The organism is Pseudomonas mangrovi (assembly GCF_003052585.1).
In the GTDB taxonomy this organism is placed as follows: Bacteria; Pseudomonadota; Gammaproteobacteria; order Pseudomonadales; family Pseudomonadaceae; genus Aquipseudomonas; species Aquipseudomonas mangrovi.
In genome coordinates this window covers 1-222,706 of record NZ_QASN01000002.1, presented here as the reverse complement: position 1 = coordinate 222,706, position 222,706 = coordinate 1, and the positions used below count along the sequence as shown (strand labels likewise).

General features: G+C 64.7%; 215 protein-coding genes, 1 tRNA gene, 1 other RNA gene, 1 pseudogene and 1 riboswitch (1 of these 219 cut by a window edge). Of the genes and pseudogenes, 107 read left to right on the top strand and 111 right to left on the bottom strand.

The annotated features are described in order from the left end of the window. Positions 1-864: the 5' portion of a Do family serine endopeptidase AlgW gene (gene algW / locus DBO85_RS01120; RefSeq protein WP_108104452.1), read on the bottom strand. 273 nt of this gene lie to the left of the window's left edge; only the first 864 of its 1,137 coding nucleotides appear in the window; its start codon is at positions 862-864; its stop codon lies beyond the left edge, outside the window. A 111-nt stretch (positions 865-975) separates the two neighbouring features. Here algW and DBO85_RS01115 point away from each other — a divergent pair, with 111 nt between their 5' ends. From DBO85_RS01115 to cysN, 3 genes are all read left to right on the top strand, one after another. After that, complete coding sequence (locus tag DBO85_RS01115) at positions 976-1,734, top strand: Nif3-like dinuclear metal center hexameric protein (RefSeq protein ID WP_108104450.1); 759 nt, start codon at positions 976-978, stop codon at positions 1,732-1,734. Positions 1,735-1,853: 119 nt separating this feature from the next. Further along, positions 1,854-2,771 carry a sulfate adenylyltransferase subunit CysD gene (gene cysD, locus DBO85_RS01110; protein WP_108104448.1) on the top strand — a complete coding sequence of 306 codons (918 nt, stop codon included), beginning with the start codon at positions 1,854-1,856 and terminating at the stop codon, positions 2,769-2,771. 12 nt (positions 2,772-2,783) lie between these two features. Further along, complete coding sequence (gene cysN, locus DBO85_RS01105; RefSeq protein WP_108104446.1) at positions 2,784-4,682, top strand: sulfate adenylyltransferase subunit CysN; 1,899 nt, start codon at positions 2,784-2,786, stop codon at positions 4,680-4,682. Positions 4,683-4,787: 105 nt separating this feature from the next. On the opposite strand, the gene DBO85_RS01100 is transcribed toward cysN, so the two are convergent. Then, positions 4,788-5,219 (bottom strand): YhcB family protein, encoded by a 432-nt coding sequence (locus tag DBO85_RS01100; RefSeq protein WP_108104444.1) that lies wholly within the window; start codon positions 5,217-5,219, stop codon positions 4,788-4,790. Positions 5,220-5,347: 128 nt separating this feature from the next. Here DBO85_RS01100 and DBO85_RS01095 point away from each other — a divergent pair, with 128 nt between their 5' ends. The 3 genes from DBO85_RS01095 to zapE all read left to right on the top strand — a co-directional run bounded on the left by DBO85_RS01095 (position 5,348) and on the right by zapE (position 8,659). Beyond that, a complete protein-coding gene (locus DBO85_RS01095; RefSeq protein WP_108104442.1) occupies positions 5,348-5,977 on the top strand; it encodes an alpha/beta hydrolase in 630 nt (209 codons plus the stop codon). Between the two features lie 128 nt (positions 5,978-6,105). After that, positions 6,106-7,464: a tryptophan--tRNA ligase gene (locus DBO85_RS01090; protein ID WP_108104440.1), complete on the top strand. Its 1,359-nt coding sequence runs from the start codon at positions 6,106-6,108 to the stop codon at positions 7,462-7,464. A 100-nt stretch (positions 7,465-7,564) separates the two neighbouring features. After that, complete coding sequence (gene zapE / locus DBO85_RS01085; RefSeq protein ID WP_108104438.1) at positions 7,565-8,659, top strand: cell division protein ZapE; 1,095 nt, start codon at positions 7,565-7,567, stop codon at positions 8,657-8,659. A gap of 78 nt (positions 8,660-8,737) precedes the next feature. On the opposite strand, the gene DBO85_RS01080 is transcribed toward zapE, so the two are convergent. Both DBO85_RS01080 and DBO85_RS01075 read right to left on the bottom strand, forming a co-directional pair. Continuing rightward, positions 8,738-9,640: a GlxA family transcriptional regulator gene (locus tag DBO85_RS01080; RefSeq protein ID WP_177429722.1), complete on the bottom strand. Its 903-nt coding sequence runs from the start codon at positions 9,638-9,640 to the stop codon at positions 8,738-8,740. Between the two features lie 170 nt (positions 9,641-9,810). Continuing rightward, the gene (locus DBO85_RS01075) at positions 9,811-10,848 is read right to left on the bottom strand and encodes an NADP(H)-dependent aldo-keto reductase (protein WP_108104433.1); all 1,038 of its coding nucleotides are present in this window, start codon (positions 10,846-10,848) and stop codon (positions 9,811-9,813) included. Between the two features lie 306 nt (positions 10,849-11,154). On the opposite strand from DBO85_RS01075, the gene rplM reads away from it, so the two are divergent. The 7 genes from rplM (at position 11,155) to DBO85_RS01040 (ending at position 15,950) form a co-directional block, all read left to right on the top strand. Next, positions 11,155-11,583 carry a 50S ribosomal protein L13 gene (gene rplM / locus DBO85_RS01070; protein ID WP_108104431.1) on the top strand — a complete coding sequence of 143 codons (429 nt, stop codon included), beginning with the start codon at positions 11,155-11,157 and terminating at the stop codon, positions 11,581-11,583. A 14-nt stretch (positions 11,584-11,597) separates the two neighbouring features. Continuing rightward, entirely contained in the window at positions 11,598-11,990 is a 393-nt protein-coding gene (gene rpsI / locus DBO85_RS01065; RefSeq protein WP_108104429.1) for a 30S ribosomal protein S9, read from the top strand. A 249-nt stretch (positions 11,991-12,239) separates the two neighbouring features. After that, complete coding sequence (gene petA, locus DBO85_RS01060; RefSeq protein WP_108104427.1) at positions 12,240-12,833, top strand: ubiquinol-cytochrome c reductase iron-sulfur subunit; 594 nt, start codon at positions 12,240-12,242, stop codon at positions 12,831-12,833. After that, positions 12,833-14,044, top strand: a complete 1,212-nt coding sequence (locus DBO85_RS01055; RefSeq protein WP_108104425.1) for a cytochrome b — start codon at positions 12,833-12,835, stop codon at positions 14,042-14,044. Before petA ends, DBO85_RS01055 begins: the two co-directional genes overlap by 1 nt. After that, positions 14,044-14,823: a cytochrome c1 gene (locus tag DBO85_RS01050; protein ID WP_108104423.1), complete on the top strand. Its 780-nt coding sequence runs from the start codon at positions 14,044-14,046 to the stop codon at positions 14,821-14,823. The genes DBO85_RS01055 and DBO85_RS01050 overlap by 1 nt, the downstream gene beginning before the upstream one ends. Positions 14,824-14,907: 84 nt before the next feature. Continuing rightward, the gene (locus DBO85_RS01045; protein ID WP_108104421.1) at positions 14,908-15,543 is read left to right on the top strand and encodes a glutathione S-transferase N-terminal domain-containing protein; all 636 of its coding nucleotides are present in this window, start codon (positions 14,908-14,910) and stop codon (positions 15,541-15,543) included. Continuing rightward, a complete protein-coding gene (locus DBO85_RS01040; protein WP_108104419.1) occupies positions 15,540-15,950 on the top strand; it encodes a ClpXP protease specificity-enhancing factor in 411 nt (136 codons plus the stop codon). Before DBO85_RS01045 ends, DBO85_RS01040 begins: the two co-directional genes overlap by 4 nt. 53 nt (positions 15,951-16,003) lie before the next feature. Here the strand turns inward: DBO85_RS01040 and DBO85_RS01035 are convergent, their stop codons facing one another. Genes DBO85_RS01035 through DBO85_RS01020 form a run of 4 tightly spaced genes read right to left on the bottom strand, consistent with a single transcriptional unit; the run spans position 16,004 to position 19,340 of the window. Then, the gene (locus tag DBO85_RS01035) at positions 16,004-16,534 is read right to left on the bottom strand and encodes a BON domain-containing protein (RefSeq protein ID WP_108104417.1); all 531 of its coding nucleotides are present in this window, start codon (positions 16,532-16,534) and stop codon (positions 16,004-16,006) included. Continuing rightward, positions 16,531-17,124, bottom strand: a complete 594-nt coding sequence (locus DBO85_RS01030; protein WP_108104415.1) for a phosphoheptose isomerase — start codon at positions 17,122-17,124, stop codon at positions 16,531-16,533. The genes DBO85_RS01035 and DBO85_RS01030 overlap by 4 nt, the downstream gene beginning before the upstream one ends. A 37-nt stretch (positions 17,125-17,161) precedes the next feature. Further along, on the bottom strand, positions 17,162-17,569 hold the full coding sequence (locus DBO85_RS01025; protein WP_108104413.1) for a YraN family protein: 408 nt from the start codon (positions 17,567-17,569) through the stop codon (positions 17,162-17,164). Further along, a complete protein-coding gene (locus DBO85_RS01020; protein WP_108104937.1) occupies positions 17,535-19,340 on the bottom strand; it encodes a penicillin-binding protein activator in 1,806 nt (601 codons plus the stop codon). Before DBO85_RS01020 ends, DBO85_RS01025 begins: the two co-directional genes overlap by 35 nt. 135 nt (positions 19,341-19,475) lie before the next feature. Here DBO85_RS01020 and rsmI point away from each other — a divergent pair, with 135 nt between their 5' ends. The 18 genes from rsmI (at position 19,476) to lpxC (ending at position 38,839) form a co-directional block, all read left to right on the top strand. Continuing rightward, positions 19,476-20,327, top strand: coding sequence for a 16S rRNA (cytidine(1402)-2'-O)-methyltransferase (gene rsmI, locus DBO85_RS01015; protein WP_177429721.1), 852 nt, complete (start codon positions 19,476-19,478; stop codon positions 20,325-20,327). A gap of 109 nt (positions 20,328-20,436) precedes the next feature. Next, positions 20,437-20,784: RNase P RNA component class A (rnpB, locus tag DBO85_RS01010), an RNA gene on the top strand. Between the two features lie 302 nt (positions 20,785-21,086). Beyond that, on the top strand, positions 21,087-21,542 hold the full coding sequence (mraZ, locus tag DBO85_RS01005; protein WP_108104409.1) for a division/cell wall cluster transcriptional repressor MraZ: 456 nt from the start codon (positions 21,087-21,089) through the stop codon (positions 21,540-21,542). Next, positions 21,539-22,486 carry a 16S rRNA (cytosine(1402)-N(4))-methyltransferase RsmH gene (gene rsmH / locus DBO85_RS01000; RefSeq protein WP_108104407.1) on the top strand — a complete coding sequence of 316 codons (948 nt, stop codon included), beginning with the start codon at positions 21,539-21,541 and terminating at the stop codon, positions 22,484-22,486. Before mraZ ends, rsmH begins: the two co-directional genes overlap by 4 nt. Beyond that, positions 22,483-22,776 (top strand): cell division protein FtsL, encoded by a 294-nt coding sequence (gene ftsL, locus DBO85_RS00995; protein WP_108104405.1) that lies wholly within the window; start codon positions 22,483-22,485, stop codon positions 22,774-22,776. Before rsmH ends, ftsL begins: the two co-directional genes overlap by 4 nt. Then, positions 22,776-24,494, top strand: coding sequence for a peptidoglycan D,D-transpeptidase FtsI family protein (locus DBO85_RS00990; protein ID WP_108104403.1), 1,719 nt, complete (start codon positions 22,776-22,778; stop codon positions 24,492-24,494). The genes ftsL and DBO85_RS00990 overlap by 1 nt, the downstream gene beginning before the upstream one ends. Continuing rightward, positions 24,494-25,957, top strand: a complete 1,464-nt coding sequence (locus DBO85_RS00985) for a UDP-N-acetylmuramoyl-L-alanyl-D-glutamate--2,6-diaminopimelate ligase (protein WP_108104401.1) — start codon at positions 24,494-24,496, stop codon at positions 25,955-25,957. Before DBO85_RS00990 ends, DBO85_RS00985 begins: the two co-directional genes overlap by 1 nt. Then, positions 25,950-27,317, top strand: a complete 1,368-nt coding sequence (locus DBO85_RS00980) for a UDP-N-acetylmuramoyl-tripeptide--D-alanyl-D-alanine ligase (protein WP_108104399.1) — start codon at positions 25,950-25,952, stop codon at positions 27,315-27,317. Before DBO85_RS00985 ends, DBO85_RS00980 begins: the two co-directional genes overlap by 8 nt. A gap of 1 nt (position 27,318) precedes the next feature. Beyond that, complete coding sequence (gene mraY, locus DBO85_RS00975) at positions 27,319-28,401, top strand: phospho-N-acetylmuramoyl-pentapeptide-transferase (protein WP_108104397.1); 1,083 nt, start codon at positions 27,319-27,321, stop codon at positions 28,399-28,401. A gap of 6 nt (positions 28,402-28,407) precedes the next feature. Further along, positions 28,408-29,754 (top strand): UDP-N-acetylmuramoyl-L-alanine--D-glutamate ligase, encoded by a 1,347-nt coding sequence (gene murD, locus DBO85_RS00970; protein ID WP_108104395.1) that lies wholly within the window; start codon positions 28,408-28,410, stop codon positions 29,752-29,754. Next, complete coding sequence (gene ftsW, locus DBO85_RS00965) at positions 29,754-30,980, top strand: putative lipid II flippase FtsW (protein WP_108104392.1); 1,227 nt, start codon at positions 29,754-29,756, stop codon at positions 30,978-30,980. Before murD ends, ftsW begins: the two co-directional genes overlap by 1 nt. After that, positions 30,970-32,040, top strand: a complete 1,071-nt coding sequence (gene murG, locus DBO85_RS00960; protein ID WP_108104390.1) for an undecaprenyldiphospho-muramoylpentapeptide beta-N-acetylglucosaminyltransferase — start codon at positions 30,970-30,972, stop codon at positions 32,038-32,040. The genes ftsW and murG overlap by 11 nt, the downstream gene beginning before the upstream one ends. Next, positions 32,012-33,481 (top strand): UDP-N-acetylmuramate--L-alanine ligase, encoded by a 1,470-nt coding sequence (murC, locus tag DBO85_RS00955; protein WP_108104388.1) that lies wholly within the window; start codon positions 32,012-32,014, stop codon positions 33,479-33,481. The genes murG and murC overlap by 29 nt, the downstream gene beginning before the upstream one ends. After that, a complete protein-coding gene (locus DBO85_RS00950; protein ID WP_108104386.1) occupies positions 33,478-34,419 on the top strand; it encodes a D-alanine--D-alanine ligase in 942 nt (313 codons plus the stop codon). Before murC ends, DBO85_RS00950 begins: the two co-directional genes overlap by 4 nt. 1 nt (position 34,420) lies before the next feature. After that, positions 34,421-35,299: a cell division protein FtsQ/DivIB gene (locus DBO85_RS00945; protein WP_108104384.1), complete on the top strand. Its 879-nt coding sequence runs from the start codon at positions 34,421-34,423 to the stop codon at positions 35,297-35,299. A gap of 16 nt (positions 35,300-35,315) precedes the next feature. Next, positions 35,316-36,563, top strand: coding sequence for a cell division protein FtsA (ftsA, locus tag DBO85_RS00940; protein WP_108104382.1), 1,248 nt, complete (start codon positions 35,316-35,318; stop codon positions 36,561-36,563). A gap of 64 nt (positions 36,564-36,627) precedes the next feature. Then, positions 36,628-37,818: a cell division protein FtsZ gene (gene ftsZ / locus DBO85_RS00935; protein ID WP_108104380.1), complete on the top strand. Its 1,191-nt coding sequence runs from the start codon at positions 36,628-36,630 to the stop codon at positions 37,816-37,818. A 109-nt stretch (positions 37,819-37,927) separates the two neighbouring features. After that, entirely contained in the window at positions 37,928-38,839 is a 912-nt protein-coding gene (gene lpxC / locus DBO85_RS00930; protein ID WP_108104378.1) for a UDP-3-O-acyl-N-acetylglucosamine deacetylase, read from the top strand. Between the two features lie 199 nt (positions 38,840-39,038). On the opposite strand, the gene DBO85_RS00925 is transcribed toward lpxC, so the two are convergent. After that, entirely contained in the window at positions 39,039-39,506 is a 468-nt protein-coding gene (locus DBO85_RS00925) for a DUF721 domain-containing protein (protein ID WP_108104376.1), read from the bottom strand. A gap of 78 nt (positions 39,507-39,584) precedes the next feature. On the opposite strand from DBO85_RS00925, the gene DBO85_RS00920 reads away from it, so the two are divergent. The 6 genes from DBO85_RS00920 to ahpF all read left to right on the top strand — a co-directional run bounded on the left by DBO85_RS00920 (position 39,585) and on the right by ahpF (position 48,215). Then, positions 39,585-40,508, top strand: a complete 924-nt coding sequence (locus DBO85_RS00920; protein ID WP_108104374.1) for a M23 family metallopeptidase — start codon at positions 39,585-39,587, stop codon at positions 40,506-40,508. Positions 40,509-40,620: 112 nt separating this feature from the next. Continuing rightward, positions 40,621-43,356, top strand: coding sequence for a preprotein translocase subunit SecA (secA, locus tag DBO85_RS00915; protein WP_108104372.1), 2,736 nt, complete (start codon positions 40,621-40,623; stop codon positions 43,354-43,356). Positions 43,357-43,485: 129 nt separating this feature from the next. Beyond that, positions 43,486-44,703, top strand: a complete 1,218-nt coding sequence (gene argJ, locus DBO85_RS00910; RefSeq protein WP_108104371.1) for a bifunctional glutamate N-acetyltransferase/amino-acid acetyltransferase ArgJ — start codon at positions 43,486-43,488, stop codon at positions 44,701-44,703. An 83-nt stretch (positions 44,704-44,786) separates the two neighbouring features. Continuing rightward, a complete protein-coding gene (locus DBO85_RS00905) occupies positions 44,787-45,734 on the top strand; it encodes a Nudix family hydrolase (protein ID WP_108104369.1) in 948 nt (315 codons plus the stop codon). A 97-nt stretch (positions 45,735-45,831) separates the two neighbouring features. Next, entirely contained in the window at positions 45,832-46,395 is a 564-nt protein-coding gene (ahpC, locus tag DBO85_RS00900) for an alkyl hydroperoxide reductase subunit C (RefSeq protein WP_108104367.1), read from the top strand. 254 nt (positions 46,396-46,649) lie between these two features. Next, positions 46,650-48,215, top strand: a complete 1,566-nt coding sequence (ahpF, locus tag DBO85_RS00895; RefSeq protein WP_108104365.1) for an alkyl hydroperoxide reductase subunit F — start codon at positions 46,650-46,652, stop codon at positions 48,213-48,215. A 343-nt stretch (positions 48,216-48,558) separates the two neighbouring features. Here the strand turns inward: ahpF and DBO85_RS00890 are convergent, their stop codons facing one another. The 4 genes from DBO85_RS00890 to DBO85_RS00875 are packed head-to-tail and all read right to left on the bottom strand — an operon-like array spanning position 48,559 to position 53,094. Continuing rightward, positions 48,559-49,140 (bottom strand): cob(I)yrinic acid a,c-diamide adenosyltransferase, encoded by a 582-nt coding sequence (locus tag DBO85_RS00890; protein ID WP_108104363.1) that lies wholly within the window; start codon positions 49,138-49,140, stop codon positions 48,559-48,561. A 4-nt stretch (positions 49,141-49,144) separates the two neighbouring features. Continuing rightward, a complete protein-coding gene (locus DBO85_RS00885; RefSeq protein ID WP_108104361.1) occupies positions 49,145-51,169 on the bottom strand; it encodes an ATP-binding protein in 2,025 nt (674 codons plus the stop codon). 45 nt (positions 51,170-51,214) lie between these two features. Next, complete coding sequence (locus DBO85_RS00880; protein ID WP_108104359.1) at positions 51,215-52,120, bottom strand: putative 2-dehydropantoate 2-reductase; 906 nt, start codon at positions 52,118-52,120, stop codon at positions 51,215-51,217. Then, positions 52,117-53,094 carry a response regulator gene (locus DBO85_RS00875; RefSeq protein ID WP_108104357.1) on the bottom strand — a complete coding sequence of 326 codons (978 nt, stop codon included), beginning with the start codon at positions 53,092-53,094 and terminating at the stop codon, positions 52,117-52,119. Before DBO85_RS00875 ends, DBO85_RS00880 begins: the two co-directional genes overlap by 4 nt. 146 nt (positions 53,095-53,240) lie before the next feature. On the opposite strand from DBO85_RS00875, the gene DBO85_RS00870 reads away from it, so the two are divergent. After that, a complete protein-coding gene (locus DBO85_RS00870; RefSeq protein WP_108104355.1) occupies positions 53,241-53,720 on the top strand; it encodes a YajQ family cyclic di-GMP-binding protein in 480 nt (159 codons plus the stop codon). Positions 53,721-53,764: 44 nt separating this feature from the next. Here the strand turns inward: DBO85_RS00870 and DBO85_RS00865 are convergent, their stop codons facing one another. After that, on the bottom strand, positions 53,765-55,537 hold the full coding sequence (locus DBO85_RS00865) for an AmpG family muropeptide MFS transporter (protein WP_108104353.1): 1,773 nt from the start codon (positions 55,535-55,537) through the stop codon (positions 53,765-53,767). A gap of 31 nt (positions 55,538-55,568) precedes the next feature. Beyond that, positions 55,569-55,928, bottom strand: a complete 360-nt coding sequence (locus DBO85_RS00860) for an MGMT family protein (RefSeq protein ID WP_108104351.1) — start codon at positions 55,926-55,928, stop codon at positions 55,569-55,571. Between the two features lie 110 nt (positions 55,929-56,038). Between DBO85_RS00860 and DBO85_RS00855 the strand changes: the two genes are divergently transcribed. Continuing rightward, positions 56,039-57,046, top strand: a complete 1,008-nt coding sequence (locus DBO85_RS00855) for a DUF481 domain-containing protein (protein ID WP_108104349.1) — start codon at positions 56,039-56,041, stop codon at positions 57,044-57,046. 177 nt (positions 57,047-57,223) lie between these two features. Here the strand turns inward: DBO85_RS00855 and DBO85_RS00850 are convergent, their stop codons facing one another. Continuing rightward, positions 57,224-57,982 carry an SDR family oxidoreductase gene (locus tag DBO85_RS00850; protein WP_108104347.1) on the bottom strand — a complete coding sequence of 253 codons (759 nt, stop codon included), beginning with the start codon at positions 57,980-57,982 and terminating at the stop codon, positions 57,224-57,226. A 103-nt stretch (positions 57,983-58,085) separates the two neighbouring features. On the opposite strand from DBO85_RS00850, the gene DBO85_RS00845 reads away from it, so the two are divergent. The 6 genes from DBO85_RS00845 to DBO85_RS00815 all read left to right on the top strand — a co-directional run bounded on the left by DBO85_RS00845 (position 58,086) and on the right by DBO85_RS00815 (position 63,061). Further along, positions 58,086-58,817 (top strand): HugZ family pyridoxamine 5'-phosphate oxidase, encoded by a 732-nt coding sequence (locus DBO85_RS00845; RefSeq protein ID WP_108104345.1) that lies wholly within the window; start codon positions 58,086-58,088, stop codon positions 58,815-58,817. A gap of 147 nt (positions 58,818-58,964) precedes the next feature. After that, positions 58,965-59,441 carry an FxsA family protein gene (locus DBO85_RS00840; protein WP_108104343.1) on the top strand — a complete coding sequence of 159 codons (477 nt, stop codon included), beginning with the start codon at positions 58,965-58,967 and terminating at the stop codon, positions 59,439-59,441. Positions 59,442-59,642: 201 nt separating this feature from the next. Next, entirely contained in the window at positions 59,643-59,936 is a 294-nt protein-coding gene (locus tag DBO85_RS00835) for a co-chaperone GroES (protein WP_108104341.1), read from the top strand. 49 nt (positions 59,937-59,985) lie between these two features. Then, positions 59,986-61,626, top strand: a complete 1,641-nt coding sequence (gene groL, locus DBO85_RS00830) for a chaperonin GroEL (RefSeq protein ID WP_108104339.1) — start codon at positions 59,986-59,988, stop codon at positions 61,624-61,626. A 515-nt stretch (positions 61,627-62,141) separates the two neighbouring features. Then, positions 62,142-62,837 (top strand): lipopolysaccharide kinase InaA family protein, encoded by a 696-nt coding sequence (locus tag DBO85_RS00820; protein ID WP_108104935.1) that lies wholly within the window; start codon positions 62,142-62,144, stop codon positions 62,835-62,837. Then, entirely contained in the window at positions 62,834-63,061 is a 228-nt protein-coding gene (locus DBO85_RS00815) for a hypothetical protein (RefSeq protein WP_108104335.1), read from the top strand. The genes DBO85_RS00820 and DBO85_RS00815 overlap by 4 nt, the downstream gene beginning before the upstream one ends. Positions 63,062-63,122: 61 nt before the next feature. Here DBO85_RS00815 and DBO85_RS00810 read toward each other — a convergent pair whose 3' ends face one another. The 11 genes and pseudogenes from DBO85_RS00810 to DBO85_RS00765 all read right to left on the bottom strand — a co-directional run bounded on the left by DBO85_RS00810 (position 63,123) and on the right by DBO85_RS00765 (position 78,467). Next, on the bottom strand, positions 63,123-66,191 hold the full coding sequence (locus tag DBO85_RS00810) for a multidrug efflux RND transporter permease subunit (RefSeq protein WP_108104333.1): 3,069 nt from the start codon (positions 66,189-66,191) through the stop codon (positions 63,123-63,125). A 28-nt stretch (positions 66,192-66,219) separates the two neighbouring features. Then, positions 66,220-67,383 (bottom strand): efflux RND transporter periplasmic adaptor subunit, encoded by a 1,164-nt coding sequence (locus DBO85_RS00805; RefSeq protein WP_108104331.1) that lies wholly within the window; start codon positions 67,381-67,383, stop codon positions 66,220-66,222. 196 nt (positions 67,384-67,579) lie between these two features. Then, entirely contained in the window at positions 67,580-68,284 is a 705-nt protein-coding gene (locus tag DBO85_RS19615; protein WP_407681435.1) for a methyl-accepting chemotaxis protein, read from the bottom strand. Between the two features lie 228 nt (positions 68,285-68,512). Continuing rightward, positions 68,513-68,623 (bottom strand): annotated as a pseudogene (locus tag DBO85_RS19610) (hypothetical protein); the annotation flags it as partial. 859 nt (positions 68,624-69,482) lie between these two features. Continuing rightward, entirely contained in the window at positions 69,483-70,577 is a 1,095-nt protein-coding gene (locus DBO85_RS00795; protein WP_108104327.1) for a DUF1513 domain-containing protein, read from the bottom strand. Between the two features lie 23 nt (positions 70,578-70,600). Beyond that, positions 70,601-71,668 carry an imelysin family protein gene (locus tag DBO85_RS00790; RefSeq protein WP_108104325.1) on the bottom strand — a complete coding sequence of 356 codons (1,068 nt, stop codon included), beginning with the start codon at positions 71,666-71,668 and terminating at the stop codon, positions 70,601-70,603. An 8-nt stretch (positions 71,669-71,676) separates the two neighbouring features. Next, the gene (locus DBO85_RS00785; protein WP_108104323.1) at positions 71,677-73,092 is read right to left on the bottom strand and encodes a di-heme oxidoreductase family protein; all 1,416 of its coding nucleotides are present in this window, start codon (positions 73,090-73,092) and stop codon (positions 71,677-71,679) included. A 142-nt stretch (positions 73,093-73,234) separates the two neighbouring features. After that, positions 73,235-74,566: an imelysin family protein gene (locus DBO85_RS00780; RefSeq protein ID WP_108104933.1), complete on the bottom strand. Its 1,332-nt coding sequence runs from the start codon at positions 74,564-74,566 to the stop codon at positions 73,235-73,237. A gap of 136 nt (positions 74,567-74,702) precedes the next feature. Continuing rightward, positions 74,703-76,763 (bottom strand): putative bifunctional diguanylate cyclase/phosphodiesterase, encoded by a 2,061-nt coding sequence (locus DBO85_RS00775; protein WP_108104321.1) that lies wholly within the window; start codon positions 76,761-76,763, stop codon positions 74,703-74,705. A 224-nt stretch (positions 76,764-76,987) separates the two neighbouring features. Beyond that, positions 76,988-77,569, bottom strand: coding sequence for a superoxide dismutase [Fe] (gene sodB / locus DBO85_RS00770; RefSeq protein ID WP_108104319.1), 582 nt, complete (start codon positions 77,567-77,569; stop codon positions 76,988-76,990). A 283-nt stretch (positions 77,570-77,852) separates the two neighbouring features. After that, positions 77,853-78,467: a LysE/ArgO family amino acid transporter gene (locus DBO85_RS00765; protein ID WP_108104317.1), complete on the bottom strand. Its 615-nt coding sequence runs from the start codon at positions 78,465-78,467 to the stop codon at positions 77,853-77,855. Positions 78,468-78,578: 111 nt separating this feature from the next. Here DBO85_RS00765 and DBO85_RS00760 point away from each other — a divergent pair, with 111 nt between their 5' ends. Then, on the top strand, positions 78,579-79,466 hold the full coding sequence (locus tag DBO85_RS00760; RefSeq protein ID WP_108104315.1) for a LysR family transcriptional regulator ArgP: 888 nt from the start codon (positions 78,579-78,581) through the stop codon (positions 79,464-79,466). On the opposite strand, the gene DBO85_RS00755 is transcribed toward DBO85_RS00760, so the two are convergent. Next, positions 79,457-79,750: a hypothetical protein gene (locus DBO85_RS00755; protein ID WP_108104313.1), complete on the bottom strand. Its 294-nt coding sequence runs from the start codon at positions 79,748-79,750 to the stop codon at positions 79,457-79,459. The genes DBO85_RS00760 and DBO85_RS00755 overlap by 10 nt on opposite strands. Before the next feature lie 478 nt (positions 79,751-80,228). Between DBO85_RS00755 and DBO85_RS00750 the strand changes: the two genes are divergently transcribed. Both DBO85_RS00750 and DBO85_RS00745 read left to right on the top strand, forming a co-directional pair. Next, positions 80,229-81,080: an ATPase gene (locus tag DBO85_RS00750; protein ID WP_108104311.1), complete on the top strand. Its 852-nt coding sequence runs from the start codon at positions 80,229-80,231 to the stop codon at positions 81,078-81,080. Between the two features lie 4 nt (positions 81,081-81,084). Further along, entirely contained in the window at positions 81,085-81,663 is a 579-nt protein-coding gene (locus DBO85_RS00745; RefSeq protein ID WP_108104309.1) for an acyl carrier protein phosphodiesterase, read from the top strand. Positions 81,664-81,960: 297 nt separating this feature from the next. Here DBO85_RS00745 and DBO85_RS00740 read toward each other — a convergent pair whose 3' ends face one another. Beyond that, positions 81,961-82,731, bottom strand: a complete 771-nt coding sequence (locus DBO85_RS00740) for a lysophospholipid acyltransferase family protein (RefSeq protein WP_108104307.1) — start codon at positions 82,729-82,731, stop codon at positions 81,961-81,963. Then, on the bottom strand, positions 82,731-83,474 hold the full coding sequence (olsB, locus tag DBO85_RS00735; RefSeq protein ID WP_108104305.1) for an L-ornithine N(alpha)-acyltransferase: 744 nt from the start codon (positions 83,472-83,474) through the stop codon (positions 82,731-82,733). The genes DBO85_RS00740 and olsB overlap by 1 nt, the downstream gene beginning before the upstream one ends. 127 nt (positions 83,475-83,601) lie before the next feature. On the opposite strand from olsB, the gene DBO85_RS00730 reads away from it, so the two are divergent. Continuing rightward, positions 83,602-84,489: an acyl-CoA dehydrogenase middle domain-containing protein gene (locus DBO85_RS00730; protein ID WP_108104303.1), complete on the top strand. Its 888-nt coding sequence runs from the start codon at positions 83,602-83,604 to the stop codon at positions 84,487-84,489. A gap of 6 nt (positions 84,490-84,495) precedes the next feature. On the opposite strand, the gene DBO85_RS00725 is transcribed toward DBO85_RS00730, so the two are convergent. Further along, positions 84,496-85,251, bottom strand: a complete 756-nt coding sequence (locus DBO85_RS00725; protein WP_108104301.1) for an anti-sigma factor family protein — start codon at positions 85,249-85,251, stop codon at positions 84,496-84,498. Further along, positions 85,248-85,754 carry a sigma-70 family RNA polymerase sigma factor gene (locus DBO85_RS00720; protein ID WP_108104299.1) on the bottom strand — a complete coding sequence of 169 codons (507 nt, stop codon included), beginning with the start codon at positions 85,752-85,754 and terminating at the stop codon, positions 85,248-85,250. The genes DBO85_RS00725 and DBO85_RS00720 overlap by 4 nt, the downstream gene beginning before the upstream one ends. Positions 85,755-85,884: 130 nt before the next feature. Here DBO85_RS00720 and DBO85_RS00715 point away from each other — a divergent pair, with 130 nt between their 5' ends. The 6 genes from DBO85_RS00715 to DBO85_RS00690 all read left to right on the top strand — a co-directional run bounded on the left by DBO85_RS00715 (position 85,885) and on the right by DBO85_RS00690 (position 91,062). Then, complete coding sequence (locus DBO85_RS00715; RefSeq protein WP_108104297.1) at positions 85,885-86,952, top strand: catalase family peroxidase; 1,068 nt, start codon at positions 85,885-85,887, stop codon at positions 86,950-86,952. Beyond that, positions 86,949-87,491, top strand: coding sequence for a cytochrome b (locus tag DBO85_RS00710; RefSeq protein WP_108104295.1), 543 nt, complete (start codon positions 86,949-86,951; stop codon positions 87,489-87,491). The genes DBO85_RS00715 and DBO85_RS00710 overlap by 4 nt, the downstream gene beginning before the upstream one ends. A gap of 88 nt (positions 87,492-87,579) precedes the next feature. Next, positions 87,580-88,365, top strand: a complete 786-nt coding sequence (locus tag DBO85_RS00705; RefSeq protein WP_108104293.1) for an oxygen-binding di-iron domain-containing protein — start codon at positions 87,580-87,582, stop codon at positions 88,363-88,365. Positions 88,366-88,426: 61 nt separating this feature from the next. Next, positions 88,427-89,515, top strand: coding sequence for a serine hydrolase domain-containing protein (locus DBO85_RS00700; RefSeq protein WP_108104291.1), 1,089 nt, complete (start codon positions 88,427-88,429; stop codon positions 89,513-89,515). Further along, positions 89,512-89,844, top strand: coding sequence for an amidase (locus tag DBO85_RS00695; protein ID WP_108104289.1), 333 nt, complete (start codon positions 89,512-89,514; stop codon positions 89,842-89,844). Before DBO85_RS00700 ends, DBO85_RS00695 begins: the two co-directional genes overlap by 4 nt. 57 nt (positions 89,845-89,901) lie before the next feature. Then, positions 89,902-91,062, top strand: a complete 1,161-nt coding sequence (locus DBO85_RS00690) for a phospholipase D-like domain-containing protein (RefSeq protein WP_108104287.1) — start codon at positions 89,902-89,904, stop codon at positions 91,060-91,062. Between the two features lie 30 nt (positions 91,063-91,092). On the opposite strand, the gene DBO85_RS00685 is transcribed toward DBO85_RS00690, so the two are convergent. Beyond that, positions 91,093-91,317, bottom strand: coding sequence for a DUF3203 family protein (locus DBO85_RS00685; protein ID WP_108104285.1), 225 nt, complete (start codon positions 91,315-91,317; stop codon positions 91,093-91,095). 139 nt (positions 91,318-91,456) lie between these two features. On the opposite strand from DBO85_RS00685, the gene DBO85_RS00680 reads away from it, so the two are divergent. Both DBO85_RS00680 and DBO85_RS00675 read left to right on the top strand, forming a co-directional pair. Further along, entirely contained in the window at positions 91,457-92,038 is a 582-nt protein-coding gene (locus tag DBO85_RS00680; RefSeq protein ID WP_108104283.1) for a DJ-1/PfpI family protein, read from the top strand. Between the two features lie 71 nt (positions 92,039-92,109). Further along, positions 92,110-92,412: a ribbon-helix-helix domain-containing protein gene (locus DBO85_RS00675; protein ID WP_108104281.1), complete on the top strand. Its 303-nt coding sequence runs from the start codon at positions 92,110-92,112 to the stop codon at positions 92,410-92,412. Here DBO85_RS00675 and DBO85_RS00670 read toward each other — a convergent pair. Genes DBO85_RS00670 through DBO85_RS00640 form a run of 7 tightly spaced genes read right to left on the bottom strand, consistent with a single transcriptional unit; the run spans position 92,387 to position 98,730 of the window. Then, positions 92,387-93,784 (bottom strand): ATP-binding protein, encoded by a 1,398-nt coding sequence (locus DBO85_RS00670; RefSeq protein WP_108104279.1) that lies wholly within the window; start codon positions 93,782-93,784, stop codon positions 92,387-92,389. The genes DBO85_RS00675 and DBO85_RS00670 overlap by 26 nt on opposite strands. After that, on the bottom strand, positions 93,784-94,443 hold the full coding sequence (locus DBO85_RS00665) for a response regulator (RefSeq protein WP_108104277.1): 660 nt from the start codon (positions 94,441-94,443) through the stop codon (positions 93,784-93,786). The genes DBO85_RS00670 and DBO85_RS00665 overlap by 1 nt, the downstream gene beginning before the upstream one ends. Positions 94,444-94,484: 41 nt before the next feature. Continuing rightward, a complete protein-coding gene (locus DBO85_RS00660; protein WP_108104275.1) occupies positions 94,485-95,126 on the bottom strand; it encodes a tetratricopeptide repeat protein in 642 nt (213 codons plus the stop codon). Positions 95,127-95,140: 14 nt separating this feature from the next. After that, complete coding sequence (locus DBO85_RS00655) at positions 95,141-95,929, bottom strand: SDR family oxidoreductase (RefSeq protein ID WP_108104273.1); 789 nt, start codon at positions 95,927-95,929, stop codon at positions 95,141-95,143. Further along, positions 95,920-96,588 carry a TenA family transcriptional regulator gene (locus DBO85_RS00650; protein ID WP_108104271.1) on the bottom strand — a complete coding sequence of 223 codons (669 nt, stop codon included), beginning with the start codon at positions 96,586-96,588 and terminating at the stop codon, positions 95,920-95,922. The genes DBO85_RS00655 and DBO85_RS00650 overlap by 10 nt, the downstream gene beginning before the upstream one ends. After that, on the bottom strand, positions 96,585-98,072 hold the full coding sequence (locus DBO85_RS00645; RefSeq protein ID WP_108104269.1) for an AMP-binding protein: 1,488 nt from the start codon (positions 98,070-98,072) through the stop codon (positions 96,585-96,587). The genes DBO85_RS00650 and DBO85_RS00645 overlap by 4 nt, the downstream gene beginning before the upstream one ends. Further along, positions 98,056-98,730, bottom strand: a complete 675-nt coding sequence (locus DBO85_RS00640; protein ID WP_108104267.1) for a thermostable hemolysin — start codon at positions 98,728-98,730, stop codon at positions 98,056-98,058. The genes DBO85_RS00645 and DBO85_RS00640 overlap by 17 nt, the downstream gene beginning before the upstream one ends. Positions 98,731-98,865: 135 nt before the next feature. Between DBO85_RS00640 and DBO85_RS00635 the strand changes: the two genes are divergently transcribed. The 3 genes from DBO85_RS00635 to DBO85_RS00625 all read left to right on the top strand — a co-directional run bounded on the left by DBO85_RS00635 (position 98,866) and on the right by DBO85_RS00625 (position 100,256). Beyond that, positions 98,866-99,315 (top strand): DUF305 domain-containing protein, encoded by a 450-nt coding sequence (locus DBO85_RS00635; RefSeq protein ID WP_108104265.1) that lies wholly within the window; start codon positions 98,866-98,868, stop codon positions 99,313-99,315. 82 nt (positions 99,316-99,397) lie between these two features. After that, positions 99,398-99,610 carry a VF530 family protein gene (locus tag DBO85_RS00630; protein WP_108104263.1) on the top strand — a complete coding sequence of 71 codons (213 nt, stop codon included), beginning with the start codon at positions 99,398-99,400 and terminating at the stop codon, positions 99,608-99,610. A 142-nt stretch (positions 99,611-99,752) separates the two neighbouring features. Beyond that, positions 99,753-100,256 (top strand): hypothetical protein, encoded by a 504-nt coding sequence (locus tag DBO85_RS00625; protein ID WP_108104261.1) that lies wholly within the window; start codon positions 99,753-99,755, stop codon positions 100,254-100,256. 490 nt (positions 100,257-100,746) lie between these two features. Here DBO85_RS00625 and DBO85_RS00620 read toward each other — a convergent pair whose 3' ends face one another. After that, positions 100,747-102,270, bottom strand: a complete 1,524-nt coding sequence (locus tag DBO85_RS00620) for a fumarate hydratase (RefSeq protein WP_108104259.1) — start codon at positions 102,268-102,270, stop codon at positions 100,747-100,749. 222 nt (positions 102,271-102,492) lie between these two features. Between DBO85_RS00620 and DBO85_RS00615 the strand changes: the two genes are divergently transcribed. The 3 genes from DBO85_RS00615 to DBO85_RS00605 are packed head-to-tail and all read left to right on the top strand — an operon-like array spanning position 102,493 to position 105,351. Beyond that, positions 102,493-103,617 (top strand): GGDEF domain-containing protein, encoded by a 1,125-nt coding sequence (locus DBO85_RS00615; protein ID WP_233356526.1) that lies wholly within the window; start codon positions 102,493-102,495, stop codon positions 103,615-103,617. Then, complete coding sequence (locus DBO85_RS00610) at positions 103,610-104,545, top strand: iron-sulfur-binding ferredoxin reductase (RefSeq protein WP_108104257.1); 936 nt, start codon at positions 103,610-103,612, stop codon at positions 104,543-104,545. The genes DBO85_RS00615 and DBO85_RS00610 overlap by 8 nt, the downstream gene beginning before the upstream one ends. 32 nt (positions 104,546-104,577) lie before the next feature. Then, entirely contained in the window at positions 104,578-105,351 is a 774-nt protein-coding gene (locus DBO85_RS00605; protein ID WP_108104255.1) for an enoyl-CoA hydratase, read from the top strand. Positions 105,352-105,845: 494 nt separating this feature from the next. Here DBO85_RS00605 and pyk read toward each other — a convergent pair whose 3' ends face one another. Continuing rightward, positions 105,846-107,297, bottom strand: coding sequence for a pyruvate kinase (pyk, locus tag DBO85_RS00600; protein WP_108104253.1), 1,452 nt, complete (start codon positions 107,295-107,297; stop codon positions 105,846-105,848). Positions 107,298-107,313: 16 nt separating this feature from the next. Beyond that, positions 107,314-108,225 carry a universal stress protein gene (locus tag DBO85_RS00595; protein WP_108104251.1) on the bottom strand — a complete coding sequence of 304 codons (912 nt, stop codon included), beginning with the start codon at positions 108,223-108,225 and terminating at the stop codon, positions 107,314-107,316. A gap of 180 nt (positions 108,226-108,405) precedes the next feature. On the opposite strand from DBO85_RS00595, the gene DBO85_RS00590 reads away from it, so the two are divergent. The 3 genes from DBO85_RS00590 (at position 108,406) to DBO85_RS00580 (ending at position 109,673) form a co-directional block, all read left to right on the top strand. Further along, positions 108,406-108,762 (top strand): tetratricopeptide repeat protein, encoded by a 357-nt coding sequence (locus DBO85_RS00590; RefSeq protein WP_108104249.1) that lies wholly within the window; start codon positions 108,406-108,408, stop codon positions 108,760-108,762. A gap of 68 nt (positions 108,763-108,830) precedes the next feature. Beyond that, on the top strand, positions 108,831-109,253 hold the full coding sequence (locus DBO85_RS00585; protein WP_108104247.1) for a DUF4124 domain-containing protein: 423 nt from the start codon (positions 108,831-108,833) through the stop codon (positions 109,251-109,253). A 60-nt stretch (positions 109,254-109,313) separates the two neighbouring features. Further along, positions 109,314-109,673 (top strand): PilZ domain-containing protein, encoded by a 360-nt coding sequence (locus tag DBO85_RS00580; RefSeq protein WP_108104245.1) that lies wholly within the window; start codon positions 109,314-109,316, stop codon positions 109,671-109,673. A 269-nt stretch (positions 109,674-109,942) separates the two neighbouring features. Here DBO85_RS00580 and DBO85_RS00575 read toward each other — a convergent pair whose 3' ends face one another. The 7 genes from DBO85_RS00575 to DBO85_RS00545 all read right to left on the bottom strand — a co-directional run bounded on the left by DBO85_RS00575 (position 109,943) and on the right by DBO85_RS00545 (position 117,644). Then, on the bottom strand, positions 109,943-111,271 hold the full coding sequence (locus DBO85_RS00575; protein WP_108104243.1) for a DUF58 domain-containing protein: 1,329 nt from the start codon (positions 111,269-111,271) through the stop codon (positions 109,943-109,945). Further along, positions 111,268-112,290 carry an AAA family ATPase gene (locus DBO85_RS00570; protein ID WP_108104241.1) on the bottom strand — a complete coding sequence of 341 codons (1,023 nt, stop codon included), beginning with the start codon at positions 112,288-112,290 and terminating at the stop codon, positions 111,268-111,270. Before DBO85_RS00570 ends, DBO85_RS00575 begins: the two co-directional genes overlap by 4 nt. Then, positions 112,287-113,531: a DUF4350 domain-containing protein gene (locus DBO85_RS00565; protein WP_108104238.1), complete on the bottom strand. Its 1,245-nt coding sequence runs from the start codon at positions 113,529-113,531 to the stop codon at positions 112,287-112,289. Before DBO85_RS00565 ends, DBO85_RS00570 begins: the two co-directional genes overlap by 4 nt. Further along, positions 113,528-115,120, bottom strand: a complete 1,593-nt coding sequence (locus tag DBO85_RS00560) for a DUF4129 domain-containing protein (RefSeq protein ID WP_108104236.1) — start codon at positions 115,118-115,120, stop codon at positions 113,528-113,530. Before DBO85_RS00560 ends, DBO85_RS00565 begins: the two co-directional genes overlap by 4 nt. Next, a complete protein-coding gene (locus tag DBO85_RS00555) occupies positions 115,107-116,084 on the bottom strand; it encodes a stage II sporulation protein M (protein ID WP_108104234.1) in 978 nt (325 codons plus the stop codon). The genes DBO85_RS00560 and DBO85_RS00555 overlap by 14 nt, the downstream gene beginning before the upstream one ends. After that, complete coding sequence (locus DBO85_RS00550) at positions 116,081-116,809, bottom strand: RDD family protein (RefSeq protein ID WP_108104232.1); 729 nt, start codon at positions 116,807-116,809, stop codon at positions 116,081-116,083. Before DBO85_RS00550 ends, DBO85_RS00555 begins: the two co-directional genes overlap by 4 nt. 70 nt (positions 116,810-116,879) lie before the next feature. Continuing rightward, on the bottom strand, positions 116,880-117,644 hold the full coding sequence (locus tag DBO85_RS00545; protein WP_108104230.1) for a DUF975 family protein: 765 nt from the start codon (positions 117,642-117,644) through the stop codon (positions 116,880-116,882). Between the two features lie 370 nt (positions 117,645-118,014). Here DBO85_RS00545 and sbcB point away from each other — a divergent pair, with 370 nt between their 5' ends. Next, positions 118,015-119,451 carry an exodeoxyribonuclease I gene (sbcB, locus tag DBO85_RS00540; protein WP_108104228.1) on the top strand — a complete coding sequence of 479 codons (1,437 nt, stop codon included), beginning with the start codon at positions 118,015-118,017 and terminating at the stop codon, positions 119,449-119,451. 44 nt (positions 119,452-119,495) lie between these two features. Here the strand turns inward: sbcB and mvaT are convergent, their stop codons facing one another. Continuing rightward, positions 119,496-119,870, bottom strand: coding sequence for a histone-like nucleoid-structuring protein MvaT (gene mvaT, locus DBO85_RS00535; RefSeq protein WP_108104226.1), 375 nt, complete (start codon positions 119,868-119,870; stop codon positions 119,496-119,498). Positions 119,871-120,322: 452 nt separating this feature from the next. Here mvaT and purU point away from each other — a divergent pair, with 452 nt between their 5' ends. The 4 genes from purU (at position 120,323) to DBO85_RS00515 (ending at position 123,421) form a co-directional block, all read left to right on the top strand. Then, complete coding sequence (gene purU / locus DBO85_RS00530; RefSeq protein WP_108104224.1) at positions 120,323-121,174, top strand: formyltetrahydrofolate deformylase; 852 nt, start codon at positions 120,323-120,325, stop codon at positions 121,172-121,174. Between the two features lie 62 nt (positions 121,175-121,236). Next, on the top strand, positions 121,237-121,662 hold the full coding sequence (locus DBO85_RS00525) for a CBS domain-containing protein (protein WP_108104222.1): 426 nt from the start codon (positions 121,237-121,239) through the stop codon (positions 121,660-121,662). Next, positions 121,659-121,847 (top strand): hypothetical protein, encoded by a 189-nt coding sequence (locus tag DBO85_RS00520; RefSeq protein ID WP_108104220.1) that lies wholly within the window; start codon positions 121,659-121,661, stop codon positions 121,845-121,847. The genes DBO85_RS00525 and DBO85_RS00520 overlap by 4 nt, the downstream gene beginning before the upstream one ends. A 59-nt stretch (positions 121,848-121,906) precedes the next feature. After that, on the top strand, positions 121,907-123,421 hold the full coding sequence (locus tag DBO85_RS00515; protein ID WP_108104218.1) for a helicase HerA-like domain-containing protein: 1,515 nt from the start codon (positions 121,907-121,909) through the stop codon (positions 123,419-123,421). 75 nt (positions 123,422-123,496) lie between these two features. Here the strand turns inward: DBO85_RS00515 and DBO85_RS00510 are convergent, their stop codons facing one another. The 19 genes from DBO85_RS00510 to DBO85_RS00420 form a co-directional block, all read right to left on the bottom strand. Then, on the bottom strand, positions 123,497-123,709 hold the full coding sequence (locus DBO85_RS00510; protein ID WP_108104216.1) for a hypothetical protein: 213 nt from the start codon (positions 123,707-123,709) through the stop codon (positions 123,497-123,499). A 225-nt stretch (positions 123,710-123,934) separates the two neighbouring features. Continuing rightward, positions 123,935-125,521 carry a PepSY-associated TM helix domain-containing protein gene (locus tag DBO85_RS00505; RefSeq protein ID WP_108104214.1) on the bottom strand — a complete coding sequence of 529 codons (1,587 nt, stop codon included), beginning with the start codon at positions 125,519-125,521 and terminating at the stop codon, positions 123,935-123,937. Next, on the bottom strand, positions 125,518-125,850 hold the full coding sequence (locus tag DBO85_RS00500) for a DUF3649 domain-containing protein (RefSeq protein WP_108104212.1): 333 nt from the start codon (positions 125,848-125,850) through the stop codon (positions 125,518-125,520). The genes DBO85_RS00505 and DBO85_RS00500 overlap by 4 nt, the downstream gene beginning before the upstream one ends. Positions 125,851-125,899: 49 nt before the next feature. After that, positions 125,900-128,383: a TonB-dependent siderophore receptor gene (locus DBO85_RS00495; protein ID WP_108104210.1), complete on the bottom strand. Its 2,484-nt coding sequence runs from the start codon at positions 128,381-128,383 to the stop codon at positions 125,900-125,902. 196 nt (positions 128,384-128,579) lie between these two features. Beyond that, positions 128,580-129,557, bottom strand: a complete 978-nt coding sequence (locus tag DBO85_RS00490; protein ID WP_108104208.1) for a FecR family protein — start codon at positions 129,555-129,557, stop codon at positions 128,580-128,582. Next, positions 129,554-130,138 carry a sigma-70 family RNA polymerase sigma factor gene (locus DBO85_RS00485; RefSeq protein ID WP_108104206.1) on the bottom strand — a complete coding sequence of 195 codons (585 nt, stop codon included), beginning with the start codon at positions 130,136-130,138 and terminating at the stop codon, positions 129,554-129,556. The genes DBO85_RS00490 and DBO85_RS00485 overlap by 4 nt, the downstream gene beginning before the upstream one ends. Positions 130,139-130,441: 303 nt before the next feature. Beyond that, positions 130,442-130,515: transfer RNA gene (locus DBO85_RS00480), tRNA-Gly, on the bottom strand. Positions 130,516-130,578: 63 nt separating this feature from the next. Next, positions 130,579-131,271 (bottom strand): pseudouridine synthase, encoded by a 693-nt coding sequence (locus DBO85_RS00475; RefSeq protein WP_108104205.1) that lies wholly within the window; start codon positions 131,269-131,271, stop codon positions 130,579-130,581. Next, entirely contained in the window at positions 131,250-131,456 is a 207-nt protein-coding gene (locus DBO85_RS00470; protein WP_108104203.1) for a cysteine-rich CWC family protein, read from the bottom strand. Before DBO85_RS00470 ends, DBO85_RS00475 begins: the two co-directional genes overlap by 22 nt. Next, complete coding sequence (locus DBO85_RS00465) at positions 131,453-132,952, bottom strand: sensor domain-containing diguanylate cyclase (RefSeq protein WP_108104201.1); 1,500 nt, start codon at positions 132,950-132,952, stop codon at positions 131,453-131,455. The genes DBO85_RS00470 and DBO85_RS00465 overlap by 4 nt, the downstream gene beginning before the upstream one ends. A gap of 30 nt (positions 132,953-132,982) precedes the next feature. Next, on the bottom strand, positions 132,983-133,831 hold the full coding sequence (locus DBO85_RS00460; protein WP_108104200.1) for a DUF4824 family protein: 849 nt from the start codon (positions 133,829-133,831) through the stop codon (positions 132,983-132,985). After that, positions 133,828-134,886 carry a DUF2157 domain-containing protein gene (locus tag DBO85_RS00455; RefSeq protein WP_108104198.1) on the bottom strand — a complete coding sequence of 353 codons (1,059 nt, stop codon included), beginning with the start codon at positions 134,884-134,886 and terminating at the stop codon, positions 133,828-133,830. Before DBO85_RS00455 ends, DBO85_RS00460 begins: the two co-directional genes overlap by 4 nt. A gap of 184 nt (positions 134,887-135,070) precedes the next feature. Further along, positions 135,071-138,715 carry an urea carboxylase gene (gene uca / locus DBO85_RS00450; RefSeq protein WP_108104196.1) on the bottom strand — a complete coding sequence of 1,215 codons (3,645 nt, stop codon included), beginning with the start codon at positions 138,713-138,715 and terminating at the stop codon, positions 135,071-135,073. Positions 138,716-138,921: 206 nt separating this feature from the next. Beyond that, positions 138,922-139,557 (bottom strand): urea amidolyase associated protein UAAP2, encoded by a 636-nt coding sequence (locus DBO85_RS00445; RefSeq protein WP_108104194.1) that lies wholly within the window; start codon positions 139,555-139,557, stop codon positions 138,922-138,924. A 10-nt stretch (positions 139,558-139,567) separates the two neighbouring features. After that, complete coding sequence (locus tag DBO85_RS00440) at positions 139,568-140,296, bottom strand: urea amidolyase associated protein UAAP1 (RefSeq protein ID WP_108104192.1); 729 nt, start codon at positions 140,294-140,296, stop codon at positions 139,568-139,570. Positions 140,297-140,308: 12 nt separating this feature from the next. After that, the gene (locus tag DBO85_RS00435) at positions 140,309-141,181 is read right to left on the bottom strand and encodes an ABC transporter ATP-binding protein (RefSeq protein ID WP_108104190.1); all 873 of its coding nucleotides are present in this window, start codon (positions 141,179-141,181) and stop codon (positions 140,309-140,311) included. Beyond that, positions 141,178-141,993 carry an ABC transporter permease gene (locus DBO85_RS00430; RefSeq protein ID WP_108104188.1) on the bottom strand — a complete coding sequence of 272 codons (816 nt, stop codon included), beginning with the start codon at positions 141,991-141,993 and terminating at the stop codon, positions 141,178-141,180. The genes DBO85_RS00435 and DBO85_RS00430 overlap by 4 nt, the downstream gene beginning before the upstream one ends. A gap of 99 nt (positions 141,994-142,092) precedes the next feature. Beyond that, positions 142,093-143,160, bottom strand: coding sequence for a putative urea ABC transporter substrate-binding protein (locus tag DBO85_RS00425; protein WP_108104186.1), 1,068 nt, complete (start codon positions 143,158-143,160; stop codon positions 142,093-142,095). Positions 143,161-143,217: 57 nt separating this feature from the next. Further along, positions 143,218-143,323: riboswitch (guanidine-I (ykkC/yxkD leader) on the bottom strand. Positions 143,324-143,519: 196 nt separating this feature from the next. Further along, the gene (locus DBO85_RS00420; protein WP_108104184.1) at positions 143,520-144,587 is read right to left on the bottom strand and encodes a putative urea ABC transporter substrate-binding protein; all 1,068 of its coding nucleotides are present in this window, start codon (positions 144,585-144,587) and stop codon (positions 143,520-143,522) included. Positions 144,588-144,865: 278 nt separating this feature from the next. Between DBO85_RS00420 and DBO85_RS19355 the strand changes: the two genes are divergently transcribed. Together DBO85_RS19355 and DBO85_RS00415 are read left to right on the top strand one after the other, a co-directional pair. Then, positions 144,866-145,027: a hypothetical protein gene (locus DBO85_RS19355; protein WP_233356525.1), complete on the top strand. Its 162-nt coding sequence runs from the start codon at positions 144,866-144,868 to the stop codon at positions 145,025-145,027. 450 nt (positions 145,028-145,477) lie between these two features. Further along, a complete protein-coding gene (locus DBO85_RS00415) occupies positions 145,478-146,920 on the top strand; it encodes an alpha/beta hydrolase (protein ID WP_108104182.1) in 1,443 nt (480 codons plus the stop codon). An 18-nt stretch (positions 146,921-146,938) separates the two neighbouring features. Here DBO85_RS00415 and DBO85_RS00410 read toward each other — a convergent pair whose 3' ends face one another. Continuing rightward, complete coding sequence (locus DBO85_RS00410; protein WP_108104180.1) at positions 146,939-147,850, bottom strand: LysR family transcriptional regulator; 912 nt, start codon at positions 147,848-147,850, stop codon at positions 146,939-146,941. Between the two features lie 115 nt (positions 147,851-147,965). Here DBO85_RS00410 and DBO85_RS00405 point away from each other — a divergent pair, with 115 nt between their 5' ends. From DBO85_RS00405 to DBO85_RS00395, 3 genes are all read left to right on the top strand, one after another. Beyond that, on the top strand, positions 147,966-149,930 hold the full coding sequence (locus DBO85_RS00405) for an alkyl/aryl-sulfatase (RefSeq protein ID WP_108104178.1): 1,965 nt from the start codon (positions 147,966-147,968) through the stop codon (positions 149,928-149,930). Positions 149,931-149,932: 2 nt separating this feature from the next. Beyond that, positions 149,933-151,651, top strand: coding sequence for a sulfatase-like hydrolase/transferase (locus DBO85_RS00400; RefSeq protein ID WP_108104176.1), 1,719 nt, complete (start codon positions 149,933-149,935; stop codon positions 151,649-151,651). Between the two features lie 80 nt (positions 151,652-151,731). Continuing rightward, positions 151,732-151,974, top strand: a complete 243-nt coding sequence (locus DBO85_RS00395) for a DUF1145 domain-containing protein (protein ID WP_108104174.1) — start codon at positions 151,732-151,734, stop codon at positions 151,972-151,974. Positions 151,975-152,188: 214 nt separating this feature from the next. Here DBO85_RS00395 and DBO85_RS00390 read toward each other — a convergent pair whose 3' ends face one another. The 3 genes from DBO85_RS00390 to DBO85_RS00380 all read right to left on the bottom strand — a co-directional run bounded on the left by DBO85_RS00390 (position 152,189) and on the right by DBO85_RS00380 (position 155,479). Continuing rightward, positions 152,189-153,295 (bottom strand): enoyl-CoA hydratase/isomerase family protein, encoded by a 1,107-nt coding sequence (locus DBO85_RS00390; protein WP_108104172.1) that lies wholly within the window; start codon positions 153,293-153,295, stop codon positions 152,189-152,191. Between the two features lie 28 nt (positions 153,296-153,323). Further along, complete coding sequence (locus DBO85_RS00385) at positions 153,324-154,142, bottom strand: enoyl-CoA hydratase (RefSeq protein WP_108104929.1); 819 nt, start codon at positions 154,140-154,142, stop codon at positions 153,324-153,326. Positions 154,143-154,231: 89 nt separating this feature from the next. Continuing rightward, positions 154,232-155,479 (bottom strand): ABC transporter substrate-binding protein, encoded by a 1,248-nt coding sequence (locus tag DBO85_RS00380; protein ID WP_108104170.1) that lies wholly within the window; start codon positions 155,477-155,479, stop codon positions 154,232-154,234. A gap of 274 nt (positions 155,480-155,753) precedes the next feature. Here DBO85_RS00380 and DBO85_RS00375 point away from each other — a divergent pair, with 274 nt between their 5' ends. Together DBO85_RS00375 and ung are read left to right on the top strand one after the other, a co-directional pair. Further along, a complete protein-coding gene (locus DBO85_RS00375; protein ID WP_108104168.1) occupies positions 155,754-156,968 on the top strand; it encodes a serine hydrolase domain-containing protein in 1,215 nt (404 codons plus the stop codon). 73 nt (positions 156,969-157,041) lie between these two features. Further along, the gene (ung, locus tag DBO85_RS00370) at positions 157,042-157,758 is read left to right on the top strand and encodes a uracil-DNA glycosylase (RefSeq protein ID WP_108104166.1); all 717 of its coding nucleotides are present in this window, start codon (positions 157,042-157,044) and stop codon (positions 157,756-157,758) included. Here ung and DBO85_RS00365 read toward each other — a convergent pair. Genes DBO85_RS00365 through ygfZ form a run of 3 tightly spaced genes read right to left on the bottom strand, consistent with a single transcriptional unit; the run spans position 157,744 to position 160,382 of the window. Further along, positions 157,744-158,502, bottom strand: a complete 759-nt coding sequence (locus DBO85_RS00365; RefSeq protein ID WP_108104164.1) for a substrate-binding periplasmic protein — start codon at positions 158,500-158,502, stop codon at positions 157,744-157,746. The two genes, ung and DBO85_RS00365, sit on opposite strands and share 15 nt — an antisense overlap. A 58-nt stretch (positions 158,503-158,560) precedes the next feature. After that, positions 158,561-159,400 (bottom strand): HDOD domain-containing protein, encoded by an 840-nt coding sequence (locus DBO85_RS00360; protein WP_108104162.1) that lies wholly within the window; start codon positions 159,398-159,400, stop codon positions 158,561-158,563. Positions 159,401-159,443: 43 nt separating this feature from the next. Next, positions 159,444-160,382 carry a CAF17-like 4Fe-4S cluster assembly/insertion protein YgfZ gene (ygfZ, locus tag DBO85_RS00355; RefSeq protein WP_108104160.1) on the bottom strand — a complete coding sequence of 313 codons (939 nt, stop codon included), beginning with the start codon at positions 160,380-160,382 and terminating at the stop codon, positions 159,444-159,446. 130 nt (positions 160,383-160,512) lie between these two features. Between ygfZ and DBO85_RS00350 the strand changes: the two genes are divergently transcribed. Together DBO85_RS00350 and DBO85_RS00345 are read left to right on the top strand one after the other, a co-directional pair. Beyond that, on the top strand, positions 160,513-160,767 hold the full coding sequence (locus tag DBO85_RS00350) for an FAD assembly factor SdhE (protein WP_108104158.1): 255 nt from the start codon (positions 160,513-160,515) through the stop codon (positions 160,765-160,767). Beyond that, entirely contained in the window at positions 160,751-161,203 is a 453-nt protein-coding gene (locus DBO85_RS00345) for a protein YgfX (RefSeq protein ID WP_108104156.1), read from the top strand. Before DBO85_RS00350 ends, DBO85_RS00345 begins: the two co-directional genes overlap by 17 nt. On the opposite strand, the gene nadB is transcribed toward DBO85_RS00345, so the two are convergent. Next, positions 161,172-162,788, bottom strand: a complete 1,617-nt coding sequence (gene nadB, locus DBO85_RS00340) for an L-aspartate oxidase (RefSeq protein WP_108104154.1) — start codon at positions 162,786-162,788, stop codon at positions 161,172-161,174. The genes DBO85_RS00345 and nadB overlap by 32 nt on opposite strands. A gap of 381 nt (positions 162,789-163,169) precedes the next feature. Between nadB and rpoE the strand changes: the two genes are divergently transcribed. From rpoE to pdxJ, 12 genes are all read left to right on the top strand, one after another. Beyond that, the gene (rpoE, locus tag DBO85_RS00335; protein ID WP_108104152.1) at positions 163,170-163,751 is read left to right on the top strand and encodes an RNA polymerase sigma factor RpoE; all 582 of its coding nucleotides are present in this window, start codon (positions 163,170-163,172) and stop codon (positions 163,749-163,751) included. 30 nt (positions 163,752-163,781) lie between these two features. After that, positions 163,782-164,357, top strand: a complete 576-nt coding sequence (locus tag DBO85_RS00330) for a sigma-E factor negative regulatory protein (RefSeq protein ID WP_108104150.1) — start codon at positions 163,782-163,784, stop codon at positions 164,355-164,357. Between the two features lie 8 nt (positions 164,358-164,365). Continuing rightward, positions 164,366-165,316 (top strand): MucB/RseB C-terminal domain-containing protein, encoded by a 951-nt coding sequence (locus DBO85_RS00325; protein WP_108104148.1) that lies wholly within the window; start codon positions 164,366-164,368, stop codon positions 165,314-165,316. Beyond that, positions 165,313-165,759, top strand: a complete 447-nt coding sequence (locus tag DBO85_RS00320; RefSeq protein ID WP_108104146.1) for a SoxR reducing system RseC family protein — start codon at positions 165,313-165,315, stop codon at positions 165,757-165,759. Before DBO85_RS00325 ends, DBO85_RS00320 begins: the two co-directional genes overlap by 4 nt. 37 nt (positions 165,760-165,796) lie before the next feature. Next, positions 165,797-167,215 carry a DegQ family serine endoprotease gene (locus DBO85_RS00315; protein WP_108104144.1) on the top strand — a complete coding sequence of 473 codons (1,419 nt, stop codon included), beginning with the start codon at positions 165,797-165,799 and terminating at the stop codon, positions 167,213-167,215. 175 nt (positions 167,216-167,390) lie between these two features. Next, positions 167,391-169,190 (top strand): translation elongation factor 4, encoded by a 1,800-nt coding sequence (gene lepA, locus DBO85_RS00310; protein ID WP_108104142.1) that lies wholly within the window; start codon positions 167,391-167,393, stop codon positions 169,188-169,190. A 3-nt stretch (positions 169,191-169,193) separates the two neighbouring features. Then, positions 169,194-170,048 (top strand): signal peptidase I, encoded by an 855-nt coding sequence (lepB, locus tag DBO85_RS00305; protein WP_108104140.1) that lies wholly within the window; start codon positions 169,194-169,196, stop codon positions 170,046-170,048. Between the two features lie 112 nt (positions 170,049-170,160). After that, positions 170,161-170,535: a DUF4845 domain-containing protein gene (locus DBO85_RS00300; protein ID WP_108104138.1), complete on the top strand. Its 375-nt coding sequence runs from the start codon at positions 170,161-170,163 to the stop codon at positions 170,533-170,535. Next, positions 170,532-171,221, top strand: coding sequence for a ribonuclease III (gene rnc, locus DBO85_RS00295; RefSeq protein WP_108104136.1), 690 nt, complete (start codon positions 170,532-170,534; stop codon positions 171,219-171,221). Before DBO85_RS00300 ends, rnc begins: the two co-directional genes overlap by 4 nt. After that, positions 171,214-172,116 carry a GTPase Era gene (gene era, locus DBO85_RS00290; protein WP_108104134.1) on the top strand — a complete coding sequence of 301 codons (903 nt, stop codon included), beginning with the start codon at positions 171,214-171,216 and terminating at the stop codon, positions 172,114-172,116. The genes rnc and era overlap by 8 nt, the downstream gene beginning before the upstream one ends. Positions 172,117-172,159: 43 nt before the next feature. Then, the gene (gene recO / locus DBO85_RS00285; RefSeq protein ID WP_108104132.1) at positions 172,160-172,843 is read left to right on the top strand and encodes a DNA repair protein RecO; all 684 of its coding nucleotides are present in this window, start codon (positions 172,160-172,162) and stop codon (positions 172,841-172,843) included. After that, positions 172,836-173,582, top strand: a complete 747-nt coding sequence (gene pdxJ, locus DBO85_RS00280; protein ID WP_108104130.1) for a pyridoxine 5'-phosphate synthase — start codon at positions 172,836-172,838, stop codon at positions 173,580-173,582. Before recO ends, pdxJ begins: the two co-directional genes overlap by 8 nt. 7 nt (positions 173,583-173,589) lie before the next feature. On the opposite strand, the gene DBO85_RS00275 is transcribed toward pdxJ, so the two are convergent. The 6 genes from DBO85_RS00275 to lon form a co-directional block, all read right to left on the bottom strand. Continuing rightward, a complete protein-coding gene (locus tag DBO85_RS00275) occupies positions 173,590-174,363 on the bottom strand; it encodes a substrate-binding periplasmic protein (RefSeq protein WP_158268856.1) in 774 nt (257 codons plus the stop codon). Positions 174,364-174,455: 92 nt separating this feature from the next. After that, the gene (cmoB, locus tag DBO85_RS00270; RefSeq protein ID WP_108104126.1) at positions 174,456-175,415 is read right to left on the bottom strand and encodes a tRNA 5-methoxyuridine(34)/uridine 5-oxyacetic acid(34) synthase CmoB; all 960 of its coding nucleotides are present in this window, start codon (positions 175,413-175,415) and stop codon (positions 174,456-174,458) included. Continuing rightward, on the bottom strand, positions 175,412-176,155 hold the full coding sequence (gene cmoA, locus DBO85_RS00265) for a carboxy-S-adenosyl-L-methionine synthase CmoA (RefSeq protein WP_108104124.1): 744 nt from the start codon (positions 176,153-176,155) through the stop codon (positions 175,412-175,414). The genes cmoB and cmoA overlap by 4 nt, the downstream gene beginning before the upstream one ends. A 50-nt stretch (positions 176,156-176,205) precedes the next feature. After that, on the bottom strand, positions 176,206-176,865 hold the full coding sequence (locus tag DBO85_RS00260; protein ID WP_108104122.1) for a lysoplasmalogenase: 660 nt from the start codon (positions 176,863-176,865) through the stop codon (positions 176,206-176,208). Continuing rightward, on the bottom strand, positions 176,862-177,248 hold the full coding sequence (locus DBO85_RS00255) for a protease inhibitor I42 family protein (RefSeq protein WP_108104120.1): 387 nt from the start codon (positions 177,246-177,248) through the stop codon (positions 176,862-176,864). The genes DBO85_RS00260 and DBO85_RS00255 overlap by 4 nt, the downstream gene beginning before the upstream one ends. Positions 177,249-177,492: 244 nt before the next feature. Further along, positions 177,493-179,874, bottom strand: coding sequence for an endopeptidase La (gene lon, locus DBO85_RS00250; protein ID WP_108104117.1), 2,382 nt, complete (start codon positions 179,872-179,874; stop codon positions 177,493-177,495). Between the two features lie 219 nt (positions 179,875-180,093). Between lon and DBO85_RS00245 the strand changes: the two genes are divergently transcribed. Both DBO85_RS00245 and putA read left to right on the top strand, forming a co-directional pair. After that, on the top strand, positions 180,094-182,097 hold the full coding sequence (locus DBO85_RS00245; RefSeq protein ID WP_108104115.1) for a TonB-dependent receptor: 2,004 nt from the start codon (positions 180,094-180,096) through the stop codon (positions 182,095-182,097). 103 nt (positions 182,098-182,200) lie between these two features. Beyond that, on the top strand, positions 182,201-185,317 hold the full coding sequence (gene putA, locus DBO85_RS00240; protein ID WP_108104113.1) for a bifunctional proline dehydrogenase/L-glutamate gamma-semialdehyde dehydrogenase PutA: 3,117 nt from the start codon (positions 182,201-182,203) through the stop codon (positions 185,315-185,317). A gap of 5 nt (positions 185,318-185,322) precedes the next feature. On the opposite strand, the gene metR is transcribed toward putA, so the two are convergent. Both metR and DBO85_RS00230 read right to left on the bottom strand, forming a co-directional pair. Further along, on the bottom strand, positions 185,323-186,240 hold the full coding sequence (metR, locus tag DBO85_RS00235) for a transcriptional regulator MetR (RefSeq protein WP_108104111.1): 918 nt from the start codon (positions 186,238-186,240) through the stop codon (positions 185,323-185,325). Between the two features lie 76 nt (positions 186,241-186,316). Further along, positions 186,317-186,904, bottom strand: a complete 588-nt coding sequence (locus tag DBO85_RS00230) for an exopolysaccharide biosynthesis protein (protein WP_108104109.1) — start codon at positions 186,902-186,904, stop codon at positions 186,317-186,319. 309 nt (positions 186,905-187,213) lie between these two features. Between DBO85_RS00230 and DBO85_RS00225 the strand changes: the two genes are divergently transcribed. After that, positions 187,214-188,203: an alpha/beta fold hydrolase gene (locus tag DBO85_RS00225; protein WP_108104107.1), complete on the top strand. Its 990-nt coding sequence runs from the start codon at positions 187,214-187,216 to the stop codon at positions 188,201-188,203. A 56-nt stretch (positions 188,204-188,259) separates the two neighbouring features. Here the strand turns inward: DBO85_RS00225 and DBO85_RS00220 are convergent, their stop codons facing one another. The 3 genes from DBO85_RS00220 to DBO85_RS00210 form a co-directional block, all read right to left on the bottom strand. Then, complete coding sequence (locus DBO85_RS00220) at positions 188,260-190,548, bottom strand: ATP-dependent DNA helicase (protein ID WP_108104105.1); 2,289 nt, start codon at positions 190,546-190,548, stop codon at positions 188,260-188,262. After that, positions 190,545-192,209, bottom strand: a complete 1,665-nt coding sequence (locus DBO85_RS00215; protein ID WP_108104103.1) for a VRR-NUC domain-containing protein — start codon at positions 192,207-192,209, stop codon at positions 190,545-190,547. The genes DBO85_RS00220 and DBO85_RS00215 overlap by 4 nt, the downstream gene beginning before the upstream one ends. A 255-nt stretch (positions 192,210-192,464) precedes the next feature. Next, entirely contained in the window at positions 192,465-192,917 is a 453-nt protein-coding gene (locus DBO85_RS00210) for a PA2169 family four-helix-bundle protein (RefSeq protein WP_108104101.1), read from the bottom strand. Positions 192,918-193,217: 300 nt separating this feature from the next. Between DBO85_RS00210 and DBO85_RS00205 the strand changes: the two genes are divergently transcribed. Continuing rightward, positions 193,218-194,093, top strand: a complete 876-nt coding sequence (locus DBO85_RS00205) for a pseudouridine synthase (RefSeq protein WP_108104099.1) — start codon at positions 193,218-193,220, stop codon at positions 194,091-194,093. On the opposite strand, the gene DBO85_RS00200 is transcribed toward DBO85_RS00205, so the two are convergent. After that, on the bottom strand, positions 194,068-196,014 hold the full coding sequence (locus DBO85_RS00200) for a putative bifunctional diguanylate cyclase/phosphodiesterase (protein WP_158268855.1): 1,947 nt from the start codon (positions 196,012-196,014) through the stop codon (positions 194,068-194,070). The two genes, DBO85_RS00205 and DBO85_RS00200, sit on opposite strands and share 26 nt — an antisense overlap. Positions 196,015-196,199: 185 nt before the next feature. Continuing rightward, positions 196,200-196,544 (bottom strand): pilin assembly protein, encoded by a 345-nt coding sequence (locus DBO85_RS00195; protein ID WP_108104095.1) that lies wholly within the window; start codon positions 196,542-196,544, stop codon positions 196,200-196,202. Positions 196,545-196,769: 225 nt separating this feature from the next. On the opposite strand from DBO85_RS00195, the gene ppc reads away from it, so the two are divergent. The 6 genes from ppc to DBO85_RS00165 all read left to right on the top strand — a co-directional run bounded on the left by ppc (position 196,770) and on the right by DBO85_RS00165 (position 203,139). Then, the gene (ppc, locus tag DBO85_RS00190) at positions 196,770-199,406 is read left to right on the top strand and encodes a phosphoenolpyruvate carboxylase (RefSeq protein WP_108104092.1); all 2,637 of its coding nucleotides are present in this window, start codon (positions 196,770-196,772) and stop codon (positions 199,404-199,406) included. 217 nt (positions 199,407-199,623) lie between these two features. Beyond that, entirely contained in the window at positions 199,624-200,271 is a 648-nt protein-coding gene (adk, locus tag DBO85_RS00185; RefSeq protein WP_108104090.1) for an adenylate kinase, read from the top strand. A 79-nt stretch (positions 200,272-200,350) separates the two neighbouring features. Next, positions 200,351-201,031 (top strand): tRNA (adenosine(37)-N6)-threonylcarbamoyltransferase complex dimerization subunit type 1 TsaB, encoded by a 681-nt coding sequence (gene tsaB, locus DBO85_RS00180; protein WP_108104088.1) that lies wholly within the window; start codon positions 200,351-200,353, stop codon positions 201,029-201,031. Between the two features lie 94 nt (positions 201,032-201,125). Then, positions 201,126-201,485, top strand: a complete 360-nt coding sequence (locus DBO85_RS00175; RefSeq protein ID WP_108104927.1) for a hypothetical protein — start codon at positions 201,126-201,128, stop codon at positions 201,483-201,485. After that, positions 201,485-202,369, top strand: coding sequence for a DUF72 domain-containing protein (locus DBO85_RS00170; RefSeq protein WP_108104086.1), 885 nt, complete (start codon positions 201,485-201,487; stop codon positions 202,367-202,369). The genes DBO85_RS00175 and DBO85_RS00170 overlap by 1 nt, the downstream gene beginning before the upstream one ends. Before the next feature lie 59 nt (positions 202,370-202,428). Next, complete coding sequence (locus DBO85_RS00165; RefSeq protein ID WP_108104084.1) at positions 202,429-203,139, top strand: extensin-like domain-containing protein; 711 nt, start codon at positions 202,429-202,431, stop codon at positions 203,137-203,139. Positions 203,140-203,198: 59 nt separating this feature from the next. On the opposite strand, the gene DBO85_RS00160 is transcribed toward DBO85_RS00165, so the two are convergent. Then, positions 203,199-203,966 carry a hypothetical protein gene (locus DBO85_RS00160; RefSeq protein ID WP_108104082.1) on the bottom strand — a complete coding sequence of 256 codons (768 nt, stop codon included), beginning with the start codon at positions 203,964-203,966 and terminating at the stop codon, positions 203,199-203,201. A 157-nt stretch (positions 203,967-204,123) separates the two neighbouring features. Between DBO85_RS00160 and DBO85_RS00155 the strand changes: the two genes are divergently transcribed. Then, entirely contained in the window at positions 204,124-204,855 is a 732-nt protein-coding gene (locus tag DBO85_RS00155; protein ID WP_407681434.1) for a class I SAM-dependent methyltransferase, read from the top strand. Positions 204,856-204,858: 3 nt separating this feature from the next. Here the strand turns inward: DBO85_RS00155 and DBO85_RS00150 are convergent, their stop codons facing one another. Beyond that, positions 204,859-205,500, bottom strand: coding sequence for a TetR/AcrR family transcriptional regulator (locus tag DBO85_RS00150; protein WP_108104078.1), 642 nt, complete (start codon positions 205,498-205,500; stop codon positions 204,859-204,861). Positions 205,501-205,592: 92 nt separating this feature from the next. Between DBO85_RS00150 and DBO85_RS00145 the strand changes: the two genes are divergently transcribed. From DBO85_RS00145 to DBO85_RS00135, 3 genes are all read left to right on the top strand, one after another. After that, positions 205,593-206,696 (top strand): efflux RND transporter periplasmic adaptor subunit, encoded by a 1,104-nt coding sequence (locus DBO85_RS00145; protein ID WP_108104076.1) that lies wholly within the window; start codon positions 205,593-205,595, stop codon positions 206,694-206,696. 3 nt (positions 206,697-206,699) lie between these two features. After that, entirely contained in the window at positions 206,700-209,780 is a 3,081-nt protein-coding gene (locus DBO85_RS00140) for an efflux RND transporter permease subunit (RefSeq protein WP_108104074.1), read from the top strand. A gap of 159 nt (positions 209,781-209,939) precedes the next feature. Continuing rightward, positions 209,940-210,749, top strand: a complete 810-nt coding sequence (locus DBO85_RS00135) for a TlpA family protein disulfide reductase (protein ID WP_108104072.1) — start codon at positions 209,940-209,942, stop codon at positions 210,747-210,749. Between the two features lie 28 nt (positions 210,750-210,777). Here the strand turns inward: DBO85_RS00135 and DBO85_RS00130 are convergent, their stop codons facing one another. The 4 genes from DBO85_RS00130 to DBO85_RS00115 all read right to left on the bottom strand — a co-directional run bounded on the left by DBO85_RS00130 (position 210,778) and on the right by DBO85_RS00115 (position 212,858). After that, positions 210,778-211,455, bottom strand: coding sequence for a DUF4197 domain-containing protein (locus DBO85_RS00130; RefSeq protein ID WP_108104070.1), 678 nt, complete (start codon positions 211,453-211,455; stop codon positions 210,778-210,780). An 81-nt stretch (positions 211,456-211,536) separates the two neighbouring features. Beyond that, on the bottom strand, positions 211,537-211,932 hold the full coding sequence (locus tag DBO85_RS00125) for a hypothetical protein (protein WP_108104068.1): 396 nt from the start codon (positions 211,930-211,932) through the stop codon (positions 211,537-211,539). 45 nt (positions 211,933-211,977) lie between these two features. Further along, positions 211,978-212,352: a hypothetical protein gene (locus DBO85_RS00120; protein ID WP_146168153.1), complete on the bottom strand. Its 375-nt coding sequence runs from the start codon at positions 212,350-212,352 to the stop codon at positions 211,978-211,980. 77 nt (positions 212,353-212,429) lie between these two features. Next, positions 212,430-212,858 carry a hypothetical protein gene (locus DBO85_RS00115; RefSeq protein WP_146168152.1) on the bottom strand — a complete coding sequence of 143 codons (429 nt, stop codon included), beginning with the start codon at positions 212,856-212,858 and terminating at the stop codon, positions 212,430-212,432. Positions 212,859-213,108: 250 nt separating this feature from the next. Here DBO85_RS00115 and DBO85_RS00110 point away from each other — a divergent pair, with 250 nt between their 5' ends. Then, positions 213,109-213,969: a PA4780 family RIO1-like protein kinase gene (locus DBO85_RS00110; RefSeq protein ID WP_108104062.1), complete on the top strand. Its 861-nt coding sequence runs from the start codon at positions 213,109-213,111 to the stop codon at positions 213,967-213,969. 116 nt (positions 213,970-214,085) lie between these two features. Here the strand turns inward: DBO85_RS00110 and DBO85_RS00105 are convergent, their stop codons facing one another. From DBO85_RS00105 to DBO85_RS00055, 14 genes are all read right to left on the bottom strand, one after another. Further along, complete coding sequence (locus tag DBO85_RS00105) at positions 214,086-214,835, bottom strand: hypothetical protein (RefSeq protein WP_108104060.1); 750 nt, start codon at positions 214,833-214,835, stop codon at positions 214,086-214,088. 205 nt (positions 214,836-215,040) lie between these two features. After that, on the bottom strand, positions 215,041-215,592 hold the full coding sequence (locus DBO85_RS00100) for a DUF4256 domain-containing protein (protein WP_108104058.1): 552 nt from the start codon (positions 215,590-215,592) through the stop codon (positions 215,041-215,043). A 47-nt stretch (positions 215,593-215,639) separates the two neighbouring features. Beyond that, the gene (locus DBO85_RS00095; RefSeq protein ID WP_108104056.1) at positions 215,640-216,077 is read right to left on the bottom strand and encodes a hypothetical protein; all 438 of its coding nucleotides are present in this window, start codon (positions 216,075-216,077) and stop codon (positions 215,640-215,642) included. Between the two features lie 287 nt (positions 216,078-216,364). Then, positions 216,365-216,883 (bottom strand): hypothetical protein, encoded by a 519-nt coding sequence (locus DBO85_RS00090; protein WP_108104054.1) that lies wholly within the window; start codon positions 216,881-216,883, stop codon positions 216,365-216,367. Positions 216,884-217,170: 287 nt separating this feature from the next. Further along, positions 217,171-217,632 carry a hypothetical protein gene (locus DBO85_RS18995; protein WP_146168151.1) on the bottom strand — a complete coding sequence of 154 codons (462 nt, stop codon included), beginning with the start codon at positions 217,630-217,632 and terminating at the stop codon, positions 217,171-217,173. 106 nt (positions 217,633-217,738) lie between these two features. Continuing rightward, positions 217,739-218,143: a DUF4279 domain-containing protein gene (locus DBO85_RS00080; protein ID WP_108104049.1), complete on the bottom strand. Its 405-nt coding sequence runs from the start codon at positions 218,141-218,143 to the stop codon at positions 217,739-217,741. 86 nt (positions 218,144-218,229) lie between these two features. Then, positions 218,230-218,676 carry a hypothetical protein gene (locus tag DBO85_RS18990; RefSeq protein WP_146168150.1) on the bottom strand — a complete coding sequence of 149 codons (447 nt, stop codon included), beginning with the start codon at positions 218,674-218,676 and terminating at the stop codon, positions 218,230-218,232. A gap of 99 nt (positions 218,677-218,775) precedes the next feature. Next, entirely contained in the window at positions 218,776-219,114 is a 339-nt protein-coding gene (locus DBO85_RS00075) for a hypothetical protein (RefSeq protein WP_108104047.1), read from the bottom strand. Between the two features lie 494 nt (positions 219,115-219,608). Continuing rightward, positions 219,609-219,923: a hypothetical protein gene (locus tag DBO85_RS00070; RefSeq protein WP_158268854.1), complete on the bottom strand. Its 315-nt coding sequence runs from the start codon at positions 219,921-219,923 to the stop codon at positions 219,609-219,611. Positions 219,924-220,329: 406 nt separating this feature from the next. Continuing rightward, on the bottom strand, positions 220,330-220,755 hold the full coding sequence (locus tag DBO85_RS18985) for a hypothetical protein (RefSeq protein ID WP_146168149.1): 426 nt from the start codon (positions 220,753-220,755) through the stop codon (positions 220,330-220,332). A 102-nt stretch (positions 220,756-220,857) separates the two neighbouring features. Continuing rightward, complete coding sequence (locus DBO85_RS18980) at positions 220,858-221,214, bottom strand: hypothetical protein (protein WP_146168148.1); 357 nt, start codon at positions 221,212-221,214, stop codon at positions 220,858-220,860. A gap of 85 nt (positions 221,215-221,299) precedes the next feature. Next, the gene (locus DBO85_RS00065; RefSeq protein ID WP_108104043.1) at positions 221,300-221,620 is read right to left on the bottom strand and encodes a DUF7677 family protein; all 321 of its coding nucleotides are present in this window, start codon (positions 221,618-221,620) and stop codon (positions 221,300-221,302) included. Between the two features lie 125 nt (positions 221,621-221,745). Continuing rightward, complete coding sequence (locus tag DBO85_RS00060; RefSeq protein WP_199286977.1) at positions 221,746-222,009, bottom strand: DUF7660 family protein; 264 nt, start codon at positions 222,007-222,009, stop codon at positions 221,746-221,748. 88 nt (positions 222,010-222,097) lie between these two features. Further along, entirely contained in the window at positions 222,098-222,640 is a 543-nt protein-coding gene (locus tag DBO85_RS00055; RefSeq protein ID WP_108104041.1) for a hypothetical protein, read from the bottom strand. Positions 222,641-222,706: the final 66 nt, after the last annotated feature.

The following is a 222,706-nucleotide window of genomic DNA, read 5'->3' as shown; positions in this document are numbered from 1 at the left end:
CGTCAGCGCCTGGACCTCGATGCCCAGCCAGCCGCGGATTACCCGGCCATGCTCGATGATCGCCTGCATGACCTCCATCGCCAGCTTCGAGGGTATGGAGAAGCCGATGCCCTGGCTGCCACCGGAAAGAATCGCGGTATTGATGCCGATCAGGTTGCCATGGGCGTCGACCAGCGCGCCGCCGGAGTTGCCCATGTTGATCGCCGCGTCGGTCTGGATGAAGTCTTCGTAGGTGTTGAGTCCGAGCTGGTTGCGCCCGGTGGCACTGACGATGCCCATGGTCACCGTCTGGCCGACGCCAAGCGGATTGCCGATTGCCAGGGTCACGTCGCCGATACGCATGGCATCGGAGTCGCCGAGGGTGATGAAGGGCAGGTCGGTGAGGTCGACCTTGAGCACCGCAAGATCCGTTTCCGGATCGCTGCCGACTACGCTGGCGCGGGTCTCGCGGCCGTCCTTGAGGGCGACGGTGATCTGCTCGGCGCCGGCGATGACGTGGTTGTTGGTCAGCAGGTAGCCGTCCGAGGTGATGATCACGGCCGAGCCGAGGCTCGACTCCATGCGCTTCTGCTGGGGTAGATCGCTGCCGAAATAGCGACGGAAGACGGGGTCCTTGACCAGTGGGTTGCCCGGTTTGCTGACCAGTCGGGTGGAATAGAGGTTGGCGACCGCAGGCGCCGCACGATTGACCGCATCGGCGTAGGAGACCGGGCCGCGCTGGGCCTGAGCGTTGCGTGGCGAGTGGCGTACCTGGATGTCATTGGCGGGTAGCCCGACCCACTGCGGAAATGACTGGATCACCAGCAAGGCCAATAGTACGCCGGCCAGCAGAGGCCAGCCCAGGTAGCGGAGGGCAGGGTGCATCCGAGTTTCCTTGGGGTTGCTAGGACGAAGAGGTGCAACTTAAGGTGCGCCATTATACGGAGGCGCTCGTCAGAAACGAGTCGCCCGTCACGGGTTTCCGAGGAGCGTCACATGGCTGTTGCATTGTCCACGCTGGTCGCCGAGGCAGATCGCTTTCTCGATGCTGCACGGATCGCCGATTACTGTCCCAATGGCCTGCAGGTGGAGGGGCGGCCGCAGGTGCGACGAATCGTATCCGGGGTTACCGCCAGCCAGGCGCTGCTGGACGCGGCAGTGGAGGCCGAGGCGGATGTGGTGCTCGTCCACCATGGCTACTTCTGGAAGGGCGAGGATGCGTGCGTGGTCGGCATGAAGCAGCGGCGCCTGAAGACACTGCTGGCCAACGACATCAGCCTGCTCGCCTACCATCTGCCGCTGGATCTGCATCCGGAGGTGGGCAACAACGTGCAGCTTGCCCGCCAGCTGGATATTCAGGTGGAAGGTCCGCTGGTTCCCGGCGATCCCAAGGTTGTGGGGCTGCTCGGTAGCCTGAGCGAACCCATGAAGGCTGGCGATTTCGCCCGCAGAGTGCACGAGGTGCTGGGTCGCGAGCCATTGCTGGTGGATTCGGATGCGCTGATCCGGCGTATCGGCTGGTGCACGGGCGGCGGTCAGGGCTATATCGACCAGGCGGTTGAGGCGGGTGTCGACCTCTATCTCACGGGCGAGGCGTCCGAGCAGACCTTTCACAGCGCGCGGGAAAACGGCGTGTCGTTCATCGCTGCCGGCCACCACGCCACGGAGCGTTACGGTGTGCAGGCGCTGGGCGATTATCTGGCCCGACGTTTCGCCCTCGAGCACCTGTTCATCGATTGCCCCAACCCGATTTGATCCGGAATATCGGCAGATCTTTTTGATCTAAGTAGCGCCCTGATTAGAAGCGAGTGCTGTGCTAGAGTGCGCACCTCGTTCACGGCCCGCCGGCCGTTTCCTGCATTTCGTGAGAAGCCATGCTCGACAAACTGACGCACCTCAAACAGCTTGAGGCGGAAAGCATCCACATCATCCGTGAGGTGGCCGCCGAGTTCGATAATCCGGTGATGCTGTATTCCATCGGCAAGGATTCCGCCGTGATGCTGCACCTGGCGCGCAAGGCGTTCTTCCCCGGCAAGCTTCCTTTCCCCGTGCTGCACGTCGATACGCGCTGGAAGTTTCAGGAGATGTACAGCTTCCGCGAGAAGATGGTCAACGAGTACGGCCTCGACCTGCTCACGCACATCAACCCCGATGGCGTGGCCCAGGACATGAACCCTTTCACCTACGGCAGTGCCAAGCACACCGACGTGATGAAGACCGAAGGCCTCAAGCAGGCGCTGGACAAGTACGGCTTCGACGCCGCCTTTGGCGGCGCGCGCCGCGATGAAGAGAAATCCCGCGCCAAGGAGCGTGTGTACTCCTTCCGCGACAGCAAGCACCGCTGGGACCCGAAGAACCAGCGTCCCGAGCTGTGGAACGTCTACAACGGCAAGGTCAAGAAGGGCGAGTCGATCCGCGTGTTCCCGTTGTCCAACTGGACCGAGCTGGACATCTGGCAGTACATCTACCTGGAACAGATCCCGATCGTGCCGCTGTACTTCGCCGCCGAGCGTGAGGTCATCGAGAAGAACGGCACGCTGATCATGATCGACGACGAGCGCATCCTCGAGCACCTGTCCGACGAAGAAAAAGCCCGCATTACCAAGAAGATGGTGCGTTTCCGTACCCTCGGCTGCTACCCGCTGACCGGTGCGGTGGAATCCACCGCCACCACCTTGCCGGAAATCATCCAGGAAATGCTCCTGACCCGTACTTCCGAGCGCCAGGGCCGGGTGATCGACCACGATCAGGCCGGTTCGATGGAAGAAAAGAAACGTCAGGGCTACTTCTAAGGATTACGCATCATGTCTCACCAGTCTGATCTGATCAGCGAGGACATCCTCGCGTACCTGGCCCAGCACGAGCGCAAGGAACTGCTGCGCTTCCTGACCTGCGGCAATGTCGATGACGGCAAGAGCACCCTGATCGGGCGCCTGCTGCATGATTCCAAGATGATCTACGAAGATCACTTGGAAGCCATCACCAAGGATTCCAAGAAGGTCGGCACCACCGGCGAAGATGTTGATCTTGCGCTACTGGTCGACGGCCTGCAGGCCGAGCGTGAGCAGGGCATCACCATCGATGTCGCCTACCGCTACTTCAGCACCGCCAAGCGCAAGTTCATCATCGCCGACACCCCCGGCCATGAGCAGTACACCCGCAACATGGCCACCGGCGCCTCCACCTGCGATCTGGCGATCATCCTGATCGATGCCCGCTACGGCGTGCAGACCCAGACCAAGCGCCACAGCTTCATCGCATCCTTGCTGGGCATCAAGCACATCGTCGTCGCGGTCAACAAGATGGATCTCAAGGGCTTCGATCAGGCGGTATTCGAGCAGATCAAGGCCGACTATCTGAAGTTCGCCGAAGGTATCGCGCTCAAGCCCACGTCACTGTACTTCGTGCCGATGTCCGCGCTGAAGGGTGACAACGTGGTCAACCGTTCCGAACGCTCGCCTTGGTACGACGGCCAGTCGCTGATGGAGATCCTCGAGACCGTCGAGGTCGCGGGTGATCGTAACTTCAATGACATGCGCTTCCCGGTGCAGTACGTCAATCGTCCGAACCTGAACTTCCGCGGTTTCGCCGGCACCCTGGCCAGCGGCATCGTGCGCAAGGGCGATGAGGTTGTCGCATTGCCGTCGGGCAAGGGCAGCAGGATCAAGTCGATCGTCACCTACGAAGGTGAGCTGGAACAGGCCGGGCCAGGGCAGGCGATCACCCTGACCCTGGAAGATGAGATCGACGTTTCCCGCGGCGACATGCTGGTGCACGTCGACAACCGCCCGCAGGTCACCGACAGCTTCGACGCCATGCTGGTATGGATGGCCGAGGAGCCGATGCTGCCGGGCAAGAAGTACGACATCAAGCGCGCCACCAGCTACGTGCCCGGCTCGATTCCCAGCATCGTTCACCGCATCGACGTGAACACCCTGGAAGAAGGGCCGGCCAGCAGCCTGCAGCTCAACGAGATCGGTCGGGTGAAGGTCGCTCTGGATGCGCCCATCGCCCTGGACGGTTATGAGCACAACCGCACCACCGGCTCCTTTATCGTGGTCGACCGCCTGACCAACGGCACCGTCGGTGCCGGCATGATCATCGCCGAGCCCGTCGGCGGGCAGGGCGGCGGCCACCACGGCAAGCTGGCGCATGTCTCCACCGAGGAGCGTGCCGCACGTTTCGGCCAGCAGCCAGCCACTGTGCTGTTCAGCGGTCTGTCTGGCGCTGGCAAGAGCACGCTGGCCTATGCGGTCGAGCGCAAGCTGTTCGACATGGGCCGTGCGGTCTACGTGCTCGATGGCCAGAACCTGCGTCATGATCTGAACAAGGGTCTGGCACAGGATCGCGCCGGCCGTACGGAGAACTGGCGTCGTGCTGCCCAAGTGGCGAAGCAGTTCAACGAGGCAGGTCTGTTGAGCCTGGCGGCGTTCGTCGCACCGGACGCCGAGGGGCGCGAGCAGGCGCGTGCGATCATCGGTGCCGAGCGGCTGCTGACGGTCTATGTGCAGGCATCGCCGCAGGTCTGCCGTCAGCGTGATCCGCAGGGGCTGTACGCCGCGGCGGGCGACAACATACCAGGCGAATCCTTCCCCTACGACATCCCGCTGGATGCCGATCTGGTGATCGATACCCAGGCGCTGCCGGTCGAGGAATGCGTCAAGCAGGTGCTCGCGCTGCTGCGCGAACGCGGCGCCATCTGATTCGAATGGCTGAGCTTCGCCCGCGCGAAGCTCAGCCGCCGATCAGTAACCGCAGAAACGAAAAGGCCCCGCATGCGGGGCCTTTTTCTTGGCGCCTGGCTGCGATTACTTGCGCAGGCCGAAGGTCGCGTCCAGGGTGCCGGGTGTATCCGTGGTCTTGGGTGCGTAGTCCTTGGGTGCCTCGTTACTTGCCGGTGGAGTGATCTTTTCGCGTTGGCTCGGAGCGCTGTCTTCCAGCGCCGCAAGCAGACGCTGCCGACTGTTTTCGTCGAGGGCCAGGCGGTTGGCACCGTCTGAAAGATGTTCCTGAACGTCCTGATAGCTCTGGGTGAGCTTGCGTACCAGGCTGGCGGTGGTGTTGAAGTGGCTGACCACCTCGCTCTGATAGCTGTCGAAGCGCTCCTGGATTTCATCCAGTTGGCGCTGAGTGCGATTAGGTGCTGCACCTGGCACCAGGCGCGCCACCAGGAAGCCGATGGCGACGCCAGCGAGCAGGGTGACTGCGGGTATCAGCCAGGCGGTGAGTGTCTGTTCCACGAGTCCTTCCTCTATAAACGGCTTTGCATTACGTTAGCGGCTCGAGCCCGAGCTGTATACCGCCGTGAGGCCTGCTGCGGGCAGTGTGCTAGACGAGTCGACCCCCGGCCGGGTCACGGAGTGCGGTCTTGAGTCAACGCGAAAATCCCCTTCTGATCGACGGGCCGGCAGGCCCGCTGGAGGCGCTGCATCTGATACAGCCCGACGCGTGTGGTGCGGCGCTGATCTGTCATCCGCATCCGTTGTACGGGGGCAGCATGCAGAACAAGGTGGTTGCCACGCTGCAGCGGGTCGCACGCGATCACGGGCTGTCGACCCTGCGCTTCAATTTTCGTGGTGTCGGCCACAGCGCAGGTAGCCATGATCAGGGTCGTGGCGAGATCGACGATGCCGAAGCGGCGGCGCGCTGGCTGATGGACAAGCATCCGGGCGTGCCATTGACCATCATGGGGTTTTCCTTCGGCTCCTGCGTGGCGGCCTGTCTGGCCGGCAGGCTGGAGAGCGAAGGCCTGGAGCTGGGTGCACTGTTCATGGTGGCACCGCCGGTCGAACGTTTCCCGCTGGATGGGCGCCTGCCGGAGAACTGCCGGATGACGGTGATCCAGCCGGAGGATGACGAAGTCATCACGCCGGCGCGGGTATATCAGTGGTCGCAGGCCCTGCAACGTCCCCACGAGCTGTTGAAAGTGGCAGAATGCGGCCACTTTTTTCATGGTCGGCTTACCGAGCTCAAGGACCTGGTCCAGTCCCGTCTGTGACGCCTGGGTCCTTGGCGTCTCGGCAGGCTCGTCCACCCCCATAGAACTCGACCTTCTTGCCCATCGTGCCGCTTGAGCGGCGCATGGGCCTAGCCGCGATGGTCGCTCAGCAAGGCGATAGCAGAACAATGACCACCCGAATCCTCACCGGCATCACCACCACCGGCACCCCCCACCTGGGCAACTATGCCGGTGCCATTCGCCCTGCAATCGTTGCCAGTCGTGACAGCGACGCGGACTCCTTCTACTTTCTCGCCGACTACCATGCGCTTATCAAGTGTGATGATCCGCTGCGCATCCAGCGTTCGCGCCTGGAGATCGCCGCCACCTGGCTCGCCTGCGGCCTGGATATCGAGCGGGTCACCTTCTATCGGCAGTCCGACATTCCCGAGATTCCGGAGCTGACCTGGCTGCTCACCTGCGTCGCCGGCAAGGGCCTGCTCAATCGTGCGCATGCCTACAAGGCCTCGGTGGACAAGAATCTGGCCGAGGGCGAGGACGCCGATGCTGGTGTGACCATGGGGCTGTTCAGCTATCCGGTGCTGATGGCAGCGGACATCCTGATGTTCAATGCGAACAAGGTGCCGGTTGGTCGCGACCAGATCCAGCACGTGGAAATGGCCCGCGACATCGGTCAGCGTTTCAATCATCTGTTTGGTGCCGGGCGCGAGTACTTCGTTGCCCCCGAGGCGCTGATCGAAGAAAGCGTCGCTACTCTGCCGGGCCTGGATGGTCGCAAGATGTCGAAGAGCTACGACAACACCATCCCGCTGTTCGGCAGCGCCAAGCAGTTGCGCGATGCGGTCAATCGCATCGTCACCGACTCACGGGCGCCGGGTGAGCCCAAGGATGCCGACTCGGCGCATCTGTTCACGCTCTTCCAGGCCTTTGCCAGCGCCGAGCAGGCCGCTGCTTTTCGGGCCGATCTGGCTGGCGGCCTGGCCTGGGGCGAAGCCAAACAGCGACTGTTCGAGCTGCTCGATGGCGAACTGGCGCAGGCGCGTGAGCACTACAACGCGCTGATGCAGAAGCCCGGCGAGATCGAGGACATGCTGCAGGCAGGTGCCTTGAAGGCACGGCGCATCGCCACGCCGTTCCTCGGCGAGCTGCGTGAGGCGGTCGGCCTGCGCTCGTTTCGCGAGCAGGTGCAGGTTGCCGGGGCTGGCAAGAAAAAAGCAGTCAAGGCGGCGCGTTTCGTCAGCTTTCGCGAGCAGGACGGCAGCTTCCGCTTTCGTTTTCTCAGTGCAGAAGGCGAGGAGCTGCTGTTGTCGCGACCCTTTGCCGATCCCAAGGCGGTCGGTGTGGTGACCGCGCGCCTGCTCGCCCAGGGGGCTGATGCGTTGGAGTTGCGTGCCGACGAGGGCGCGCAGTTCACGCTCTGGCTGGATGGCGAATGCGTCGCCGACAGCCCGGCCCACGCCACCCCGGAAGCGCTGGAGGCCGCGATGCTGCGCCTGCGTGCGGCGGTTGCTGCCCTGGCCGAGTGATCCTCCATCGGCTGGCGGGCGCCGGACCGGCGGCCAATTGCCAAGCTGCAGGGGCGTCGCTAAAGTGTCGCCCCGCTTTTCATTACCCGGCTAACGAACCATGACTCCCCTCGAGCGCTATCAGGCCGATCTCAAACGTGCCGATTTCTTTCATGACGCCGCCCAGGAAACTGCGGTGCGTCATCTGCAGCGTCTGTACGACGACCTGATTGCCGCCGATCCCGAGTCGCGTGGGCTGTTCGGCAAGTTCTTCGCGCGCAAGGAGCGCGCGCCGGTCAAGGGCTTGTATTTCTGGGGTGGCGTGGGGCGCGGCAAGACCTACCTGGTCGACACCTTCTTCGAAGCGCTGCCGTTCAAGCAGAAGATGCGCACTCACTTCCATCGCTTCATGAAGCGGGTCCACGAAGAGATGAGGACGCTCAAGGGCGAGAAGAACCCCCTGACCATCATCGGCAAGCGCTTCGCCGAGGAGGCGCGGGTGATCTGCTTCGATGAGTTCTTCGTCTCCGACATCACCGATGCAATGATCCTTGCGACCCTGCTTGAAGAGTTGTTCAAGAACGGCGTCTCACTGGTAGCGACCTCGAACATCGTGCCGGATGGCCTGTACAAGGACGGCCTGCAGCGTGCGCGCTTCCTGCCGGCGATCGCGTTGCTCAAGGAGCACACCGAGATCGTCAACGTCGACAGTGGCGTGGACTACCGTCTGCGTGCACTGGAGCAGGCCGAACTGTTCCACTGGCCGCTGGATGCCGAGGCCGAAATCAGTCTGGAGAAGAGCTTCCGCAGCCTGCTGCCGGAGCATTGCCAGGTCGAGGAGAACAAGGCGCTGATGATCGAGAACCGCGCGATCATCGCGCGCAAGGAGGGTGACGACGTCGCCTGGTTCGATTTTCGCGAGCTCTGCGATGGACCGCGCAGCCAGAACGACTACATCGAGCTGGGCAAGATCTACCACGCGGTGATCCTCGCCAACGTCGAGCAGATGAGCGTGGCCAAGGACGACATGGCGCGCCGCTTCATCAATCTGGTGGACGAGTTCTACGACCGTAACGTCAAGCTGATCATCTCGGCCGAGGTCGAGCTCAAGGATCTCTACACCGGCGGCCGACTGAACTTCGAGTTCCAGCGCACCCTGAGCCGCCTGCTGGAAATGCAGTCTCACGAGTTTCTCGCGCGCCCGCACAAGCCCTAGCGTCTTTCGCGCAAGCGCTCGCCTTTGCGCGATGTATGCGTCTGCGGACTGCGTGATCGCGCTCTGGTAGCAGGTGTCTCAGGCGCCTTCCTTGCGATGGAACTGGCGGCGGTACTGGTTCGGTGAGAGTTCGGTGTGCTGGCGGAACAGCCGGGCGAAGAAGCTCGCATCGTCGTAACCGACTTCATAACTGATGGTCTTGATGCTCTTGCGGGTCGCGCTGAGCAGCCCCTTGGCGGTTTCTATCCGCAGACGCTGCAGGTAGTGCAGTGGCTTGTCGCCGGTAGCGGCGTGGAAGCGGCGCATGAAGTTGCGAATGCTCATGCCGTGCTCGCGGGCAACGTCCTCGAAGCGGAATTTCTCCGCAAAGTGATCCTCCAGCCACTGCTGGATCTGCAGGATGTTCAGGTCCTGGTGCAGCTTCTGGCCGCCGAAGCCGAGACGGCCTGGCGTGTAGCTGCGCTGGATCTCGTAGAACACGTCGCGCGAGACGCCCTGCGCTACGGCAGTGCCGCAGATGCGCTCGATCAGGTGGATGTAGAGGTCGCTGGCTGAGGTAACGCCGCTGGCGCAGTACAGCTTGTCGGCATCGGACTGATGCTTGTCGCGATTGAGCAGTACCCGCGGGAAGCGCTCGGCGAATTCCTGATGAAAGCGCCAATAGGTCGTTGCCTCCTTTCCATCCAGAAGACCTGCAGCAGCCATCCAGAACACGCCGGTGGCTTCGCCGCACAGGGTAGCGCCGCCGGCATGCCGCTCGCGCAGCCAGTCGAGGATATGGGGATGGCGGCTGCGCAGGCGATCGAAGTCGCCCCAGAAGGCGGGCAGCACCACCAGCTCGGCATCATCCAGACCGCCATCGACCGGAATTCGAACGCCGCTGAAGCTCAGTGCTGGCTGTCCGTCTGGGCTGACCAGGCGCACGTCCAGGGCTGGGTTCAGCCCCAACCCCAGCTGTTTGCCGTGGCGCAGGCTGGCCATGTGGAAGAAGTCCTTGGCCTGCATCAGGGTCGAGGCGAACACGCCTTCAACGGCGAGGATGCTGATGCGTTTGGGTGAGGCAGACTGCATGGGCTTTCCAGGGTAGAGCGGCCAGATGATGGCCGGATCGTCTTATTGTTCTACAAGGCTGTCCAGCACTATCTTCGTGCTCATGGCGCTGGATTGGGTTGCTGGCGGTGGATCTCGTCGATTGCCTTGAGCAGCTCGCTGTCCGCCTGCAGTGCGAGGCTGTCCAGGTTGCACTGCAACTGTTCCAGGTTGGTGGCGCCGATGATGTTGCTGGTGACGAAGGGCTGGGCGTTGACGAACGCCAGCGCCATCTGTGCCGGGTCGAGTCCGCGCTCGCGTGCCAAGCCGACATAGGCGGAGCAGGCCGCCTGGGCTTGGGGGTTGGTGTAGCGGGTGAAGCGGCTGAACTCGGTGATGCGCGCGCCGGCGGGACGAGCGCCGTCTTCATATTTGCCGCTGAGCATGCCGAAGGCCAGGGGCGAGTAGGCAAGCAGGCCACACTGCTCGCGCGCGGCAATTTCGGCCAGGCCGACCTCGAAGGTGCGGTTGAGCAGATTGTAGGGATTCTGGATCGATACCATGCGTGGCCAGCTGCGGCTTTCAGCCAGATGGAGGAAACGCATGGTGCCCCAGGGTGTTTCATTGGACAGGCCGACCTGGCGGATCTTGCCGGCGCGTACCAGCTCATCCAGAGACTCCAGTACCTCTTCCAGTGGGGTGAATTCCTGCTCCTGATGGCGGTAGCCCAGTTGACCGAAGTAGTTGGTGCGTCGCTCCGGCCAGTGCAGCTGGTAGAGGTCCAGATAGTCGGTCTGCAGGCGCTTGAGGCTGGCGTCGACTGCTGCGTTCAGGTGCGCACGATTGTGCTTGAGCTGGCCGTCGCGGATGTAGTCGATGCCGTTGCCTGGGCCGGCGATCTTGCTGGCCAGTATCCACTCGGCGCGGTTGCCGCGCGCCCTGAAGTAGCGGCCGATGATGCTCTCGGTGCTGCCATAGGTTTGCGCGCGGGGCGGGACGGGGTACATCTCTGCGGTATCGAGGAAGTTGACGCCCTTTGCCTTGGCCAGGTCGAGCTGGGCGAAGGCTTCCGCCTCGGTGTTCTGCTGGCCCCAGGTCATGCTGCCAAGGCAGATCTGGCTGACGTGGATGTCGCTGGTGCCGAGTCGTCGCAATTGCATCGGTATCGCCTGTACTGGTATGGGTGGGCCATGCAGCTTAGCCAATAACCCGGTCTGCAGGCTGTTTGCGGACTTTCGGTTGCTATTTCTCGCTCGATCTGCATAATGCCGCAACTTTCCTGGCGGGGATGCCTAGCTCGTCCGGGAAAAGGCAGGGGATGCCTAGCCTGCCGAAACCCGCCGTAGCGGATGCGATGACCCGAGCCCCCGATAGCGTCTGTTTCCGGCTGCCTTCTTGTAAAGGCGAGCACTATTCTAGTAAGATCCGCCGTCTTATTTTCAGGGCGGCCCCTGAGGCTATATAGAATGAAAACGTTTACTGCTAAACCGGAAACCGTCAAGCGCGACTGGTACGTTGTCGACGCTGCTGGTCAGACTCTGGGTCGTCTGGCTACCGAGATTGCTACTCGTCTGCGTGGCAAGCACAAGCCCGAATACACTCCGCACGTCGATACCGGCGACTACATCGTCGTGATCAATGCCGAGCAGATTCGTGTTACCGGTGCCAAGACCACCGATAAAATGTACTACTCCCACTCCGGTTTCCCCGGTGGCATCAAGGAGATCAACTTCGAGAAGCTGATCGCCAAAGCCCCCGAGCGTGTCATCGAGACTGCGGTCAAGGGCATGCTGCCGAAGAATCCGCTGGGTCGCGACATGTACCGCAAGCTGAAGGTGTACAAGGGTGCAGCTCACCCGCACACTGCCCAGCAGCCCCAAGAACTGAAGATTTGACGGAATAGTTCACTATGTCGGCGACTCAAAATTACGGCACTGGCCGTCGCAAGACCGCAACCGCACGCGTTTTCCTGCGTCCGGGTACTGGCAATATCTCCATCAACAACCGCAGCCTCGAGCAGTTCTTCGGTCGTGAGACCGCTCGCATGGTCGTGCGTCAGCCGCTTGAGCTGACCGAGACCGTCGAGAAGTTCGACATCTACGTCACCGTTCTCGGTGGTGGTGTCAGCGGCCAGGCTGGTGCAATCCGTCATGGCATTACCCGTGCCCTGATGGATTATGACGAGACCCTGCGTCCTGCTCTGCGCAAGGCCGGTTACGTGACTCGCGATGCTCGCGAAGTTGAGCGTAAGAAGGTCGGTCTGCGTAAAGCACGTAAGCGTCCGCAGTACTCCAAGCGCTGATTTCGATCAGACTCGAAAACGCCCAGTCTCCTTTTGGAGCTGGGCGTTTTTTATGCGCGCAATTAACTGCGCGACATCATGCCGCAGTGCCATACCCCGCGTGTTGCAAGGCTTGCAGGCATGCTGCAGATGTCTATTCCCTTGTCAGTAAAGGGGGTTTTCTTTAACATCTGGCAAATTTTGTGCGGCCCGAATTTTATTTAGTACAGGCCTGGTTCACAGGCCGTAAAGCTGATGGGAGACGACTGAATGAGCAATGACGGCGTGAATGCAGGCCGGCGTCGCTTCCTCGTGGCGGCCACCTCTGTGGTGGGCGCTGCAGGGGCGGTGGGTGCTGCGGTCCCGTTCGTGGGGGCATGGTTCCCCAGTGCGAGGGCCAAGGCTGCGGGTGCACCTGTAAAGGTGAACATAAGCAAGATCCAGCCGGGCGAACAGATGGTCGCCGAGTGGCGGGGCAAGCCAGTGTTCATTCTGCGGCGTACCGAGGAGACTCTCGCCGCGCTCGAGAAGCTCGATGGCGTCGTCGCTGACCCGGAATCCCAGAGTTCGGTACAGCCCGCCTACGTCGACAAGAAGACCCGGGCGATCAAGCCAGAGCTTCTTATCGTCGAAGGCCTCTGCACCCACCTGGGCTGCTCGCCAACCTTCCGCCCCGAAGTGGCTCCAGCCGATCTCGGTCCCGAGTGGATGGGCGGCTATTTCTGTGCCTGCCACGGCTCCAAGTACGATCTTGCCGGGCGTGTCCTCAAGGCCCAGCCCGCGCCCTTGAACCTGCCGGTTCCACCGCATTTCTATGAATCCGATGACGTGGTAATCGTCGGTGTGGACCAGGAGAACGCCTGATGAGCAAATTGATGGCATGGATCGATGCGCGCTTTCCCGCGACCAAGATGTGGGAAGACCATCTGAGCAAGTACTACGCGCCGAAGAACTTCAATTTCTTCTACTTCTTCGGCTCCCTGGCGCTGCTGGTGCTGGTCAACCAGATCCTCACCGGTGTCTGGCTGACCATGAGCTATGAGCCCTCTGCCGACGGTGCGTTTGCTTCGGTCGAGTACATCATGCGCGACGTCGAGTACGGCGCGATCATCCGCTACCTGCACTCCACCGGCGCTTCGGCGTTCTTCGTGGTGGTCTACCTGCACATGTTCCGCGGTCTGCTCTACGGCTCGTACCAGAAGCCGCGGGAGCTGGTGTGGATCTTCGGCATGCTGATCTACCTCGCCCTGATGGCGGAAGCCTTCATGGGTTATCTGCTGCCCTGGGGACAGATGTCGTACTGGGGGGCCCAGGTGATCATCTCGCTGTTCGGTGCCATTCCGGTGATCGGCGATGGTCTGACCGAGTGGATCCGTGGTGACTATCTGATCTCCGGTATTACCCTGAACCGCTTCTTCGCCTTGCATGTCGTCGCCCTGCCGATCGTCATTCTGGGGCTGGTGGTGATGCATATCCTGGCTTTGCACGAAGTCGGTTCGAACAACCCGGACGGCGTCGAGATCAAGAAGCTCAAGGACGAGAACGGCGTACCGCTGGACGGCATCCCCTTCCATCCGTACTACACCGTGAAGGACATCGTCGGTGTCGTGGTCTTCCTGTTCGTGTTCTGCACAGTGGTGTTCTTCTTCCCGGAAATGGGTGGCTACTTCCTCGAGAAGCCCAACTTCGAAGAGGCCAATGCGCTGAAGACGCCGGCGCACATCGCTCCGGTGTGGTACTTCACCCCCTTCTACGCAATCCTGCGTGCGGTACCGGACAAGCTGCTTGGCGTCATTGCCATGGGTGCCGCTATTGCCGTGCTCTTCGTATTGCCCTGGCTGGATCGTAGTCCGGTCAAGTCGATGCGCTACAAGGGCTGGCTGAGCAAGGTATGGCTGCTGGTGTTCTGCATTTCCTTCGTGATTCTCGGTGTCCTGGGCGTTCTTCAGCCGACCGAAGGTCGCACGCTGCTTGCGCGGATCTGCACTGTTCTGTACTTCGCCTACTTCCTCCTGATGCCGTTCTACACCAGGATGGAGAAGACCAAACCGGTTCCGGAAAGGGTGACTGGCTGATGAAAAAGCATTTCGCTGCACTGATTCTCGCGCTTGTGCCGAGCCTGGCCTTTGCCGCCGCAACTGACTACCCGCTGGAAAAGGTCGAGATCGATCTGCGTGACGAGGCTGCACTGCAGGATGGCGCGCGTACTTTCGCCAACTACTGCATGGGCTGCCATAGCGCCAAGTTCCAGCGCTACGAACGGGTCGCCGACGACATCGGCATTCCCCACGAGCTGATGCTGGACAACCTGGTGTTCACCGGCGCCAAGATCGGCGAGCACATGCAGATTGGCATGCGCCCGGCCGACGCCAAGGTCTGGTTCGGCGCTGCGCCGCCGGATCTGACGCTGGTGGCCCGCGTGCGTGGCAACGACTGGCTGTACAACTACCTGAAGACGTTCTATGAGGACGACAGCCGTCCGCTGGGCGCCAACAACAAGGTCTTCGCGAACGTCGGCATGCCCAACGTGCTGGCGGATCTGCAGGGTCGCCAGGTGCTCGGTTGCAAGCAGGTTCAGGTGGTGAAGGACGGCAAGAAGGCGTTCGATCCGCTGACCGGCTCGCCGATCACCCACGAGGCCTGCGATCAGTTGGTGATAGTGCCGGATACCGGTACTCAGAGCCCTGAAGAGTTCGATCGCACGGTCAAGAACCTGGTGACCTTCCTCGCCTATTCGGCGAACCCGAGCAAGCTGGAGATGCAGCGCATCGGCACCTACGTACTGCTGTTCCTGGCGTTCTTCTTCGTCTTCGCCTATCTGCTCAAGCGCGAATACTGGAAAGACGTTCACTGATAGTGCTGGCTTAGCTGTACCCGCGCGCGCCCTCAGGGGCGCGCGTTTCATTCTGCTGTCGAAAATATTAGCGAGGAGGGCACCATGGGCGTGACCAACCGGTTGGCCTGTTACTCCGACCCCGCAGATCATTACTGCCATCGTGTGCGGCTGGTAATGGCGCTGAAAAGCGTGCAGGCCGAGATTCAGGACATCGATCCGGCGCGCTGTCCTGCGCGGCTGGCCGAGATCAATCCCTATTGCAGCGTGCCCACCCTGGTCGAGCGTGATCTGGTCCTCTATGAGGCTTCGGTGATCATGGAGTACCTGGAGGAACGCTACCCGCATCCGCCGCTGCTGCCGGTTTATCCTGTAGCGCGAGCCAACAGCCGCCTGCTGATGCACCGCATCCAGCGCGACTGGTGCCGCCTGGTCGACCTGATTCTGGCGCGCGGTACCGCTGAAAGTGCCCGTGTTCAGGCGCGCAAGGAGCTGCGGGAAAGTCTGACCGGGATATCGCCGCTGTTCGCCGAGAAAGCGTTTTTTCTCAGTGACGAGATGAGCCTGGTCGACTGCTGCCTGCTGCCGATTCTCTGGCGATTGCCGCTGCTGGGGATCGAGCTGCCGAAGCCTGCGAAGCCGTTGCTGGATTACATGGAGCGGGAGTTTTCCCGTCCGGCTTTCCAGGCCAGTCTTTCCACCGTCGAGCGCGATATGCGCAATGCGAGGGCCAGCGCATGAAATCCAGTCGTCCCTATCTGATCCGTGCGCTCTACGAGTGGATTCTCGACAATGACTGCACGCCGCATCTGCTGGTCAGTGTCGATTATCCGGAAGTGCGCGTGCCGGAAGGTTTTGCCAGCGATGGCCAGATCGTTCTCAACGTATCACCCAGCGCCGTGCGCAACATGCATATGGACAACGACTCGGTCGACTTCGAGGGGCGCTTCGGTGGTGTTGCCCACAGCCTGCATGTTCCCTGTCAGGCGGTGATGGCGATTTATGCCAGGGAGAATGGTCAGGGCATGGTGTTCGAGATCGAGCTGCCCGAGGGTGATCCGGACGGCACGCCGGCGCCTGAGCCGTCGGGAGAGGGCAGCGATGCGCCCAAGCCGAGCGGTCGTCCGAGTCTCAAGGTGGTCAAGTAGCGCAAACCAAAAGGGAGCCCGGAGGGCTCCCTTTTTTTCGCCTCGACGGGCGTTCAATCAGTGTACTGGAACAATTTGACGATCTTCTGCACGCCATTGACTCCCTGGGTCAGATTGGTTGCGCGGATGCCTTCCTGGCGGGTGATCAGCCCCATCAGGTAAACCACGCCATTCTCCGTCACTACCTTGATGCGGGTGCCCGGTACCGTGGTGTCGGCGAGCATCTGGGTCTTGATCTTGGTCGTCATCAGGGTGTCGTTGCTGCGTGCCAGAGCCGAGTTCGGCAGGGCGATCTGCAGCTCGTTGTGTACCCGCTTGACGCCTTGCACCGAGCTTGCGGCCTTGCCTGCACGTTCCTTGAGGTCTTCGCGAGGGGTCTGTCCGGCCAGCAGGATCACGCCGTTGTAGGCGGTGACCACAATGTGCGAGGTGGTCGAGTTTAGGTCGGGGTGGGCCAGCCGTACCTTCTCGGCCACGGCTGGCTCGAGGAACTGGTCATCGATCTTGTTGCCGATGCTGCGGCTGCCGCAGCCGGCGAGCACGGCCATCAGCAGCGCGGCGATGAGGAGTGGATGGCGTTTCATTCTTCGCTCCCGAACAGTTGGCTATCGATCAGATCGCACAGGCAGTGGATAGCCAGCAGGTGGACCTCCTGGATGCGTGCGGTGACCTTGGATGGAACACGGATCTCGACGTCTTCCGGCAGGAGCAGCGAGGCCATGCCGCCGCCGTCGCGCCCGGTCAGGGCGACCACGATCATCTCGCGGTCGTGGGCCGCCTGGATGGCCTGAATCACGTTGGCCGAGTTGCCGCTGGTCGAGATCGCCAGCAGCACGTCGCCAGGCTGGCCCAGGGCGCGAATCTGCTTGGAGAAGACCTCGTTGTAGCTGTAGTCGTTGGCGATCGAGGTGATGGTCGAGCTGTCCGTGGTCAGGGCGATCGCCGGCAGGCTGGGGCGCTCTCGTTCGAAGCGGTTGAGCAGCTCGGAGGAGAAGTGCTGTGCATCACCGGCTGAGCCGCCGTTGCCGCAGGTGAGGATCTTGCCCTCGTTGAGCAGTGCATTGACCATCACCAGGCTGGCCTGCTCGATGTGCTCCGGTAGCACCGCTTCAGCCTGCTGCTTGGTTTCGATGCTTGCCTGGAACAGCTGGCGAATTCTGGATTGCATGTCCATCAGGGGGTGTGACCTTCAATGGGGGCCGTTGGGCGGGTCAGGTGTCGAAAGCGTTCTTGATCCAGTTGAATGCTGCGGTCGTTTCTCCCGGGCTCATCGCCACCACATCGAAGCGGCAGGGATGGCGGCTCCAGCGTGAATGTTCCTGGAGAAACTGCTCGGCAGCGGCGGCGAGTCGGCTGCGTTTGCGTGCGTCAACGCTTTCCAAAGCGCCGCCCCAGGCCGCATGGCGCCTGAAACGAACTTCGACGAATACTACTGTATCGCCGTCGAGCATGACCAGATCGAGCTCCCCGCGCCGGCAGCTCCAGTTCCTTGCAAGAAGCTTCAAGCCGCTGCGTTGCAGCTCGCCCAATGCCTTGCCTTCGGCATCCTGGCCGGCGCTCCGGGTGCTCGGGCGCTCGCTCAAATCAAAAGGTTTCCGGCAGGCGCACGACCTGGCCATTGCGGAATTCAGCCCAAGGCAGCCGCCGTTCGATGCGCTGCGCAGGGGTCAGAGCCAGCTCGCCGCTGAGTCCGTCAATGCGGGTGCTGGGCACGGCTTGCAGCTGCTGCAGGCGAGTAGCCAGACTGTAGGCATCGGCGCCCATCGCATACAGGCGGCCCAGACTGCCGTTGGCCTGCGGCCAGGCCTGTCCCGCTTGCTGGCGCAGGGCGGACTGTTCGCCAAGCAGCCAGGGCGTCTCGCAGAAGCGGATGCCGTCGAGGTCGAGCATCTGCGCCTGGTTGGCATTGCCGGCATACAGATGCGAGGTCGCATAGACCGGGACGTCGCCGGCGTACTGGAATGCCAGGGTCGGCTTGATCTGCTGCGCCTGCTGCGGGGTGGCGGCGAGGAAGATGAAGTCCACGTCCTGGCGCCGAGTCGGCTGGCTTGCCACGGCAGTGCCGAGGGTGGAGCGCAGACGGCTGGCGCGCGCCTCGCTCTGGCGCAACTGGAACAGGTCGCCGATCTGCTGTGCCAGCTTGACTGGCTGGTCGACATGTTCGGCGGCGATCAGGGTGCCGCCCTGGGCTTGCCAGCTCTGGCGGAACGCATCCAGGACGCGGTCGCCCCATTCGCCGCGCGGCACCAGCGCGACGGCGCTGCGCATGCCGTCATCCCAGGCGCGGCGTGCGGCTTCGCGGGCTTCATCCTCGGCGGCCAGGCCGAACTGGAACAGTTGGCCTGGCGCTTCCTGGCCGGGGTCACTGTAGTTCAGCGCCAGGGTGACGATGGGCAGTTGCTCGCGGTCGCTGAGCTGCTTGACCAGCGGCTTCTCCAGCGGGCCGACCACCAGCTGGATGCCGTCCGCTTCCGCCTGACGGTAGAAGTCGTCCATCGAGCGCAGTTGCGAGCTGTCGTAGAAGGAAATACTCGGCTGATCCAGTCCGGCTGCCTGCGCTTCGTAGTGGGCAGCAAGGAAACCGTCGCGCAGCGCGCGGGCAACCGAACTCAGTTGGCCTTGCTGCGGTAGCAGCAGGGCAATGCGCTCGAACGGCTGGCTGGCCAGTTCATTGAGGCGGGTGAGGGCTTCAGGCAGGCGCAGGGCCGCGGGATGCTGTGGATTATTCTGGCGCCAGGCCGCAAGGCTCGCCTGCTGCTGCTGGATTCCGCCGCTCCTGATGATCTGCGCCAGCTCCAGCCAGCCATCGAGATCGGCATCGCCGGTGGCGTGCAATTGCTCGCCCGGCAGGCGCGTGACCATTGCCCAGATGGCTTCGTTGTTACCAGGCTGCGCCTGTTCGCTCAACAGCGGTGCCACGTAGAGGCGTTCGCGGGTGGCCGCCAATAGCTGCTCATCGCCTTGCAGGGCATTGGCTCTGGCGAGGTGAGTGCGCACCTGCTGTGAGGTGGGTAACTCGCCGAGGAACTCCAGGCTGGGATGTTCGAGCGCACGCAATGCAGCTTTCGGGTTGTCGCGCTGCAGCGCCAGTTCTGCCTGCAGGGTGCTGGCGAAGATCTGCTGCGCCGGTTTCAGCGAGTCGACCTGGATCAGTTGCAGGATACGTCGCGCACGCACCGGGTCGTTCTGTTTCAGAGCCTGGTCCGCCGCGGACAGGCGCAGTAGATTGGCTTCCTCGGGCTCGGCCTGGTCGGCCTGCTGCAGCTGTTGTTCGATACTGGCCTTTGGCGTACGAGGCAGCTCGCCGAGCGTCGATGTGGCGGTATGGGTACAGGCGACCATCAGGCCGGCGAGGCAGAGTGCGAAAAGCGTTCGCAGGCAGGCATTCATCTCGTTGCATCCCATGCTCATCAGTGAGCCGCGGATTGTACCCAAGCCTCCCGGTCGGCGCGAACCTCCCGGCCGGAATGTGGCTACAATGCGCGTTTTCGAGCATCCGGGAGCGCGTTCGTGACGGAAAATGCAGTGACGCCCAAGGCTTTCGGCACTCTCTATGTGGTGGCCACGCCGATCGGCAATCTGGAAGACATCAGTCAGCGCGCTCGTCGCGTGCTGGGGGAGGTCGCGTTGATTGCGGCAGAGGACACCCGTCACTCCGCGCGGCTGATGCAGCACCTGGGCATCGATACGCCGCTGCAGGCCTGCCATGAGCATAACGAACGGGATCAGGGGGATCGTTTCGTCGCGCGGCTGCTCGCCGGCGACGATGTCGCGCTGATTTCCGATGCCGGCACGCCGCTGATCTCGGACCCGGGTTTTCATCTCGTGCGCCGCGCCCGTTCGGCCGGGGTCAGGGTGGTGCCCGTACCAGGCTCCTGTGCGCTGGTCGCCGGACTCTCCGCGGCGGGACTGCCTTCCGACCGTTTCATCTTCGAGGGATTTCTGCCGGCCAAGGCGGCGGCACGCCGGGCGCGGCTGAGCGCGTTGCGCGAGGAGCCGCGGACGCTGATCTTCTATGAGGCGCCGCATCGAGTGCTCGAGTGTGTGGCTGACATGGCCGAGGTGTTCGGGGCGGAGCGCCCTGCAGTACTGGCGCGGGAGCTGACCAAGACTTTCGAAACCATCCGCGATCTGCCGCTGGCCGAGTTGCGTGACTGGATCGCTGCCGATCCGAATCAGCAGCGCGGCGAGTGCGTACTCTTGGTCGGCGGCTGGCCGGAGCCGGTCGGGGAAGATGCGCTGAGTGCCGAGGCGTTGCGTGTGCTTGATCTGCTGCTCGCGGAGCTGCCATTGAAGCGCGCTGCGGCCCTGGCCGCGGAAATCACCGGTGTGCGCAAGAACCTGCTCTACCAGGTCGCGCTGGAGAAGAAGAGCTAGCCGTCGCGCGGGACTGGGCGCCGGAGGCCTGATGCAGTGGTGCCCCTGCTGAATGCTGTTTGGCTTGCAGCTTGCAGCTTGTGGCTTCGACCGATACCCTTGCCGGCGGAGAGTCGATCGGGCAGTCGCTGCCTTCGCAAGAAGGGGGAGGAAAGTCCGGGCTCCATAGGGCGGAGTGCCAGGTAACCCCTGGGAGGCGCGAGCCTACGGAAAGTGCCACAGAAAATAACCGCCTAAGCGCGCAAGCGCCGGTAAGGGTGAAAAGGTGCGGTAAGAGCGCACCGCACGGCTGGCAACAGTCCGTGGCTAGGTAAACCCCACTCGGAGCAAGACCAAATAGGGTTCCATTGGCGTGGCCCGCGCTGGAACCGGGTAGGTTGCTAGAGGCGTCCAGTGATGGCCGTCGTAGAGGAATGACTGTCCTCGACAAAACCCGGCTTACAGATCGACTCTCCACCTCCTTTCTTTTTGCTTTTTCCCGCCCGTTTCAAATACCCAAAAATTCTTACTCTTAACAAACCACTTTAAGTTTGGTTTTCAAGCTTCGGGTTGCGTTTGCTTTCCCGCTTTTCTCTTCTCTCAATCTCTCCGCCAGTTCCTCCCTTAGCGCGCTAAATCGCCGTCCTGTAAGGATTTTTCCCTGTTTTCGTTGCTTGACGGTGGGGTGGGCGCGTTCCTATAGTGTGCGCGAGTGGTAGAAAGTGGCATGAAGTGGGTAGTAATGGGATCAAATAACTAATTCGGTGGGGAAACAAAGCCTTGTTTCGCGGAGCTAACGCCATATCACTGGACGCCAAGGGGCGGCTCGCGATGCCTAGTCGGTATCGGGATGAGCTCGTTTCGCGTTCGGCTGGCCAGCTCATCATCACCATCGACGCAGTTGATCCCTGCCTGTGCGTCTACCCGCTGCCCGAGTGGGAGCTGATCGAAGCGAAACTGCGCGAGCTGCCGTCGTTGCGTGAAGAGAACCGTCGCCTGCAGCGCCTGCTGATCGGCAACGCGGTGGATCTGGAGCTCGATGGCAGCGGCCGTTTTCTGGTGCCGCCGCGTCTGCGTGAATACGCCGGGCTCGACAAACGGGCGATGCTGGTCGGCCAGCTGAACAAGTTTCAACTGTGGGACGAAGACGCCTGGAACGCGCTTGCGGATGCGGATCTGGCGGCCATCAAACAACCCGGCGCGCTGCCGGACCAACTGCAAGACCTCATCCTTTGAGCCAGTCCAGCCCGTTCCGTCATGTCACCGTCCTGCTCGACGAAGCCGTCGAGGGGCTGGCTGTGCGCGCCGATGGCTGCTACCTGGACGGCACCTTCGGCAGGGGTGGGCATAGCCGGCTGATCCTCTCGCGACTCGGCTCAGGAGGCAGGCTGCTGGGGTTCGACAAAGATCCCCTGGCGATTGCCACGGGGAACGAGCTGGCGGCCGAAGACGGCCGCTTTGTCGTTGTGCAGCGCAGCTTTGCGGAACTTCATGACGAGCTGGCGGTCCGCGGCCTAGTTGGCCAGGTGGCGGGCATCCTGCTCGATTTGGGCGTGTCCTCGCCGCAACTTGATGACGCCGAGCGTGGTTTCAGCTTCCTCAACGACGGTCCGCTGGACATGCGCATGGACCCCTCCCGTGGCGTCAGTGCGGCGCAGTGGATCGCCAGCGCCAGCGCCGAGGAAATCGCCCGGGTATTCAAGGAATATGGCGAAGAACGCTTTGCCAAGCGCATGGCCAATGCCGTGGTACAGCGTCGCGCCGTCAAGCCTTTCGAACGCACCGCCGACCTGGCGGCCGTGCTGACCGAGGCCAACCCGGCCTGGGAGAAGGGCAAGAATCCGGCCACCCGCGCCTTCCAGGGGCTGAGAATTCATATCAACAACGAGCTGGGCGATCTCGAGCGCGGCCTGGATGCCGCCCTTGAGGCGCTGGAAGTCGGTGGGCGCCTGGTCGTGATCAGCTTCCACTCGCTGGAAGATCGCATCGTCAAGCAGTTCATGCGCCGTCACGCCAAGGGCGAGATGGACAAGCTGCCGCGCGATCTGCCGATCATTCCCAAGGCTTTCGAGCCGCGCCTGAAGCTGATCGGCAAGCCGCAGTACGCCTCCGAGATGGAGCTCAAGGCCAATCCGCGCTCGCGCAGCGCGGTCATGCGTATCGCGGAGAAGCTGCGATGAGCCGCCCCGGTGCCTCGCGTATGCCCGCCGGCAGCCTGATGCTGCTGATGCTGTTCGTCGCCGTGCTGGCCTCGGCCCTTGCCGTGTCCTACAGCGCGCACTGGAGCCGGCAACTGCTCAATGGCTTGTATTCCGAGCTGCATGAGCGCGACCGCGCACAGGCGGAGTGGGGCCGGCTGATTCTCGAGCAGAGCACTTGGACGGCGCACAATCGCATCGAGCTGATCGCCAGCGAGCGGCTGAAAATGCGCATTCCCGACGCGGCTGAAGTCCGCCTGGTGGCGCCATGATGCGGCTTGAAGGGGCGCTTTTCCCCTGGCGCTTTCGCCTGGTACTGGTTCTGCTCGTCGGCATGGCCGGCGCGCTGGCGTGGCGCATCGTCGATCTGCACGTATTCGACCACGACTTCCTCAAGGAGCAGGGCGACGCGCGCAGCGTTCGGCATATTCCGATTCCGGCCCATCGTGGCCTGATCACCGATCGCAACGGTGAGCCGCTGGCGGTCAGTACGCCGGTCACCACTTTGTGGGGCAACGGCAAGGAGCTGCAGGCTGCACGTGATCGCTGGAGCGAACTGGCGGCTGCGCTGGGTCAAGAGCCGAAGGGTTTTGCTGCGCGGCTGGAGCAGAACGCCGGTCGCGAGTTCATGTATCTGGTCCGTGGCCTGACGCCGGAGCAGGGCCAGGTCGTCCTTGATCTGAAGGTGCCCGGTGTCTACGCCATCGAGGAGTTCCGCCGCTTTTATCCTGCCGGCGAAGTGGCTGCCCATTTGGTTGGCTTCACCGATGTCGATGATCGCGGCCGCGAGGGCATCGAACTGGCGTTCGACGAGTGGCTGGCCGGCGTTCCGGGCAAGCGCCAGGTACTCAAGGATCGCCGTGGCCAGCTGATCAAGGATGTCCAGGTCAGCCAGAACGCCAAGGCCGGCAAGACCCTGGCGCTGTCGATCGATCTGCGCATGCAGTACCTGGCGCATCGCGAGCTGCGCAACGCGCTGGTCGAATTCGGTGCCAAGGCCGGCAGCCTGGTGATGGTCGACGTGCACACCGGCGAGATTCTCGCCATGGTCAACCAGCCCACCTACAACCCCAACAATCGGCGCAACCTGCAGCCGGCGGCGATGCGTAACCGGGCGATGATCGACGTGTTCGAGCCCGGCTCGCCGGTCAAGCCGTTCGTCGTGGCCATGGGCCTGAACTCCGGCAAGTATCGGCCCGATACCGTGATGGACACCCGGCCCGGCTACATGCAGGTAGGTCGCAAGACCGTGCGCGACGTGCACAACTACGGCGTGCTCGACGTGACCGGGGTGATCAAGAAGTCCAGCAACATCGGTGTGGTGCGTATCGCCCTGGACCTGGGCGGCGAGAATCTCTATTCGATGCTGCAGCAGGTCGGTCTGGGCCAGGATACCGGCCTGGGCTTCCCCGGGGAGCGGATCGGCAACCTGCCCAACTTCCGCGTCTGGAAGCCGATTGAAACGGCGGTCATGTCTTACGGCTACGGGCTGTCGGTGACCGCCGTGCAACTCACTCATGCCTACGCCGTGCTGGGCAACGACGGCGCCAGCGTGCCGCTGTCGCTGATGCGTCTGGATCAGGTGCCGCAGTCGGTCCAGGTGCTCGATCCGCAGGTCTCCGCGCAGGTGCTGCAGATGCTCCGCGCGGTGGTCGACGAGCAGGGTGGCACGGGTTCACGGGCACGGGTGCCCGGTTATCAGGTCGGCGGCAAGACCGGCACCGTGCACAAGGTTCAGGAGGGTGGCGGCTACGCCACCGATCGCTATCGCTCGGTGTTCGCCGGCGTCGCGCCCATTTCCAATCCGCGGATCGCTGCGGTGGTGGTCATCGACGAGCCCAGCAAGGGCCAGTACTACGGTGGCCTGGTCGCTGCACCGGTGTTCGGCAAGGTGATGGCGGGCGCATTGCGGCTGATGAACGTCGCGCCGGATGACCTGCCGCCGGTACAGACCGTCGCCACCCCCGCCATACAGGGAGGACGTGGCTGATGCCCATGCCGCTCAACCAACTGCTGCCGCAGGCTGCCAGCTCGGTGCTGGTGCGCGAACTCACCCTGGACAGCCGCAAGGTTCGTCCCGGTGATCTGTTTCTTGCCGTACCGGGTCGGGCCCAGGACGGTCGCGCGCATATCGCCGACGCCATCGCCCGTGGCGCCGCCGCCGTTGCCTACGAGGCGGACGGCGCAGCCGTTCCCGTGGTGCAGGGTACCGAACTGGTGCCGCTGAAGGGTCTGGCCGCGCAGCTGTCGGCGATCGCCGGGCGCTTCTACGGCGAGCCCAGTCGTGGTGTGCACCTGGTTGGCGTCACCGGCACCAACGGCAAGACCAGCGTGACCCAGCTGCTGGCCCAGGCGCTGGATCGTCTCGGCAAGCCATGCGGTCTGATCGGCACGCTCGGAACCGGCTTCCACGGCAATCTGGCGATGGGCATGCACACCACGCCGGACCCGGTCGGCGTGCAGGCCACGCTGGCTCTGCTGAAGAAGGAGGGCGCGCAGGCGGTGGCAATGGAGGTGTCGTCGCACGGCCTGGATCAGGGGCGCGTCGCCGCACTGGATTTCGACGTGGCGGTGTTCACCAACCTGTCGCGTGACCACCTCGACTACCACGGCAACATGCAGGCCTATGGCTCGGCCAAGGCGCGCCTGTTCAGCCATCCCGGCCTGCGCTGCCGGGTGATCAACCTCGACGATGCCTTTGGTCGCGAGCTGGCGGCGCTGCCGAGCGAGGCGCGACTGATCGGCTACAGCCTGGACGACCGCTCTGCCTGGCTGCATTGCCGCGAAGTGCAGTTTGACGATCAGGGCGTGCGTGCGCGCCTGGTCACCCCGGGCGGCGAAGCCAGCCTGCGCAGCAGCCTGCTCGGCCGCTTCAATCTGAGCAACCTGCTGGCGGTGGTCGGTGCGCTGCTCGGCATGGATTATCCGCTGGACGAAATCCTCAAGGTGGTTCCGGAGCTGCGTGCGCCGGCTGGCCGCATGCAGCGTCTCGGCGGCGGCGGGCTGCCGCTGGTGGTGGTCGATTACGCACATACCCCGGATGCGCTGGAGCAAGCCCTGGCGGCACTGCGTCCGCACGTACAGGGTCGTCTGCTGTGCCTGTTCGGCTGCGGCGGAGAGCGTGACGCCGGCAAGCGACCGCTGATGGGCGAGGTCGCCGAGCGCCTGGCTGACCAGTTGCTGATCACCGATGACAACCCGCGCGGGGAAAACCCCGCGAGCATTCGCGAGGCGATCCTGGCTGGCCTCAAGGCGCCGCAGCAGGCGCTGTGCATGGCTGGCCGCGGTGAGGCCATCGCTGCACTGGTGGCGCAGGCGTCGGCCGATGACGTCATCCTGCTGGCCGGCAAGGGTCACGAGGACTACCAGGAAATCTGCGGCGAGCGACTGCCATTCTCCGATCTGCACGAGGCCGAGTCGGCGCTCAAGGCGTGGGAGGTGGCGCATGCTTGAAGCCATGTCCCTGTCCGCACTGGCGCCGCGCCTGGGCGGGCGTCTGATCGGGGCTGATGCAGGCTTTGCCGCCGTCTCCACCGACAGCCGGGCAATCGCTGCTGGTCAGCTGTTCATCGCCCTGGTCGGCCCGCGCTTCGACGGTCACGGCTATCTTGCCGAGGTCGCGGCCAAGGGTGCGGTGGCCGCACTGGTACAGCGCGAGGTGCCTGACGCGCCGCTGCCGCAGCTGCTGGTGGCCGATACCCGCCTGGCGCTCGGCCAGCTAGGCGCGCTGAATCGCGCTGCCTTCGCCAAACCGCTGGCCGCGGTCACCGGTTCCAGCGGCAAGACCACGGTCAAGGAAATGCTCGCGGCGATTCTCGCGAAGGGCCTCGAAGGTCCGGTGCTGGCGACCCGTGGCAATCTGAACAACGATCTCGGCGCGCCGCTGACCCTGCTCGAACTCGCACCGCAGCACGTGGGCGCGGTGATCGAACTGGGTGCCAACCATGTCGGCGAGATCGCCTACACCGTCGGCCTGACCCGGCCGCAGGTGGCGATCATCACCAATGCCGGCAATGCCCATGTCGGCGAATTCGGTGGTCCGGAGAAGATCGTCGAGGCCAAGGGCGAGATTCTTATTGGACTTCCGGAGCACGGTATAGCGATATTGAATCGTGACGACGCTGCATTCGACACCTGGCGCGCGCGTGCTGCCGGCCGCCGGGTGCTGAGCTTCGCGCTACGCAGCGCTGAAGCCGATGTGCGTGCGAGCAATATCCAGCGTGACGCCCGCGGCTGTGACGGTTTCGACCTGCAGGGCGTGGCGGGCGACGCGCACATCCAGCTCAACCTGCTCGGCGAGCACAACGTTGCCAACGCGCTGGCCGCTGCGGCCGCTGCGCACGCACTGGGTGTCGATTGCGCAGCCATCGTCGCCGGCCTGCAGCAGCTGCAGCCGATCAAGGGGCGCTGCGTGGCCCAGCTGGCGCCCAACGGCGTGCGCGTGATCGATGACAGCTATAACGCCAATCCGGTGTCGATGAAGGCCGCGGTGGACATCCTCGCCGGCTTTTCCGGTCGTCGTCTGCTGGTACTGGGCGACATGGGCGAGCTGGGCGAATGGGCCGAAGAAGGCCACCGCGAAGTAGGCGCCTACGCCCGCGACAAGGTCGACGCGCTCTATGCCGTCGGCCCGCTGATGCAGCACGCGGTGCGGGCCTTCGGCGCCGGCGCCCGGCATTTTTCCGATCAAGCCAGCCTGCTCGAGGCGCTGTGCGCCGAGACGGGTGACATAACGATACTAATCAAAGGCTCGCGCAGCGCGGCGATGGACAAGGTCGCCGCGGCATTCTGCGCAATTGGGGAGGTTCACTGACATGCTGCTGCTGCTCGCCGAGTATCTGCAACAGTTCCACAAGGGCTTCGCGGTCTTCCAGTACCTGACCCTGCGCGGCATTCTCGGCGTGCTCACCGCGCTGTCGCTGTCGCTGTGGCTGGGGCCGTGGATGATCCGCACCCTGCAGATCCGTCAGATCGGCCAGGCCGTGCGCAACGACGGCCCGCAGTCGCACCTGTCGAAGAAGGGCACGCCGACCATGGGCGGCGCGCTGATCCTCACCGCCATCGCCATCAGCACGCTGCTCTGGGCCGACCTCTCCAATCGGTACGTCTGGGTAGTGCTGGCGGTGACCCTGGCGTTCGGCGCCATCGGCTGGGTCGATGACTATCGCAAGGTGATCGAAAAGAACTCGCGTGGCCTGCCGAGCCGCTGGAAGTATTTCTGGCAGTCGGTGTTCGGCATAGGCGCGGCGGTCTTCCTTTATATGACTGCGGAAAACCCGGTCGAGACCACCCTGATCCTGCCGCTGCTCAAGGATGTCAGCATCCCGCTGGGCCTGGGTTTCATCGTGCTGACCTACTTCGTCATCGTCGGCTCGAGCAATGCGGTCAACCTCACCGATGGCCTCGACGGTCTGGCGATCATGCCCACCGTGCTGGTCGGCGGTGCGCTGGGGATCTTCTGCTACCTGTCCGGCAACGCCAACTTCGCCAGCTACCTGCTGATTCCATTCGTACCCGGCTCGGGTGAGCTGATCGTGTTCTGCGCCGCCATCGTCGGCGCCGGGCTGGGTTTCCTGTGGTTCAACACCTACCCGGCGCAGGTCTTCATGGGCGACGTCGGCGCGCTGGCGCTGGGGGCCGCGCTGGGCACCATTGCGGTGATCGTGCGCCAGGAAGTCGTGCTGTTCATCATGGGCGGCGTCTTCGTCATGGAGACCCTCTCGGTGATCATCCAGGTCGCCAGCTTCAAGCTGACCGGCAAGCGCGTGTTCCGCATGGCGCCGATCCATCACCACTTCGAACTCAAAGGCTGGCCCGAGCCCCGGGTGATCGTGCGCTTCTGGATCATCACGGTGATTCTGGTGCTGATCGGCCTCGCCACCCTGAAGCTGAGGTAAGCAGACGTGTCCCTGATCGCTTCCGACCAGTTCCGCATCGTTGTCGGCCTCGGCAAGAGCGGCATGTCCGTGGTGCGCTTTCTTGCGCGCCAGGGCGTGCGCTTCGCCGTGGTCGATACCCGTGCGAACCCGCCGGAGCTGGAAAGCCTGCGTCGCGACCACCCCGAGGTGGAGGTGCGCTGTGGCGATCTGGATGTCGACTTTCTCTGCCGCGCCAGTGAGCTCTACGTGAGCCCCGGTCTGGCCGTGGCGACGCCGGCCTTGCAGGAAGCGGCCGCCCGCGGCGTCAAGCTGTCCGGCGACATCGATCTGTTCGTCCGCCATGCCCGTGCCCCCATCGTTGCGATCACCGGCTCCAACGCCAAGAGCACGGTGACCACCCTGCTCGGCGAAATGGCTGCCGAAGCCGGGCGCAATGTCGCCGTCGGCGGCAACCTGGGCACGCCGGCGCTCGAGCTGCTCGCCGATGATGTCGAGCTATACGTACTGGAGCTGTCCAGCTTCCAGCTGGAAACCACCGAGCGCCTGGGCGCGGAAGTGGCGGTCTGTCTGAACCTCAGCGAAGACCACATGGATCGCTACAGCGGCATGCCGGCCTACCACCTGGCCAAGCACCGGATCTTCCGCGGCGCGCGTCAGGTGGTGGTCAACCGTGACGACCCGCTGTCGCGGCCGATGATCGCCGATCAGGTGCCGTGCTGGACCTTCGGTCTGGGCCGGCCGGACTTCCGCCGCTTCGGCCTGATCGAGGAAGACGGCGAGAAGTATCTGGGGCTGGCCTTCGACAAGCTGCTGAACGTGCGCGAGCTGAAGATCCGTGGTGCCCACAACCAGTCCAACGCCTTGGCCGCGCTGGCCCTTGGGCAGGCGCTGGATCTGCCGCTGGAGGCGATGCTTGCGGTTCTGCGTCGCTTCACCGGCCTGGCCCATCGTTGTCAGTGGGTGCGCGAGCTCAGGGGTGTCGGCTACTACGACGACTCCAAGGCAACCAATGTCGGCGCGGCGCTGGCGGCTATCGACGGGCTGGGCGCGGACATCGCCGGCAAGCTGGTGCTGATCGCCGGTGGGGACGGCAAGGGCGCGGATTTCGCTCCCCTGCGTGCGCCCATCCTGCGCTTCTGTCGCGCGGTCGTGCTGCTCGGTCGCGACGCCGATGCGATAGCCGCGGTGCTGGCCGATGGCGTGCCGCAGGTACGGGTCGCCAGCATCGAGGAGGCCGTGGCCTGCGCTGCCGAGCTGTCGCAGCCGGGTGATGCGGTGCTGCTGTCGCCGGCCTGCGCCAGCCTCGACATGTTCAGGAACTTCGAAGAGCGCGGTCGTCTCTTCGCCCGGGCTGCGGAGGGTCTGAGCTGATGCTGACCTTCCTCAAGCTCAGTCCCTCGCCGCTGGTGAGCCAGCGTGGCATCGACCTCGATTTCCCGCTGTTGGCCGGTTGCCTGGCGCTGCTCGGCCTGGGCCTGGTGATGATCACCTCGGCTTCCTCCGAAGTGGCCGCTGCGCAGTCCGGCAGCCCGCTCTTTCACATGCTGCGGCACCTGGTTTACCTGGTGATCGGTATCAGCGCCGCGCTGGTGACCCTGCTGGTGCCCATGGCTACCTGGCAGCGACTGGGCGGCCTGTTGCTGCTGGTCGCCTTCGCCATCCTGGTGCTGGTGCTGATTCCCGGCATCGGCCGCGAGGTCAACGGCTCCAGCCGCTGGATCGGTTTCGGCATGTTCAACGTGCAGCCTTCGGAGATCGCCAAGGTCTTCGTGGTGATCTACCTCGCCGGCTACCTGGTGCGTCGTCAGGAAGAGGTGCGGGAAAGCTGGATGGGCTTCCTCAAGCCGATTTTCGTGCTGATCCCGATGGCCGGCCTGCTGTTGGCCGAGCCCGACTTCGGCGCCACCGTGGTGATGCTCGGTGCCGCGGCGGCGATGCTGTTCCTCGGCGGCGTAGGCCTGCTGCGCTTCAGCATGCTCGCCGCTGCTGCCATCGCGGCGGTGGTGGTGCTGGTGCAGACCCAGGAGTACCGCCTGCAGCGACTGATCACCTTTACCGATCCCTGGGCCGACCAGTTCGGTTCCGGCTACCAGCTGACCCAGGCGCTGATCGCCTTCGGCCGTGGCGAATGGCTGGGCGTCGGCCTGGGCAACAGCATCCAGAAACAGTTCTATCTGCCCGAAGCGCACACCGACTTCGTCTTTGCCGTGCTGGCCGAAGAGCTGGGCATGGTCGGCGCACTGGCGACCCTGGGGCTGTTCCTGTTCGTCGGCCTTCGCGCGCTCTACATCGGCCTGTGGGCCGAGAAGGCGCGGCAGTTCTTCTCCGCCTACGTGGCTTTCGGCCTGGCATTCCTGTGGATCGGCCAGTTCCTGATCAACATCGGCGTGAACGTCGGCCTGCTGCCCACCAAGGGGCTGACCCTGCCGTTCCTCAGCTACGGTGGCAGCTCGCTGGTGATCTGCTGCGTCAGCCTGGCCTTGCTGCTGCGCATCGAGTGGGAGCGGCGCGCCGAACTGGGCAGCGAGGAAGCCACTTTCGAGGAGGCGGACTTCCCCGAGGAAGGCACCGCCGCGGAGGTGCAGCATGCGCGGTAAGGTGTTGATCATGGCCGGCGGCACTGGCGGTCACGTGTTCCCTGCGCTGGCCTGCGCCGAGGAGTTCAAGGCGCGTGGCTACGACGTCGAGTGGCTGGGTACGCCGCGTGGCATCGAGAACGAGCTGGTGCCCCAGGCGGCCCTGCCGCTGAACCTGATCCAGGTCAGCGGGCTGCGTGGCAAGGGCGTCCTTGGTCTGCTCAAGGCGCCGTTCCAGCTGCTGCGCGCGCTGTTCCAGGCGCGCCGCATCGTGCGCCGGCTGCAGCCGGTCTGCGTGCTCGGCATGGGCGGCTACGTCACAGGTCCCGGCGGGCTGGCCGCGCGTCTGTGCCGAGTGCCGCTGGTGATCCACGAGCAGAATGCGGTGGCCGGTACCGCCAACCGCAGTCTTGCGCCCTTCGCCGCGCGCATCTGCGAAGCCTTTCCGGATACTTTCCGCGCCTCGGCCAAGCGCCGCACCACCGGCAATCCGGTGCGTGGCGAGCTGTTCCTGGAAACCCCGCGCGATGCGCTGATCAATCGTCCGGCGCGCCTGCTGGTGCTTGGCGGCAGCCTCGGCGCCGAGCCACTCAACAAGCTGCTGCCCCAGGCCTTGGCGCTGCTGCCAGAGGCGCTGCGCCCGCAGGTGTTCCACCAGGCTGGCAAGCAGCATGCCGAGGTGACCGAACAGCGTTACCTGGAGCTGGGTCTGGAGGCGACCGTGTCGCCCTTCGTCAAGGACATGGCCCGTGCCTACGGCTGGGCCGATCTGGTGCTCTGCCGCGCCGGTGCGCTGACCGTCAGCGAGCTGGCCGCGGCCGGATTGCCTGCGCTGCTGATTCCGCTGCCGCATGCGATCGACGATCACCAGACGCGCAATGCGCACTATCTGAGCAGCGAGGGCGCCGCCTTCCTGCTGCCCCAAGCGACCACCGACGCCGCCGCACTGGCTGCGCGTCTGCAAGAGGTTCTGATGCACCCCGATCAGTTGAAGACGATGGCGGCCACTGCGCGCCGTCTGGCCAAGCCCGACGCCACCCGCAGCGTGGTCGATGTCTGCCAGGAGGTGGCCCTTGGTTAAGTCCCGTGGCGCGGTTCAGGCCGAAGTCCGGCGCATGCGCAGCATCCGCCGCATCCATTTCGTCGGCATCGGCGGCGCCGGCATGTCCGGTATCGCCGAAGTGCTGTTGAACCTGGGTTACGAAGTGACCGGCTCCGATCTCAAGGCCTCGGCGGTGACCGAGCGGCTGGAAAGCTTCGGGGCAACCGTGTTCATCGGGCACCAGGCCGAGAACATCGAACAGGCCGACGTGCTGGTGGTTTCCAGCGCGGTGAACACCTCCAATCCGGAAGTCGCCAGTGCGCTGGAACGGCGTATCCCGGTGGTGCCGCGTGCCGAGATGCTCGCCGAGCTGATGCGCTACCGCCACGGCATCGCGGTGGCCGGCACCCATGGCAAGACCACCACCACCAGCCTGCTGGCGTCGGTATTCGCCGCCGGCGGACTCGACCCGACCTTCGTCATCGGTGGCCGGCTGAATGCGGCCGGCACCAATGCCCAGCTCGGCAGCAGCCGCTATCTGATCGCCGAGGCCGACGAGAGCGACGCCAGTTTCCTGCATCTGCAGCCGATGGTCTCGGTGGTCACCAACATCGACGCCGACCATATGAGCACCTATGGCGGCGACTTCAACGTACTGAAGAAGACCTTCGTCGAATTCCTCCACAACCTGCCGTTCTACGGCCTGGCGGTGGTCTGCATCGACGACCCGGTGGTGCGCGAGCTGCTGCCGCAGATCGGTCGCCCGACAGTCACCTACGGGCTCAGCGAAGACGCCGACGTGCGCGCCATCGATGTGCTCCAGCAGGGCATGCAGACCCACTTCACCGTCCTGCGCGCCGGCCGCGAGCCGCTGCGGGTGTCGGTCAACATGCCCGGCCTGCACAACGTGCTCAATGCCCTGGCGACCATTGCCATTGCCTGTGACGAAGGCATCGAGGATGAGGCCATCGTCCGCGGCCTGTCCGGGTTCCAGGGCGTCGGCCGGCGCTTCCAGGTGTACGGCGAGCTGCCGGTCGAAGGCGGCAGCGTGATGCTGGTCGACGACTACGGCCACCATCCGCGCGAAGTCGCCGCGGTGATCAAGGCGGTGCGCGGCGGCTGGCCGGAGCGGCGTCTGGTGATGGTCTATCAGCCGCACCGCTACAGCCGCACCCGCGACCTCTACGAGGATTTCGTCCAGGTGCTCGGCGAATCCAGCGTGCTGCTGCTGATGGAAGTCTACCCGGCCGGCGAGGAGCCGATTCCGGGGGCGGACAGCCGCAACCTGTGCCACAGCATTCGTCAGCGCGGTCAGCTGGACCCGATCTACATCGAGCGCGGTGTCGAGCTGGCACCGCTGGTCAAGCCGCTGCTGCGTGCCGGCGACATCCTGCTCTGCCAGGGGGCCGGCGATATCGGCGGGCTGGCCCCGCAACTGGTCAAGCATCCGCTGTTCGCCGCCCAGGGGGAGTCGAAATGAGTCTGGCATCCACTGTCGATCCCCGCGCATTCGGTCGCGTTGCCGTGCTCTTCGGCGGCCGCAGTGCCGAGCGCGAGGTTTCGCTGAAATCCGGCGCGGCGGTGCTTGACGCGTTGCTGGCGGCCGGCGTGGACGCATTCGGCATCGACGTCGGCGACGATTTTCTGCAGCGCCTGAACGCCGAGCGTATCGATCGCGCCTTCATCGTCCTGCATGGCCGCGGCGGCGAGGACGGCTCCATGCAGGGCCTACTCGAGTGCGCCGGCATTCCCTACACCGGCAGCGGCATCCTGGCTTCGGCCCTGGCGATGGACAAGCTGCGCACCAAGCAGGTCTGGCAGAGCCTCGGTCTGCCGACGCCGCGGCATGCCGCGCTGGCCAGTCAGGACGACTGCCGGGCTGCCGCTGCGGAACTGGGCTTCCCTTTGATCGTCAAACCGGCCCATGAAGGTTCCAGCATCGGTATGGCCAAGGTGAACGACCTCGACGCACTGGTCGCCGCCTGGCAGGACGCCAGCCGTTACGACGCCCAGGTACTGGTCGAGCAGTGGGTGCAGGGGCCGGAGTACACCATCGCGGTGCTGCGCGGCGAAGTGCTGCCGCCGATCGGGCTGGGCACCCCGCACAGCTTCTACGACTACGACGCCAAATATCTCGCCTCCGATACCCAGTACCGGATTCCCTGCGGCCTGGATGCGCGCAAGGAAGAGGAACTCAAGAGTCTTACTGCGCGGGCCTGCGAGGCGGTGGGTACCCAGGGTTGGGCGCGAGTGGACGTGATGCAGGACCAGCAGGGTGCGTTCTGGCTGCTGGAAGTGAATACCGTGCCCGGCATGACCGACCACAGTCTGGTGCCGATGGCAGCACGCGCAGCGGGGCTGGATTTCCAGCAACTGGTTCTGGCGATTCTCGCCGACAGCGTCGAGGCGAGGGGCTGAGATGAGCATCGCCGTTCGGCATCCGCAACCGGGCCTCGGCCGCGCGACCTCGCGCAAGCCGACGCCGCGCGGCGCCAGCCGCATGGTTGCGCGCGAGCCGATCAGCGTCCGTCTGCCACGGCCGAGTCTGGCCGGGGTCAAGCGCATGCTCTGGCCGCTGATGCTGCTCGGCCTGGGATTCGCCAGCTACGAGCTGGGTCAGCGTCTGTTGCCGCATGTCGATCGGCCGATTTCGCAGATCGGCGTGCGGGGCGATCTGAGCTATGTCAGCCGCGAGTCGGTGCAGCGCCGGATCGAGCCCTTCGTCGCGGCGAGCTTCTTCAATGTCGATCTCGACGGCATGCGTCGCGAGCTGGAAAGCATGCCCTGGATCGCCCGCGCGGAAGTCCGCCGGGTGTGGCCGGATCAGGTGTTGATTCGCCTCGACGAACAACTGCCCATCGCCCGCTGGGGCGACGAGGCGCTGCTGAACAATCAGGGCCTGGCGTTTGCTCCGACCGAGCTGATGCATTACCAGCACCTGCCCAAGCTTTACGGACCTGCGCGTTCGCGCCAGCAGGTCATGCAGCAGTACCAAATGCTCAGCCAGATGCTGCGTCCGCTGGGCTTTTCCATCGCCAGCCTGGAGCTGCGCGAGCGTGGCAGCTGGTTCGTCCGCACTGCGCCGGACGCTGAAGGGAACAGCGTGGAGCTGCTGCTCGGCCGCGATCACCAGATGGAAAAGATCCGGCGCTTCACCACGGTCTACGAGAAGTCGCTCAAGGACCAGATTGCAAATATTGCGCGCATCGATCTGCGCTATGCCAACGGCCTTGCCGTGGCCTGGCGTGATCCGGTCGCAGCGGCAGCCACGGCGAATGACGCCGTGCGCCAGAATTGAGGAGTAGGCAAGGCTCATGGCAAACGTGCAGAGCAGCAAGATGATCGTCGGTCTGGACATCGGCACCTCCAAGGTCGTGGCCCTGGTGGGGGAGCTGTCCGCGGACGGCCGTCTGGAAATCGTCGGTATCGGCACCCATCCCTCGCGCGGCCTGAAGAAGGGCGTGGTGGTGAACATCGAGTCCACGGTGCAGTCGATCCAGCGTGCCGTGGAAGAAGCCCAGATGATGGCCGGCTGTCACATCCATTCGGCCTTCGTCGGCCTGGCCGGCAACCATATCCGCAGCCTGAACTCTCATGGCATCGTCGCCATTCGCGATCGTGAAGTCAGCCTGGCCGACCTCGAACGCGTGCTGGACGCCGCCCAGGCCGTGGCGATTCCGGCCGACCAGCGTGTGCTGCACACCCTGCCGCAGGACTACGTGATCGACAATCAGGAAGGTGTGCGCGAGCCGCTGGGCATGTCCGGGGTGCGTCTGGAGGCCAAGGTCCACGTGGTGACCTGCGCGGTGAACGCGGCGCAGAACATCGAGAAGTGCGTGCGCCGCTGCGGCCTGGAAGTCGACGACATCATCCTCGAGCAACTGGCCTCGGCCTATGCGGTGCTCACCGATGACGAGAAGGAGCTGGGTGTGTGCATGGTCGACATCGGTGGCGGCACCACCGACATCGCGATCTTCACCGAAGGCGCCATCCGTCACACCGCGGTTATCCCGATCGCCGGTGATCAGGTGACCAACGACATTGCGATGGCCCTGCGCACGCCCACACAATATGCCGAGGAGATCAAGATTCGTTACGCCTGTGCGCTGGCCAAGCTGGCCGGTGCGGGTGAAACCATCAAGGTCCCCAGCGTCGGTGATCGTCCGCCGCGCGAGCTTTCCCGCCAGGCGCTGGCGGAAGTCGTCGAGCCGCGTTACGACGAGCTGTTCACGCTGATCCAGGCCGAGCTGCGTCGCAGCGGCTACGAGGATCTGATCCCCGCAGGCATCGTTCTCACCGGCGGCACCTCCAAGATGGAAGGCGCGGTGGAACTTGCGGAGGAAATCTTCCACATGCCGGTGCGCCTGGGCGTACCGCATACGGTCAAGGGACTGGCGGATGTGGTGCGCAACCCCATCTATTCGACTGGTGTCGGACTGCTCATGTACGGGCTGCAGAAGCAGACCGAAGGCGTGTCCGTATCCTTTGCAGGCAGTCACCAGGAAGAAAACCAGATACCGGTACTGGAGCGGCTGAAACGCTGGATCCAGGGCAATTTCTGATGTTTCACGGCGTTATTGCAGTAGGCGTTACAACTAGATAATGAGAAATAAAGGAGAGGGGACCATGTTTGAACTCGTAGACAACATCCCGCAAAGCGCAGTCATCAAGGTGATCGGCGTCGGCGGAGGCGGTGGCAACGCCGTCAATCACATGGCGAAGAACAACATCGAGGGCGTCGAGTTCATCTGCGCCAACACCGATGCCCAGGCACTGAAGAACATCGCCGCGCGCACCGTTCTGCAGCTGGGTACCGGCGTGACCAAGGGTCTCGGCGCTGGCGCCAATCCGGAGGTCGGTCGTCAGGCCGCACTGGAAGATCGCGAGCGTATCGCTGAAGTGCTGCAAGGCACCGACATGGTGTTCATAACCACCGGCATGGGTGGCGGCACCGGCACCGGTGCGGCGCCGATCATTGCCGAGGTTGCCCGCGAGATGGGCATCCTGACCGTCGCGGTGGTCACTCGTCCGTTCCCGTTCGAAGGCCGCAAGCGCATGCTGATCGCTGATGAGGGCATCCGCGCGCTGTCGGAAAGCGTCGACTCGCTGATCACCATTCCCAACGAGAAGCTGCTGACCATCCTCGGCAAGGACGCAAGCCTCTTGTCCGCCTTCGCCAAGGCAGATGACGTGCTGGCCGGTGCGGTCCGCGGCATCTCCGACATCATCAAGCGTCCGGGCATGATCAACGTCGACTTCGCCGACGTTAAGACCGTCATGAGCGAGATGGGCATGGCGATGATGGGTACCGGCTGTGCCAGCGGTCCGAACCGTGCGCGCGAGGCGACCGAAGCGGCGATCCGCAATCCGCTGCTGGAAGACGTCAACCTGCAGGGCGCCCGCGGCATCCTGGTCAACATCACCGCCGGTCCCGACCTGTCGCTGGGCGAGTACTCCGACGTCGGCAACATCATCGAACAGTTCGCTTCCGAGCACGCGACCGTGAAGGTCGGTACCGTGATCGATCCGGACATGCGCGACGAGCTGCACGTCACCGTGGTCGCCACCGGTCTGGGTGCACGCATCGAGAAGCCGGTCAAGGTCGTTGACAACACCGTGCAGCCGGTCGCCGTCGCTACGCCTGCGGCTACCCCGTCGCGCCAGGAGCAGCCTGCCGTCAACTACCGCGATCTGGATCGTCCGACCGTGATGCGCAATCAGGCGCACGGAAATGCGGCCGCCGCGGCAAAAATGAACCCCCAGGAAGATCTCGATTACCTGGACATTCCGGCCTTCCTGCGTCGCCAGGCCGATTGAGGGAGTCAATCAGGGATATGGTTTCGATTGGTGTTCAGCAAAGAGCGGTTCTGCTATTATCGCCGCCCATTGTTGAAAACAATTCGCAACTAGTTCTAGCGGTCGAACCATGATCAAACAACGCACCTTGAAGAACACCATCCGCGCCACCGGCGTCGGTCTGCATTCCGGGGAGAAGGTCTACCTCACCCTGAAGCCGGCCCCGGTGGACACCGGTATCGTGTTCCGTCGAACCGATCTCGATCCCGTCGTGGATATCCGCGCGCGTGCCGAGAATGTCGGTGAGACCACCATGTCGACGACCCTGGTCAATGGCGACGCCAAGGTGGACACGGTAGAGCACCTGCTTTCGGCCATGGCTGGCCTGGGCATCGATAACGCCTACGTCGAGCTCTCCGCATCCGAAGTGCCGATCATGGACGGCAGTGCCGGTCCCTTTGTATTCCTTATTCAGTCTGCCGGGCTGCAGGAGCAGGAAGCACCGAAGAAGTTCATCCGCATCACTCGCGAAGTCACTGTGGAGGAGGGCGACAAGCGCGCTACCTTCGTGCCTTTCGACGGATTCAAGGTGACCTTCGAGATCGATTTCGATCATCCGGTGTTCCGCAATCGCACCCAGAGCGCCAGTGTGGATTTCTCGAGCACTTCCTTCGTCAAGGAAGTCAGCCGTGCGCGAACCTTCGGCTTCATGCGCGACATCGAGTTCCTGCGCTCGCACAACCTGGCGCTGGGCGGCAGTGTGGAAAATGCCATCGTGGTCGATGAGGACCAGGTGCTCAACGAAGACGGCCTCCGTTACGAGGACGAGTTCGTCAAGCACAAGATTCTTGATGCCATTGGCGATCTCTACCTGCTGGGCAATAGCCTGATTGGCGAGTTCCGCGGCTTCAAGTCCGGACATGCGTTGAACAACAGACTGCTGCGCGCCCTGATCGAGCAGACCGATGCCTGGGAAATGGTCACCTTCGACGACGCCCGTACGGCGCCCATTTCCTACATGCGTCCGGCTGCTGCAAGCTGAGCAACATCTCTCTCCTTGTATATTTCGGGCCACCCTCAGGTGGCCTTTTTTATTATTGCTGTCCGCCGCATCGCCGATGCGGAGGTTGCTAGCCGCGTCGGATCGAAGTCAGACGGTTCGATGTGGTGGGTGCGAAGGGCTCCGAGGAGCGACGATTCTGGCTAGCCTGTGCTGCGCCATTTGGTCGCGTGCGAATGATTCAGTCGGCAGGAGCGCGCGGCTTGTCGGCGTGCGCTGCGAGACGCTCCAGAGCGCCGCGCAGTCCGGGGTCGCTGATGTGCTCGGCACTGGCGCGAATGCCTTCGGCCGCTTCGCTGGAAAGAGTCAGAGTGCGACCCGTACCACGCCTTTGGACACTGGGCGGTTGCACCTTGAATAGGATTTTCGTTAAGTTCGCGAACTCTTCGAAGGACAGCAGCTGTCGCTGCAGGCGTTTTTGCTGATAGCGCAAACGTGTTGCCCAGTGCCCGTCGGTGATGATCAGCACCAGGCAGCCTTGCTGCCAGGAGGCGACCTTGCAGTGCTCGCGCGCCGCGGCTTCGAGCTGAGTCTCGAGCAGCGCCTGCAGCCGGGTGAGGCGCGCAGCTTCTGAGAAAAGCGCTTTCAATGGCTTGGCTTCACGCAGCAGAACTGCGGGGGCGCGGGCTGGCAGGGGACGAAAGGACATTGGGGCAGGGAGCCTGCAATCGCAAAGCGGCAATGGTAGCAGAAGGGTGCTGCACTGCCGTTTCGCTCAGGGGGCGGTATGCACATTATCTATGTAGGACGACGCGGCGGTGCGCTGCGCTCCGTACATCTGAATCTGCGCTGGTTCATGGCGCTTGGCCTGTTCCTGCTTGCTCTGGCGGTGGCCGCCGGGGCGGGGCTGGCGACGGCATTCGACCGCTATTCGCAGGTACACCTCGATCCGGTGCTGGCGCTTGAGCTCGATGCCCAGCGCGAGGAGTTGGGCCAGGTTCGCAATGACGCGCAGCGCCAGCTGCAGGCCTTTTCTGCCCACATCGCAGCACTGCAGGCACGGCTTACCCGCCTCGATGCTCTGGGCGAGCGCCTAACCGAACTGGCCGAACTGGATGCCAGCGAGTTCGATTTTTCGTTGAACGTGGGGCTCGGAGGGCCGGAGCATCTGCTCGAAGGTGATGCCTACAGTCCGCCGCCCTTCATGCAGGTGCTGGACGAGCTGACCTGGCGACTGGACAGCCGCGAGGCGCAGCTCGACGTGCTCGAGCAGGTGCTGGCCGAGCGCCGCCTGGATGCAGCCACCGAGCTCTCCGGGCGTCCGGTGCTGCGTGGCTATCTGTCCTCGCCCTTCGGTCGCCGGGTCGATCCGCTTACCGGGCGGCAGTCGGTGCACAAGGGCGTCGACTTCGCCGCCAAGGCCGGCAGCGATGTGGTGGCGGTGGCTGCTGGCGTGGTCACCTGGTCCGGGCGCAAGGCCGGCTACGGCAATACCGTCGAGATCAGCCACGCCGACGGTTACGTCACGCTGTACGCACACAACCAGGACAACCTGGTGAAGGTCGGCGATCTGGTGCAGCGCGGTCAGACCATTGCGACTGTAGGGCGGACCGGTCGTTCGACCGGCTATCACGTGCATTTCGAAGTCACCAAGGACGGTCGCCAGATGAATCCCACCAGCTTCATCGCCCGTGCGGGCGAGGTCCGTTAACGCGGCTTTCCTCATTTCCGATTCCGAGTAGAATGCCCGCTTCGCACGCAGCCAAGGAGGCTGCAGGAGCGCCTGTCCGCTCTTCAATCCAACGCGTGGAAACCCTGTCGATATGTTTGCGCCTTTACTGAGAAAACTCTTCGGAAGCAAGAACGAGCGTGAAGTCAAACGCATGCTCAAGACGGTCCAGACCGTCAATGCATTCGAAGAGCAGCTGCTGGCCTTGGACGACGAGCAGCTGCGAGCCAAGACGATCCAGTTCCGGGAGCGTCTGGACAAGGGCGCCACTCTCGACCAGCTGTTGCCGGAAGCCTTCGCTGTCTGCCGCGAGGCGGGCAAGCGGGTGATGGGCATGCGTCACTTCGACGTGCAGCTGGTCGGCGGCATGACCCTGCATGAAGGCAAGATCGCCGAGATGCGCACCGGTGAGGGCAAGACCCTGGTCGCGACGCTGGCGGTATATCTCAACGCGCTGGCCGGCAAAGGCGTGCACGTGGTCACGGTCAACGACTACCTGGCCCGCCGTGACGCCAACTGGATGCGTCCGCTGTATGAGTTTCTCGGCCTGAGCGTCGGCGTGGTCACACCGTTCCAGCCGCCGGAAGAGAAGCGCGCCGCCTACGCCGCCGACATCACCTACGGCACCAACAACGAGTTCGGCTTCGACTACCTGCGCGACAACATGGCCTTCAGCCTGGAAGACAAGTTCCAGCGCGAGCTGAACTTTGCCGTGATCGACGAGGTCGACTCGATCCTCATCGACGAGGCGCGTACCCCGCTGATCATCTCCGGCCAGGCCGAGGACAGCTCCAAGCTCTACACCGAGATCAATCGCCTGATTCCCAAGCTCAAGCAGCATATCGAGGAAGAGGAAGGCGTCGTCACCCAGGAAGGCCACTACAAGGTCGACGAGAAGACTCGCCAGGTCGAGCTCAACGAGGCCGGGCACCAGTACGTCGAGGAGCTGCTCACCGAAGCCGGTCTGCTCGCAGAAGGCGAGAGCCTGTACTCGGCGCACAACCTGGGCCTGCTGACCCACGTTTACTCCGGGCTGCGTGCGCACAAGCTGTTCAATCGCAACGTCGAATACATCGTGCAGAACAATCAGGTCATCCTGATCGACGAGCACACCGGTCGCACCATGCAGGGTCGGCGACTCTCCGAGGGGCTGCACCAGGCCATCGAGGCCAAGGAAGGAGTGACCATCCAGGCCGAGAGCCAGACGCTCGCCTCGACCACCTTCCAGAATTACTTCCGCCTCTACAGCAAGCTGTCCGGGATGACCGGCACCGCCGACACCGAGGCGTTCGAGTTCCGCCAGATCTACGGTCTGGACGTGATGGTGATTCCGACCAACAAGCAGGTACTGCGCAAGGACTTCAACGACCTGGTCTACCTGACCCAGGAAGAGAAGTACGCTGCCGTCATCACCGACATCAAGGAATGCAAGGCCAGTGGCCGTCCGGTGCTGGTCGGTACCGCCTCGATCGAGACTTCCGAGTACGTTGCCAAACTGCTGGAGAAGGAGGGCATCGAGCACAAGGTGCTCAACGCCAAGTTCCACGATCGCGAAGCAGAGATCATCGCCCAGGCCGGACGTCCTGGCGCGGTGACCATCGCCACCAACATGGCCGGCCGCGGCACCGACATCCTGCTTGGCGGCAACTGGGAAGTGGAAGTCGCCGCGCTGGAGAACCCCACCGAAGAGCAGATCGCGCAGATCAAGGCCGACTGGCAGAAGCGTCATCAGCAGGTCATCGAGTCGGGTGGTCTGCACGTGATTGCCTCCGAGCGTCACGAGTCGCGCCGCATCGACAACCAGTTGCGTGGTCGTGCCGGCCGCCAGGGCGATCCGGGTTCGAGCCGCTTCTATCTGTCGCTGGAAGACAGCCTGATGCGCATCTTCGCCTCCGACCGGGTGAAGAACTTCATGAAGGCGCTCGGCATGCAGCCTGGCGAGGCGATCGAGCATCGCATGGTCACCAATGCCATCGAGAAGGCGCAACGCAAGGTCGAAGGCCGCAACTTCGACATGCGCAAGCAACTGCTTGAATACGATGACGTGGCCAACGAGCAGCGCAAGGTGATCTACCACATGCGCAACGAGTTGCTGTCTGCCGAGCATGTGGGTGAGACCATCGCCGAGTTCCGTCGGGAAGTCCTTACCGCCACCATCAACGAGCACATTCCGCCGCAGTCGCTGCCCGAGCAGTGGGATGTTGCCGGTCTGGAGCGCGCCATCAACAGCGAGTTTGCCCTGGCCCTGCCGATCCAGCAGTGGCTTGATGAGGACGACAAGCTCTACGAGGAAACCCTGCGCGAGCGCATCCTGGCGACTCTGCTCGAGGCCTACCGCGAGAAGGAAGAGATGGCCAGCCCGGAGGCGCTACGGACCTTCGAGAAGCAGATCCTGCTGCGCGTGCTGGACGATCTGTGGAAGGACCACCTGTCGACCATGGACCACCTGCGCCACGGTATCCACCTGCGTGGCTATGCGCAGAAGAATCCCAAGCAGGAGTACAAGCGCGAGTCCTTCAACCTGTTCCAGGAGTTGATGGAGTCGATCAAGCGCGACAGCGTACGTCTGCTGTCCCACGTTCAGGTCCGTCGCGAAGATCCGGCCGAGGAAGAGGCGCGTCTGCGTCGCGAGGCCGAGGCGCTGGCCCAGCGTATGCAGTTCCAGCATGCCGAGGCGCCGGCCATGGGCATGCCGGAGCCGAGCGCGCTGGACGATGAGTCGGCGCCGGCCGGAATGCCGGTGCGTGTCGAGCAGAAGGTCGGCCGCAACGAACCTTGCCCGTGCGGCTCGGGCAAGAAGTACAAGCACTGTCACGGACAGATCGGCTGATCCGGATCTTTCCGATCGACTGAGCGTCCGTTCGACATGTCTGCGCCGCGACCGGCCTTGCCGCTCGCGGCGTTTTTGATAGTGTTCCCCCTTTAAATTCTCGCGCTGGCGCGCATCAAGGAGCTTCCCATGGCTGTCGGTCTCGGTCCTCTGCCTGTACTGCACCCGGTTCCCGGTTTCGAGCTGGGCATCGCCTCTGCCGGGATCAAGCGCCCGGGCCGCAAGGACATCGTGTTGATGCGTTGTGCTGAAGGCTCCACGGTGACCGGTGTGTTCACCCTGAACGCCTTTTGCGCCGCGCCGGTGATCCTGGCCAAGAAGCGCGTACTCGGCAGCCCGCGCTACCTGCTGACCAACACCGGCAATGCCAACGCAGGCACCGGCGAGCCAGGCCTTGCCGCCGCGGAGCGCACCTGCGCACGGCTTGCCGAACTGGCGGGCGTCGAGCAGGTCCAGGTGCTGCCCTTCTCCACCGGAGTGATTGGCGAGCCACTGCCGGTCGAGAAGATCGAGGCGGCACTGCCGGCGGCGCTGGCCGACCTGAACGAGAACAACTGGGCGGCGGCGGCCAGCGGCATCATGACCACCGACACCCTGCCCAAGGGTGCCAGCCGGCAGTTCCAGCACGAGGGTGTGACCGTCACCGTCACCGGCATCAGCAAGGGCGCCGGGATGATCAAGCCGAACATGGCGACCATGCTCGGCTACATCGCCACCGACGCCAAGGTCAGTCAGGGCGTGCTGCAGGACTTGCTGCGCGATGCAGCGAACAAGTCCTTCAATCGCATCACCATCGATGGCGATACCTCGACCAACGACTGCTGCATGCTGATCGCCACCGGCCAGAGTTCGCTGCCTGAGATCACCCAGGCCAGCGGCACACTCTTTACCGCTCTGAAGCAGGCGGTGATGGAGGTCTCCATGGAGCTGGCCCAGGCCATCGTGCGTGACGGCGAGGGGGCGACCAAGTTCGTCACCGTGCAGGTCAATGGTGGGGCGACGCATCAGGAGTGTCTGGACGTCGGTTACGCGGTGGCCCACTCGCCGCTGATCAAGACCGCGCTGTTCGCCTCCGATCCGAACTGGGGAAGAATCCTGGCGGCGGTCGGTCGCGCCGGGGTGTCCCAGCTGGATGTCAGCCTGATCGATGTCTATCTGGGCGACGTCTGTATCGCCAGCCGCGGCGGCCGTTCGCCGAGCTATACCGAGGAGCAGGGCTCCGCGGTGATGGCGCAGGCGGAGATCCAGATTCGCATCGAGCTGGGTCGTGGCACGGCCAGCGAGACCATCTGGACCACCGACCTGTCACACGAGTACGTGAAGATCAATGCGGAATACCGCACCTGAGGCACTTGGAGCTTCAGGCCGTATCCGGGGCAGGCGGGAGCTGTGATGATTCGGGACATCGGCAACGTGAAAGGATGTCGGGCATGAGTCGCGTACATGTCGCCGCCGCGGTCATTCGCGGCGCCGATGGCCGAGTGCTGATTGCCCGGCGCCCACTCGACCGCCATCAGGGTGGTCTGTGGGAGTTTCCCGGGGGCAAGGTCGAAGCGGGCGAGACGGTACGCGATGCGCTGTCCCGTGAGCTGGAGGAAGAACTCGGTATCACTGTCATCGAGGCGCAGCCGCTGATCCAGATTCGCCATGATTATCCGAACAAGCAGGTGCTGCTGGATGTCTGGGAGGTCGGCGCCTTCACCGGCGAACCGCACGGTGCAGAAGGTCAGCCGCTGGCCTGGGTGTTGCCGCGGCGCCTGTCCGAGTACGAGTTCCCTGCGGCAAACCGACCGATCCTGGCGGCGGCGTGCCTGCCGGCAGAGTATCTGATCACGCCCGCCGACCTGGAGCCGCAGGCGCTGCTGGCCGGGGTTCGCGCCGCGCTGGATGCGGGTATGCGGCTCATCCAGCTGCGTGCGCCAGGCATGTTCGATGCGACCTATCGGGATCTGGCAGTGGATGTCCAGGGCCTGTGCGCCGGGCGTGCCCAGCTGATGCTCAAGGGCCCGCTGGAGTGGCTGGGCGATTTCCCCGCGGCCGGCTGGCATCTGAGCGCCGAGCAGTTGCGCCGCTATGCTTCGGGCGGTCGCCCCTTTCCTGCGCAGCGCTGGCTGGCGGCTTCCTGCCACAGCGCCGATGAGCTGGCCCTGGCGCGGGAAATGGGGGTAGATTTCGTCACGTTGTCACCTGTTCAGCCGACCCTGAGCCACCCCGAAGCCACGCCTCTGGGCTGGGAGCAGGCGACCCGCCTGATCGAGGATTGTCCCTATCCGGTCTATCTGCTGGGTGGCTTGCTGCCAGAGCAGTTGGAACGTGCCCGGGATGCCGGTGCCCAAGGCCTGGCCGGCATTCGTGGTTTCTGGCCGGCCATAGGCTGATTCAATGAAGTCGATTCCCTCAATCAATTTAGATATTGATTGAGTTGCGGGTAAGGTAGCCACATCGAATTTCAACCACCTGAAGGAGTTCAGCGTAATGACCCTCATCAACACCCAAGTCCAGCCGTTCAAGGCCAATGCCTTCCACAATGGCAAGTTCATCGAAGTTACCGATCAGTCGCTCAAAGGCAAGTGGTCGGTGCTGATCTTCATGCCGGCAGCCTTCACCTTCAACTGCCCGACCGAGATTGAAGATGCCGCCAATAACTATGCCGAGTTCCAGAAGGCCGGTACCGAGGTGTACATCGTCACCACCGATACCCACTTCTCGCACAAGGTCTGGCACGAAACCTCGCCGGCTGTCGGCAAGGCCCAGTTCCCGCTGATCGGTGATCCGACCCACGCCCTGACCCGTGCTTTCGGCGTGCACATCGAGGAAGAAGGCCTGGCTCTGCGCGGTACTTTCCTGATCAACCCGGAAGGCGTGATCAAGACCGTGGAAATCCACTCCAACGAGATCGCTCGCGACGTTTCCGAGACTCTGCGCAAGCTGAAGGCTGCCCAGTACACCGCCGCTCACCCGGGTGAAGTCTGCCCGGCCAAGTGGAAGGAAGGCGAGAAGACCCTGGCTCCTTCGCTGGACCTGGTCGGCAAGATCTAAAAATGGGCTCATAGCTGCTGCGCTAGGCATTGCAGCGTTGAGATCGGGATCGGACTGCTCATTTACATTTAGTAAATTCCGCATCCTCGCCCAATCTCGCCTTGCACTGCCGTCGCTCGCGACGCTATGCATCCCATTTTGATTAAATGCTGTATCGCTGCTGAGGCTGTGACCCAGCCTCTATAGCCCGACGCCTGGGCGCGATCCGCCCGGGCGTTTTATTACCTGAATTTTGTCCTCGGAGTACCCGCATCATGTTGGACGCCACTCTTAAAACCCAGTTGCAGGCCTACCTTGCGAAGGTCACCCAGCCGTTCGAGATAGTCGCCTCCCTTGATGAGGGCGCCAAGTCCGAGGAAATGCTCGGCCTGCTGCAGGACATCGTCAGCCTGACCGACAAGATCAGCCTACGCACCGACGGTGATGACGCACGCAGACCGTCGTTCTCGCTCAATCGCCCGGGCGGGAACATCAGCCTGCGCTTTGCCGGCATCCCGATGGGGCATGAATTCACCTCGCTGGTTCTCGCCCTGCTGCAGGTCGGCGGTCATCCGCCGAAGCTCGAGGCTGACGTGATCGACCAGGTCAAGTCGCTGGACGGCGAGTTCAATTTCGAAACCTACTTCTCGCTGTCCTGCCAGAACTGCCCGGACGTCGTTCAGGCGTTGAACCTGATGGCGGTGCTGAACCCGAACTTCCGTCACGTGGCCATCGACGGCGCGCTGTTCCAGGACGAGGTCAACGAGCGCCAGATCATGTCGGTGCCGAGCATCTACCTCAATGGCGAGCTGTTCAGCCAGGGCCGCATGGGCGTGGAAGAGATTCTCGCCAAGCTGGATACCGGCGCAGCCAGCCGCGACGCGGAGAAGATGAGCGCCAAGGAAGCCTTCGACGTGCTGGTGGTCGGCGGTGGCCCGGCCGGTGCAGCAGCGGCAATCTACGCCGCGCGCAAGGGCATCCGTACCGGCGTCGCTGCGGAGCGCTTCGGTGGTCAGGTGCTCGATACCATGGCGATCGAGAACTTCATCTCGGTGCAGGAAACCGAAGGCCCGAAGCTGGCCCGCGCGCTGGAAGAGCACGTGCGCCAGTACGAGGTCGACATCATGAACCTGCAGCGCGCCAGCGCACTGATTCCGGCGAGCAGCGAGGGTGGCCTGCATGAGGTGCGCTTCGAGAGCGGCGCCAGCCTCAAGGCGAAGACCGTGATCCTCTCCACCGGCGCCCGCTGGCGTGAGATGAACGTTCCGGGCGAGCAGGAGTATCGCGGCCGTGGCGTCGCCTACTGCCCGCACTGCGACGGCCCGCTGTTCAAGGGCAAGCGCGTGGCTGTGATCGGCGGTGGCAACTCGGGCGTCGAGGCGGCGATTGACCTGGCCGGTGTGGTGGCGCACGTCACCCTGATCGAGTTCGACAGCCAGCTGCGCGCCGATGCGGTGCTGCAACGCAAGCTGCACAGCCTGCCGAACGTCCAGGTGATCACCAGCGCGCTGACCAGTGAGGTCAAGGGCGACGGGCAGAAGGTCGTCGGGTTGGTCTACAAGGACCGCAATTCGGACGAGTTCCACTCCCTCGAACTGGAAGGCATCTTCGTGCAGATCGGTCTGCTGCCGAACAGTGACTGGCTCAAGGGTACGGTGGAGCTGTCCTCGCGCGGCGAGATCATCGTCGACGCCAAGGGCCAGACCAGCCTGCCGGGTGTGTTCGCTGCGGGAGACGTGACCACGGTGCCGTACAAGCAGATCGTGATTGCCATCGGCGAGGGTGCCAAGGCGTCGTTGAGCGCCTTCGACCACCTGATCCGGACGTCGGCGCCGGCCTGACCGGCCGCGTGACAGTAACAAGCCCCGCTATAGGCGGGGCTTTTTTTGGGCGGGAGTCTGCAAGCCTGATTCTTGACCGGCACCGCGAGGGTCCGATCGGCGGACGTGGAAAGCGACGTCCACCCTACGGCTGCAGGCGCTGACGATTGCAGTCGTGGGGTGGATCACGCTGTACCGATCCACCACCAACAGCCGCCAGGCCCAAGAGACCTCCCGAAGGGGGCTTGGCTTCGAGTGTCTGAACGTTGTTGATCGTTTCTCCGCTCTGCGCGGGGGGCGCCTGCCCGGCGAACTCATGTACGCGTCGGGCGTCGCCGCCGTGGCGTGCGCAGGCGGCGGGGGCTCAGTCCTGCGGCGCAGGCGCAGCCTGCCAGAGGATTTCGCCGCAGCCCTGACGGCGGGCAATCAGGCGGGCTGCAACGAACAGCAGGTCCGACATCCGGTTGACGTAGGCCAGGCCCACCGGCCGCAGCGGCTCCACCGCATTGAGCTGCTGGCAGCGGCGCTCGGCCGTACGTGCCAGGCTGCGGCAGACATGCGCCTGGGCGATCAGTCGGGAGCCACCGGGGAGGATGAAGTTCTCCAGCGGGCCGACTTCCTCGTTCCAGCGGTCGATCAGGCCTTCCAGGCGCGTGACCTCGTCTTCACGCAGCGCCTGATAGTCGGGCATCGCCAGCTCACCGCCGAAGTCGAACAGACGATGCTGGCAAGGTTCGAGCGCCTGGATGATTTCCTCAAGGGCGGGATGGGCGCTGCGTTCGTGCGTCAGCTCGGCCAGCAACAGGCCGAGCTGGCTGTTGAGAGTGTCCAGCTCTCCCATCGCCTCGACGCGTGGGTGGTCCTTGGCCACCCGGCGGCCGTCTGCCAGGCCGGTCTCGCCGGCGTCACCAGTGCGGGTGTAGATCTTCGACAGTCGATAACCCATGGGTCTAAAGCTCCGAGGTCTCGTCGTCTGCCGTCTGAGTCAGCGGCAGGCGCAGGCTGAAGAGGGTGCCCTGGCCGAGCCTGGACTGCACCTCCATCTGGCCCTTGTGGTTGTTGGTGATGATGAAATAGGAAACCGACAGGCCCAGCCCTGTGCCTTGACCGACTTCCTTGGTGGTGAAGAAGGGCTCGAAGATGCGTTTGCGCACGGATTCGGGAATGCCGGCGCCGTTGTCCTCGACCTGGATCTCTGCCCAGGGCGGATTGAGACGGGTGCGCAAGATGATGCGCCCCGGCTCGCCCTTGTCGTCGCGCTGCTGGATGGCCTGGGCGGCGTTCTTCAGCAGATTGAGCAGCACCTGCTCCAGCTCGTTGGCGATGCAGGGCACGGCGCCGAGCCGCTCGTCGAAGTCGCGCTCGATATGCAACTGGGCGAAGTCCATGCCGTCGGCCAGGCCGAAGTCGCTGCCGGCGATCTCGAGAGTCTGCTCGATGATGCCGGCAAGGCTGCACGGCGTCATCTGGCGATTGCTCAGGCGGCTGAAGCTGAGCATGTGACTGACGATCTTGGCGGCCCGGGTTCCCGCCTGATGAATGCCGTCCAGCAGCCGCGGGATCTCCCGCTCCCGCAGGTAGGCGGCGATGTCATCCAGGCTCAGGCCGAGCGCTTCGGCGACTTCGGCATTTTTCGGTAGTTCGTGGGAGAAGCGCCGACGGATGTTCTGCACGTTGTGCAGGATGGCGCCCAGGGGGTTGTTGATCTCGTGGGCCATCCCGGCGGCCAGTCCGCCCACCGAGAGCATTTTCTCCGACTGCACCATAAGCTCTTCCATCGCCAGGCGTTGGGTGATGTCGTCGATACGGATGACCACGCCGCGGCCGCTGCCGCCCATCAGCGGGTAGAAGGTCAGCGCGTAGTGGCGCGGCTCCTCGCTCTTCATCCAGGTGACCCGCTCGATCTTCTGCACCTGATGCTGCTGTGCGGCGCGGCGCAGCTGGGCGAGGAATGGCTTGAGTGGGGGGAAGGCGAGAAACACCGGCTGGTTGAGAGCCTGGTCCAGGCGGGTGCCGGAGAGTGCGCTGGCTTCCTGGTTCCACTGGGTCACGTAGAGCTCGTCGTCCAGCGCGATCAGCGCCGACGGCATCGAATCGATGATGCTGTTGAGGTAGTTCTGAAAGCCGGTGAGCTTCTTCTCGATCTTGCTGCGTACCTGGACTTCCATCTCCAGCTTGCGATTGGAATGGCGGGTCTGCTCGGCCAGGCTGCGCGCCTGATCGAATGACTGCTGGGCGTCGTCACGGGCGCGTTTGAGCAACTGTTCGCGCGCCTCCATGCGCGAGAGCATGGTGTTGAAGGCCTCCGCCAGGCTGCCGATCTCGTCGTTGTGCCCGCGCATCGCCCGCAGCGAGTAGTTCTCTTCACGGGTGACCTGGCGTGACAGTTCCTCCAGCTCACGGATCGGTCGGGTGATCAGGCGGCGTATCTGCCGCGCGACCAGCAACCAGAGCAGCAGGCTGAGCGAGAGAATCACCAGGCTGGCGGTCAGTGTCCCGGTATAGAAGGCTCCTGGCAGCTCGCTGGAGGCGACCAGCAGCAGGTGGCCGGGTGGCCCGTTGGCCTGCGGCAGCTCGACCAGTTGGTTGGCGCGAAACTCGCTGAGCCGCCAGTTATCCAGCAGATCGATATGCAAGGGTACGTTCAGCGCCGAGCCGCGCTGGTGCTGGGCCAGCAGAATTCCGTGGCTGTCGTAGATCACCGCGGCGCGTAGCGGGGTGTAACCGTCCAGCAGATTCAGCACGCGCTCGGCCGACTCGCGCGAGCTCAGTGCGCGCTGGCCCAGTTCGGGGCTGGCAATCAGGCGGCCGAGGGTATGCAGCGCCTGTGGCGCCATGGACTGCTGGGTGATCCAGTAGGCGGCGCTGACGAAGGCGAGGTTGGCGACCAGCAGCACCGCAGCGAGCAGGACCAGCAGCGCGGCAAGCAGCTTCCGGCCGACCGGAAGGTTATCGAGACGCTGACGCAGGGACATGGCGGCCAGGCATTGCGAGAAGAAGGCCGCAGGGTAGCGCGGCAGTCAGGCGCAGGGCAATCCGCGTGCCCGCAGGTGCTCCAGTAGCCTCAGATGCAGCTGCTGCAGTCTGGGGGCCGGCACCTGCAGTCGTGCCGCACAGGTGCTGGCGTAGCCGAGCAGGTAGTCGATCTCGGTGCGCCGTCCTGCACGTACGTCCTGCTGCATCGATGACAGATTGGCAGCGGTGGCCTGAAGCACCTGAATCACCTGCTCGTATAGCGCGACAGCGGCATCGGCCTGGCCGGCGTGATTCAGCAGCTCGACCAGCTCGGCGCATAGCGGCTGGATCTCGTCGAGGTGCTCGAGCAGCGCGCCATTGCGGCAGTCGTGCAGCACCGTCAGCGGGTTGATGGCGCAGTTCAGTGCGAACTTGCGCCAGAGTCGGGTCGGCATCTGCCCGGTCCACTGATACGGAATGCCGGCCAGGGCCAGCTCCTTCAGCCACTCGGGCGGCGCCTGCGCATCACCCAGCCAGTTCTGCCCCTGGCCGGCGAAGACGATGCGGAAGTCGTCCTGACGAAATGCACCTTCAGTACTGGATAACGCGATGCAGCGGGCCTGGGGTACGCGCGTGGCAACCTGCTCCTGGCTGCCGAGGCCGTTCTGCAGCAGCAGCACCTGGGCACCGGGGCGCAGTCGGGTTTCGATCGAGCTGATTGCCGCCAGCGCGTCATAGGCTTTGCACGCCAGCAGCAGACGCTCGATCGGCTGGCTGTCGGTGGCCAGTTGCCCGGGAACCGGATGGGTCTGGGCAGCATCCTGCTCGACCAGCGTCAGTCCGCCCGCAGCGCGGTAAGCGGCAAGGCGTTGGGGATTGCGCAGGATGAGCTGGACCGGCAGCCCGGCGCGGCCAAGTCGCGCGGCCCACAGAGCGCCGAGACTACCGCCGCCGAGGACGTGCCAGGTCATGCCTGCTGAGCGTTGCTCAAGGGCAGGCGCAGGGGTGCGACACGGCCGCTGACATAGGCGCTGGGCAGCTGGCGGGCGGCATGTTCCATGATTTCGTCACAGCTGATCGGTAGCGCCTTGGCATCCAGTCCGACCAGGCTGATGCCGGCTTTCAGGGTGGTGAAGCCATCGCTGGTCTTGAACGCCTTCAGATTCAGGCCTTCGTGCAACCGGCGGAAGCTCGCCGGCGAGCATTCCTGCAGGTCATCCATGATGGTCAGCAGGGCAAAATGGCTGTCGTCCAGGCGCGCCAGCACGTCCAGCGGGCGCACCAGCTGCTGCAGCCGACGGGCGACCCCGCGCAACAGCTCCGAATAGCTTTCCTGGCCCAACTGACGACGCAGGGTGCTGGCTTCCTGGAGGCCGATCAGCAGATAGCAGAGCGCGCCGCCGCGCGATTCCACCTGGCGCAGGCTGTCGAGCATCTTCTGTTTCAGGTAGCGCAGGTTGCCCAGGCCGCTGAGCGAGTCGACCAGATTGCGCTCTTCCAGATTGGCGATGTTGCCGGTGAGCAGGCGGTTTTCCTGCAGCAGGCGCTGCAGCGTGTTGCACAGGCGGTCGGCGGCGTAGACGCGCGGCACCAGTTGCTCGTTCATCGAGGCCTTGCTGATGAAGTCGTCGACACCACGGTCGAAGGCTTCGATGAGCACGTTCTCACCCTCCTTGCCGGTCAGCAGGATGATGTAGGTGTAGTGGTCGGAGCTTTCGTCGAGTTGGCGAACCCGGCCGGTCAGTTCCAGTCCGTCCATTTCCGGCATCAGCCAGTCGGCCAGCAGCACGCTTGCGGGTCGGTCTTCGAGCTGGCGCAGGGCTTCGGCCGCACTGCTGGCAAAGCGCACATCCTGGTAGCCGGCGTTGGCCAGCGCACGGCCGATGATGGCGCTGGAGAACTTGGCATCGTCCACCACCAGAATACTGAGTTGGGGATTGGGCATTGGCAGCTCGCAGTTGGGGTCTGCGCCGGTCGGCCCGGCTTGGAATGGGTATGAACGGGTATAATGACCGCGCATTTTCAACCGTCAAGCCAGGCGCGTTCCGTCCGTGAGGCCGTACACGCCGTCTATCTATCTGGAGGATTTTCATGCCGTCTTTCGATGTCGTGTCCGAACTGGACAAGCACGAGCTGACCAACGCAGTCGACAATGCCATGAAGGAACTGGATCGCCGTTTCGACCTGCGCGGCAAGTGCAGCATGGAGTTCAAGGACAAGACGGTCACCCTTACCGCCGAAGCCGACTTCATGCTCGAGCAGATGCTCGACATCCTTCGCGGCAGCCTGATCAAGCGCAAGATCGACTGCCAGTGCATGGAGGTGAAGGATGCCTATGCCTCGGGCAAGGTGGTCAAGCAGGAAGCGAGCTTCCGCGAGGGCATCGACAAGGAGCTGGCGAAGAAGATCGTCGCGCACATCAAGGACGCCAAGCTCAAGGTCCAGGCGGCGATCCAGGGCGAGCAGGTGCGGGTGACCGGCAAGAAGCGCGACGACCTGCAGGAGTGCATCGCCTCCTTGCGCGGCAAGGAGTTCGACATGCCGCTGCAGTACAACAACTTCCGCGACTGATCGACCTGCGACTACTCCGGGCGCCCGCAAAGGGCGTCCGGCCGTCAGGGCTGGCGGGGTGGTTCGACCGCCAGCTCCACTTCCGGCGGTGTGAGCTGCTGTAGCCGCCATTGCCAGATGATCAGGATCAGCGTGGGTATGCCGAGCAGTGCAGTGACCAGGAAGAAATTGGCGTAGCCGATTTTCTCTGCCGGGAACTGGATGAAGGAGAAGCCTTCCAGCGAGGCGAGCAGGGCGTTGCTGGCGGTGAGGTTTTCCACCATCACGCCCGAGTAGCCGCCAAGCAGCCTGGGCAGCAGCAGCATGATCGAGCTCAGTAGCGCGTACTGGGTGGCGGAGAACTTCAGGTTGGTCAGGCTCGACAGGTAGGCGACGAACGCTGTCGAGGCGAGACCTGCGCTGAAGTTGTCGCAGGAGATGGTCACCGTCAGCATCGCCGTGCTCGGTCCCATCCCGGCGAGCAGAAGGAACATCAGGTTGGTTGCGGCCGAGGCGGCGCCGCCGATGAACAGGATCGGCAGGATGCCGAAGCGCACGATCAGCAGGCCTCCGGCGCCCGCACCGAGCAGGGTCATGCACAGGCCGAAGATCTTGCTGATGCTGGCGATCTGCTCCTTGGTAAAGCCCATGTCGATGTAGAAGACGTTGGCCATCACCCCCATCACGGTGTCGGACATCCGGTAGGTGGCGATCAGGCTGAGCAGCAGCAGCGCCTGCCAGCGGTAGCGGATGATGAAGTCGGTGATCGGCGTCAGCACCGGCGCCATCAGGATCCGGCCGGCGCCCGACAGACAGCCGATACAGATCAGCAGGTACATGGTTCCACGCGGCCAGTAGCCGCCGTAGTAGGACTGGAATCCACCGGTCATCGCCACCAGCAGGATCACCAGCACTATCACCGACACCGCCTGGTTGACGAACTCGTAGCGGTTGGTCTTCTCGTGGCGCCAGGCCTGGCGCAACAGCGCGCCCACGGGCAGCATCAGATTGCGTCCAGCCGGTGACAGGCAGCCGGTGATGAACAGGGCATAGAGCGCTGCGCGCGGCCAGGCCTGGGCGATCAGCGCATTGATCATCGCCGGCACCGAAATCAGCATCACCAGCAGCAATCCGATGGCTGCCAACTGATGGTTGAAGGTGAAGGCCGAGGGCAGGCGCGGGATCGGTGCGGCAGCTTTGGGTTCGCTGATCAGCAGGCTGGTCACCAGACCGGGAACGATCAGCAGGGCGAAGATCACGTAGGTGAAGCCCCAGGCCGCATGGCTGTACTCGAGTTTGCTGGAGCCGAACAGGCCGGCGAGGAACAGCGCACCGGCACTGGCCAGCAGCATGGCGACGCGATATCCGGTCATGTAGGTCGCGGCCAGCGCGGCCTGGTGGCTGTCCTCGGCGATTTCCAACCGATAGGCGTCGATGGCGATGTCCTGGGTCGCCGAGGCAAAGGCCACCGTCACTGCCAGGGCGATCATCAGGGTGAGGTGTTCCTGCGGATTGCACAGCGCCATGCCGACCAGGCCGAGGGCGATCAGTACTTGGGAAAGCACCAGCCAGGAGCGGCGCTTGCCGAGAAAGCCGATCCAGGGCAGCCGCCACTGATCGAGCATCGGCGACCAGACCCACTTGAACGCGTAAGCCAGGCTGATCCAGCTGGCGAAGCCGATGGTTTCCCTGGATACGCCGGCCTCGCGCAGCCAGACCGACAGCGTCGAGAACACCAGCACTGCCGGCAGCCCGGCGACGAAGCCCAGCACCAGTAGCGCCAGGGAGGCAGGTGTGGTGTAGGCGGAGAGGGCTTCGCGCCAGGAATTACGGGCCATGGAAGCTCACGGAGTATGCAAAGCGCGCACTCTACCCTTTGCCGACCTCGGGATGCCAGCCGTGGCGGCGCATGTCGACCCGACGGTTGTCGAGGCTGATCCCCTCTTCGCGCAGGCGGGCAAGCTGTTCGAGGCCAGCCGGGCTGTCTGCCGGCAAACCCGGGCGGCCGTCCGCGCGCAGGACCCGGTGCCAGGGCAGGGTGCTGCCTTCCGGCAACTGGGCCAGCGTCCGTCCAACCCAGCGGGCCGCGCGACCCAGTCCGGCGAGTTCGGCGAGCTGTCCGTAGGCAACGACCTTGCCCGCCGGGATGCCGGCCAGGGTGGCAAAAAGTGCCGCGCGGCGGAGGTCTTTTTCGGGGCCGGAGCAGTCCTGCACAGGGGCGTTGTTCATCGTGTCTTCCTGGGCTGGATTGAACTTGGTCGGATGTCGCCGGTCATTGCTTGCCAGCAGGTCGGGTATACGGATAATGCCCGCTTTTCCACCTCGACCCGAGCATCTTCATGCGTTGCAGACTAGTTTTAATGGCCGCCCTGGCGACTTTACCCGTGACTGCCCTGGCCGATACCGTCTGGCTCAAGAACGGGGATCGCCTGAGCGGCGAGATTATCGTTTTTGATGGCAGCAAGCTGATGCTGAAAACCTCCTATGGCGGCTCCATCGCCATTGATTGGAAGCAGGTGGAAACCCTGGAAAGCGACAAGGAGCTGCTGGTCAAGCAGGACGACGTCGTCGGGGAGCGGGCCAAGTCGCTGAGCGCGAGCGAGCAGCCCGGTAGCGTAGTGCTGGCCAACGGTGATCAGCCGCGCTCCGTCGAACTCGCCAGCATTTCCCAGATGCTGCCGCCCAAGCCGCTGGTCGAGGACCTGCTGTGGAGCGGCAATCTGGATTTCGGCCTGGATTTCAAACAGGGCGAGCGTGACACCGAGGACTACGAAGTCGATCTGCGCGCCAAGGCACGCCATGGCAGATGGCGGCATATCGGCGAGGCGGAATACAACCGCGAGTTCCAGGACGACCTCAAGACCACCGATAACTGGAGCGCCGAGTATTCGCTTGACCGCTTCTTCGACGAGCACTGGTTCTGGCAGGGGCGGCTCAACTACAAGCGCGATCACATCGAAGAGATTCGCGAGCAGCGCACCATCGGTACCGGTCCGGGTTACCAGTTCTGGGACAACGAACTGGGCGCCTTCTCCCTGGGTTCGCTGGTCAACCGTACCGATTACAAGTTCGATACCGGCGACCGTGATCGCTTCTACTCGCTGAGCGTGAAGTGGGACTACAACCGCTATCTGCGCGGCAAGAGCCTGGAACTGTTCTCCAATGGCGAGGTTGGCAAGCCGCTGAGCGGGGTCGCGGAGTTTGCTCTGGATGCCGAGTTGGGTCTTCGCTACAAGGTTACGGATTGGGCGTCGCTGAACCTCAAGGCGCAGAAGGACCTGGTCAGCGGTGCGGAGGGCGATCTGGACGAGACTCGCTACACCATCGGTTTCGGGGTGGGCTGGTAAGCAAGGGCGGCGCAGTGCGTGATGGCTCCGCGAGGTAACGTCGCCGCGGACGTTCTGCGTGCGCAGGGTTCAGATGGAACCCGGCATGCAGGCTTGGCTCGCTGTAGTCCGACCGTTGCGCCCTGAGAACAGAAAAGCCCCGCAGCTGCGGGGCTTTTCGTTTTCGGCGGTGCGCGGTTACAGACGCAGGCCGCCGTCCAGCTCCAGCACGCGGCCGGTGTAGTAGTCGTTCTCGAAGATGTAGGCCACCGAGTGGGCGATCTCGGCCGGTTTGCCCAGGCGCTGCAGCGGGATACCTGCGGTCATCTTGGCCAGGGCCTCGGGCTTCATGCTGGCGACCATCTCGGTCTCGATGAAGCCGGGTGCCACGCCGGCGACGCGGATGCCGTAGCGTGCCAGTTCCTTGGCCCAGACCACGGTATCGGCAGCCACGCCGGCCTTGGCTGCGGAATAGTTGGCCTGGCCCATGTTGCCGGCACGCGAGATCGAGGAGATGTTGATGATCGCGCCCTGATTCTTCAGCTCGATCATCTTGGCTGCGACTTCGCGGGTGCAAAGGAACACGCCGGTGAGGTTGACGTCGATCACCGACTGCCACTGCGCCAGGCTCATCTTCGACAGCTCGCCGTCCTTGACCTTGATGGTCAGGCCATCGCGCAGGATGCCGGCATTGTTGACCAGGCCGTTGATGGCGCCGAAGTCGTCGGCGACCTGGCTGACCAGCTGTACGACCTGCTCCTCATTGGCAACGTTGCAGATATAGCTGCGTGCGTCGCCGCCGGCGGCCTTGCAGGCGGCCACGGCTTCGTCGAGGCGCTCCTGGTTGAGATCGACCAGCGCCAGGCGCGCGCCCTTGCCGGCGAGGTATTCGCCCATGGCGCGGCCCAGACCCTGGCCGCCGCCGGTGATGATGATGACCTTGTCTTTGAGTTGCATCTGCTGTCCCCTAAGGTAAAAGCACAGTGGCCCCGCTGGCGCGCTTGATCGTCAAGTCGGGCGCCCGTCCGTTTTCGACGGATTCTCTACGAGGAGTCATTTGGTGAGCGTGAAGGCCGCAAAGAATGCCCGAGAATTGCTGCTCAAGGAATACCGCGGCGTACTCTCGACCCACTCCCAGGCGGTGCCGGGATTTCCCTTCGGCTCGGCAGTGCCCTACTGCCTGGATGGCGACGGGTTGCCGCTGCTGCTGATCAGCCGGATCGCCCAGCACACCCGCAACCTGCTGGCCGATCCGCGCTGCTCGCTACTGGTTGGCGAGCGTGCTGCGGAGGACGTCCAGGCCACCGGGCGTCTGACCCTGCTGGCGCAGGCGCGGCGTCTCGACGAGGCCGAGGTGGCGCAGGCGGCGCAGCGCTATTACCGCTGTTTACCCGAGTCGGCGGATTACCACCTGGTCCACGATTTCGACTTCTGGCGCCTGCAGCCGGTGCGCTGGCGCTTCATCGGTGGCTTCGGCGCGATCCACTGGCTGGACCAGGTGGCCCTGGCCAACCCCTTCGACAGCGCCAGCGAGGCGGACATGCTCGAGCACATGAATGCCGACCATGCGCAGGCCATCGCCCACTATGTCGCGCTAGCAGGACTGCCGGCCAAGGAAGCGGCGCAGATGGTCGGTATCGATGCCGAAGGCTTTCGCCTGCGCATCGGCGGGAGCCTGCACTGGCTGCCTTTCTCCCGTCCCTGCACCAGTGCGCAGGCGGTACGTGAGGCGTTGGTGCAGCTGGCGCGTGCATCCAGTTGGCCGGCCGCGGAGGCGCCGGGCGAGGGCTGAGGTACCAGGGCGCTCGCGCCCCGCCCGGGCGGGGCGTGACGGATTGTTGCAGGCGCCTTGAATTTCCGGTCTCGCGTCGCCACTTAGCAGTCTCGAGCCCCGCTCATTCCCTGCTCGCGCCTTGGCGCACTCATCGGAACCCTGTCCATGCGTCTGCTGCTATTGCTGATATTGCTGTTCCCGCTGATCGAACTGGGTGTACTGATCAAGCTCGGCAGTGCCATCGGTGTTCTGCCGGTGCTGTTCCTGGTCATTGGCAGTGCGCTGTTCGGGGCTTTCTGCCTGCGCGTCGCCGGGGTGGCCACCGCCTGGCGCGCGCGCGAGCGTCTGTCACGCGGCGAATTGCCCGAGCAGGAGATGCTCGAGGGGCTGCTGATCGCCTTCGGTGGCGGTCTGCTGCTGTTCCCCGGGGTGATCAGTGATGTCTTTGGTCTGCTGTTGCTGTTTCCGCCAACCCGACGCCTGCTGGTGGGCCGGCTGCGCCGCCGCATCGAGGCTCAGGCACAGCGCCAGCGGGCCTTCGCCGACGAGCTGGCGGCGCGTTCGGGACGCTCGCCCGGGGAGCGCGGCGGCGAGCGTGACGCCAACCTCATCGAGGGTGAATACGAGCGTCATGATCGTTGAGGCATTTTCGCGATTTTTTGCTCCTGGCCCTTGAAATGCACCGCGCTGCCCACATGTAGCGGTCACCGCAAGGTCCCTGTCATGCGACAGGCTGTCTTTCGCGGCTCGCGCAAGCGGGCTGCACCCGGCACTGCCGGCTTTCGTCAACCAGACCGGTACAGATGCCGGTCGATGGAACAACTCAATTGGGAGAGATCGACAATGAAGCTTCGTCCTCTGCATGACCGCGTCGTGATTCGTCGCAGCGAAGAAGAGACCAAGACCGCTGGCGGCATCGTGCTGCCGGGCTCCGCTGCCGAGAAGCCGAACCGTGGCGAAGTCGTCGCCGTCGGCACCGGTCGCGTGCTGGACAACGGCGAAGTCCGTGCCCTGGCCGTCAAGGTTGGTGACAAGGTGGTGTTTGGCCCCTACTCGGGCAGCAACACCGTCAAGGTCGATGGCGAAGACCTGCTGGTGATGAGCGAGAACGAAATTCTCGCCGTCGTCGAAGGCTGATTCCCCGCGCATCTTCGTTTAACTCCACAGAATTGAGGAACTAGCAAACATGGCTGCCAAAGAAGTCAAATTCGGCGATTCCGCCCGCAAGAAAATGCTCGTCGGCGTAAACGTGCTGGCTGACGCAGTAAAAGCGACCCTCGGCCCGAAGGGCCGCAACGTGGTCCTGGAAAAGAGCTTCGGTGCTCCGACCATCACCAAGGACGGCGTGTCCGTTGCCAAGGAAATCGAGCTGAAAGATCGCTTCGAGAACATGGGCGCGCAGCTGGTCAAGGACGTTGCGTCCAAGGCCAACGACGCGGCCGGTGACGGCACCACCACCGCCACCGTGCTGGCCCAGGCCATCGTCAACGAAGGCCTGAAGGCCGTCGCTGCCGGCATGAACCCGATGGACCTGAAGCGCGGCATCGACAAGGCAACCATCGCCATCGTCGCCGAGATCAAGAAGCTGGCCAAGCCGTGCGCCGATTCCAAGGCGATCGCCCAGGTCGGCACCATCTCCGCCAACTCCGATGACTCCATCGGCAACATCATTGCCGAAGCCATGGAAAAAGTCGGCAAGGAAGGCGTGATCACCGTCGAGGAAGGTTCGGGTCTGGAGAACGAGCTGTCGGTGGTTGAAGGCATGCAGTTCGACCGTGGCTACCTGTCGCCGTACTTCATCAACAAGCCGGACACCATGGTGGCCGAGCTCGACAGCCCGCTGCTGCTGCTGGTCGACAAGAAGATCTCCAACATCCGCGAAATGCTGCCGGTGCTGGAAGCTGTCGCCAAGGCCGGTCGCCCGCTGCTGATCGTTGCCGAGGACGTCGAGGGCGAAGCCCTGGCTACCCTAGTGGTCAACAACATGCGTGGCATCGTCAAGGTTGCTGCGGTCAAGGCGCCGGGCTTCGGTGATCGCCGCAAGGCCATGCTGCAGGACATCGCCATCCTCACCGGCGGTACCGTCATCTCCGAAGAAGTCGGCCTGAGCCTGGAAAGCGCCACCCTGGAGCACCTGGGTAACGCCAAGCGCGTCGTGCTGAACAAGGAAAACACCACCATCATCGACGGTGCCGGCCAGCAGGGCGACATCGAAGCGCGCGTGGCGCAGATCCGCAAGCAGGTCGAAGACACCACCTCCGACTACGACAAGGAGAAGCTGCAGGAGCGCCTGGCCAAGCTGGCTGGCGGTGTTGCGGTGATCAAGGTCGGCGCCGGTACCGAAGTCGAGATGAAAGAGAAGAAGGCCCGCGTCGAAGACGCCCTGCACGCTACCCGCGCTGCAGTGGAAGAGGGCGTGGTTCCCGGCGGTGGCGTTGCCCTGGTGCGCGCGCTGCAGGCGATCTCCGAGCTCAAGGGTGACAACGAAGACCAGAACGTCGGTATCGCGCTGCTGCGTCGCGCCGTCGAAGCTCCGCTGCGCCAGATCGTCGCCAACGCCGGTGGCGAGCCGAGCGTGGTGGTCGACAAGGTCAAGCAGGGCGACGGCAACTACGGCTTCAACGCCGCCACCGACACCTATGGCGACATGATCGAGATGGGCATCCTCGATCCGGCCAAGGTCACCCGTACTGCGCTGCAGGCGGCGACCTCGATCGGCTCGCTGATGATCACTACCGAAGCCATGATTGCCGACATTCCGGAAGACAAGCCCGCTGCGGGCATGCCGGACATGGGCGGCATGGGCGGCATGGGCGGCATGATGTAAGCCGACCAGCCCCTTTAGGCTGTAAAGAAGAGCCCCGCCCTGTGCGGGGCTTTTTTATGCTTCTTCGGTTTCTGGCGGCTTTGGCGACGGAATAGAAGGGTCTGCTTGCCACGCTCCCGCTAGGGAGCCGATCCCTGGAGCGCTCTACGTGGAAAGAGCGGACGCGGAGCGCCTGCAGCTTCCACTCAGGGTGAGGGACCGCATGGAAATGCGCTGCCTCATCGGGGCCTTGCGCCGCTCGGCGCCAAGCTGTGAATGGTTGGCGTTGGCGGCGTGTTGTTCGACGCGTGACGAGGTCGCCGATGAAAGGCCCTGCGGGTTGGGTACGCTAATTGCTAAGGTAATGCCCTTCGTAGCCCGGTCCCGGCGCCTCGACACAGCCGGAGCCACGGCTGACGCAGCATCGGCGGGAAGGGCCAGGCAGTCGCAGGGGATAGCCCCCGCGCTTGCTCGGGTCGTCCGGTAGCGCCGGGCGGGCTGATTGGAAACAACGACGGATTTCTAAGGTGGTGCGGGTGGTATCGGGGTTCGCTGATTCCTGCGGTAGTACAGATTTCGATGCGTGGTGGTTACGCTCGGGAGATTGGGTCGAGCCGCCGAACCAGCGACGCGGTGGCGAGAGCGGTGTGCAGCGGGTACAGGACGACTCTACGCTCTGTTACGTCAAGCGCCAGGTTGGCCACATCTATCGATCGTTGCTGCATCCGTTGGGGCGGCCGACGATCCTGCGTGAGGCCGCTGCCCTGCATGCCTGGCAGAAGTTGGGCGTGCGGGTGCCACAGGTGCGCTATGTTGGTGCGCGCAGCAGCGAGGGTGCGTGGCAAGCGCTGCTGGTGACCGAGGCGCTGGATGGCTTCGAGGATATCGAACAGTGGTATGCCGGCGGTGGGCGCGAACGCTGCGGAGAGGCGCTGCATGTCATCGTCCTGCAACGTCTGGGTGCCACCCTTGCGCGCCTGCATGAAGGGCGCTGGCAGCACGGCTGCCTGTATCCGAAACACATCTTCGTGGCGCTTCGTGGGGATGGTGAGGTCGAGGTGGCCCTGCTCGATCTTGAGAAGAGTCGGCGGCGACTGGTGAAAAACCGCGCCGCGCGTCACGATTTTCGCCAGTTGCGTCGCCATTCGTCCTGGAACGACGCAGACTGGGCGCAACTGCTCTACGGTTACCGCTCCGAGCAAGAGCGTCTGAAGAAGAGGAAGACTGCATGAAACTGGCGATTACCCGGGGACTCTTCCTCGTTGCCGCGCTCGGTGTCGCATCATTCGCCGCTGCTGCCTGGCAGGAGCCTGCCACTCAGGTGATGGTCGCAGCGCCTGGCGAAGGGCAGTGCCTGAAACCCGCCAGCGGTGATCGCGGTCTGCAGGTGCGTCCCGACCAGGATCTGCTGCTGTTCATCTTCGGCCTGTCCCAGAGCATGGGCTCCAACAGCTGAAACGAGGCGTTCTCGCTGACAGAAAAATCCCCTGCATGCAGGGGATTTTTCATTTCCGGGTTCAGACCCTGTGTCCGCCAGTCTCCGGTTCCGGGCTTGCCGGCTCGAAGCGGTCGGCCTTGGCCACCAGGGTGTAGATGCACGGCAGCACGAACAGGGTGAACAGGGTGCCCACGCTCATGCCGCTGGCGATCACCAGGCCGATGTCGAAGCGGCTGACCGCACCGGCGCCGGTGGCCAGGATCAGCGGGATCATCGCGAAGACCATCGCTGCGGTGGTCATCAGTACCGGGCGCAGACGAATAGCCGCCGCCTCCTCGATGGCCGCTCGGACGCTCAGGCCTTGCTCGCGACGCAGCTGGTTGGCGAACTCGACGATCAGGATGCCGTGCTTGGTAATCAGCCCGATCAGCGTCACCAGGCCCACCTGGGTATAGATGTTCATGCTCGAGAAACCGAGGAACAGTGGGATCAGCGCGCCGCAGATCGACAGCGGTACCGTCATCAGGATCACCAGTGGATCGCGGAAGCTCTCGAACTGCGCCGCCAGCACCAGGAAGATGATCGCCAGCGCCAGGCCGAAGGTAATGAACAGCGCACTGCCTTCCTGCACGTACTGGCGAGAGGCGCCAGCGAAGTCATAGCTGAAGCCCGCTGGCGCTTCCTCCTCTGCGATCTGCCGCACCGTCTCCACCGCGTCACCCATGCTCACCGTCGGGAAGCCCTGGATGATCGCCGAGTTGAGCTGCTGGAACTGGTTCAGCTGGGTCGGTCGCGCGCGGTCGCGGACCTTGATCAGCGTGGCCAGGGGCAGCATCTCGCCACTCTCGGCGCGCACGTAATAGCTGTCGAGCCAGCCTGGATTGTCGCGGTAGGCGCGCTCGACCTGGGCGATGACCTTGTAGCTGCGGCCTTCGATGGTGAAGCGATTGATCTCGCTTTCGCCGAGCAGGGTCGCCAGGGTGCCACCCAGGCTGTCCATCGAGACGCCCATCTGTGCGGCTTTCTGCCGGTCGATCTCGACCACCACTTCCGGCTTGTCGAAGGCCAGGTCGACGTCGATGAAGGCGAACTTGCCGGACTCCTCGGCGCGCACGCGAATGCGCTCGGCGACCTGCAGCAGCGACTCGTAGTCGTTCGGCGTGGTGACCACGAACTGGAACGGCAGACCTTCGCCAGTGCCGGGCAGGGCAGGGAGGTTGAAACCGAAGATCTGCAGGCCGGGAATCCGATCGAGCTTGGCCTGCACTTCCGGCAATACCTCCATCTGCGTCCGCTCGCGTTCGTCCCACGGCTTGAGCAGGAAGCCGCCAATGCCCGACTGCACGCCGTCGAAGCCGTTGATCTGGAACGAGGAGTAGTACTCGGGGAAGTCGCGGAAGATCTCGATGAACTGATCGGTATAGGCGTTCAGGTATTCCAGGTTGGCGGTCTGCGGCGCCTTGGCCATCATGAAGATGATGCCCTGGTCCTCGTCCGGCGCCAGTTCGTTCTTGGTCATCTTGACCATCAGTGGAATCAGGCAGAGCACGATGATGGTGAACACCACCACCACCGGCCGCGTGTCCAGGGTGCCACTCAGCGCGCGTTGGTAGCGCTGCTTGAGCCCGTCGAAGATCAGATCCAGGCGGTGTGCCAGGCCCGAGGGGTTTTCCTCGTGGCGCAGCAGCTTGGCGCACATCATCGGCGACAGGGTCAGCGCGACGATGCCCGAGATGATCACCGAGCCGGCCAGGGTCAGGGCGAACTCCTTGAACAGCGCGCCGGTGAGTCCCTCGAGAAAGCCGATGGGGGCGTACACCGCGGCCAGGGTGATGGTCATCGAAACCACCGGTACGGCAATCTCGCGGGCCCCTTCGATAGCCGCCTGGAACGGCGACTTGCCCTCCTCGATGTGGCGGTGGATGTTCTCCACCACGACGATGGCGTCATCCACCACCAGACCGATGGCCAGGACCATCGCCAGCAGCGTCAGCAGGTTGATCGAGTAGCCCATCAGCTGCATGAAGAACAGCACGCCGATCATCGACAGCGGGATGGTGATCACCGGGATCAGCACCGAGCGGAACGAGCCGAGGAACAGGAACACCACCACCACCACGATCAGTACCGCCTCGAACAGCGTCTTGACCACTTCGTCGATGGACGCCTGGATGAAGCGGGTGCCGTCGTAGGCGACCGAGACCTTGAGGTTCGGCGGCAGCTGCGACTCCAGCTCCGGCAGTGCCTTGCGCACCTCGGCGATGACATCCAGCGGGTTGGCGCTGGGGGTGCCCTTGATGCCGATGTAGACCGCGCGCTGGCCGTCGAAGGAGCTGATCGCGTTGTAGCTTTCCGCACCCATCTCGACCCGCGCCACGTCGCCGAGCAGAACCCGGCTGTCGCCGGCGATCTTCACCGGAATGGCGGCGAAGGCCTCGGGGGTTTTCAGATCGGTCTCGGCGTTGATGCTGGTGACCACGTACTCGCCCTTCACCTCGCCGGCGGCGGAGAGGAAGTTGTAACGCCGTACCGCGTCGTTCACCTCGCCGGCAGTGACGCCATAGGCGGCCAGCTTGACCGGGTCCAGCCACAGGCGCATGGCGAACACCTGGTTGCCGAGAATCTCCGCTTCGGCCATCCCCGGCAGGGTCGCCAGCTTGGGCTGGATGACGCGCGAGAGGTAGTCGGTGATCTGCGGGTTGGACAACTCGTCGCTGAAGAAGCTGATGTACATCAGCGCCATCGAGTCGGCGGCCTGGCGTGACAGCACCGGGTCTTCGGCGCTTTGCGGCAGCTGGTTCTTGACCGCGTTGGCCTTGGCCAGCAGGTCGGTGAACAGACGGTCGCTGTCGGTGCCGATGCGCGCGTAGATCGAGATCACCGAGTAGTTCTGCCGGCTCACCGAGGTCATGTAGTCGATGCCTTCGGCACTGGCCAGGCTCTGCTGCAGCGGTTGGGTGATGTAGCCCTGGATGGTCTCGGCGTTGGCCCCGGGGTAGGCGGTGGTGACGATGATCAGCGCGCTTTCCATCTGCGGATACTGACGGATTACCAGCTTGCTGAAGGCCTGTGCGCCGAGCAGGATGATCAGCAGGCTGACCACCATTGCCAGCACCGGGCGGCGGATGAAGGGATCGGTAAAGGCCATGTGGGGATTCCTTGCTGCCTGCGGGCGATCAGTTGGCTTGCTGTTCGCGGTTGCGTCTGGCCTGTTCGATGGGATCGTCCTCGATGCGCACGTGGCTGCCGTTGTCGATCTTCAGCTGGCCGGCGGTCACCACCTGCTCGCCTGCTTCGAGGCCGCGCAGCACGACAACGCGGGCGCCGCGGCGCTCGCCGGTCTCGACGAAACGGCGCTCGACTACCAGGCGCGGTTCATCTGCCGAGGCAGCGTCCGATTCGGTTTGCGGGTCCTGCTTGTCGGCGGGCTGTTCGCTGATCACGTACACCGAGTTGCCGTAGAGGGTGAAGGTGATCGCGGTTTCCGGTACCACGACACGCTCCTGCGGATTGGGCAGCAGCACCTCGAGGTTGGCGAACATGCCGGGCAGCAGCTTGCCCTCGGGGTTGGCCAGGCGAGCACGGACCAGCAGGTTGCGGGTGGTGGTCTCGACCTTGGGGTTGATGGCGACTATCTCGGCGACGAACTGCTCATCCGGGTAGGCCGCCACGCTCAGCTCGACCGACTGACCCAGGGCGAGCAGCGGTGCGTCCTGCTCGGGCAGGAAGAAGTCGACGAACAGTGTCGAGAGATCCTGCAGCGTGGCGATGGGGCTGCCGGGCGAGACGTAGGTACCGACGTCGACCTGGCGAATCCCGACGGTACCGGCAAAGGGCGCGACTATGCGCTTCTTCGCCAGGGTCGCGCGCAACTGGGCGACGCTGGCGTTGGCCTTTTCCAGCTCGGCACTGAGGCGGTCGAACTCGCTCTTGGAGATCGCCTGGCGGGCGACCAGGTTGCGGCCACGCTCGAACTCCACCCGCGCCAGGCCCAGGCTGGCCTCGGCGGTGGCCAGGCTGGCCTGCTCGACGGCGCTGTCCATCTCGATGATCGGCTGGCCGGCAGTGACCTTCTCGCCGGAATCGAACTGCACCGCCTTCACCGTGCCGCCCACTTCGGCGGTCAGCTCGACACCCTGGAACGCCTTGAGCGTGCCGATCGCCGGCAGCCGGCTCTGCCACTGCACGGCCTCGGCATGGGCTGCGGCGATGCTGATCGGCGGCTTCGGCTGACTGAAGCCCTGGATCATGCTGTAGATGGAATATCCCTTGTAGGCGCCGAGGGCTACCACTACCAGAACGACGACACCAATCATGATCAGCATGCGGCGGAGCAACATGTTCTTTTTCCTTGAGTCTGTTACTGCCTGGGAGCACGGCAAGGCGGGAACCTTAGACCCCTGTCCGAGCCAAGTCAAAAGGCTTGTGACGACGAAAAATGTACTGATCCGGGAGTGCAACTCAGTGTAGCTGCAAATGCATCAAAGCCCCGTCGTACGGGCGTTCCGCTCGGTTGGCGCGGAACGCCCGCAGGCCTTAGCGGCCGAGGCGTCGGGTCAGTTCGGCAAGGCCGGAAGAGAGTTCATGCAGGCTCTGGCTGGCGCGTTCGGTGTGTTGCACGCTTTCCTGGTTGCTGGCGGCGATTCCTGCCAGTTCGATCAGGTTTCTCGAGATGTCGTCGGCGACCTGGGTCTGCTCTTCGGCGGCAGTGGCGATCTGCCGGGTCATGTCACGGATGGTTTCCACCGAGCGGGTGACCCCGCCGAGGATTTCGCCGGCCAGGGTGACCTGTTCGACGCCGCTCTGGCTGCTGTGCTGGCCGCTTTCAACGGCCTTGACCGCTTCCTGGGTGCCGCGTTGCACGGCTTCGATGATCTGGTTGATCTCGGCGGTGGACTGCGCGGTGCGCTGGGCGAGGTTGCGCACCTCGTCGGCGACCACGGCGAAGCCACGGCCCTGTTCGCCAGCCCGCGCCGCCTCGATTGCCGCGTTGAGCGCGAGCAGGTTGGTCTGCTCGGCGATGCCATGGATCACCGCGAGCACCTCGCCGATCCGGCCGCTGTCGACCGACAGGCGCTGCAGCACTTCGGCCATGCCGGTGATGTCGTTGCGCAACGTGCCGATGCTGGCGATGGTCTGGCGCATGGCCTGCTCGCCCTGGCGGGTGGCGGCTTCGGCGGCGTCGGCAGCCTGGGCCGCCTCGCCGGTGTGGCGCGCGACCTCCTGGGCGGTGGCGGACATTTCCTCCATCGCGGTGGCCACGTGGTCGGTACGCTCGCCCTGGTCGCGGACACCCTGGCTCATGCTGGTCGCCACCGAATTCAGCTCGCCGCTGGCGTGATCGAGCTGGTTGCTGCTGTTCTTCAGGCGCTCGAAGGTGTCGGCGAGGAAGCTGCGCAGGGTTTCCGTGGCCTTGGCCAGGCGGCCCAGCTCGTCCTCTCGCGACGGGTAGCGATGCGCGGTGAAGTCGCCCTGGGCGAGCTGGCCGACATGGCCGATCAACAGGGCGATCGGGCGGATCAGCACGCGGTTGAGCAGCCAGAGTGCGAACAGCCCGACCAGTACGGCCGAGGCGAGCATCAGCAGGCTGCCCCAGAGGATGGTGCTCTGTGCCCGCTGGTTGATGATTTCCGCCTGGCTGTCGCTGATGCCGTGCAGCTCGTCGACCAGCGCTGACAGCTGCTCGGTGGTCGCCCGGTCGATGCCCTTGACGGCGGCATCCCCCGCCTGCGGGTCGGCGCCGGCGGCGAGGAAGGCATCGCGCCCCTTGCGATAGGCGCTGCCGAGACTCTGGTGTTCACTGCGCAGGCGCTCTACCTGCTGGCGCAGCGCAGCGTCGGTGCCGTCTGCGTTGGCCAGGCGGGCGAGCAGCTCCTGGATCTTGCGCTCCTGGGTCTCGAACTGCCCCCAGTACCTGTCCAGGTTGGCGCGGTCCTGGCCTCGTAACAGCACGTTCTTCCATTCCTGGACCTGGATCTTGAACTCGAGGTTGATCTCGTCGGCCAACTGGCTGGCCTGTATCGGGCCGTCGAGCAGCCCGCGGTAGGCCTGCATGCCGGCGGAGAGAAAAGCGAAACAGGCCAGGGCGATGGCCAGAATCAGCACCAGGCTGCCGGTTTGCAGGGCGAGCAGCTGTGCTCGCAACGAGGATTTCAGTGACATGTCGATGCTCTCGGAGGGGCTTATTGCCAAGGGTGTGGTGGTGCATCCGAAGGCGTTCCGCCCGGGCGCTGCAGGGCGCCTCGGCGGTGTTCGGTCCATGCCTGGCGAGCGTGAGCTCGGTCCGTTTCGACGCGTGTCTGCGTGCAGGGGGCTGGGGTGGCAGTGAGCAGTCCGTTGCCGGTAGCAGGGTATCGGCAGCTGCTGCCTCTGCTTGAGCAGCATAGGCGAGCTGTGCCGAGTTGTAGTGGCGCTTTGCCGGGCACGCCTGGAGCGGGCTTCAGGCCAGGCGCAGGTGGTTGTCCCAGAGCCCTGCCGGCAACTCCAGCGGGCGCATGCGAATGCTCGGCGAGCGGCAGTCGTAGTGCCGGCAGCGGCCCTGCCCGGAACTGACGACGAAACCTTCGGCAGTGGCGGCGACGCCGGCGCAGTCGGCCAGGGGGACATCCAGCAGCAGCGTTTCGCTGTCCAGGTTCCAGATGAAGAAGCGATTGCCGCGCGGGGCGGTCAGCGCCAGCAGGCGCAACTCGTCGTGGATGGCCACGCTGGCGGTGTACTGGTTCATCGCCTGGCGCTGCGCCTCGCCCAGGGCGAAGGGGCGAAACGCCTGGCCGGGTCGCTTGATCGCCAGCAGTGCTGCCTGCTCGTGACCATCGCCCATGTACTGCTGGCCGCTGACCACCGTGCCGTCGCGAGCCACGGCCAGATGGCGCACGCTGTTCTGCTGTTCGGCCAGTCGTTCCCGGCTGAGCAGACGGCCATCACGGGAGAGCAGCACCAGGCTTGCGTCCATTGCGTCGAGGTTCATCTCCACCCGGCTGTCCGCTTCGGTGCGGATCCCGCCGTTGGCGATCACCAGGGTGTCGCCGTCCGGCATCCACAGCAGCTGATGCGGTCCAACACCGTGGCTGCTCAGTTCGCCGCTGTGCTGCAGCAGATTCTGCTCCAGGCGATAGACGCCGATCACGCCGCGGCCCGGTTCGCGGGTGTCGTTCTCGGTGCTGTAGAGGTATTCGCCGTCACGGTGAAATACCGCATGGCCCTGGAAATGGCGATCCTGACGGCTGTGCAGGGTCTGCAGCAGGCGACCGTCGCGGGTGTCGAGCAGATAGCTCTCGCGGCTCGGGCGTCGCCCGACGAACAACGCCAGCGGCAGGAACGGGTGCGGCACCACGTCGTGGCAGCGCTCGGTCACCCGGCAGCTGAAGACCCGCTGGCCGTCCAGCCGGTAGCCGACGGCGTGATGACCGCCCTGGGCATCGTCGCGGGCGGACAGCAGCAACGGGCCGCCGTCGCCGCGACCGAGTGTCCAGCCGGCCAGGGCGCTGCCGGCGAGCAGGGCGCCGCCCAGGGAGAGAAAGGTTCTGCGTTGCACCAGGGAGCCTCCGCTACTGGGTCTCAGTCACCGTCGTGGGCGTTGAAGCCCAGGGGGATCTCCAGCGCCCGCGACAGCTCGCTCTCGTGCAGGCGGTGCAGCCGATCGAGGCTGTCATAGAGCGCGTCCAGTTCCTCGCGTGCGGCCGGGTCGGCCAGCGCTTCGCCCAGGGGGCGCTGCTGGGCCGCGAGACGCTTGCGGGTATCACTGAACGCCTCGTCGATCCTCTTCACCAGGTTCTGATGCTGTGCCCCCGGCAGGCTGCGCACGCCGTTGTCGTCATTGCCGCGCCAGACCTGTTCCGCGCTCGCCAGCGCCGCCGCTAGGTTGGCCAGGGAGGCCTTGCTGCGCCAGGCTTCGGCCTGGAATGGTTGGGCCACGCCCTTGCTCTGCCGGCCCAGCGGGGTGCCGAGCTTCTTCTTCAGCCCATCCAGCGCGCTGACCTGGGTGCGCAGCAGCTCGCCGAGCGCTTCGCGGCCGTCCGGGTAGCGGGTGTTGGGGGTGCTGCGCAACATCGCGGCCATGCCCTGCTCACCTTCCCAGAGATTCAGGACCTCGTCTGCCAGGCCGCGCTGATGGCTGGCGATGGCCTGCAGCATCGGGCAGTAGCGGGCCTTCTGCGAGTCGTCGGCAAGATCCAGTGCCGGATCGAAGAGCAGGTATTCGTAGGCGCTCAGGCCCTGCACCACGACACTGGCCTTGCCCAGCGCCGCAGCGTCCAGCTGCGGATTGCTCTGTACCAGGCGTTCGACCTGGCGCCCGACCAGGTTCTTCTTGTCCGGCCAGAACTGCACCTGCCAGGCGCGATTACCCTCGCTCAGCGGACCGACCGCCAGCGGTTGCAGCGCCGCCCAGGCACTCTGCGCAGCGCTGAAATGCTGGCGTGCCTGGGTCAGATCCTGCTCGCCGGCACAGAAGGCGCGGGCGCTCTGTTCGAGCGTGCGATTGGCTTCGCTCCAGCCATGATAGGCCGGCAGCAGCACATTGCTGGCCAGGGCTGCACTCACCTTCTGGTGCGGGTCCTGCGGGGCACAGGCAGCGAGCGCGAGGGTCAGCGCCAGGCTGCCGAGCAGACGGAAAGAGGTTTGCATGGACGCTCCTAGAGTGAGTCGAGAAAGGCCAGCAACGCGGCGCGCTGCTCGGCGTCGAAGCTGAGGACCTGCTGGCGCGCGGCGTGTGCCTCGCCGCCATGCCAGAGCACGGCTTCCAGCAGGGTTCTGGCGCGACCGTCGTGGAGGAAGGTCGCCTGCGGATTGACCACCTGGGCCAGGCCGATGCCCCACAGCGGCGCGGTGCGCCATTCGCTGCCACTGGCAAGAAACTCGGGGCGGCCGTCGGCCAGGCCTTCGCCCATGTCATGCAGCAACAGATCGGTATAGGGGCGGATGAGCTGGTTGGCCAGCTCCGGCTCCGCGGCATCCGCCGAGGTGATCAGGCTCGGAACGTGGCACTTGTGACAGCCGGCCTGCTGGAACAGTTGCCTGCCGGCGAGCACCTGCGCGTCGTCGACTCGCCGGCGCGCTGGCACGGCGAGATTGCGCGTGTAGAACAGCACGCTGTTGCGTATCGCCTCGCTGACCTCCTGCGCACCCTCTGTGTCAGCGCCATGGGGCAGCTGGCGACAGGCCGTTTGCGCCGGGGTGCAGTCGTCATGGGGCAGCAGCGGGCTGGTCAGACCCATGTCGTTGGCGAAGGCGTGGGCGTTCTGCTGATCGACGCTCGGCTGGCCGGCCTTCCAGCCGAACCGGCCGAGCACCTCGCGTTGCGCCGCGTCGTCCCAGACCCGGTTGGGCCGCCCGGAGATGCCGTCGCCGTCGCGATCGTCGGGATCGGCCAGGGCGATGATGGTCTGCTCGTCGACGGCTTCGAGCAGGCCCAGACCGATCATGGCCGGGGCGATGCGTGCCGAGGTCATTACCTGCGGATGCATCGGCCCGTAGCCCAGCTCGCTGATCAGCAGCCGGGGCTTGCGCAGCTCGATCTGGCTGCCGTCGGCTAACGGCACGGCAAAGTGCTCGTAGCCGACACGCACGCGCCCCTCGGGGGCTGCGCCGGGTACCGCCATGTCCTGCAGCTGGCCGCCGTAGACCGGCTCCGGGACCACGCCCAGGCGCCGCAGCGTTTGCTCGTCGCCGGCGCGGGCGGGAATCGACAGGCGGACCAGCATGCTCACCGCATGCGCGGCGTCGGCCGCCGGCGGATGGCCGCGGCCATCCTTGATATGGCAGTTCTGACAGGCGTTGGTATTGAACAGCGGGCCGAGACCGTCGCGTGCGGTGGTGCTGGCCGGCGCGATGACCCAGGGGTTGCGGAAGAAGCTGTTGCCGACGCTGAAGTCCAGCCGGCGCGACGGCGAGAGGTTGGCAGACGGCATCGAGTAGGCATTGGCATCCTGCTTGAACACGCTGGTCGCGCCGCCGGACAGCGCCTCGCCGGGTTCGGCGGACGGCGGGGTTTCGGCCGAGCAGGCGCTCAGCAGGGCGGCGAAGAGCGACACGAACAACGGACGCAACATGACGATGGCAGCTCGAGGCGGATGAATCGGGGTCAGTATCTTAGCAGGCTAACTAGATCTGAATAAGAGCGGTTTGCGTTTGCGGGTGCGACAAAAAGCCCCTCCGCGCTTGCGCGCGAGAGGGGCCGAGTGCGGCGCCGACTCAGAATTCGTGGTCGGCGGTTTCCGGATTGAGGTCGCTCAGGCCCAGTGCCGCGGCAGCCTTCTCGATCGAACCGGTCTGCTGCACCAGGGCGGCAATGGCGTCGCGCACCAGCTGCTGGCCCTGCTCGTTGTCGGCAGCGATGAGTTGATCGAAATGCTGGCCGGCAGCGGCACTGTCGACCAGCGCCTGGAGCCGGGCTTCGCTCTGCTCAAGATCGCTCCTGAGCGTCTGGTCGGCCTTGGCGTCGGCCTTGGTGACCAGGTCGGCGAGGCTCGGCCCCTTGACCAGGCTGCCGTCGCGCCGCAGGTACTCGCCCAGGTAGACGTTACGGATGCCCTTGCCGTTGTAGAAGTGCGAGTTGTGGGTGTTGTCACTGAAGCAGTCGTGCTCGTCCTCGGTGGAGTTGGCCTCCAGCGCGACCTTCATACGCTCGCCGGCCAGCTCGCCGAGCGACAGGCTGCCCATGCCGAAGAACATCTTGCGCAGACCGTTTTCGGCTGGCTCGGCAAGCAGGCTGGCGCGGTAGTTTTCCTGCTCCGGCTGCCATTGCGCGACCATTTCCTCGAGATCGCTGACCAGCAGACGGGTAGCCGCCTCGAGGAAGGCGCGGCGGCGTTCGCAGTTGCCGCCGGTGCAGCCCTCGCCGACGCTGAAGTCGCTGGCCGGGCGTGCGCCTGCGCCCGCCTCGGTGCCGTTGAGGTCCTGACCCCAGAGGAGAAATTCGATGGCGTGGTAACCGCTGGCGACGTTGGCCTCCGAGCCGCCCAGCTCGTTCAGGCTGGCAAGCAGCTCCGGGGTGATCTGACTGGCGTCGATCAGGTCCTCGCCGACGCGGATTTCGCTGTTGGCGATGATGTTGGCGGTGGCGCCCGGGTTGCCGAGCGCATGCTGATAGTCGCCTTCGACGTAGTCGATCAGGCCTTCGTCCAGCGGCCAGGCGTTGACCTGTCCTTCCCACTCGTCGACCACCGGGTTGCCAAAGCGGAACACCTCGCTCTGCATATAGGGGACGCGTGCCTTGATCCAGGCTTCGCGCGCGGCGGCCAGGGTCTGCTCGGTGGGTTCGGCGAGCAGTGCCTCGATGGCCTTCTGCAGCTCCAGAGCGCCGCCGTGGGCATCGCTGAATACCGCCAGGGCCATGTCTGCGTAATGCGCCACCACCGCCTTGGTTGCGCTCTCGTCGGCGACTGCCGGCTGCGCGGGCGTCGTGCTGGCAGCAGCTGGCTGTGCTGCAGTCTGGGTCGGCTCGGTCGGGCGATCATCACCGCAACCGGCGAGGGAGATGGCAATGGCTAGCAGGCTGGCACTGGCCAGGGGCATGCGTTTCATGACGAAGTCCTTGGTTTGTTCTGAATGCGGCGGGCTGCCGCAAGCGAACAACATAATGCGAAAGATTTTCATTTTTGAAAAGCCAATGCACTGCCTGCGACCGGGCAGGGCGTGGGCCTGGGCGTGATTCGCCGGGTCAGTAGGGCAGCAGGCGATCCGCCTCGCTCTGGCGCGCCTGCTTGAGGTACTGCACCAGTTCGCGGGCGGGCAGTGGCCGACTGTAGAAGTAGCCCTGACCCTCGTCGCATTTCTGCTCGATGATGTAGGTCTCCTGCTCGGCCGTCTCCACGCCCTCGGCGATGACCAGCATGCCCAGGCTGTGACCGAGCTGGATGATGGTGCGCACGATGGTGGCGTCATCCTCGTCTTCCAGCAGGTCCTGGACGAAGCTCTTGTCGATCTTGATCTTGTCCAGCGGCAGGCTCTTCAGATAGCTGAGCGAGGAATAGCCTGTGCCGAAATCGTCGATTGCGATCAGGGCGCCGGCGTGGCGCAGGCTGAGCAGGTGCTTGGCGGCGGTATTGATGTCTTCCATCAGGCCGGTCTCTGTCACTTCCAGCTCCAGGCTGCCGGCAGGCAGGCGATAGACCTGCAGCAGGTTGCTCACCAGGCGCGGCAGCTCGGTGTGGTGCAGTTGCACGGTGGAGAGATTGACCGCCATGCGCAGCTGGGTAAAACCCTGGTCGTGCAGTTCGCGCAACTGCCTGCAGGACTGGTCGAGCACCCATTCGCCAATCCCGATGATGCTGCCGTTCTGCTCCGCCAGCGGGATGAACAGGTCTGGCGGAATCATGCCCTCCTCGGGATGCTTCCAGCGCAGCAGTGCCTCCACACCCACCACCCGATGGTGACGGAAATCGATCTGCGGCTGGTACACCAGCGACAGTTCGTTGCGTTCCAGCGCCATGCGCAGGTCTTTCTCCAGCTCGCGGCGACGGCGCATCTCGCTGTCGACGCTGGCGATGTAGAACTGGTAGCGATTGCGCGAGCGGCTCTTGGCCAGCGTCATGGTCTGTTCGGCTTTCTGCAGCAGCTTCTCGGTGGCGTCGCCGTCCTCGGGAAACAGGGTGATGCCGATGGTGGCGCGCAGGCGGATTTCCTGGTCATTGATCATGAACGGCTGTTCGAGGTCATCGAGCACGTTCTGCGCCAGCTCCGCCGCTTCGTAGGGCTCATCGAGATCGGTCTGCACCAGCGCGAACTGATCGCCGCCCAGGCGCGCAAGGGCACACAGCCGGGCGCTGTGACCGCGCAGGCGGTCAGAGAGGGCGAGCAGCAACTGGTCGCCGGTTTCATAGCTGAACTGCTCGTTGATGCCTTTGAAATCGTCCAGGCCGAGGCAGAGTACCGCGACCCGCCGTTGCAGGCGGGTCGCATCGTCGAGCACGTTGTCGAGCTGCTGCTGCAGCAGCAGGCGATTCGGCAGGCCGGTAAGGAAATCGTACTGGGCCATGCGCTGCAGACTGCTTTCGGCCTCCTGGCGCAGCCGCGAATTGCGCTCGATGGAGGACAGCAGATCGTTGGCAGTGCGTATCCACAGGCCGAGTTCGTTGCGCTCGTGGCCGCGTGGCATCGGTAGCGCGTGCTCGCCTGGGTGGTCGGGGTTGATGTCGCTCAGGTGATCGATGATTCGCGACAGCGGCTTGGTCAGCATCCAGTGGTAGATCAGGTAGAGCACCATCGCCAGCGCCAGTGCGCGCAGGACGCCGGAGACGAAGATGATCACCGAGTTGAGCAACCAGTCTTCACCGTAAGGGGCGGTATCCAGGGTCAGGTGCAGGTCGCCGTAATGCTCGCTGTAGGGCCCGCGACCGACCAGGGGTATGGAAAAGCTGGCCTCGGTGCCGAGAATCGGGTCGGTCAGCCAGCGGCTGTCGATCTGCAGCGGCGGCCGGGAGTTCTCTGCCAGTACCGGATCGTCCGGATGGCCGATGGAGGCGTGACGCACGGCTTCGTGTTGCAGCAAACCTTCGATCACCTGCATGCCCATCTCGCGATCCAGGCTGTAGATCGCCTGGGTCGAAGGGTCGCGAAACATGGCCAGAACGCGCTGGGCATCGTGGGAAATGCTCTGCTTGGTCTTGTGGGCGTCGTAGATGATCTGCGCAACGCTCAGCAGCACGCCGACCAGCAGCGCACAGAGCAAAACCACGCGCAGCAGTTTGAGCGAGAGACTGTGCTTGAATTCCAGCTTCACGAGCGCGGATCCTTGTTCAGAGCCAAGTGTCGTTCTTGTACCGCGAGTATCGACGCCGATTGCCGTCGGGTCAAAGTGCCATCATCGAAGATGCGCGCAAAAGTGATCGGAGCCCGTCCGATCTGCTCATTCTAGTGGCCCGGCTTCATATCGCCAGTACGTCGAACGGCGCAAACGAAGAGCCCGGCGTGATGCCGGGCTCTTCGGGTGTCGCAGGGGCTGGATCAGGCAGCGAAGTTCTTCGCCACGAATTCCCAGTTCACCAGGTTCCAGAACGCCTCGACATACTTCGGCCGCAGGTTGCGGTAATCGATGTAGTAGGCGTGTTCCCAGACGTCGCAGGTCAGCAGCGGGGTGTCGCCGCTGGTCAGCGGGCAGCCGGCACCGATGGTGCTGGCCAGGGCCAGGGAGCCGTCGGCCTTCTTCACCAGCCAGCCCCAGCCGGAGCCGAAGGTGCCGATGGAGACCTTGCTGAACTCTTCCTTGAACTTGTCGAAGGAACCGAAGGCTGCGTTGATCGCGTCAGCCAGGGCGCCGGTCGGCTGGCCGCCGCCATTGGGGCTCAGGCAGTTCCAGTAGAAGGTGTGGTTCCAGACCTGCGCGGCGTTGTTGAAGATGCCGCCGGAAGAGGTCTTGACGATTTCTTCCAGGCTCTTGCCTTCGAACTCGGTGCCCGGCACCAGGTTGTTCAGGTTCACCACGTAGGTGTTGTGGTGCTTGTCGTGGTGGTATTCCAAGGTTTCCTTGGAAATGTGCGGCTGCAGTGCGTCATGTGCATACGGCAGTGGCGGCAATTCGAAAGCCATGGGTATCTCCTTCTCAGTCAGGACGGGTGCGACGAGCGCGGGGCGCGGTGGCCGATCACGGAGGGTTGCTCACGGAGGGCCGATTTCGGATGGCCGACTACAGGTGGCCTGAAACAGGGCGACGAGGGTTTCCACCCGCTTGCGCCACAGGGCCGGGATCATAACACCCGACCTGTGACATAACCACGCAGCTTCTGTAGGGGAAAGGCCTTAGCGCGAGCCTTGCGGGCAGATCCTCGCGACCTGCGCAGGTATGTCGGCGTTGCAATGGACCTCTATGCACTCAGGGGGTTGCAGTTGGCGTCAGGATCAACTGGCTGGCGATGGCCAGCAGCATCAGTGCCACCAGCAGATCGATTGCGCGCCAGATCCGCGGTTGTGCCAGCCAGGGGGCGAGCCGCGCTGCGCCCAGCGCCAGACAGAGAAACCACAACAGCGATGCGCTCATGGCGCCACCGGCGAAGGCGGCCGGGAGGGTCTGCGCCGAGCCCAGCGAACCGAGCAGTACGACGGTGTCCAGGTAGACGTGCGGATTGAGCAGGGTCACCGCCAGGGTCGTCAGCAGCACCGTGCGGCGTGAGCGCAGGGCCTTGCCGTCGGTCTGCTCCAGGCTGCCGGGACGCCATGCCCGGTATAGCGCGCGTGCGGCATAGCCGATGAGAAACAGTGCGCCGCCCCAGCGCGCCAGTTCCAGCAGCAGGGGTTCGCTGGCCAGCAGGCGGGCCAGACCGAAGACCCCGGCGCAGATCAGCAGACAGTCGCAGACCACGCAGACCAGTGCGGCGGTGAGCGGGTGTTCGCGGCGCAGGCCCTGGGTGAGGACGAAGAGGTTCTGCGCACCTATCGCCATGATCAGGCCGGCGCCCAATCCCAATCCGTTGATATAGCTCTGCCACATGTCTGCTGCCTCGAAGGGGCCGCGACGGGAGGCGGCCTGAAGAGCTGACAGGGTGGCGGAGCTGCCTGTATAAGAAAAACAGAAGTTGCTAATGATTCATAAGGAAAGATGATGATCGACTACAAGCTATTGCTCGCCCTGCTGGCGGTGACCGAGGAGCGCGGCTTCGAGCGCGGCGCGCAACTGCTGGGGTTGTCGCAGTCGGCCATCTCGCAGCGAATCAAGCTGCTGGAAGCGCGCGCCGGCGGCCCGGTACTCAGTCGCAGCACGCCGCCACAGCCCACCGAACTGGGGCGGCGGCTGCTCAACCATGCGCAACAGGTGCGGCTACTGGAGCGTGATCTCAAGGCGCAGATACCGGGGCTGGACGAAGAAGGCCTGCCTGAGCGGCTGCGCATCGCGCTGAATGCCGACAGCCTGGCGACCTGGTGGGGAGCGGTGGTGGGTGAATTCTGCGTGCAGCGCGGGTTGCTGCTGGACTTGCAGGTGGAGGATCAGGACATCGGCGTGCGGCGGATGCGCGAGGGTGATGTGGCCGCCTGTCTCTGTTCCGCTGAGCGCCCGCTGGCCGGAGCGCGCAGTCTCTACCTGGGCAACATGCGCTATCTGGCGGTGGCCAGCCCGCAGTTCCTGCAACGGCATTTCGCCGCAGGCCTGGAGCCTTCCCGGCTGGCCCAGGTCCCGGCGGTGGTGTTCGGTCGGGATGATCGTCTGCAGCACCGCTACCTCGCCGCGCTGGGCGTGGAAGGGCGTTTCCTACACCATCTTTGCCCCTCGTCCGAAGGCTTCGTCCAGTTGCTGCTGGCCGGCATGGGTTGGGGCATGGTCCCGGCGCCGCAGGTCGAGGCGGCGCTGGCCAGCGGACGCCTGCAGGTACTGCCGGGCGGCGAGGTGCTCGATGTGCCGCTGTACTGGCACCACTGGCGCAATGGCGGTGAGTTGCTGGCGCAGCTGACCAGCCATCTGGCGCGTGAGGCGCCGCGGCATCTTCAGGCGTAGATGCGCTGGCCGCGGTAGATACGTACCGACTGGCCGGCGTGGACGGCGGGTGGCGAACTTGCGGCGACAGGGCGTGCGCTGGCGACCGGCTGAGGATGCTCGTCGCTCAACTCGGCCAGTTGCGCGCCAAGCTTGCGGATTTCATCGGATTGCGAACACAGGCAGGCACTGAGCATGGCGCTCACTGCATCCTGCTGACTGAGGCGAATATCCAGGGCCATTTCCTGCTTCAGCTTGCGGCGTACCGCCTGCATGCAATCGAGCACTGCCTTGTTCAGTTCCATGGTGTCCCCCTCGCAGAAAAAGTGCCGCGGGTCCTCCTTCCCGGATTTCCCGCGGCGACATCCCCGGCGCGTTCGGCTCCTGCCAGCCTTGCGCGCCTCGGCCTCCCTGCCTGTGGTGCCCCCAAGACACCGCTGGGACCAATGCAAGGGGTGGGCCAGTTTTTCAAGTGGCTGCCAGACGCGCTGAATCTGCCCTGACGAGTTCGGGTGATGCGCTTCGGTGATGCGCCTGCATCTCTCGTAAGTCGCTGATTCTGCTGGCAACGGGCGTGCCCTGCAGAGCTGGTGCGAGCGTGTTTGCACGGCCTGCGGGCGGTTGGCTGGCCGTCGCCGCGAAGTGCCTCGACGCGTCCGTTCTGCGCTTCGTCGGTGCAGTGCGCACCTGGCTGGCGCGGCGCTGTGGCGGAGAAGGTGAACCGGTATACTGCCGGCCTTTTCGCCAGCCCGGCGATGGACTTCTGCGAGCGGTAGGTCAGACATGCGCAACGATACTCACGACGAACTGGAAGTGTTTAGCGGTCTTCGGGCCGAGGTGGATGACGACCGCGCTGTCGAGCGCTTTGACGAGCCTGCTCGTGAGTCGCTGGGGCGCCCGGTCGCCTCGCCGCCCGTTGCCAGGAGCGCGAGCGGCACCGGCCTGCTCTGGGCACTGGTGGTTGCACTGCTGATCTCGCTGGGCGGGCTGGGCTGGTGGAGCCATAGCCAGATAAGCCTGATGAGTGCGCAACTGGTGGCGACCCAGGAAAGTTTTGCCCGCATCAGCGAAGAAGCGGCGGGGCGCATTCAGGACATCACCGGCAAGGTGGTGGCGACCGAGTCCAGCGTCACCAGCGAAAGCGAATCGCTCAAGCTGCGCATCAAGCAGCTGGAAACCCGTCAGGCCGAGCTGCTCAAGCAGCAGCAGGCGCTGACCCAGGGGCAGGCCGGCCAGGACAAGCAACTGCAACAACTGGTGGCTGAGTTGAAGGGGCAGCGGGGCGGCCAGGCGCAGACCGAGGCGCAATTGAAGAAGCTGGCGACCGAGCAGGCCAGCCTGAAGACCGAGCAGGCCTCGCTGAAGGCGGCCCAGGGCGGCACCGGCAAAATCGAAAGCCAGCTTGCCGGGCTGAGCAGCGAAGTGGCGGCCCTGAAGAAGGCCGACGTCAGCCAGTCCGTGCGCCGACTCGAGCAGGATCTGCTGGTGCTGCGCAGCGAGCTGGACAACCGTCCCGCCGCCGCCCAAGGCCCGGCGACTGCCGAGTTCGACGCCTTCCGTGCGCAGATGACGCGCAACATCAATGCCCTGCAGAGTCAGGTGCAGAACCTGCAGCAGCAGCTCGACGCGCGCTGAATCGATGAACTACCTGGCGCACCTGCATCTGGGCGGCGAACGTCCGGAGCAGTTGCTCGGCAGTCTCTATGGCGACTTCGTCAAGGGACCGCTGGCCGGGCAGTGGCCGGCACCGATCGAGGCATCGATCCGCCTGCACCGGCGTATTGATGTGTTCACCGATGCCCATCCGGTGATCGTCGCCGCACGCGCGCGCTTCCCCGCTGCGCGCCGGCGTTATGCCGGTATCCTGATCGACCTGTTCTTCGACCATTGCCTGGCGCTGCACTGGCAGCACTTCGCTGAGCAGTCGCTGGACGAGTTCACCGGACAGGTCTATCGCGTGCTGGCGGCGGAGCCTGCCTTGCCGCCGCGTCTGGCGCTGATCGCGCCACGCATGGCCGCGCAGGACTGGCTCGGCAGCTACCGCGATTTCGCGGTGCTGGAACAGGTGCTGCGTGGCATGCAGCGGCGGCTGTCGAGACCCGAGGGGCTGGATGGGGCGCTGGCTGAGCTGGATGCGCTGTACCAACCGTTGAGCGAGGACTTTCTCGCCTTCTATCCGCAGTTGCAGGCGGCCGTCGAGCGCTTGCGCGAGGTTTAGCACTGGCGCTGTAGGCGTCCTGGACGCAGCTTCTATCCTGCGCTATGGCCTGATTCGGCCGCTGTTCCGGTTCCAGCGTAAGCACCATCAATTGGTGGATGGCTTCGACCATCCACCCTACGAGGATCGGCCGCGTCGTCCGCAGGCTGCGAAAATGGTTTCTGACTCGGGTCCGGATCGGATCAGCCAAGTAGGGTGGACAACGGAGCAGCCTTGTCCACCGACGGGCCTGGGCCGTCCGTAGGTTGGGCCGCAAGGCCCTACAATGTGCCTTCACCGCCGGACCGGTTGGCCGAATCAGGCCGCCTGTTCGATCTGTTCGTCCGTCCCGTTCAGCGCGGTCTCGATGGCCGCACGGGCCTGGCGTGCGAGCGCCGAGCGCTCGCCGTCCCGGGTCTCGATCGGCGGCAGCAACTGGATATGCACCTCGCCGACGTCCGCCTCAAGCAGGCGCAGCAGATGCTCGGTCAGCTCGTCGTCGCCGACGAAGGGGGCCAGCGGATCGAGCTCGCCGTTGCGCCGGTAGCGCACCGCTACCGGCTGCAGTGCCACGCCCGCTTCGATGGCGCCGCCGAGCAGACGTCCGTGAAAGGCGCGCACGCTTTCGCCCGTGGTGCTGGTGCCTTCGGGAAACACCAGCAGCGGGCAGCCGTCCTGCAGGCGCTCGGCGATCTGCCGGTTCAGCAGCAGGCCGTCGCCAGCGCCGCGGCGGATGAACAGGGTGCCGGCGCGCTCGGCCAGCCAGCCGGCCAGCGGCCAGTTGCGCACCTCGGCCTTGGACAGGAAGGACAGTGGCAGCAGTTGGCCCAGCAGCGGGATGTCGGTCCATGACACGTGGTTGGCGACCCACAGCATCGGCTGCTGCGGTTTCTCGCCGCTGAGCCTTACGCGAAACGGTAGCGCCGCGCTCAGCCAGCCCATGAAGCGCCGGCTCAGACGCTGGCGCAGCGCCAGTTTCTGGGTCCGGCCAACCTTCTCCAGCAGGCTGACGCTTGCGGCCAGCGCGGCGCCAGCAGCCAGCACCAGCAGCAGCCGTGTCAGGCGTGCGTACAGGCGCAACCTGCGCATCAGACTGCAGCCTTGAAGTGCCGGGCGTAGCGCGGACAGAGCTGGTCGCGCTTGAGCAGGATGAACACGTCGGCGACCTGGAAATCCTGATCCCAGCAGGGCTCGCCGCAGATCTTCGCCCCCAGGCGCATGTAGGCCTTGAGCAGCGGCGGCATCTCGGCGCTGAGGTTGTCCGGCACCTGCAGCCGCGGCAGCGGGGTGCGCGGTTCGGCGCGCAGGTGCTCGTTGCACAGGTAGCGGCCGCGCAGGCGCTGCATGATCGCCTCGGCCTGGATGCCGCCATCCTTCATCGGGATGCTGGCGCAGCCCATCAGGTAGCTGTAGCCACCTTCGTTGAGTACCTCCGCCAGCTCCGCCCAGAGCACGGCGATGGTGCCGCCGTTGCGGTATTCCGGGGCGACGCAGGTGCGGCCGATCTCCAGTACCGGGCCTTCCAGACGGGCCAGGCCATGCAGGCTGAATTCCTCTTCGCTGTAGAAGCCGCCGAGGCGCTGCGCGGCCTGGTGGTCGAGCAGACGGGTGGTGGCGACCAGCCTGCCGCTGTTCAGGTCGCGCACGCCGATGTGCGCGCAGTGGGCATCGAAGTCATCCATGTCCAGGCCAAGTTCGGCGCCCTTGAGGCGTGCCTCGAACTCGCTGGAAAAGACTGCGTAGCGCAGGGCCTGAGCCTCGCGCAGGGCGACGGCGCCCTCCAGTCGTTCTGCCTGCAGTCGACGTGCGCCTTGCGTGTCGATCTTGTTCATCTATCAGCCTCCAGGGACCGGTTGCGGCCGGTCGAGCGTGTTGTGCAGGCTCAGGCTAGGTAGCGGGCGTGGCACCTCTGTGAAATTTCGGTGATGCTTGCGTGACAGCCCCCCAAAGGAGATTTCGATGCCCTGGCAACGCCTGCTGACGCCCATTCCCGCGCCCGACGTACCCGCCTGCCTGCGCGACTGGTTCGCCGGTCTATGCCTTGATGCGGGTGCCGAGCCGTTCCTGCTGGCCTGTCTGGGCGGCCACCGGGCGGCCACACCGGGACTGGCCTTTCTCGCCGGCTACCAGGCGGCGCTGCGTGCGCTCTGGCCGGCCGCGCCGGCTGGGCTGGGCGCGCTCTGCGCCACCGAAGGTCGCAGCCTGCGACCGGCGGAACTGCAGACTCGTTTTGCCGATGGCTTGGTGAGTGGGCGCAAGGGCTTCGTCACCGCGGCCGAGGCGGCGGACTGGCTGCTGGTGGCGGCGCGCGAGGAGCACGAGGGCGAGGCACCACGGCTGGCGATGCTGCATCTGTCGAGTAACGGCGTCGGCGTCCGGCTCGAGCAGGGGCCGGCCCTGGCCCTGATGCCCGAAGTGCCGCATGCGCGCCTGCTGTTGCAGGACGCGCCGGCCGAGCGCCTGCCGGGCGATGGCTGGGACGCCTACGTCAAGCCGTTCCGCAGCCTGGAGGATCTCTATGTACACAGCGCGCTGATCGCCTGGTTGCTGGCCACAGCGCAGCGCAGCGACTGGCCGCGTCCGCTGCAGTTGCGCCTGCTGGCGCTGCTGGCCAGCGCTGCCGAAGTGGCTCGCCAGGCACCCGGCGCGGCATCCACCCATCTGTTGCTGGCTGGCCTGTTCGAACAGTTCGACGCGCTCAAGCCCGAACTGGAGGCCGCCCTGGCGGCGGGCCCGGCGCAGATCGATCAGCTCTGGCTGCGTGATCGCGGCATTCTCGAGCTGGCGCGCGCGGCGCGCGCGACGCGGCTGGACAAGGCCTGGCAGGCGCTGGCCGGCCAGGCCTGACGCGGATCAGAGGCGCAGCGCCTGCTGCAACTGATCCGCGCGCGGGTCGCCGGCGTGGCTGACCAGCGCGTAGTTGTAGCCGCCGCGCGACCAGAAGTGCGTCTGCAACTCGCCCTGCGCACGATTGCCGACCAGCATGGTGCCGTAGAGCTGTCCAGGCGCGCGCAGATAGAGGCTGATCCGCTCGCCTGATGCATCTTCGAACAGCAGCAGCGCCGCGGCGCCCTGCTCGTTGACCAGCAGACGGCTACCGACCGGGGTCAGGCCGCGCTCGACCATGGCGTCGAGGTGGGCGACGTGGCCGAAGTTGTCGCGCAGCCATCGCTCCATCACCGCTATGTCGACGCTGCGCACGTCCACTGCGGGCGTCTGCTGCAGAGCAAACAAACGGTGTGCCTCGAGCGCATCCTGCATCGGCGGAATGCTCGCCTGCAGCGCGCGATCGCGTAGCTGCCAGCCGCCGCCCAGGCCCAGCACAACCGCCAGCAGCAGGCTGGCGGCGATACCCAGCTGGCGCTGCCGACGCTGGCGCCGGTGTTGGCGGATGTACACGGGGTCGAGTCGGGGATTGCTGCTCAGCAGCGTCGGGTCGGCCAGCGCCGCACGCAGGCGGCGGATATCCTCCTGCCAGCCCTGCAACTCGGTGGCCAGCGCCGGATGCTCGGCCAGGTAGCGTTCCAGGGCCTGGCGGCGTTCGCCGCTCAGGCGGCCGTCGACGTAGGCGTGCAGCTCCTGCTCGCTGGGCGGATGCGGGAAGCTCATTTCTGCCTCCGCAGGCGCGGGCCGGGCGTGTCGCCTTCTTCCAGCGCGCGCAGGGCCTTGCGCGCGCGCGACAGTCGCGACATCACGGTGCCGATCGGCATGTCCAGGGTGCAGGCGGCTTCGGCGTAGCTCAGGCCCTCGACGCCGACCAGGATCAGCAGTGCGCGCTGTTCGGCCGGCAACTGCTCGAAGGCGGCCAGGGTCGCGTGTGCCTGCAGACCCTGCTCCGGCGGCGGCGAATCCTGTTCCGGCTGGCGGCCGAGCAGTGCCAGCAGCGCGGCCTGGCGCCGCTGGCGACGCTGGCCGTCGAGAAACTGCCGGTAGAGGATGCTGAACAGCCAGGCGCGCAGCTCGCCCCCGGCGCGCTTGCCGGCCCAGCGACTGAGCGCCTTTTCCAGGCTGGCCTGGACCAGGTCGTCGGCGCTGGCCGGGTCGCGGATCAGCCACAGGGCGAAGCGGCGCAGGCGCGGCAGCAGTTCGCGCAGGGCGTCGTCATCGAGCATCGCGGGTTTCCTCGCAGGATGGGTCTGCGCAGTGTGACGCAGGCGGCGCAGTTTTATTCCGCGCGTTCGGGAATAAATCCGCGGCTGCGGCGTCTTGCTGTCTTCTGCGTGCAACCATGGAATCCAACAGATGAAGCATTCCCCCCTGCCAGCCAGCAGCCAGCTGCTCCGGTTTGGCGTCATCGGCGTGGTGGTCACCGGACTGGCCGCAGGCTTCGCCTGGACCGCCGGCTGGGTCGGACCACAGCGGCTGAGCGCCCAGGCCTTCGTCGATCGCTTCGAGGAAAACGGCGGCGTGCACCCCGGCTATCGCCGCGCGCATGCCAAGGGTCTGTGCGTCAGCGGCTGGTTCGAAAGCAGCGGGGCGGCGGCCGGGTTGTCGACCGCCGAGGTGTTCCAGCCCGGCCGGCTGCCGGTACTGGCGCGGTTGTCGATCGGCAGCGGCAGTCCGCACACGCCGGACATCGCCTCGCCGGTGCGCAGCCTGGCGCTGCTGATCGAACAGAGCAATGGCGAGCAGTGGCGCACGGCGATGAACACCCCGCCAGTGCTGCCGGTAGGCACCCCCGAGGCGTTCTTCGAGCAGGTCGGGGCGATGCGTCCGGATCCTGCTACCGGCAAGCCCGATCCGGCGACCATGCAGGCCTTCTTCGCCAAGCACCCGGAGAGCGCGAGCTTCCTGCGCTGGGCCGCGAGCAATCAGCCGAGCAGCAGTTTTGCCACCACCCGCTACCACGGCATTCATGCCTTCAATCTGATCGCCGCCGACGGCAGCATCCAGCCGGTGCGCTGGGCGTTGCAACCGCTTGCCGAGGCCGAACCGCTGCAGCCCGATGGCGATCCGAACCAGCTGCAGCAGGAGTTCTCCGCTCGCCTGGCGCAGCAGCCGGCGCGCTGGCAACTGCTGCTGACGCTGGCCGAGCCCGATGACCCGGTGGCCGATTCGAGCCAGGCCTGGCCAGCCGAGCGGGCTCAGCTCGAGGCCGGTGTCGTGGTCATCGAACGCGCCGAGGCGCAGCTGGGGGGCGCCTGCCAGGACGTCAACTTCGATCCGCTGGTGCTGCCGAGCGGCATCCAGGCCTCGGCCGACCCGATCCTGCGTGCACGCTCCTCGGCCTATGCCGAGTCCTTCCGCCGCCGCACCCGCGAAGGCGCTCCGCAAGCCGCCGCGCAACCCGAGCAAGGAGCCAAGCCATGAGTCGTCCGCAGATCTTTCCCTGGCCGCTGCGCCTGCTGCACTGGCTGATGGCCGTCGCCCTGCTGGGCATGCTGTTCGTTGGCGTCGGCATGGTCGCCAGCGTGGAGGGCAGCCAGCCGACGCTGGTCGCCTGGCACAAGAGTCTTGGGGTAGTGCTGCTGGCGCTGGTCTGTCTGCGCCTGGTCCTGCGCCTGCTGTTGCCGACGCCGCCGTTGCCCGCCGACATGCCCGGCGTGCAGAAGCTGGCGGCGCACGCCTCGCACTGGTTGCTGTATGCGCTGATGTTCGCCCAGCCATTGGTGGGCTGGGCGATGCAGTCGGCCGCCGGGTACCCGCTGGTGCTGTTTGGCCAGTGGCCGCTGCCGGCACTGCTGGCAGAAAACGCCGGGCACTACAGCCTGCTGCGCGAGGCGCATGCCTGGCTCGCCTACACGCTGTTCGCGACCATCCTGCTGCACCTGGCTGCCGGCCTGTATCACGGCCTGATCCGCCGTGACGGCGTGCTCGAGGCGATGCTCGGCAAACAGCGCCCGCTCTGAGCCAGCCCCCGGCGGCCCGTTGATCCAGGTCAGTGGGTTTGCCGGGGCGGATCGTTAGCATGCGTGGCATTTTCCTGTCGAGGTTGCCATGCGTCGCGAGCCGAGAGTCCTGTTCGATAACGGTAAACACCAGTGCCTGCTGTTCGACGATCTCGTCAGCGGCGATGGCGTGCAGTCCAACCAGTTCCTGATCACCGATCACGACCAGCACCTGCTGCTCGATCCGGGCGGTGATCTGACCTACACGCCGCTGTCGCTGGAACTGTCCAAGCGCATTCCGCTGCAGGACCTGACCTTCATCTTCGCCTCGCACCAGGACCCGGACATCATCGCCTCGCTGGACAAGTGGCTGCTGCACACCCGCGCCAAGGTGATCTGCTCCAAGCTCTGGGCGCGCTTCCTGCCCCATCTCACCGCCAGCTACCTGGCGATGAGCCATGGTATCTCCACCTACGAGCGAATCATCGCCCTGCCGGATATCGGCGCGCGCATCCCGCTGGGCAAGAGCCAGCTGATCGCGGTGCCGGCGCACTTCCTGCACTCGGTGGGCAACTTCCAGCTGTACGACCCGCTGAGCAAGATCCTGTTTTCCGGCGACATGGGCGCCTCGATGGTCGAGGACGCGAGCCCCGTGGAAGACTTTGCCGCCCACGTGCCACACATGGAGGCCTTCCACCGCCGCTACATGGCCAGCCGCAAGGTCACCGCGCTCTGGGCGCAGATGGTGCGCAAGATGGACGTGGAGATGCTGGTGCCGCAGCACGGCAGGCCCTTCGTCGGCAAGGCGGCGATCGGCGCCTTCCTCGACTGGATCGAGAACCTGGAGTGCGGCATCGACCTGCTCGGGCCGGAGCACTACCAACTGGTGCGCTGACGCGAGGCGGTCATCTTCGGCGTGCTAGCTTTCCGGCGATCCATGCTGGAGGGAGCCGTCGATGCCGCGCCTGTCGTGCCTGTTTTTACTGCTGTGCAGCAGCCTTGCGCTGGGTGCCGAACGCTGGCCGTCGCCGCAGTGGCCGGTGCAGCTGGCGGACAGTACCGCGGCCCAGGCGCTGCAGGCCTACGCATTCCCTGCGCGGGATGACAGGACGCGCACCGGCATTCGCAGCGATGCGCTGCTGGTGGTGCGCGACGGGGTCATCGTGCACGAGGCCTACGCCGGCGCCACCGAGGCGAGTACGCCGCACCTGATCTGGTCGGCCAGCAAGAGCCTGTTCGCCTGCGTGCTGGCGCGGGCGGCCGACCAGGGATTGCTGCGGCTGGATGATCCGCTGGCACGGCACTACGCACCGATGCAGAAACATCCGCAGGTGCGCATCCGCGATGTCCTCAACTGGGCGTCCGGGCTCGACTGGCAGGAGGAATACGAATTCGCCCCGCTGCGCTCCTCGGTCGTGGCGATGCTCTACACCCGCGGCCGGGCCGACATGGGTGCCTTTGCCGCAGACCATCCCCAGTTACATGCCCCCGGCACGCATTTCCGTTATTCCAGTGGCGACAGCAACCTGCTCGCCGCGATGCTGCGCGAGCGCCTCGGCGAGCGGCATGCCGACTACCCCTGGCAGGCACTGTTCGAACCATTGGGGATTCGCAGCGCAACCTGGGAGCGCGATGCCAGCGGCAGTTTCATCGCTTCTTCCTACGTCTATCTGACGGCCCGCGATCTGGCCCGTATCGGCCTGCTGATGCAGCGCGACGGGCGCTGGGGCGAGGCGCAACTGCTGCCGGCCGACTGGGTGCGCTTCATGCGCACGCCCTTCGTCGGTGAAGGAGTGAGTCCTGGGGGCGGCGTGCCGGGCGGGCACTGGTGGCTGAATCGCACGCCAGCGGCGCAACCGCGGCCCTGGCCGGATGCGCCTGAGGATACCTTCGCCGCGCTCGGTCACTGGGGCCAGGGGCTCTATGTAATGCCGTCGGAAGGGCTGGTGGTGGTGCGCTACGCCGATGACCGTGAGCCGGGCTTCGATGCCAATCGCCTGCTGGCGCTGGCGCGCGCCGCCTATGGCAGGCAGGCTCAGCCATGAAAAGACTGTTCAAGTGGCTGATGCTGCTGACGGTGTTGATGCTGGCGGTCCTGGTCTGGCGCGAGCGCGTTCATCTGGCAGCCTTTCCGGGAATCATCGGCAGCTTCACGGCCAAGGAGTACTGTTCCTGCCGCTACGTCGCGCGAATGCCCGAGGACTACTGTCGCGGCTATGTGAAACAGTGGCTGCCGGCAACACTGGCCGACGATCCTCTGGCGCGTCGGGTCAGCGCCACGGGCCTGGGCGTTACCCGCAGCGCCGTCTGGCTCGGCGAGCGCGAGGGCTGCCGTCTGCTGACGCAAGAGGATAGGCTAGCCTCCGACCGATGAAACGGAGCCTGTCCTGTCCATGAACCGCTTCACTCACCTTCGCCTGTCGGTGCGCCCGTGACCCGGCGAGTCTTTCCCTGGCGTCGCGGCAATGCCTTCGAGCTGCTGATCGACGGTCCGTGTTTTTTCCCGCGCATGCAGGCGGCACTCAGCGCCGCGCAGCGTCGCATCGATTTCGAGCTGTACCTGCTGGAGGCGGGCGACTGTGCCGAGGCAGTGCTGCCACTGCTGGAGGACGCGGCGCGCCGTGGCGTGCAGGTGCGCTGTCTGTTCGACGAGTACGGCAGCCGCGGTGTGGGCGGCGCCCGCCTGGAGGCGCTGCGGGAGGCCGGCGTCGAGTTGCGTCTGTACAACCCGGTGCGCTGGCGGCAGTGGCTGCTCAATCTCTATCGTGACCATCGCAAGTTGCTGCTGGTGGACGGCGAGCAGGGCTTTGTCGGCGGTACCGGGCTGACCGACGAGTTCTGGCGGCCGCAGGCCGAGCAGAGCGACTGGCATGAGGTGATGGTGGCCATGCGCGGCCCGGTACTGGGCGACTGGCAGCAGTTGTTCGATCGCCAATGGCAGGCCTGTGCGCAGCGCGGACCCTGGCGCGCATCGCAGCAACCGTTGCCCGCCGCGCTACTGCCGCCCAGCCCGAGCTGTGGTGAAGGCTGGGGGCGGGTTGCCTACGCCGACGCCGACCAGCATCGCGATATCCTGCTCTCGCTGGCGCGCGCCCTGCACGGTGGCAAGCGCCGCGTGTGGCTGGCCACGCCGTATTTCCTGCCGACCTGGCGCATCCGCCGCGCCTTGCGCCGCGCGGCCGCCCGTGGCCTGGACGTACGCCTGCTGACCACCGGGCGGATGACCGACAACCCGCCGGTGCGTCTCGCAGGCCAGCGCTATTACCCGCGACTCTTGCGCGCCGGCATCCGCATCTACGAATACCAGCCGCGCTTCCTGCACCTGAAGATGGTGCTGGTCGACGACTGGGTCAGCGTCGGTTCGTGCAACTTCGATCACTGGAACCTGCGCTTCAACCTGGATGCCAATCTGGAAGCGCTCGACCCGGCGCTCGCTCACGCGGTCGAGGCGAGCTTCATGACTGATTTCGCCGACAGTCGCGAGATCACGCTCGCCGGCTGGAAGCGCCGACCGCTGTGGATACGCGCCCAGCAACGCCTGTGGGGCTGGCTCGATCGTCTGGTGATCAACGTCTTCAAGCGCGGCGGGTAACCCCGCTCGGGCGGGGCAGGCCGCGGCTGTCTAGCTGTCGGCAATCAGGTTGAAACGGTCATCCTCCGCACCTGCGGCCACCAGCATCTCCGCGTCGGGCTCGCTGATCGGCGTCAGTTGGCCGCGCAGCTCGATCACCGAGGTGCGCTTCTCTCGGTCGGTGGTGACCCGCATCTGGTCCAGCGGGACCACCTCGCGCTGCTGGTCGATTTCCAGGATGCAGGTGCCGGCTTGCTCGTCGATCTGGATGTTCATGGCAGGTTCTCCGATTCAGGGGATCGTGGTTGTGACCGCACGACGACGCGATCTGCTGCGCCGTAATAGCCGGCTGTTACCCGCAACTGCCCGGCGGGCGGCAAGCTGCAGGCATCTTTCATCGATCGAGGAACATCTCATGAGCGCGAAGAACATCCTGATGCTGGTCGGCGATTACGTCGAAGACTACGAAACCATGGTGCCCTTCCAGGCCCTGCAGATGGTCGGCCACAAGGTGATTGCCGTCTGCCCCGGCAAGCAGGCGGGAGAGAGCGTGCGCACCGCCATTCACGACTTCGAGGGCGAGCAGACCTACAGTGAGAAGCCGGGGCACCACTTCGCCCTCAACGGCGATTTCGCTACCGTCTGTGCCGAGGACTTCGATGCGCTGGTCATCCCCGGTGGCCGCGCCCCGGAGTACCTGCGCCTGGACGAGCAGGTGCTGGCGCTGGTGCGTGCCTTCGATGCCGCTGCCAAGCCGATCGCCGCGGTCTGCCATGGCGCCCAGCTGCTGGCTGCCGCCGGGGTGCTCAAGGGGCGCCAGTGCAGCGCCTACCCGGCCTGCGCGCCGGAAGTACGCCTGGCCGGCGGCGAGTACGTCGACATCCCGGCCGACCAGGCCATGGTGCAGGGCAATCTGGTCAGCGCGCCGGCCTGGCCGGCCCATCCGCAGTGGCTGGCGCTGTTTCTGCAACTGCTGGGCACCCGAATCCAGCTGTGAGCCTGGCGCGCCGCCCTTGCCGAGAGGCGCGGCGGCGCGCAGCCTATGTTCTTTTGTCGGAGGAAGCGCCCGTGTGCGAGCTCTACGTCAAGGCTGATCCGATTCTCTATGAGTCCCGCTCGCGCTCGCTGCGCATTCGCGGGGTGGTCACCACCCTGCGCCTGGAGAACCAGTTCTGGGACATCCTGCGCGAGATCGCCGAGGTCGACGGCATGACCACCAACCAACTGATCAGCAAGCTCTACGAAGAGGTGATGGACTACCGCGGCGAGGTGGTCAACTTCGCCTCCTTCCTGCGCGTCAGCTGCACCCGCTTCCTGGCGCAGAAGGCCGGCCGGGTAGTGCCGTTCAAGCTGGCCGGCGCGGCAGGCTGAGGCGTACCTGGAGCCCCCCCAACGGGCTGTCGAGCAACTCGACACGGCTGCCGTGCAGTTCGGCGATGCGCGCCGCTATCGCTAGCCCGAGCCCGGCTCCCGAGCTGTCGCCCTGGCGGAAGAAGCGCTGGAACAGGCGCTCGCGCTGTGCCGCCGGCACGCCCGGTCCGCTGTCGGACACCGCCAGTTGCAGGTGGCTGACGTCTGCTTCCAGGCTGACCTGGATGCGTCCGCTCAGCGGTGTGTACTGGATGGCGTTGGCGATCAGATTCTGCAACAGGATGCTCAGCGCCGGGCCATCGCCGAGCAGCCGGTAGTCATCCGCCTCGGCAGCTTCCAGGGTCAGTTCCTGATCGCGCTCCAGCGCCAGCGGAGCCAGTTCGGCGAGCTCCTGGCGCACCAGCGGCAACAGGTCGATGCTACTCGGGGGTGTCTCGCTGGCTCCTGGCTCCAGGCGCGCCAGCGTCAGCAACTGGCCGACCACCCGGCCAGCACGCTCGACCGCGGCGCTGATCTGCTGCAGGGCGGCATCTCGCTCGGCAGGCTCGGTCGCCGCCAGGGCGTTCTGCGCGTGAATGCGCAGCACCGCCAACGGCGTGCGCAGCTCGTGGGCGGCGTCGGCGAGGAAGCGTTTCTCCCGGCCGAGCAGCTCGGTGACTTGTGCCAGCAGCCGGTCGAGGGCATCGCGGATCGGCAGCAGCTCGTCCGGAAGCGGTTGTCTGGGCAGCTCGGCGAGGCTGTCCGGCGCACGCTGGCGCAGCGATCGGGCCATCTGCGCCAACGGCCGCAGCCCCCAGCCTACCGCCAGCCAGACCAGCAGGCCGAGCAGGGGCAGACCAATCAGGTCGGGTTGCAGGCTGCGCCGGGCGATCTTCTGTGCCAGCTCGCCGCGCACGTCCGCGCGCTCGCTCACCAGTATCCACAATGCGTCGGGCGCATCCCGCAGCAGGAACAGGCGCCAGCGCTGGCCATCCCTTTCGCGTGACAGAAAGCCACCCTGCAGGTCACCGTCGCCGTTCGAGCCGAGCAGGGTCTCGAGTCGTCCGGGCGGTGCACTGGCCGAACCTAGCAGTGGCGCGCCGTCACTGTCGTAGACGGCGAACGCCAGCTTGTTCTCGTATTCGTGGCCGAGCGGGCCGCGGGCCTGCACCAGCGCCGCGTCGAGCGCATCCTGCAGCAGAGCGCGGCGCGAATCCGGCAGATCCGCGTCGATCAGTCCGGCGAGCAGGCGCGCGCTCTGCGCCAGGCGTGCGTCGAACAGCTCCTCGACCTCGTGCTGGGCATCGCGGTAGCTGCGGTAGGAAATCAGGCTCAGCGACAGGCTGAGTACACCCAGTACCAGCAGCAGGGTGCGGTTGCGGATGGACTTCATCAGGCCTTGTCCGCGAGGTAACCGACGCCGCGCACGGTGCGGATCAGTTCGGGAAACAGCTTGCGCCGCAGGTGATGCACATGGACCTCCAGGGCGTTGCTCTCGATCTCCTCGTCCCAGCCATAGAGCACCTGCTGCAGGCGGTCGCGGGTCAGCACTCGGCCTGGCTGGGCCAGCAGTTCGTGCAGCAGCAGGTATTCCTTGCGCTGCAGCGATACTGGCTGACCGAGGTAGGTCACCTGCTGGCCCAGCGGATCCAGGCTTACGCCGCGATGCTCCAGCACCGGCTGCGATCGGCTGAAGCTGCGTCGCAACAGCGCGCGCAGACGCGCCTTGAGTTCGGCCACGTCGAACGGCTTGACCAGGTAGTCGTCGGCACCGGCGTCGAGCCCGGCGATACGGTCGCTGGTAGCGTCGCGGGCGGTCAGGATCAATACCGGCAGCGGATTGCCAGCCGCACGCAGGCGGCGCAGCAGCTGCAAGCCGTCGAGGCGCGGCAGACCGAGATCGAGGATCGCCAGGTCGAAGCTCTCCTCGGTAAGGGCATGCAGGGCGGCGGCGCCGTCCTGCAACCAGTCGACCGTGTAGCCCTCGGGCTTGAGAGCGGTGCGGATGCCCTCGCCAAGGGCGCTGTCGTCTTCGACCAGCAGGATGCGCATGCTGCCTCCGTTTTCTTCATATTCAGCCTGTCCGTGGCGGGCTAGTCCAGCTCGGCGCGGACCTTTTCCAGCAGCACCGCGATCTCGCCGCGACGTCCCTGGTCGGCCAGCTCGCGGCCGGGACGCGGCGCAGCCTTCAATGCCTGCTGCAGGGCGGCCAGGGCCTCCTCGGGGCGGTCGTTGCGCAGCAGGTAGTCGGCGTAGAAGTAGTTGGCGTCGATGCCCTGCGGGTTGATCGCCAGGGCCTTGCGCAACAGCACCTCGGCCTGCTCGTCATCGCCGAAGCCCACCGGCCAGCCCGGCACCTGATAGTAGAGTGTACCCAGACTGGTGTAGGCAGAGCCGTCGAGCGCGCGCGGGTTCGCGGCGATGGCCTGTTCGAAGCTGCTGCGCGCGCGCTTGGCGATGCCCAGCGCGCCCAGGCCGCCCTTGGCGCCGGCGTAGGTGCTGAGGATGATGCCCTGCCAGGTGAGCAGCTCGGCGGATTGTGGCGCGGCCTTGACGCTGGCGGCAGCTTCCTCGCTGAGGCGGGCGAAGGCGGCTTCCTGCTGTGCCTCTGGCAACTGGTAGCGGATCTCGGCCCAGCGGGTTTGCAGGTGTCGCAGCGGCTCCGGGTTGTCGGCGGCCAGCAGCAGGCCGGGGAGGGCGCAGAGCAACAGGGTGAGCAGGGAGACTAGGCGCATGGTGGCGTTTCCTTTCAGCGATGGCGCGCATGGCGCAGGATGGTGGCGAGCTTCTGGCGCAGGGCGCGGTCGACCAGGCCGGGGAACAGGGCGTTGAGGCGGACGAAGAGTTTTTCCGGCCAGCCCAGCCAGGTTTCCCGTCGCTCCTGCTCGATGGCGCGAAGCAGTTGCCCGGCGACCTGCTCGGGGGTGTCGGTGGCATTGCCCAGCGCTTCGTTGAGGGCTTGCGCCGGTGCGCTGTTCATCGAGGTGCGAGTAGCGCGCGGCGCGAAATGCAGCACCCGCACCGGGCCGTCGGCCAGCTCCCGGCGCAGCGCCTGGGAGAAGCCGTGCAGGGCGAATTTGCTGGCGCAGTAGGCGGCGAAGCCGGGGTGGCCGATGCTGCCGAAGATCGAGCCGACGTTGACCAGCAAGGCCTGTGGCTGGCGCTGCAGCTGAGGCAGCAGCAGGCGGGTCAGCTGCAGGGTAGCGGTGACATTGAGTTGCATGAGTGCAGCGATGTCAGCCTCGTCAAGCTGCTCGAAGGCACCGAAGTGGCCGATCCCGGCGGCGTTGATCAGCACCTCGATGCCGCCCAGGCGCTCGGCTTCGGCCGCTATTGCCGCACGTCCGGCCGGATCGGTCAGGTCTGCGCGTAGAAGGGTGATGCGCCCGGGAAAGCGTTCTGCCAGCGGCCGCAACGCCTCGCAGCGGCGCGCCACCAGCAGCAGCCGTGCGCCGGCCTCGGCAAGTCGCCAGGCCGCTGCCAGGCCGATGCCGCCGCTGGCGCCGGTCAGCAGGACCCTGCGCTCGTTCAGGTGCACGCCACACCTCCGGCGCCTGGCAAGCCGCGGAAGATCTCTGCGTAGAGGCGGTAGACGCGGCGGGCGGTATGCACCACGGCGGCCTGGTCGGAGGCATCGTCCAGGCGCTCCATCAGGCCCTTGAACAGCTCGATGTGCTCAAGGTCCAGGCTGCCGTGGGAAGTCAGGTAGCTGAACGCTTTAGCCGGCAGCTGCAGGCGCTGCTGGAGGACGCCGGCCGCCTGGGTGGCCAGGGCGATGCTGGTGCCCTCGAGCACCTGGACCATGCCGAAGAAACTCACCGGGTTGTGTCGGGCGATGCGGTCGTAGACATAGGCGACCATCAGTTCGGTGGCCATCGCCGGCTGGCCGTTGCGCACCGCTTCGGCATCACCGCCGCAGGCGCGGATATCGTTGAGGATCCATTCCTGGTGGCCGTACTCCTCTTCTATGTACTCGGCAATCGCCGCGCGCAGCCACTCCAGCCGCTCCGGCAGGCGTGCGCCGCAGGCCATCAGCAGCGGCACCGTATGCTTGACGTGGTGGTAGGCCTGCGTAAGGAAGGCGATGTAGCTGTCGCGGCTGACTTCCCCGGCCAGCGCCTGGCCGATGATCGGGCTGTCCAGCAGGTAGTCGCGTTCGGCGGCGGTTTCCGCCAGCAGGGTCTGGTAGAAGCTCATGGCATTTCTCCGTTGCAGATAGGTGGGGGCGGCAGTTCGTCGAGGGCGTCGCGGTAGTGGGCCAGCAGCGCGTCGCGCCTTAACCGGCCGTTGCTGGTGGCAAGGTTGTTGTCCTGGCTGAAGGGCGCTGCTGCGCGTAGCCAGCGGTGGACGCGGGCGTAGTCGGGCAGGCTGCGGTTGACCGCCGCCACTGCCTCGGCCAGTTGCTCGTCGCTGCAGGCGGGTTGGCGCGGCACCAGCACCGCGACGTTCTGCGCCAGCGCCTCGCCATGCAGCCAGGCCTGGGCGATGGGCAGCTGCTGGAGCAGCTCGGCTTCCACCCATTCGGGATTGACGTTGCGTCCGTAGGCGGTGATGAACTGGTTCTTCTTGCGTCCGTGCAGGACCAGAAAGCCGTCCTCGAAGTGGCCCAGGTCACCAGTGGCCAGCCAGTCGCCGGCGAGCGGTGGCTCGCCGAGATAGCCGAGCATGTGCACGCCGGCGACCAGTACCTCGCCATCCTCGGCCAGGCGCACGCGGGCATGCGGCAGCGGTTGGCCGGTACTGCCGATGCGCCGTACGCCGGGCCGGTTCAGGCACACCACCGAGGCGCACTCGGACAGGCCGTAGCCCTCGAACACCGGCAGACCCAGGGCGTCGGCGCGTTGCAGCAACTGTGCCGAGACACGCCCGCCACCCACCGCGACGAAGCGCAGCGAATCCGGCAGGCCGGCGCCCTGTTCGGCGGCCGCGACCAGCGCCAGCAGCAGCTGCGGCAGCAGGATCAGGCTGTTCGGCTGTGCCTCTGTCAGGCTCTGCAGCAGGCGCGCCAGGTCCAGACCGCTGGCACCGAGCAGACCGACCCGTGCCAGCGGCATCAGCTCGACCGCTGCGCCAGCAAGCAGTGGTGCGTAGAGGCCAGCGATGTTTTCCAGCAGCGTGGCCAGCGGCAGCACGCACAGGTGGCGCTGGATGGCGCAGCCCTCGCTCGCCAGGCTGAGGCTCTGCGCCACCTGCAACTGAGCGGCGGCATCCAGGCAGACACCCTTCGGCTGGCCGGTGGTACCGGAGGTGTAGGTGATCTTGCAGGTTCCAGGCGCCAGTGCCGTGACTGTCGCCACCGGCAGACGCAGCAGACCCGGTACGAGCAGCTCAAGCTCACCGACGAGGCGCCCATCAAGGACACTGGCGGCCGTCTCGCCGATCAGCAGATCGACCCCGGCGCTGGTAAGCACATGCTGTTGCTGAGCGGCTGAGAAGAACGCCGGCAGCGGCACGCAGACCAGCCCGGCGTGGAGGATTGCCAGATCCCACAGCGCCCACTCGATGCCGTTGTCCAGCGCCAGTGCCACGCGACGGGCGCCGAGCTGCGCCAGGCGTTGGCTGCGCGCCTGTACCTCGCTCAGCACCTCGGCGGCAGTGAGGCGGCGCTCGCCCTCGATGAGCGCGAGGGCGTTCGCTTGCTCGGCGAGCCGGGTGAAAAGAGTTTCAGCAGCAGGCCACATCGGGCAGTCCTCCGGCATACAGGGGCTGGTGACCGAGCCGCGGGTAGAGCCCCAGCTGCAGCAAACGCTGGTGCCCGGCGAGTATCTGGCCAGCCATCACGGTGGGCGCATGCTGGTAGTAGCTGCCCCAGGCGGCGCCTTCTGCGCCCAGTCGCGCAGGGTCTGCGGCGGCCAGTTGCCGGGGTTGCAGGCCCAGGCGCTGGAAACTGTTGTGCAGCTCGCGGGTGGCGGTGAACACCACCCACTCGAAGCCGAGGCTGGCCAGCAGGTCGGTGAGCGCGACTATCAGCAGTCGCGCGGCCCCGGGGCTGTCTGCTGCCAGGTTGCCGACCTCGACGATGCGTGTGCGATCCAGCGGGGTGGCATCGATGCACTGTTCCACCGGGCGGTCCAGGTAGGCTTCCAGAAACAGCGGGGTGTCACCGGCCGGGCGCAGCCCCACGGCACCGATCAGGCTGCCGTCGTCCTGTTCCAGGCCCAGCAGGCAGGGTAGGAAGTGACTGATCCGGGCACCGTGCTGACGAGCGAAGCGTTCGCCGATGAAATCCTCCAGCGCCGCCCGGCGTGGTTGCCCGGTCCGCGCCAGATAGAGCGCAGCCGGTTGCTCGCGGCCGATCCGGGCCAGCGGCGGGGAGGGATGCAGTGGGTGAAGGGTCATTGGAGGCGACTCGGGCTGGATGTTGAGCGCGAGTCTCGGCAAGCAGTCTTAACCCAGGATTAAGTGGCGTGAGCGGATCACACACGCGGGTGTCGCTGTCCCAGTTGCACCCCCATTGCATCGAGGAGCGTGCCGATGAATCCCTACCTTCGCTTTGCCGCGATGATCTTCACCTCCACCGTGGTCATGTTCGGCCTGATGTATCTCAACCTTTACGTCCTGGATCACATGTTCTTCAGCGAGACCCGGCTGTACATGGCCTTGATCATGGGCGCGAGCATGGCGCTAGTCATGCTTGGGTTCATGCGCGGGATGTATGCGAGTCGCGCATTGAATGCCTTGATCGGCGTGTTGGCGGTGGCAGTCTTCGCCGGCTCGCTGTGGCTGGTGCGCAGTCAGGCCAGTGTGGATCAGGTGTCCTGGCTGAAGGCGATGATTCCGCATCACTCGATCGCCATCCTCACCAGCGAACGCGCCCATATCGAAGACCCGCGGGTGCGCCAGCTGGCGGACGAGATCATTGCCGCGCAGCGGCGAGAGATCGACGAGATGAAGGCGCTGATCAGCGAGCTGGAGTCGCGCTAGCGTCTGCACGGGAGGCTGGCGCCTGTTCGCGGTGTTGCTCACACTGTCGGTCTGGCTGCCCGGCCGCCCCCTCTGATGGAGTATCGATAGCGTGGATCCCTTGCATGGCGTCACCCTCGAAGCGCTGCTGACCGAACTGGTTGCACGCCATGGCTGGGACGGTCTGGCCCAGCGCGTCGACGTTCGCTGCTTCAAGAACGATCCGAGCATCAAGTCGAGCCTGGCATTTCTACGCAAGACGCCCTGGGCCCGGCAGAAGGTCGAGGAGCTCTATCTACGCAGTCGTGCGGGTTGAAGCGGTGCTTCAGCAATGGCGGCAGTTCGCGGTTTTCACCCCTTGGAGTGAGTAAAGTGGCGCACCCGCCAGCCTCTGCTGCCGATGGCCATTGCTGCCGCCGCGCGCCTGGCGGGCCCGTCGTATCTTCAAGGAGTTCCACATGCGCAAGAATGCCCTATCTCTGCTTACTGCCTCGCTGCTTGGCCTGAGCCTGCTCAGCGCGACCGTCCAGGCCGCACCCTCGCTGGCCGAACGTCGCGCCATCGCGACCTATCAGAGCGACATCTACGCCGGTCAACTGGAAGCCATCCGGGCGGCTGCGGGTTTTGCCGTTCCGGTTGAGGTGCAGTGGGACAGCCTGGTCATCCCAGGCCAGTCCGCCAATTTCGGCCTGGACTCGTTCTGGACCAATGTCTATTTCACTCCGTTGGCGCAGGCGCTGAAGGCCGTTGCTGTCGACGACATGGGCAAACAGGCTTTGGCGGCGGAGCTGAAGAACATCGTGGTGCGCTTTGACGAGGAAACCGCGCCGGCCAGCGCCTACGCCGATGGCGTGCAGTTCGAAGCGGGCGTGCTGTCGATCAACTTCCGCCCCTTCACCAATCCCGACGATGTCGACGCCCGTGCCAAGGCGATCCAGCAGGCGCTGGAAGCCAAGCTCTGACGCCAGGCTGACGGCTGTCCTGTGGGCCAGTCCGCTAGCCCTGCGTCAGCGGTACATCCAGAAGTTCGGGTGATCCTCGTTGTCGGCGGTGCTGGCGGACGGCGAGGTGCTGACCATGGCCTGACGGATCTTGCTGGCGATTGCTTTCATCGGGGGGAGCTCCTTGGCTGTTTCGACGGTGGGGCGATGATCCGCCCTCGCAGCAGGGAGCTGAACTCGATTCTCTCTATCGCGACGATTGTGTCTGGCCATGAATCAGGCTTGCGCCGTTCAAGAGCGTAGGGCGCAATAATCGCAGCGCATGGCGCCGGTTCCTGCGCTGTCAGGCTGGCTGGGACTTGCGTCTATTCGCCGCGTTTTCCGAGGCGCGGTCTGTGGTGGATTACGCCGCAGGCGGCTAAACCGCCCTACGGATGATGCAGCTGTCGCAGCGGCGCTTTGAAACGAAAAGGCCCGGCATGCGCCGGGCCTTTCTGGTTGCGGTAGACGGTTACTTGATCTCGACAGCCAGGCTGTCGTGGATCTTCTGCTGCCAGATCGCAGGGCCGGTGATGTGCACCGACTCGCCATTGGTGTCGACCGCAACGGTCACCGGCATGTCCTTCACTTCGAACTCGTAGATGGCTTCCATACCGAGTTCTTCGAAGGCCAGTACCCTGGACTTCTTGATCGCCTGGGCGACCAGGTAGGCGGCGCCACCGACGGCCATCAGATACACGGCCTTGTTGTCCTTGATTGCCTCGATGGCGATGGGGCCGCGCTCGGACTTGCCGATCATGCCGAGCAGGCCGGTCTGCTCGAGGATCTGCCGGGTGAACTTGTCCATGCGCGTGGCGGTGGTCGGGCCGGCCGGGCCGACCACTTCATCACCGACCGGATCGACCGGGCCGACGTAGTAGATGAAGCGGCCCTTGAGGTCCACCGGCAGCGGCTCGCCCTTGTTCAGCATGTCGACCATGCGCTTGTGCGCAGCGTCGCGGCCGGTGAGCATCTTGCCGTTGAGCAGCACGGTCTCGCCCGGTTTCCAGCTCTGCACTTCTTCCGCGGTGATGCTGTCCAGGTTTACGCGGCGTGCGCTCGGGCCGGCTTCCCAGACGATTTCCGGGTAGGCGGAAAGATCCGGCGCTTCCAGCTCGGCCGGGCCGGAGCCGTCGAGCACGAAGTGGGCGTGACGGGTGGCGGCGCAGTTGGGGATCATGCACACCGGCAGGGAGGCGGCGTGGGTCGGGTAGTCCATGATCTTGACGTCGAGCACGGTGGTCAGGCCACCGAGGCCCTGGGCGCCGATGCCCAGCTGGTTGACCTTCTCGAACAGCTCCAGGCGCAACTCCTCGATGCGGTTCTGCGGGCCGCGAGCCTGCAGCTCGTGGATGTCGATGTGCTCCATCAGCACTTCCTTGGCCATCACCGCGGCTTTCTCGGCGGTGCCGCCGATGCCGATGCCGAGCATGCCCGGCGGGCACCAGCCGGCACCCATGGTCGGCACGGTCTTCAGCACCCAGTCGACGATCGAGTCGGACGGGTTGAGCATGGCCATCTTCGACTTGTTCTCGGAGCCGCCGCCCTTGGCCGCGACGTCCACTTCCACCTTGTCGCCAGGGACGATGGAGTAGTGGATCACCGCCGGGGTGTTGTCCTTGGTGTTCTTGCGGGCACCGGCCGGGTCGGCCAGGATCGAGGCGCGCAGGACGTTTTCCGGCAGGTTGTAGGCGCGACGCACGCCCTCGTTGATCATGTCGTCGACGCTCATGGTGGCGCCGTCCCAGCGCACGTCCATGCCGACCTTGATGAATACGGTGACGATGCCGGTGTCCTGGCAGATGGGACGGTGACCGGTGGCGCACATGCGCGAGTTGATCAGGATCTGCGCCATGGAGTCGCGCGCGGCGGGCGATTCTTCCTTCAGGTAGGCCTCATGCATGGCCTGGATGAAGTCGACGGGATGGTAGTAGGAGATGAACTGCAGGGCATCGGCGACGCTCTGAATCAGGTCGTCTTGCTTGATCACGGTCACGGGCGCGCTCCTCTGGAAAGCGGGAACTTCGAAGGCGCCGGAGAATTGCCGACGCAACAGGGCGGTAAAAAAGGCGCGGCAGTATAGCCTGGGCAGGGCGCTGTCGGACAGTTTCTGCAACAAGACGTTGGTCGTCTGGCGGCCGCGCGGCACTAGGCATGTGCGGATACCGGGCGTACAGTGGCGGCTAGTTGCCAGTATGGGATGGAGCCCATTGTGCAGATGAGTCAGAACGAACCGAGCTCCGCATTGCAGTACCTGAGGCTCAAGCGTTTCGCGATGGCTCTGGGTACCTACGCGCTGTTGCTGACGATCACCTGGTTGACCGTGCTGGGTGACTTCTACCTGGGCTCGCGGGGCTACGCGCTGCTGGTCAGCCTGCTGGTGATCGCCAGCCAGCTGCTGTTTCTGATCTGCTTCCTCAGCGGCTTCAACCTGCGTTTTCGCGACCCCAGCCTGACGCTCGCCCAGGTACTGGTGGCGCTGCTCTGGCACACCCTGTTCCTGGCTAATCTGGATGAGGCTCGGGGTGCGCTGCTGGTCATCTACGTGATCATTCTGCTATTCGGCGTCTCGCAGCTGACCCCGCGGGTGTTCGCCCGCTGCGCCGCGTTCGCGTTCTTCTGCTTTGCCGCACTCAATCTCTATGAAGCCTATTGGCAGCCGTTGCCTGGGGATCGCCAGGGCCAGGTATTGCTGCAGTTGTGCGTGCTGTTGCTGGTGCTGATCTGGCTGAGCCTGTTTGCCGGCTACGTGCAGGCGATGCGAACGCGCATGCGCCAGCGCAGCGTGGCATTGCAGGCGCATCAGGACACCCTGCGCGGGATGATGCGCCAGCTCGAGGATCTGGTCGCCACCGATGAGCTGACCGGGCTGTTCAATCGCCGGCATTTCCTGCGCCTGGCCAAGCGCGAGCTGGCCAGCCTGCGGCCGGGTCGCGAGCATGGCCTGGCGCTGATCGATCTGGACTACTTCAAACGGATCAACGACCGCTTCGGGCATGCGACCGGTGATCGCGTGCTGCAGCTCTTCGCCAAGGTGGCCAAGACCTGCCTGCGCGACGGCGACATCCTGGCCCGTTACGGCGGTGAGGAGTTCGTGCTGCTGTTGCCCAATACCGATACCCTGCAGTTCAGTGCCTGCTGCGAGCGGCTGCGCGAGGCCTACGCGGCCACCCGTATCGAAGGGCTGGAGAGCGAGCGGATCAGCCTCTCGGTCGGTATGACCATGTTGCAGATGAAGGACGACCTGGACGACGCGCTGCAGCGTGCCGATCAGGCGTTGTACCGCGCCAAGCATGCCGGGCGCGATCGTTGCGAGGCGTCCTGGGGAGGAGGCGATGCCTGAATTGCGCCTGGGCGACAGGTCGCTGGTTGCCGAATCCGGCAGTAACCTGCTCGATACGCTGCTGGCGGCTGGGGTCGCGCTGCCCTACAGCTGCCGGGCAGGTAGCTGCCATGCCTGCATGGTGCGCTGCCAGGGGGCGCTTGAGGATGCCCAGCCCGATGCACTCAGCCCGGCGCAGCGCGAGCAGGGTTGGCGCCTGGCCTGCCAGTGCCGGTTGCAGGGCGATCTTGCAGTGGAGCTGTTCGACCCCGGTCGCGACGGCCTGCCGGCACGGGTGCAGTCCGTCGACTGGCTCAGTGAGCGGGTACTGCGCCTGCGGCTGCTGCCGGAGCGGCCGCTGCGCTATGCCGCCGGTCAGCATCTGTTGCTGTGGAATGCACAAGGCCTGGCGCGGCCCTATTCGCTGGCCAGTCTGCCGGGTGAAGATACCTGGCTGGAATTCCACCTCGACTGTCTGCCTGGTGGGGCCTTCAGTGAATCGGCGCGCTGTCTGCAGCCGGGTGACCCGCTGCGCCTGGGTGAACTGCGCGGTGGCGCATTGCACTATGACCCGACGTGGAGCGAGCGTCCGCTCTGGCTGCTGGCCGCCGGTACCGGGCTGGCGCCGCTGTGGGGCATTCTTCGCGAGGCACTGCGCCAGCATCACCAGGGCCCGATCAAGGTCATTCACCTGGCCGATGATCCGGTCGGTCACTATCTGGCGCAGCCCCTGCTGGCGCTGGCTGCAGCGCATTCCCAACTGAACGTGCAGCTACCGACGGCGGCCGATCAGGCTTCGGTTTTGGCCGGACTGCGGCTTGTCTCGCGGCAGACCCTCTCCCTACTCTGCGGTTCGCCCGCCAGCGTGGATGCCTTCGCCCGCCGTCTGTTTCTGATCGGTGTGCCGCGCAACCAGGTGCTGGCGGATGTCTTTCTGCCGCGTGCCTGAAGTCGGCGGTACAGGATTTTCCCGGAGCTTCGATGAGCGAACACGTACTGGTAGAACGCGAGGGCGGTCTGCTGACCCTGCGCCTGAACCGCCTGGACAAGATGAATGCCCTGACCCGCGCCATGTACGCGAGCTTGGCCGATGCACTGGAAGCGGCCGAGCAGGATCGCGGGGTGCGCGCCGTGCTGATCACCGGTGGCCCTGAGTGCTTCACCGGCGGCAATGACGTCAACGATTTCCTCCAGGCACCACCGAGCAGCACCGACAGCCCGGTGTTCCGTTTCATGCACGCGCTGCTCGATTGCAGCAAGCCGGTACTGGCTGCCGTGGCCGGACCGGCAGTCGGCATCGGCACCACGCTGTTGCTGCACTGCGATCTGGTCTATGTCAGTCGCGATGCCCGGCTGAGCACGCCTTTCGTCAATCTCGGGCTGTGTCCGGAGTTCGGCTCCAGCCTGATCCTGCCGCGCCTGCTGGGTCCGATGCGGGCGTCAAGGATGCTCCTGCTGGGCGAGCGCCTCAGCGGCGCTCAGGCGGTCGAGTGGGGGCTGGCCAGCGAGGTACTGGACGATGGCGCCGCGACCGAAGCCAGGGCGCGCGAAACCGCGCTGCGCTTTGTCGATCTGGCGCCGGCGGCGGTAGCCGACAGCAAGCGCCTGATGCGTGCGCCGCAGCGTGAGGAGTTGCTGCGGGTGATCGAGGTGGAGGGCGAGCTGTTCAATCAGCGGCTGCGCTCTCCGGAGGCGATCGAGGCGCTGTCGGCGTTCACCCAGCGGCGCACGCCGGACTTCTCGCGCTTTGCCTGAAGCCGTTTTGCGGCAGTTGCATCACTCGTAGGGCGGATTAGCCGCCCGCGGCGTAATCCGCCACGGAAAGAGCACCAGGCAATACTGTGGGGGCAAACCGAGGCTCCATCTCAGGCCACTTGGCAACGTGGGAATCGGCGCAATGCGCTGCGCTTATTGCGCCCTACGAATGCGGTCCGCCGAATCGGCTGTTGTAGGGTGGACGACGCTTCATCCGTCCACCGTTATGCAATCGCGACGCTGGATGAAAAGAGCGTCATCCACCCTACGTCGGGCTGGCGCGGCCGATCAGCCTGAAGCTCCAAGGGTGGATTAGCCGCAGGTGTAATCCACCATCGATCGGCAGAAATGCGTCGATCCGGCAGGCGCTGCGGGGTGCCGACGACCCTTGCGGCGCAATGCGCTGCGCTTGTTGCACCCTACGCCCTGAATCCGTTTTGTGAGGGCAAGAAAAAAGCCGCTCTCGAGCGGCCTTTTCATTTTCACGTCGCGACTCAGAGCAGGTGCGCGCCGACCTGGAGGATCTTCAGCGTATTGGTGCCGCCGGTGCCGTGATAGCTGTCGCCCTTGCTCAGGATCACCCAGTCGCCCGGCTCCACCACGCCGCGCTGGAGCAGTTCATCCACTGCCGCCTGGCTGACCTTGTCCGCTGGCAGCGCCGCCGGATCGAAGGGAATGGTGAACACGCCGCGGAACATCGCCACCCGCGCCTGGGTTTCGCGATGTGGCGAGAAGGCGAAGATCGGCACCGTGGAACGGATCCGCGACATGATCAACGGGGTGTAGCCGCTCTCGGTCAGGCAGATGATGGCCTTGACCCCGGCCATCTGGTTGGCGACGTACATGGCCGCCAGCGCGACGCTTTCGTCGCAGCGCTGGAACGCCTCGCCGAGACGGTGGCGCGAGCGGGTGTTGGTCGGATGCTTTTCCGCGCCCAGGCAGATCCGCGCCATCGCCTTGACCGCCTCGACCGGGTATTCGCCGGCGGCGCTCTCGGCGGAGAGCATGACCGCGTCGGTATGGTCGATCACCGCGTTGGCCACGTCGGAGACCTCGGCGCGGGTCGGCATCGGGCTGTGGATCATCGACTCCATCATCTGGGTCGCGGTGATCACCGCCTTGTTCAGCCCGCGCGAGTGCTGAATGATCTTCTTCTGGATGCCGACCAGCTCGGCATCGCCGATCTCCACGCCCAGATCGCCGCGGGCGACCATGACCGCGTCGCTGGCGCGGATCAGCGCGTCCAGGCTGGCGTCATCCGCCACCGCCTCGGCACGCTCGATCTTCGCCACCAGCCAGGCCTTGCAGCCAGCTTCCTCGCAGAGCCGGCGGGCCAGCTCCATGTCTGCCGCATCGCGCGGGAACGACACGGCCAGGTAATCGACCTCCATCTCCGCGGCCAGGGCGATGTCGGCCTTGTCCTTGCTGGTCAGGGCCGGTGCACTGAGTCCGCCGCCACGGCGGTTGATGCCCTTGTGGTCGGACAGCGGGCCGCCGATCAGCACCCGGCAACCGAGCTCGTCGGCGCTGCTCGTTTCGACCCGCAGCACCACGCGACCGTCGTCCAGCAGCAGTTCGTCGCCGACCCCGCAGTCCTTGATCAGATCCGGGTAGTCGATGCCGACCACCTGCTGGTTGCCGGCGTCGCGCGGGTGGGTCACCGAGAGGCGGAAGTAGTCGCCTTCGGCCAGGGAGATACGCTTGTCGCTGAAACGGGCGATGCGGATCTTCGGCCCCTGCAGGTCGCCGAGCAGGGCGACGAAGCGCCCGTGGCGCGCGGCGATCTCGCGGATCAGTCGGGCGCGAGAACGGTGCTCGTCGGCGCTGCCGTGGGAGAAATTCAGGCGGGCGACGTCCATTCCAGCGAGGATCAGCTTCTCGATCATCTGTTCCGAACTGCTCGCCGGGCCGAGGGTGGCGACTATCTTGGTGCGGCGCGAGATCATGCGGGGCTCCGGTGCTTCAGGGGGTGGTGGCGGGTTTGACGACCAGCAGGTCGCATTCGACCTCGTCGAGGACTCGTTCAGCAGTATTGCCGATGATGGCAGCGTCCAGCTGGCCGCGCGAGATCGCACCCATCAGCAGCAGGTCTATACCCTGCTCGCGGACGAAGGCGGGAATGCGCTGCTCGGCATACCCCTCCAGCAGGTGGCTGGAGGTCGGCGGGATGGTGTGCTGGGCCAGCAGCTGCTCGAAGGCTTCACGATGCTGGCTGGCGCACTTGGAGCTGTACTGCTCGTAGGACATCACCATCTCCAGATCGAAGACCAGGCTGCGCGGCAGAGGCGCGAAGCTGTGCAGGTAGTGAGGTTCGAGCCCGAGCTGGGTGGCGAGTTCGCCGGCGATATCGATCAGTCGATGATCGAGCGCGGCCGGTTTGTCGGCGCTGTGCAGCGGATCGAGGGCCGCGCACAGTTTACGTGCCTGCCACTCGCCATGATGGACCAGCCAGAGTGGGGCAGGGCAGTGGCGCAGCAGTTCCCAGTCGCTGTTGCTGAGCAGCAGGCGCTTGAGCAGGCCGTGGTGGTGGGCGGACTTGAACACCAGGTCCGGTTGCAGCGCACTGATGGCGTCGAGGCTGGCGCGCTGGCGCTGCTTGCTCCAGATGACCCGGGTGTGAACCTTGCCGCCGTTGCTGCGCAGCGGTGCGGCGAGCGTATCGAGCCAGTTGCGGCGCTCCTCCAGAAAGGCGTCGCGGGCCTGCTCCAGGCGCGGACCTTCGAGGAACAGGTTGTGATCGAGGCTGCTGCTGAAGGCGCAGAGCAGCAGGTGCAGTTCGGCGCCGGTGCGTTCGGCCAGCCAGGCGGCGCGTTGCAGGGCGGGTTGGTCCTTGCGCTCGGCGTCGATCAGCACCAGCAGGCGTTCGAATTTCACAGGCGTTCTCCTTGATAGCGGACGGGGCGTTTCCCGGATTGCAGCCTGCATGCCGTTGCGGGCGCTTGATCTGGGTCAGCATAGCGGTGCGGACATGATCTCGAGGTTACAACCACTCGCCCGGTTGCAGAACTGCGAACAGTTGCCGATACAGCCTGCACTCACCGAGGAGTCCGTGCCATGCGTCATCTGTCCACCTTCATCTGCCTTCTGCTGCTCGCCGGCTGTACCCGCATCCCGCTCGATCATCGGCTGGACAACGCCTACCAGGCCTACCATCTCGGCGACTGCGAGAAGGCCATGCTGGAATTGTCCCGGGCGGAGCGGCTGAGCCGCTCGCGCAGCTACCTGCAACCGGAAATCTCCTTGTTGCGCGGACACTGCCTGGAACGCCAGAGCCTGTTCGTCGATGCCCGGCAGACCTATCGCTTCATCATCCAGCGCTACCCGTCCAGCGAGTACGCCTACCGCGCCCAGGCGCGCCTGGACACGCTGGCCGCGCTGGGCCATGGAGATGGCGACGCGGTGCGCAAATGATCGATGGCGTACTGGGACAAGCGCGCATCTGGCGGTACCCTCGCGCCTTTGACTGACCTGGAGGCACCATGCGTAGCCTGCTGATCCTGCTTGTTCTGGTTGCGACCCCGACCCTGGCGGAAATCTATCGCTGGACCGACGCCGAAGGCCGCGTCCATTTCGGTCAGCGCCCACCCGCGCAGGCCGAGCGCATAGAAGTGCGCCCGCAGGTGATCGAGCGCGACCAGCAGACGCGCGAGCGCGAGGCGCGTAGCGAGCGCTTCTTCCAGGCGCGTCGCGACGAGCAAGCGCAGCAACAGCAACGCAGCGCCGAGCAGGATGCCGAGCGGCAGCAGCACTGTGCTGCACTGAAAGCGCGAATGGCCCGGCTGGCCAGCGGTGGAACCTTCTTCAGCGCCGACGAGAGTGGCGGCCGCCGCTATTACAGCGACGCCGAGGTGGACGCCGCTCGTCGTGAACTGCGGACGCAGGTCGAACAACACTGCGACTGAAACTGGAGAAGCTGGCGCATTGCGGCCATACTCAGGGTCCATTCGTAGCCAATTGCCATCATGCGAAATCTACGCAGGATCGACCGCCACCAACTGCCCTCCTACCTCAAGGTGTTCAATCGGATCACCGACCGGCCGATGGGCTACATAGGCAACGTCTCGCTGGAGGGGTTGCTGCTGATCAGCGAGCTGCCGATGCTGGTCGGCGGCTGCTTCGACATGCGCATCAAGATCCCCGGCTGCGAGGGCCATCAGCAGTACATCGACTTTTCCGCGACCTGCAAGTGGTCTCGCGAGGATGTCACGCCAGGCGGCTATGACTCGGGCTTCTGCCTGGTCAGCGCGCCGGCGGAGTACACCGAGATGGTCGAGGCGCTGCGTCACTACTTCAGCTTCAATCCGGTGGTCAGTTCGGTCTGAGTCGGAGCGCTATGCGGGCGGGGTAGGGTGCACACATACCCTTTTGCTTTGTCACACCACCCTGCATGAAGCACCACTACACAGGCCGACCTCCGTTGCCATCAGCGAACTTCGCCTGGTGGATGGTTTCGGCCATCCACCCTACAGGTTGGCGCAGAGCGGACAGCACAGTCATGTCCAGAGGCCTGGCGTAGAGTGGACAACGGTGCAGCCTTGTCCACCGGCCAAAAGCGCATATCGATGGGTGTTCCGAGTGGCAGAGCGGATGCTCAGAGCACGCCACCCTTCTTCCACGCCAGATAGCGGCTGACCAGCTCGGGGCCCAGTTCGCTCGGTCGCGCATCCAGTACCGGCATGCCGTGGCTGGCCAGGCGCTCGTGCAGCCCGTCGCGGGCATTCAGGTAGTCCAGGGTGCCGCAGTAGGCGAGTGCCTGGTCGTAGGTTTCCACCTCGGTATGGCGCAGGCGGTCGAGCACTTCCTCGCGCAGGCTGGTGATCAGCACCCGATGACGCTTGCCCAGGCGCTTGACCGCGCCGAGCAGCTCCTCGTCGTCCTCGTCGCGCAGGTTGCTCACCAGCACCACCAGTGCTCGCCGATGCTGGCGCGCGAGCAACTGGTCAATGGCGCCGGCGTAGTCCGCCGGGCGCTGGGTGCTCTGCAGGTCGTACACCGCGTTGAGCAGCACGCTGAGCTGGGCAGGCCCTTTGACCGGCGCAACGAAGCGCTGCTCGCCGGCGAAGGTCGCCAGGCCCACCGCGTCGCCCTGGCGCAAGGCCACGTAGCTGAGCAGCAGGCAGGCGTTGAGGGCATGGTCGAAGTGCGAGAGGTCGCCATCCTGGCTGCGCATGCGTCGGCCGCAGTCGATCAGGAAGACGATCTGCTGATCACGCTCGTCCTGGTACTCGCGGGCGATTGGCGTGCGTTTGCGTGCTGTCGCCTTCCAGTCGATCTGGCGCAGGGTGTCGCCATCGCGGAAGTCGCGCAGCTGATGGAACTCCAGGCCCAGGCCGCGCCGCGGCCGCTGGCGCACGCCGAGCTGATTCAGCCAGTCGTCGACCGCCATCAGCTGGGCGCCGTAGAGCCGGGCGAAATCCGGATAGACGCGGGTGCTGGCAGTGCATTCAAGCAGGCGGCGGCCCTGCCAGAAACGCAGCGGACTGTTCAGCAACAGCTCGCAGCGGGGAAACTCGAAGCGGCCGCGCTTGAGCGGGCGCACCCGGTAGCCGAACTGGGTCACCTCCCCCGGATGCAGCTCGACCCGCTGCGGCAGGTACTCGAAATCCATGTCCTGGGGGAGATGGTCGAAAACCTCGACGCTCTGGCGCTGCCGGTAGGCGTGGTGCAGCAGCATGCGCACCTCGGTCCAGCGTCCCAGCGGCAGGTTGCCCGGCAGCTCGCGTTCGAGGGTGGGGGAGGGCAGGCGTCGCAGCCAGATGGCGTCGGTCAATGCCAGCAGCGCGGTGGCCAGCAGGGCGCCCCACCAGATCGGCGTCAGGCTGGCGGGCAGGGCGATCCCCAGCGCCGGCAGGGCACCGAGCAGAATGGCGGCTGCGAGCAGCACGCCGATCAGCCACAGAAGCAGGCGCGAGGGTTTCATAGGCGCGGCGCAGGCACCTGATCGAGCAGCTGCTGCAACACCTGGTCGACCGAGAGTCCCTCGATATCCAGCTCGGGGGACAGCCGCACGCGGTGACGCAGCACCGCCAGCGCGCAGCTCTTGACGTCATCCGGCAGGACGAAGTCGCCGCCACGCAGCAGGGCACGGGCGCGTCCGCCGCGGACCAGGGAGATGCTGGCGCGCGGGCCGGCACCCAGTGCCAGGCCGGGCCAGGTGCGGGTGGCGCGGGCCAGGCGCACTGCGTAGTCGAGGACCTGATCGTCCACCGGCAGCTCGCTGGCGATCTTCTGCAAGGCGAGGATGTCCTTGGCCTGCAGCAGGGTGCGCAGCGGCGTCACGTCGAGCATGTCGGCCCGCGAGGAGCGGGTGACCTGGCGCACCAGCGTCATCTCCTCGGCGGCTTCGGGGTAGTCGATGCGCAGCTTGAGCATGAAACGGTCGAGTTCGGCTTCCGGCAGCGGATAGGTACCTTCCTGCTCGATCGGGTTCTGCGTCGCCATCACCAGGAACGGCTGGGGTACCGGCAGCGCGCGTCCTTCCAGGGTCACCTGGCGCTCCTGCATCACCTCGAGCAGCGCCGCCTGGGTCTTCGCCGGCGCGCGGTTGATCTCGTCCGCCAGCAGCAGATTGGTGAACACCGGGCCCTTGCGCAGCTTGAACTGCTCGGATTGCATGTCGTACACCGCGTGGCCGGTGACGTCACTGGGCATCAGGTCCGGGGTGAACTGGATGCGCGAGAACTCGCCGCCGAAGCAGCGTGCCAGGGCCCGGATCAGCAGGGTCTTGCCCAGTCCGGGCACGCCTTCGACCAGGACATGGCCGCCGGCGATCAGCGCGGTGAGAACATCCTCGATCACCGCGCTCTGGCCGATCAGCGCCTTCTGCAGCTCCTGGCGCAGGGCGGCGGCCAACTGGCTGGCGCGCTGGCGCTGGAGGTTCGGGTTGGCGGGGGCCGGGGCCGGCTCGCTGCGGGGAGTCTCTGGCGTCTGTTCGCTCATAGGGCATTCCTAAGGTTTTGCAGGTAGGCGACCTGGCGGGTGAATTGGGCGGCGCTGACGCGGTCCTTGCCGGCCGGACGCATCGCTTGACCGATGTTGCTGGGAGACTGACGGGAGAGGCGGCCGAGGATCTGCCACTGCTCGGCCACCGGCAGCCGCTCGAAGCCGGGATGGCGCCGACGGGCGCGGCGCTGGATGTCGGCCTGCAGGGCCTGGATCAGGCGCTGCTGGCTGGTGCGGCGCAGAAGGAAGTCGGCACTGCCGCGCAGATGCTCCTCAAGCTGTCGGCGAGCCGGCCTGGCCGGCAGCAGCAACGGTCCCTGGCGACTGCCGCGGCGCCAGAGCAGCAGGGCGATCAGCAGCAGCGCGGCGACCAGCGCCTGCGGGAAGTGCTTGAGCAGCAGCGAGAAGAGGTCGTCGCGCTCGGCGTGATGCAGCAGGGTGACATCGGAATCCTGGGTCAGGTACCAGAGCAGCCAGGCGTTGTCGTGCTTGCCGATATGGCGGTTCTGCCACAGCCAGTGATCCGTCACCACGGTGATGACGCCCTTGCCGTGGTACAGCTGCAGCATATGCGTGGCCTGGGCGCTGTTGGCCCAGGCGTGGGCGCGGTTCTGCGCATCGTAGAGGTGATAGTCGGTGTCGAAGCCGAAATAGGCCGGCTCGTCCTCGTTCTCCAGATACAGCTTGGTCAGCTCAGGATGACGGTCGCCGCTGGCGACCGTGGGTGCGCGTTGCGCTGTGCCTTGCGGCGCCGGTTTGCGCCAGCGCTGGGTGCGCTCCTCTGGAGCGCTGCGCTCTTCTTCTTCGAGAGTCTCGAGATCGTTAGCGTCGTACTGGCGGATGTCCAGCAGGTCGAGCAGCAGATCGCCGCTCTTGCCATCATCCTCGTCCCAGAATGCTTCGGCGACGAACAGCAGGTGTCCGCCCTGTTCTGCCCAGGCCAGCACGCGCTCGGCCTGGCGCGGCGTCATGCGGTCGCGATCGGCCAGCAGCAACAAGGTCTGGCCCTTGCTCGGCAGGGTGTCCAGAACCTCCAGACCGCTGGCTCGGCTGACCTTGCGCTGTTGGCCCTCGAGGAAGCGTTCGGCGGCGAGGAAACGGTTGGCGCGCGCCTCGGGCGATGGGCCGTGCTTGACCTCTTCCTCGTAAGGCTCGGCGATGCTCAGCAGGTAGCTGCCGAACAGGACCAGCAGTGCGACCAGCAGTCCGATGACGAGGGCTAGCGTGCGCCGCTTCATGTCGGCTCCTGCCCGGAGAACTGCTGGCGCCAGCCGTTACACAGCTGGTCACGGACCGTGGCGTCCGGCAGACGATGCCCGTAGGCGAGGTTCTGCCAGTGACCGGTGAGCAGGGCGCTGAACTGGCTGAGACCCGATTGCTGCAGGCGGTCGACCAGGCGCAGAACCTCGCCTTCGGTGTGCGCGCTCTTGAGCGGTAGCCGGTGCTCGTGCAGCAGGCGGCTGAGCAAGGCTCGGTAGAGCAGGCCGAGTGCTTCGCGCGGGTTCTCCAGCCAGAGCCGCTCGGCGGTTCCGGCGACGTCGTCGGGAATGCTCTCCGGGGTGATCTCCAGGCCGAACAGCATCGCCGGTGCCTCGCGCTTGGCGCGTTGTGGCAGGCCCAGGCGCGAGGCAAAGGCCCGCAGCCATTCGCGGTAGCGCCAGATCAGCAGTGCCAGCAGGCTGATCAGCAGTGCCCAGAGCACCACTTTGAAGATCAGGCTGATCATCTCGATAGCGCCAAAACCCTCGCCGAGCTTGAACAGCTTTTCGAAGAACTCCGCGACCTTGTCCGGATCGTCTTCCTCGGGTTCTTCTTCCGGCTTTTCCTCGCCGAAACGCCAGCGGGTCACCATCTGGTTGTTCTGGAAGGGTGCTGCGGCGAGCAGATCCTTGATCGCCTGCTTTGCCTGGCTGCTGGTCAGCGCCTGATTGGTCAGGCGCGCCTTGTCGTCCGGCTCGCGGTCGGTATAGGGATTGAAGTCGCCTGCCGGCGGTGGGCAGCTGTTGGCTGCCAGGGCGTGCTCGGCGGGCATGGCGAACACCAGCACGAGGCCGAGCACGAGGGCGTAGGCGCTGCCGGTCAGGCGCTGGCGCAGGCGGCGGAAGGCCAGTTCGATGTCCCAGGCCTCGAGGGCTGTACGCCGATTCAGATAGAGGCTGAAGCCGCAGGCTACGTAGATCGGCTCCCAGACCATCAGTACCAGCGCATAGCTCCAGTTGCGCAGGTGGTCGAGCCAGAGCCACTCGCCACCGGATTCCTGCAGCAGTTTCTGCCAGCCAAGGTCGTCCATCAGCTGCTGTGGCAACAGCATGTAGCACAGGGCGATCAGACCGAAATACAGACAGGCCTCCAGTACCAGTCCGGAAAATGTCAGCCAGGCCGCCGCGCCGCTGTCACGCTGGCCGAGCACTGTCAGGCGCTGGCTACGGACGCTGCCGGACAATCCTTCCAGCTGCAGTACCGGCAGGTCGAAGCTGCGCGAAGGGCTGAAGCGTCGCCAGGTCAGGCTGGCGAAGAGTTGGGGGCGCAGCAGTCGCGGGAAGGCTTTCAGGCTTTCGCGCAGCGTCGGCATCTCGCGGAACAGCGCGCGGGAAAGAATGAACAGCGGCAGGCGCTCATAGGCCGGCTTGAGCCACCAGAAGATCAGCAGCGCCCAGAGCGGGTATTTCCACAGTACCGCGGTGAGGACTGCCAGCAGCGGCAGGGTGATCAACGCCCAGCTGGCCATCAGCACGCCGCACTGACGGCGGGCCATCAGCGTGCCGAGGTCCAGTGCTTCCCAGGCAGTCCGCGGGCGGATCGCGACGCTGGCGTCAGTCAGGCGCATGGCGGCGTCCGGCAAAGATGAAGTACAGGGCAACCAGCAGCCAGAGACCTGCGCCCACCACGTACTTGATCGTCGAGGTGGCAAAGGTCATCGACGACCAGTAGGCCTCGATGAACGCAGCGATCAGCAGGAAGAACACGACGCCGGCGACCAGCTTGACCGCTTCTGCCGCCGCCAAACGCAGCGCTTCGATGCGCGTGTGCCGCCCCGGCACCAGCAGCGCCCAGCCCAGCTTGAGCCCGGCAGCGCCGGCAAAGGTGATGGCGGTCAGCTCGAAGGCGCCGTGGCCGATGACGAACGACCAGAAGGTATCGCTGTAGCCGATGCGGGTCAGATGCCCGGCAACCGCGCCGATATAGAGGCCGTTGAAGAGCAGGAAGAACAGCGTGCCGAGGCCGAACAGCAGGCCGCTGGCAAAGGTCTGAAAGCCGATGCCGATGTTGTTCATGATGTAGAAGCCGAACATCATCCAGTCATCGCCGGCATCGCGTTCGCCGAAGCGACCTAGGCGGCGGTTCTCCGGGTCGTACATTGTTTCCATGCTGGTGACCTGGGCGGGATCCATCAGGCTGTAGACCAGCTCCGGGTAGAGGTAGACCAGCACGCCCATGCCGATCAGGCTGCCGTAGAACACCAGGCTGGCGATCAGCACGCTGCGCCATTCCCGGCGAATCAGTCGCGGGAAACCCGCCAGCACGAAGCCGATGATCTGTGCGCCCAGGTGGCTGCGATGGCGGTAGAACTGCTGGTGTCCACGCATCGCCAGCAGCTGCAGCTGATCGATCAGATGGGTGCTGTAGGTACGCTCCTGGGCCAGCGCCAGCTGCTGGCAGATGCGCCGGTATTGCGCGGCGAACGCCTGGCTCTCGTCTTCCTTGGTCTTGCCTTGCTCCAGAGACAGCAGCAGCGCCTGGAAGGCGTCCCACTCGGCCTGGTGGCGGCGTTCGAAAAGACTCTGCTTCATGCCTGCCCCAATAGTCCGCGGGCGATGCCGTTGAGCTCGGCTTCGGCGAGGTCGGCATGCACTTCCAGCGCGGGCGCGAGTATTCCGGCGATCTCCGCCCGGCGCCCACTGGACAGACCGGCCTGGCGCTCGGCGAAACCGAGTATCGCGCGCTGTTCGTCCTGGCTGAGCGCGAAGGGCGCGCGTAGCGGGCTGACCTCGGGAATCTGTGGGCGCGTCGGCGGCTCGTCGCGATAGACCACCAAAGTGCCTGCGGCCAGATCGCCGAGGCGCTTGAAGCCCGGGTGGAGCAGGCTGCTGAGGATGCCCAGCGCGTAGCCGACCGGCAGCATGTCGACAAAGCGCAGCAGGTTGCGGATCAGCGAGGCGCCCCAGCCCACGGGTGTGCCATCGTCATGCACGACGCGCAGGCCAAGGGCCTGCTTGCCGGGCGAACGGCCCTGATTGAACACCTCGAAGAGGACCATGTACCACCAGTTCAACAGGAAGAACAGGATCAGCAGCAGCCCCTGGCCGAAGTCGCCGAGCAACGCCAGGACGATGCCTGCTACAAGCATGACGCCGCCGCGAATCAGCAGGTCGATGATGAAGGCCATTGCTCGGGGAACCACGCCGGCGGGACGCAGCTGCAGATCGATACCCTCCGGCGTCTCGACCTTGTAGCGGCTATCGAGTACGGCCAGGGCGTCTTGCGTGACTGTGTGGTTGGCGGGGGACACGGACATCTGTGTGGCACTGCGGAAAAGGCGGTTCGGGGAGCACGCACGGAGCCTTGCGGCTCCGCCGGCACGCGACTCAGTTGCTCTGCGGCAGGACGCCGAAGATGGTGCGGTAGAGGATTCCTAGCGAGATGACCCAGAGCGGGATCGACCAGACCAGGCCGACACCCAGCGGGATGAGGCTGACGATCTGGATCAGGGCAAGCAGCAGGAGCAGGGCGAAGATCTTGAACCACTGCTGGGTGACTGCCTTGCGCGACACCTCCATGGCTTCCCAGGGCGACAGGCCGCGTTCGACGATCAGCGGAATCGCCAGCATGTAGGCGACCGACAGATAGATGCCGGGAATTACCAGCAGGAAGAAACCGAGATAGGTCATCAGCGTGATCAGTAGCGCTGCGCCGATAAGCGCGCCGGCTCGGCTGAAGTGGCTGAACAGTTCGTTGGCATTGATGGGCTGGCCAGCAGCACGGCGGATGCCAACCATGGTCACACCGGCGAGGAATGGGTAGGCCAGCGCTGTCGCGATGGCGCCGACGACCGTTTGGCTCACCATCATGGTGACAAATTCGGTACCGGAGAGCCCCAGCATGCTGACGATCAGGGTGGCGATGAAGCTGAGCACCCACATTACGGCGTAGAAGACGATGAAGCCGGCAACGATGACGCCCTTGGAGCCCTTGACCAGACGCCATGCTTCTTCGATCAGTGCGCCGATCTGGAAGTCATAGCCGCGGCTCAGGGCTTCCTCGATGGTCGGTACGGGGGTCAGATCGTGGCGGACTTCCTGGAGATTGCTGGCGGGAGCCGCGTAGGGATTCTGCGAAATACTGTCAGTCATGCGAGCGTTCCTTGCGTGGAGACCTGAACCGGGATCGCGGCATCTTAGCGGCAGCGGGCGCAGGCCCACAACCAGCGGACCGGGCGGCTGTGCGAGCGGTCATGTTTCCCCGGGTTTTTCCCTCGGCGGGTTTTCGTGGCTAACTAGCGGTCATGCGGCGGGTCCGCAGCCGGTCACGCCTAGCAGGCTGTTGAAAAACTACCTGCGTGGCCATCGCGGCGTTAAAAATCGGCTCAAGATGCTCATTTACAACGCGTAAACTGCGCTTTTTCACCGGTTTTTGCCTTGCGCTGGCTGCCTCGCCAACGTTTTTCAACAGCCTGCTAGCGCGACGTCTCGCCCGGCATTCATCGCGCCCTATGGAACAGCCGTGACTTCGAGCATCTTCTGGTACGACTACGAAACAACCGGCGTCGATCCTCGCCGCGACCGGCCTCTGCAGGTGGCCGGTCTGCGCACCGACGAGCAACTGAATCTGATCGGTGAGCCGCTGGACCTCTATTGCCGGCTCAGCGAAGACATCCTGCCGCATCCGGCGGCCTGCCTGATTACCGGGATCACGCCACAGCGCCTGGCGGAAAGCGGGTTGGGCGAGGCCGAGTTCATGGCGCGGTTGCATGCTGAACTGGCTCAGCCGGGCACCTGTGGTGCTGGCTACAACAGCCTGCGCTTCGACGACGAGGTGACGCGCTACAGCCTCTATCGCAATTTCCATGATCCCTATGCGCGGGAATGGCAGGGCGGCAACAGCCGCTGGGATCTCATCGATGTGGTACGTACCGCCTTTGCACTGCGTCCGCAAGGCATCGAATGGCCGATGGTCGACGGGCGGCCCTCGCTGCGCCTGGAGCTTCTTTCCGCGGCCAACGGGCTGGAGCATGGACAGGCGCACAACGCGCTGTCCGATGTCCACGCGACCATCGCCTTGGCGCGCCTGATTCGTGATCGCCAGCCCAGGCTGTACGCCTATCTGTACGGCCTGCGCAGCAAGGCCCGGGTGCTGGAGCAGATCCAGCTGTTGCGTCCGATGCTGCATGTATCCGGACGCTTTTCTGCCGAGCGCGGTTATCTGGGCGTTGTTCTGCCGCTGGCCTGGCATCCGCGCAATCGCAATGCGCTGATTGTTTGTGATCTGCAGGCAGACATTGCGCCCTTGCTGGAGGAGTCGGCAGAGGTACTGCGCAGACGGCTGTATACCCGGCGCGATGCGCTGCTGGAAGGCGAGTTGCCGGTCCCGTTGAAACTGGTACATGTCAATCGCAGTCCGGTGCTGTTGCCGCTGGCAGTACTTCGCGAAGAGGATCAACAGCGTCTGCACGTGGATCTTGCGTCCTGCCTGGCATGCGCCGAAGTTCTGCGAGAGTCGGGCGCGGTCTGGCAAGACAAGTTGCCGCTGATCTACCAGGACGAGGACTTTGCGGGCAGTGATGACCCGGAGCAGCAGTTGTATTCCGGTTTCATTGGTGACCGCGACCGTCGTCTGTGCGAGAGAGTACGCAATGCCTCGGGCAGGGCGCTGGCCGAGGAAAACTGGCCGTTCGATGACATGCGTCTGCCGGAATTGCTATTTCGTTATCGGGCAAGAAACTTTCCGCAGACACTTTCCGCTGACGAACTCGAGCGTTGGCGGACCTTCTGCCAAAACCGTCTGCAGGATGCACAGTGGGGGGCGCCCAATACGCTGGCGGCGTTCGATGCGGCGTTGCTGGAGCGTCGAGGGGATGCGACGGCTGCACAGGCGCAGATTCTCGATAGCTGGGCGGCATATGCCGAACAGTTGCGCCTGCGCCACGCTTTGTCGGGGTAATAAAAAACGCCAGCAGCGCTGGCGTTTTAGTTGTTCGAGGCGTATCAGCCGAGCAGTGTGGCCCAGCCTTCGACGACGTCCGAACCCCACTTGGCTTTCCACTCTTTGAGAGTCTTGTGGTTGCCGCCCTTGGTTTCGATCACTTCACCGCTGTTCGGGTTCTTGTACTGCTTGACCTTGCGAGCACGCTTGCTCGGTGCGGCCTTGGCGGTGCGGCCAGCCTTGCTGTTACGAGACTCCGGGTCGAGCAGGGAGATGACGTCACGCAGGGATTTCTGATATTCGGCCATCAGGCTGCGCAGTTTGCCTTCGAATTCCAGTTCTTTCTTCAGTTTGTCGTCCTGCGACAGGTTCTTCAGGCGCTCCTGCAGTTCCTTGATGGCTTCTTCAGTGGCGCGATATTCGTTGATCAGTGACATGTTTTTTACCCTGAATGGATGTTGGGAGCGGTGTTGCAAGTGGCGGTTATCTTAGTCAGGCAAGTAGCCTAAGTAAACCTTGGCGTTTGCCTGTTTTTGTAATTGAACTTTTTCTCCATAAAACTTGCCGATCACGCCCTTGTTCTTGTGCAAGTTTCAGGCTTTCAACTTGCCGCGATCGGTTTGGACTATTGGGTGGCCTCGGTAAGAGTTGGCGACCCGATCTGGATAATCGACTGCAGGCCGAAGCGTTTTGAACAGGGCGCTGGAATGACCGCATAGAAGTCTGCCTGTTCAGGCAAAACCGGATCGCAGGTTTAGCTTCTGCCAAGTTGGCACTGCTGGCTGTGTGCAGGCCACGGAAAATAAGCCTTACGGTATCCGACTCGTTGCTGCAGTTTTTCTGTGGCTGCGGCTAGAATGCCTGCCTTCGCGATATCTGGAGTTTGCTCATGCGCACTTATCGGCTGCTGGCCGCCTGTCCCGACCGTGTGGGAATCGTTGCCAAGGTCAGCAACTTTCTGGCGACCTATAACGGCTGGATCAGCGAGGCGAGTCATCACTCCGACAACCAGAGTGGCTGGTTCTTCATGCGTTACGAAATCCGCGCCGACTCCCTGCCATTCGATCTCGAATCCTTCCGCCAGGCGTTCGCGCCCATCGGTCGAGAGTTCGGCATGCAATGGCAGATTGGCGACTCGGCGCAGAAGAAGCGTGTGGTGCTGATGGCCAGTCGCGAGTCGCACTGCCTGGCGGATCTGCTGCACCGCTGGCACAGCGACGAACTGGACTGCGAGATCTCCTGTGTCATTGCCAACCATGACGTGCTGCGCAGCATGGTCGAATGGCACGGCATCCCCTTTCATCATGTGCCGGTCGATCCGGCGGACAAGGCGCCGGCTTTTGCCGAGGTTTCCCGCCTGGTCGCCGAGCACCAGGCAGATGTCATCGTGCTTGCTCGCTACATGCAGATACTGCCGCCGCAATTGTGTCGGGAGTTTGCGCACCGGGTGATCAATATCCACCACAGCTTTCTGCCGTCCTTCATCGGCGCCAAGCCCTATCACCAGGCTTCCTTGCGCGGGGTCAAGCTGATCGGTGCGACTTCGCATTATGTTACCGAGGAGCTCGACGCCGGCCCGATTATCGAGCAGGACGTGGTGCGCGTGTCGCACCGCGACAGCATCGAGGAGATGGTCCGCCTCGGTCGCGACGTGGAAAAGATGGTGCTGGCGCGTGGTCTGCGCTATCACTTGGAAGACCGTGTGCTGGTGCATGACAACAAGACGGTGGTTTTTGACTGACAGCCGAGCGCCTGTTGCCAGGGGTCGCGCCGTCACCGCTGATTGCCAACAGGGAGAAACCGATGCTCAAGTCGATCAAGGTCCGCGACTACATGACCCGTCATCTGGTCACGTTCAAGGCCGATACCGATCTGTTCACCGCCATCAACCGACTGCTCGAGCATCGTATCTCGGGCGCTCCGGTGGTCGACGGGCATGGCCACATGGTCGGCATGATCTCCGAGGGTGACTGCCTGCGCAGCATCCTTTCGGGTGCCTACTACGACTCCATCGGCGGTACCGTGGCCGACTACATGACCACCAAGGTCGAGTCGATCTCGCCGGAAACCGACATCATCGAGGTCTCGCAGATATTCCTGCAGGGGCGCCGGGGGCGCATGCCGGTGGTCGAGGACGGGCGACTGGTAGGGCAGATCAGCCGTCACGACGTGCTGCGGGCGGTGAAGGAGTTCGCCCAGCATGATCCTGGGCGTCGGGCCGACGCATGAGCGACGAGGTCGATCCGCTTGCCCAGGGGGCCGCGCGGCCGCTGCCGACGCGGGGCGAGGGTTGCCTGCAACGCTACGATCCGGATGAGCTGAGCGAGCAGCATGGCACGGACTTTCCCGGCGCCAGCGAGCTCTGGCGCCAGGTCGAACGGGACCAGGCCGGCCCGGACAAGGCGCCCGACTGATTCACGCATGGCCGAGTGGCCGCGCATCACGTGGTTTTTTTCAAGGACGGGGGCAGGCGATGGCAGATTCACAGGCGTGGGTGTTGGGTGCGGGTGCCGACGGGCAGCCGGTGACGCAGTCATTTCGAGTCGCCAACCGCCACGGCCTGATTGCCGGTGCCACCGGCACCGGCAAGACGGTCACGCTGCAGCGCCTGATCGAATCGTTCAGCGATGCCGGGGTGGCGGTGTTCGCCGCCGACATCAAGGGTGATCTCTGTGGTCTTGGGGCTGCCGGGGCGCCCGCGGGACGGGTCGCCGAACGTATCGCCAGCATGCCCTGGCTTGCTCACGCTCCGCGCGCCTATCCGCTCACCCTGTGGGATGTCGACGGCCGCAGCGGGCATCCGTTGCGCACGACGCTCAGCGAAATGGGTCCGCTACTGCTGGCCAATCTGCTGCAACTGACCGATAGCCAGCAGGCTGCGCTCTACGCGATCTTCCAGGTCGCCGACCGCGAGGGTCTGCTGCTGCTCGACATCAAGGATCTCAAGGCGCTGGTCAGCTACCTGCTGGAACAACCGCAGGCTCTCGGCGACGACGCGGCGCTGTTCACCCGGCCATCGGCGCAGGCGCTGCTGCGCAAGCTGGCGACCCTCGAGCAGCAGGGCGCAGAGGCCCTGTTCGGTGAGCCGGCCTTGCAGTTGGAGGACATCCTGCAGCCCGCCCCGGATGGGCGTGGGCGCATTCATCTGCTCGATGCCAGTCGTCTGGTGCACGAAGCGCCCAAGGTCTACGCGACTTTCCTGCTCTGGCTGCTGGCCGAGCTGTTCGAGCAGTTGCCTGAGCGCGGCGATGCCGACCGGCCGCTGCTGGCGCTGTTCTTCGACGAGGCCCACCTGCTCTTCGCCGACACGCCCAAGGCGCTGCAGGAACGTCTGGAACAGGTGGTGCGGCTGGTGCGTTCGAAGGGGGTCGGGGTCTACTTCGTGACCCAGTCGCCAGGCGACCTGCCGGATTCGGTGCTGGCCCAGCTCGGCTTGCGTATTCAGCATGGCTTGCGCGCCTTCACTGCGCGCGAGCAGAAGGCCCTGCGCGCGGTAGCCGATGGCTTTCGGCCCAACCCGCAGCTGGACAGCCTCAAGGTGCTGACCGAACTGGGGATCGGCGAGGCGCTGGTCGGTACGCTGGACGAGAAGGGTATTCCGCAGATGGTGCAGCGGGTGGCGATCGCGCCGCCGCAGTCGCGCATAGGCCCGCTGGAAATGGCCGAGCGTGGCGAGATCATCCGCCTGTCGCCACTGGCCGGCCGCTACGACCGCCCGCTGGATCGGGACTCGGCCTACGAGATGCTGATGCGCCGGGCCGAGGCGGCAGCTAAAGCCAGGCCACAGGATTCGCCTGCCGTGCAGCCGAAAGCCGGGAGGACAGCGAGCAAGACGCCGAGCAGGAAAAGCTCTTCAAGCGCCGGCAGTGTGCTCGATAGTCTCGCCAGTCAGACCGTCAAGTCTGTGGTGCGCAACGTCGCCAACCGCATCGGTCGGGAGCTGGTGCGTGGCCTGATGGGCTCGCTGCTCGGTGGCAAGAAGCGCTGAGGCGCACCTCACCGACCTACCCATGAGGCAGAGTGTGGATCGCGGGCCATCGGACAGTGATCGGCCGAGCCTGCTTCAGCTCTGCTCTTTTTCCAGCTTTGCCTGGCGTTCCTTCTCGATTCGTTCCAGTTCCTTGTCGAAGGCCTGGTCAAGAAGGCTGGCTCTCTTTCGCCAGGGTTTGCGCTCGGGGTCCGGTTGAGCGGCATAGGTGAGGATCTCACCGCCGTAAACATCCTTGTAACGCAACGCCTGGCGCTCCAATTCAGCGCGCAGTTCGTCTTTCGTCACGGGTGGTTCCAGATGGTTGCTGCAGATTCCTGAGACAACGCAAATCGCGAAAATCTCTGCTTGAAGGAATGCAGCCAATGAATGCCAGAAACGGGTGCAGAGCTGACGCGGTTCCTGGTTGCTCGATCAGCCAATTCAGGTCCAGCGACATGGGCGCAGATTGTGCTGTCGAATGCTGGGTCAGTCAATCGCGAGACCGGGCGCATGCAAGCGAATCTGGCGGCCTCAGTTGCTCGTCTGCTGACACGACGAATCGGCGGACGGAACCGCCGGTTGTGCGCGTTTGACGCGTCGCGAACGCTTCGCCAGGTGCATTGCCAGCAGCGCGAATCCGGCGCCCAGGGAAAGCACGCCCAGATCGAATCCGGCCATCACCCAGTCGCGCGCCGCCAGCGATTGTCCGAGGTGGCGAGAGGTGGTCAGCGCGTTGACCGCCGGCAGCAGGGCGAAGAGCAGCGCGGCAGCCCAGCTCTGCTCGCGCCAGACGGCGGAGGGTGGTCGCAGGCTGGCGTGAATGAAGGCCAGCAGCCAGACGAGAAACAGGCAGTGCACCTCCCATTCGGCGCGCTGGTTTATCGCCAGCGGCAACAGTCGATTGGCCCAGAAATAGCCGGCAATCGCCAGCGGCAGCCCGATGAGGGTCGCCACGTTCAATCGTTCGACCAGGCGCAGGCCGAAGTGGTCGTCGCGTTGTCGGCGCTTGACCGTCCACAGCACCAGCCCGGTGGCGATCATGGCCGCGCCGAGCAGGCCCAGGAATACGTAGAACGAGCGCAGCAGCGGATCGGCGAACAGTCCTTCGTGCAGCCCAAGCATCAGGTCACGGAATGCTTTTGCCTGCGACGTCTGCGCGGGCTGTTCGGCGAGCAGCTCACCCGTAACGCCGTCGAACACCAGCATATCCGCGGCGCGCAAGGGGCCGGCAGCGAAGTCGCCGCGCACCACGATGCGGGCGTTGGCATCCCCGGGGTTGTGAATCTCCAGCGAGGCGAGGGGGTTGTCGATCCAGCGCTGCTGAGTTGCGCCGATCACCGGGCCCAGGTCGGTCAACGGCGCCGGGCGGCCGCTGGCGCCGACCAGCGCCGGCGCGCTGAAGAGCTCGTCGAAGAATACCTGGCGGTTCTCCTCGCTCGGCCCGTACCAGGCGGAAATGATCAGCGGCAGGTAGACGAACATCATGAAGATCAGCCCGGAGTAGGTGATCATCAGCTGGAAGGGCAGCGAAATCACGCTGACCAGATTGTGTGCGTCGAGCCAGGAGCGCTGGCCCTTGTTGGGCCTGAAGGTGAAGAAGTCGGCGAAGATCTTCTTGTGCACGATCACGCCGGTCACCAGCGCCACCAGCATGAACAGGGTGGCGATGCCGACCGCCCAGTCGGCCACCGCCTCAGGCAGATAATGCAGCTTCCAGTGCATGCGGTAGAGCGTCTGGCCGCCGGCGGTATCGCGACCGCTGAGCACCTCGCCACTGCCTGCATCCAGCCACCGATCACCGCTGGGCTGAACGCCTTCCCCTTGCGCGCCACTCCAGAACACCCGCGGGTAGGGATCGTTGCGACTCAGCGGAAGGCTGATGAACCAGCGCTCGGCGCCAGGTGCATGGATCTCGAGATGGCCCAGCGCGTGCTGGATCAGTTGGGCAGCGGGAAGCGAGCGCTGGCTCGCCGGCAGCTCGGGGTTCATCCAGCGGTCGATCTCCGTGTCCAGATAGCCAGCGCTGCCGGTGATGAACATGAAGTAGAGCAGCCAGCCGAGCAACAGGCCGACCCAGGTGTGCAGCCAGGCCATTGACTGACGGAACAGCCCGCTCATATCGGCAGCCGCCCGTGGATGGCCCACCCGCCGAGCAACAGGGATGCCGCGGCGGGAAGCAGTAGCCCCAGCCAGGCATGCCAGGCGCTGCGAGCGGCAAATGCCCAGAGGATGGCGCCAAGATAGACCAGGAAGCTCAGCTGGATGGCGCTGAGGGCGGCGTCTGCGGCGGACATGGGCAGCATGGCCAGCAGCGCGACGGGCAAGCTGTTTGCCAGCGCGTAGCCACCGAGGGCTGCCGCCAGCGTTCGCGAGGCGACGCTCCAGCGGCTGGCCCGCACTCGTCCGGCTTTCGGGGCGGCGCTGCGTTCCGGGCGCACGACGGTCATTGCCGGGAAGCCCCGGGCTTGCGGCGCGGACAAGTGCTCCCTTGCTGCATCAGAAGTCCACGCTGTAGGTCATCGTGTAGGCGCGCCCGGCGCGGGGAGCGAATGTCGAGATGTAGCCGTCGTAGATCTTCTCGTCGGTGAGGTTGCTGCCGCTGAACTGGACGCGCCACTGGTCATTGTCATAGATCAGGCCGGCATCGATTTTCGTATAGGCGGGCAGTCGGACATCGCCGGCGGTGAGTGCGCCTGGCGGGTCGTTGGGCAAGCCCGACTCGCGCTCGCCCGCATAGCTGATGCCGGAGGTGAAGCTCCAGCGTGGCAGCCCCACGCGGTCCAGTGACAGCTTGCTGAACAGGCCGGCGGAGTGGGTGGGGACGCCGACCAGCTGGTCGCCCACCGGGAGCCGATTGTCCTGGGTGACTTCGGCATCCAGATAGCTGTAGCTGGCGATCACCTCCCAGCCCGGCAGTACCTCGCCCAGGGCCTCGAGTTCCAGGCCGCGGGTGCGTTGTTCGCCCACCGCTATACGGAAGTTGATGTCGGATGGGTCGGTGGTGAGCACGTTCTGCCGGGTGTAGTGGAACAGGGCCGCCGTCACGGCCAGGCGCTCGTTCGGGTCGACCTTCACGCCCACTTCCAGCTGTTCGCCCTCCTGCGGATCGAAGGTGCCGCCGTTGCGGTCGCGGCCGGAGTTGGGCTGGAACGACTTGCTCCAGCTGCCGTAGAACGACAGCTCTTCGCGCGGCTGCCAGATCAGGCCGACGCGGGGCGAAAAGGCGCGATCGCTCTGCTGGGTCCGCGGCTGGCTCGGGTCACGGGACTGGGCATAGCTCTCCAGGTCGTCGAATCGGCCGCCGAGCAGCACCTTGAAGCCATTGTCGAAGTCGATCAGATCCTGCGCATAGAGTGCCCGGGTGTCGCTGCCCGAATCGTCGCCGGGGAACGGCTCGACCAGTGGGCCCTGGACGCTGCCCGGGTAGGTGGGGTTGAAGATGTTCAGCGGTGTGTAGGGCGCAACCATGAAACCGTAGCCGGTGGTGATGCGACCAAACTCGACGCCGACCAGCCAGTTGTGCGTAAGGCCTGCCAGGCTGCTCAGGCCGGACAGCTCGGTCTGCGAGAAGCGCGAGCGGTCGTAGGACTCCACCTGGCGCACCCGCCGGCTCAGCTCCTGGGTGGCCGGATTGTAGGCCGTCCCCTGGATGGTGCTGTCATCGCTGTGGACGTTGTTGGCGTAGAGGCCCTGGCGAAACTTCCAGCCGTTGTCCAGCACATGGGTGAAGTCGATGCGGGCCAGCCGGCGTTCGATCTTGCCGCCCGAGCCCAGCGGATGGTCGGGGTCGCCCAGTTGGGTGTCGACCGGAATGCTGAAGAAGTCGGGATGGCGGAGGAAATAGGCTTCGCGTCCCGGTCGGTCGATGTCCTGGGCGAGCAGTTCGATTTCCAGCTCGGTGCCGGGAGCCAGCTCCCAGCTCAGTACCGGGCTGATGAAGGTGCTCTGCTGCCTGGCATCCGGCAGGAAGTTGCCGTCCTTGTCGATGGCCGCTGTCAGGCGGTAGCGCAGCTTGCCCTCCTCATCCAGCGGGCCGGTGCTGTCGAGGCTGCCGGCCAGGCGGTCGAAGCTGCCGCCGGTGATCTCCACCCGCCCCGACCGTTCGGCTTCGGGCCGCTTGGTGACGATGTTCACCAGGCCGGATAGCGAACCGGCGCCGCCATAGAGCACCGACGCCGGGCCTTTGAGAAATTCGATGCGCTCGATGTTGACCGCCGATTGCGGCGTCTCGAAGCCGCTCTCACGAAAACCGTTGTAGGAGCTGGCGCCGCCGGCGGTGTTGAAACCGCGCAGGTAGAAGCTGAGCGAATAGGGGTTGCCCTGCACCGCTTCGCGGTTGACGCCGGCGATGTAGTCGCTCATCTCGTCGAGTGCGCGTGGCGCGATATCGCGGATCGCATCCTGCGTGATGACCGTGACCGAGGCCGGGGTGTCGCGCAGGGCGATGTCGGAGCGCGTTGCGGTGGCGCTGCGCCGCGCGGCGTAGCCCTGCACGCGGCTGGTGGCGGTTTCCTGCTGCGGCTGGGCCGTCACGGTCATGGTCGGTAATTCAGCGGCATCGCCGCTGCCGGCGCCCGCGGCCCGAGGCATCAGTCGATAGCTGCCGTCCTCCTGCCGCTGGGCATCCAGCCCGGTTCCTTCGAGCAGTGCCGCGAAGCCTGCCGGCACGCTGTGGGTGCCTCTCAGTCCCGGGCTGCTCTTGCCCTGTGCGAGACTGGCGTCGCCGGCAAACAGGATGCCGTTCTGCGCGCTGAAGCGGGCGAGGACGGCGTCAAGAGGACCGGGTGCTATGTCGTAGGCGCGTGCCGTGGTTTGGGTGGCGCTGGCCTGGGTGCCGACATCCGCGTAGCCCACCGCCGGTGCGAGCACACAGCCGAGCAGGGCGAGGTGCAGGGCCAGAGCGATCGAGGTGCGACCATGGCCTGCGGGTCGAGCGGCCGCGACAAGCGGGTGGGCGTCGGAGAAGGTCTGAGGGGTCATTCCGGATTCATCCTTGGCGATACGTGAATGGCGGGTTGCACCCTGCGCGAATCGACAGCGGCCGACTCGCTTCGGGTGATTGGTAACCTGCTTATTCGAACGAGATGGGCAAAAGCGGAACCGCGGGTCGCAAATCGACGTCTTGTGGGATCGTTCGTCGCGCGAGGCGGCGCTTCTTCTCTGGGCGCGCGCGAACTCAAGGGGCCGGCGGCGGGGCCTCGATCACCAGCCACCACGGCAAGGGCCGGCGCACCCGGATCGGCATGACGGTCTCCAGCATCGCCAGGGTTCGATCCGCATCCGTGATCGGATAGCTGCCGAACACCGGCAGCTGGGCAATCTCGGTAGCCACGCTGATATGCCCCCGCCGATAGCGATTCAGCTCCGCCGCCACCTCGCCAAGGGGCGTGTCCCGGGTAATCAGAATGCCCCTGGACCAAGCCTCGCGCGCAGGGTCTGCGGCGGCTGGCGTCTCCGTGACGCGATCGGTGAAGCGGCTCTGCTGGCCGGCTTGCAGTACCGTGGTCTCGCCGCGACTGGCGGTTGTCACTTCCACCGCGCCCTCATAGACGGCGACCGAGGTGCCTGTATCGCTCAGGCGCACCGCGAAGCGCGTACCCAGGGCGCGCAGCCGGCCCTGCGGGGTGTCGACGACAAACTCGCGCTCATCGCTGGCCGTACTGACCAGGATCTCGCCGGCCACCAGTTGCAAACGCCGCAGACCCGGCTGGTAGTCCTGATCGAAGGCGCTGGCGCTGGCAAGCCAGACCTGGGTGCCGTCCGCCAGCGCCACCTGGCGAATCTCCCCGGTACCGCTGCGGTGGCTGGCCAGCCAGGTGAGAGTCAGGCCCGGCAGTGCCGAGTGTTTCCAGGTGCCCCAGCCGAGCAAGCCGCCACCGGCGAGGCCGGCCAGGCCCAGGAGCAGGCGTCGCCGCTGGAGCACGCGGGTGCGGGCGACGGTGAAGGCATCCACCGCCAGATGGCGATCCGGGCTGGAGGTGATGGGTTCAAGTCGGCTGCTCAGATGCTCGACCCGGCTCCAGACCGCCTGGTTCTCCGACGAGGCCGCCAGCCAGGCGCGCCAGCGGGACCGGTCCGCCTCGCTGGCCTCGCCGGAGCGCAACAGGGCGAACCATTCGGCCGCTTCCTGCAGCGCCCGGTCGCTGGCGTTCATCGGACGAGCGGCGCTGAGACTGCGTCTGGCGACGCGGGCTGGGTGAAGGTTTCGGCATCGTCGAGGGCACTACGGGCATCGAGTTGCAGGCAGTGCAGCATTGCCCTGGCAACATACTTGCGCACCATTCGCGTGGAAACGCCGAGTTTCTCCGCGACTTCCCTGTCGCTCATCTCGCAACCGACGGCCATGACGAAAGCACTGGCAACTCGGGTGGGCAGGTTGCCCAGCATGCTGTCGAGTTCCTGCAGGGCCTGCAGCACGATTGCCTGGTGCTCGACGCAGGGCGACTCGACCTCGGGCAGGGCCGCCAGGGTCTGCAGCCAGGCCTGCTCCACCTCCCGGCGCCGCCAGAGGTCGATACACAGGCCATTGGCCATGGTGCGCAGATAGACACGCGCCTGGGGCAGCGTGTCGAATCGCTTGGGCGTGGCAAGCAGGCGAACGAACGCGTCCTGAGCAAGATCAGCGGCATCGCAGGCATTGCCCAGGCGCCGACGCAACCAGCTTTGCAGCCAATTGTGATGATCGGTGTAAAGGCGTTCCAGCGAGGGCGGAGAGGCGTACTCGGGTCTGTTCACGGCTGCGCGAGCCTGAAAATAAGAAAAGAATGCGAATCAATCCCAATTATCCACGACAGGCGGGCCGAAGGCAATGCTGCAGAACATGCCTGAAACTGAGGGGCAATCTACCGAGCGCATGGGTAAGCGCATGCCCGCTCTGGTGCGCCCGGGCGTTCTGCCCGGCTGCCTGCTGGCGGTCGAAGTGTTCGAATAGTCGCAGCGCGGGCTGGCTCGATTCGCATGCCCAGGGGATGAGGTGAGGGTGCAGCTAGGGGCGTAGCGAGAGCGGGGAGGTTCGAGGGGCAGCAACGAGCAGGGAAGTGGAGCGGGCGAAGGGAATCGAACCCTCGTCATGAGCTTGGGAAGCTCAGGTAATGCCATTATACGACGCCCGCTTTTGCGGCAGCCTTTGTACCAGATGCGTGCGGCCGGGTGAAGCGCGAAGTGCTGTGCAGTGCTCAGATCAACCCGATTTCCGTCGCACTCAACGCCCGGTATGCGCCGGGCGCCAACTGTGGGTCGAGCCGGTAGGGGCCCATGCTCTCACGGTGCAGCGCCAGCACCTTGTTGCCGAACTGGCCGAACATGCGCTTGATCTGGTGGTAGCGGCCTTCATGGATGCTCAGTCGGGCGCTGTGGCTGGTAAGAATCTCCAGCTGCGCGGGACGGGTGACCAGGTCCTCGAAGCGAAAGTACAAGCCTTGTGCAAAGCGCAGGCGCATCTGCTCGGTGATCGGCTGTTCGGTCTGAACCAGATAGGTCTTGCTGATTTCGCTGGCTGGCTGGGTCAGCCTGCGCGACCAGAGGCCGTCGTTGCTCAGCAGGATCAGGCCGGTGCTGTTGAAGTCCAGTCGGCCGGCGATATGCAGCTCTTCGCGGTCGGCCTCGTCGAGCAGATCGAGCACCGTGCGATGGCGCGGGTCGCGCGTGGCACTGACGCAGCCCTGTGGCTTGTTCAGCATGTAGTAGCGTGCTGCGCGGCCTGCCTGCAGCAGCTGTTCGCCCAGCTCGATGCGGTCGAACGCACGCACCTCTGTCAGTGGCTCGCGGACCACCTCATCGTTCACCCGCACCTGACCCTGACTCAGGCGCAGCCGTGCCTGCTGGCGGTTGAGGGTCGGCAGGTTGCTCAGGAATCGGTCGAGTCGCACGCCGCTTTCCGGGTAGCGCAGGCGCGGCACAGGCACTGGCGATTGCGCTGCGCTTGAGGAATTTCGTCGAGGACTGCCGGGTCGATCCGCACGTCCTGGCACCAGCACGGCTGTTGCCCTTGGAGCAGGCCGCAGGCATTGGACTCGCCGCACAGCGGGCAGCGATCTTCCTGGCAACTGCTCATTGGTGCTCGCCGCCGAGCGGCGCCGGTGGCTGTTCGATGCAGACGCGATTGCGCCCGGACTGCTTGGCCCGATAGAGGGCGCGGTCGGCGCGCGCCAGCAGCGGATCCAGGTGGTCGTCCAATTGCAGTGCGGTGAGGCCGATGCTGACGGTGAAGGGCAGCGTCTGCTCGCCCTGCAGCGGCTTCAGTTCGGCGGCCTGGGCGCGGATCTTCTCGGCGATCTGCCGGGCCTGCTCCAGACGGGTGTCCTTGAGCAGCAGAATGAACTCCTCGCCCCCCCAGCGACAGACGATGTCGGACTGGCGCAGGCTCCCACGCAACTGGTCGGAAAAGGCACGCAGGACCTGATCACCGGCCAGGTGGCCGTGGCTGTCGTTGAGCGCCTTGAAATGGTCCAGGTCGAGCAGCATCGCACTGAGCGGGCTGTGATTGCGCCGCGCGTCCTGGAGCGCCTGGCCGGCCAGCAGGTCAAAGCCGCGGCGGTTCGGCAAGCCGGTCAACTGGTCCGTGGTCGCCAGGGCACTGATGCGCAGCTGGTAGCGACGCAGCACCAGGCTGACCAGCACCAGAACCAGCAGCGTCACCAGAATCCAGATGAACAGGTTGAAGTACAGCGACTTGCGGACCTCGGCCAGTGCCGCCTGCTCCTGCTTGTCGACGAACAGATACCAGTCCAGTTCGGGGATGAAGCGTACGTTCAGGTAGTGGCCGCGGCCATGCTCCTGGTATTCGAAGTTGCCGCTTTGTGGGCGTGGCAACTTGTCCATGAGGTCGGCCAGGCCTTCGATATCGGCCAACGCCTGGCCAACCGTCGCGCCCATCGGACCGCCCCCGGAGCCGGTCAGGGCGATGCGCCCCTCGGTGTCGACGAAATAGACGTTGCGCTCGTAGCGTTGCTGGTATTCGTCGATCAGCCGGACCACGGCATCCACGGGCAGGCCGACGCCGGTGGCGCCGATGAAACCCTGCTCGTAGTCGAAGACCTTGTAATTGATGAAGACCGTGAGGCGGTCCTTGTTGGCCATGTCGACGTCAACGTTGATCTCGTAGGGTTCGGCCATGTCGCGCACGCGGAAATACCAGGTATCGCGCGGTTCGCCTTCGCGCACCTGCTTGAGCACGCCGCGGGACTGGTAGTAGGTGTGGGTCTTGTCCGAGACGAAGAAGCTGGTCACCGTGCCGTAGTGCTCCTGGACTTCGCGCAGGTAGCGGCTCATCTGCTCGGGCGCCTGCTCGCCGCTCATGACCCAGTCGCGCACGAAGGTGTCGCGGGCCATCATCGAGGAGATCAGGATCGGCCGAACCAGGTCCTTCTGGATCTCCGAATAGACATTGTCCGAGGTCAGCGGCAGTTCGGTGTCGATGATGTGGCTGCGGATCGACTGCGACGCGCTGTGATAGCTGACCAGCGAGGTGGCAACGAAACCGATGGCCAGCAGACCCAGCAGAAGCAGGACCAGCGAGCCGCGGCGCAGACGGGCAGTAAGCGAGAGCATGGCGTATTGGAATCGGGCAAAGCGCGGATGCTAGCGCTGTGCGGCGCTGGCGTCATCTTTATCGGTTGCTCGAGATCCGACAGATATCCAGTTGATCCAGGGTTCGAAGCGCTGGCCGACGTAAACCTCCACCGCGTAGTGGACCGGGTCGGTGCCGTCCTGCCAGAAGTGGCGCCATGCGTAGGGCACCTGCAGGTAGCGCTGGTAATCCCGCGCGGTGCCGCCAACCTCAGGTGGCCGGTTGCCGTCGCGGCGCCGGACCCAGGGCGCCACCGCGCCGCGCACCAGCCAGTAACGCTGGCGATCGGGGTAGCGCTGGCGCAGCTGCGCCGCATCCGGTCCGGCGTCAATCAGGAACAGCCGGCTGGCTTCGTCGAGTTCCTGCCGCAGCTCCTTGCGGGCCGCTTGCAGGGCCTGCTGACGCGTTTCATCGGTGGGGAAGCGGGCCAGTTCCGCCTCGGCTTTGCTCAACCGCTCGCGGCGTGCGGCGACACTCGCCTGGTAGGCCGCTCCATCCATTTCGAGCACCAGCAGGGCCGGGCGCGACTGCGCGCGCTCGAAGCGCGCCAGCGCCTTGTCGTCATCTTCGGCGGGCAGCTCGAAGCCGAGCTGGCGCATGCTCTGCGCCGACAGCGGTGGGCTGGTCCACTTGATGGCATTCGGGCGCTCTTCAGTGCGCACCTGCGGCCACAGCGCCACGCCACTGTTGTCGCGTCTCTCCCACTCGCGCATGGGCCGCAACTCGCGCTCGGACAGCAGCAGCACGCTCTGCGGCTCACCACTGCGGTTGTAGGCCACGCTGCCCAGTACCCAGGCGTTGCTGAGGACGATCAGGGTCAGGCCGGCCAGCAGCCAGCCCTTGTGCTTGAAGCGGCTCATTGCGCTTGCCCTCCGGCTTGACGCAGGCGCCGCAGGACCAGCAGCACCAGCACCGCGATCAGCCCGACGATCAGGAAAAACAGGTACTTGGGCATGACCTCCCACCACCAGTCGTAGAGCTTGCTGTAGAGAAAGATCAGCAGGAAGGTCAGGCCGGTGTTGAGCGTGTCGTTCCAGTCGCGGCGCACGCCGAGCCAGATCGCCAGCGCGGCGCAGAGCATGCCCAGCACCTGGTAGCTTCCCTCGATCAGTTCCGGCGGCCAGAACAGGTGGCTGCCGCGCCCCCAGTGCGCCAGGATCAGCATCGGCAGCAGCAGCGTGAGCAGGCCGACCACCCGATAGGAGGCGGCGAAGCCGGCCGGCTGGCGCGGCAGCAACAGGGGAACGGCGAAGATCAGCAGCGCGGCGGGGAAGAAGTTCTCCGGACGTTCGCCGGCGCTCAGCCAGTACAGGCCGCCCCAGCTGCCCACGCGCATGCCGACGTAGGCCACCAGGCAGGCGAGGCCTGCGAGCAGCAGCAGGCGCGCGTGACAGCCGTAGGCCAGCAACAGCGCCAGGGCTGCCCAGGGCAGTAGCGCTGCTTCGCTGGGGGTGATGTTGAAGATCTGCCCGAGCATGCTCAGGTTGAGCACGAGGCAGGCGAAGCTGAGCAGCGCCGCGATCTTGCTGAAATAGCCGCTGGCATCGCGCTGTTGCACCAGGAAGGTCAGACCGAGCAGCGCCAGTGGCGCGCCGACCAGAACGCCGACCTGGACGGATTCGGGGAGCAGCCCCCAGAACTGGTAGAACAGGAACAGCAGGCTCGCCGCCAGTGCCAGAGCGCCGGCCAGTGAGGCCACGCGCATGCCCAGCGACAGACGCCGGGCCTGCTCGTCGTGGTCGATATCGAAGCGCTGGCGGTAGTCGTCCAGCAGTCGCTGCTGGTGCCGCTCCAGCGCGCTGCGCTGGGTCTGCTCCAGCTGCAGAACCTGCTCCTGCTCCAGGCGCGCCAGCTCGCGGCGGAAGCGTTGGATGTCGTCGGCGCGCTGCTGGGCCTGTTCGCGGTTGAGTGTCATGGGCGTTCCCTGCACGGTGCACTCGAAGGAAGGCCGCACTCTAGCGCCATCGACAGGGTGTTGCCGAGCAGCCGTTCGCAGAGCGCGGTTGCCGGCGGGATGGAAAGCAGCAGCTGTCGCCAGGCGCGGAACGCCGGCTGCGTGCCTGTGGGCGATGCAGATCGCTCAAGGCACGCGCCGAGTCTCAGGCCTCTTCGAGCACCACCACCCGCTGCCCGGCGCGCACCGCGGAGCCGGGCTGCACGCGTACCTCGCGCACCACCCCGTCGCGCGGTGCGAGCACGGGGATCTCCATCTTCATCGACTCCAGGATCACCAGCACGTCGCCGGCCCTGACCGTGCTGCCGGGCTCGACCTGTACCTGCCAGAGGTTGCCGGCGATATGGCTGTCGATGCTGTGCAGGCCGGCGCCCAGCGGCGCGTCCTCGCCCAGGTCCGGGCCGACTTCCTCGACCTCGAAGTGCGCCTGGCCGGATGCAATCCAGCGCTGGCGCTCGGCATCGAAGGCCGCGCGCTGCTGGCCGCGGAAGGCGGCGATACCCTCGGCCTGGTCGGCGAGAAATGCCTGGTAGTCGGCCAGCTTCAGCTCGCTGTGCTCGATGCGCAGCTCATGCCGGCCGAGCGGGAAGTCGCGGCGGATGCGCAGAAGCTCGTCGGCGGCGACCGGGTAGAAGCGGATCTGGTCGAAGAAGCGCAGCAGCCAGGGCTTGCCGTCGAAGGCCTCGACCGCGCGGTAGCGGTTCCACATCTGCAGGGTGCGGCCGACGAACTGGTAGCCGCCGGGGCCTTCCATGCCGTACACGCACATATAGGCGCCGCCGATGCCCACCGAGTTCTCCGCGGTCCAGGTACGTGCCGGGTTGTACTTGGTTGTGACCAGGCGATGCCGCGGGTCGAGCGGCGTGGCCACCGGCGCGCCGAGGTAGACGTCACCCAGGCCCATCACCAGGTAGCTGGCGTCGAATACCGTGCGGTAGACCTCGTCGAGATTCGGCAGGTCGTTGATCCGGCGGATGAACTCCAGGTTGCTCGGGCACCAGGGTGCGTCCTTGCGCACCGTGGTCATGTATTTCTCAATCGCCAACTGGCAGGCCGGGTCATCCCAGGACAGCGGCAGATGGACGATGCGCGACGGCACCTTGAGATCCTGCGCCTTGCACACCGCATCCCACTCGCCGATGACGATGGCCAGCAGGTTGGCCAGGGACAGGGTTTCCGGCTGGTAATGCACCTGCAGTGAACGGATGCCGGGCGTCAGGTCGATCACTCCTCTGGCGAAACGCTCGCTGCCGATGGCGCTGGCGTCTTGCTCAACGAGACCGAACTTCGCTTCCAGCGCCTGCATCAGCGCATGGCCGCGGAAACGCAGCACCAGGTCCAGCTCGGGCTGGCCGATTTCCAGCAGCAGGTGGGTGTCACCGGAGAGCCGTGCGACCAGGCGCTTGTCCTGGCTGCCGATGTCGAGGATCACCGGCGGCTCCAGCGGGATCGGCTGCCAGTCCACCGCCACCGGGGCCAGCGTTTCCACTTCGGCCAGGCGGGCGCGGGCCAGTTGCCGGGCGCTGTCGATGTTCACCGGAACGAAGCGCACCCGGTCGCCGGCCTTGAGCTGGCCGAGCTGCCAGAGGTCGGCCTCGATGATGGTCACCGGGCAGACGAAGCCGCCCAGGCTCGGGCCATCCGGGCCGAGGATCACCGGCATGTCGCCGGTGAAGTCCACCGCGCCGATGGCGTAGGGGTTGTCGTGGATGTTCGAGGGGTGCAGGCCGGCCTCGCCGCCGCTTTCGCGCACCCATTCCGGCTTGGGTCCGATCAGGCGCACGCCGGTGCGGCTGGAGTTGAAGTGCACTTCCCAGTCGGTGGCGAGGAAGGTGTCGATATAGCCCGGAGTGAAGTACTCAGGCGCGCCGTGCGGGCCGTAGATCACCCGCAGCTCGCGTACCGCCGGCAGCGGCTGGAGCAGAGTGTCCGGCAGCTGCGCGCCGGCACTCGAATCGCTCAGCGCAAGCAGGTGCAGCACATCGCCGGCGCGCAGTGCGCGGCCGCCGTGGCCGCCGAACTGGCCGAGGGTGAAGGTGCTCTTGCTGCCCAGGTAGTCCGGCACCTGGATGCCGCCGCGCAGGCACAGGTAGCTGCGCGCGCCGCTGCCGGCGATGCTGCCGAGCGCCAGGGTGCTGCCGGCCCTGACCAGCAGCGCGCGGTTGTTCGGCTGGTCGACGCCGTCCAGGCTGACCGGGATTTCGGCACCGGTCACCGCCACCACCGCATCGGTGTTGAAACGCAGTGTCGGGCCGCTCATGGTGATTTCCAGGCCGGCGGCGCTGGCGTCGTTGCCGAGCAGGCGATTGCCCAGGCGCAGCGCGCGGTCGTCCATCGGCCCTGACGGCGGCACACCGACCGCCCAGTAGCCGAGGCGGCCGGGCACGTCCTGCACCGTGGTCTGGGTGCCGGCGCCGAGTACCTCGAAGGTGCTGGCGCGGTAGACCAGGTCTTCCAGGCAGCGCGTCCACGGATTGCCGCTGGCGAAGGGGGCGTCAGCAAGGATCTGCCGCAGGTAGTCGCGGTTGGTCTCCACGCCATAGAGCAGGGTGTCGGCCAGCGCCTGCCGCAACGCTGCGCTGGCTTGCTCGCGGGTCGCTTGCCAGGTGATGACCTTGGCGATCATCGGGTCGAAGTAGGGCGGGATCTCGCAGCCGGCCTCGACCCAGGTATCGATGCGCAGGCCCTGGCCGTCGGCAGCGGGGAACTGCACGGCGGTCAGCAGGCCGGGGCTGGGCTGGAAGTCGCGGCCCGGATCTTCTGCGTACAGGCGCGCCTGGATGGCATGGCCGTTGGGCCTGAGGTCCCTCGCCAGCTCGGCCAGGGGCGGCAGGTCGCCGGCGGCCAGTTCGATCATCCAGCGCACCAGATCGACGCCCCAGACCTGTTCGGTGACGCCGTGCTCGACCTGCAGGCGGGTGTTCACCTCGAGGAAGTAGAAGCGCTGCGCCTCGGCGTCGTAGACGAACTCGACGGTACCGGCGCTGCGATAGCTGACCGCTTTCGCCAGCTTGATTGCCGCCGCGCAGAGTGCCTCGGCCATGCCGGCCGGCAGGTTCGGCGCCGGGGTCTCTTCCAGTACTTTCTGGTTGCGCCGTTGCACCGAGCAGTCGCGCACGCCGAGGGCGATGACCTCGCCACGACCGTCACCGAACACCTGCACCTCCAGATGGCGGGCGCGCTGGATGTACTTCTCGATGAACACGCCGGAGTCGCTGAAGTTGTTCTGACCCAGGCGCTTGACCGCCTCGAAGGCATCGCTCAGCTCGGCGGCGCTGTGGCACACGCGCATGCCGATGCCGCCACCGCCGGCGGTGCTTTTCAGCATCACCGGGTAACCGACGGCTTCACCTGCCAGCAGCGCGGCGTCGAGGTTTTCCAGCAGTTCGGTGCCTTCGAGCATGGGCACGCCATGCTGCTTGGCCAGCGCGCGGGCGGTGTGCTTGAGGCCGAACACCCGCAGCTGTTCCGGCGTCGGGCCGACGAAGGCGATGCCGGCGGCCTCGCAGGCTTCGGCGAAGGCGGCGTTCTCGGAGAGAAAGCCGTAGCCGGGATGGATGGCTTTCGCGCCGCTGCGCTGGGCGATCTGCAGAATCTTCTCGACCACCAGATAGGTCTGCGCGGCCGGGCCTTCGCCGAGGCTGTGGGCTTCGTCGGCCTGCTGCAGGTGCAGGCTGGCGACGTCGGCCTCGGAATACACCGCGACGCCCTTGACGTTGAGTTCGCGCAAGGTGCGCAGGATGCGGCAGGCGATGGCGCCACGGTTGGCGATCAGGAGTTTGTCGAACATTCGAGGTGTCCTCGAAAAAGGCGGGCCGTCCCGCCGGTCATTCGGTCTGCGCCACGGTCGTCCGTGGCTGAAATTCTGTGACCCGGACCATGCCCAAGTGATGGTCTGTAGGTTGGGTTGAGCTTGCGAAGCCCAACACGGCGGTGCCGGGCTGTCTGCGTTGGGCTTCGCAGCGCTCAACCCAACCTACGATGGCGCTTGCGCCCTCAATCCCACACCAGCACCTCGGCCGGGGTAGGGTTCCAGCCGTTGCACGGGTTGTTCAGCTGCGGGCAGTTGGAGATCAGCACGATCACGTCCATGTGCGCCTTGAGCTCCACATACTTGCCGGGGGCGGAGATGCCGTCGGCGAAGGTCAGGCCGCCTTCGGGCGTCACCGGCACGTTCATGAAGAAATTGATGTTGGCGCCGATGTCGCGCTTCTCCAGGCGGCCGTCGGTGAGGCTGGCGCGCAGGAAGTTGTCACGGCAGCTGTGCATGTAGCGCTTGTCCAGCGCATAGCGGACCACGTTGCTCTCCTGGGCGCAGGCGCCGCCGAGGGTGTCGTGACGGCCGCAGGTGTCGGCGACGATGGTCAAAAGGGGGTTGCCCAGGTTGGACCAGAGCACCGTGCCGGCGGTTAGGTAGACGCTGTTCTGCTTGCGCAGGGTGCGCTGCGGGTCGTAGCGCTCGCGCGGGTTGCGGGCGCTGAAGAACAGGGTGTCGACCGCCTGGTTGCCTTCCAGGTCGAGCAGGCGCACGGTCTGGCCTGCCCTGACTTCGCAGAGGAAGGGTTCGCCGGCGGGGATTTCATGGCGGAACACCGCCGCTTCGGGCTGCAGGCTGCTTTCGATCAGGTTCATGGCGCTGCTCCTACAGGTAAAGCCGTTCGGTGTTGTGGAAACCGCGCGCGTTTTCCGGGCGCGAGCTGCGGCAGAGCACGCTGATGCCGTCGCTTGCGACCTGGTGCCAGGACAGCTGCACCGGCTTGGGCGCGTACTGCGGATTGGGGTCGAGCGGATGCTGCAGGGCGGTGAGCACCACCAGGGCGTCCATCGGCGCGTACAGCTCGATGTAGTCGCCGGCGCTGGAGTTGCCCGGCTCGAAGTGGAAGCGGCCGTCGTCATCCACCGTCACCTTGCTGAACAGATTCAGCGTCATCAGCAGGTCCTGGACGTTCAGGTTCCACTTGCCGATCTCCACCAGCAGGTTGTCCGTGCCGTTGCGGTAGAAACCGTTGCGCAGTTCCTGGTAGCGGCCCTGGCCGTACTTCTCGGCGACTTCGGCGGCATTGAGTACGCCGCCGAAGCTGTCATGCCAGCCGCAGGTGTCGGCGCTGATGGCGGCGAGAATCCGGCCCATATCCGAGTACAGGCAGTGGCCGGCGGTGAGCTTGGCGGTGTGCTGGCACTTCAGGGTGTCCGGCAGGTTCAGGCGCTCGCTCTTCTCCATGGCGTTGAGCAGCAGCAGGCTGACGTTGGCGCCGCCTTCGAGGTCGGTGATGCGCAGCAGCTGGCCGCGCTTGAGGACGAAGGAGGTGTGCCCACCACCGGGCACGAATTCCTCGTAGAGGGTAGGGCGCAGGCTGAGGGATGCAGTCATTGGGGGTGCTCCTTACAGGGCCGATTGCAGGTCGCCGGTGATGTGCGCCGGCAGGGCCGCGACGGCGGCGCGCTGGGCGCGGCGGTCGCTGTTCAGGGGGATGTCGTAGGTGATGCGCGCGCCGAAGGCACCCGGCGCATGCGGATCGATGCGGGTCTTGTCGAACACCAGCAGGCGGGTGCCGAGGCTGAAACCTTCGGACAGGTCGTGGGTGACCATGAACACGGTCACCCCGGTCTCCTGCCATAGCTCCAGCAGCAGGCCGTGCATGTCCTTGCGGATGCCCGGGTCGAGCGCGCCGAAGGGCTCGTCGAGCAGCAGCACGCGCGGCTTCATGATCAGCGCCTGGGCGATCGCCAGACGTTGCTGCATGCCACCGGAGAGCTGGCTGGGGTACTTGTCCAGCGCATGCCCCAGACCGACCTTGTGCAGGATGGCCGCCGCCTGCTCGCGCGCCTCGCGCTTGGCGCGGCCGAACAGCCGACCGAGCAGCCTGGCCCGTGGCAGCTCCAGGCCGATGGCGACGTTGTCCAGTACCGACAGGTGCGGGAACACCGAGTAGCGCTGGAAGACCACGCCGCGGCTGCTGTCCGGCTCGGCGGCCAGGGGCTGGCCATCCAGCAGGATCTCGCCGCGGCTGGCGCGCTCCTGGCCCAGCAGCAGGCGCAGGAAGGTCGACTTGCCGCAGCCGGAAGCGCCGACCAGGGTGCAGAACTCGCCCTGGTTGACGGTCAGGTTGAGGCGCTCCAGAACCACCTGGTCACCGTACTCCTGCCAGACATTCTTCACGTCGATGAAGGTGCGGGCTGGCTGCGTCAGAGTGCTGCGCTCCGGGCTTCTTGTCAGCGACTCGCTCGCGACGGGCCTGTTTTCTATCGGCTTCATGCCTTGGCTCCTTCGTACCAGGGGAAGCACAGCCGGGTCAGCTGGCGCAGGCCCAGGTCCATCAGCCAGGCGAGCAGGGTGATCCAGACCACGTAGGGCAGGATCACATCCATCGCCATGTAGCGGCGCACCAGGAAGATCCGGTAGCCCAGGCCGTCGGTGCTGGCGATGGCTTCGGCAGCGATCAGGAACAGCCAAGCCGAGCCCAGCACCAGCCGCAGGGCGATCAGCAGGCGTGGCAGCAGTTGTGGCAGCACCACCCGCAGGATCAGCGTCCAGGTGCTGGCGCCGAGGGTCTGCGCCTTGATCAGGATTTCCTGGGGGATCTCGCGGGCACGCTGCTCCAGATCGCGCGCCAGCACCGGGGTGATGCCGATGACGATCAGCATCACCTTGGCCAGCTCGCCGAGGCCGAAGACGATGAACAGGATCGGCAGGATCGCCAGCGGTGGCACCATCGACAGCACCGTCAGCAGCGGCGACAGCGGCGCGCGAAACAGCGGCAGGATGCCGGCGGCGATGCCCAGGCAGAGGCCGAGCAGGGCGGCGATGCCGATGCCGAGCCCTAAGCGCGACAGGCTGGCGCCGGTGTCCTGCCAGAACAGGTAGTTGCCGCTGCGCTTGTCCTCGGTGAAGGCCAGGCGATCGATGGCGGCGGCCATCTGCGTGGCGCTGGGCAGCAGCTTGTCGCCGGGGTTGTCCGCCAGCCGACTCGCCGAGGCGCTGAAATAGAGGAACAGCAGCAGGGCGAACGGCAGCAGGACCAGAACCAGGCGGCCGGCACGGTCAGGGTGTCGGTTGATCAAGCGCATGGCTGTCTCTTTGTGTGTTGGGTGAGTTACCCATCAAAGGGCGCGAAGGTGGATGGATGAAGCGTCATCCACCCTGCGAGGGCAGGTTTGCCCGCCCGATCAGAGCTTGCCGTCGGCCGCCATCTGCATGTAGCTGGGGTCGAAGCGCAGCTTGATGTTGTCTGCGTTACCGGTCTGCACATCAGCGGCGAAGGCCATGCCGATGGCGCCGGCGTCCGGTGCGCCGTCGCCGAGCAGGCCGTGGTCGAAGCTGAACTCGGCGACCTTGGTCATGGTTTCCGGCAGTTGCGAACTGGTGGCGAAGGCCACGGCGTCCTTGGCCGAATAGAACATCCGGGTGGCTGCCAGCTGTGCCTCGTAGCCGGCAAGATCGGTGCCGGACGCCTGCGCCATGTGCTCGCGGGCAGCGCGGCCAGCCTCGTCATCGGCGCTCATGGTGGCCATCACCTCGTACCAGGCGCCGGTCAGGGCCTTGCCGAAGGCGGGGTTGTCCGCCAGGGTCTGGGTGTTGACCACCATCAGGTCGATGATTTCACCGGGGATCTGGCTGGAGTCGAAAACCTTGCTCACCGAAGGCATCGCCTCGACCTCGGCCAGCAGCGGGTTCCAGGTGGCGACGGCATTCACCGACGGCGTGGCGAAGGCGGCCACCAGGTCGGCATCGGAAGTGTTCACCACCTTCAGGTCGCGCTCGCTGAGGCCGGCGCTTTCCAGGCCGCGGGCGAGCAGGTAGTGGGAAACCGACAGCTCGACCAGGTTGACGTCCATGCCCTTGAGGTCGCTCAGCGACTTGCCTTCGCCCTTGAGCACGATGCCGTCGTTGCCGTTGGAGAAGTCGCCGATGATCAGCGCGGTGGAATCGATGCCAGCCGCGGCGGGAATGGTCAGGGCGTCCATGTTGGTCATGCTGCAGCCATCGAACTGGCCGGCGCTGTACTGGTTGATCGACTCGACGTAGTCGTTGACCTGCACCACGTCGATCTCGATGTCGTACTTCTCCGCCCACTTGTCGACGATGCCCTCGGCCTGGGCGTATTCCCACGGCATCCAGCCGGCGTAGATGGTCCAGCAGACGCTGAAGTGGTCTTTCTGTTCGGCGTGGGCGGGCAGGCTCAGGGCGGCGGTGAGGCCGGCGGCGACCAGCGAGGAGACGAGGGACTTGCGCATGATGGAACCTCCAGTTCGATTATCGGCGTGCAGGAGTGGCGCGGCCTTGCTGGCGCGTTCTCCCGGGCTTTTGTCCCGCCGTGTAACCTCGAAGGAGGTCGTCGACTCTCGGACCAGTCACCCGTCACTTCCGCGACGGGCCGGAACCCTAGTCGGCCATTGCAAGTTGTAGTGCCGCACTCCCGATAAGGTTCGATCAGCTCGAAGACTCATCGGGATCGCTTCTGCATGCAGGCTTGTTAGCGAACATCGTGCCAGCTCGCCGGAACTGCGCCTTGCGGGGCCTGGGCCCGGCAATCACGGCGCGGTTCAGGCTATATCTGCACCGTGCTGGTGCGTACTCGCCTGCTGCTGGTGCGTCAGAGCGCGCCTTCGGCGGCCTGGCGCATGTAGGTGTTGTCGAAGCGCAGCATCACTCGCGTCGAGTCGCCCAGTACGCTGCCGTCATCGAAGCGGATACCCAGGTGATCGAGACCTTCGCCGGCGTCGCCGAGCAGCTTGTGCGCGTCGGCGAAGTCGACCACCTGCTGCATCAGGTCCGGCAGCTTGGCGGCGCTGGCGAAGCGCAGTGCGTACCGCGGCGCATAGAAGGAGCGCAGGGTCTTGAGCTGCAGATCGAAGTCCTCCGCAGTAGTCCCGGCGGCGGCCGCCATGCGTGCCCGCGCGGCGTCGCCGGTGGGGTTGCGCAGACCCATCAGGCGCTGGGTCTCGAACCAGGCGCCGGTCAGCGCCTTGCCCAGCTCCGGGTTCTCGGCCAGCACCTGGCTGTTGATCACGGTGAGGTCGATGATCTCGCCAGGGATGTGCCGCGAACTGAACACCTGGCTGACCTCGGCTTGCTGGCGAATGCTCGAGAGCAACGGGTTCCAGGTGATCACCGCATCGCCTTCACCGGCGAGGAAGCGCTGCACGATGTCCTTGTCGGAGGCGCCCAGGATGGTCACGTCGCTTTCTTTGAGCAGCGCCCAGTCCAGCGCGCGGCTGAGCAGGTAGTGCGACACCGAGTTCTCCACCAGCAGCACCGTCTTGCCCTTGAGGTCGCGCAACTTCAGGTCCTTGCCGCGCAGCAGCAGCCCGTCCGCGCCGTCGGAAAAGTCGCCGATGATCAGCGCCGTGGAGTCGACGCCAGCGGCGGCCGGGATGGTCAGCGCATCCATGTTGGTCATGCTGCAGGCGGCGAACTCCCCCGCTGCGTAGCGCTCGATCGAATTGACATAGTCGGGTACTTCCTCGACCTGGATCTGGATGCCGTACTTGTCGGCCCACTTCTTCACGATGCCCTGATCGGCCGCATAGCCCCAGGGCATCCAGCCGGCGAAGATCGACCAGCAGACGCGGAAGCTCTTGGGTTCGGCGTGGGCGGGAAGGCTGCTGAGCAGGGTGAACAGGGCGACGGCGAGAAGACGGGCGAGGGAGGGAAAACGCATGGATACCTCAGGCAGGTGGGCGGGTGCAGTGCAGGGTCGCGGGAAGGACCTGCGGCTGGCGTAAGCGAGCGGCGTGCCAGTTTGACCATCGGTCGGGATTGGCCGGCCTTGAGCGGCGCATCAGGTGCTCGCACTGCACCCTGGCGAGGCGTGATGGAGAGCAGTCGCTCCGATGTGGAGCGCCGTGCGAACCGAAAATGGGGCACACTGTCAAAACGCCAGCCCGGCAAGACTGCCGGTGCCGTGCAAGCACGGCTTTGCGGCTGCTCGATGAGGTAATGAAGATGAAAGCGTTCGTATCACTGTTGCTAGTGGCTGTATTGGGCGTGGGCCTGACGGGTTGCAGCGTGCGCGCCCCCGGCGTCGATGTCCGCGTCGGTGACCCGGGCGGCGGCCCGCCGCACTGCCCGCCGGGCCAGGCCAAGAAGGGGCGCTGCTGAGGGCCTGCTGGCCTAAGCGTCCTCGGCCAGGCGGCGAGTTGCCTGGAGCATCCCTCACCCGCCTTCGGCACCCTCTCCCGGTGGGAGAGGGAAAAGCCGTACAGGCTCTGCAGCTCTGTAGAACCACACCGCGCCATCGCCCCGCAGCTGTCCTTCTCCCTCCGGGAGAAGGTGGCGCGCAGCGCCGGATGAGGGAAGCGCCGGCGCTGCAGGGAGTTCTGGCAGCCGCCTTACATGAGCCGCGCTTCAACGATCTCCGGTGCGCCACCCAAACGGGTGAGGCTGCTCTTTTCCTATCTCGATGTGCTGAACTGGCGGGGTGACCGTCCGGTCACAGTTCGGCGTCGCTATCGACGCAGATGGCAGTAGCTGCAGGAGGCCGTGTAGTCGGCAGTTCGGCTCCAGCACGCTCATATCGAACAAAAACAATAGATATGGAGTGGTGCTCTGATGATTCGAGAATCCCTTGGCCGGCTTTCGCGAGCCGCGCTGATGTTGCTTTCCCTGGCGCTCTGGCCGCTGCTGGCGGCAGCCGATTCGGCGCCGGTGCCGATCGTCTTCGTGCACGGTTCGTCCGGCTCGGCGGCGCAGTTCGAAACCCATGCCATGCGCTTCACCAGCAATGGCTTTCCACAGAAGCGCCTGTATGCCTTCGAGTACGACACCAGCGTCATCGACAACGGCGCGCTGGTGCTCGCCCAGCTGGATGCCTTTCTGGATCGGGTGCGTGCCGAGAACGGCGTGGACAAGGTCCATGTGGCGGCCCACTCCCGCGGCACCGCGGTGATGACCGCCTACCTGAACAGCTATCCGGGCGGCAGCGCCAAGGTCGCGCGCTACGTGAATATCGACGGGCGCTTCCAGCCGACATTGCCCGGCGGTGTGCCGACCATCGGCATCTGGGGCGAGTGGAACTCCGGCGGCGCTTACGCGCGTCTGCCAGGCCTGACCCAGATCGGCCCGAACCCGCAGGACAACTTCCACTTCCCCGAGAAGGGCCATACCGAGGTCGCGACCTCGGCAGAAGCCTTTGCCCTGATGTATCGCTTCTTCCTTGGCGAGGAGCCGCGGGTGACCTTCGTCGTGCCGCAGCAGCCGAACAAGGTGCGGGTCTCCGGGCGGGCAGTGATCTTCCCGCAGAACGTCGGCTATGCCGGTGCCACCCTGGAAGTCTGGCGAGTGGCGGCCGACAGCGGCCAGCGCATCGGCAAGGCGCCGCTGCTGACCAAGCGCCTGGATGCCACCGGGGCGTTCGGTCCGTTGGCGGTGGATGGTCGCTACCACTACGAGTTCGCCCTGGTGCGCACCGATGGCAGCGTGCATCACTTCTATCAGGAGCGTTTCTCCCGCTCGAATCACTTCGTGCGCCTGAACAGCAGCATTCCCGGCACCGGCCTGGACCTGCTGATCCCCAAGAGCGAGCGTCATGCGGTGCTCAATATCAGTCGTCAGCGCGAGTTCTGGGGTGATCAGGGCGAGCGTACCGACCGCCTGCGCATCAACGGCACCGATATGCTGACCGCGCAGATCGCGCCGCGCAGCCAGGTGATTCTCGCCAGCTACGCGATGGATGCCGGCCTCGATGGCCAGACCGATCTGGGCAAGGGCATGCTGCCGCCGTTCGAGACCATCCCCTTCATTTCCGCTGCCGACGTGTTCGTGCCGGCCAGCAGAGCTGCCGATGGCGTGGTGCGGGTAGTGCTGCGCAGCCGTGATGCCAGTCGGGTGGTGCAGCTCAATGTGCCCAACTGGGCCTCGGCCACCGACCGCATCAGTGTGCAGTTCCGCGATGACGCGCTGCCGTTCGGTGACTATGCCGGCTATCTGCGCCATCAGGCGCGCTGCAAGATCAAGCCGCGTCTGGGCATGGAACCGGGCGCCTACTGCCGCTGAGCCTGGCCGCCAGGCCGCTCAGGGAGCGGCCTGGCGAAAGGCTTCATCTTCTTCGCGCAGGGCGCCCAGCAACGCCTGGGCGGCCGGCGACAGGCTGTGGCCGGCGCGGCTGACCACGCCGTAGGCCGAATGCTGGCGCGGCACATTGCCGGCGACCGGCAGCACGGCCAGTCGACCGTTGGCAACGTCTTCGGCAATCACGTCCCAGGGCGCCAGGCTGATCACGTCGCTCTGCGCCACCAGTGCCTTGAGCACCATGAAATTGTCACAGCGGATGCTCAGCGGCCGATCGCGGCCGCTGAACTCGCGTACCGACGCCTCCACCGTTTCCGGTAGCTGGGTGCCGGCAAAGGCCAGCGTCGCCAGTTCGCGCCCGTCCAGTGGGGCCTTGCATAGCATCGGATGTTCCGGGCGGCAGAACAGCACGCCGGCATGTTGCTGCAGTGGCTCCACGGCCAGCAGCGGGTCGTCCTGCAGCTCGCGGATGTCGGCGACGAAGACCTCCAGATGCTCGTCCAGCAGACGCATGCGCAGGCTGCGCCAGTCATCGATGCTCAGCTCGATGCGGATGCGCGGATGGGCCTGCGCCAGGCGGCCGATCGCCTGCGGCACCAGCCGCGCGGCAGGGAAGGGGCCGGCACCCAGGCGCAGCTCGCCCATCTGCAGGTTGCCTAGCTGGGCCACTGCGTTCTGTAGCGAGCGGCTGCCGGCGAGCAGTCGTTGGGCATGCTCCAGAACCAGTTGGCCGTGGGCGGTGAGGCTGATGCCGCGACTGTGGCGATCGACCAGGCGACACTCCAGGCTGGCTTCCAGCGCCTGGATGCTGCGGCTCAGGGCCGGCTGGCTGAGATGCACGGCTTCGGCGGCGCGAGCGAAGTGGCCGTGTTCGGCAAGGGCGACGAAATGGCGGAGCTGACGAAGATCGTTCATGCGCTCTCTGCATTGAATTGTTGAAAAAGTTGCATTGGAATTATTGGTCGGTTGCGGCGCAGAGTGCAATCCATCGTCGGCGGGCTGCTCCGCGGACGAGTTCAGGGAGATATTCATGCTGCGTCCGTCACTCCTGCTGCTTGCACTGTTCACCAGCGTCCAGGTTCAGGCCGCGAGCCTCGCCAGGGATGCCGAGCCGGCTACCCGCGCGGCCCAGGCCGCGGTGCTCGAGCGCCTGCCGTTCGCCGATCGCGGCGCGTTCGCCGATGCCCGCCGCGGTTTCATCGCCGCCTTGCCGGATGCGCTGGTGCCTGGCAGCGACGGCCAGCCGGCCTGGAGCATGGCGCCCTATGCCTTCCTCGCCGCGGACAAGGCCCCGGCCACGGTCAACCCGAGCCTCTGGCGCCAGGCGCAGCTGAATGCCATTCACGGTCTGTTCGAGGTCGCCGAGGGCATCTACCAGGTCCGCGGCATGGACCTGGCGAACATGACCATCGTCGAGGGCGAGCAGGGCCTGATCGTCATCGACCCGCTGTTCACCCCGGCCACCGCGCGGGCGGCCCTCGATCTGTATCTGGCCCACCGCCCGGCGAAACCGGTGGCGGCGGTGATCTACACCCATAGCCACATCGACCACTTCGGTGGCGTCAAGGGCGTGGTCGACGAGGCGCAGGTGGCCGCCGGTGCGGTGCGCATCTATGCCCCCGAAGGTTTCATGGCCCATGCGGTGAGCGAGAACGTGATCGCCGGCAATGCCATGAGCCGTCGTGCCACCTACATGTACGGCACGCGCCTGGCGCCGGGCGAGCGTGGTCACGTCGATACCGGATTGGGCAAGACACTGTCGAGCGGCGAGCAGACGCTGATTCCACCGACCGACAGCATCGGCGAGAACGGCGTGCAGACCATCGCCGGTGTCGAGATCGAGTTCCACATGGCCAACGGCAGCGAGGCGCCGGCCGAGCTGATGCTGTACTTCCCGGCCCAGCGCGTGCTGAACACGGCCGAAGTCACCTCCCAGCACATGCACAACATCTACACCCTGCGCGGCGCCGAGGTGCGCGACGCCAGCCGCTGGTCGCGCTACATCGACGAGGTGCGCGAGCATTTCGGTGGGCGCACCGATGTGCTCATCGCCCAGCACCACTGGCCGGTCTGGGGCGGCGAGCGCAGCCGGCAGTTCCTCGCCGTGCAGCGCGACATGTACAAGTACGTCCACGACCAGAGCGTGCGCCTGATGAACCACGGCTATCGTCCCGGGGAGATCGCCGAGAGCCTGCAACTACCGGCGAGCCTGGAGCAGCAGTGGGCGGCACGTGGCTACTACGGCACCCTCAAGCACAACGCGCGGGCCATCTACCAGAAGTACCTCGGTTGGTACGACGCCAACCCGGCCAATCTCGATCCGCTGCCGCCGGTTGAGTCGGCGCGCAAGAGCATCCAGTACATGGGCGGCATCGATGCGGTGATCGCTAGGGCACGCGAGGACTTCGCCCGCGGCGAGTACCGCTGGGTGGCCTCGGTGATGAGCCAGGCGGTCTATGCCGAACCGGACAACCGCGCCGCGCGCGAGCTCGCCGCCGATGCCCTGGAGCAGCTTGGCTACCAGGCTGAGTCGGGGCCCTGGCGCGGCGTCTACCTGAGCGGCGCGCTGGAGCTGCGCGAAGGCGGCCCGGACCGCGCGGCGGCCAAGGGGCTGGGGACCGACCTGCTCAAGGCCCTCGACACCGGGATGTTCTTCGATCTGCTGGGGATTCGCCTCAACGGGCCGAAGGCTGCGGGCAAGCACATCGTGCTGAACTGGCGCTTCAGCGACAGTGGCGAGGACTTCCGCGTCAATCTGCAGAACTCGACCCTGACCTGGTTGCCCGGTCGCCTGGCGGAGGATCCCGACGCGACCGTCCACCTGACCCGCGCCACCCTCGATCGCATCCTGCTCAAGCAGACCAGCTTCCCCAAGGCGGTGCTGCTGGGCGACATCAAGGTCGACGGCAATCCGCTCAAGCTCTTCGAGCTGCTGCGGCTGATGGACGACTTCGAGCCCAACTTCGCCCTGATCGAGCCGAACCGGGAGCGCTGAAGATGAATCGTCGCGACCTGATCAAGCTCGCCGGCACGCTCTCCGCGGGCAGTCTGGCGGCACCGCTGCTGGCCGGCGAGACGCCGGCGGTGCATCCGCGCACACGTGGCCGGCCGAACATCCTGCTGATCGTCACCGACCAGGAACGCAGCTTCCGCGATCTGCCGGACGCACTCACGCTGCCTGCCCATGAAGCGCTGCTCGCCAGGGGCGTGAGCCTGGGCAACTACCACGCCAACACCACGCCCTGTTCGCCGTCGCGCTCGGTGATGTTCACCGGGCAGCACACCCAGAAGACGCAGATAGTCGCCAACCACGGATTGCCGCCGTTCAATGACCTCTCGCCGACGCTGCCGACGCTGGGTCACATGCTGCGCGAGCAGGGTTACACCACCGCCTACAAGGGCAAGTGGCACCTGAGCCATATGCCTGGCGGCGACAACCTCACCTATGGCGTGGTCGAGACCAGTGAAACGGCACTGCAACCCTACGGCTTTGCCGACTACAACCTCGGCGGAGATCCGCACGGCACGCACCTGACCGGCTTCCTCTACGACCGCCTCACCGCCAGCGACGCGGCGCGCTGGATGCAGGCACACAGGGACGACGAAGCGCCCTGGCTGCTGGCGGTCAACTTCGTCAATCCGCACGACATCATGTTCTACAGCTCGGGGCCGGCCCAGGAGCGTTCGCGCCTGCGGCAGAACTTCCTCGGGCCGATCTCTGCAGGTCCCGGCATCGGGGTCTACGACAAGCACTGGGACATCCCGCTGCCGGCCAGCTTCCACGCCGACGACCTGAGCAGCAAACCCTGGGTACAGCGCGCCGATGTCGAGCTGTGCAACGCCTTCTACGGGCATATCGATCCCGCTGACGAGGCGGCCTGGGTCGGCCTGCAGAGCTACTACTTCAACTGCATCCGCGATGTCGACGAGTCGATCGGCCAGGTCCTCGGTGCCTTGCGCGCCAGTGGCCAGGACGACAACACCATCGTGGTACTGACCGCCGACCACGGCGAGATGGCCGGCGCCCACCGGCTGCGGCAGAAGGGGCCGCACATGTACCGGGAGAACACCCGGGTGAATTTCATCGTGCGTCATCCCGACCTGTCGGGCGGCGTGCAGAGCGACGCCCTCGGCTCCAGCGTCGACCTGGTGCCGACCCTGCTGGAACTGGCAGGCGTTGCCCCGGCGTTGCAGCGCGAACGCTATCCGCAATTGGCGGGCGTAAGCCTGTGCGAGAGCCTGGGTGGGGCGAGCGGGCGTTCGCAGCGGGACGAGCTGGGACACCTGTTCAACTACGGGGTGGCGATGTACATCGACCCCGAGTTCACCCAGCAGGTGATCCGCAATCAGGACCTGGTGACGCCCTGGAGCATCCTGCGCGAGTCGCTGAAGAATCTGCAGTTGGGCCCGTCGCGCGAGCATCGCGCACTGTTTCGCGGTATTCACGACGGCCGCTACAAGTTCGCCCGTTACTTCGCACCGAAGGACCACCACCTGCCGAACGATTTCCAGACGCTGTGTGCGCGCAACGATCTCGAGCTTTACGACACCCTGGAAGATCCCGACGAAGTGAACAACCTGGCGGCCGATCCGTTGTCTCATCAGGCGCTGTTGACGCGCCTCAATGCACGGACCAACGCATTGATCGAACGTGAGGTCGGCCGGGATGACGGCAGTGAGCACATCGGGCCGGCTTTTCTGTACAGCCAGGGCTGATTCGTTTCGATCAATCGGATGGGTGCCCGCCGGATGCACCCGTTGCCGCAAGAGCTGCCGGCGCAAAAGGAGAGTGTTGGATGTTCTGGACTATCGCGAAGGTGTTCATGCTGGCCTTCTGGGCATTGGCGCTGGCCAACCTGCTGGCACCGTTCGGCTCGCCCTGGGAAGTACCGCTGAACGCCATCGCCGGCGTGACCCTGGTGCTGCATCTGGTCGAGATGCTGCTGTTCAACAAGTACCTGCAGCAGCAACCTGCGCCCGGTCTGCACCGGCTGCAGGTGCTGCTGTTCGGGGTGCTGCATCTGCAGCGGCTGCACTGACGTCAGTTGCCAGGGTGGACGGCCGCTGCCATCCACCGCCTGGCACCTGCTCGCGCGTGTTTTTCAGCTGGTTGACGGGTTTGCCTGCAACGGCTCTCTCACACCGCTAGGCCTGTCCGTAGGGTGGATGGCCGAAGCCATCCACCAACCGGTACCTACCCCCAAGGCTGCGCCGGCTCCTGTGTGCTTCCTATGGCGGCTTTCTGTGTAACCGCTAGATGAGATCGGCGAGCGGGTGCGGCCCCTCCCAGGTCGGCTCGAAATGCGCGGCGACGACTTTCTCGGGAATTTCCTCGACCTGCTTCCAGTGCCAGACGGGCGTCTGATCCTTGTCGATCAGGCGGGCGCGCACGCCTTCGCTGAAGTCGGGGTAACGACAGCAGTTGAGGCTGACCGCGTACTCCATGCGCAGGGTCTCGGCGAGCGACAGGTGGCGGCTGCGCTGCAGCTGTTCCCAGACCAGCCAGGCGGTGAGCGGGCAGCCTTTGGCCAGCGCGGTGCCGGCGGCGGCCAGCAGCGGCTGCTGATCCTCCTGCAGTCCGGCCAGCGCGTGCCAGGCGCCGGGCAGGTCTGCCACGTCGAGCAGCGCGGCGATACGTCCGAGCAGCGGTTGCCATTGGGCCTGCGGCAGATGTCCCGCTGCACTGGCTGCCAGCGCCTGCAGCAGACTGTGCAACTGGCGCTGCGGCTGAATCGACCAGTTCAGCTGCAGCAATCCTTCGAGCAGATCCTCCTGCTGGCTGTGTTGCAGGAAGCGGTCGGCAAGACCCAGGGCGAGGGCGTCGGCCGCGTTGATCTGGCTGGCGGTCAGGCCGAAAAACAGCCCCAGGGGTCTGGCCATGCGGCCGAGAAACCAGCTGCCGCCGGCGTCCGGGTACAGGCCGATATGAATTTCCGGCATCGACAGCCGGCTCGACTCGGTGACGATGCGCACGCCGGCGCCCTGCATCAGGCCCATGCCGCCGCCCATCACGTGGCCATTGGCCCAGCAGATCAGCGGCTTTTCATAGGTGTGCACAAGGTGGTCCAGACGGTATTCGGCAGCGAAGAACTGTCGCGCCTGCTCATGGATCTCGCCTGGCTGCTGCCGCTGCAGCTCGATCAGCCGGCGCACGTCGCCACCGGCGCAGAAGCCCTTGTCGCCGCTGCCACGCAACAGTACGCAGGCGATCTGCGGGTCGGCCTGCCAGCTGCGTAGGCGGGCGTCGAGCGCCTCGATCATCGGCAGCGACAGGGCGTTGAGGTTCTTTGGCGAATCAAGGGTGGCAATGCCGACGCGGTAGCCGTGCATGCCGGGCAGTTCTTCGAAAATCACGTTCATCGGGCAACCTTGTAGTGGGCGGCAGCGCTCAGCGATTGCGCCACTGCGGAGCACGTTTTTCCAGGAAGGCGTTGACGCCTTCGCGGGTGTCTTCGGCATCGAACAGCTCGACGAAGCGTTCGCGTTCGGCGCTCAGCCAGCTGTTCGGGGCGCGCTCGCGGGCGCCCTGGATCAGTGGCTTGATCGCCCGGACGGCAACCGGGCTCTGGCTGGCCACCCGCGCCGCCAGCAGCAGCGCGTGGCCGCGGGCTTCACCGCTGTCGACCAGTTGTTCGATCAGGCCTATGCGCAATGCGGTTTCGCCATCGATGCGTTCGCCGCAGAGAATGATGCGCTTGGCCCAGCCCTCGCCGACCAGCCAGGCCAGCGCCTGGGTGCCGCCTGCGCAGGGTAGCAGTCCGACTCCCGCTTCGGGCAGCGCCATCTGTGCGTGGCGCTCGGCGATGCGCAGGTCGCAGGCCAGGGCGCATTCCAGTCCGCCACCCATGGCATAGCCATTGATCGCGGCGATGGACACGCCGCGGAAATCGCGCAGTGCTTCGAAGGCCTGGCCGAACAGCAGCGCCAGCTCGTGGGCGCGCGCCTTGTCGCCATCGGCGAACAGCGCAAGGTCGGCGCCGGCGCTGAAGAAGCGTTCGCCCTGGCCGGTGATCACCAGCGCGTAGATGTCGTCGTCGTGATTCAGATGCTCCAGCACCTGGCGCAGGCCGATCAGCGAGTCGCGGTCCCAGGTATTGGCCGGTGGCTGGTTGATGGTCAGCAGCGCGGTGTGGCCGTGCTTTTCGACGGTGAGCTTGTGGGTCAGGTCGAAAAGCCCGGAGCGGTAGGTCTCGATGGCGTGGCTCATGGCGGCGAACTCCTGCATGGAACTTGCGACTCCAGCAAGCGTATCGCATCCGGCTGCGCCTGCTGCTGCACCTGCAGCGCGTGCAGAAGCTATTGCAGAGTCAGCGGTTTTCCGGCGGCGCGGCGTTCGGCCTGCCACTCCTCGGGCGTCTGCGCCGCCTGGGCGCCGTCGAGTTTGCCGATGATCTCGAAATAGTCCTGCTTGAGTGCGTCCTTCATCACTTCCGCGCGCGGCTTGATTCTGACCGCATAGACCGTCTGGACGTTCTGGTGATCGAGCGCGCGCCATTGTTGCGGGCCTTTCAACAGGCTGTAGCTGTGGCCTTCCAGGGCCCTGGCCACGGCGGCGCTGTCGAAGCTGCGCGCGCGCCCCACGGCGTCGGCCCACTGGTAGACGATGCTGTAGGCCGACGCCGCCGAACTTGACGGGTAGACCTGATAGCGCTCGCTGAAGTTGCGCACGAAAGCCTGGCCTGCGTTCGAGCCTTCCAGCGCCGGCACGCGCCAGGTCCAGGGCTCGGTGCCGACCACGCCTTCCATCAGCGCAGGGCCTGCCTGCTCGACGATGCTCTGGGTCAGGTTGGGCGCGACTATCTGCATGCGCTTGTTCAGTCCCAGGTTGTCGGCGATGCGCATGGCGCGCACTAGGTCCTCGCCAAACAGCGCCAGGACCAGCACCTTGGCCTCGCTGGCCTGCACCTGGGTCAGGGCGTCCTGATACTCCGCCAGCTGCGCGCCGGGGAAGCGCACCTTGATCGATGGGTGTTCGCCGGCCGACTGGGTGCTGGTGTGCCGGCGCAACGACTCCTCGGTGCTGTTGCCCCAGGTGTAGTCGGAGGTGACGTAGAAGAACTTCTGCCCGGCGTGTTGCTGGTTGAGGTACTCGGCGAGCACCTTGGCGCTCATCCAGGCGTTGTTGCACTCGCGGAACATGAAACGCTGACCATCCGTGCCGGTGGTGTCGTTGGAGTAGGTCAGGGTGCCGAAGTAGAGCAGGCCCTTTTCCCGTGCGCGATTGCCGGAGGCGATCGCCACTGCGCTGGAGGCGCCGCCGAAGAGCATCGCCGCGCCTTCGCCGGCAAGCTTGTCGACATTGCGCACGGCTTTTTCCGGGCGTGATGCGGTGTCGGCGCTGGACAGTCGCAGTGGGCGTCCGAGTACGCCGCCGCGTGCATTGATCTCGTCGATCGCCAGCAGTGCTGCGCGCATCTGCGCCAGACCTTCTTCCTTGTAGCTGCCGGTGCGCGGGTAGTTGAGACCGATGGTCACCGGCTCGTTGGCCTGGGCATTCAGGCTCAGGCAGAGAAAAAGTGCGAGGCAGGCGGTGATCGTTTTCATTGGCTGAGCATTCCGTGTCGTGTGTACCCTGGCCTGTGCTTTTACGCTGCCGCCGTCGCGACTGGCATTCGATCTTCGTCTAGTACCCACGTGTCACGGGCGCCGCGTCGCCGTGGCGGCCCTCAAGGTGTGCGCTCGATCAAGTTTTGCGGGGTACGAACGTACCAGCCGACGGCTCCGCAAGGCTGAGCAAAAGCCTTCGCCGGGCATCTGTGGTATGACTGCCGCTCGCGCGGCGAGCGGACTCGCCCAACCCTTTTGCACGGAGAACACCATGTCCCGACCGAACGTCATCGCCGGGCTCGACCAGTACCGGCTGGATGCCATCGAGCGGCTCATCGACAACGACTACCTAAAGCCCGGCAAGTTGCCTGGCAGCGTCACCCTGGTCGCCCGGCGCGGCGAGGTGGCCTGGGTCAAGGCCCAGGGCCTGATGGATGTGGAGCGGGGCAAGCCGATGCAGCGCGACACCCTGTTCCGCATCTATTCGATGACCAAGCCGATCACCTCGCTGGCGATGATGCAGCTTTACGAGCAGGGCCGTTTCCTGCTCGACGATCCGGTGCACAAGTACATCCCGGCGTGGAAGGATCTGCGCGTCTACAAGGCCGGGGTCTATCCGGCGTTTCTCACCAGCGCCGCCGCGAGGCCGATGACCATTCGCGACCTGATGACCCACATGTCCGGGTTGACCTACGGCTTCATGCAGCGCAGCAACGTCGATGCGGCCTACCGCGAACTGGGCCTGGACGGCAGCCGGGGCCTGACCCTGGAGAAACTGGTCGAAGAGCTTGCCCGACTGCCGCTGGAGTTTTCTCCGGGCAGCGCCTGGAGTTACTCGGTCGCCACCGATGTGCTCGGCTACCTGGTCCAGCTGCTTTCCGGCAAACCGCTGGATGTGTATTTCCAGGAACATATCTTCCAGCGCCTGGGCATGGCCGACACCGGCTTCCATGTGCCGGCGGAAAAGCTCGAGCGTTTCGCCGCCTGCTACCAGGCCAGCCCGGATGGCTTCAGCCTGCAGGACGACCCGCAGAACTCGCCGTTCAGTCGTCAACCAAGCTTTCTCTCGGGCGGTGGCGGGCTGGTATCGAGCATCGATGACTACTTCCGTTTCGCCCAGGCGCTGTGCAACGGCGGCGAGCTGAACGGACGGCGGATCATCGGTCGCAAGACGCTGGAGTTCATGCGCAGCAATCACCTGCCGGGCAATTGTGACCTGCCGAGCATCGCGGTCGGCTCCTTCAGCGAAACGCCCTACGAGGGCCAGGGCTTCGGCCTCGGTGTGTCGGTGAAGACCGACGTGGCCAAGTCGATGGTCAATGGTTCGGTGGGCGAGTACGGCTGGGGTGGGCTGGCCAGCACCACCTTCCTGGTCGATCCGCTGGAGGAAATGGTGATGGTCTTCATGACCCAACTGATGCCCTCGTCGACCTATCCGATTCGCCAGCAACTGCGGGCGATCACCTACGGTGCGCTGGTCGACTGACAAGCCGCCGCGGCGCCTTGACTTGCCGGTGGGGCTTATTTAGCGTGCCGGCTTTTGCGGCGAGGGCACGGTGATGGCGGACGACCACAGGGTCAGGCTCGAGGCGGGCTGGAAAGAGGCGCTGCACGAGGAGTTTGCCAAGCCCTACATGCGTGCGCTGGGAGACTTTCTGCGCGCCGAGAAGGCCGCTGGCAAACTGATCTACCCGCCCGGCGCGCTGATCTTCAATGCGCTGAACTCGACGCCGCTGGCGCAGACGAAGGTGGTCATCCTCGGCCAGGATCCCTATCACGGTCCGGGGCAGGCGCATGGGCTGTGCTTCTCGGTACAGCCCGGCGTGGCGATACCGCCATCGCTGCAGAACATCTTCAAGGAGCTCAAGCGGGATCTGAACATCGATCCGCCCGGCCACGGTTGCCTGCAGCACTGGGCGGAGCAGGGCGTGTTGCTGCTCAATACGACGCTTACTGTCGAGGCCGGGCAGGCCGGTTCGCACGCCAAGGCCGGCTGGCAGACCTTTACCGATCAGGTGATCCAGGCCGTCAACCGGCATCAGCCCAATCTGGTGTTCATGCTCTGGGGGGCGCATGCGCAGAGCAAGCAGCCGCTGATCGATCGTACCCGGCACCTGGTGCTCTGCTCGCCGCATCCGTCGCCGCTGTCGGCCCACCGCGGTTTTATCGGCAACGGTCATTTCAGTCACTGCAATCGTTTTCTCGCGCAGCACGACATCGAGCCGATCGACTGGCGTCTGCCGGCTGTAGGTCAGGGCGCCTCAGCGGCCGAGTGACAGCGGGCGCTGTGCCTCCAGCAGGTACTGCGATACCTTGCCGCTTTCCCGCAGCCGGGCCAGCCCTGCGTTGAAACGAAGCATGTAGTCGGCGTTCTGCGGAATCCGCCGCGAGAGCAGCAGGTGCAGGCTATCGCTGCGAAGGGGGCGGGGATGGAAGCTCAGCCGCGCGCGCTCGGCGCTGCTGAATTGTTCGTGCAGCAGGTCGAAGCCGACCACCTTGTCCATCGGGAACGCATCAAGACGCCCGGCCAGCAGCTGACGAAAGCCCAGCAGGTCGCTGCCCAGGCGACGGATCTGCAAGCTCTGCTGTGCTTCTGCGCGCTGGAAGGGCTCGCCGTAGTCGTAGCCGGTGGTGGCACCAAGTCGCAATCCGGCGAGGTCCTCGATGCTCTCCCAGTGCAGCGGGCGATCCTTGCGATGGAACAGGTAGTAGGTACTGTCGAGAATCGGGTCGCTGACGAAGAAGGTTTCCTTGCGGTGCGGACTGCTCAGCCAGACCGCGCTGCCATGCCGGTCGCCACGTTCGGCGAGCAGCAGCGAGCGGGCCCAGGGATGGAACTCCCAGCGTACCTCTATCCCTTCCAGGGCAAAGGCCTCGGCAACGATGCGCGAGGCTATGCCGTGGTGCGGCAGCTGCGCGCCCAGGTACGGCGCCCATTCGCCGTTGGTCAGGCGCAACTCTTCTGCCGCCTGGGTCGACGGTAGCGCGAACAGCAGAAGCCAGAAGAGCAGGCGGCGCATAACGGTTCTTCCTGTAACCGGTGCGAGGGTCTAGCCGTTTTGCCTGCGGCTAGGGCAGTCAGCCCTGGAGCATGCCCATCGCTGCTTCCATCGCAGCAGAAAGGTCTTCGTCCTCGTGCAGGCTCTGGTTCGGGTCCAGGCCCAGCTTGGCGAAGGCCGGTACCTGGCTCCAGTCGACCTGCGCGTAGGGATGCTGCGTGCCATGGTAGCTCTGCAGAGTGGCGACCTGGACGATATCGACATAGTCGACTTTCTCCGAATTGCGGGTGAAATCCAGGTACTGGCCGGGGATCTGTGCAATCAGGTCGGGAAATTCCCAGGCGCGCAGAATCTTCTCGCCGATGATCGGATGGATCTTCTCGATCACGTGGTTGAGGCTGATCGAGTCGGTCATCAGCTCGTTGTGTTCTTCCGCGTAGGTCAGGATCGGCAGGATGCCGATCTGGTGCACCAGCCCGGCAAGGGTCGCCTGGTCGGGCATCAGGCGGGTGTAATGGCGGCAAAGGACATGGCAGATGCCGGCGATCTCGGTGCTCTTGTTCCAGACTTCGCGCATCTTGCGATCGATGACGTCGGAGGTGGCCTGGAACATCTGCTCCATTGCCAGGCCGGTGGCCAGGTTGCAGGTGTAGTTGATGCCCAGACGACTGATTGCCATCTGCAGATCGGTGATCTCGCGGTTGGTGCGCAGCAGAGGGCTGTTCACCACCTTGATGATGCGTGCGGTGAGGGCGGCGTCGTTGCCGATCACCTTGGCCAGATTGGGAATGCTGATGTCGGGGTTTTCGGCAGCCTCGCGTACCTTGAGTGCCACTTCCGGCAGCGTCGGCAGGACCAGCTCGTCATTCTCGATGGCCTGGATCAATTCCTGTTGGACTTTCTCGGCAAGCTTGCTCATTCATTCTTCTCTATAGGTATTGGCAGCCAGATGTAGTTCTTGTTCAGCGCTGGATCTCGCGATCGCGATCCAGTTGGTAGGGCAGTTCAAGCAGTCTCAGGCACGAGTCCTCGGACTTGTCGAGGCTGAGTCGGCCATCCGCGAGGGCGTCCTCCTGAACCACGGCGAGCAACTCGCAGCCGTTCTCGGTGGGCGCCGCCAGAACGACTTCGCCAACGCTGCTGGCGTGCACGGGCGAGAACAGCTCGGCGCCGACCGCCGGCGTTGCCCCATCCAGCGCCAGGCGGTACATCCGTCGTTTGAGCTTGCCCAGGTACTGCATGCGCGCAACGATTTCCTGGCCAGCGTAGCAGCCCTTGCGAAAGCTCACGCCGCCGAGTGCCTGCAGGTTGATCATCTGCGGGATGAACAGCTCGCGGGTAGCACCGAAGACCTGGCCGACGCCGGCACGAATCTGTTGCAGCAACCACGTTTCCAGAGGCCGCTCCGCGAGCGCTGCACGCAGTTGCTCATGTGCTCCCGCAGCCTGCGCCTGCGGCACCCAGAGTTCGATACGGTTTTCATCCAGGCGTACCGCGAGCATCCCGTCGGCAGTCCGCAGAGCGCCTGGTTCCGCTGGCGCGCTCAGCGCAGAAGCCAGCGGCAGTTCGGCTACGCCCTGAATGCCGTAACGCACCCAGTCCGTACTCGCGTCCTGCAGTTGTACCTTGAAGAACACCGCGTACTTCTTCAGGTCGGCCAGTTGCGCTTCGATCAGGTCGCTGGCCATGGCCAGCAGATAGCCCTGGGCATGCGGGACGATGCGAAAGCTCGAGAGCATCCTTCCCTTGGGCGTGCAGCGCGCGCCGAGGCCGCTGTGGCTGTCATCGAGATAGTCGAGGTTGCAGGTGAGCTGACCCTGCAGGAATTTGGCCGCGTCGGGTCCCTGGACGCTGAGGACGCCCTCGTGGGGCAACAGGCAGAAGAAGGCGGAAGTGGGCATGACTGACACTGAAGAATGACTCGTCGTCGACTCGAGGCCCATCATAGAGCGCCAGCGACAGGCATGCCAGCGGGTGCGGGAGCTCGGCGCAGCCGGCTATACTGCCGGCCTCATTTTCAGGAGCCGCCCGATGGTCGACGCAACCGAACTCAATCGCCTCTTCTGGCACAGTCGTCGTGGCATGCTCGAACTGGACGTGCTGTTGGTTCCCTTCGTGCGAGAAGTCTATGCACTGCTCGATGCCGAGGATCAGGCGCGTTATCGCAAGCTGCTCGAGTGTGAGGATCAGGACATGTTTGGCTGGTTCATGCAGCGTGAGGAGCCTCAGGACCCTGACCTGCAGCGCATGGTGCGGATGATCCTGGATCGTGTCCAACCCAAGTGAGAGCTTCGAATGCAGCTGGTGCGGCTCTCGCGCCCTGCTGCTGATCTATCTTGCGCTGCAGACGCTGGCGCTGGGTAGTGCGCTGATGCTTGAGCTGCCTTGGTGGGGTGTTGCGTCGGCAATTGCTGTATGCACTGCTCACGCGCTCTGGGTGTTGCCGCGACAGATACTGCTGACGCATCCGTCAGCCTGCTGCGCGTTGCGTCGTGATGCGTCGGGGTGGGCGCTGTGGAGCGCGGCGCACGGCTGGCGCTCTATTCAGCTGCAGCCTGACAGTCTCGCATTGCCGGCGCTGGTGGTGCTGCGTTGGCGCTTTGCTGGCGAGCGTAGAGTTCGCGGCCTGTGCATTGCGCAGGGCGCGATGAGTGCGGATGCCCATCGTCGCCTGCGCTTGCGCCTGAAGTTCAGTCGCAAAAGGTGGGCGGCAGCAGAATAGTGTCCTGCGCCTGCGGCAGCATCTCCGGGTAGTCGAGCGTGTAGTGCAGTCCGCGGCTCTCGCGGCGCAGCATTGCCGAGCGGATCATCAGATCGGCTACCAGCGCCAGATTGCGCAACTCGATGAGGTCGCGGCTGACCTTGTAGTTGCTATAGAACTCGTCAATTTCCGCCAGCAACAGGGTGACCCGGTGCTGGGCGCGCATCAGCCGCTTGTTGGTACGAACGATGCCGACGTAGTCCCACATGAAACGCCGCAGCTCGTCCCAGTTGTGGGCGATGATCACGTCCTCGTCCGAGTCGGTCACCTGGCTGGCGTCCCACTGCGGCAGCGTAGGCGGCGACCCGACGCTGTCGAGCTGAGTGAGGATGTCGGCGACGGCGGCCCGGGCATAGACGAAACACTCCAGCAAGGAGTTGCTGGCCAGGCGATTGGCCCCGTGCAGGCCGGTGAAGCTGGTTTCTCCAATGGCATAGAGGCCGGGGACGTCGGTGCGTCCATGCGAATCGATGACTACCCCGCCGCAGGTGTAGTGAGCGGCAGGCACCACCGGGATCGCCTGGCGAGTTATGTCGATGCCGAAACTAAGGCAGCGTTCGTAGACGGTGGGAAAGTGTTCGCGGATGAACTCTGCCGGCTTGTGGCTGATGTCCAGGTAGACACAGTCTATGCCCAGGCGCTTCATTTCATGGTCGATGGCCCTGGCGACTATGTCGCGTGGGGCGAGTTCGGCGCGCTCATCGAAGCGTGGCATGAACCGTTCGCCGCTTGGCAGCTTGAGCAGGGCGCCTTCGCCGCGCAGCGCCTCGGTGATGAGGAAGTTCTTCGCCTGCGGATGATAGAGGCAGGTCGGGTGGAACTGGTTGAACTCAAGATTTCCGACTCGGCAGCCGGCGCGCCATGCCATCGCTATGCCATCGCCGCAGGCACCATCGGAATTGCTGGTGTAGAGGTATACCTTGGCCGCGCCACCGGTTGCCAGAATCACGAAGCGCGCGGCGAAGGTGTCGACTTCGCCACTGCTACGATTGAGGACGTAGGCGCCCAGGCAGCGGTCGCCCTCCAGGCCCAGGCGACGCTCGGTAATCAGATCGACCGCGACATGCTGTTCGAGCAGATGGATGTTGCTGCGCTGGCGTGAGCGCGCCAGCAGCGTGTTGAAAATTGCCGCCCCAGTTGCATCGGCGGCGTGAATGATCCGCCGATGGGTATGTCCGCCTTCACGGGTCAGATGAAACTCGAACCCCCCGTCCTCGTGAAAACCCTTCTCGTCTCGGGTGAAAGGCACGCCCTGGTCGATCAGCCACTGGATCGACTCGCGACTGTGCTCCACGGTAAAGCGCACCGCTTCCTCGCGACAAAGGCCACCACCAGCATTAAGGGTGTCCTGAACGTGGGATTCCACTGTATCCATGTTGTCGAGAACGGCGGCAACTCCACCCTGGGCCCAAAAGGTCGAGCCGTTGGCCAGATCGCCTTTGCTCAATACAGCGATGCTCAGGTGTTCCGGCAGCGTCAGAGCAAGCGTGAGGCCGGCGGCACCGCTACCGATGACCAGGACGTCGTGAAGGTGGTGTTGGCTCATTAAAGGGTCCGCGGTCAGTAGGGCGCTCGCTAGTATATAGGCAGGTGTCCCTGCACAATAGGCGCGCCCAGTTTCCCGGCTGGCTGCCCAAGATCTGCCGGCGTTCGCCGGCACTGGCGCAGGGTTTTCGAAACAAGGGAACCATTTTTGCGTCGCTACGTTCTAACATCGGATTCCTTGCGCCGGACGCATTCACGCGCGGTGCGCAGATGCTGCATGCAGGTATCGGCAAGGCTGGTTGCGAGGGGCCGGTTTGGGACTGATCCGATCAGCTGGGAGCGTATTTTGGGGGAGAGAACTTTTGCGCGAGGCTCTAGTCTATCTAGGCAGATTGATAAGGGTTTCGGCGCGCATCTCCTCCGAGCTTGACGAGGAGAGTACATGCTGACTCAGGAAGAAGATCAAAAGCTGGTCGAACGCGTGCAGAAGGGAGATAGGCGAGCCTTTGATCTGCTGGTGATGAAGTACCAGCACAAGATTCTCGGGCTGATCGTGCGTTTTGTGCACGACTCCCACGAGGCTCAGGATGTAGCCCAAGAGGCGTTCATCAAGGCTTATCGGGCTTTGGGTAATTTTCGCGGTGACAGTGCGTTCTATACCTGGCTGTACCGCATCGCCATCAATACGGCGAAGAACCATCTGGTGTCGCGGGGGCGTCGCCCGCCGGACAATGATGTGAGCTCCGAGGATGCTGAGTTCTATGACGGTGATCATGGACTCAAAGACCTTGAATCTCCGGAACGGCTGATGCTGCGGGACGAAATCGAAGGCACGGTCCATCGAACTATCCAGCAACTGCCGGAAGACTTGCGCACGGCGCTGACCTTGCGCGAGTTCGATGGATTGAGTTACGAGGACATCGCTTCAGTCATGGCGTGTCCTGTAGGTACCGTACGCTCGCGCATATTTCGTGCGCGAGAAGCAATCGACAAGGCTCTGCAACCCCTTTTGCAAGAGTCCTGAGACAGCGGCGTCAGCCAAGAGAGGAACGCTATGAACCGTGAAGCCCTGCACGAATCGCTGTCCGCAGTGATGGATAACGAAGCGGACGAGCTTGAACTGCGCCGAGTGCTCGCCGCCAGCGAGGATGCTGAGATGCGTGCGACTTGGTCGCGTTATCAAGTGGCACGCGCCGCCATGCATAAGGAGTTGCTCGAGCCGCGTCTCGACGTTGCCGGGGCGGTCTTTGCTGCTCTGGACAAGGAGCCCGTTCCTGCTCGTCGTCTGGGTGCCTGGCCGGCGCTGGGGCGTGTGGCGGTGGCGGCGTCTGTTACCCTTGCGGTTCTTGTGGGGGTGCGTTTCTATAACGAAGCGGATGCCACTGGTGCGCAGTTGGCCGAGCGTGGCGCTATTCCTGCGTCGGTGATGCCGCAGGTGCAGGAACCTGCCGTGCTGGCCGGATATTCGCTGGGCGAGGTGGAGCAGCCTCAGGCAGGCCGCTCTGCTCAGGGGGCGTCGGAGTGGCATCAGCAGCGTCTGCCCTCTTACCTGCGTCAACATGCTCAAGAGGCTGGGCTCAGTGAAGGGCCGCTTCCCTATGCTCGCGCGGCGAGCCTGGAAAACCGCTAAGGAGAAGTATGCGCGCGCTTTCAATTGCCCTCTTGCTGTCGGCTGCGCTGGTCCCGCCAGCGTTTGCCGAGGAGGCAGGTGACTGGTTGGCGAGGCTGGCGAAGGCTGACCAGCAGCAGCGATTTCACGGCACATTTGTCTATGAGCGTAATGGCAGCTTCTCGACTCATCGTGTCTGGCGGCAGCTCGGTGCCGACGGCAAGATGAGTGAAAGGCTGCTTCAGCTTGATGGGGCTGAGCAGGAAATCCTCAAGGTTGACGGTCGGGTGCAGTGCATCGCCGGCGGTATGGCCGATCAGGTGGAAGGAGCTGCGTTCTGGCCTTCTCGAACCTTAGACCCTGCGCGTCTGCAGTCATTCTACGAGCTCAAGATGGCGGGGCATTCGCGAATCGCAGGGCGTCAGGCGGTTGTTCTGCTGCTATCTCCGCGTGACCAGCATCGCTATGGTTTCGAGCTGCATCTTGATCAGGAAACGGCGCTGCCGCTCAAGTCCCTCTTATTGAATGAAAAGGGCCTGCTTCTCGAGCGTTTCCAATTTGCCGAGTTCGATCCTTTCGCTGAGTTCGACTCCTCTAGCTTGCTTCCGGGTGATGCCTGTCGACCGGTTCGGGCGCGTGCTGAGCCGGTTTCAGTCAAGGCTGGCTGGCATGCCCAGTGGCTACCGCCTGGCTTCGAGCTGTCCGGAGTGGTCGAGCGCAAGGGCGCGGATGATGCGCCCGTGGTATTCATGACCTATGCCGACGGCTTGGCCAGGTTTTCGATTTTCGTCGAATCGCTCAATGGTTCGCCGGTAGAGGACGCCCGTCATCAACTGGGGCCGACCGTTGTGGTTTCTCGCAGGGTGACCGCTCCGGAGGGTGATTACATGATTACTGTCGTCGGCGAGATCCCCTTCGGGACCGCCGAGCGGGTGGCGGTTTCACTCAGTGCCGACGAAGGGGTTGTCGCCAGCCCATGATCGAGGAGCAGGGTCGCGTTGTCGCGGTGGAGCAGGGTGCCGTCTGGGTTGAGACCCGACGTCGCAGCACCTGTTCGAGCTGCTCGGCGCAGGCGGGCTGCGGGCAGGGCCTGATGGACCGATTGGGAGTTGATGCACAGCGCGGATTCGTCCGCGCGCTATCTGATCTCCAACTGGCGGTTGGAGATGCCGTCGTTATCGGCATTCGCGAGGACCTCCTGCTGCGAGGTGCTCTGCTCGTCTATCTGGTCCCCTTGCTGGGGCTTTTTTGTGCAGCGCTGATCGCTACGGCGATGGGTCTTCCCGAACCGCTGGTGATCGCCGCAGCCATAGCCGGGTTTGCCCTGGCGTGGCTGTTGGTGCGCATCCGCAGCAGGCGCACCAGCGACTCTCCGAGTTCTCAGCCAGTTGTATTGCGCGCCGTTCTGGCAACACACTCCTGATTCAGATATCGATTGTTCGTTGGGGAGCAAGTAGTCCATGTTCAACCTGAAACGCAGTCTATCCGCCTTGGTGGCGCTCATTCTCGTCAGTCCGTGGCTCCATGCGGCCCAGTTGCCCGAATTTACCGAGCTGGTCGAGCAGGCTTCGCCCGCAGTGGTGAACATCAGTACTCGGCAGAAGTTGCCCGAGCGCTCCGCTAGCGATCCGCTGATGGCGCCTGATCTGGAGGGAATTCCTCCGATCTTTCGTGAGTTCTTCGAGCGTGGCGTGCCACAGATGCCCCGCTCGCCCAATGGGCAGCAGCGTCAGGCGCAGTCGCTGGGCTCGGGTTTCATCATTTCCGCAGACGGCTATGTGCTGACCAACAACCACGTCGTTGCCGGGGCAGACGAGATCATTGTTCGCCTTCCGGATCGCAGCGAGCTGGAGGCGCGTCTGGTGGGTGCTGATCCGCGAACGGACGTTGCCTTGCTCAAGGTCGAAGGCGAGGACCTGCCGACCGTCAAACTGGGCGATTCGGAAAATCTCAAGGTGGGGGCTTGGGTCCTGGCGATCGGTTCTCCATTCGGCTTTGATCACTCGGTGACCGCTGGCATCGTCAGTGCGAAGGGGCGGAGTCTGCCGAACGAGAGCTATGTACCGTTCATTCAGACGGATGTGGCGATAAATCCCGGCAACTCGGGCGGGCCGTTGTTCAACCTGGACGGCGAAGTGGTTGGTATCAACTCGCAGATATTCACTCGCTCTGGCGGTTTCATGGGGCTGTCTTTTGCGATCCCCATCGGTGTCGCCATGGATGTTGCCAACCAGTTGAAGTCGAACGGACGCGTCAGTCGCGGTTGGTTGGGCGTGGTGATTCAGGAGGTCAACAGAGATCTTGCGGAGTCCTTTGGTCTGGACAAGCCCGCCGGCGCGCTGGTTGCGCAGGTGCTTGATGGCGGGCCTGCAGCCAAGGGTGGTTTGCAGGTGGGCGACGTGATTCTCAGCTTGAATGGCCGCCCCATCATCATGTCGGCCGATCTGCCGCATCTCGTTGGTGGCCTGAAGCCCGGAAGCAAGGCGACGCTGCAAGTGGTGCGTGAAGGCGTGCGTAAGGACTTGTCGCTTACCATTGGCATGCTTCCCGAGGAGGGTGAAAGCCTCGCTTCAGCCGGGGCGTCCGGCAAGGAGCAAAGCAGCAATCGCCTTGGTGTCACGGTCGCGGAACTGAGCGAGGAGCAGCGCAAAGGCCTGGATCTGCGCGGCGGCGTGGTCATTCGCGAGGTACAGGACGGTCCGGCTGCCTTGATCGGCCTGCGCCCGGGTGATGTGATCACTCACCTGAATAATCAGGCGATTGATTCCGCGCAGACCTTTACCAAGGTTGCAGAGGCATTGCCGCGCAATCGTTCCGTGTCCATGCGGGTATTGCGTCAGGGGCGCGCCAGCTTCATCACCTTCAAGTTGTCCAGCTAAGTTGCTTGCAGCGCTCGATTCTCGCTGAAGAAGGGCCGGCCGTAATGGCCGGCTCTTTCATTTCATCGCAGACCGATTGCCAGCCCGACGCCTGTGCGTGACTCGATCTGGCGCAATCGGGTAGACTTGCCGGCTATTTTTCGTGCCTCGTTTGTGGCCTTCAGAGTGTCGATCCGTGAGTGATCTGAGTCATATCCGCAATTTTTCCATCATCGCCCATATCGATCATGGCAAGTCCACCCTCGCCGACCGCTTCATCCAGATGTGTGGCGGACTCAGTGAGCGCGAGATGGAAGCTCAGGTGCTCGACTCCATGGACCTGGAGCGCGAGCGCGGCATCACCATCAAGGCACACAGCGTCACGCTCTATTACAAGGCGCGCGACGGCAAGGTCTATCAGTTGAACTTCATCGACACGCCGGGGCACGTCGACTTCACCTACGAAGTCAGCCGTTCCCTGGCTGCGTGCGAGGGCGCGCTGCTGGTGGTCGATGCCGGGCAGGGCGTCGAGGCGCAGTCGGTGGCGAACTGCTACACCGCCATCGAGCAGGGCCTGGAAGTGATGCCGGTGCTGAACAAGATGGACCTGCCGCAGGCTGATCCGGACAAGGTCAAGGACGAGATCGAGCACATTATCGGTATCGACGCCACAGACGCCGTCGCCTGCAGCGCCAAGAGCGGCATGGGCGTGGACGAAGTGCTTGAGCGTCTGGTGCAGGTGATTCCGCCACCCACCGGAGATGTCGAGGCGCCGTTGCAGGCGCTGATCATCGACTCTTGGTTCGACAACTATCTGGGTGTGGTGTCTCTGGTGCGAGTGCGCCATGGCCGAATCAAGAAGGGCGACAAGGTTCTGGTCAAGTCCACCGGCAAGATCCACCAGGTCGACAGCGTCGGTGTCTTCACTCCGAAACACACCGCCACTGAGGATCTCAAGGCCGGCGAGGTGGGCTTCATCATCGCGGGAATCAAGGACATCCATGGCGCGCCGGTGGGCGATACGCTGACACTGGCGGCGACGCCTGATGTGGACATGCTGCCCGGTTTCAAGCGGGTCAAGCCGCAGGTATATGCGGGGCTGTTCCCGGTCAGCTCCGATGACTTCGAGGATTTCCGCGAGGCACTGCAGAAGCTGACCCTGAACGATGCGGCGCTGCAGTACGAGCCGGAAAGCTCGGACGCGCTGGGTTTCGGCTTTCGCATCGGCTTTCTCGGCATGCTGCACATGGAGATCATCCAGGAGCGCCTGGAGCGCGAGTACGACCTAGATCTGATCACTACCGCGCCCACCGTGGTCTTCGAAGTGGAAATGAAAAACGGCGACGTGATCTATGTCGACAACCCCTCGAAGTTGCCGGATCCGGCCGGCATGCTGGACATGCGCGAGCCCATCGTGCGGGCCAATATTCTGGTTCCGCAGGAGCATCTGGGTAACGTCATAACCCTGTGCATCGAGAAGCGCGGCGTGCAGCGCGACATGCAGTTCCTCAGCAGCCAGGTCCAGGTCAGCTACGACCTGCCTATGAACGAGGTGGTGCTGGACTTCTTCGATCGGCTCAAGTCGGTCAGTCGTGGCTACGCTTCGCTGGACTACAGTTTCGATCGCTTCCAGTCGGCCAATCTGGTGCGCCTGGACGTGCTGATCAATGGCGACAAGGTCGATGCTCTGGCGCTGATCGTGCATCGCGACAGGGCCCATCACAAGGGTCGGGTGTTGACCGAGAAGATGAAAGAACTGATCCCGCGGCAGATGTTCGACGTGGCGATCCAGGCCGCCGTGGGTGGGCAGATCATTGCTCGCACCACCGTCAAGGCGCTGAGGAAGAACGTTCTGGCCAAGTGCTACGGCGGCGACGTCAGCCGCAAGCGCAAACTGCTCGAGAAGCAGAAGGCCGGCAAGAAAAGGATGAAGCAGGTCGGCAACGTGGAAATTCCACAGGAAGCCTTCCTCGCCGTGCTAAGGGTGGATAGCTAAGTCATGTCGATCAATTTTCCGTTGCTGCTGGTTCTGGCCGTCGCAATCTGTGGGTTTCTCGCGTTGCTCGATTTGCTCTGGCTGGCTCCGCGCCGCCGCCGCGCGATCGAAGCCTATCGCCGGCAGGTAGCGCAGACCGATGAAGCGGCTCTCGAGCGTCTGGCCAAGGAGCCGGTTGCGGTCGAATACGGTAAGTCGTTCTTTCCGGTGCTGGCGATAGTGCTGGTACTGCGATCCTTCCTCGTCGAACCATTCCAGATTCCTTCCGGTTCGATGCGCCCGACGCTGTTCGAGGGTGATTTCATCCTGGTCAACAAGTTCGCCTATGGCATCCGCCTGCCGGTGCTCGACCTCAAGGTGATCGAGATCGGCGATCCGCAGCGTGGCGATGTGATGGTATTCCGCTACCCGAGCGCACCGGAGATCAACTACATCAAGCGAGTGGTCGGTGTGCCGGGCGACCTGATCCAGTACAGCAGCGAGAAGCGCCTGTACGTCAACGGCCAGCTGGTGGCGGAAGATTTTCTCGAGGATGAGGCCGGCTCGGTCGGCACGGCGCGGCTGTACAACGAGCGCCTGGGTGAAGTCGAGCACATGATTCGCAAGGAAATCGGCAGCAACCGCAGGCCTGACAGCCAGTGGACGGTGCCCGAGGGCCACTATTTCATGATGGGCGACAATCGCGACAACTCGAAGGACAGTCGCGTCTGGGAAGATCCGCCAGGCACCCCGCCGGCCTACAGCGGCATGGTTCCTGATCGCAATATCGTCGGCAAGGCGTTCGCCGTGTGGATGAGCTGGCCAGATCCGAAAATGAGCAATCTGCCGCACTTTTCTCGCGTCGGCCTGATTCGCTGAGCAGGGTGGGCGCTGGCCAGCTGTTTCCAGCGAGCCCACCCGCTATATAGTTCGTCAGGGCGTGCGCCGATCGCCGCCGCCAATAACAAAGAAGAATAACTGGAGCCAACCGATGACGTTTGCACACAAGCAGAAAGGCATGTCGATGCTGAGCTGGATGGTGGTCCTGGTGTTGGTGGCATTCTTTGCCAGCGCCGGCTTCAAGCTGATTCCTCATTACATGGACAATCGGGCGCTGGATCGCATGATCACCGCTGTCGAAAGTGACCCGACCACCAAGATTCGCAGCGTCCCTGAGTTCTACACCTACCTTTTCAAAGGTATACAGGTCAATGCGATTGACCTGAAGCCTGAGGAGGTTTTCGACATCAAGCTGGAAAACAATGTCTACCTAGTAAAACTGAAATACGAACAGCGCGAGCCGCTGATCAAGAACATCGATCTGGTAGTCAGTTTCGACAAAGAATACCGCGTGCGCATGCAGTGACCGTTTCGCTGAGTCGGCTCGAGCGACAGCTCGGGCACAGTTTCAAGGATCAGGAGCTGCTGCTGCTGGCCCTTACCCATCGCAGTTATGCCGGGCGCAACAACGAGCGTCTGGAGTTTCTGGGTGACTCCATTCTCAACTTCATTGCCGCAGAGGCGCTGTTCGAGCGCTTCCCGCAAGCGCGTGAAGGTCAGCTTTCCAGGCTGCGCTCGCGTCTGGTGAAGGGCGAGACCCTTGCCGTGCTGGCCCGAGGCTTCGTGCTGGGCGACTACCTGCGACTAGGTTCCGGTGAGCTGAAGAGTGGCGGTTTTCGCCGTGAGTCGATTCTTGCCGACACCCTGGAAGCGCTGATCGGCGCCATTTATCTGGACGCCGGCATGGAGACCGCCCGCCAACGCGTGCTGGCCTGGCTGGAGACCGAGCTGAACGGGCTGACGCTGGTCGATACCAACAAGGATCCGAAAACACGTCTGCAGGAATTTCTGCAGTCCAGGGGCCAGGATCTGCCTCGCTACGAGGTGGTGGGCGCTGAAGGCGAGCCGCATTGCCGGACGTTCACCGTCGAGTGCCAGGTGGCCCAGTTGAGTGAGAAAACCCACGGGCAGGGCGGCAGTCGCCGGATAGCCGAGCAGGTGGCCGCCGCCGCCGCACTCATCGCCCTTGGCGTGGAGAATGGTCATGAATGATTCCAGCAGTACCCGTTGCGGCTATGTCGCCATCGTTGGCCGGCCGAACGTAGGCAAGTCGACTTTGCTCAACCACATCCTTGGCCAGAAGCTGGCGATCACCTCGCGCAAGCCGCAGACCACCCGCCACAACATGCTCGGGATCAAGACCGACGGCGCCGTGCAGGCGATTTATGTCGATACGCCGGGACTGCACAAGCACAACGACAAGGCGCTCAACCGCTACATGAATCGCAGCGCATCTTCCGCGCTGAAGGATGTCGATGTGGTGGTCTTCGTCGTCGACCGCACCCGCTGGACCGACGAGGATCAGATGGTTCTGGAGAAGGTCCAGTACGTGCGCTGTCCGGTTCTGCTGGCGGTGAACAAGGCGGATCGGATGGAAGACAAGGCTGATCTGCTGCCGCACCTGGAGTGGCTGGCTCAGCAGTTGCCGCAAGCCGAGGTAGTGCCCATCTCGGCACTGCTCGGACAGAACCTCGATACCCTCGAACGGCTGGTCGGCGAGAAGCTGCCGGAAAGCGAGCATTTCTTTCCCGAAGACCAGATCACCGACCGCTCCAGCCGCTTTCTCGCCGCTGAACTTGTGCGCGAGAAGATCATGCGCCAGCTGGGTGCCGAGCTGCCCTACCAGATCACCGTCGAGGTCGAGGAGTTCAAGCAGGAAGGACGCATCCTGCATATCCATGCGCTGATTCTGGTGGAGCGCGACGGCCAGAAGAAGATCATCATCGGCGACAAGGGCGAGCGCATCAAACGCATCGGCCAGGACGCTCGCCGTGACATGGAAACCCTGTTCGACTCCAAGGTCATGCTCAACCTCTGGGTCAAGGTGAAGAGCGGCTGGTCCGACGATGAGCGCGCTTTGCGTTCCCTGGGCTATCTGGATCTCTGAGCCGGCCTGAATCAGCGTTTTTCCTCCTGGGCGGTCAGCCATCATGTTCGCCTATGTTCTGCACAGTCGGCCCTACAAGGAGACCAGCGCGCTGGTCGACTTTTTCACGCCTGACGGTCGTCTGCGGGCGGTGCTGCGGGGCGCGCGCGGCCGCAACGGAGGTCTTGCTCGGCCGTTCACGCCGCTTGAACTGGAGCTGCGCGGGCGCGGCGAACTGAAGAGTGTCCAGCGTCTGGAGAGCGCGGGCATTGCCCTGCTGCTCGGGGGGCAGGCGCTGTACAGCGGTCTCTATCTGAATGAGCTGCTGATGCGCCTGTTGCCCGCTGAAGATCCCCATCCGGCGTTGCATCAGGACTATTCCCTGAGCCTTGCTGCGCTGGCGGCGGGCAGACCTCTGGAGCCGATCCTGCGTGCCTTCGAGTGGCGACTGCTGGATGAGCTGGGCTATGGTTTCGCCCTCGACCGCGATGCCTGCGGTGAGCCCATGCATGCCGAGGTGCTCTATCGCCTGGTACCGGACGCCGGCTTCGAACGCATTCAACAGTTGCAGCCTGGCTGTTTCCACGGCCGCGACTTGCTGGCGCTGGCCGAGGCCGACTGGAGTCAGCCCGGAGCGCTGATGGCGGCCAAGCGGCTGATGCGCCAGGCGCTGGCCCCCCACCTGGGTGAGCGGCCGCTGGTCAGCCGTGAACTGTTCATGAATATCAAGGAGTCGTCCCGTGACTGAAGCCAATCGTGTCCTTCTCGGCGTCAACATCGACCACGTTGCCACGTTGCGCCAGGCACGCGGCACCCGTTATCCCGATCCGCTGAAGGCTGCGCTGGATGCCGAGGAAGCCGGCGCCGACGGCATCACCTTGCACCTGCGCGAGGATCGCCGGCACATTCAGGATCGTGACGTGCTGATCTTCAAGGATGCTCTGCAGACGCGAATGAACTTCGAGATGGGCGTGACCGAGGCGATGCTCGCCTTCGCCGAGAAGCTGCGCGCAGAGCACATCTGTCTGGTCCCGGAGACCCGCCAGGAGTTGACCACCGAAGGTGGCCTGGACGTTGCCGGCCAGGAGGCGCGCATCCGCGCGGCGGTGGAGCGGATGGCTGCCTGTGGCAGCGAGGTTTCGCTGTTCATCGATGCCGATCCGCGGCAGATCGAGGCGGCGGCCCGCGTTGGTGCGCCGGCCATCGAACTGCACACCGGCCGCTACGCCGACGCTCACACGCCTGCCGAGCGAGCCGTCGAACTGGCGCGCATCCGTGATGGTGTGGAGGCCGGTCTTGCCCATGGCCTGATCGTCAATGCCGGCCACGGTCTGCATTATCACAACGTCGAGGCGGTGGCGGCGATTCGCGGGATCAACGAGTTGAACATCGGCCACGCCATAGTCGCGCATGCCCTGTTCGTTGGTTTCAAGGCCGCGGTGGCGGAGATGAAGGCGCTGATTCTGGCCGCAGCCAACCGCCACTGAGGACGGATCAGGGTTCGCGCAGAGGTGCCGGCGGCGTGTCACCGAGCCAGCGCTGGTGGATCTGGGCGAAGCTGCCGTCCCGCTTCATTGTGTCCAGCTCCACTTGCCAGCGCTGTACGCGTGCATCCGGGGTGTCGCGCCAGAAGGCGATGTAGCCGTACGAGGTGCGGTGGTTGTAGATCGCCTCGACATCTTCGCTGGCGAGGAAGTCGACCTGTTGCGCCTGCGAGCCGTGGGAAAGAAAGCTCAGGTTGTCCGCCACTATCACCTTGACTCGACCATGCTTGAGCATGCGGAACACCTGTTCCGGCTCGTTCACCGGCAGCAGGTTGGGCAAGCCTGTTTCGCGCAGCTCCTGGTAGGTCGACCAGGCCCGCGGCACGGCGATCGGGCCCAGTGCGTGCAGCTGCTCGGGGTGGCTGACCTGCAGGCCCGAGCCGCGCAGGGCGTAGAAGTTGTCCTCGCTCACCACCAGTGGACCGACCCACTTGAACTGCCGTTCTCGCTGCGGATTGCGGATGGTGGTGTAGAGCGCGGTGTTCGGGGTGCGCAGGACGATCTGCAGGCTGCGTGCCCAGGGGAGCGACTGGATGCTGGCCGGTTCGCCGAGGCGACGCAGCAATTCGCGTACTACTTCGGTGGCCATGCCGTCGACTTCACCATTCTCGCTGAAGCTCACCGGCGGATACTCCTCGGTGTACAGCTGCAGCGGTTCGGCGGCCGTCTGGGTCGCGATCATCAGGCTCAGCACGGCGGCGGCAAGGACGCGGGGCGGGTGCATTGCGTGCATTCTCCGAAGACTGCCAGGTAAGGCAGGCATGCGGTGGATGCTGCGACAACCGACGCCCGACGTCCAGCGCCGGATCGAGTGGTTCAGGGCTTCTTAGCGATCAGCACCGCACGGCGGGGCGCCGGCAGGCCTTCGACGGTACGGTTCGGGTCGCTCGGGTCGAGGAAGTCCGGTAGCGACTGGAAACGCATCCACTCGGTGCTGCGCTGTTCTTCGACGCTGGTGACGCTGACATCCACGCAGCGCACATCGACGAACCCGGCGCGGCGCAACCAGCGTTCCAGCGCCGGTACTGAGGGCAGGAACCAGACATTGCGCATCTGCGCGTAGCGATCCTCGGGCACCAGCACCTGTTGCTCATCGCCTTCCACCACCAGGGTTTCCAGCACCAGCTCTCCACCTCTGAGCAGGCAGTCCTTGAGCTCCAGCAGATGATCGATGGGTGAGCGGCGATGATAGAGCACGCCCATGGAGAAGACCGTGTCGAAGCCCTGGAGCTTCGCCGGCAGCTCTTCCAGCGCCAGCGGAAGGTGCCAGGCCGGCAGCTGCGAAAGGTAGTGACGCATGGCGAGGAACTGACAGAAGAACAGCCAGTTGGGATCGATACCGATCACCTCGCGGGCGCCTGCGCCGAGCATCCGCCACAGGTAGTAGCCATTGCCACAGCCGACATCCAGCACGCGCTTGCCCTGCAGGTCGAGGTGCGCGGCGACGCGCTGCCATTTCCAGTCCGAACGCCACTCGGTGTCGATCTGCACGCCGAACAGCTCAAAGGGGCCCTTGCGCCAGGGCGACAGGCCGAGCAGGGCCTGGCGCAGGGCATTGCGCGCCGGCTCGCTGCAGGCGCCGTCGAGGGCGAAGCGCTGCTGCAGCTCGACCTGGCTGGCGTTCAGTGCCGGCAGTGCCTCGAGGGCGGTACGCCAGCGCGGCAGGTCGCCATGCCCGACCGCCAGCTTGGCGTCGAGCTGTGCCTGCAGGCTATCGGCCCAGCTCCCCAGCGGCGAGCCTTTCAGTCGTTGGGCAAGGGGAGTGAGGTCGATCATGGCAGGGCGATCAGCGAGGCGAAGTTCAGGCACTGGAACCACGGCAGCACCTGGCTGAATCCGGCGTCCAGCAGACGCTGGCGGTGGGTCTGCAGGCTGTCGGGCAGCATGACCTTCTCGATCGCGCTGCGCTTCTGTGCAATCTCCAGTTCGCTGTAGCCGTTGGCGCGTTTGAAATCCAGATGCAGGGCGGTGAGCAGCTCATCCTCGATGGCGTCCTCGAAGCGCAGTTTCTCCGAGAGGATCAGCGCGCCGCCCGGCAGCAGGGCCTGGCGAATGCGAGCGAGCAGTTCCGGGCGGCGTTCGATCGCGATGAACTGCAAGGTAAAGTTGAGCGCCACCAGCGAGGTCGGCTGAAACGCGAGTGCAAGGATGTCCGCCTCGATCACCTCGACCGGCAGCAGCTCCTGAAACATGGAGTCCTGTGAGTGCAGGTATTCGCTGCAGCGCTCGACCATCGCTGCCGAGTTGTCGACGGCAATCACCCGGCAGCCGTCGGCACGCACATGGCGGCGCAGCGCCTGGGTCACTGCGCCGAGCGAGCAGCCCAGGTCATACAGGGTGGTATGCGGCTGGGCGAAGCGCGCCGCGAGCACGCTGATATTTTCGACGATGGTCGGGTAACCGGGCACCGAGCGCTTGATCATGTCCGGAAACACGCGGGCGACATCCTCGTTGAAGACGAAGTCGGCTACCTGCGCCAGCGGCTGGGCGAAGAGACGGTCGGGTTCCTGGCTCACGGTGGGTGCCTGCTCTGATCGAAGGGCGGCATTCTAGCCAAGTGTTCGCCTCAGCCAAACTCCCGCGTCGGCTGGGCGAAGCGTGCCGCGGCGGCAATGCCCCACTGACCGAGCCAGTAGCTGGCGAGGATCGGGTAGTCGGCGTCGGGGATAGGTAGCAGGAAACGGTCGAAACCGATCAGGCTGTCCGAGATGACGAACAGCAGCGCACCCAGTGCGCCCAGCCAGACGCTGCGCCGAGCCAGACCGCCTTCAGCAGGACGCGCCAGCGCGCGCCAGAGCATGGCGGCAATTGCCAGGCTGTAGACCAGTACCGGCAATTCCAGATCGCCGAGGCCGCCGAGAAACAGCAGCCCGTACATACCCCCCGCCAGCGCCCCGGCAATGCCCAGCGCAATCCACGCCGGGCGGCGGCAATCGCGGGTGAAACCATGCAGGTAGATCAGGTGGGCAAAGAAGAAGGCGCACAGACCGGCCAGGAACAGGTCGCCCGGCCAGGCTAGCAGGATGTCTCCGGCCAGCGACACCGCCAGCCCCAGCTGGATGGGTCGGCGCAGCAGCGTATCCGCCGAGAACTGCAGCCAGCCGATCAGGGCCAGTACTGGCAGCGGCTTGGCCAGCAGGCATAGCAACGGCAGCTGCAGGTAGACACCGGCAAAGAACAGCCCGGCGCCGCACAGGCCCAGGCCCAGCCACAGACGCGGGTTCATCGGACCTCCAGGCGGCATTCGAAGTGCTCGATCGGCTCCGGTTCCCAGGGCCGCTGGTAGGCCAGGCGCAGGCTGCCCTTGCCGGCTGCGGTCGCCTGGAAGCGCCAGGTCGAGTGCCCGGCGGCACCGACCATGTCGACCTTGTCGGGCGAGCTATAGACCTCCGGCCCCAGGCTACGCAGGGCATCTGGCGTATTGAGCAGTTCCCAGCGATAGCCGGTTGAAGGATTGCTCGGCAGGCGCAGGATCAGCATCTGTCCCTGGGCAAGCTGCTGCGGACAGCGCGCCTGGTTCTCCAGCAGCACGCTGCTGGGCGGGGCGCTGCTGCAGGCGGCGAACAACGGCAGGGCAAGGAGGGGGAAGGCGCGATGGATGCGAATCATGACGGGTCTCGGCAGCGTCGAATGGTCGCCAGCATAGCGGGGTTTGCGCAGGCTTCGCATGCCTTGCAGGCAGCGAAGGCGCGCGGGCGGCGAGGCATTCCGATTGCCTGGGAGTCCGCGCGTTGGGCTTCGCAGCCCAACCTACGACCCCTTGGGCCGTCGGGCTCATCGATGAACCCGCGCGGCAATCGGTAGGTTGGGCCGCAAGGCCCAACGATGCGTCAGGCAAGCCGCAGGGTAACGCTCAGCCAAACAGCACCTTGGCCACATCGACAAAGCGCCGGGCGAAATGCACCGTCATGCCCTCGCGCAGATAGGCCGGTAGCTCCTCGTAGTCGCCGCGGTTGGCCTCCGGCAGGATCAGTTCGCTGATCTTCTGCCGGCGCGCGGCGATGACTTTCTCGCGCACCCCGCCGATGGCCAGCACCTGGCCGGTCAGGGTCAGTTCGCCAGTCATGGCCACGCCCTTCTTCGGCGCCTGGTTGCGCGCCAGCGACAACAGCGCGCTGGCCATGCTGATGCCGGCGCTGGGGCCGTCCTTGGGCGTGGCGCCCTCGGGCACGTGCAGGTGGACGAAGGCCTGGTCGAAGAAGCCCGGATCACCGCGGTACTGCGCCAGATTGGCAGCAACGTAGCTGTAGGCGATCTCCGCCGACTCCTTCATCACCTCGCCGAGCTGGCCGGTGAGCTTGAAACCGCGGTTGAGGCTGTGGATGCGCGTCGCCTCGATCGGCAGGGTGGCGCCGCCCATGCTGGTCCAGGCCAGGCCGGTGATGATGCCGACCCCGGCCATGACCTGCTCGGCGCGAAAGTGCGGCATGCCCAGGTAGCCTTCCAGATCCTTCGGGCCGATCTTCACCCTGGTGTCTGGCTCGTCCAGCAGACGCACCACCACCTTGCGCAGCAGCTTGCCGAGCTGCTTGTCCAGCTGGCGCACGCCGGCCTCGCGGGCGTAGCCCTCGATCAGTGCCCTGAGCGCGGCATCGCTGAGGCTGATGCGGCTCTTGTCCACGCCTGCCTTCTCCAGCTGGCGCGGCCACAGGTGGCGCTTGGCAATGGCGAGCTTTTCCTCGGCGATGTAGCCGGACAGGCGAATCACCTCCATGCGGTCGAGCAGCGGACCAGGGATGGAATCCAGCGTGTTGGCGGTGCAGACGAACAGTACCTTGGACAGATCCAGGCGCAGGTCCAGGTAGTGGTCGAGAAACTCGACGTTCTGTTCCGGATCCAGGGTTTCCAATAGAGCCGAGGCCGGGTCGCCCTGGTAGCTGGTGCCCATCTTGTCGATCTCGTCGAGCATGATCACCGGGTTCATCACCTCGACATCCTTGAGCGCCTGCACCAGCTTGCCGGGCAGGGCGCCGATGTAGGTGCGTCTGTGGCCCTTGATCTCAGCCTCGTCGCGCATGCCGCCGACACTGAAGCGATAGAACGGCCGCCCCAGGCTCTCGGCGATGGACTTGCCGATGCTGGTCTTGCCCACGCCCGGTGGGCCGACCAGCAGCACGATCGAGCCGCTGATCTCGCCTTTGTAGGCACCCACGGCAAGGAATTCGGTGATTCGTGCCTTGATGTCGTCCATCCCGGCGTGGTGCCGATCGAGCACCTTGCGCGCGCGGGCGAGGTCCAGCTTGTCCTTGCCGTACACGCCCCAGGGCACGCTGGTCGCCCAGTCCAGATAATTGCGCGTCACCGCGTATTCGGGGGAGCCGGTCTCCAGGATCGACAGCTTGTTCAGTTCCTCGTCGATGCGCTTCTGCGCCGCCGCGGGAAGACTCTTGCCGTCCAGACGGGCGCGAAACTCGTCAGCATCGGCGCTGCGGTCGTCCTTGGTGATGCCCAGCTGCTGCTGGATGATCTTCAGCTGCTCCTTGAGGAAGAATTCGCGCTGGCGCTCGCCGACCTTGCGCTCGACCTCGGCAGACAGCTCCTTCTGCAGCTTCGCCACCTCCACTTCCTTGCGCAGCAGGGGCAGCACCTTCTCCATGCGTTTGAGGATAGGTACGCAGTCGAGTACTTCCTGCAGCTCGCGACCGGGGGCGGTGGTCAGCGCTGCGGCAAAGTCGGTCAGCGGCGAGGGCTCGTTGGGGCTGAAGCGATTCAGGTAGTTCTTCAGCTCCTCGCTGTACAGGGGGTTGAGCGGCAGCAGTTCCTTGATCGCGTTGATCAGTGCCATGCCGTAGGCCTTGACCTCGTCGCGCGGATCTTCCGCCGCCTGAGGGTATTCGACCTCGACCAGGTACGGCGGCTTGCGGCTCAGCCAGCCACGCACGCGCACCCGGCTCAGGCCCTGGGCGACGAACTGCAGCTTGCCGCCTTCCTTGCTGGCGTGATGGATGCGCACCAGGGTGCCGTGCTCGGGCAGCTGTGCCGGATCGAACTGGTCGGGCGACTCGCCGGGGTTGTCGAGGAAGAACAGCGCCAGGCAGTGGTGGCTGGTGTTGGCCACGCGCTTGAGGGTCTCGTCCCAGGGCTCTTCATTGACCACGATTGGCAGCACCTGGGCGGGGAAGAACGGGCGGTTGTGCACCGGTATCACATACAGCCTTTCGGGACGCTCCTGTCCGGGGATGGCCAGGCTGCTGCCGGCCTCGATGATCTCTGCGTGCTGCTCCTGATCGCTCATCAAGCACTCCGTTGGACGGCGGGCGCGGGGCCCTGCGGATTCTGATCGCCGGACGTCGCTATCCGGCTCGGTGTGCAGAGGTAGATGGGTGGCAGGTGCGGGGATTTCAAGGCAGGCATTCGAGGGGTTAATTGTTACGATATAACATGATAGGATGCGCGCCCTTCGTCTGGCGCCCCGTGGCGCCTGGTGCTCACGCCTTCCAAGGAGATCCTTCGCATGCAGCTTGCCCGTCACCCGCTGGCACTCGCCATCGCCCTGACTTTTGCCCCTGGTGCCTGGGCCGCCCAGCCGGTCGAGCTGCAGTCGACCGTGATCAGCGCCAGCGCCCTGGCCAGCCAGCGCCACGAGATGACTGCTCCGGCTGAAGTGTTGGAGGGTGACGCGCTGGTGCTGCGTCGCGAGTCGACCATCGGCGAGACCCTCGACAGTCTGCCGGGTGTGCGCTCCAGCAGTTTTGGCGCCGGCGTGTCGCGACCGGTGATCCGTGGCCTGGATGGCGCGCGGGTCAAGGTACTCAGTGATGGTGTGGACGTGCTGGACGCCTCGACCATCAGCCCCGATCACGCGGTCGGCATCGAGCCGCTGCTGAGCGAGCGCATCGAGGTGCTCAAGGGCCCGGCAACCCTGCTCTATGGTGGTGGTGCGATTGGCGGGGTGGTCAACGTGATCGACCGCAAGATCCCCACCTACGTCCCGGCCGACGGCTACGAAGGCGAGCTGGAGCTGCGCGCCAACAGCGTCGCCAACCAGGGCGAGGGCGTGTTCGGCCTGACCGCCGGCAGCGGCCCGTTCGCCGTACGCGTGGAAGGCGTCAAGCGCCAGGCCGACCCCTACGAGATCCCCGGTTCGCCGGATAAGCAGGACGGCTCCTACAACGACAATGACAGCTACACCCTGGGCGGCAGCTTCATCGGCGAGCGCGGCTATATCGGCCTCGCCTTCGGTGAGCAGAACCGTCGCTATGGCCTGCTCGGCCATGAGCATGCCGATTGCCACGAACACGATCCGGGTGACTGGGATTGCGACGACCATGGCGGTGGCCATGATGAGGAGGAAGAGGGCACGCCCTATATCGACATGCACCAGAAGCGCTGGGACCTGCGCGGCGAGCTGAGCGACCCGTTGCCGGGCTTCGAGCGCGCGCGTCTGCGGGTGGGCCACAGCGACTACCAGCACCGCGAGATCGAGGGCGGCGAAGTGGGCACCCGCTTCGAGAACAAGGCCACCGACGCGCGTCTGGAGCTGACCCACCAGCCTCTGGCCGGCTGGCGTGGCGTGGTCGGTGCGCAGACCCTGCACCGCGATTTCGCCGCCCTGGGCGAGGAGGCCTACGTGCCGCCGACCCTGACCCGCAACCATGGCGTGTTCCTGCTCGAGGAATACCGCGCGGACGACTGGCGCTACGAGATCGGCCTGCGCCGCGAGTGGCAGGACATCTCCGCCGAAGGCGCACGCGACACCCGCCACAGCGGCACCTCGGTCTCCGCCGGCACGGTCTGGACCTTCGCTCCCGAGTACTCGCTGGGCCTGTCGCTGTCGCGCTCGCAACGCCTGCCGAGTGCCGAGGAGCTGTATGCAAACGGCCCGCACGCCGCCACCCGCACGGTCGAGCTGGGCAACCCGGAGCTGGACGAGGAAACCTCGCACAATCTGGAAGTCAGCCTGCGCAAGTTTGCCGGCCGGGTCGGATTCGACCTGAGCCTGTTCCGCAACCAGGTGGATGATTTCATCCACGCCGCCGACACCGGCGAAGACATCGGCGGTGGCTACCGGCTGATCGAGTATCGCCAGGACGACGCCGTGCTCTACGGGCTGGAAGGCGAGCTGCGCCTGCAGGCCAGCGACAGCACCAGTGTTGCGCTGTTCGGCGACCACGTGCGCGCCAAGCTGCGTGACGGCGGCGACCTGCCGCGGATTCCCGCCGGTCGTCTCGGCGTGCGTCTGCAGCAGGCGTTCACCCCGGCGCTCAGCGGCCAGGTGGAGGCCTACCGGGTGCTGCGGCAGAAGGATCATGCCGACTACGAAAGCGAAACTGCCGGCTACAACATGCTCGGCGCAGGCGTTGCCTACACCGGTGCCATCGCGCGCACCGACTACCAGCTGTACCTGAAGGCGAACAATCTGCTCGACGAGAAGGCGCGCGAGCACAGCTCCTTCCTCAAGGACGACGTACTGCTGCCGGGTCGCAACTTCACCGCGGGCGTGCGCCTGTCGTTCTGAACTTTGCCGCTGCGCTGGGTCTAGGTTGCTGATGGCCTCGACTCGCCGTGCCCCTTGTCACTCGAGCCGCTAGGCTGGAAGCAGGGTCGGTGGGGAGAGCGCCATGTTGCAGATCGAACGGATCATCGAGAGTGAATTGCCGCCGCTGAGCGCGGCGCAGTTCTTCACCTGCATCGACCACTACTACCTGATCGACGAGGCCGACTGGCTTGCCGAGCTGGCGCATCTTGCCGACCCGGGGCAGGCCCGCGAACGGATCGCCGACACGGCCCGGCAGCTGGCCACGGCGGCGCGGGCGCGCGAGCAGCAGGTTGCCGGGCTTGATGCGCTGCTGCGCCAGTACGACCTGCAGACGCCTCAGGGCCTGGCCCTGATGGAGCTGGCCGAAGCACTGCTGCGTATCCCCGATACGGCCAGCGCCGAGGCGCTGATCCGCGACCGCCTCGGTCCCTTGCACTGGCAGCCAGGCGCCTCCGCAGGCGGGCTGGGCGCGCGCCTGGGCGAGCTCGGCCTGGCGCTCGGCGAGCGCTTGCTGGCGCAGTCGCCGGACGATCGGCCTGCTGCTGTACAGCGCCTGCTACGCCAGGCCGGCGAGCCCTGGATTCGGCGTGCGCTGAGCCTCGGCATGCGCAGGCTCGGGCAACGCTTCGTACTCGGCCAGCAACTGGGCGAGGCGCTGGCGCGGCGGCAGGCGGACTACCTCTATTCCTTCGACATGCTTGGCGAGGCAGCCATGACGGCCGCCGATGCCGAGGATTATGCCGACGCCTACGCCGCGGCGCTGGACGCCCTGGCCGCCGCCGGTGCGGCGCCGCAGGCCTCGGTGTCGATCAAGCTGTCGGCGCTGCACCCGCGCTATGAACCGGCGCAGCGTGCGCGGGTGTTCGATGAGCTCTACCCGCGTCTGCTGAGGCTGGCCATGCGCGCCCGCGAGTGTGGGGTGCAATTGAGCATCGATGCCGAGGAGTCCGACCGCCTGCAGCTGTCGCTGGAGTTGTTCGAGCGCCTGGCGCGCAGCAGCGAGCTGGCCGGCTGGGATGGCCTGGGTCTGGTGGTGCAGGCCTACTCGAAGCGTTGTCTGCCGGTGCTGGTCTGGCTGGCGTTGCTGGCGGACGAGTTGCGCGTGCGCTTTCCTTTGCGGCTGGTCAAGGGTGCCTACTGGGACAGCGAGATCAAGCTGGCCCAGCAGCGCGGCCTGGGTGGTTACCCGGTGTTTACCCGCAAGGAATCCACCGACGTGGCCTATCTGGCCTGCGCACGCTTTCTGCTCGGTCCGGCCTGCGCTGGACGACTGCTGCCGCAGTTCGCCAGCCACAACGCCCAGACCCTGGCCAGCGTGCTGGAGATGGCGGCCGAGCAGGGCTGCGCAGACGTCGAGGTGCAGCGCCTGCACGGCATGGGCGAGGCCTTGTTCGATTGCCTGCCGGCGGGGCTGCGGCGGCGTATCTATGCGCCGGTCGGCGCGCATCGCGAGCTGTTGCCCTATCTGGTGCGCCGGTTGCTGGAGAACGGCGCCAACGCCTCCTTCGTGCACCGGCTGGGCGATCCGCGGGTGCCGCTGGAGCAGCTGATCGAGCATCCGCTGGATCAGCTGCACCGCCACGCCAGCCTGGCCAATCCGCTGCTGCCGCCGCCCGCCCGGCTGTTCGCGCCGCGGCGCAATTCCGCGGGGTTCAACCTGCATGCCGGGCAGGCACGCGAGGTGTTTCTCCAGGAACTGAAGGAGCAGCTGCAGCACTGCTGGCGGGCGACGCCGCTGCTCGCAGGCGATGAGCTGGAAGGACCGGTGCAGCCGCTCTACGGCCCCTGGCAGCGCAACCGTTGCCTCGGCGGCGGGGTGCGTGCCAGCCAGAATCAGGCGCGGGCGGCGATCACCCACCTGGCGGCCGCAGCACCGGCCTGGCGCCAGACGCCGGTAGGCGAACGGGCGCAGGTGCTCGAACGCCTGGCCGAGCTGCTCGAGGAGCAGCGTGCCGAACTGGTCGCGCTCTGCTGTCTGGAAGCCGGCAAGACCATTCAGGATGGTCTCGACGAAGTCCGCGAGGCGGTCGACTTCTGCCGCTACTACGCGCTGCAGGCCCGCGAGCTGATGCAGCGGCGGGTGCTGCCCGGCCCGGTTGGCGAGGTCAACGAGCACTACTACGAAGGCCGCGGCCTGGTGGTCTGCATCAGTCCGTGGAATTTCCCCCTGGCGATCTTCCTGGGCCAGGTCTGCGCGGCGCTGGTGACCGGCAATGTGGTGCTGGCCAAACCGGCCGAGCAGACCCCGCTGATCGCTGCGCGGGCGGTGCAACTGCTGTTCGAAGCCGGCTTGCCACCGACTGCCCTGGCGCTGCTGCCCGGCGACGGCGCGTTGCTCGGCGAGGTGTTCTGCGCCGATCCGCGCGTGGCGGCGGTCTGCTTTACCGGCTCCTCGGCCACCGCGAGGGCGATCAACCAGCGCCTGGCGCAGCGCGAGGGCGCACTGGCTGCGCTGATCGCCGAAACCGGTGGGCAGAACGCACTGATTGCCGACACCACGGCGCTGCCCGAGCAACTGGTGCGCGACGTCATCGCTTCCGCCTTCACCAGCGCCGGTCAGCGCTGCTCGGCGCTGCGCGTGCTGTGCGTGCCGCAGCCCCTGGCGGAGCGGGTGACCGCGCTGCTGCGTGGGGCCATGGCCGAGTTGCGGGTGGGGCCGCCGGATCGACTCGACAGCGACCTCGGCCCGCTGATCGATGCGGCGGCGCTGCAGTCCCTGCAGGGCTACCTGCAACAGGTGCAGGGACGGGAGCTGAGCGCAAGTCCGCTGGCGGAAGGGTTGGACGGCTTCTACCTGGCGCCGCGGCTGGTCGAGATCGACAGTCTCGATCAACTCGGCGAGGAGCATTTCGGTCCCGTGCTGCATCTCTTGCGTTATCGCGTGGATGCCCTGGACGGCCTGATCGATTCGCTCAATGCGCTGGGCTATGGCCTGACCCTGGGCGTGCATAGCCGCAACCAGAGCACCATCGCGCACATCGAGGCGCGCGCCCGGGTCGGCAATCTCTACGTCAACCGCAACCAGATAGGGGCGGTGGTCGGGGTGCAACCGTTCGGCGGCCTGGGCCTCTCCGGGACCGGGCCCAAGGCCGGTGGCCCGGACTATCTGCGCAGGCTCTGCGTAGAGCGCTGCAGCTCGCGCAACAGCGCCGCCGTGGGAGGCAATGCCGCGCTCTTCGATCTGCGTGAAGACGACTGAGGCGCTCAGCGTGCCGCGCTGACGCCTTCGAGGGTGGCGAAGGAGGTGTCCTTGGCGGTGAGCAGGAAGTCGCGCATGAAGGGCGCATCGAGCATGTCGCTGCGGATGCCGGCGTAGAGCGTTGCAATCAGGCCCTTCTCGCCCAGGCGGCGGGCGGTGACGTAGCCGCGCGAGCTGTACTCGTGCAGCGCCCAGTTCGGCAGGCAGCAGACACCGCGCCCGGAGGCCACCAGCTGCAGCATCATCACCGTCAGCTCGGCGTTGCGGATGCCGGCAGGCTCGATGCCTGCCGGTTCGAGGAAGCGGGTGAAGATGTCCAGGCGGTCGCGGTCCACCGGATAGCAGATCAGGGTCTCGCTCTCCAGGTCCTCGGCGCGGATATGGGGGCGGGCCGCCAGGCGATGCTGGTTGGCGACCGCCAATAGCGCCTCGTAGGTGAATAGCGGCACGTAGGTGATGCCGGGCATCTCCACCGGGTCGGAGGTGACCACCAGATCGAGATCGCCGCGCGCCAGGGCCGGCAGCGGGGCGAAGGAGAAGCCCGAGGCGAGGTCCAGCTCCACCTCTGGCCAGGCGTCGCGGAACTGGTCGATGGTCGGCATCAGCCACTGGAAACAGCTGTGGCATTCGATGGCCATGTGCAGGCGGCCGGCCGTGCCGCCGGCCAGGCGCGCCAGGTCACGCTCGGCGGCGCGCAACTGCGGCAGCAGGCTGTCGGCCAGTTGCAGCAGGCGCAGGCCGGCACTGGTGAAGCGCACCGGGCGGGTCTTGCGCACGAACAGCGGCATGCCCAGACGCTCTTCCAGCTCCTTGAACTGATGCGACAGCGCCGACTGGGTCAGGTGCAGGCGCTCGGCCGCCTCGACCAGGCTTTCCGCGTCGCGCAGGGCGTGCAGGGTCTTCAGATGACGGATTTCCAGCATGCCATGCTCCGGCGCGGACCTTGAAGGACGCTCATGATGGGCCGCTGCCGCAAGCGCTGCAAGGCCGCCTGCTCGGCTACAGCAGCGCGTGCAGGACCAGCGCCAGCGCGCCGCCGAAGCACACCAGCGAGAACAGTGCGAGCAGGCCGTCGCGGGCGATCAGCGACAGCCCCAGGCAGCTCAGCGCCGCGCCGGCCAGGCTGTTGGCAAAGGGGATCAGCTCCAGCGGCGGCATGCTCAGGGCGATCATCAGGCAGAGCAGGGCACAGAGGTAGAAGGCCGGGCCACGTGTCAGCCAGCGCAGCCTCGGTTTGACCATGCGGTCGATCGGTCGCGCCCCGCGCAGCAGTACCCCCAGCGCCTGATCGAAGCGCTTGCCTGGCACCTTGCGCCGTAAAAACCAGCGCGGCAGCCAGAAGTAGCGGCGTCCCAGCAGCAGTTGCACGGTGATCAGCGCCACGGCCACCGCCACCGCAGTGGGCAGGCCGGGAATGCCGGACAGCGGTGACAGCACCAGCAACCCGAGCAGCAGGATCATCGGCCCGAAGCTGCGTTCGCCGGTAGCCTGGAGCATGCAGGCCACGCTGACGCGGCTGCGCCGCTCGCCGCTTTCGCGCAGGCGCAGCAGCAACGCTTCCAGATTGCCGTCCTCATCCACCTTCATGCCTGACCTCCGCGCCGGTTTCAGCTTGGAAGCCAGGTTCCTGCCAGGGGTTCGCTGCGTTGGTCGGTTGCCCCTGCGGCATGTGCCCCTGTCGCGCCTCGTGCCTCGGTGCCAACCTGCGGCTGCACTGAACAGTAGGCGCCGCATTGAGCAAGCGCGGTCTGTCGGAGGATGAATCCGGCTCAATCAGGGCGGCGGGGACGGCCGTTCGTCCTGCTTCATCAAAACGTCACGCAAGTGTGGCAGCGCGCCGGCATGGACGACGTCAAACTCTGCGTCCAATGGCGTTTCTCGTGCGGTCCAAAACACATGCGTATTCTTGTCCTTCTCGCCGCCCTGCTTGGCGGTGCGCCGTCCTTTGCGGCCGATCCCTGCGATACCCAGGTTCCCCATGCCTTTGTCGAGTTGAGCGATGTGCGCCTGGCCTACCAGAGCGTGGGGCGCGACAGCGATCCGGCGTTGCTGCTGGTCATGGGCCTTGGCGGCCAGCTGATCCACTGGCCCGATGCGGTGGTGCGCAGGCTCTGCGAGGACGGTTTCCGGGTCATTCGCTTCGACAATCGGGATGCCGGCCTGAGCACCTGGAACGGTCGCCCGGCGGAGCTGAACCTGCGCTATCAGGTGCTGCGGCATCGGCTGGGCCTGCCGGTCAACGCGCCCTATCGGCTGCGCGACATGGCTCTCGACAGCCTCGGCCTGATGGACGCGCTGGGTATCGAGCGTTTCCACCTGCTCGGCGTCAGCATGGGCGGCATGATCGCCCAGCACATCGCCGACATGCAGCCACAGCGGGTCACCAGCCTGACCCTGGTGATGACCAGCTCCGGCGCCGCCGGGTTGCCGGCACCCAGCGATGCGCTGCTGCGCCTGCTCGCCGAGCGCGAGGCACCGACCCGCGCCGAAGCGCTGCAGCAGCAGGTCGAGCTGCTCGCTGCGCTCGGCAGCCGGCGGGTCAGTGATGATCGCGACCTGCTGCTGCAACAGGCCGAGGAAGCCTACGCCCGCTCCTTCAATCCGGACGGAGTGCAGCGCCAGCTGGCGGCGATCCTTGCCGAGCCCAGCCGGGTCGAGCTGCTGGCCCGTATCGAGGTGCCGACCCTGGTCGTGCATGGCACCGACGATCCGCTGCTACCGGTGATGCACGGCGTGCATGTCGCCGCGCATATCCGCGGTGCTGATCTACGGCTGATTCCGGGACTGGCGCATCGCTTCCAGGACGCCTTCCGCGAGCCGCTGCTGCAGGCGGTGCTGCCTTACCTCGCCAGTCACCGCGATGACGAGGGCCTGGCCAGCCTCTGACAGCTGCGCTTCCTGAGCCGCCCGTCCGCGCCCCGACGGTTCGGCTGCGCATCCCGCTAGAGCCCCCACCAGCCGGGCAGCAGTGCGCGAATCCGCGGTTGGGCGAAACGGTCGTCGATCAGGTGCAGGGTGCCGCGATCCTGCGGGCCGCGGATCACCCGGCCGGCGGCCTGGATCACCTTCTGCAGGCCGGGGTAGAGGTAGGTGTAATCGTGCCCCTGGCCGAACAGCTGCTGCAGGCGCTGGCGCATCTGCTCGTTGACCGGATTCAGCTGCGGTAGACCGAGGGTGGCGATGAAGGCGCCGATCAGTCGCTCGCCGGGCAGGTCGATGCCTTCGCCGAACGCGCCGCCCAACACCGCCAGCCCGATCCCGCGCCCACCTGCGACGAAGCGTGCGAGAAAGGCCGTGCGCGCCGCTTCGTCCATGCTGCGGCCCTGGCTCCAGCAGGGAATCTGCGACTGGTCGGTGGCGAGGCGGGCGGCGATCTGCTGCAGGTAGTCGAAGCTGCTGCAGAACACCAGGTAGTTGCCAGGAGTGCGTGCGTATTGCGCGGCGATCAGCTCGGTGATCGGCTGCAGCGAAGACTGGCGGTCGGCATAGCGGGTGGAGATCGGCGCCAGCGACACCTGCAGCTGATCGCTGGCGAAAGGCGCGGCGATTTCCAGCCAGGCGGCCTCGTTGCCGAGACCGAGCAGGTCGCGGTAGTAGTGCGCAGGGCTCAGGGTGGCGGAGAACAGCACCGTACTGCGCGCGCTGGCGAAACGCGGGGCCAGGAAGGCTGCCGGCAGCAGGTTGCGCAGGCACAGGTCGGCACGCTTGCCCTGCGCCGGCAGGCTAAGGTCGAACAGCGAATGGTCATCGAACTGCTCGGCCAGGCGGCAGAACTGCAGCGCCAGGAAGTGCAATTCCAGCAGTGCCGGCGGCGGCACCTGGGCACTCTGCTGCTGCCATTCGCTGAACGCCGCGCTGAACTGCTGCAGGGCGGCGAGCAGTGCGCCGGGCAGTGGCGCGACGGCGTAGTGGCGAACGGGGGGCGGCGTCTCGAACAGACCGCTGGCCGCCGTTTCGCGCAGTGCCGTCAGGCCCTGCTCGCGCTGCAGCGCGCTCCACTGCCGGGCGAGCCGTTCCAATGGCTTCTTCAGTGCCGTGGGGGCTGCGCGGCGGGCGGCGGCGAGCTGGGCTCCACGCAATTGCGCGCTGTACATGCGCCGGGCGCGCTCGACCAGGTTGTGCGCCTCGTCCACCAGCAGCGCCACCTTCCACTGGTTGCTCAGGGTCAGTCCGTGCAGCAGGGCGCTGCTGTCGAAGTAGTGGTTGTAGTCGCCGACGCAGACGTCGACCCAGCGCGCCAGCTCCTGGCCCAGGTAGTAGGGGCAGACCTGATGCTCCGCGGCGATCCGGCGCAGGCCGGCATGGTCCAGCCAGCGCGCCTCGACACAGGCCTGGCGCGCAGCCGGCAGGCGGTCGTAGAAGCCGCGCGCGAGCGGGCAGGAATCGCCCTGGCAGAGCTTGTCGGGATGCTCGCAGAGCTTTTCCCGCGCGCCGAGTTCCAGCACCCGCAACGGTAGCGCTGCGCCGCCCAGCTGCTGCAGCGCATCCAGCGCCAGTTGCCGGCCCGGCGTCTTGGCGGTGAGGAAGAACAGCCGGTCCAGTGGCGCGTCGGGCATCGCCTTGAGCAGCGGGAACAGGCTGCCGAGGGTCTTGCCGATACCGGTGGGCGCCTGGGCCAGCAGCCGGCCTTCACGCCGGGCGACCTTGTAGAGGGTTTCGGCCAGACGGCGCTGGCCGGGACGAAAGTCCGGGTAGGGAAACTCCAGGCCGGTCATTGCAGCATCACGCGCCTGGCGCTGGGTGATTTCCTGCTCCGCCCAGCCGATGAAGCGCTGGCAGAGATCGCTGAAGAAGGCTTCCAGCACCTGCGCCGGCAGACGTTCGAGCAGCAACGTTTCCCGCTCGCTGGCGATGTCGAAGTAGACCAGTGCGAGTTCCACGTCGGGCAGCGCCAGCTCGCGGCACAGCAGGCAGCCGTAGACCTTGAGCTGGACCCAGTGCAGCGCGCGCTGGTTGGCCGGGATGCGCTCGACGGCGCCGCGATGGGTCTTGATCTCCTCCAGGCGGTTGCGCGTCGGGTCGTAGCCGTCGGCGCGCCCGCGCACCAGCAGTGTCCCGTGCGTGCCCTGCAGACTCCGCTCGCGTTGGTAGCCCGCGCCGCGCCGGGCGCTGACCCTGGCATGTCCGGCGATGCCTTCCTCGGCACTGGGCGCGGCCTGGTAGCGCAGGTCCAGATCGCCCTCGCGGGCGGCGAACTCGCAGAGTGCGCGTACTGCCACCTGATAGCTCACGCGGGTGTGTCCGCCCAGCGCAGGTAGCAAACCTCGACCGGAATGCCCTGGGTCGCGCAGAACGCCAGCCAGCGCTTCTGGTTGTCCTGCAGACGGTCGCCGGGGCCTTTCACCTCGATCATCCGGTAGCGCCGCTCCGCCGGCCAGAACTGGATCAGATCGGGCATGCCGGCGCGGTTGCCGCGGATGTCCTGCAGCAGCCGTTCGAAGCAGGCGCGCAGGTGCGCCGGTGGCAGGCAGTCGAGTGCCAGGTCGAGCAGTTCGGCGTCGAGCGCCTGCCAGTGGACGAAGGGCGACAGGGTGCCGAACTTGGCGGCGAAGGTCGCCAGGATCGCCTGGCGATGGCTACCGTCATCCAGCCGCGCCAGGCAGCGCTGGAACAATGCGGCGCGGCGGACATGGAAATCGCTGGCGTGCAGGTCCGCCGGGGCGGCGTGGAAGGGGTGGAAGAAGGCGCCGGGCAGCGGGGCGAAGATCGCCTCCCAGCAGAGCAGGCCGAACAGCGAGTTGAGCAGGGCATTCTCCAGATAGAACACCGGCGCCTGTACCTCGCTCAGGTGCTCGAGCACCACCCATTCGACGCTGGAAGGTTCGGCCGGTCGCGGCAGGCACAGGTCGATGCGCGCCTGCGCGATCCGCGGTGCCGGCAACACGGGCAGACCGAGCTGGCGCTGCAGGCGCGGCAGGATGCGCTGCAGCTGCTGTTGCTGTTCGGCGGGCAGCGCCTGCGGATCGAGCGCCTCCAGCCGCTGCAACGCCTGTTGCGCATCGCCATCGCGTTCGAGCACGCGGATCTCGCGCACCCGCGCCTGTGGGTCGCCGCTGGCCTGGTAGAGCGCCAGCGCCTGGGGCAAGTCGCCGGCACGCTCGCAATGCTGGCCAAGCTGGAACAGCAGGCGTGCGCGGCGCGCCTCGATCCAGGGGTTGTCCAGCGCCGTCGCAGGCAGCCCGGCAAGCGCGCGCTGCAGGTCGCCTTCGTTGGCGAGTATCTCCTGGCAGCGGAACAGCGCCAGGTAGTCGTCGACGTCCTGGCGGCAGCGAAAGCCGCGCGCCGCCTCATCCAGGATGATCGTCTCGTAGCGATGGATGCCCAGATCGGCGAGCACGAAGGTCGACCAGTCCTGGCGCAGGTTGCCGAAGAACATCAGCCGCAGGCGGTCGCACAGCGGCATCAGGCGCAGTGCGCAGACGCACTCCTCGCTGTGCGGCCACCACTGCTGCAACGTGTCTGGCCGGTCGTGGGCGGCGAGGTGTTCGCGCAGCTCGCTCTTGCGCAACCCGCGCGGGGCGTCGAACAGGCGCTGCAGTTCGTTCAGGGTGAACAGGCGGAACAGCTCGTCCAGCGTCAGCAGCGGCGCATCATCCACCCAGCCGGTGGTCAGTAGCGATTGCAGGGCTTCGGCGGTTGAACCGATTTCGGCATAGTTCAGCCGGTTGACGCGAAACAGCTCACCCTTGCGCATGATCATCCGCACCAGCAGTGCCTGCGCGGGCTGCGGCAACCGGGCGAAACCGTCGATGAAGGCCTGCTCGTCGGGTGCGAGCAGGTCGGCATAACGCGCGTTCAGCCAGTCCAGCACGCGGCGGAAATTGGCCAGGTAGTAAAAGGGATCTTCGAGGGCGGCGGGCATTGTGCAGACTGCTGGATACTGTTCATCCATACAGATAGCAGGCGGCGCAGCCTTCGGGCAAGTGCGGATCGACCGGAGGCGCTCGCGACCATTGGCTGGTCTTGCCTGCCTGGTTGCGCAGGGCACGAACCTGGCCGGGGCGGTATCCACCCTACGGATGCGGTGCCCAGCCGTAGGGCGCAATAAGCGCAGCGCATTGCGCCGAGTTGTACATAAGCAGCCTCGGCTAACCCCATAAAAAGGCCCCGCGCAGCTTTCGCTGGCGGGGCCCGGTGCAGGGGGCGATCAGCTCGCCTTGCGTGCCTGGTTGCGCAGGGCACGAACCTGGTCGTGATTGCGCTGCACACCCTGGAACTGCTTCTCGACCACGGCGCGCACGGTCGGCGGCAGCGGCTTGTCGAGTGCCTTCTTGTAGGACTTCATGGCGACATCCTCGCCACGCTCGCACTCGTTGAGAATCGCTTCGTCGTCCTTGCCGGTGATCATCGACTTGAGGTCGACCCAGCGACGATGCAGGTCACCGCTCAGGCTGCCACCGGTTTCCGGATCGCCACCGAGCGAGCGCACCAGCGCCTGCAGTTCGCTCGCGGCGACGGCGCAACCCTGGGCACGGTCGAGGAACAGGGCCTTGAGGTCGGTGCGCTTGATGTCTTCGGCGCACTCGCGGAAGCCCTTCTCACCGTCCTTGCTGGTTTCGATCAGGTCGTTGAGGGTGGAAATGACGTCTTTGTTATCCATGGGGAAACTCCTTGCGGATGAATGTCCCGTATTGGATGGCAGACATCGTGCCAACTCATTTTTGAAGTATTTTTCTTTAAAAATCAGCTGCTTGTATTTTTCCAGGAATTGCCAGTCTCGCGCACATTGCACGGCATGACCGCTCATCCGCTTGCAGATTGCCGGAAGTGTCGCTTTGCCTTCATCCGCCGCCGTTGCGCTTGGCGGAAATGGCCGCTGAGAAGGCTCCGGCAACCCCGGCGCGAGCATCTGCTCCGCGCTGCTGGCACACTGTCGGCCCGTCCTTCTGCGGCAATGCCCATGTCCGATCAACCGCTGTTGCCCAGCACACTGCATCTGCCCGCGGGTGACTGGGCGACGGTGCTCGACTGTCTCTGCCAGCGTTTCCCGGCAATCGACCGGCAGACCTGGCGGGCGCGCATGCAGGCCGGCAAGGTGCAGCACCAGGACGGTCGTCCGCTCGATCCGACGCATCCGTATCGCGAGGGCCTGCGGGTGCGCTACTTCCGCGAGGTGGCGCAGGAAACGCCGATTCCGTTTCATGAGCAGGTGCTGCACCAGGACGAGCATCTGCTGGTGGTGGACAAGCCGCACTTCCTGCCGGTGCTGCCGGCCGGCCGCTATGTCGAGCAGACCCTGCTGGCGCGCCTGGTGCGCTCGCTGGGCAATCCCGGCCTGGTGCCGCTGCACAGGATCGATCGGCTCACCGCCGGGCTGGTGCTGTTTTCCTGCAATCCGTCCAGTCGTGACCGCTACCAGGCCCTGTTTCGCCAGCGCCGTATCGACAAGACCTACGAGGCCCTGGCGCCGGCCCTGCCGCAGCTGTCGTTTCCGCTGCAGCTGTGCAGCCGGATCGTGCCCGGCGAGCCGTTCTTCCGCATGCGCGAAGAGCCGGGCGAGGCCAACAGCGAGACGCGCATCGAGGTCCTGGAGCGCGGTGACGCCTATTGGCGCTACGGCCTGCAACCGCTCACCGGGCGCAAACATCAGCTGCGGGTGCAGATGGCGGGTCTCGGTGCCGCGCTGATCGGCGATCCGCTGTATCCGTGCTTGCGTGAGGAGCGGCTCGATGACTTCAGCACGCCGCTGCAATTGCTGGCGCGCTCGCTGGCGTTCGTCGATCCGCTGAGCGGCGCGCCGCGTCGTTTCGTCAGTACCCGCCAGCTGTGCTGCTGAACTCGCCGCTTACCGCGAGGCTGCGCTGGGCGGTCCAGGGATTGTCCTGGCGCCAGTGCTGCAGCCAGCCGGCGAAGCACTCGGCGGACATCGGCCGGGCAATGCCGTAGCCCTGGCCGAAACGACAACCCATGCGCTGCAGGCGCTCGCCGTGTTCGCGGGTTTCCACGCCTTCGGCGACCACGCGGCGATTGAAGGCTGCCGCCAGGCGCACCACGCTCTCGACGATGCCCAGGCTGTCCGGGTCGGCGAGCATGTCGCGGACGAAGCTCTGGTCGATCTTCAGGCTGTCGACCGGCAGCCGACGGAAGTAGGCGAGGGACGAGTAGCCGGTGCCGAAGTCATCGAGCGCGAAGCGCACGCCGAGGGCGCGGCACTGTTCCAGCACCAGCGCCGAGCGTTCCATGCTGCTCAGCGCCGTGGTTTCGAGGATTTCCAGCTCAAGATGCTGTGCGGCGACCTGGGGGTGGCGGGCGAGGGCAGCTTGCAGGTTCTCGCTGAAGCGAGGGCAGAGCAGGTGTTCGGCGCTGACATTGACGCTCATTTCCAGGGGCAGTCCCGCGTGGTGCCAGTTGGCGAGTTGGGCCAGCGCGTGGTCCAGTACCCAGGCGCCGACCCTCTGCTCCAGCTCGCTGCCTTCCAGCGCCGGGAGGAATGCGGCCGGCTGCAGCAGGCCCTGCTGTGGATGCTGCCAGCGCAACAGGGCCTCGCAACCGATCACCTCGCCGTTGTACAGATCGATCTTCGGCTGGTAGTGCAGGCGTAGTTCGTCGTCCTCCAGCGCCTGTTGCAGTCGTTGCAGGCGCGCCTGCTGCTGTTCCACTCGGCGACCATGTTCCGGATCGAACCACTGATGGCGGTTGCGGCCGGTTTCCTTGGCCCGGTACATCGCCTGGGAGGCGTGGCGCAACAGCTGCTCGCTGTCTGCGTTGTCCAGCGGGAACAGCGTCACGCCGACGCTGGCCGACAGGCTGATACTCGCAGCGGAGCCCTGCAGTGGTTCACCGACCCGGCGCAGAATCTCGAGTACTCGCTGGTCGCAGTCGGCGACATCCTCGATATCCCCCAGCAGCAGGGCGAATTCGTCACCGCCGATGCGTGCCAGGGTGTCTCCTGCATTCAGGCACTGCTGCAGGCGCTGGGCCACGCAGACCAGCAGCTCGTCGCCGATGTCGTGGCCGAATCGGTCGTTGATCGGCTTGAACACATCCAGATCCAGCAGGCAGACCGCCAGTCCCCTGCCACTGCGCTGGGCCAGGGCAGTAGCCTGCTGCAGGCGGTCGGCGAGCAAGGTGCGGTTGGGCAGGCCGGTGAGAGCATCGAAATGTGCCAACTGGTCGATGCGTTGCTGGTGGTGCTTGAGCTGGGTGATGTCGGTAAACAGGTTGATGTAGTGGCTGAGCCGGCCATGCTCGTCATGTACCGCACTGATGTTGCTCAGTGCCGCGTAGAGGGCGCCATCCTTGCGCCGGTTCCAGAATTCGCCCTGCCAGTGTCCGCAGGCCCGCAGGTGAGCCCACATCTCGCGATAGAAGCGCGCATCGTGGCGCCCGGAGGAAAGCAGGCCGGGGCTCTTGCCGGTGACTTCCTCGCAGCGGTAGCCGGTGATACGTTCGAACGCCGGGTTGACGGCCAGAATCCGGCCTTCGGCGCTGGTCACGGCGATGCCCTCGCTGCTGTTGCGGAACACGCTGGCAGTCAACCGCAGTTGCCGGCACAGGTTGCGCTCGCGACGGCGACCCAGGCCGGCCAGCAGTGCCAGACCGGCGATCAGCAGCAGGCCGGTGGCAAGCAGCCAGGGCGGCATGGAGGTGCGCGCGGCGTCCAGCCAGAGGGCAGGGCTTGCCTGGGACTGCGCGCAGTAACAGAACAGCAATGACGCGCAGGCGCTTGCCGTGCGTGGGGCCAGAATGGACTTCATGCTCATGGACCGGCTGGGAGTTGGCTTGAGCCCTTGCCGGATGCAGCGGCCCCGACGACCGAGGCGCGAACGGGGCTGCGGTCCCGGTCGCAGGCAGGGAAATGCAGACTAGCAGCAGCCGACAATCATTCGCATTGATCTGGAGCAGCATCGGCGGCGCTTGGCCGCCGGCAATCCACTGGCGCTCAGTGGGTCTGTGCGTCGGCGCTATCCTGCAGCTGATGCAGATGCTTGCGCGCCAGGGACAGGAAACGTGGCGTGGGCCCGACGTCCTCGTACAGCGGATCGCCCTGCTCGTCGGTAGCCACAACTTTCTGTCCTTTCACATAGGGCAGGCTGGTCTCGAGCTCTTCGAGCGCGGCGGCGATCAGCTCGCCCAGCAGTTCCTCCAGACTGCGACGGGGATACATTTCCGCCAGGGCGGCCATGCGCGCAGCGGAGTCCAGATCCAGGTGAATCGCGTAGCTTTCCCGGGTCAGGCGGCCCTTGGGCCCCTGTTCCCAGTGATTGACCAGTTCGCGAATTTTCATGGAAAACCTCCAGGGTGGTTTGGCTGTGACCGAAACGGCTGATGATGGCGGTTGCGCATGCATGGGCAGCGCACCAGCGAGCCTGGCTGCGAGGGTCTTCACGAACCAGTCGCCAGGCCTTGCGGTCAGCTTTCTCAGCATAGTCGCGTGGCGGCCGCCGATGGGTCGGTGACTGCCGGTTGACGTGCTATACAGTCTGCGAGTTCAACGCTGCCGGAGTGGGCAATGACCGAAATCGACACGCGCTTGCGTGAAAACGTGCACCTGCTGGGCGCGCTGCTGGGCGAAACCATCCGCCTGGAACACGGGGATGCATTCCTCGAAACCATCGAGCGCATCCGCAAGGGTGCCAAGGCCGCCAGACGCGGCTCCAGAGAGGGCGCAGAACAGCTGGCGAACAGCCTCGACGGCCTGAATGCCGAGCAGGTACTGCCTGTGGCGCGGGCCTTCAACCAGTTCCTCAACCTGGCCAACATCGCCGAGCAGTACCACCGCGTGCGTCGGCGTCGGCCAGGCGAGGTGCAGCCGTTCGAGGATCAGGCGCTGACCTGCCTGCTGCAGCGCCTGAAGAGCACCGGCTACGGCGACGACGCACTGGCTCGACAAATCGGTCGGCTCGACATCGAGCTGGTGCTCACCGCGCACCCGACCGAGGTCGCCCGGCGCACCCTGATCCAGAAGTACGACGCGATCTCCGCGCAGTTGGCTGAACTGGATCACGATGATCTTTCAAGCGTCGAGCAGGAACAGACCCGCCAGCGTCTGCAGCGGCTGATCGCCGAGGCCTGGCACACCGAGGAAATCCGCCGCAGCCGGCCGACCCCGGTCGATGAGGCGAAATGGGGCTTCGCGGTCATCGAGCACTCCCTGTGGCACGCGGTGCCCAGTTTCATGCGCGGCGTGGACACGGCGCTGCACCAGGCAACCGGCTTGCGCCTGGCGCTGGACGCCGCCCCCGTGCGCTTTGCTTCATGGATGGGCGGGGATCGCGACGGCAACCCCAATGTCACCGCCGAGGTGAGTCGTGAGGTGCTGTTGCTGGCACGCTGGATGGCCGCGGATCTGTACCTGCGCGATGTCGAACAGCTCGCCACCGAACTGTCCATGCAACGCGCCAGTGATGCGATGCTGGCGCGGAGCGGCGACCACCCCGAGCCATATCGCCAACTGCTCAAGCAGTTGCGTGATCGTCTGCGGGCGACCCGCGCCTGGGCCGAGGCGTCGCTGCGCGAGCCGCAGCCGGCGCCGCCCGACGTGCTGCAGGACAATGCCCAGCTGCGCGAGCCGCTGGAGCTTTGCTATCACTCGCTGCACGAATGCGGCATGGGCGTGATTGCCGACGGGCCGCTGCTCGACTGCCTGCGCCGTGCGGCCACCTTCGGCCTGTTCCTGGTGCGCCTGGATATCCGTCAGGACGCCGCGCGGCATGCCGCGGCGCTCAACGAGATCACCGACTATCTCGGTCTGGGGCGCTATGCCGACTGGGACGAGGAGCAGCGCATCGAGTTTCTGCAGCGCGAGCTGGACAGCCGGCGACCGCTGTTGCCGCCGTATCACCAGCCTTCGGGGGAAACTGCCGAGGTCCTCGAGACCTGTCGGGTGGTCGCGCAGTCGCCGGCCGCAGCCCTGGGCTCCTACGTGATTTCCATGGCCGGCGCCCCGTCGGATGTCCTGGCGGTCCAGCTGCTGCTCAAGGAAGCCGGGCTGCGCCGGCCGATGCGCGTGGTGCCGCTGTTCGAGACCCTGGCCGACCTCGACAACGCCGGTCCGGTGATCGAGCGACTGCTCGGCCTGCCCGGCTATCGCCGCCGTCTGCACGGCCCGCAGGAAGTGATGATCGGCTATTCCGACTCGGCCAAGGACGCCGGTACCGCGGCAGCGGCGTGGGCGCAGTACCGTGCCCAGGAGACTCTGGTGCGCATCTGCCGCGAGCAGGAGATCGAGCTGCTGCTGTTCCATGGTCGCGGCGGCACCGTCGGTCGTGGTGGCGCGCCGGCCCACGCGGCGATCCTGTCGCAGCCGCCGGGCTCGGTGGCCGGGCGCTTCCGCACCACCGAGCAGGGCGAGATGATCCGCTTCAAGTTCGGCCTGCCGCATATCGCCGAGCAGAACCTCAACCTCTATCTGTCTGCGGTGCTGGAGGCGACCCTGGCGCCGCCGCCGACGCCCGAGCCGGCCTGGCGCGAGATGATGGACCGCCTCGCCGCCGATGGCCTGCAGTCCTATCGCCAGGTGGTGCGGGATGATCCGCAGTTCGTCGACTACTTCCGCCAGGCCACGCCGGAGCAGGAACTCGGCCGCCTGCCGCTGGGCAGTCGTCCGGCCAAGCGCCGTGCCGGCGGGGTGGAGAGCCTGCGGGCGATCCCATGGATCTTTGCCTGGACCCAGACGCGACTGATGCTGCCGGCCTGGCTGGGCTGGGAAGCGGCGCTGGGCAATGCCCTGGCGCGCGGCGAGAGTGAGGCATTGTGTCGCATGCGCGAGCAGTGGCCGTTCTTCCGGACCCGCATCGACATGCTCGAAATGGTGCTGGCCAAGGCCGACGGCGCCATCGCCGCGCTGTACGACGAGCGTCTGGTCGAGGCGCCGTTGCTGCCGCTGGGCCTGCGCCTGCGAGAGCTGTTGCAGCAGGCATGCCGCGCCGTGCTTGAATTGACCGGGCAGCAGCAATTGCTTGGCCATAGCCCGGAAACACTGGAGTCGATCAGCGTGCGCGATGCCTATCTGGACCCGCTGCACATGCTCCAGGTCGAGCTGCTGGCGCGGGCCCGACGCAACGACGTGCAGGTCGAGGGCGCCCTCGACCAGGCGCTGCTGGTCAGCGTCGCCGGCATTGCCGCGGGTTTGCGCAACACCGGCTAGCGGCGCTTCTCTGCGCCCGCCGTCGTTCCCAGCACAACGGCGGGCACAGTGCCAGGCACCCAGGCATCAGACTTTCGACGGCTTGTGTGCATTCTGGGCGCTGTGTATCGTGTCCAACCTTTTTCGGCCGCCGTATGCGGCCGTCCCGGATTGTGCGATTGGCCCGGCAAAGGCGAATCCGACGATTTCCAAGTTCAGCTTCATTGAGGAGACATCGATGCGCGTGATTCTGCTGGGAGCACCTGGGGCCGGCAAAGGCACCCAGGCTCGATTCATCACGGAAAAGTTCGGCATCCCGCAAATCTCCACCGGCGACATGCTGCGTGCCGCGGTCAAGGCGGGCACCGAGCTGGGCCTGCAGGCCAAGAGCGTGATGGACGCCGGTGGCCTGGTTTCCGATGACCTGATCATCAATCTGGTCAAGGAACGCATCAAGCAGCCCGACTGCGCCAATGGTTTCCTGTTCGATGGCTTCCCGCGCACCATTCCGCAGGCCGAGGCCATGCAGTCGGCCGGCGTGACCATCGACCGCGTGCTGGAAATCGCCGTCGACGACGAGGAAATCGTCCAGCGCATTGCTGGTCGCCGGGTGCACGAGCCAAGCGGCCGGGTCTATCACGTCGACCACAATCCGCCGAAGGTCGCCGGCAAGGACGATCTGACCGGTGAAGACCTGGTTCAGCGCAAGGACGACACCGAGGAAACCGTGCGGCATCGCCTCTCGGTCTACCATTCCCAGACCAAGCCGCTGGTGGATTTCTACCAGAAGCTGGCTGCCGAGCAGGGCACCGCCCGCTACGCCCGCGTCGAAGGCGTGGGTTCGGTGGAAGAGATCACCGCCAAGGTACTGGCCGCGCTTTCCTGATCGCGACCGACACCGCCAACGGCCCGCTTGCGGGCCGTTGGCGTTTATACTGCGCGCCTTTTTCCTGCGAGCCATTGCCATGCCCAGCCTGCTGGCCTTCGATACGGCCACCGAAGCCTGCTCCGTAGCCCTGCGCCACGACGGACGCATCCTCAATCATTACGAGGTGGCGCCGCGGCTGCACGCGCAGCGCCTGCTGCCGATGATCCAGACGCTGCTGGCGGAGGCGGGAATAGGTCTGTCGGCACTGGATGCGATCGCCTTCGGCCGCGGCCCCGGTGCCTTCACTGGTGTGCGCATCGCCATCGGTGTGGTGCAGGGATTGGCCTTCGCGCTTGACCGGCCGGTATTGCCGATCTCCAACCTGGCGGCCCTGGCCCAGGGCGCCCATCGCCGGCTCGGCGCGCAGCAGGTGGCCGCCGCCATTGATGCGCGAATGGACGAAGTCTATTGGGGCTGCTATCAACTTGATCAGGGTGAGATGCGTCTGCTCGGCAGCGAGGCGGTGCTGCCGCCGGAGCAGGCGCAACTGCCGCGTGGCGCCAGTGGCGATTGGGTTGCTGCCGGCACGGGCTGGGGCACCCATGCGGCGCGTATCGCGCTGCAGCCGACGGCTACCCTGGGCGATCTGCTGCCCGATGCGCTCGATCTGCTCGAGCTGGCCAGCTTCGCCTGGGCGCGCGGCGAGGCTCTACCGGCCGAGGACGCCCAGCCGGTTTATCTGCGCGACAAGGTGGCCACGCCCAAGGGCCAGGCCTGACCGTTCATCCCGGCGATGAACGCACTGCCGTTCGGTTATTGCCAAGCGCTGCGGCCAGTCAGTAGAGTGAGGCGACCATCACGTAGGTCCAATGATGCGTATCGACGGTTTTTCATCTTCCTATCCGCTGGATCGTGGAGCTCGGCCGAGCCCCGCGAGCAATCCCTATCGCGAAATCCAGCGCGAACAGGAGCTGCGTCGTGAGCAACCGGCACCCGCTTCGGGAAGCCAGGGCTTCGAGAGCGTTCCGCAGCCGCGTCAGGTCGAGAATGCGCTTGCCGCCCGCGAGGGCAACAATGATCAGTTGCCGGCGCGGGCCCGCGAGTTTCTCGATTCCTACCAGCGCCCGGTGAGCGGCCGGGTCGCCCAGGCCCTGGCCAGCTACGGCAGCACCGCGAACATGGTTTCCGAGGTCGACGCGACCGAAGTGCTCGGGCTCGATCTCTACGCCTGATGTCGCTAGCCGCCGCACTCGCATCTTCCTGCTTGTCCCTGCCTTACCATCTTGGCTGCCCCGGCTGGAATGAAACCGCCTGGCGCGGCACCCTGTATCCCGCCGATGCGACACCGACCGATCTGCTTGCCCTTTACTGCCGCACCTTCAATGCGGTGGAGGGCAATACCACCTTCTATGCCCAGCCGGCGGCGGCAACGGTGGCGCGCTGGGCGCAGCAGATGCCGGAGGATTTTCGCTTCTGTGCCAAGTTGCCGCGTCAGGTCAGCCATGGTGGCGATCTGCGCGAGCAGGCCGAGGCCGTGGCGGCTTTTCTCGAATTGCTGGCACCGCTGGCAGCACGGGTGACGCCTTACTGGTTGCAATTGCCGGCATCCTTCGGCCCCGACCGGCTGGCGGAGCTGGCGGTCTTCATCGACAACTTCCCGGCCCGTCTTGCGGTCGAGTTGCGTCACCCGGCGTTCTTCGCGCGCGGTGACGCCGAGCGTGCTCTCAACCGCCTGCTGCGCGATCAGGGCGTGGAGCGCATCTGCCTCGACAGCCGGGCCTTGTTCAGCTGCACCGAGACCACCGCCGCGGTCGTTCACGCGCAGTCACGCAAGCCGCGCCTGCCGCCACGACCGACTGCCTTCAGCGACCGTCCGCAATTGCGTTTCGTCGGGCATCCCGAGCTTGCCGCCAACGAAGCCTTTCTCGCTCCCTGGCTGGTCAAGGTCGCCGAGTGGATCGAGGACGGCTTGCGTCCGCATGTGTTCGTGCATACCTCCGACAACCGCCAGGCGCCGCAACTGGCGCGTCGTTTCCACCAGTTGCTGACGCAGCGTTTGCCAGGCCTTGCGCCTTTGCCGGAACCCTGTGCCGAGGACCAGCTCAGCCTGCTGTAGCGCGGTACTGAACCCTTGGCCTGCCCGGCTTGCCTCAAGTAGGGAAAGGGGGAGGGAAGATGTCCGAGGTAGGTAACGGCTCCGCCAGGGGCTTTCTGCTTTTTCTGCTGCTGCTGGCGCTGGCTGCGGCTGCGTTGCTGCGGGGCTGGGTCGAGATACCGCCGCGCTGGAATCCCTGGGCGCCGCTGGACCTGGGTGAACCGCCGAACTTTCTCAGCGGCTTCAAGATGGCGCGCCTGCGTGATGATCCGCGGCGCTGCCTGCAGGCGCTGGAAACCTCGCAACTGCGCTTCGACCCGGTGGCCGACAGCCTTCCTGCGCCGGGCTGTCCGCTGGAGAACAGCGTGCGTCTGCGCAGCAGCGACACGCTGGCACTGGGTGGTGACTTTCTCGCCAGCTGTCCGTTGGCGGCGGCTTTTGCCCTGTTCGAGGAACACGGACTGCAGCCGGCGGCCGATGCGGTCTATGGCCAGCCGGTGGTGCGAATCGAGCATTACGGCAGCTTCGCCTGTCGCAATATCGGCGGCAGTAGCCGGCGCAGCCAGCATGCCAGCGCCAACGCGCTGGATATCGCAGGCTTCCGCCTGCGCGACGGCACCCGCATCACCCTGGCGCGAGACTGGAACGGCAGCGAACGCGAGCAGCGCTTCCTGCGCCAGGTACGCGATGCCGCCTGTGGGCCCTTCAACGCGGTACTGGGGCCGGAGTACAACGCCGCCCACCACGATCACCTGCATCTGGATATGGGGACGTTTCGGATATGTCGTTGAGCTCGCCGTCCCGGCGCGGGCATCAGCTGCAGAGCGCGTTGCCTGCGCCTAGCACGGCGTCAGCGATGGGCCAGCAACAGATCGGCGGCCTGCCCCTCGCGGCCGTCGGCGAACTCGAAGGCGCCGAGCTGGGCGATGCGGTCGTAGGCGCCGAGTGCGATGTCGACGTCGCGCGCCTGCAAGCGGATGGCGCTGACACCGGCGTCTGCCAGTGACCGGGTCTGTTGGCGCCCCTGTTCATCGAAACGCAGCAGGGTCAACTGTCGATAGATGGCATCGCTGGCGTCGATTCGTCCGTCGCCATTGTCGTCATGGCGGGCCAGTTCGGCAAAGCCGTTGGCAGCGCCGTTCTGATCGCCGAACAGCTCGCGGCCGTCGTCGATGCGCCCATTGCCGTTGCGATCAAGCGCCAGCAGTGCGTCGTCACGGTCAGGCATGCTGACCTGGTCGAGACGACCGTCGGCGTTCAGATCGAAGTGTACGGCGCGCCCCAGCCCGCGGGTCGCGAAACCATCGCCAGCCAGGTCAAGCGTCAGCGGATCGCTGATCTGCGGCTGGGTAGGGGTGCCGATCTCGACGTTCAGTTCGCGTTGCTGCAGGACCTGCTCGAAGCGCGCCACGTCGGCCTCTGCGGACGCCAGTGCATCTTCGGCTACTGGCTCTGCGTCCGGCCGAGCCAGCGCTTTCGGCTGCTCTTCCTCGATGCCCAGGGTGCGGCGCAGTATCTGGTAGTCGCGCGATTGCCGTGGATCGGCATCCGCGCCGCCGTCAATTGACCGGGATCTGTTCTGCTCTGGCGTGTGTCCAGTGGCGATGGAATTGATCATGGCGAACTCGCAGCGGCTCCGGGGTGCCGGGTCTGGCAGAATGCCGCTTTCGCTGGTTATCGACCGCCGCGCTGGCGGGTTGAGTGAATACTGAACAGGGGCAGCAATGGGCGACGAGCGGCAAAGTGCCATTATTGAGGTCGAGGCATCCGAGGCGATGTTCAACGACCAGGCGCAGGCTTTGGCGGTGCGGCTCCGGCTGCACGGGGGTGGGTCTGCGGAGATGGTTTTGCAGGTCGGTGCACATGGCCTGCAGTTGGTCGAGCGGGGTCCGCAGGCGCCCGGTCCGGTGCGGGTCGATTTCGTCGAGGGCGCCCTGGCGCACCGGCGCCAGTTTGGCGGCGGCAGCGGGCAGATGATCGCCAAGGCCATCGGTATCGGTCCGGGCGTGCGGCCACGGGTGCTGGATGCCACTGCCGGATTGGGCCGCGACGCCTTCGTGCTCGCCAGTCTCGGCTGCGAGGTGGTGCTGATCGAGCGTCAGCCGGTGATCGCGGCTCTGCTCGAAGATGGGCTGCGTCGCGCCGCGACGGCCGCCGAGGTTGCCGAGATCATCGCGCGCATGCGCTTGCTGGTCGGCGACGCGATTGCGTTGATGGCCGCCTGGCAGGACAGCGCACCGCAGGTGATCCACCTCGATCCGATGTTCCCGCACCGTGACAAGAGCGCGCTGGTGAAGAAGGAAATGCGCTTGTTCCGCCCGCTGGTGGGCGACGATGACGATGCCCCGGCGTTACTCGCAGCGGCGTTGGAACTGGCCAGCCATCGGGTGGTAGTCAAGCGCGCGCGCAAGGCACCGCCGATTGCCGGCCCTGCGCCGGGCTACAGCCTGGAAGGCAAGTCGAGCCGCTACGACATCTATCCGAAGAAGAAGCTGACGCCCGGCTGAGGTTCAGTCCGGACGATAGGCGCGCAGAAACAGCTGCACCACGTCGGCTACGTGTTCTTCCGCATCCTCGCCCTTGGGCGCCTCACAGCAGCCGATCAGCAGACGCAGATGGCAGGCACCCTTGATCATGCTGAGAAAATGTTCCGCAGCGCGTTGCGGCTGGGCCACTCGCAGCTGGCCATTGCGGTCGGCACGCGCCAGCAACTGGGTGGTGGCATCGAGGATTCGCTGCGGGCCGGCCTCGAAGAACAGCCGCGACAGCTCTGGATTGTGCGTGCCCTGGGCGACCATCAGGCGGTGCATGGCAACCGACTCGGGGCTGTTGATCAACAGATGGAATCGCCGACCAACCTCGGTCAGTACCTGATCCAGCGGCACCTTGGGATCCTGCTCGAAGAACAGCGGCGGCAGTTCCTCCTGGCATTTGGAGGCCACCGCGGCGGCGAACAGGGTTTCCTTGTCGTTGAAGTGGCTGTAGACGGTCAGCTTGGAGACGCCCGCCTCTGCAGCGATGGCGTCCATGCTGCTGCCCTCGTAGCCATGCGCCAGGAACAGGCACTTGGCAGCCTGGAGAATGGCCGAGCGCTTGGCTGGATCCTTGGGGCGGCCTGGACCGCTGGGTGTTGTCGGTAGTCTGTCGGTCATGTCACGTTTTAATACTGGACTGGCGGGTTTGGCATTCTTACTATACCCGGCAGTATAAGTATTCCAAGCCTCTTCTGCGAAAGGTCATCCTCATGTTTCGTCATGTCCTGTCCCTCGCTGTGCCCGCGTGCGCAAGCCTGTTCCTGATCGCCTGTGGCAATGGCGAGCCGGTCGAGCCGCCGGTTCGTCCCGCCCTGGTGGCGCAACCCGTGCCCGCCGGGCAGGCCTTCGAGACCTATCCGGGCGAGGTTCGCGCCCGTCTGGAGTCCGAGCTGGCCTTTCGCATCGGCGGCAAGATCAGCCGCCGCTTGGTGGATGTCGGCGCGCGGGTGAGCAAGGATCAGCCACTGGCCGAGCTTGATCCGCAGGATGTGCGCCTGCAGCTGGAGGCCGTGCGCGCCCAGCTCGCGGCCGCAGAAGCCAATCTCAAGCTGGTGCGTTCCGAGCGTGATCGCTACCGCACCCTGCTCGGTCGTCAGCTGATCAGCCAGTCCCAATACGACAACGTCGAAAACCAGTACCGCGCCGGTGAAGCCCGCCTCAAGCAGATTCGCGCCGAATACGACGTGGCTGCCAACCAGGCCGGCTACGCGGTGCTGCGTGCGACCCAGGACGGCATCATCGCCCGCCGTCTGGCCGAGGTCGGCCAGGTCGTGGCGGCTGGTCAGACCGTATTTACCCTGGCGGCGGACGGCGAGCGCGAAGTGCTGATCGGCGTGCCGGAGCATGCCATCGAGCGTTTCCGCATCGGTCAGGAGGTGGCCGTCGAACTCTGGTCGCAGCCGGACAAGAGCTATCCCGGGCGGATTCGCGAGCTGTCGCCTGCTGCCGATGCCCAGTCGCGGACCTTTGCCGCGCGGGTCTCGTTCGTCGGTGACAAGGTCAATGCCGAGCTGGGCCAGAGTGCGCGAGTGAATGTCCGGGTCGAGGGCGAGGTGCCGCTGTCGGTACCCATGACCGCCATCAGTGCGGAGAAGGGCGCTGCCTATCTGTGGGTGGTCGATCAGCAGAGCAACAGTGTCCGCCGCGTGCCGGTCAAGGTCGGCAGCTACGGCCAGGAGCGGGTCTCGGTGCTGGAAGGTCTGAAGGAGGGCGATTGGGTGGTGGCGGCCGGCGTGCATGTGCTGCGCGAGGGCCAGAAGATCCGCCCGGTGGACCATGAAAACCGTCCCGTCGAGTTCGCGGCCCAGGAGTAATCCATGTCCTTCAATCTTTCCGCCTGGGCGCTGCGCAACCGCCAGGTCGTCCTCTATCTGATGCTGGTGCTGACGGTCATCGGCATTCTTTCCTACTCCAAGCTCGGCCAGAGCGAAGATCCGCCCTTTACCTTCAAGGCCATGGTGGTGCGCACCGACTGGCCGGGCGCCACCGCCGAAGAGGTGTCACGGCAGATCACCGAACGGATCGAGAAGAAGGTCATGGAGACCGGCGAATTCCAGTTCGTCATGTCCTATTCGCGTCCCGGCGAATCGGTGGTCACTTTCCTCGCCCGCGATTCCCTGCATTCGCGGGACATTCCCAACCTCTGGTACCAGTTGCGCAAGAAGGTCAGCGATATCCGTCACACCTTGCCGCCAGGCGTGCGCGGGCCGTTCTTCAACGACGAGTTCGGCACCACCTTCGGCAACATCTACGCGCTCACCGGCGAGGGTTTCGACTACGCGGTGATGAAGGACTACGCCGACCGCGTGCAGTTGCAACTGCAGCGGGTCGAGAGCGTTGGCAAGGTCGAGCTGCTCGGTCTGCAGGACGAGAAGATCTGGATCGAGCTGTCGAACGTCAAGCTGGCCACCCTCGGCCTGCCGCTGGCGGCGGTGCAGCAGGCACTGGAGGAACAGAACACCGTGGCCTCCGCCGGTTTCTTCGAGATGCCGACCGACCGCGTGCATCTGCGTGTCTCCGGCCGATTCGAAACGGTCGAGCAAATTCGCGACTTCCCGATCCGCGTGGGGGATCGCAGCTTCCGCATCGGCGATGTCGCCGAGGTCCATCGCGGCTTCAACGACCCACCCGCGCCACGCATGCGCTTCATGGGGCAGGACGCCATCGGCATCGCGGTGGCGATGAAGCCCGGTGGCGACATTCTCAAGCTGGGTGAAGTGCTGGAGAGCGAGTTTTCGCGCCTGCAGGAAACCCTGCCGCTGGGCATGGAACTGCGCAAGGTCTCCGACCAGCCAGCGGCGGTGAAGGTCGGTGTCGGCGAGTTCGTCCAGGTGCTGATCGAGGCGCTGGTGATAGTGCTGCTGGTGTGCTTCTTCTCCCTTGGGCTGCGTACCGGCCTGGTGGTCGCGCTGTCGATCCCGCTGGTGCTGGCGATGACCTTCGCGGTGATGAACTACTTCGGCATCGGCCTGCACAAGATTTCGCTTGGTGCCCTGGTGCTGGCCCTGGGACTGCTGGTGGACGACGCAATCATTGCGGTCGAGATGATGACGATCAAGATGGAGCAGGGTTACGACCGTCTCAAGGCAGCCAGCTATGCCTGGACCAGCACGGCGTTTCCGATGCTCACCGGCACCCTGATCACCGCCGCAGGCTTCCTGCCGATTGCCACGGCACAGTCCGGCACCGGCGAGTACACCCGCTCGATCTTCCAGGTGGTGACCATCGCCCTGGTGGTGTCCTGGATCGCCGCGGTGGTCTTCGTGCCCTACCTGGGTGATCGCCTGCTGCCGGACATGGCCAAGCTGCATGCGAAGAAGCATGGCGGCAGCGACAAGGGCCATGACCCGTATTCCACACCGTTCTACCAGCGTCTGCGGCGCACCATCGGCTGGTGCGTGGCGCAGCGCAAGACAGTGGTGGTGGCGACCCTGGCAATCTTCGTCGTCGCGGTGTTCATGTTCCGCTTCGTGCCGCAGCAGTTCTTCCCGGCATCCGGGCGTCTGGAGCTGATGGTCGACATCAAGCTCACCGAAGGCTCTTCGCTCAAGTCCACCGAGACCCAGGTCAAGCGCCTGGAGAAACTGCTCGAGGGCCATCCGGGCATCGACAACTACGTGGCCTACGTCGGCACCGGATCGCCGCGCTTCTACCTGCCGCTCGACCAGCAGTTGCCGGCGACGCGCTTTGCCCAGTTCGTGGTGCTGTGCAAGACCATCGAGGATCGCGAGAAGGTCCGCGTCTGGCTCAACGAGCTGATGGCCGAGGAATTCCCCTTCGCCCGTACCCGCGTGTCGCGGCTGGAGAATGGTCCGCCGGTGGGCTTCCCGATCCAGTTCCGCGTCTCCGGCGAGCATGTCGAGAAGGTCCGCGAGATCGCCCGCGAAGTGGCTGGCCAGGTACGCGCCAATGACAAGGTTTCCAACGTTCACCTGAACTGGGAAGAGCCAAGCAAGGTGGTCTACCTGAACATCGATCAGGAGCGCGCGCGTGTGCTGGGCGTCAGCTCCGCCGAGCTGTCACGCTTTCTGCAGAGTTCGCTGACGGGCTCCAGCGTCAGCCTCTACCGCGAGGACAACGAACTGATCGAGATCCTCCTGCGCGGCACCGTGCGCGAGCGCCAGCAGCTGGAGCTGCTGCCGAGCCTGGCGGTGCCGACCGCAAGCGGTCGAAGCGTTTCCCTGTCGCAGGTGGCAACGCTGGAGTATGGCTTCGAGGAAGGAGTGATCTGGCACCGCAATCGCCTGCCGACGGTCACCGTGCTTGGCGACGTCATGGGCAAGGAACAGCCGGCCACGCTGGTCCGCCAGATCATGCCGACGCTCAAGGAGATCCAGGCCAATCTGCCGGACGGCTACCTGCTTGAGGTTGGCGGTACGGTTGAGGATTCCAGCCGCGGTTCGCGATCGGTGATGGCCGGCATTCCGCTGTTCGTGCTGGTGGTGCTTACCCTGCTGGTGATCCAGCTGCGCAGCATGTCGCGCGCAGCCATGGTGTTCCTCACGGCACCGCTCGGACTGATCGGCGTGACCCTGTTCCTGCTGGTGTTCCGCCAGCCGTTCGGCTTCGTCGCCATGCTCGGCACCATCGCCCTGTCGGGGATGATCATGCGCAACTCGGTGATCCTGATCGACCAGATCGAGCAGGACATTGCCGCCGGGCTCTCGCGCTGGCAGGCGATCATCGAGGCCACGGTACGCCGCTTCCGCCCGATCGCCCTGACGGCCCTGGCCTCGGTGCTGGCGATGATCCCGCTGTCGCGCAGCATCTTCTTCGGGCCCATGGCGGTCGCCATTATGGGCGGCCTGATCGTTGCCACTGCGCTGACCCTGCTGTTCCTGCCGGCGCTTTACGCGACCTGGTTCAGGGTGCAGGAGCACGAGGAACCCGCTACCTGAGTCGAAGAGCCCGGCAGATGCCGGGCTCTTTCGTTGCGGCGCGTCTGGCGGACCTTTCCTGCCGGGAGGAGGGTGAAACCTGGCGCAACGGTTTGCGGTTTGTCCTGCTACCGGTGGCAGCGGTTAAGGTGGCGGCTGGAATTTTCCCGGAACCTGCCAATGCTCACACTCAATCTTGGTCCGCTGGCCCTGAGCCTTTCTCATGCGCTGCTGCTGGGCAGTCTGCTACTGGCCTCGCTGACCGGCTGGTGGCTAGGGCGGCGCTCGGCACGCAACCCCGAGGGCGTGCTTTTCCTGCTGTTGCTGATCGCCCTGCTGGTGGCGCGGATTGCCTTTGTCGCGCGCTATTTCGATGAGTACGAGCAATCCCCCTGGCAGATGTTGGATGTGCGCGATGGCGGCTTCCTGATCTGGCCCGGGCTGCTCGCCGCGCTGCTCGTTGCCGCGGGGCTGGCCTGGCGTGATCGGGTGCTGCGCAAGCCGCTGCTGGGCGCGCTGGTGGTCGGCGTACTGGTCTGGGGTGGCGGTCAGCTGGTGCTGCGCTCGCTGGAGCAGGGCACGCGCCTGCCGGAGCTGGCGTTGCGTGACATGGACGGGCAGCCGGTCCAGCTGCACGACTACCTGGGCAAGCCGCTGGTGATCAATCTGTGGGCCACCTGGTGTCCGCCGTGTCGGCGCGAGATGCCGGTGCTGGCAAAGGCCCAGGCCCGCGAAAAGAGTGTGACCTTTCTGATCGTCAACCAGGGCGAGGGGGAGGCCGAGATCCGCCGCTTCCTGGCGCATAGCGGTCTTGAGCTGGACAACCTGCTGCTGGACAGCGGCGGTCGGCTCGGTCAGCAGGTGGGCTCGCGGGCGCTACCCACCACGCTGTTCTACGACGCCCAGGGACGTCAGGTCGGCAGTCATCTGGGTGAACTGTCGCAGGCCAGCCTGGCCCGCGCGCTGGAGTCGTTGCGACCGGCGCCCTGATCCGGCGGCCGGTCAGCAGGACCCTGCTTCAGAGCAGACCGAAGACCTTCTTCGCCAGGCCGGTCGCGGCGCTGGCCGGGTCCTTGCGAATGTTGCCTTCCTGCTGGGCGATCATCTCGAACAGGCCGTCGAGGGCCTTCTCGGTCACGTAGCTTTCGATGTTGGCGCTCTTCGCATCGACTGCGCCCAGGCTCGCGGCCTGGCCGGCGAAGCTGTTGTACTGCTGCGCCAGCCCGACCTGATCGGTGGCACGCTTGACGATCGGCAGGAAGCGCGCGCGGATCTGCTCGCGGCTGGTGCGGTTGAGGTACTGGGTGGCGGCATCATCGCCGCCGGAGAGGATGCCCTTGGCGTCCTGCACGGTCATCTTTTTCACCGCGTCGAGCAGCAGCGCCTGGGCCTCCGGCACGGCTGCTTCGGCGGCGCGGTTCATGCTCGTTTCCAGCTGATCCACCTGGCCACCCATGCCGATGCGGCGCATGGTCCGCGCCGCCTTGCCGAGATTGCCCGGCAGCTCGATGCGAACATCCGGGTTGTTGGCGAATCCACCGGGTCTGCCGAGCTGCTGTACGGCGACTTTCGCGCTCTGGCTGAGGGCGTCCTTGAGGCCGCCGCTGGCATCGTTCTGGCTCAGGTCGGAGAGCGACAGGGCGAGGGCATTGCTGCACAGCAGCAGGCCGGCGAAGAGGGTGGTCAGGCGAAGCATGGGAGCGTCCTTCTGGCAGAGTGGTCGGGGGAGCTTAGCGGAGCGGCCGGGGAAATGCCCGTGCGCCGCAGCCGCCTGCGCTCAGTCCGAATGATCGGTCGAGGCGAAGATCATCAGGCGATCATCTGCCAGCGCCAGGTTGTAGGACTCGCGCCAGCCGCCGAGCGAGCGTTGCTGTCCATCCAGCAGCTCCCAGCTGACGCTGGCCAGTGCGCAACGGCTGCCCAGTGATACGACGCGCAGATCGTCATAGCGGCAGGAACGACAGCCACGGCCGTGGTAGTCGTCGAGCACCTTCTGGAAGTACGCGGATGTCTCGCCGTGGCTGGCGAAGACCTCGCCGCCCTCCACGTGCTGTGCGAGGTACGGCGAGAGATAGCGCTCGGCGATGCGCGTGCCGTCGAAGGAGGCGAAAGCCGCCACGAAGTCGTCGAAGAAACGGGCGATCTGCTGCTGCGATATGCCTGGATTTTCCATGCGGTTCTCCTCTTGAAAGTCGTTGGCCTGCGGCCAGTCGGGTGGTCAGGGCAGTCCGGTCGGCCGGCCGAGGGGGCCGCCGCCCAGCACTGCACGCAGAGCCTCGGCCACCAGCGCGGGGGCGGCCGGATCGTCGGGCGGCTCGAACTGCAGGTCGTTGTCGTCGAAGAAGCTGACCTGCGCGCGGCTGCGCTCGGCATCCAGAGGGACCACCAGCAACTGATGGAAGTCGCCCTTGGCCGGATCGGCGTTCAGGTTCCATTGCGGATGGCCGTCCGGGCCGCGGTCGGGGATCAGGTAGAGATCCAGGCCCCCGGCGCGCAGGCAGGGATTGTGGTTGTACATGTTGGAGAAGGTGCAGCGATGGCCGCTGGCCAGAATGGTCTGCTTGAGTTGCTGCAGTGACTTTCGGGATAGCATTTGCTGCTCCTGCGCTTCGCTGGTCGCCAATCCGGCGCCAGCCAGAGTCAGACTCACCAGGAGTCCGAGGCAGCGACTCATTGAGCTCGCCGGTACTCGGCCAGTACGTCCTCGAGCGTCGGATTCGACTTGCCCATGCCGTTGACGAACACCGCCGGCACCGGCCCTTCGAGGATGTGGCTTGCGCGCTTCGCGTCAGCAATGGCCTGCTCGGTCGGCTCGCCGAACTGCAGCGAATAGCCGCTGCCGCGTTTCACCGGTATGCCGAGTTGATGGAGTCGCGCGGCCAGTTCATCGGCACGTCTGGCTTCCACCGAAGGACAGTTCAGCGGCGCAAGGATGTACACGTGTCCGGAGGGTGCCTGGCTGGGCATGCTCACGGGAATGAAGCCGCCGGGGCTCTGCTGCGCCAGCGCGGCTAGCTCGCGGTTGTGCTGGTACTGGCTCCACTGCTTGTAGCCGACGGCGGCGACTCCGACGACCAGCAGAATCTTCAATAGCCTCATCTTCTCGTTCCCTGAGGGTGGTCTGCGACTGCCCGAACGGGCATTGCCACAATAGTCGCCAAGCCGCTGCAGCTGCTGCGCGGTCGGTCAAACAATCGCACACCTCATGTGCAGGTTCGCCAGCAGTTTGGCTGGCCGTGCGATTGCCGGTGAACTATCAAGCATGGGAAGGTCGGCATCCGCGCCCTGCTGTGAGACGATGACGCCGCTATCCTCCTCCCTGGCAAAAAAGGACCCTTGACTAGTACCGATGAAGACGCCCAAACGTATTGAACCCCTGGTCGAAGACGGCCTGGTGGATGAGGTGCTGCGTCCGCTGATGAGCGGCAAGGAGGCAGCGGTCTATGTGGTGCGCTGTGGCAATGAGCTGCGCTGCGCCAAGGTCTACAAGGAGGCCGACAAACGCAGCTTCAGGCAGGCGGCGGAGTATCAGGAAGGGCGCAAGGTGCGCGGCAGTCGCCAGGCGCGGGCGATGGCCAAGGGCACCAAGTACGGCCGCAAGGAGCAGGAGCAGAACTGGCAGAACGCCGAGGTCGCTGCGCTGTTTCGTCTGGCGAATGCCGGCGTCCGTGTGCCCACGCCCTACGACTTCCTCGACGGCGTGCTGTTGATGGAACTGGTCACCGATGGCGAGGGTGACGTTGCGCCGCGCCTGAACGACGTCGACCTGCTGCCCGAGGACGCCCGCGAGTTCCACGCCTTCATGATCCAGGAGATCGTCAAGATGCTCTGCGCCGGCCTGGTGCATGGCGACCTCTCCGAATTCAACGTCCTGCTCGGTCCGCACGGGCCGGTGATCATCGACCTGCCGCAGGCGGTGGACGCCGCCGCCAACAACCACGCCTTCAGCATGCTCGAGCGCGACGTGCGCAATATGGCCGAGTACTTCGGCCAGTTCGCCCCCGAACTCAGGTTCACCAAGTACGCCAAGGAGATGTGGGCGCTCTACACCGCCGGCAAGCTCACCCCCGACAGCGTGCTGACCGGGGAATTCGCCGAGTCCGAAGATGCCGCCGATATCGACGCGGTCATGGAAGAGATCAAGGCGGTGCTGGCGGACGAGGAAATGCGCAAGGCCCGGCTGGCGGCAGAGGACGAGCCGGACAGTTAAGTGCCGGGTGGCTGGCCTGCAGGGCATTCGAGCAGTCCCGTCCGAGGCACTCGACTCAGAGCCCATCTGTGCGCCGGTGGTCCTGTGCACCACCGGCAGTTCCCCACGCTGAGCGCCTAGTTCGTCGTTAGCAGTGTGGCGGAATTCTCCACTAGCCAGGCTTTGCTTGCCGCCGAGCCAATACGTACCGCCCTCCTGGCGGCCCAGTACGGGCCGAGCCGGTCAAAGGTAGTCGGCGGCACTGGTTCCTTGATCTCGGTGTCCTGAAAGGCCTGCATGCTGATCTGGTAAGCGCTATCGGTGACCTGGGAGAGCTGTTCCTCGAGACGGATCAGCAGGGTCTCCAGCTGCTTCACCTGCCGTATACCCGCCTGAGCGTCGGCTAGGGTCGCCGATGCGCGCTGGGCTTTGGCTTGGTTCTGCGCCTCCAGCACCTCGCCCAGTGTGGCCGTGGCGGCGCTGGGCGCAGAGCAGGGCGTGCGCTCGATCAGGGCAACCAGGTCGGTCAGGCTGGCATGTACGTTGGCGAGATGATGATCGGTGGACTCGTAGGCAATCGCCACCGCCTCCTTGTCCTCTGCGGCCCCTTCGAGCCAGAAGATCGTCATGGGCAGCTCGTTCTTCAGAGAAAAAAGATTGCCGCGCAGCGCCTCAAGTTTTCCCGGCAGCTCGTGCCGCGCATCGTAGTGGCGGCCTCGGCATGGGAACCCGTCGGGCAACTCATCCAGCCAGGCCCCCAACTGCTGCATCACTTGCGGCGTCCCCCCGCCGAACGGCCCTTCAACAGCGGCATGCGCGCAGGGGCCGGAAAAAACCAGTGTCAGCGGTAGCGCAGCCAGCAGACTCAGCCGTGTGGAAATGTGCATTTGCGAGCGTCCTTGCCAAGGGGGAGACGAGCTGCAGCGGAAGCGGCATCGGTCTGATTCGTGTGTCTGCCTATCGATTGTCGTGGCTTCGGCTGCTACGCGCCGTGTTGGTGTTCCCAAGCTCGTAACTGACTGCCGCGATCCAGCCCACCGTCGCGGACAGCTGCCGGCTGCGATCCTCGCGCCATTGGCATTTGTGCCCGGTTCACACACGCAGCAGACCGCGGAAACCTCTGGCCGCGTAATACGACTGCGCACCGTTGTGGTAGGTGAACACGCGTCCGTAGCGGCGATCGCCGAACAGCGCGCCGCCCAGTGCGCGAATCGCGGCAGGCGTGCTGATCCAGCTGGATGTCTTGAGGTCAAACTCGCCCAGCGCCTGCAGCTGGCGGTACTGCTCCTCGCTCAGCAACTCGATGCCCATCTCCCCGGCCTTCTCGACCGCGCTGCTCTGCGGCTTGTGTTCCTTGCGCGAGTCCAGCGCCGCGCGGTCGTAGCACAGGCTTCTGCGGCCGGTGGGGGTTTCCGTCGAGCAGTCGCAGAAGGTGATGGAGTCGCGATGCGCACCGGCATCGTCGGCAAGCACGACCACGTCCGGTTCGCCACCGCTTTGCTCCATTTGGCGAAGCGACTCCAGTGCCGTCGGATGCTGCTCCAGTCGGCTGAGCACCCCGGCCCAGTCAAGGCCCGGATGGCGCTGGCTGTTGCCCTCGAAGCGCTTCTTCAGTAGCTCAAGCAAATCGTCTTGCGTTGTCATTGCTCAACTCCGCCGGCAAGGGGGATCAGGTTGTTTGTGCTGGCCGCTCAGTGCTTCTTCCATACCGGATCGTAGGGCCTGCTGAAGGCGTAGAGCGCGTAGTAGCCGGGGAGTGCAATCGCCCAGCTGATCGCGTTGCTGATATAGAACTGGGCGTCGGTCAGACCGGCGCGCAAGTCGATATCGGTGAGGAAGTAGTAGGTCACGGAGAAGCCACCGTAGACGATCAGCACGATGAGCCAGAAACGCGGGGTGGCAATCGGCTTGTCGAAGGCGAAGCCGAACAGGCCGACGGTCGCTACCAGCCAGAAAGCCAGACTGGCTACTTCGCTGGCCCCGGCATCTGGAGTGAAGAACAGTCCCAGCATCGCCAGCGCAGAAATGCCGGTGATGCAGAAAAAGTAGATCTTCCAGCCGATGGAGCGCCTGAATAAGGCTCCGTCAGTGACTTCCGAACGGGGTGCCTGATAAGGATTGCTTTCCATATTGTCCTCTTGCTGCGGATCTAGTACGCGGCTCCCAGACCTATTTCTGGTGGGAGAGCTGGATTCTAAATAAATCTGTCCCCATTTATTTTCTTGTCACTGAGGCGTTTGCGGCGTCCTCAATCCTTGGCGGCGTGTGGGCCGTCGGAAGGGCGTACGCGCTGCCACGGCAGGCGCCCTTCCAGCTCGATCTGCAGGGCCACGTCATTGGGGTCGGAGTGATTTTCTCGTGTCCATCCATTCATTAAGTCCGCTCTCAACGGTTTTCGTATGTCCCGGTGTGCGTGCTATTTCTTATGCCCATAGGTGCGCAGAGTATTTAACAGGGTGGACAGTTTTTTTGCGCCCAATGCTACGTAAGTGCCAATAGCGATTTCGAATAATGTAACGCCGGTAGCGACATAGAAGTCGGCACGATCAGCTTCGCCGAAAAGCGATGGATGTTTCGCTGAGATAATCAGATATATCAGGTTGTGGAGAAGGTCTGGCAGGGTTCTGCTGAGAATATAAACCCCCAGAACCGTAAATGCGCATACTTCTATTGCGTGTGCTCCGCTGCTCAGGCTGGGCGATTCTGACGATGTTCTAGGAAGCAGCATTCGGGCAATAGATACGGGGAATACAATCATTATGAGCGCCAGGAAGCCAGTGATTGCCATGGCGGGAGTCGCTAGGTTCAATAATGAGGGGTCTTCAATGATGGCGCCCAGGGACGAATAAATTCCTCTTTGCTGGAGAAATGTCAGCAAGAGCATGTAGATTCCGAAAATGCGGACAAATAGTGCGGTAATATTCAGTAGGAACATGGTTGGACCCTGGCAAGAAGATGAAGTTGCGCCGAAGCGTTCTGTTGGGTTGGGTGAGCAAATAAACCTGCTCTAATTTATGTCAATGACATAAATTCCGTTAGGTTTCAGTGTTGCAGTTCGTCTGGCTCTCCGCTGCGGTTATCTCAAGCGCTTGGCCCCCGCTGTGCGAACTACAGAATGGCCAGGGCAAGCAGTCCACCGAAAGGCCGGATATAAGGATGCAACCGCGCTGACGACAGGATCAAAATAGCTATTCCTCACTGCTTGTGGGCGCATATACATTGTTAGGCTTTGTGGAATACAACATCAGAAGTCTCGAAATGACATTCCTTACCTACAAGATGCTCCGCACCGGCACAGGAAAATAAGGTGCCTTTGACATATTTATTATCCTTAATGCCAAGCTCATCCCAGTCGAAGTAGTATTGAAAGTGCATCTTGGGCGAACCTTTAGAGCACGGTATTCTCTCAAGAGACCAGTTTCCCGATGTAGCTTCTACCTCAATAACATAGTGTCCAGATGTTCGTGGCTTAAAGGATACAATTATTTGGTAATTGACTTCGAAATACTCGGTTCCGCGAATGTTCTCTGGTTGAAGAACCATATACTCAAATAGGTGTTCAAGAATATTTGAGTGCCTCTCTTCGGCTTCAATAGCCTGTTCGCGATCACGGCTATAAAAATACTGGTTATAAAGACCTCGGCTTGCCAATCTGAAGTCATTCATTCTTTCAGTTAAGTCCATTTTTTATTTCTTCCTCGTAGAGCCTAACGTTTGGGGCGCCGTGGCGGCGAAGCCGCGAAGGGAATCCACAAGCGCAGCTTGTTGGTGGTCCCTCTCGACGGAATTGTTAGCGCGGAGATAGGAGGTAGGTATCAACATCTATTGATGCTCCAACTTCCGATAGGAATGTGACCACCTGAGTATCAAACCCTATTGCTGGGGTTGAATCTCCTTCTTCAGTGCTTATCCACAAAACTACTGCAAAAAATGCTTCGAGATTGAACTGAATTTTTGCTTCGTTGATCTTTGCGACGAAAGGCGTCAGCGTGGAAGTAACGGATGCGGCCAACTCATACACGTCAATCACTTCGCGCTCAACCCTGCCTGAGGAAAAGCACCACGCGGATTGCCTTGGTCGAGGAATACTTTCTCGATCAACGGATGTTGGCTCAACGCCAATAATTTTCGTAACGGCATCTGGTTCAAAGCCGTTTCCAAACAAGCCGAAATAGACCTCGCCTTTGCTAAGCATGCCTACAACCTTAAGCGCTAACGTTTGGTTAAGGAGCCGGCTTTAGCCGGTTCCGGGTGAGCGAAGCGAGCGGCTTGAACCACTAGTTAGATTCTGGCTTCAAGTTCAAAGCGATAGCCCTCAAAAAAGCGGAAACGCTTGGCGCCAACTTTATTTAGGTCAACCACAAGATCACCTGCAAGATTTTTGGGTTCCTTGCTATCGTTGGCCCAAGCATCTATGCAGTCAAGTTTATGGCCGCCGCGCAATATCGCATGAAATGCTTCTACTACTTGAAGCGTTGCATCTATATCTTCTTGGTCTTCTTCCCACCAGTCCACGGGCTCTGAGAAACCAAGATCTGTAGCATTTTGATCAAGATGCCTGAATGCACAACTGCAACCGTCTTTTGAGCCAAGAAACCATTTATTTGGGTGACGCAGGAGGGGCGCTTCTGGTATGGCGTTTACGTTCCTTGAGAACTGAACTAGGGGCGTATTTAGCGCCGTTAGGTCAGCTTCGGATGTTGTACTTACTATGGCCATGTAGCACATGATGGAACCTAGCGATTAAGCTAACGGGCAGACAAAAGCGCAGCTTTTGGCTGTCCAGCGAACGAAGTGAGCGACAGTTGAGCGTATTGTTAGCCGACATCACTGGAACTGCCTTTTATAAGCCAATACGTGCTCTGGAAATAGACTTTCATATGTGGTGCTCTCTATGCCGAACGCTGTTATTTCGATGGCTTGCTCACCTAGCTCGGATGACAAGTCTTCGATGTGAATGCCTCCGCTTGCCTCAACAGGCGTATTTTCAGCAGTAGTGATAGAAAGTGACTTATGGCGTTGGCTCTCAATCGACGAGCCCTGAAAATCGGCGTATGCGTCTGTAGGTAGCAATTGGCCAAATACCACGCCCATTGGCGGGTCGCCGGCCTCTAGGTCCGACCAGCCAATTAATGTTGGCCCACTAAATACTTTGAATCGGCGCATGTGCCTTTCCTTGGCGGCTAACGTTTGGTTAAGGGGCGGGCTTTAGCCCGTCCCAGTAAGCGGAGCGAACGATTTGAACCAGTTGTTAGGCTTCATGCAAGGCGTCCCTTCAGCGTCAGTAGGCGTATGCATTCTTCTGCTCGCTTAACCCCGCCCCATTCAATTGGCTCTGCAATAAGAGGCATAAGCAAACGGGCTATTGCCTCCGCCTCCGTCCAGTCAAGTGAACACACAGCCTTTGATTCGTAAGATTTAACGGATGGTGAGCTATAGCCAATGCGGGACTCGCTTTCGATTAATACGGGTAGCTCAAGCTCATATTGCTTGTTGTGAAAATCTTGGAATACAAGCACATAGGTTCCACCATCACGACAAACGTCGGCTGCGTATATGGAAGTAGGAACTGGGAGATTCATGGTTGAGGCCTAACGACTAAGCTAAGGGGCAGGCTTTAGCCTGTCCCAGTGAGCGGAGCGAACGACTTGAGCGCCTTGTTATGTTTCAAGCTCACGGACTCGCTCCTCAATGCTCTTGAAATTTATGTGAGGTTTTATTGCTGGCCACTGATTTCTGGATACGTCACACATTGAAATTACGCCAATGAAGACGCCCATGGCTAGTGCTCCAAAAAATATGACTAGGTCAGGAATTTCAGGTCTTCCGAAATAGTTGTAGCTGAGGCTTGCTATAAGCCCGACTACTAACCAGCTTATAAGATTGATAGCAAGTCGCTTAGTTTTGCTTGCGGGCTTCATGTCTTTTTGCTTTATCAGTGAAGATAAAATTTTAAGTTCTTGAATTTTATGCATGGATGATCCCGACTGAAACATAACGATTAAGCTAACGGGCAGACAAAAGCGTAGCTTTTGGCTGTCCAGCGAACGAAGTGAGCGGCAGTTGAGCGCATTGTTATGCGCTGAACTGGCCAAGAATGGCCATTAGTGAAAATGCAAATACGATAATTCCAATGCAGCATACATAGGTTTCGTTTCTGGAGCCGCTCAACCACTCGTTCTTGGGGTATTTTCCGAGTGTGGCTATTTTTACAAAGGGCCAACCTATAGCGTAGAAGAATGTGCTAAGCAGAATTTCTGTTACGAAGTAGCCAAGGAGTCGTGCTGCAAAGCTGAGGATTTCTTCCATGTGTCACCAGCGTATAACGTTGAGCTCACCGGCGCCGCGCGCAGCGCTTTGGGCGTCCGGTGGAGCGAGTGGTTATGGTGCATAGTCCGGGCTCATGAGTGTTACCATTTTTATTTTCTCCCCGCCGGGCTCGAATTGAACATGTAGTACATGAGTCGGTTTTTCGTAAGAAACCCAAGCGCCCTGTTTGCCGAGGATTGGAATTTCTATCTCGCTGCCTTCTCGTGAAGGTGGGCCAAGCTTTTGTTGGAGCTGAGAAAGTGTACAGTTTATTGAGGCTGAAAGTAGTTCTTCAATTTTGCACTTTTCTAAAACAAATACCGTCTTTACTTTGCGCTCCTGAGTTAGAAGAAACTGAAGCGAGCAATCGTTTAGCTCTATGGCCCAATCTGGTGATTCACCTTCGCCTGAGAGCCAATCCCGATACTCCTCTCTGTAAGAGAGTGCAGCGAAGCCAAGAGAGTCAAAGGATTTTCCAAGCATTGAGGCAATAAACATTTTATGGCGCACCATAACGTTTGGTTAAGGGGCCGGCTTTAGCCGGTCCCGAGTGAGCGGAGCGAACGACTTGAACCAGTAGTTAGGGTTCAGCATTGCACGCTAAACCGCTTTTAGCTCATCTGTCTCTTCTCTGCGGGCATCGCCTGGGAAGAGAGTTTCAATAATTTTGTTGGTGCGCATGAATATTACTTGCCAGCTAAATGGTGCAGTACCAGAGGGAAGCAATATCTCTAATTTTTCTTGCAGTTCGTTTCTGAGCTTGATTATGTCACTGCTAAGTGCTGTGTCGTTTACTGTGATAGTTATGCCGAGCTCGTTGAAATAACCAGCAAAATGACTTTCGACTGTCAGCACGAAAGGTCTCGCCGCAATAGATTTAGCTTCAGAGCAAGCAGCCTCTTCCAGAGATATGTGGCCTACTTGCCTTTGCTTCTGTTTGGACTGGCGCTTGCTCATGTGTGAGCCCTAACGTTAAGTTAAGGGGCGGGCTTTAGCCCGTCCCAGCGAACGAAGTGAGCGACTTGAACTTATTGTTATAACCCTAAACTCGGTCTCTCTTGCCTGGTGGCCCATAGAGTTCCATCTCCCAATCCTCAAGGGGCGGTATTACTTTAAAAGATGGGTCGCAGTAAGATCTAAGGTAGTCAGTGGCTCTTTTTTGAGCATGCGTGTAGTTTTGAACTTTGCCTTCATTGTCCAGTTCAATGACGTTTGCGAATATTGCAAATACCATTTCAATTACGCTTGGCTCTGCGCCGTACAGGTCTAAGTACTCTACATCCTCAAGCATATAGTGGCTTCCGCTTGCCATGAAGTATGCAAACGTTCGTAGTGCCCCACTGAAATCATTGCTTAGTTTCATCTCTGGAACCATTCCGGCTTGGGTTATAACGTTTGGTTAAGGGGCGGGCTTTAGCCCGTCCCAGTGAGCGAAGCGAGCGATTTGAACCAGTAGTTAGAGCAGCGGCACCGCAGTAATTGTTAAGGCTATTCATAAACGCGTGCCCCACAAAGCATTTCGGCAAAGACTCTCCAACTGGGCGCTGATGCATCCACTTGCTGGTTTGTATTTTTGTAGTATCCGTCGATGTCTTTACTATAAATGCTGAGCGCCTCTAGGAATGAGCCAATATCTGCGTTCTCCCATTCTTGACCATTAGCCCTATAGTCTTCAGCAAGAAGAGCTAGAAATTGCTGAAAATCTTCACGCGTTTGGATGGTCGGCGCAATCTCTGAAGCTTTGTCGTTCACGCGGTATTCCTTCCGTGGCTCTAACGTTTGGTTAAGGGGCGGGCTTTAGCCCGTCCCAGTGAGCGAAGCGAACGATTTGAACCACTTGTTAGGCAGCGCCTAGATCGCGGCGAACTACCCCAAAGTTGATGACTACGATCTTCTTTCCCATCTCGTCCCACTCCACGAACTTCTGGCACTTCTTGTAGTAGTGTTCATAGCCCATCAGGTCTCCGAATGCCTCCTTGGGTGCCGATGCATCGGATGCACCGAACTCTTGGAGAAACTGTGCGTAGCTTTTGATGTAGCCGAATAGGCTAAGTGATGTCCCATAGAGGGCGAAACTACGGACGCGCCCATTCTCGAACCCAAAGCTGACCTTCTCAGGAAAGTGCAGAACGCCGCTGTGTTCAGTGGCGTTCGCGATCACATCTGGAAGCGGCAAATCTCGTCCGCTAGCGTCCTGATAGCTAGCACCTAACTCCCTCGACCAGGATGAACTCTTCACGATAGGCGCGAGTGAAACTTCGCAGACTTTGTCGATTGGAAAGCTTTTCGCATCGCATCCGTATGGAACGCCGCATAGGGATAACTCCTCGATTCGAAGATCCGATGATTTGAGGAATTGCAGGTTGTCGAAGATATCGGGCATGGTGATCAAGCCGCCTAACGTTTGGTTAAGGGGCGGGCTTTAGCCCGTCCCAGTGAGCGAAGCGAA

Bases quoted from the DNA above. Each gene is read 5' to 3' on its own strand.
- DBO85_RS00665 (WP_108104277.1), bottom strand. From the start codon at position 94,443: ATGCGCATCCTGCTGGTCGAAGACGACAGCGCCCTTGGCGAGGGCATC.
- DBO85_RS00165 (WP_108104084.1), top strand. From the start codon at position 202,429: ATGTCCGAGGTAGGTAACGGCTCCGCCAGGGGCTTTCTGCTTTTTCTG.
- DBO85_RS00755 (WP_108104313.1), bottom strand. From the start codon at position 79,750: ATGGAACTGAACAAGGCAGTGCTCGATTGCATGCAGGCGGTACGCCGC.
- rpsI (WP_108104429.1), top strand. From the start codon at position 11,598: ATGTCGGCGACTCAAAATTACGGCACTGGCCGTCGCAAGACCGCAACC.
- DBO85_RS00700 (WP_108104291.1), top strand. From the start codon at position 88,427: ATGCCGCGCCTGTCGTGCCTGTTTTTACTGCTGTGCAGCAGCCTTGCG.
- DBO85_RS00705 (WP_108104293.1), top strand. From the start codon at position 87,580: ATGCGTCGCGAGCCGAGAGTCCTGTTCGATAACGGTAAACACCAGTGC.
- DBO85_RS00400 (WP_108104176.1), top strand. From the start codon at position 149,933: ATGAATCGTCGCGACCTGATCAAGCTCGCCGGCACGCTCTCCGCGGGC.
- ung (WP_108104166.1), top strand. From the start codon at position 157,042: ATGGCGGACGACCACAGGGTCAGGCTCGAGGCGGGCTGGAAAGAGGCG.
- mraY (WP_108104397.1), top strand. From the start codon at position 27,319: ATGCTGCTGCTGCTCGCCGAGTATCTGCAACAGTTCCACAAGGGCTTC.
- DBO85_RS00455 (WP_108104198.1), bottom strand. From the start codon at position 134,886: ATGACACTCAACCGCGAACAGGCCCAGCAGCGCGCCGACGACATCCAA.
- DBO85_RS00415 (WP_108104182.1), top strand. From the start codon at position 145,478: ATGATTCGAGAATCCCTTGGCCGGCTTTCGCGAGCCGCGCTGATGTTG.
- lepB (WP_108104140.1), top strand. From the start codon at position 169,194: ATGTCGATCAATTTTCCGTTGCTGCTGGTTCTGGCCGTCGCAATCTGT.
- DBO85_RS00835 (WP_108104341.1), top strand. From the start codon at position 59,643: ATGAAGCTTCGTCCTCTGCATGACCGCGTCGTGATTCGTCGCAGCGAA.
- DBO85_RS00785 (WP_108104323.1), bottom strand. From the start codon at position 73,092: ATGTTGCGTCCGTTGTTCGTGTCGCTCTTCGCCGCCCTGCTGAGCGCC.
- zapE (WP_108104438.1), top strand. From the start codon at position 7,565: ATGACTCCCCTCGAGCGCTATCAGGCCGATCTCAAACGTGCCGATTTC.
- DBO85_RS00135 (WP_108104072.1), top strand. From the start codon at position 209,940: ATGCTCACACTCAATCTTGGTCCGCTGGCCCTGAGCCTTTCTCATGCG.
- DBO85_RS00395 (WP_108104174.1), top strand. From the start codon at position 151,732: ATGTTCTGGACTATCGCGAAGGTGTTCATGCTGGCCTTCTGGGCATTG.
- DBO85_RS00515 (WP_108104218.1), top strand. From the start codon at position 121,907: ATGGCAGATTCACAGGCGTGGGTGTTGGGTGCGGGTGCCGACGGGCAG.
- DBO85_RS00200 (WP_158268855.1), bottom strand. From the start codon at position 196,014: ATGAAGTCCATTCTGGCCCCACGCACGGCAAGCGCCTGCGCGTCATTG.
- argJ (WP_108104371.1), top strand. From the start codon at position 43,486: ATGGCTGTCGGTCTCGGTCCTCTGCCTGTACTGCACCCGGTTCCCGGT.
- DBO85_RS00125 (WP_108104068.1), bottom strand. From the start codon at position 211,932: ATGGAAAATCCAGGCATATCGCAGCAGCAGATCGCCCGTTTCTTCGAC.
- DBO85_RS00660 (WP_108104275.1), bottom strand. From the start codon at position 95,126: ATGCGCCTAGTCTCCCTGCTCACCCTGTTGCTCTGCGCCCTCCCCGGC.
- DBO85_RS00710 (WP_108104295.1), top strand. From the start codon at position 86,949: ATGAGTCGTCCGCAGATCTTTCCCTGGCCGCTGCGCCTGCTGCACTGG.
- DBO85_RS00880 (WP_108104359.1), bottom strand. From the start codon at position 52,120: ATGACCTGGCACGTCCTCGGCGGCGGTAGTCTCGGCGCTCTGTGGGCC.
- DBO85_RS00360 (WP_108104162.1), bottom strand. From the start codon at position 159,400: ATGAGCAAGCTTGCCGAGAAAGTCCAACAGGAATTGATCCAGGCCATC.
- DBO85_RS00850 (WP_108104347.1), bottom strand. From the start codon at position 57,982: ATGCAACTCAAAGACAAGGTCATCATCATCACCGGCGGCGGCCAGGGT.
- DBO85_RS00670 (WP_108104279.1), bottom strand. From the start codon at position 93,784: ATGAAGTCCATCCGCAACCGCACCCTGCTGCTGGTACTGGGTGTACTC.
- ahpC (WP_108104367.1), top strand. From the start codon at position 45,832: ATGACCCTCATCAACACCCAAGTCCAGCCGTTCAAGGCCAATGCCTTC.
- era (WP_108104134.1), top strand. From the start codon at position 171,214: ATGAATGATTCCAGCAGTACCCGTTGCGGCTATGTCGCCATCGTTGGC.
- DBO85_RS00420 (WP_108104184.1), bottom strand. From the start codon at position 144,587: ATGCGTTTTCCCTCCCTCGCCCGTCTTCTCGCCGTCGCCCTGTTCACC.
- DBO85_RS00575 (WP_108104243.1), bottom strand. From the start codon at position 111,271: ATGAAACCCTCGCGCCTGCTTCTGTGGCTGATCGGCGTGCTGCTCGCA.
- cysD (WP_108104448.1), top strand. From the start codon at position 1,854: ATGCTCGACAAACTGACGCACCTCAAACAGCTTGAGGCGGAAAGCATC.
- lpxC (WP_108104378.1), top strand. From the start codon at position 37,928: ATGATCAAACAACGCACCTTGAAGAACACCATCCGCGCCACCGGCGTC.
- DBO85_RS00465 (WP_108104201.1), bottom strand. From the start codon at position 132,952: ATGCTCTCGCTTACTGCCCGTCTGCGCCGCGGCTCGCTGGTCCTGCTT.
- DBO85_RS00550 (WP_108104232.1), bottom strand. From the start codon at position 116,809: ATGTCCGTGTCCCCCGCCAACCACACAGTCACGCAAGACGCCCTGGCC.
- DBO85_RS00070 (WP_158268854.1), bottom strand. From the start codon at position 219,923: ATGCATAAAATTCAAGAACTTAAAATTTTATCTTCACTGATAAAGCAA.
- ygfZ (WP_108104160.1), bottom strand. From the start codon at position 160,382: ATGCCCACTTCCGCCTTCTTCTGCCTGTTGCCCCACGAGGGCGTCCTC.
- DBO85_RS00905 (WP_108104369.1), top strand. From the start codon at position 44,787: ATGAGTCGCGTACATGTCGCCGCCGCGGTCATTCGCGGCGCCGATGGC.
- DBO85_RS01080 (WP_177429722.1), bottom strand. From the start codon at position 9,640: ATGGCCAGCCTGCGCCACGGCAAACAGCTGGGGTTGGGGCTGAACCCA.
- DBO85_RS00385 (WP_108104929.1), bottom strand. From the start codon at position 154,142: ATGAGCCACGCCATCGAGACCTACCGCTCCGGGCTTTTCGACCTGACC.
- DBO85_RS00615 (WP_233356526.1), top strand. From the start codon at position 102,493: ATGAGTCAGAACGAACCGAGCTCCGCATTGCAGTACCTGAGGCTCAAG.
- DBO85_RS00640 (WP_108104267.1), bottom strand. From the start codon at position 98,730: ATGACCCTTCACCCACTGCATCCCTCCCCGCCGCTGGCCCGGATCGGC.
- DBO85_RS00650 (WP_108104271.1), bottom strand. From the start codon at position 96,588: ATGAGCTTCTACCAGACCCTGCTGGCGGAAACCGCCGCCGAACGCGAC.
- DBO85_RS00945 (WP_108104384.1), top strand. From the start codon at position 34,421: ATGAGCATCGCCGTTCGGCATCCGCAACCGGGCCTCGGCCGCGCGACC.
- adk (WP_108104090.1), top strand. From the start codon at position 199,624: ATGCGCGTGATTCTGCTGGGAGCACCTGGGGCCGGCAAAGGCACCCAG.
- DBO85_RS00635 (WP_108104265.1), top strand. From the start codon at position 98,866: ATGAATCCCTACCTTCGCTTTGCCGCGATGATCTTCACCTCCACCGTG.
- DBO85_RS18980 (WP_146168148.1), bottom strand. From the start codon at position 221,214: ATGAGCAAGCGCCAGTCCAAACAGAAGCAAAGGCAAGTAGGCCACATA.
- DBO85_RS00920 (WP_108104374.1), top strand. From the start codon at position 39,585: ATGCACATTATCTATGTAGGACGACGCGGCGGTGCGCTGCGCTCCGTA.
- DBO85_RS00150 (WP_108104078.1), bottom strand. From the start codon at position 205,500: ATGACCGACAGACTACCGACAACACCCAGCGGTCCAGGCCGCCCCAAG.
- DBO85_RS00555 (WP_108104234.1), bottom strand. From the start codon at position 116,084: ATGAAGCAGAGTCTTTTCGAACGCCGCCACCAGGCCGAGTGGGACGCC.
- DBO85_RS00840 (WP_108104343.1), top strand. From the start codon at position 58,965: ATGCGTCTGCTGCTATTGCTGATATTGCTGTTCCCGCTGATCGAACTG.
- DBO85_RS00205 (WP_108104099.1), top strand. From the start codon at position 193,218: ATGTCCGATCAACCGCTGTTGCCCAGCACACTGCATCTGCCCGCGGGT.
- DBO85_RS00080 (WP_108104049.1), bottom strand. From the start codon at position 218,143: ATGCTTAGCAAAGGCGAGGTCTATTTCGGCTTGTTTGGAAACGGCTTT.
- DBO85_RS00155 (WP_407681434.1), top strand. From the start codon at position 204,124: ATGTTCAACGACCAGGCGCAGGCTTTGGCGGTGCGGCTCCGGCTGCAC.
- ftsZ (WP_108104380.1), top strand. From the start codon at position 36,628: ATGTTTGAACTCGTAGACAACATCCCGCAAAGCGCAGTCATCAAGGTG.
- rplM (WP_108104431.1), top strand. From the start codon at position 11,155: ATGAAAACGTTTACTGCTAAACCGGAAACCGTCAAGCGCGACTGGTAC.
- DBO85_RS00730 (WP_108104303.1), top strand. From the start codon at position 83,602: ATGCCCTGGCAACGCCTGCTGACGCCCATTCCCGCGCCCGACGTACCC.
- DBO85_RS00390 (WP_108104172.1), bottom strand. From the start codon at position 153,295: ATGAACGTGATTTTCGAAGAACTGCCCGGCATGCACGGCTACCGCGTC.
- DBO85_RS00145 (WP_108104076.1), top strand. From the start codon at position 205,593: ATGTTTCGTCATGTCCTGTCCCTCGCTGTGCCCGCGTGCGCAAGCCTG.
- DBO85_RS00115 (WP_146168152.1), bottom strand. From the start codon at position 212,858: ATGAGGCTATTGAAGATTCTGCTGGTCGTCGGAGTCGCCGCCGTCGGC.
- DBO85_RS00860 (WP_108104351.1), bottom strand. From the start codon at position 55,928: ATGAACAACGCCCCTGTGCAGGACTGCTCCGGCCCCGAAAAAGACCTC.
- DBO85_RS00760 (WP_108104315.1), top strand. From the start codon at position 78,579: ATGATCGACTACAAGCTATTGCTCGCCCTGCTGGCGGTGACCGAGGAG.
- groL (WP_108104339.1), top strand. From the start codon at position 59,986: ATGGCTGCCAAAGAAGTCAAATTCGGCGATTCCGCCCGCAAGAAAATG.
- DBO85_RS18990 (WP_146168150.1), bottom strand. From the start codon at position 218,676: ATGTGCTACATGGCCATAGTAAGTACAACATCCGAAGCTGACCTAACG.
- DBO85_RS00990 (WP_108104403.1), top strand. From the start codon at position 22,776: ATGCGGCTTGAAGGGGCGCTTTTCCCCTGGCGCTTTCGCCTGGTACTG.
- nadB (WP_108104154.1), bottom strand. From the start codon at position 162,788: ATGAGCCAACACCACCTTCACGACGTCCTGGTCATCGGTAGCGGTGCC.
- DBO85_RS00870 (WP_108104355.1), top strand. From the start codon at position 53,241: ATGCCGTCTTTCGATGTCGTGTCCGAACTGGACAAGCACGAGCTGACC.
- DBO85_RS00055 (WP_108104041.1), bottom strand. From the start codon at position 222,640: ATGCCCGATATCTTCGACAACCTGCAATTCCTCAAATCATCGGATCTT.
- DBO85_RS00380 (WP_108104170.1), bottom strand. From the start codon at position 155,479: ATGAAAACGATCACCGCCTGCCTCGCACTTTTTCTCTGCCTGAGCCTG.
- DBO85_RS00170 (WP_108104086.1), top strand. From the start codon at position 201,485: ATGTCGCTAGCCGCCGCACTCGCATCTTCCTGCTTGTCCCTGCCTTAC.
- DBO85_RS00805 (WP_108104331.1), bottom strand. From the start codon at position 67,383: ATGTTGCTCCGCCGCATGCTGATCATGATTGGTGTCGTCGTTCTGGTA.
- DBO85_RS00815 (WP_108104335.1), top strand. From the start codon at position 62,834: ATGAAACTGGCGATTACCCGGGGACTCTTCCTCGTTGCCGCGCTCGGT.
- DBO85_RS00865 (WP_108104353.1), bottom strand. From the start codon at position 55,537: ATGGCCCGTAATTCCTGGCGCGAAGCCCTCTCCGCCTACACCACACCT.
- DBO85_RS00410 (WP_108104180.1), bottom strand. From the start codon at position 147,850: ATGAACGATCTTCGTCAGCTCCGCCATTTCGTCGCCCTTGCCGAACAC.
- DBO85_RS00230 (WP_108104109.1), bottom strand. From the start codon at position 186,904: ATGAAGGTGGATGAGGACGGCAATCTGGAAGCGTTGCTGCTGCGCCTG.
- DBO85_RS00565 (WP_108104238.1), bottom strand. From the start codon at position 113,531: ATGAAGCGGCGCACGCTAGCCCTCGTCATCGGACTGCTGGTCGCACTG.
- DBO85_RS00590 (WP_108104249.1), top strand. From the start codon at position 108,406: ATGCGTCATCTGTCCACCTTCATCTGCCTTCTGCTGCTCGCCGGCTGT.
- DBO85_RS00140 (WP_108104074.1), top strand. From the start codon at position 206,700: ATGTCCTTCAATCTTTCCGCCTGGGCGCTGCGCAACCGCCAGGTCGTC.
- DBO85_RS00750 (WP_108104311.1), top strand. From the start codon at position 80,229: ATGCGCAACGATACTCACGACGAACTGGAAGTGTTTAGCGGTCTTCGG.
- DBO85_RS00075 (WP_108104047.1), bottom strand. From the start codon at position 219,114: ATGCGCCGATTCAAAGTATTTAGTGGGCCAACATTAATTGGCTGGTCG.
- DBO85_RS00210 (WP_108104101.1), bottom strand. From the start codon at position 192,917: ATGGATAACAAAGACGTCATTTCCACCCTCAACGACCTGATCGAAACC.
- DBO85_RS00765 (WP_108104317.1), bottom strand. From the start codon at position 78,467: ATGTGGCAGAGCTATATCAACGGATTGGGATTGGGCGCCGGCCTGATC.
- metR (WP_108104111.1), bottom strand. From the start codon at position 186,240: ATGCTGGAAATCCGTCATCTGAAGACCCTGCACGCCCTGCGCGACGCG.
- DBO85_RS00330 (WP_108104150.1), top strand. From the start codon at position 163,782: ATGAACCGTGAAGCCCTGCACGAATCGCTGTCCGCAGTGATGGATAAC.
- DBO85_RS00225 (WP_108104107.1), top strand. From the start codon at position 187,214: ATGCGTATTCTTGTCCTTCTCGCCGCCCTGCTTGGCGGTGCGCCGTCC.
- DBO85_RS00275 (WP_158268856.1), bottom strand. From the start codon at position 174,363: ATGCACCCGCCCCGCGTCCTTGCCGCCGCCGTGCTGAGCCTGATGATC.
- DBO85_RS01050 (WP_108104423.1), top strand. From the start codon at position 14,044: ATGAAAAAGCATTTCGCTGCACTGATTCTCGCGCTTGTGCCGAGCCTG.
- DBO85_RS00645 (WP_108104269.1), bottom strand. From the start codon at position 98,072: ATGTGGCCTGCTGCTGAAACTCTTTTCACCCGGCTCGCCGAGCAAGCG.
- DBO85_RS00460 (WP_108104200.1), bottom strand. From the start codon at position 133,831: ATGAGCCGCTTCAAGCACAAGGGCTGGCTGCTGGCCGGCCTGACCCTG.
- ftsL (WP_108104405.1), top strand. From the start codon at position 22,483: ATGAGCCGCCCCGGTGCCTCGCGTATGCCCGCCGGCAGCCTGATGCTG.
- DBO85_RS00980 (WP_108104399.1), top strand. From the start codon at position 25,950: ATGCTTGAAGCCATGTCCCTGTCCGCACTGGCGCCGCGCCTGGGCGGG.
- DBO85_RS00120 (WP_146168153.1), bottom strand. From the start codon at position 212,352: ATGCTATCCCGAAAGTCACTGCAGCAACTCAAGCAGACCATTCTGGCC.
- ahpF (WP_108104365.1), top strand. From the start codon at position 46,650: ATGTTGGACGCCACTCTTAAAACCCAGTTGCAGGCCTACCTTGCGAAG.
- DBO85_RS01075 (WP_108104433.1), bottom strand. From the start codon at position 10,848: ATGCAATTGCGACGACTCGGCACCAGCGACATCCACGTCAGCCAGATC.
- DBO85_RS00255 (WP_108104120.1), bottom strand. From the start codon at position 177,248: ATGATTCGCATCCATCGCGCCTTCCCCCTCCTTGCCCTGCCGTTGTTC.
- cmoB (WP_108104126.1), bottom strand. From the start codon at position 175,415: ATGATCGACCTCACTCCCCTTGCCCAACGACTGAAAGGCTCGCCGCTG.
- ppc (WP_108104092.1), top strand. From the start codon at position 196,770: ATGACCGAAATCGACACGCGCTTGCGTGAAAACGTGCACCTGCTGGGC.
- DBO85_RS00520 (WP_108104220.1), top strand. From the start codon at position 121,659: ATGAGCGACGAGGTCGATCCGCTTGCCCAGGGGGCCGCGCGGCCGCTG.
- DBO85_RS00605 (WP_108104255.1), top strand. From the start codon at position 104,578: ATGAGCGAACACGTACTGGTAGAACGCGAGGGCGGTCTGCTGACCCTG.
- sodB (WP_108104319.1), bottom strand. From the start codon at position 77,569: ATGGCTTTCGAATTGCCGCCACTGCCGTATGCACATGACGCACTGCAG.
- DBO85_RS00505 (WP_108104214.1), bottom strand. From the start codon at position 125,521: ATGAGCGGGCTGTTCCGTCAGTCAATGGCCTGGCTGCACACCTGGGTC.
- DBO85_RS19615 (WP_407681435.1), bottom strand. From the start codon at position 68,284: ATGTCCGCCACCGCCCAGGAGGTCGCGCGCCACACCGGCGAGGCGGCC.
- DBO85_RS00440 (WP_108104192.1), bottom strand. From the start codon at position 140,296: ATGACTGCATCCCTCAGCCTGCGCCCTACCCTCTACGAGGAATTCGTG.
- DBO85_RS00245 (WP_108104115.1), top strand. From the start codon at position 180,094: ATGCAGCTTGCCCGTCACCCGCTGGCACTCGCCATCGCCCTGACTTTT.
- DBO85_RS00695 (WP_108104289.1), top strand. From the start codon at position 89,512: ATGAAAAGACTGTTCAAGTGGCTGATGCTGCTGACGGTGTTGATGCTG.
- tsaB (WP_108104088.1), top strand. From the start codon at position 200,351: ATGCCCAGCCTGCTGGCCTTCGATACGGCCACCGAAGCCTGCTCCGTA.
- DBO85_RS00065 (WP_108104043.1), bottom strand. From the start codon at position 221,620: ATGAAACTAAGCAATGATTTCAGTGGGGCACTACGAACGTTTGCATAC.
- DBO85_RS00175 (WP_108104927.1), top strand. From the start codon at position 201,126: ATGCGTATCGACGGTTTTTCATCTTCCTATCCGCTGGATCGTGGAGCT.
- DBO85_RS00525 (WP_108104222.1), top strand. From the start codon at position 121,237: ATGCTCAAGTCGATCAAGGTCCGCGACTACATGACCCGTCATCTGGTC.
- DBO85_RS01030 (WP_108104415.1), bottom strand. From the start codon at position 17,124: ATGGACATGCAATCCAGAATTCGCCAGCTGTTCCAGGCAAGCATCGAA.
- rpoE (WP_108104152.1), top strand. From the start codon at position 163,170: ATGCTGACTCAGGAAGAAGATCAAAAGCTGGTCGAACGCGTGCAGAAG.
- DBO85_RS00985 (WP_108104401.1), top strand. From the start codon at position 24,494: ATGCCCATGCCGCTCAACCAACTGCTGCCGCAGGCTGCCAGCTCGGTG.
- secA (WP_108104372.1), top strand. From the start codon at position 40,621: ATGTTTGCGCCTTTACTGAGAAAACTCTTCGGAAGCAAGAACGAGCGT.
- DBO85_RS00875 (WP_108104357.1), bottom strand. From the start codon at position 53,094: ATGCCCAATCCCCAACTCAGTATTCTGGTGGTGGACGATGCCAAGTTC.
- DBO85_RS00215 (WP_108104103.1), bottom strand. From the start codon at position 192,209: ATGGATGAACAGTATCCAGCAGTCTGCACAATGCCCGCCGCCCTCGAA.
- DBO85_RS01035 (WP_108104417.1), bottom strand. From the start codon at position 16,534: ATGAAACGCCATCCACTCCTCATCGCCGCGCTGCTGATGGCCGTGCTC.
- DBO85_RS00375 (WP_108104168.1), top strand. From the start codon at position 155,754: ATGTCCCGACCGAACGTCATCGCCGGGCTCGACCAGTACCGGCTGGAT.
- DBO85_RS18995 (WP_146168151.1), bottom strand. From the start codon at position 217,632: ATGGACTTAACTGAAAGAATGAATGACTTCAGATTGGCAAGCCGAGGT.
- putA (WP_108104113.1), top strand. From the start codon at position 182,201: ATGTTGCAGATCGAACGGATCATCGAGAGTGAATTGCCGCCGCTGAGC.
- DBO85_RS00110 (WP_108104062.1), top strand. From the start codon at position 213,109: ATGAAGACGCCCAAACGTATTGAACCCCTGGTCGAAGACGGCCTGGTG.
- DBO85_RS00500 (WP_108104212.1), bottom strand. From the start codon at position 125,850: ATGACCGTCGTGCGCCCGGAACGCAGCGCCGCCCCGAAAGCCGGACGA.
- DBO85_RS00315 (WP_108104144.1), top strand. From the start codon at position 165,797: ATGTTCAACCTGAAACGCAGTCTATCCGCCTTGGTGGCGCTCATTCTC.
- DBO85_RS00100 (WP_108104058.1), bottom strand. From the start codon at position 215,592: ATGACAACGCAAGACGATTTGCTTGAGCTACTGAAGAAGCGCTTCGAG.
- DBO85_RS00470 (WP_108104203.1), bottom strand. From the start codon at position 131,456: ATGAGCAGTTGCCAGGAAGATCGCTGCCCGCTGTGCGGCGAGTCCAAT.
- murG (WP_108104390.1), top strand. From the start codon at position 30,970: ATGCGCGGTAAGGTGTTGATCATGGCCGGCGGCACTGGCGGTCACGTG.
- DBO85_RS00300 (WP_108104138.1), top strand. From the start codon at position 170,161: ATGACGTTTGCACACAAGCAGAAAGGCATGTCGATGCTGAGCTGGATG.
- DBO85_RS00325 (WP_108104148.1), top strand. From the start codon at position 164,366: ATGCGCGCGCTTTCAATTGCCCTCTTGCTGTCGGCTGCGCTGGTCCCG.
- DBO85_RS00925 (WP_108104376.1), bottom strand. From the start codon at position 39,506: ATGTCCTTTCGTCCCCTGCCAGCCCGCGCCCCCGCAGTTCTGCTGCGT.
- DBO85_RS00445 (WP_108104194.1), bottom strand. From the start codon at position 139,557: ATGAACCTGATCGAAAGCAGCCTGCAGCCCGAAGCGGCGGTGTTCCGC.
- DBO85_RS00495 (WP_108104210.1), bottom strand. From the start codon at position 128,383: ATGACCCCTCAGACCTTCTCCGACGCCCACCCGCTTGTCGCGGCCGCT.
- DBO85_RS00105 (WP_108104060.1), bottom strand. From the start codon at position 214,835: ATGCACATTTCCACACGGCTGAGTCTGCTGGCTGCGCTACCGCTGACA.
- DBO85_RS00435 (WP_108104190.1), bottom strand. From the start codon at position 141,181: ATGAAGCCGATAGAAAACAGGCCCGTCGCGAGCGAGTCGCTGACAAGA.
- DBO85_RS00545 (WP_108104230.1), bottom strand. From the start codon at position 117,644: ATGACTGACAGTATTTCGCAGAATCCCTACGCGGCTCCCGCCAGCAAT.
- DBO85_RS00855 (WP_108104349.1), top strand. From the start codon at position 56,039: ATGCGTTGCAGACTAGTTTTAATGGCCGCCCTGGCGACTTTACCCGTG.
- ftsW (WP_108104392.1), top strand. From the start codon at position 29,754: ATGCTGACCTTCCTCAAGCTCAGTCCCTCGCCGCTGGTGAGCCAGCGT.
- DBO85_RS00610 (WP_108104257.1), top strand. From the start codon at position 103,610: ATGCCTGAATTGCGCCTGGGCGACAGGTCGCTGGTTGCCGAATCCGGC.
- DBO85_RS01025 (WP_108104413.1), bottom strand. From the start codon at position 17,569: ATGGCCAGGTCGTGCGCCTGCCGGAAACCTTTTGATTTGAGCGAGCGC.
- cysN (WP_108104446.1), top strand. From the start codon at position 2,784: ATGTCTCACCAGTCTGATCTGATCAGCGAGGACATCCTCGCGTACCTG.
- DBO85_RS00405 (WP_108104178.1), top strand. From the start codon at position 147,966: ATGCTGCGTCCGTCACTCCTGCTGCTTGCACTGTTCACCAGCGTCCAG.
- DBO85_RS00725 (WP_108104301.1), bottom strand. From the start codon at position 85,251: ATGAGCTTCCCGCATCCGCCCAGCGAGCAGGAGCTGCACGCCTACGTC.
- DBO85_RS00365 (WP_108104164.1), bottom strand. From the start codon at position 158,502: ATGCGCCGCCTGCTCTTCTGGCTTCTGCTGTTCGCGCTACCGTCGACC.
- DBO85_RS01115 (WP_108104450.1), top strand. From the start codon at position 976: ATGGCTGTTGCATTGTCCACGCTGGTCGCCGAGGCAGATCGCTTTCTC.
- DBO85_RS01055 (WP_108104425.1), top strand. From the start codon at position 12,833: ATGAGCAAATTGATGGCATGGATCGATGCGCGCTTTCCCGCGACCAAG.
- DBO85_RS01040 (WP_108104419.1), top strand. From the start codon at position 15,540: ATGAAATCCAGTCGTCCCTATCTGATCCGTGCGCTCTACGAGTGGATT.
- lon (WP_108104117.1), bottom strand. From the start codon at position 179,874: ATGAGCGATCAGGAGCAGCACGCAGAGATCATCGAGGCCGGCAGCAGC.
- pyk (WP_108104253.1), bottom strand. From the start codon at position 107,297: ATGATCTCGCGCCGCACCAAGATAGTCGCCACCCTCGGCCCGGCGAGC.
- purU (WP_108104224.1), top strand. From the start codon at position 120,323: ATGCGCACTTATCGGCTGCTGGCCGCCTGTCCCGACCGTGTGGGAATC.
- DBO85_RS00560 (WP_108104236.1), bottom strand. From the start codon at position 115,120: ATGCGCCTGACTGACGCCAGCGTCGCGATCCGCCCGCGGACTGCCTGG.
- ftsA (WP_108104382.1), top strand. From the start codon at position 35,316: ATGGCAAACGTGCAGAGCAGCAAGATGATCGTCGGTCTGGACATCGGC.
- DBO85_RS00195 (WP_108104095.1), bottom strand. From the start codon at position 196,544: ATGAAAATTCGCGAACTGGTCAATCACTGGGAACAGGGGCCCAAGGGC.
- DBO85_RS00745 (WP_108104309.1), top strand. From the start codon at position 81,085: ATGAACTACCTGGCGCACCTGCATCTGGGCGGCGAACGTCCGGAGCAG.
- DBO85_RS00580 (WP_108104245.1), top strand. From the start codon at position 109,314: ATGCGAAATCTACGCAGGATCGACCGCCACCAACTGCCCTCCTACCTC.
- DBO85_RS00490 (WP_108104208.1), bottom strand. From the start codon at position 129,557: ATGAACGCCAGCGACCGGGCGCTGCAGGAAGCGGCCGAATGGTTCGCC.
- DBO85_RS00685 (WP_108104285.1), bottom strand. From the start codon at position 91,317: ATGAACATCCAGATCGACGAGCAAGCCGGCACCTGCATCCTGGAAATC.
- DBO85_RS00625 (WP_108104261.1), top strand. From the start codon at position 99,753: ATGCGCAAGAATGCCCTATCTCTGCTTACTGCCTCGCTGCTTGGCCTG.
- petA (WP_108104427.1), top strand. From the start codon at position 12,240: ATGAGCAATGACGGCGTGAATGCAGGCCGGCGTCGCTTCCTCGTGGCG.
- DBO85_RS00790 (WP_108104325.1), bottom strand. From the start codon at position 71,668: ATGCAAACCTCTTTCCGTCTGCTCGGCAGCCTGGCGCTGACCCTCGCG.
- DBO85_RS00430 (WP_108104188.1), bottom strand. From the start codon at position 141,993: ATGCGCTTGATCAACCGACACCCTGACCGTGCCGGCCGCCTGGTTCTG.
- DBO85_RS00095 (WP_108104056.1), bottom strand. From the start codon at position 216,077: ATGGAAAGCAATCCTTATCAGGCACCCCGTTCGGAAGTCACTGACGGA.
- DBO85_RS00260 (WP_108104122.1), bottom strand. From the start codon at position 176,865: ATGAACCCGCGTCTGTGGCTGGGCCTGGGCCTGTGCGGCGCCGGGCTG.
- DBO85_RS00715 (WP_108104297.1), top strand. From the start codon at position 85,885: ATGAAGCATTCCCCCCTGCCAGCCAGCAGCCAGCTGCTCCGGTTTGGC.
- DBO85_RS00720 (WP_108104299.1), bottom strand. From the start codon at position 85,754: ATGCTCGATGACGACGCCCTGCGCGAACTGCTGCCGCGCCTGCGCCGC.
- DBO85_RS18985 (WP_146168149.1), bottom strand. From the start codon at position 220,755: ATGTTTATTGCCTCAATGCTTGGAAAATCCTTTGACTCTCTTGGCTTC.
- DBO85_RS00570 (WP_108104241.1), bottom strand. From the start codon at position 112,290: ATGAGCGAACAGACGCCAGAGACTCCCCGCAGCGAGCCGGCCCCGGCC.
- DBO85_RS00780 (WP_108104933.1), bottom strand. From the start codon at position 74,566: ATGAAACGCATGCCCCTGGCCAGTGCCAGCCTGCTAGCCATTGCCATC.
- DBO85_RS00890 (WP_108104363.1), bottom strand. From the start codon at position 49,140: ATGGGTTATCGACTGTCGAAGATCTACACCCGCACTGGTGACGCCGGC.
- DBO85_RS01090 (WP_108104440.1), top strand. From the start codon at position 6,106: ATGACCACCCGAATCCTCACCGGCATCACCACCACCGGCACCCCCCAC.
- DBO85_RS00425 (WP_108104186.1), bottom strand. From the start codon at position 143,160: ATGCGCAAGTCCCTCGTCTCCTCGCTGGTCGCCGCCGGCCTCACCGCC.
- DBO85_RS19355 (WP_233356525.1), top strand. From the start codon at position 144,866: ATGAAGATGAAAGCGTTCGTATCACTGTTGCTAGTGGCTGTATTGGGC.
- DBO85_RS00160 (WP_108104082.1), bottom strand. From the start codon at position 203,966: ATGATCAATTCCATCGCCACTGGACACACGCCAGAGCAGAACAGATCC.
- DBO85_RS00090 (WP_108104054.1), bottom strand. From the start codon at position 216,883: ATGTTCCTACTGAATATTACCGCACTATTTGTCCGCATTTTCGGAATC.
- mvaT (WP_108104226.1), bottom strand. From the start codon at position 119,870: ATGTCACTGATCAACGAATATCGCGCCACTGAAGAAGCCATCAAGGAA.
- DBO85_RS00350 (WP_108104158.1), top strand. From the start codon at position 160,513: ATGGTCGACGCAACCGAACTCAATCGCCTCTTCTGGCACAGTCGTCGT.
- uca (WP_108104196.1), bottom strand. From the start codon at position 138,715: ATGTTCGACAAACTCCTGATCGCCAACCGTGGCGCCATCGCCTGCCGC.
- DBO85_RS00585 (WP_108104247.1), top strand. From the start codon at position 108,831: ATGCGTAGCCTGCTGATCCTGCTTGTTCTGGTTGCGACCCCGACCCTG.
- DBO85_RS00810 (WP_108104333.1), bottom strand. From the start codon at position 66,191: ATGGCCTTTACCGATCCCTTCATCCGCCGCCCGGTGCTGGCAATGGTG.
- DBO85_RS00130 (WP_108104070.1), bottom strand. From the start codon at position 211,455: ATGCTTCGCCTGACCACCCTCTTCGCCGGCCTGCTGCTGTGCAGCAAT.
- DBO85_RS00680 (WP_108104283.1), top strand. From the start codon at position 91,457: ATGAGCGCGAAGAACATCCTGATGCTGGTCGGCGATTACGTCGAAGAC.
- DBO85_RS00950 (WP_108104386.1), top strand. From the start codon at position 33,478: ATGAGTCTGGCATCCACTGTCGATCCCCGCGCATTCGGTCGCGTTGCC.
- murC (WP_108104388.1), top strand. From the start codon at position 32,012: ATGTCTGCCAGGAGGTGGCCCTTGGTTAAGTCCCGTGGCGCGGTTCAG.
- DBO85_RS00320 (WP_108104146.1), top strand. From the start codon at position 165,313: ATGATCGAGGAGCAGGGTCGCGTTGTCGCGGTGGAGCAGGGTGCCGTC.
- DBO85_RS00740 (WP_108104307.1), bottom strand. From the start codon at position 82,731: ATGCGCAGGTTGCGCCTGTACGCACGCCTGACACGGCTGCTGCTGGTG.
- DBO85_RS01045 (WP_108104421.1), top strand. From the start codon at position 14,908: ATGGGCGTGACCAACCGGTTGGCCTGTTACTCCGACCCCGCAGATCAT.
- recO (WP_108104132.1), top strand. From the start codon at position 172,160: ATGTTCGCCTATGTTCTGCACAGTCGGCCCTACAAGGAGACCAGCGCG.
- DBO85_RS00885 (WP_108104361.1), bottom strand. From the start codon at position 51,169: ATGTCCCTGCGTCAGCGTCTCGATAACCTTCCGGTCGGCCGGAAGCTG.
- olsB (WP_108104305.1), bottom strand. From the start codon at position 83,474: ATGAACAAGATCGACACGCAAGGCGCACGTCGACTGCAGGCAGAACGA.
- DBO85_RS01020 (WP_108104937.1), bottom strand. From the start codon at position 19,340: ATGAATGCCTGCCTGCGAACGCTTTTCGCACTCTGCCTCGCCGGCCTG.